Source organism: Nocardioides furvisabuli, assembly GCF_021083185.1.
GTDB classification, from domain to species: Bacteria; Actinomycetota; Actinomycetes; order Propionibacteriales; family Nocardioidaceae; genus Nocardioides; species Nocardioides furvisabuli.
This window is the reverse complement of the sequence record NZ_JAIGQB010000003.1, coordinates 113,039-339,286: the sequence shown is the minus strand read 5'-3', so window position 1 is coordinate 339,286 and position 226,248 is coordinate 113,039. Positions and strand designations below refer to the sequence as shown.

The 226,248-nt window shown below is 72.0% G+C and carries 227 protein-coding genes and 3 tRNA genes (2 of these 230 only partly in view); 134 read left to right on the top strand and 96 right to left on the bottom strand.

The window, feature by feature from the left end:
* A protein-coding gene (locus K4G59_RS08070; protein WP_231250445.1) for an SDR family NAD(P)-dependent oxidoreductase crosses the window boundary here: on the top strand, positions 1–423 show its final stretch. It extends 1,074 nt beyond the left edge of the window; only the last 423 of its 1,497 coding nucleotides appear in the window; its start codon lies off the left edge, out of view; it ends in the stop codon at positions 421–423.
* A 14-nt stretch (positions 424–437) separates the two neighbouring features.
* On the opposite strand, the gene K4G59_RS08065 is transcribed toward K4G59_RS08070, so the two are convergent.
* The 6 genes from K4G59_RS08065 to K4G59_RS08040 form a co-directional block, all read right to left on the bottom strand.
* The gene (locus K4G59_RS08065) at positions 438–1,433 is read right to left on the bottom strand and encodes a methanogen output domain 1-containing protein (RefSeq protein ID WP_231250444.1); all 996 of its coding nucleotides are present in this window, start codon (positions 1,431–1,433) and stop codon (positions 438–440) included.
* A gap of 81 nt (positions 1,434–1,514) precedes the next feature.
* Positions 1,515–1,940, bottom strand: a complete 426-nt coding sequence (locus tag K4G59_RS08060) for a VOC family protein (RefSeq protein WP_231250443.1) — start codon at positions 1,938–1,940, stop codon at positions 1,515–1,517.
* 136 nt (positions 1,941–2,076) lie between these two features.
* Positions 2,077–2,436, bottom strand: coding sequence for a PRC-barrel domain-containing protein (locus K4G59_RS08055; RefSeq protein WP_231250442.1), 360 nt, complete (start codon positions 2,434–2,436; stop codon positions 2,077–2,079).
* A 173-nt stretch (positions 2,437–2,609) separates the two neighbouring features.
* Positions 2,610–3,413 (bottom strand): SCO6745 family protein, encoded by an 804-nt coding sequence (locus tag K4G59_RS08050; protein WP_231250441.1) that lies wholly within the window; start codon positions 3,411–3,413, stop codon positions 2,610–2,612.
* A complete protein-coding gene (locus tag K4G59_RS08045; RefSeq protein WP_231250440.1) occupies positions 3,410–4,078 on the bottom strand; it encodes an FMN reductase in 669 nt (222 codons plus the stop codon). Before K4G59_RS08045 ends, K4G59_RS08050 begins: the two co-directional genes overlap by 4 nt.
* On the bottom strand, positions 4,075–5,241 hold the full coding sequence (locus tag K4G59_RS08040; RefSeq protein WP_231250439.1) for an LLM class flavin-dependent oxidoreductase: 1,167 nt from the start codon (positions 5,239–5,241) through the stop codon (positions 4,075–4,077). Before K4G59_RS08040 ends, K4G59_RS08045 begins: the two co-directional genes overlap by 4 nt.
* Before the next feature lie 147 nt (positions 5,242–5,388).
* Here K4G59_RS08040 and K4G59_RS08035 point away from each other — a divergent pair, with 147 nt between their 5' ends.
* A complete protein-coding gene (locus tag K4G59_RS08035; protein ID WP_231250438.1) occupies positions 5,389–5,790 on the top strand; it encodes a tetratricopeptide repeat protein in 402 nt (133 codons plus the stop codon).
* Between the two features lie 91 nt (positions 5,791–5,881).
* Entirely contained in the window at positions 5,882–6,709 is an 828-nt protein-coding gene (locus tag K4G59_RS08030; RefSeq protein WP_231250437.1) for a glycerophosphodiester phosphodiesterase family protein, read from the top strand.
* Positions 6,710–6,717: 8 nt separating this feature from the next.
* Here K4G59_RS08030 and K4G59_RS08025 read toward each other — a convergent pair whose 3' ends face one another.
* A complete protein-coding gene (locus tag K4G59_RS08025; protein WP_231250436.1) occupies positions 6,718–7,335 on the bottom strand; it encodes a helix-turn-helix transcriptional regulator in 618 nt (205 codons plus the stop codon).
* Between the two features lie 209 nt (positions 7,336–7,544).
* Between K4G59_RS08025 and K4G59_RS08020 the strand changes: the two genes are divergently transcribed.
* From K4G59_RS08020 to K4G59_RS08000, 5 genes are all read left to right on the top strand, one after another.
* On the top strand, positions 7,545–7,847 hold the full coding sequence (locus K4G59_RS08020; protein ID WP_231250435.1) for a metal-sensitive transcriptional regulator: 303 nt from the start codon (positions 7,545–7,547) through the stop codon (positions 7,845–7,847).
* Positions 7,848–7,875: 28 nt separating this feature from the next.
* Complete coding sequence (locus tag K4G59_RS08015) at positions 7,876–8,079, top strand: heavy-metal-associated domain-containing protein (protein WP_231250434.1); 204 nt, start codon at positions 7,876–7,878, stop codon at positions 8,077–8,079.
* A gap of 34 nt (positions 8,080–8,113) precedes the next feature.
* Positions 8,114–8,260, top strand: coding sequence for a hypothetical protein (locus tag K4G59_RS08010; RefSeq protein WP_231250433.1), 147 nt, complete (start codon positions 8,114–8,116; stop codon positions 8,258–8,260).
* The gene (locus K4G59_RS08005; protein ID WP_231250432.1) at positions 8,250–10,469 is read left to right on the top strand and encodes a heavy metal translocating P-type ATPase; all 2,220 of its coding nucleotides are present in this window, start codon (positions 8,250–8,252) and stop codon (positions 10,467–10,469) included. Before K4G59_RS08010 ends, K4G59_RS08005 begins: the two co-directional genes overlap by 11 nt.
* Before the next feature lie 137 nt (positions 10,470–10,606).
* Positions 10,607–11,314, top strand: coding sequence for an EcsC family protein (locus tag K4G59_RS08000; protein WP_231250431.1), 708 nt, complete (start codon positions 10,607–10,609; stop codon positions 11,312–11,314).
* Between the two features lie 109 nt (positions 11,315–11,423).
* On the opposite strand, the gene K4G59_RS07995 is transcribed toward K4G59_RS08000, so the two are convergent.
* Genes K4G59_RS07995 through K4G59_RS07985 form a run of 3 tightly spaced genes read right to left on the bottom strand, consistent with a single transcriptional unit; the run spans position 11,424 to position 14,181 of the window.
* A complete protein-coding gene (locus K4G59_RS07995; RefSeq protein WP_231250430.1) occupies positions 11,424–12,764 on the bottom strand; it encodes a CotH kinase family protein in 1,341 nt (446 codons plus the stop codon).
* Positions 12,761–13,570: a VTC domain-containing protein gene (locus tag K4G59_RS07990; protein WP_231250429.1), complete on the bottom strand. Its 810-nt coding sequence runs from the start codon at positions 13,568–13,570 to the stop codon at positions 12,761–12,763. The genes K4G59_RS07995 and K4G59_RS07990 overlap by 4 nt, the downstream gene beginning before the upstream one ends.
* Before the next feature lie 11 nt (positions 13,571–13,581).
* Entirely contained in the window at positions 13,582–14,181 is a 600-nt protein-coding gene (locus K4G59_RS07985; protein WP_231250428.1) for a DUF4956 domain-containing protein, read from the bottom strand.
* 99 nt (positions 14,182–14,280) lie between these two features.
* Here K4G59_RS07985 and K4G59_RS07980 point away from each other — a divergent pair, with 99 nt between their 5' ends.
* From K4G59_RS07980 to K4G59_RS07970, 3 genes are read left to right on the top strand one after another with little or no spacing between them, the layout of a single operon-like run.
* Entirely contained in the window at positions 14,281–14,640 is a 360-nt protein-coding gene (locus tag K4G59_RS07980; protein ID WP_231250427.1) for a hypothetical protein, read from the top strand.
* On the top strand, positions 14,637–15,029 hold the full coding sequence (locus tag K4G59_RS07975; RefSeq protein ID WP_231250426.1) for a hypothetical protein: 393 nt from the start codon (positions 14,637–14,639) through the stop codon (positions 15,027–15,029). Before K4G59_RS07980 ends, K4G59_RS07975 begins: the two co-directional genes overlap by 4 nt.
* A gap of 28 nt (positions 15,030–15,057) precedes the next feature.
* The gene (locus K4G59_RS07970; protein WP_231250425.1) at positions 15,058–15,360 is read left to right on the top strand and encodes a hypothetical protein; all 303 of its coding nucleotides are present in this window, start codon (positions 15,058–15,060) and stop codon (positions 15,358–15,360) included.
* Positions 15,361–15,365: 5 nt separating this feature from the next.
* Here K4G59_RS07970 and K4G59_RS07965 read toward each other — a convergent pair whose 3' ends face one another.
* Together K4G59_RS07965 and K4G59_RS07960 are read right to left on the bottom strand one after the other, a co-directional pair.
* Positions 15,366–16,271 (bottom strand): haloalkane dehalogenase, encoded by a 906-nt coding sequence (locus tag K4G59_RS07965; RefSeq protein WP_231250424.1) that lies wholly within the window; start codon positions 16,269–16,271, stop codon positions 15,366–15,368.
* 5 nt (positions 16,272–16,276) lie between these two features.
* Positions 16,277–16,663, bottom strand: a complete 387-nt coding sequence (locus K4G59_RS07960; RefSeq protein ID WP_231250423.1) for a DUF1622 domain-containing protein — start codon at positions 16,661–16,663, stop codon at positions 16,277–16,279.
* A gap of 386 nt (positions 16,664–17,049) precedes the next feature.
* Between K4G59_RS07960 and K4G59_RS07955 the strand changes: the two genes are divergently transcribed.
* Entirely contained in the window at positions 17,050–17,679 is a 630-nt protein-coding gene (locus K4G59_RS07955; RefSeq protein WP_231250422.1) for a hypothetical protein, read from the top strand.
* A 449-nt stretch (positions 17,680–18,128) separates the two neighbouring features.
* Here K4G59_RS07955 and K4G59_RS07950 read toward each other — a convergent pair whose 3' ends face one another.
* From K4G59_RS07950 to K4G59_RS07940, 3 genes are all read right to left on the bottom strand, one after another.
* Positions 18,129–18,911 carry an alpha/beta fold hydrolase gene (locus tag K4G59_RS07950; RefSeq protein WP_231250421.1) on the bottom strand — a complete coding sequence of 261 codons (783 nt, stop codon included), beginning with the start codon at positions 18,909–18,911 and terminating at the stop codon, positions 18,129–18,131.
* 204 nt (positions 18,912–19,115) lie between these two features.
* Positions 19,116–20,339 (bottom strand): HNH endonuclease signature motif containing protein, encoded by a 1,224-nt coding sequence (locus K4G59_RS07945; protein ID WP_231250420.1) that lies wholly within the window; start codon positions 20,337–20,339, stop codon positions 19,116–19,118.
* A 242-nt stretch (positions 20,340–20,581) separates the two neighbouring features.
* Positions 20,582–21,772, bottom strand: a complete 1,191-nt coding sequence (locus tag K4G59_RS07940) for a RimK family alpha-L-glutamate ligase (protein WP_231250419.1) — start codon at positions 21,770–21,772, stop codon at positions 20,582–20,584.
* Positions 21,773–21,827: 55 nt separating this feature from the next.
* Here K4G59_RS07940 and K4G59_RS07935 point away from each other — a divergent pair, with 55 nt between their 5' ends.
* Positions 21,828–22,316 carry an ATP-dependent zinc protease family protein gene (locus tag K4G59_RS07935; protein WP_231250418.1) on the top strand — a complete coding sequence of 163 codons (489 nt, stop codon included), beginning with the start codon at positions 21,828–21,830 and terminating at the stop codon, positions 22,314–22,316.
* A 2-nt stretch (positions 22,317–22,318) separates the two neighbouring features.
* Here K4G59_RS07935 and K4G59_RS07930 read toward each other — a convergent pair whose 3' ends face one another.
* Complete coding sequence (locus tag K4G59_RS07930) at positions 22,319–23,650, bottom strand: hypothetical protein (RefSeq protein ID WP_231250417.1); 1,332 nt, start codon at positions 23,648–23,650, stop codon at positions 22,319–22,321.
* A gap of 184 nt (positions 23,651–23,834) precedes the next feature.
* Here K4G59_RS07930 and K4G59_RS07925 point away from each other — a divergent pair, with 184 nt between their 5' ends.
* From K4G59_RS07925 to K4G59_RS07910, 4 genes are read left to right on the top strand one after another with little or no spacing between them, the layout of a single operon-like run.
* Complete coding sequence (locus tag K4G59_RS07925; protein WP_231250416.1) at positions 23,835–24,782, top strand: succinylglutamate desuccinylase/aspartoacylase family protein; 948 nt, start codon at positions 23,835–23,837, stop codon at positions 24,780–24,782.
* 20 nt (positions 24,783–24,802) lie between these two features.
* Entirely contained in the window at positions 24,803–26,005 is a 1,203-nt protein-coding gene (locus K4G59_RS07920; RefSeq protein ID WP_231250415.1) for a cysteine desulfurase-like protein, read from the top strand.
* 38 nt (positions 26,006–26,043) lie between these two features.
* On the top strand, positions 26,044–26,388 hold the full coding sequence (locus K4G59_RS07915; RefSeq protein WP_231250414.1) for a PadR family transcriptional regulator: 345 nt from the start codon (positions 26,044–26,046) through the stop codon (positions 26,386–26,388).
* The gene (locus K4G59_RS07910) at positions 26,381–27,412 is read left to right on the top strand and encodes a hypothetical protein (RefSeq protein ID WP_231250413.1); all 1,032 of its coding nucleotides are present in this window, start codon (positions 26,381–26,383) and stop codon (positions 27,410–27,412) included. The genes K4G59_RS07915 and K4G59_RS07910 overlap by 8 nt, the downstream gene beginning before the upstream one ends.
* On the opposite strand, the gene K4G59_RS07905 is transcribed toward K4G59_RS07910, so the two are convergent.
* Positions 27,409–27,636, bottom strand: coding sequence for a hypothetical protein (locus tag K4G59_RS07905; protein WP_231250412.1), 228 nt, complete (start codon positions 27,634–27,636; stop codon positions 27,409–27,411). The two genes, K4G59_RS07910 and K4G59_RS07905, sit on opposite strands and share 4 nt — an antisense overlap.
* 188 nt (positions 27,637–27,824) lie before the next feature.
* Between K4G59_RS07905 and K4G59_RS07900 the strand changes: the two genes are divergently transcribed.
* The gene (locus K4G59_RS07900; protein ID WP_231250411.1) at positions 27,825–28,865 is read left to right on the top strand and encodes a DNA polymerase IV; all 1,041 of its coding nucleotides are present in this window, start codon (positions 27,825–27,827) and stop codon (positions 28,863–28,865) included.
* Positions 28,866–28,908: 43 nt separating this feature from the next.
* Here K4G59_RS07900 and K4G59_RS07895 read toward each other — a convergent pair whose 3' ends face one another.
* Together K4G59_RS07895 and K4G59_RS07890 are read right to left on the bottom strand one after the other, a co-directional pair.
* Positions 28,909–31,464, bottom strand: a complete 2,556-nt coding sequence (locus tag K4G59_RS07895) for an ABC transporter permease (protein WP_231250410.1) — start codon at positions 31,462–31,464, stop codon at positions 28,909–28,911.
* Position 31,465: 1 nt separating this feature from the next.
* On the bottom strand, positions 31,466–32,245 hold the full coding sequence (locus K4G59_RS07890) for an ABC transporter ATP-binding protein (RefSeq protein ID WP_231250409.1): 780 nt from the start codon (positions 32,243–32,245) through the stop codon (positions 31,466–31,468).
* Between the two features lie 133 nt (positions 32,246–32,378).
* On the opposite strand from K4G59_RS07890, the gene K4G59_RS07885 reads away from it, so the two are divergent.
* Positions 32,379–32,981 carry a LysE/ArgO family amino acid transporter gene (locus K4G59_RS07885; RefSeq protein ID WP_231250408.1) on the top strand — a complete coding sequence of 201 codons (603 nt, stop codon included), beginning with the start codon at positions 32,379–32,381 and terminating at the stop codon, positions 32,979–32,981.
* 231 nt (positions 32,982–33,212) lie between these two features.
* Here the strand turns inward: K4G59_RS07885 and K4G59_RS07880 are convergent, their stop codons facing one another.
* On the bottom strand, positions 33,213–33,395 hold the full coding sequence (locus tag K4G59_RS07880; RefSeq protein WP_231250407.1) for a hypothetical protein: 183 nt from the start codon (positions 33,393–33,395) through the stop codon (positions 33,213–33,215).
* A gap of 39 nt (positions 33,396–33,434) precedes the next feature.
* On the opposite strand from K4G59_RS07880, the gene K4G59_RS07875 reads away from it, so the two are divergent.
* Positions 33,435–34,067, top strand: a complete 633-nt coding sequence (locus K4G59_RS07875; protein ID WP_231250406.1) for a hypothetical protein — start codon at positions 33,435–33,437, stop codon at positions 34,065–34,067.
* Here the strand turns inward: K4G59_RS07875 and K4G59_RS07870 are convergent.
* Positions 34,060–35,025: a helix-turn-helix transcriptional regulator gene (locus K4G59_RS07870; RefSeq protein WP_231250405.1), complete on the bottom strand. Its 966-nt coding sequence runs from the start codon at positions 35,023–35,025 to the stop codon at positions 34,060–34,062. The genes K4G59_RS07875 and K4G59_RS07870 overlap by 8 nt on opposite strands.
* Positions 35,026–35,121: 96 nt before the next feature.
* Here K4G59_RS07870 and K4G59_RS07865 point away from each other — a divergent pair, with 96 nt between their 5' ends.
* Entirely contained in the window at positions 35,122–35,805 is a 684-nt protein-coding gene (locus tag K4G59_RS07865) for an alpha/beta fold hydrolase (RefSeq protein WP_231250404.1), read from the top strand.
* Between the two features lie 24 nt (positions 35,806–35,829).
* Here K4G59_RS07865 and K4G59_RS07860 read toward each other — a convergent pair whose 3' ends face one another.
* Positions 35,830–36,798 (bottom strand): serine/threonine-protein kinase, encoded by a 969-nt coding sequence (locus K4G59_RS07860; RefSeq protein ID WP_231250403.1) that lies wholly within the window; start codon positions 36,796–36,798, stop codon positions 35,830–35,832.
* Positions 36,799–36,966: 168 nt separating this feature from the next.
* Between K4G59_RS07860 and K4G59_RS07855 the strand changes: the two genes are divergently transcribed.
* The 6 genes from K4G59_RS07855 to K4G59_RS07830 all read left to right on the top strand — a co-directional run bounded on the left by K4G59_RS07855 (position 36,967) and on the right by K4G59_RS07830 (position 40,799).
* Positions 36,967–37,320: an ArsR/SmtB family transcription factor gene (locus K4G59_RS07855; RefSeq protein ID WP_231250402.1), complete on the top strand. Its 354-nt coding sequence runs from the start codon at positions 36,967–36,969 to the stop codon at positions 37,318–37,320.
* A 3-nt stretch (positions 37,321–37,323) separates the two neighbouring features.
* Positions 37,324–37,812 carry an SRPBCC family protein gene (locus tag K4G59_RS07850; protein WP_231250401.1) on the top strand — a complete coding sequence of 163 codons (489 nt, stop codon included), beginning with the start codon at positions 37,324–37,326 and terminating at the stop codon, positions 37,810–37,812.
* 42 nt (positions 37,813–37,854) lie between these two features.
* Positions 37,855–39,699, top strand: a complete 1,845-nt coding sequence (locus K4G59_RS07845; RefSeq protein ID WP_231250400.1) for a Na+/H+ antiporter — start codon at positions 37,855–37,857, stop codon at positions 39,697–39,699.
* A 148-nt stretch (positions 39,700–39,847) separates the two neighbouring features.
* Positions 39,848–40,063 (top strand): hypothetical protein, encoded by a 216-nt coding sequence (locus K4G59_RS07840; protein ID WP_231250399.1) that lies wholly within the window; start codon positions 39,848–39,850, stop codon positions 40,061–40,063.
* A 59-nt stretch (positions 40,064–40,122) separates the two neighbouring features.
* Positions 40,123–40,371: a hypothetical protein gene (locus K4G59_RS07835; protein WP_231250398.1), complete on the top strand. Its 249-nt coding sequence runs from the start codon at positions 40,123–40,125 to the stop codon at positions 40,369–40,371.
* A 101-nt stretch (positions 40,372–40,472) separates the two neighbouring features.
* On the top strand, positions 40,473–40,799 hold the full coding sequence (locus K4G59_RS07830) for a hypothetical protein (RefSeq protein ID WP_231250397.1): 327 nt from the start codon (positions 40,473–40,475) through the stop codon (positions 40,797–40,799).
* An 18-nt stretch (positions 40,800–40,817) separates the two neighbouring features.
* Here K4G59_RS07830 and K4G59_RS07825 read toward each other — a convergent pair whose 3' ends face one another.
* Positions 40,818–41,054, bottom strand: a complete 237-nt coding sequence (locus K4G59_RS07825) for a DUF1059 domain-containing protein (protein ID WP_231250396.1) — start codon at positions 41,052–41,054, stop codon at positions 40,818–40,820.
* Positions 41,055–41,064: 10 nt separating this feature from the next.
* Positions 41,065–41,904 (bottom strand): sigma-70 family RNA polymerase sigma factor, encoded by an 840-nt coding sequence (locus tag K4G59_RS07820; protein WP_231250395.1) that lies wholly within the window; start codon positions 41,902–41,904, stop codon positions 41,065–41,067.
* Positions 41,905–42,054: 150 nt separating this feature from the next.
* Between K4G59_RS07820 and K4G59_RS07815 the strand changes: the two genes are divergently transcribed.
* The gene (locus tag K4G59_RS07815; RefSeq protein WP_231250394.1) at positions 42,055–43,182 is read left to right on the top strand and encodes an alpha/beta hydrolase family protein; all 1,128 of its coding nucleotides are present in this window, start codon (positions 42,055–42,057) and stop codon (positions 43,180–43,182) included.
* Positions 43,183–43,227: 45 nt separating this feature from the next.
* On the top strand, positions 43,228–44,109 hold the full coding sequence (locus K4G59_RS07810; protein WP_231250393.1) for a phosphatase PAP2 family protein: 882 nt from the start codon (positions 43,228–43,230) through the stop codon (positions 44,107–44,109).
* 16 nt (positions 44,110–44,125) lie between these two features.
* Here the strand turns inward: K4G59_RS07810 and K4G59_RS07805 are convergent, their stop codons facing one another.
* Entirely contained in the window at positions 44,126–45,316 is a 1,191-nt protein-coding gene (locus tag K4G59_RS07805; RefSeq protein ID WP_231250392.1) for an MFS transporter, read from the bottom strand.
* Positions 45,317–45,459: 143 nt separating this feature from the next.
* Between K4G59_RS07805 and K4G59_RS07800 the strand changes: the two genes are divergently transcribed.
* Both K4G59_RS07800 and K4G59_RS07795 read left to right on the top strand, forming a co-directional pair.
* Complete coding sequence (locus K4G59_RS07800; RefSeq protein WP_231250391.1) at positions 45,460–45,900, top strand: MarR family winged helix-turn-helix transcriptional regulator; 441 nt, start codon at positions 45,460–45,462, stop codon at positions 45,898–45,900.
* Positions 45,901–45,906: 6 nt separating this feature from the next.
* Positions 45,907–46,356, top strand: coding sequence for an MOSC domain-containing protein (locus K4G59_RS07795; protein WP_231250390.1), 450 nt, complete (start codon positions 45,907–45,909; stop codon positions 46,354–46,356).
* A 107-nt stretch (positions 46,357–46,463) separates the two neighbouring features.
* On the opposite strand, the gene katG is transcribed toward K4G59_RS07795, so the two are convergent.
* Entirely contained in the window at positions 46,464–48,740 is a 2,277-nt protein-coding gene (gene katG / locus K4G59_RS07790; RefSeq protein WP_231250389.1) for a catalase/peroxidase HPI, read from the bottom strand.
* Positions 48,737–49,207 carry a Fur family transcriptional regulator gene (locus K4G59_RS07785; RefSeq protein ID WP_231250388.1) on the bottom strand — a complete coding sequence of 157 codons (471 nt, stop codon included), beginning with the start codon at positions 49,205–49,207 and terminating at the stop codon, positions 48,737–48,739. Before K4G59_RS07785 ends, katG begins: the two co-directional genes overlap by 4 nt.
* A gap of 202 nt (positions 49,208–49,409) precedes the next feature.
* On the opposite strand from K4G59_RS07785, the gene K4G59_RS07780 reads away from it, so the two are divergent.
* Entirely contained in the window at positions 49,410–51,122 is a 1,713-nt protein-coding gene (locus K4G59_RS07780; protein WP_231250387.1) for a BCCT family transporter, read from the top strand.
* Between the two features lie 108 nt (positions 51,123–51,230).
* Here the strand turns inward: K4G59_RS07780 and K4G59_RS07775 are convergent, their stop codons facing one another.
* The 6 genes from K4G59_RS07775 to fgd all read right to left on the bottom strand — a co-directional run bounded on the left by K4G59_RS07775 (position 51,231) and on the right by fgd (position 55,066).
* Positions 51,231–51,806 (bottom strand): NAD-dependent epimerase/dehydratase family protein, encoded by a 576-nt coding sequence (locus K4G59_RS07775; RefSeq protein ID WP_343997153.1) that lies wholly within the window; start codon positions 51,804–51,806, stop codon positions 51,231–51,233.
* An 18-nt stretch (positions 51,807–51,824) separates the two neighbouring features.
* Positions 51,825–52,193, bottom strand: a complete 369-nt coding sequence (locus K4G59_RS07770; protein WP_231250385.1) for an SDR family NAD(P)-dependent oxidoreductase — start codon at positions 52,191–52,193, stop codon at positions 51,825–51,827.
* 4 nt (positions 52,194–52,197) lie between these two features.
* The gene (locus tag K4G59_RS07765) at positions 52,198–53,067 is read right to left on the bottom strand and encodes an aldo/keto reductase (protein ID WP_231250384.1); all 870 of its coding nucleotides are present in this window, start codon (positions 53,065–53,067) and stop codon (positions 52,198–52,200) included.
* A 64-nt stretch (positions 53,068–53,131) separates the two neighbouring features.
* A complete protein-coding gene (locus tag K4G59_RS07760) occupies positions 53,132–53,581 on the bottom strand; it encodes a BLUF domain-containing protein (RefSeq protein WP_231250383.1) in 450 nt (149 codons plus the stop codon).
* 71 nt (positions 53,582–53,652) lie between these two features.
* A complete protein-coding gene (locus tag K4G59_RS07755) occupies positions 53,653–53,967 on the bottom strand; it encodes a hypothetical protein (RefSeq protein ID WP_231250382.1) in 315 nt (104 codons plus the stop codon).
* An 82-nt stretch (positions 53,968–54,049) separates the two neighbouring features.
* Positions 54,050–55,066: a glucose-6-phosphate dehydrogenase (coenzyme-F420) gene (gene fgd, locus K4G59_RS07750; protein WP_231250381.1), complete on the bottom strand. Its 1,017-nt coding sequence runs from the start codon at positions 55,064–55,066 to the stop codon at positions 54,050–54,052.
* A 67-nt stretch (positions 55,067–55,133) separates the two neighbouring features.
* Between fgd and cofH the strand changes: the two genes are divergently transcribed.
* Entirely contained in the window at positions 55,134–57,482 is a 2,349-nt protein-coding gene (cofH, locus tag K4G59_RS07745) for a 5-amino-6-(D-ribitylamino)uracil--L-tyrosine 4-hydroxyphenyl transferase CofH (protein WP_231250380.1), read from the top strand.
* A gap of 169 nt (positions 57,483–57,651) precedes the next feature.
* Positions 57,652–58,494 (top strand): mechanosensitive ion channel family protein, encoded by an 843-nt coding sequence (locus K4G59_RS07740; protein ID WP_231250379.1) that lies wholly within the window; start codon positions 57,652–57,654, stop codon positions 58,492–58,494.
* 129 nt (positions 58,495–58,623) lie between these two features.
* Here the strand turns inward: K4G59_RS07740 and K4G59_RS07735 are convergent, their stop codons facing one another.
* From K4G59_RS07735 to K4G59_RS07715, 4 genes are read right to left on the bottom strand one after another with little or no spacing between them, the layout of a single operon-like run.
* Entirely contained in the window at positions 58,624–59,544 is a 921-nt protein-coding gene (locus tag K4G59_RS07735; RefSeq protein ID WP_231250378.1) for a Gfo/Idh/MocA family protein, read from the bottom strand.
* A complete protein-coding gene (gene nagA, locus K4G59_RS07730) occupies positions 59,541–60,683 on the bottom strand; it encodes an N-acetylglucosamine-6-phosphate deacetylase (protein ID WP_231250377.1) in 1,143 nt (380 codons plus the stop codon). Before nagA ends, K4G59_RS07735 begins: the two co-directional genes overlap by 4 nt.
* Before the next feature lies 1 nt (position 60,684).
* Positions 60,685–61,470 carry a glucosamine-6-phosphate deaminase gene (gene nagB, locus K4G59_RS07725; RefSeq protein WP_231250376.1) on the bottom strand — a complete coding sequence of 262 codons (786 nt, stop codon included), beginning with the start codon at positions 61,468–61,470 and terminating at the stop codon, positions 60,685–60,687.
* Between the two features lie 6 nt (positions 61,471–61,476).
* On the bottom strand, positions 61,477–63,558 hold the full coding sequence (locus K4G59_RS07715) for a glucose PTS transporter subunit IIA (protein ID WP_372461800.1): 2,082 nt from the start codon (positions 63,556–63,558) through the stop codon (positions 61,477–61,479).
* Between the two features lie 100 nt (positions 63,559–63,658).
* Here K4G59_RS07715 and K4G59_RS07710 point away from each other — a divergent pair, with 100 nt between their 5' ends.
* Positions 63,659–64,402 carry a GntR family transcriptional regulator gene (locus K4G59_RS07710; protein WP_231250375.1) on the top strand — a complete coding sequence of 248 codons (744 nt, stop codon included), beginning with the start codon at positions 63,659–63,661 and terminating at the stop codon, positions 64,400–64,402.
* Between the two features lie 95 nt (positions 64,403–64,497).
* On the opposite strand, the gene dnaB is transcribed toward K4G59_RS07710, so the two are convergent.
* From dnaB to K4G59_RS07690, 4 genes are all read right to left on the bottom strand, one after another.
* Positions 64,498–67,032: a replicative DNA helicase gene (gene dnaB / locus K4G59_RS07705; RefSeq protein ID WP_308189375.1), complete on the bottom strand. Its 2,535-nt coding sequence runs from the start codon at positions 67,030–67,032 to the stop codon at positions 64,498–64,500.
* Positions 67,033–67,505: 473 nt separating this feature from the next.
* Entirely contained in the window at positions 67,506–69,053 is a 1,548-nt protein-coding gene (locus K4G59_RS07700; protein ID WP_231250374.1) for a HoxN/HupN/NixA family nickel/cobalt transporter, read from the bottom strand.
* The gene (locus K4G59_RS07695) at positions 69,050–70,369 is read right to left on the bottom strand and encodes a tetratricopeptide repeat protein (RefSeq protein ID WP_231250373.1); all 1,320 of its coding nucleotides are present in this window, start codon (positions 70,367–70,369) and stop codon (positions 69,050–69,052) included. Before K4G59_RS07695 ends, K4G59_RS07700 begins: the two co-directional genes overlap by 4 nt.
* Positions 70,370–70,447: 78 nt before the next feature.
* Positions 70,448–71,938 (bottom strand): DUF4331 domain-containing protein, encoded by a 1,491-nt coding sequence (locus K4G59_RS07690; protein ID WP_231250372.1) that lies wholly within the window; start codon positions 71,936–71,938, stop codon positions 70,448–70,450.
* Between the two features lie 176 nt (positions 71,939–72,114).
* Between K4G59_RS07690 and K4G59_RS07685 the strand changes: the two genes are divergently transcribed.
* The 4 genes from K4G59_RS07685 to K4G59_RS07670 all read left to right on the top strand — a co-directional run bounded on the left by K4G59_RS07685 (position 72,115) and on the right by K4G59_RS07670 (position 80,103).
* Complete coding sequence (locus K4G59_RS07685) at positions 72,115–73,440, top strand: MATE family efflux transporter (protein WP_231250371.1); 1,326 nt, start codon at positions 72,115–72,117, stop codon at positions 73,438–73,440.
* A 27-nt stretch (positions 73,441–73,467) separates the two neighbouring features.
* Positions 73,468–74,616: a hypothetical protein gene (locus K4G59_RS07680; RefSeq protein ID WP_231250370.1), complete on the top strand. Its 1,149-nt coding sequence runs from the start codon at positions 73,468–73,470 to the stop codon at positions 74,614–74,616.
* Positions 74,617–74,825: 209 nt separating this feature from the next.
* Positions 74,826–79,577 (top strand): S8 family serine peptidase, encoded by a 4,752-nt coding sequence (locus K4G59_RS07675; RefSeq protein WP_231250369.1) that lies wholly within the window; start codon positions 74,826–74,828, stop codon positions 79,575–79,577.
* A 124-nt stretch (positions 79,578–79,701) separates the two neighbouring features.
* The gene (locus tag K4G59_RS07670; RefSeq protein ID WP_231250368.1) at positions 79,702–80,103 is read left to right on the top strand and encodes a DUF8738 domain-containing protein; all 402 of its coding nucleotides are present in this window, start codon (positions 79,702–79,704) and stop codon (positions 80,101–80,103) included.
* A 65-nt stretch (positions 80,104–80,168) separates the two neighbouring features.
* Here K4G59_RS07670 and rplI read toward each other — a convergent pair whose 3' ends face one another.
* The 4 genes from rplI to rpsF all read right to left on the bottom strand — a co-directional run bounded on the left by rplI (position 80,169) and on the right by rpsF (position 81,977).
* A complete protein-coding gene (gene rplI / locus K4G59_RS07665; protein ID WP_231250367.1) occupies positions 80,169–80,615 on the bottom strand; it encodes a 50S ribosomal protein L9 in 447 nt (148 codons plus the stop codon).
* A 14-nt stretch (positions 80,616–80,629) separates the two neighbouring features.
* Positions 80,630–80,866 (bottom strand): 30S ribosomal protein S18, encoded by a 237-nt coding sequence (rpsR, locus tag K4G59_RS07660; protein ID WP_056603689.1) that lies wholly within the window; start codon positions 80,864–80,866, stop codon positions 80,630–80,632.
* Between the two features lie 98 nt (positions 80,867–80,964).
* Positions 80,965–81,564, bottom strand: a complete 600-nt coding sequence (locus tag K4G59_RS07655; RefSeq protein WP_231250366.1) for a single-stranded DNA-binding protein — start codon at positions 81,562–81,564, stop codon at positions 80,965–80,967.
* Positions 81,565–81,686: 122 nt separating this feature from the next.
* A complete protein-coding gene (gene rpsF, locus K4G59_RS07650) occupies positions 81,687–81,977 on the bottom strand; it encodes a 30S ribosomal protein S6 (RefSeq protein ID WP_129479120.1) in 291 nt (96 codons plus the stop codon).
* A gap of 240 nt (positions 81,978–82,217) precedes the next feature.
* On the opposite strand from rpsF, the gene K4G59_RS07645 reads away from it, so the two are divergent.
* The 4 genes from K4G59_RS07645 (at position 82,218) to K4G59_RS07630 (ending at position 86,328) form a co-directional block, all read left to right on the top strand.
* Positions 82,218–83,153 (top strand): serine/threonine-protein kinase, encoded by a 936-nt coding sequence (locus K4G59_RS07645; protein WP_231250365.1) that lies wholly within the window; start codon positions 82,218–82,220, stop codon positions 83,151–83,153.
* Complete coding sequence (locus tag K4G59_RS07640) at positions 83,150–83,959, top strand: deoxyribonuclease IV (protein ID WP_231250364.1); 810 nt, start codon at positions 83,150–83,152, stop codon at positions 83,957–83,959. The genes K4G59_RS07645 and K4G59_RS07640 overlap by 4 nt, the downstream gene beginning before the upstream one ends.
* A gap of 139 nt (positions 83,960–84,098) precedes the next feature.
* Positions 84,099–85,235, top strand: coding sequence for a lipid II:glycine glycyltransferase FemX (locus K4G59_RS07635; RefSeq protein ID WP_231250363.1), 1,137 nt, complete (start codon positions 84,099–84,101; stop codon positions 85,233–85,235).
* Positions 85,236–85,242: 7 nt separating this feature from the next.
* Positions 85,243–86,328: an alanine racemase gene (locus K4G59_RS07630; protein ID WP_231250362.1), complete on the top strand. Its 1,086-nt coding sequence runs from the start codon at positions 85,243–85,245 to the stop codon at positions 86,326–86,328.
* On the opposite strand, the gene K4G59_RS07625 is transcribed toward K4G59_RS07630, so the two are convergent.
* Both K4G59_RS07625 and K4G59_RS07620 read right to left on the bottom strand, forming a co-directional pair.
* Positions 86,239–87,432 (bottom strand): glycosyltransferase family protein, encoded by a 1,194-nt coding sequence (locus K4G59_RS07625; RefSeq protein ID WP_231250361.1) that lies wholly within the window; start codon positions 87,430–87,432, stop codon positions 86,239–86,241. The genes K4G59_RS07630 and K4G59_RS07625 overlap by 90 nt on opposite strands.
* A 65-nt stretch (positions 87,433–87,497) precedes the next feature.
* Complete coding sequence (locus K4G59_RS07620) at positions 87,498–89,831, bottom strand: transglycosylase domain-containing protein (RefSeq protein WP_231250360.1); 2,334 nt, start codon at positions 89,829–89,831, stop codon at positions 87,498–87,500.
* Positions 89,832–89,903: 72 nt separating this feature from the next.
* On the opposite strand from K4G59_RS07620, the gene K4G59_RS07615 reads away from it, so the two are divergent.
* The 3 genes from K4G59_RS07615 to K4G59_RS07605 all read left to right on the top strand — a co-directional run bounded on the left by K4G59_RS07615 (position 89,904) and on the right by K4G59_RS07605 (position 92,384).
* A complete protein-coding gene (locus K4G59_RS07615) occupies positions 89,904–90,527 on the top strand; it encodes a PadR family transcriptional regulator (RefSeq protein ID WP_231250359.1) in 624 nt (207 codons plus the stop codon).
* Between the two features lie 39 nt (positions 90,528–90,566).
* Positions 90,567–91,649 (top strand): inositol-3-phosphate synthase, encoded by a 1,083-nt coding sequence (locus tag K4G59_RS07610; protein ID WP_231250358.1) that lies wholly within the window; start codon positions 90,567–90,569, stop codon positions 91,647–91,649.
* A gap of 105 nt (positions 91,650–91,754) precedes the next feature.
* Positions 91,755–92,384 carry an HAD family hydrolase gene (locus K4G59_RS07605; RefSeq protein WP_231250357.1) on the top strand — a complete coding sequence of 210 codons (630 nt, stop codon included), beginning with the start codon at positions 91,755–91,757 and terminating at the stop codon, positions 92,382–92,384.
* Positions 92,385–92,394: 10 nt separating this feature from the next.
* Here the strand turns inward: K4G59_RS07605 and K4G59_RS07600 are convergent, their stop codons facing one another.
* Complete coding sequence (locus K4G59_RS07600; RefSeq protein WP_231250356.1) at positions 92,395–93,843, bottom strand: CCA tRNA nucleotidyltransferase; 1,449 nt, start codon at positions 93,841–93,843, stop codon at positions 92,395–92,397.
* Between the two features lie 53 nt (positions 93,844–93,896).
* On the opposite strand from K4G59_RS07600, the gene K4G59_RS07595 reads away from it, so the two are divergent.
* The 7 genes from K4G59_RS07595 to trxA all read left to right on the top strand — a co-directional run bounded on the left by K4G59_RS07595 (position 93,897) and on the right by trxA (position 102,884).
* Positions 93,897–96,128 (top strand): DUF6049 family protein, encoded by a 2,232-nt coding sequence (locus tag K4G59_RS07595; RefSeq protein WP_231250355.1) that lies wholly within the window; start codon positions 93,897–93,899, stop codon positions 96,126–96,128.
* Entirely contained in the window at positions 96,125–97,762 is a 1,638-nt protein-coding gene (gene murJ, locus K4G59_RS07590) for a murein biosynthesis integral membrane protein MurJ (RefSeq protein ID WP_231250354.1), read from the top strand. The genes K4G59_RS07595 and murJ overlap by 4 nt, the downstream gene beginning before the upstream one ends.
* Positions 97,763–97,824: 62 nt before the next feature.
* A complete protein-coding gene (locus tag K4G59_RS19990) occupies positions 97,825–99,762 on the top strand; it encodes a protein kinase family protein (RefSeq protein ID WP_269209795.1) in 1,938 nt (645 codons plus the stop codon).
* Between the two features lie 8 nt (positions 99,763–99,770).
* Positions 99,771–100,460, top strand: a complete 690-nt coding sequence (gene sigM, locus K4G59_RS07580; RefSeq protein WP_231250353.1) for an RNA polymerase sigma factor SigM — start codon at positions 99,771–99,773, stop codon at positions 100,458–100,460.
* Between the two features lie 4 nt (positions 100,461–100,464).
* Positions 100,465–101,193 carry a hypothetical protein gene (locus K4G59_RS07575; protein ID WP_231250352.1) on the top strand — a complete coding sequence of 243 codons (729 nt, stop codon included), beginning with the start codon at positions 100,465–100,467 and terminating at the stop codon, positions 101,191–101,193.
* A 117-nt stretch (positions 101,194–101,310) separates the two neighbouring features.
* Positions 101,311–102,324, top strand: coding sequence for a thioredoxin-disulfide reductase (gene trxB / locus K4G59_RS07570; RefSeq protein ID WP_231250351.1), 1,014 nt, complete (start codon positions 101,311–101,313; stop codon positions 102,322–102,324).
* A gap of 236 nt (positions 102,325–102,560) precedes the next feature.
* Complete coding sequence (gene trxA, locus K4G59_RS07565; RefSeq protein ID WP_056603764.1) at positions 102,561–102,884, top strand: thioredoxin; 324 nt, start codon at positions 102,561–102,563, stop codon at positions 102,882–102,884.
* Positions 102,885–102,891: 7 nt separating this feature from the next.
* On the opposite strand, the gene K4G59_RS07560 is transcribed toward trxA, so the two are convergent.
* Positions 102,892–103,536, bottom strand: coding sequence for a GNAT family N-acetyltransferase (locus K4G59_RS07560; RefSeq protein ID WP_231250350.1), 645 nt, complete (start codon positions 103,534–103,536; stop codon positions 102,892–102,894).
* A gap of 42 nt (positions 103,537–103,578) precedes the next feature.
* On the opposite strand from K4G59_RS07560, the gene K4G59_RS07555 reads away from it, so the two are divergent.
* Both K4G59_RS07555 and K4G59_RS07550 read left to right on the top strand, forming a co-directional pair.
* On the top strand, positions 103,579–104,793 hold the full coding sequence (locus tag K4G59_RS07555) for a pyridoxal phosphate-dependent aminotransferase (protein WP_231250349.1): 1,215 nt from the start codon (positions 103,579–103,581) through the stop codon (positions 104,791–104,793).
* A 74-nt stretch (positions 104,794–104,867) separates the two neighbouring features.
* Positions 104,868–105,647: a lysophospholipid acyltransferase family protein gene (locus K4G59_RS07550; protein WP_231250348.1), complete on the top strand. Its 780-nt coding sequence runs from the start codon at positions 104,868–104,870 to the stop codon at positions 105,645–105,647.
* A gap of 136 nt (positions 105,648–105,783) precedes the next feature.
* Here K4G59_RS07550 and K4G59_RS07545 read toward each other — a convergent pair whose 3' ends face one another.
* From K4G59_RS07545 to rpmH, 8 genes are all read right to left on the bottom strand, one after another.
* Positions 105,784–106,788: a ParB/RepB/Spo0J family partition protein gene (locus K4G59_RS07545; protein WP_231250347.1), complete on the bottom strand. Its 1,005-nt coding sequence runs from the start codon at positions 106,786–106,788 to the stop codon at positions 105,784–105,786.
* Positions 106,785–107,576, bottom strand: coding sequence for a ParA family protein (locus tag K4G59_RS07540; protein ID WP_231250666.1), 792 nt, complete (start codon positions 107,574–107,576; stop codon positions 106,785–106,787). Before K4G59_RS07540 ends, K4G59_RS07545 begins: the two co-directional genes overlap by 4 nt.
* Positions 107,577–107,948: 372 nt before the next feature.
* Positions 107,949–108,620: a 16S rRNA (guanine(527)-N(7))-methyltransferase RsmG gene (gene rsmG, locus K4G59_RS07535; RefSeq protein ID WP_231250346.1), complete on the bottom strand. Its 672-nt coding sequence runs from the start codon at positions 108,618–108,620 to the stop codon at positions 107,949–107,951.
* Between the two features lie 53 nt (positions 108,621–108,673).
* On the bottom strand, positions 108,674–109,240 hold the full coding sequence (locus K4G59_RS07530; RefSeq protein ID WP_269209860.1) for a Jag family protein: 567 nt from the start codon (positions 109,238–109,240) through the stop codon (positions 108,674–108,676).
* Positions 109,241–109,312: 72 nt separating this feature from the next.
* Entirely contained in the window at positions 109,313–110,230 is a 918-nt protein-coding gene (gene yidC, locus K4G59_RS07525) for a membrane protein insertase YidC (protein ID WP_269209859.1), read from the bottom strand.
* A 36-nt stretch (positions 110,231–110,266) separates the two neighbouring features.
* Positions 110,267–110,533 carry a membrane protein insertion efficiency factor YidD gene (gene yidD, locus K4G59_RS07520; RefSeq protein WP_231250343.1) on the bottom strand — a complete coding sequence of 89 codons (267 nt, stop codon included), beginning with the start codon at positions 110,531–110,533 and terminating at the stop codon, positions 110,267–110,269.
* A complete protein-coding gene (rnpA, locus tag K4G59_RS07515; RefSeq protein WP_231250342.1) occupies positions 110,530–110,883 on the bottom strand; it encodes a ribonuclease P protein component in 354 nt (117 codons plus the stop codon). The genes yidD and rnpA overlap by 4 nt, the downstream gene beginning before the upstream one ends.
* 24 nt (positions 110,884–110,907) lie before the next feature.
* Positions 110,908–111,045: a 50S ribosomal protein L34 gene (gene rpmH / locus K4G59_RS07510; protein WP_056156542.1), complete on the bottom strand. Its 138-nt coding sequence runs from the start codon at positions 111,043–111,045 to the stop codon at positions 110,908–110,910.
* Positions 111,046–111,515: 470 nt separating this feature from the next.
* Between rpmH and dnaA the strand changes: the two genes are divergently transcribed.
* From dnaA to K4G59_RS07430, 16 genes are all read left to right on the top strand, one after another.
* On the top strand, positions 111,516–113,000 hold the full coding sequence (gene dnaA / locus K4G59_RS07505; RefSeq protein WP_372461798.1) for a chromosomal replication initiator protein DnaA: 1,485 nt from the start codon (positions 111,516–111,518) through the stop codon (positions 112,998–113,000).
* A gap of 415 nt (positions 113,001–113,415) precedes the next feature.
* A complete protein-coding gene (dnaN, locus tag K4G59_RS07500; protein ID WP_231250341.1) occupies positions 113,416–114,549 on the top strand; it encodes a DNA polymerase III subunit beta in 1,134 nt (377 codons plus the stop codon).
* A gap of 65 nt (positions 114,550–114,614) precedes the next feature.
* Positions 114,615–115,589, top strand: coding sequence for a phosphogluconate dehydrogenase (NAD(+)-dependent, decarboxylating) (gene gnd / locus K4G59_RS07495; protein ID WP_231250340.1), 975 nt, complete (start codon positions 114,615–114,617; stop codon positions 115,587–115,589).
* A 4-nt stretch (positions 115,590–115,593) separates the two neighbouring features.
* Positions 115,594–116,733, top strand: a complete 1,140-nt coding sequence (recF, locus tag K4G59_RS07490; protein WP_231250339.1) for a DNA replication/repair protein RecF — start codon at positions 115,594–115,596, stop codon at positions 116,731–116,733.
* Positions 116,723–117,298 (top strand): DciA family protein, encoded by a 576-nt coding sequence (locus K4G59_RS07485; RefSeq protein ID WP_231250338.1) that lies wholly within the window; start codon positions 116,723–116,725, stop codon positions 117,296–117,298. Before recF ends, K4G59_RS07485 begins: the two co-directional genes overlap by 11 nt.
* A gap of 348 nt (positions 117,299–117,646) precedes the next feature.
* Positions 117,647–119,767 (top strand): DNA topoisomerase (ATP-hydrolyzing) subunit B, encoded by a 2,121-nt coding sequence (gene gyrB / locus K4G59_RS07480; RefSeq protein WP_372461804.1) that lies wholly within the window; start codon positions 117,647–117,649, stop codon positions 119,765–119,767.
* Positions 119,768–119,825: 58 nt separating this feature from the next.
* Positions 119,826–122,552 carry a DNA gyrase subunit A gene (gene gyrA, locus K4G59_RS07475; RefSeq protein WP_231250337.1) on the top strand — a complete coding sequence of 909 codons (2,727 nt, stop codon included), beginning with the start codon at positions 119,826–119,828 and terminating at the stop codon, positions 122,550–122,552.
* A gap of 3 nt (positions 122,553–122,555) precedes the next feature.
* Positions 122,556–123,101 (top strand): DUF3566 domain-containing protein, encoded by a 546-nt coding sequence (locus tag K4G59_RS07470; protein WP_231250336.1) that lies wholly within the window; start codon positions 122,556–122,558, stop codon positions 123,099–123,101.
* 128 nt (positions 123,102–123,229) lie between these two features.
* Positions 123,230–123,303: transfer RNA gene (locus K4G59_RS07465), tRNA-Ile, on the top strand.
* 35 nt (positions 123,304–123,338) lie between these two features.
* Positions 123,339–123,464: a DLW-39 family protein gene (locus K4G59_RS07460; protein ID WP_231250335.1), complete on the top strand. Its 126-nt coding sequence runs from the start codon at positions 123,339–123,341 to the stop codon at positions 123,462–123,464.
* Positions 123,465–123,484: 20 nt separating this feature from the next.
* Positions 123,485–123,560 (top strand) — tRNA-Ala (locus K4G59_RS07455).
* Positions 123,561–123,642: 82 nt separating this feature from the next.
* Positions 123,643–124,314 (top strand): leucine efflux protein LeuE, encoded by a 672-nt coding sequence (gene leuE / locus K4G59_RS07450; RefSeq protein ID WP_231250334.1) that lies wholly within the window; start codon positions 123,643–123,645, stop codon positions 124,312–124,314.
* A 55-nt stretch (positions 124,315–124,369) separates the two neighbouring features.
* Positions 124,370–125,095, top strand: a complete 726-nt coding sequence (locus K4G59_RS07445; protein WP_231250333.1) for an SURF1 family protein — start codon at positions 124,370–124,372, stop codon at positions 125,093–125,095.
* Positions 125,096–125,118: 23 nt separating this feature from the next.
* Positions 125,119–125,499 carry a DUF3817 domain-containing protein gene (locus K4G59_RS07440; RefSeq protein ID WP_207083332.1) on the top strand — a complete coding sequence of 127 codons (381 nt, stop codon included), beginning with the start codon at positions 125,119–125,121 and terminating at the stop codon, positions 125,497–125,499.
* 18 nt (positions 125,500–125,517) lie between these two features.
* Positions 125,518–126,393: a patatin-like phospholipase family protein gene (locus K4G59_RS07435; RefSeq protein WP_231250332.1), complete on the top strand. Its 876-nt coding sequence runs from the start codon at positions 125,518–125,520 to the stop codon at positions 126,391–126,393.
* Entirely contained in the window at positions 126,390–127,409 is a 1,020-nt protein-coding gene (locus K4G59_RS07430; RefSeq protein WP_231250331.1) for a 1-acyl-sn-glycerol-3-phosphate acyltransferase, read from the top strand. The genes K4G59_RS07435 and K4G59_RS07430 overlap by 4 nt, the downstream gene beginning before the upstream one ends.
* 96 nt (positions 127,410–127,505) lie before the next feature.
* Here the strand turns inward: K4G59_RS07430 and K4G59_RS07425 are convergent, their stop codons facing one another.
* A complete protein-coding gene (locus K4G59_RS07425; RefSeq protein WP_231250330.1) occupies positions 127,506–128,291 on the bottom strand; it encodes a hypothetical protein in 786 nt (261 codons plus the stop codon).
* 150 nt (positions 128,292–128,441) lie between these two features.
* On the opposite strand from K4G59_RS07425, the gene K4G59_RS07420 reads away from it, so the two are divergent.
* Positions 128,442–128,954, top strand: coding sequence for a peptidylprolyl isomerase (locus K4G59_RS07420; RefSeq protein WP_231250329.1), 513 nt, complete (start codon positions 128,442–128,444; stop codon positions 128,952–128,954).
* Between the two features lie 24 nt (positions 128,955–128,978).
* Positions 128,979–129,938, top strand: a complete 960-nt coding sequence (locus tag K4G59_RS07415; protein ID WP_231250328.1) for a rhomboid family intramembrane serine protease — start codon at positions 128,979–128,981, stop codon at positions 129,936–129,938.
* Positions 129,939–130,348: 410 nt separating this feature from the next.
* Here the strand turns inward: K4G59_RS07415 and K4G59_RS20430 are convergent, their stop codons facing one another.
* Positions 130,349–130,801: a cell division protein CrgA gene (locus K4G59_RS20430; protein ID WP_231250327.1), complete on the bottom strand. Its 453-nt coding sequence runs from the start codon at positions 130,799–130,801 to the stop codon at positions 130,349–130,351.
* 95 nt (positions 130,802–130,896) lie between these two features.
* On the opposite strand from K4G59_RS20430, the gene K4G59_RS07405 reads away from it, so the two are divergent.
* Positions 130,897–131,649, top strand: a complete 753-nt coding sequence (locus tag K4G59_RS07405; RefSeq protein ID WP_231250326.1) for a DUF881 domain-containing protein — start codon at positions 130,897–130,899, stop codon at positions 131,647–131,649.
* Positions 131,650–131,662: 13 nt separating this feature from the next.
* On the opposite strand, the gene pknB is transcribed toward K4G59_RS07405, so the two are convergent.
* From pknB to K4G59_RS07370, 7 genes are read right to left on the bottom strand one after another with little or no spacing between them, the layout of a single operon-like run.
* Positions 131,663–133,480, bottom strand: a complete 1,818-nt coding sequence (pknB, locus tag K4G59_RS07400) for a Stk1 family PASTA domain-containing Ser/Thr kinase (RefSeq protein WP_231250325.1) — start codon at positions 133,478–133,480, stop codon at positions 131,663–131,665.
* A complete protein-coding gene (locus K4G59_RS07395) occupies positions 133,477–134,952 on the bottom strand; it encodes a serine/threonine protein kinase (protein ID WP_231250324.1) in 1,476 nt (491 codons plus the stop codon). Before K4G59_RS07395 ends, pknB begins: the two co-directional genes overlap by 4 nt.
* The gene (locus K4G59_RS07390; protein ID WP_231250323.1) at positions 134,949–136,409 is read right to left on the bottom strand and encodes a peptidoglycan D,D-transpeptidase FtsI family protein; all 1,461 of its coding nucleotides are present in this window, start codon (positions 136,407–136,409) and stop codon (positions 134,949–134,951) included. The genes K4G59_RS07395 and K4G59_RS07390 overlap by 4 nt, the downstream gene beginning before the upstream one ends.
* Positions 136,406–137,809 carry an FtsW/RodA/SpoVE family cell cycle protein gene (locus K4G59_RS07385; RefSeq protein WP_231250322.1) on the bottom strand — a complete coding sequence of 468 codons (1,404 nt, stop codon included), beginning with the start codon at positions 137,807–137,809 and terminating at the stop codon, positions 136,406–136,408. The genes K4G59_RS07390 and K4G59_RS07385 overlap by 4 nt, the downstream gene beginning before the upstream one ends.
* Positions 137,810–137,822: 13 nt before the next feature.
* Positions 137,823–139,070: a PP2C family protein-serine/threonine phosphatase gene (locus tag K4G59_RS07380; RefSeq protein WP_231250321.1), complete on the bottom strand. Its 1,248-nt coding sequence runs from the start codon at positions 139,068–139,070 to the stop codon at positions 137,823–137,825.
* The gene (locus tag K4G59_RS07375; protein WP_231250320.1) at positions 139,070–139,549 is read right to left on the bottom strand and encodes an FHA domain-containing protein FhaB/FipA; all 480 of its coding nucleotides are present in this window, start codon (positions 139,547–139,549) and stop codon (positions 139,070–139,072) included. The genes K4G59_RS07380 and K4G59_RS07375 overlap by 1 nt, the downstream gene beginning before the upstream one ends.
* Entirely contained in the window at positions 139,542–140,258 is a 717-nt protein-coding gene (locus K4G59_RS07370; RefSeq protein WP_224277758.1) for an FHA domain-containing protein, read from the bottom strand. The genes K4G59_RS07375 and K4G59_RS07370 overlap by 8 nt, the downstream gene beginning before the upstream one ends.
* Positions 140,259–140,468: 210 nt before the next feature.
* On the opposite strand from K4G59_RS07370, the gene K4G59_RS07365 reads away from it, so the two are divergent.
* From K4G59_RS07365 to K4G59_RS07350, 4 genes are all read left to right on the top strand, one after another.
* Positions 140,469–140,554, top strand: a tRNA-Leu gene (locus tag K4G59_RS07365).
* Positions 140,555–140,617: 63 nt separating this feature from the next.
* Positions 140,618–140,923 (top strand): hypothetical protein, encoded by a 306-nt coding sequence (locus K4G59_RS07360; RefSeq protein WP_231250319.1) that lies wholly within the window; start codon positions 140,618–140,620, stop codon positions 140,921–140,923.
* A 107-nt stretch (positions 140,924–141,030) separates the two neighbouring features.
* Positions 141,031–141,672, top strand: a complete 642-nt coding sequence (locus K4G59_RS07355) for a nitroreductase family protein (protein WP_231250318.1) — start codon at positions 141,031–141,033, stop codon at positions 141,670–141,672.
* A gap of 44 nt (positions 141,673–141,716) precedes the next feature.
* Positions 141,717–142,193 carry a glutathione peroxidase gene (locus K4G59_RS07350; RefSeq protein ID WP_231250317.1) on the top strand — a complete coding sequence of 159 codons (477 nt, stop codon included), beginning with the start codon at positions 141,717–141,719 and terminating at the stop codon, positions 142,191–142,193.
* A 4-nt stretch (positions 142,194–142,197) separates the two neighbouring features.
* On the opposite strand, the gene K4G59_RS07345 is transcribed toward K4G59_RS07350, so the two are convergent.
* The 5 genes from K4G59_RS07345 to K4G59_RS07325 form a co-directional block, all read right to left on the bottom strand.
* The gene (locus tag K4G59_RS07345) at positions 142,198–143,460 is read right to left on the bottom strand and encodes a glutathionylspermidine synthase family protein (protein ID WP_231250316.1); all 1,263 of its coding nucleotides are present in this window, start codon (positions 143,458–143,460) and stop codon (positions 142,198–142,200) included.
* 13 nt (positions 143,461–143,473) lie between these two features.
* Positions 143,474–143,932, bottom strand: a complete 459-nt coding sequence (locus tag K4G59_RS07340) for a DUF350 domain-containing protein (RefSeq protein ID WP_231250315.1) — start codon at positions 143,930–143,932, stop codon at positions 143,474–143,476.
* Positions 143,933–143,981: 49 nt separating this feature from the next.
* The gene (locus K4G59_RS07335; RefSeq protein WP_231250314.1) at positions 143,982–144,368 is read right to left on the bottom strand and encodes a hypothetical protein; all 387 of its coding nucleotides are present in this window, start codon (positions 144,366–144,368) and stop codon (positions 143,982–143,984) included.
* The gene (locus K4G59_RS07330; protein WP_231250313.1) at positions 144,365–144,946 is read right to left on the bottom strand and encodes a potassium channel family protein; all 582 of its coding nucleotides are present in this window, start codon (positions 144,944–144,946) and stop codon (positions 144,365–144,367) included. The genes K4G59_RS07335 and K4G59_RS07330 overlap by 4 nt, the downstream gene beginning before the upstream one ends.
* Before the next feature lie 77 nt (positions 144,947–145,023).
* Positions 145,024–145,302, bottom strand: a complete 279-nt coding sequence (locus tag K4G59_RS07325; protein WP_231250312.1) for a GNAT family N-acetyltransferase — start codon at positions 145,300–145,302, stop codon at positions 145,024–145,026.
* Positions 145,303–145,362: 60 nt separating this feature from the next.
* On the opposite strand from K4G59_RS07325, the gene K4G59_RS07320 reads away from it, so the two are divergent.
* Positions 145,363–146,742, top strand: coding sequence for an NAD-dependent malic enzyme (locus tag K4G59_RS07320; protein WP_231250311.1), 1,380 nt, complete (start codon positions 145,363–145,365; stop codon positions 146,740–146,742).
* Here the strand turns inward: K4G59_RS07320 and K4G59_RS07315 are convergent, their stop codons facing one another.
* Positions 146,743–148,854, bottom strand: a complete 2,112-nt coding sequence (locus tag K4G59_RS07315; protein WP_231250310.1) for an MMPL family transporter — start codon at positions 148,852–148,854, stop codon at positions 146,743–146,745.
* 153 nt (positions 148,855–149,007) lie between these two features.
* Between K4G59_RS07315 and K4G59_RS07310 the strand changes: the two genes are divergently transcribed.
* Positions 149,008–149,493, top strand: a complete 486-nt coding sequence (locus tag K4G59_RS07310; RefSeq protein WP_231250309.1) for a MarR family winged helix-turn-helix transcriptional regulator — start codon at positions 149,008–149,010, stop codon at positions 149,491–149,493.
* A gap of 7 nt (positions 149,494–149,500) precedes the next feature.
* Here the strand turns inward: K4G59_RS07310 and ppgK are convergent, their stop codons facing one another.
* Positions 149,501–150,256: a polyphosphate--glucose phosphotransferase gene (gene ppgK / locus K4G59_RS07305; protein ID WP_231250308.1), complete on the bottom strand. Its 756-nt coding sequence runs from the start codon at positions 150,254–150,256 to the stop codon at positions 149,501–149,503.
* 152 nt (positions 150,257–150,408) lie between these two features.
* Here ppgK and K4G59_RS19975 point away from each other — a divergent pair, with 152 nt between their 5' ends.
* From K4G59_RS19975 to K4G59_RS07255, 9 genes are all read left to right on the top strand, one after another.
* Positions 150,409–151,881 (top strand): fatty acid desaturase, encoded by a 1,473-nt coding sequence (locus K4G59_RS19975; RefSeq protein WP_269209791.1) that lies wholly within the window; start codon positions 150,409–150,411, stop codon positions 151,879–151,881.
* A 47-nt stretch (positions 151,882–151,928) separates the two neighbouring features.
* Positions 151,929–152,492, top strand: a complete 564-nt coding sequence (locus K4G59_RS07290) for a TetR/AcrR family transcriptional regulator (protein ID WP_231250307.1) — start codon at positions 151,929–151,931, stop codon at positions 152,490–152,492.
* 16 nt (positions 152,493–152,508) lie between these two features.
* Entirely contained in the window at positions 152,509–153,903 is a 1,395-nt protein-coding gene (locus K4G59_RS07285) for an MFS transporter (RefSeq protein WP_231250306.1), read from the top strand.
* A gap of 10 nt (positions 153,904–153,913) precedes the next feature.
* Positions 153,914–155,128: a M15 family metallopeptidase gene (locus K4G59_RS07280; protein WP_231250305.1), complete on the top strand. Its 1,215-nt coding sequence runs from the start codon at positions 153,914–153,916 to the stop codon at positions 155,126–155,128.
* A gap of 34 nt (positions 155,129–155,162) precedes the next feature.
* Positions 155,163–156,155 carry an NADPH:quinone oxidoreductase family protein gene (locus tag K4G59_RS07275; protein ID WP_231250304.1) on the top strand — a complete coding sequence of 331 codons (993 nt, stop codon included), beginning with the start codon at positions 155,163–155,165 and terminating at the stop codon, positions 156,153–156,155.
* Positions 156,156–156,204: 49 nt separating this feature from the next.
* The gene (locus K4G59_RS07270) at positions 156,205–158,151 is read left to right on the top strand and encodes a M13 family metallopeptidase (protein WP_231250303.1); all 1,947 of its coding nucleotides are present in this window, start codon (positions 156,205–156,207) and stop codon (positions 158,149–158,151) included.
* Positions 158,152–158,209: 58 nt separating this feature from the next.
* Positions 158,210–159,016: a 2-phosphosulfolactate phosphatase gene (locus K4G59_RS07265; protein ID WP_231250302.1), complete on the top strand. Its 807-nt coding sequence runs from the start codon at positions 158,210–158,212 to the stop codon at positions 159,014–159,016.
* A gap of 98 nt (positions 159,017–159,114) precedes the next feature.
* Positions 159,115–160,128, top strand: a complete 1,014-nt coding sequence (locus K4G59_RS07260; RefSeq protein WP_231250301.1) for an SGNH/GDSL hydrolase family protein — start codon at positions 159,115–159,117, stop codon at positions 160,126–160,128.
* A 125-nt stretch (positions 160,129–160,253) separates the two neighbouring features.
* Complete coding sequence (locus K4G59_RS07255) at positions 160,254–162,455, top strand: RecQ family ATP-dependent DNA helicase (RefSeq protein WP_231250300.1); 2,202 nt, start codon at positions 160,254–160,256, stop codon at positions 162,453–162,455.
* A gap of 109 nt (positions 162,456–162,564) precedes the next feature.
* On the opposite strand, the gene K4G59_RS07250 is transcribed toward K4G59_RS07255, so the two are convergent.
* Complete coding sequence (locus K4G59_RS07250; protein ID WP_231250299.1) at positions 162,565–163,773, bottom strand: dipeptidase; 1,209 nt, start codon at positions 163,771–163,773, stop codon at positions 162,565–162,567.
* Between the two features lie 83 nt (positions 163,774–163,856).
* On the opposite strand from K4G59_RS07250, the gene K4G59_RS07245 reads away from it, so the two are divergent.
* Together K4G59_RS07245 and K4G59_RS07240 are read left to right on the top strand one after the other, a co-directional pair.
* Positions 163,857–166,565, top strand: coding sequence for a DEAD/DEAH box helicase (locus K4G59_RS07245; RefSeq protein ID WP_231250298.1), 2,709 nt, complete (start codon positions 163,857–163,859; stop codon positions 166,563–166,565).
* Entirely contained in the window at positions 166,562–167,260 is a 699-nt protein-coding gene (locus K4G59_RS07240) for an SWIM zinc finger family protein (RefSeq protein ID WP_231250297.1), read from the top strand. The genes K4G59_RS07245 and K4G59_RS07240 overlap by 4 nt, the downstream gene beginning before the upstream one ends.
* Positions 167,261–167,273: 13 nt before the next feature.
* Here K4G59_RS07240 and K4G59_RS07235 read toward each other — a convergent pair whose 3' ends face one another.
* A complete protein-coding gene (locus K4G59_RS07235; protein WP_231250296.1) occupies positions 167,274–167,825 on the bottom strand; it encodes an SACE_7040 family transcriptional regulator in 552 nt (183 codons plus the stop codon).
* Between the two features lie 333 nt (positions 167,826–168,158).
* Between K4G59_RS07235 and K4G59_RS07230 the strand changes: the two genes are divergently transcribed.
* The 7 genes from K4G59_RS07230 to K4G59_RS07200 all read left to right on the top strand — a co-directional run bounded on the left by K4G59_RS07230 (position 168,159) and on the right by K4G59_RS07200 (position 176,814).
* Positions 168,159–169,700, top strand: a complete 1,542-nt coding sequence (locus K4G59_RS07230; protein WP_231250662.1) for a carboxyl transferase domain-containing protein — start codon at positions 168,159–168,161, stop codon at positions 169,698–169,700.
* Positions 169,701–169,821: 121 nt separating this feature from the next.
* On the top strand, positions 169,822–171,780 hold the full coding sequence (locus K4G59_RS07225; protein ID WP_231250295.1) for an acetyl/propionyl/methylcrotonyl-CoA carboxylase subunit alpha: 1,959 nt from the start codon (positions 169,822–169,824) through the stop codon (positions 171,778–171,780).
* Positions 171,773–172,714, top strand: a complete 942-nt coding sequence (locus tag K4G59_RS07220; RefSeq protein WP_231250294.1) for a hydroxymethylglutaryl-CoA lyase — start codon at positions 171,773–171,775, stop codon at positions 172,712–172,714. Before K4G59_RS07225 ends, K4G59_RS07220 begins: the two co-directional genes overlap by 8 nt.
* Positions 172,715–172,794: 80 nt before the next feature.
* Entirely contained in the window at positions 172,795–173,880 is a 1,086-nt protein-coding gene (locus K4G59_RS07215; RefSeq protein WP_231250293.1) for a hypothetical protein, read from the top strand.
* The gene (locus tag K4G59_RS07210; RefSeq protein ID WP_231250292.1) at positions 173,877–174,995 is read left to right on the top strand and encodes a hypothetical protein; all 1,119 of its coding nucleotides are present in this window, start codon (positions 173,877–173,879) and stop codon (positions 174,993–174,995) included. Before K4G59_RS07215 ends, K4G59_RS07210 begins: the two co-directional genes overlap by 4 nt.
* Positions 174,992–176,188 (top strand): hypothetical protein, encoded by a 1,197-nt coding sequence (locus K4G59_RS07205; protein ID WP_231250291.1) that lies wholly within the window; start codon positions 174,992–174,994, stop codon positions 176,186–176,188. Before K4G59_RS07210 ends, K4G59_RS07205 begins: the two co-directional genes overlap by 4 nt.
* A 62-nt stretch (positions 176,189–176,250) precedes the next feature.
* Complete coding sequence (locus K4G59_RS07200; RefSeq protein ID WP_231250290.1) at positions 176,251–176,814, top strand: GNAT family N-acetyltransferase; 564 nt, start codon at positions 176,251–176,253, stop codon at positions 176,812–176,814.
* A gap of 4 nt (positions 176,815–176,818) precedes the next feature.
* On the opposite strand, the gene K4G59_RS07195 is transcribed toward K4G59_RS07200, so the two are convergent.
* A complete protein-coding gene (locus K4G59_RS07195; protein WP_231250289.1) occupies positions 176,819–177,496 on the bottom strand; it encodes an EcsC family protein in 678 nt (225 codons plus the stop codon).
* A 71-nt stretch (positions 177,497–177,567) separates the two neighbouring features.
* On the opposite strand from K4G59_RS07195, the gene aat reads away from it, so the two are divergent.
* The 3 genes from aat to K4G59_RS07180 all read left to right on the top strand — a co-directional run bounded on the left by aat (position 177,568) and on the right by K4G59_RS07180 (position 179,273).
* A complete protein-coding gene (gene aat / locus K4G59_RS07190) occupies positions 177,568–178,254 on the top strand; it encodes a leucyl/phenylalanyl-tRNA--protein transferase (RefSeq protein WP_308189374.1) in 687 nt (228 codons plus the stop codon).
* Between the two features lie 71 nt (positions 178,255–178,325).
* Positions 178,326–178,808 (top strand): hypothetical protein, encoded by a 483-nt coding sequence (locus K4G59_RS07185; RefSeq protein ID WP_231250288.1) that lies wholly within the window; start codon positions 178,326–178,328, stop codon positions 178,806–178,808.
* Positions 178,809–178,883: 75 nt separating this feature from the next.
* Positions 178,884–179,273: a hypothetical protein gene (locus K4G59_RS07180; RefSeq protein ID WP_231250287.1), complete on the top strand. Its 390-nt coding sequence runs from the start codon at positions 178,884–178,886 to the stop codon at positions 179,271–179,273.
* 100 nt (positions 179,274–179,373) lie between these two features.
* On the opposite strand, the gene K4G59_RS07175 is transcribed toward K4G59_RS07180, so the two are convergent.
* Entirely contained in the window at positions 179,374–180,255 is an 882-nt protein-coding gene (locus K4G59_RS07175; protein ID WP_231250286.1) for an Fpg/Nei family DNA glycosylase, read from the bottom strand.
* A gap of 369 nt (positions 180,256–180,624) precedes the next feature.
* Between K4G59_RS07175 and K4G59_RS07170 the strand changes: the two genes are divergently transcribed.
* Positions 180,625–181,821, top strand: coding sequence for an ATP-binding protein (locus K4G59_RS07170; protein ID WP_231250285.1), 1,197 nt, complete (start codon positions 180,625–180,627; stop codon positions 181,819–181,821).
* A 3-nt stretch (positions 181,822–181,824) separates the two neighbouring features.
* Here K4G59_RS07170 and K4G59_RS07165 read toward each other — a convergent pair whose 3' ends face one another.
* Positions 181,825–183,234 carry a dihydrolipoyl dehydrogenase family protein gene (locus K4G59_RS07165; RefSeq protein ID WP_231250284.1) on the bottom strand — a complete coding sequence of 470 codons (1,410 nt, stop codon included), beginning with the start codon at positions 183,232–183,234 and terminating at the stop codon, positions 181,825–181,827.
* 185 nt (positions 183,235–183,419) lie between these two features.
* On the opposite strand from K4G59_RS07165, the gene K4G59_RS07160 reads away from it, so the two are divergent.
* Positions 183,420–184,421 (top strand): TerC/Alx family metal homeostasis membrane protein, encoded by a 1,002-nt coding sequence (locus K4G59_RS07160; RefSeq protein WP_231250283.1) that lies wholly within the window; start codon positions 183,420–183,422, stop codon positions 184,419–184,421.
* A 296-nt stretch (positions 184,422–184,717) separates the two neighbouring features.
* Complete coding sequence (locus K4G59_RS07155; protein ID WP_231250282.1) at positions 184,718–184,933, top strand: hypothetical protein; 216 nt, start codon at positions 184,718–184,720, stop codon at positions 184,931–184,933.
* 55 nt (positions 184,934–184,988) lie between these two features.
* On the opposite strand, the gene K4G59_RS07150 is transcribed toward K4G59_RS07155, so the two are convergent.
* A complete protein-coding gene (locus tag K4G59_RS07150) occupies positions 184,989–185,498 on the bottom strand; it encodes a hypothetical protein (RefSeq protein WP_231250281.1) in 510 nt (169 codons plus the stop codon).
* Positions 185,499–185,648: 150 nt separating this feature from the next.
* Here K4G59_RS07150 and K4G59_RS07145 point away from each other — a divergent pair, with 150 nt between their 5' ends.
* Complete coding sequence (locus K4G59_RS07145) at positions 185,649–185,936, top strand: DUF2087 domain-containing protein (RefSeq protein ID WP_231250280.1); 288 nt, start codon at positions 185,649–185,651, stop codon at positions 185,934–185,936.
* Positions 185,933–186,274 carry a UBP-type zinc finger domain-containing protein gene (locus K4G59_RS07140; protein WP_231250279.1) on the top strand — a complete coding sequence of 114 codons (342 nt, stop codon included), beginning with the start codon at positions 185,933–185,935 and terminating at the stop codon, positions 186,272–186,274. The genes K4G59_RS07145 and K4G59_RS07140 overlap by 4 nt, the downstream gene beginning before the upstream one ends.
* A 9-nt stretch (positions 186,275–186,283) precedes the next feature.
* On the opposite strand, the gene K4G59_RS07135 is transcribed toward K4G59_RS07140, so the two are convergent.
* Positions 186,284–186,703 carry a DUF2177 family protein gene (locus K4G59_RS07135; RefSeq protein ID WP_231250278.1) on the bottom strand — a complete coding sequence of 140 codons (420 nt, stop codon included), beginning with the start codon at positions 186,701–186,703 and terminating at the stop codon, positions 186,284–186,286.
* A 71-nt stretch (positions 186,704–186,774) separates the two neighbouring features.
* On the opposite strand from K4G59_RS07135, the gene K4G59_RS07130 reads away from it, so the two are divergent.
* Together K4G59_RS07130 and K4G59_RS07125 are read left to right on the top strand one after the other, a co-directional pair.
* Positions 186,775–187,596 (top strand): glycerophosphodiester phosphodiesterase family protein, encoded by an 822-nt coding sequence (locus K4G59_RS07130; RefSeq protein WP_231250277.1) that lies wholly within the window; start codon positions 186,775–186,777, stop codon positions 187,594–187,596.
* Between the two features lie 34 nt (positions 187,597–187,630).
* Entirely contained in the window at positions 187,631–188,566 is a 936-nt protein-coding gene (locus K4G59_RS07125) for a DUF5926 family protein (RefSeq protein ID WP_231250276.1), read from the top strand.
* 266 nt (positions 188,567–188,832) lie between these two features.
* Here K4G59_RS07125 and K4G59_RS07120 read toward each other — a convergent pair whose 3' ends face one another.
* The 5 genes from K4G59_RS07120 to K4G59_RS07100 are packed head-to-tail and all read right to left on the bottom strand — an operon-like array spanning position 188,833 to position 193,070.
* The gene (locus K4G59_RS07120; protein WP_231250275.1) at positions 188,833–189,885 is read right to left on the bottom strand and encodes an adenylate/guanylate cyclase domain-containing protein; all 1,053 of its coding nucleotides are present in this window, start codon (positions 189,883–189,885) and stop codon (positions 188,833–188,835) included.
* A gap of 5 nt (positions 189,886–189,890) precedes the next feature.
* Positions 189,891–190,265: a cyclic nucleotide-binding domain-containing protein gene (locus K4G59_RS07115; protein ID WP_231250274.1), complete on the bottom strand. Its 375-nt coding sequence runs from the start codon at positions 190,263–190,265 to the stop codon at positions 189,891–189,893.
* A gap of 49 nt (positions 190,266–190,314) precedes the next feature.
* On the bottom strand, positions 190,315–191,550 hold the full coding sequence (locus K4G59_RS07110; protein WP_231250273.1) for an arginine deiminase: 1,236 nt from the start codon (positions 191,548–191,550) through the stop codon (positions 190,315–190,317).
* 58 nt (positions 191,551–191,608) lie between these two features.
* Positions 191,609–192,214, bottom strand: coding sequence for a TMEM165/GDT1 family protein (locus K4G59_RS20425; RefSeq protein ID WP_231250272.1), 606 nt, complete (start codon positions 192,212–192,214; stop codon positions 191,609–191,611).
* 16 nt (positions 192,215–192,230) lie between these two features.
* Positions 192,231–193,070 carry a prephenate dehydratase gene (locus K4G59_RS07100; protein ID WP_231250271.1) on the bottom strand — a complete coding sequence of 280 codons (840 nt, stop codon included), beginning with the start codon at positions 193,068–193,070 and terminating at the stop codon, positions 192,231–192,233.
* A 69-nt stretch (positions 193,071–193,139) separates the two neighbouring features.
* On the opposite strand from K4G59_RS07100, the gene K4G59_RS07095 reads away from it, so the two are divergent.
* Entirely contained in the window at positions 193,140–193,538 is a 399-nt protein-coding gene (locus K4G59_RS07095; protein ID WP_231250270.1) for a DUF4446 family protein, read from the top strand.
* Between the two features lie 24 nt (positions 193,539–193,562).
* On the opposite strand, the gene K4G59_RS07090 is transcribed toward K4G59_RS07095, so the two are convergent.
* The gene (locus K4G59_RS07090) at positions 193,563–195,137 is read right to left on the bottom strand and encodes a bifunctional phosphatase PAP2/diacylglycerol kinase family protein (RefSeq protein WP_231250269.1); all 1,575 of its coding nucleotides are present in this window, start codon (positions 195,135–195,137) and stop codon (positions 193,563–193,565) included.
* A 59-nt stretch (positions 195,138–195,196) separates the two neighbouring features.
* On the opposite strand from K4G59_RS07090, the gene serS reads away from it, so the two are divergent.
* Genes serS through K4G59_RS07065 form a run of 5 tightly spaced genes read left to right on the top strand, consistent with a single transcriptional unit; the run spans position 195,197 to position 198,996 of the window.
* Entirely contained in the window at positions 195,197–196,462 is a 1,266-nt protein-coding gene (gene serS / locus K4G59_RS07085; protein ID WP_231250268.1) for a serine--tRNA ligase, read from the top strand.
* Positions 196,455–197,291, top strand: a complete 837-nt coding sequence (locus K4G59_RS07080) for an HAD family hydrolase (RefSeq protein ID WP_231250267.1) — start codon at positions 196,455–196,457, stop codon at positions 197,289–197,291. The genes serS and K4G59_RS07080 overlap by 8 nt, the downstream gene beginning before the upstream one ends.
* Positions 197,284–197,616, top strand: a complete 333-nt coding sequence (locus K4G59_RS07075; RefSeq protein WP_231250266.1) for a DUF1905 domain-containing protein — start codon at positions 197,284–197,286, stop codon at positions 197,614–197,616. The genes K4G59_RS07080 and K4G59_RS07075 overlap by 8 nt, the downstream gene beginning before the upstream one ends.
* The gene (locus tag K4G59_RS07070) at positions 197,613–198,413 is read left to right on the top strand and encodes a Cof-type HAD-IIB family hydrolase (protein WP_231250265.1); all 801 of its coding nucleotides are present in this window, start codon (positions 197,613–197,615) and stop codon (positions 198,411–198,413) included. Before K4G59_RS07075 ends, K4G59_RS07070 begins: the two co-directional genes overlap by 4 nt.
* 10 nt (positions 198,414–198,423) lie before the next feature.
* Complete coding sequence (locus K4G59_RS07065) at positions 198,424–198,996, top strand: hypothetical protein (protein ID WP_231250264.1); 573 nt, start codon at positions 198,424–198,426, stop codon at positions 198,994–198,996.
* A gap of 18 nt (positions 198,997–199,014) precedes the next feature.
* Here the strand turns inward: K4G59_RS07065 and K4G59_RS07060 are convergent, their stop codons facing one another.
* Genes K4G59_RS07060 through mobA form a run of 4 tightly spaced genes read right to left on the bottom strand, consistent with a single transcriptional unit; the run spans position 199,015 to position 201,612 of the window.
* Complete coding sequence (locus K4G59_RS07060) at positions 199,015–199,635, bottom strand: bacterial proteasome activator family protein (RefSeq protein ID WP_269209789.1); 621 nt, start codon at positions 199,633–199,635, stop codon at positions 199,015–199,017.
* A 53-nt stretch (positions 199,636–199,688) separates the two neighbouring features.
* On the bottom strand, positions 199,689–200,654 hold the full coding sequence (locus K4G59_RS07055; protein ID WP_231250263.1) for an NAD(P)H-quinone oxidoreductase: 966 nt from the start codon (positions 200,652–200,654) through the stop codon (positions 199,689–199,691).
* A 5-nt stretch (positions 200,655–200,659) separates the two neighbouring features.
* Positions 200,660–200,983 (bottom strand): DUF6457 domain-containing protein, encoded by a 324-nt coding sequence (locus tag K4G59_RS07050; protein WP_231250262.1) that lies wholly within the window; start codon positions 200,981–200,983, stop codon positions 200,660–200,662.
* A gap of 50 nt (positions 200,984–201,033) precedes the next feature.
* Positions 201,034–201,612 carry a molybdenum cofactor guanylyltransferase gene (gene mobA, locus K4G59_RS07045; RefSeq protein WP_231250261.1) on the bottom strand — a complete coding sequence of 193 codons (579 nt, stop codon included), beginning with the start codon at positions 201,610–201,612 and terminating at the stop codon, positions 201,034–201,036.
* A gap of 43 nt (positions 201,613–201,655) precedes the next feature.
* Here mobA and K4G59_RS07040 point away from each other — a divergent pair, with 43 nt between their 5' ends.
* From K4G59_RS07040 to K4G59_RS07005, 8 genes are all read left to right on the top strand, one after another.
* Positions 201,656–202,429: a carbon-nitrogen hydrolase family protein gene (locus K4G59_RS07040; RefSeq protein ID WP_231250260.1), complete on the top strand. Its 774-nt coding sequence runs from the start codon at positions 201,656–201,658 to the stop codon at positions 202,427–202,429.
* An 11-nt stretch (positions 202,430–202,440) separates the two neighbouring features.
* Complete coding sequence (locus tag K4G59_RS07035) at positions 202,441–203,676, top strand: hypothetical protein (RefSeq protein WP_231250259.1); 1,236 nt, start codon at positions 202,441–202,443, stop codon at positions 203,674–203,676.
* A 54-nt stretch (positions 203,677–203,730) separates the two neighbouring features.
* The gene (locus K4G59_RS07030) at positions 203,731–203,958 is read left to right on the top strand and encodes a biotin/lipoyl-binding carrier protein (RefSeq protein WP_231250258.1); all 228 of its coding nucleotides are present in this window, start codon (positions 203,731–203,733) and stop codon (positions 203,956–203,958) included.
* 16 nt (positions 203,959–203,974) lie between these two features.
* Positions 203,975–204,631: a Pr6Pr family membrane protein gene (locus tag K4G59_RS07025; RefSeq protein ID WP_231250257.1), complete on the top strand. Its 657-nt coding sequence runs from the start codon at positions 203,975–203,977 to the stop codon at positions 204,629–204,631.
* Positions 204,632–204,703: 72 nt separating this feature from the next.
* Entirely contained in the window at positions 204,704–205,918 is a 1,215-nt protein-coding gene (locus K4G59_RS07020) for a hypothetical protein (protein ID WP_231250256.1), read from the top strand.
* Positions 205,915–206,313 carry a hypothetical protein gene (locus K4G59_RS07015; RefSeq protein WP_231250255.1) on the top strand — a complete coding sequence of 133 codons (399 nt, stop codon included), beginning with the start codon at positions 205,915–205,917 and terminating at the stop codon, positions 206,311–206,313. Before K4G59_RS07020 ends, K4G59_RS07015 begins: the two co-directional genes overlap by 4 nt.
* Entirely contained in the window at positions 206,306–206,680 is a 375-nt protein-coding gene (locus K4G59_RS07010; protein ID WP_231250254.1) for a hypothetical protein, read from the top strand. The genes K4G59_RS07015 and K4G59_RS07010 overlap by 8 nt, the downstream gene beginning before the upstream one ends.
* A gap of 38 nt (positions 206,681–206,718) precedes the next feature.
* Positions 206,719–207,729 (top strand): aldo/keto reductase family protein, encoded by a 1,011-nt coding sequence (locus K4G59_RS07005; protein WP_231250253.1) that lies wholly within the window; start codon positions 206,719–206,721, stop codon positions 207,727–207,729.
* A 133-nt stretch (positions 207,730–207,862) separates the two neighbouring features.
* Here the strand turns inward: K4G59_RS07005 and K4G59_RS07000 are convergent, their stop codons facing one another.
* Complete coding sequence (locus K4G59_RS07000; protein WP_231250252.1) at positions 207,863–209,128, bottom strand: MFS transporter; 1,266 nt, start codon at positions 209,126–209,128, stop codon at positions 207,863–207,865.
* A 94-nt stretch (positions 209,129–209,222) separates the two neighbouring features.
* On the opposite strand from K4G59_RS07000, the gene K4G59_RS06995 reads away from it, so the two are divergent.
* The 5 genes from K4G59_RS06995 to K4G59_RS06975 all read left to right on the top strand — a co-directional run bounded on the left by K4G59_RS06995 (position 209,223) and on the right by K4G59_RS06975 (position 213,424).
* Positions 209,223–209,609 (top strand): ArsR/SmtB family transcription factor, encoded by a 387-nt coding sequence (locus K4G59_RS06995; RefSeq protein WP_372461796.1) that lies wholly within the window; start codon positions 209,223–209,225, stop codon positions 209,607–209,609.
* Positions 209,606–210,250 (top strand): cation diffusion facilitator family transporter, encoded by a 645-nt coding sequence (locus K4G59_RS06990; RefSeq protein ID WP_231250251.1) that lies wholly within the window; start codon positions 209,606–209,608, stop codon positions 210,248–210,250. Before K4G59_RS06995 ends, K4G59_RS06990 begins: the two co-directional genes overlap by 4 nt.
* The gene (locus K4G59_RS06985) at positions 210,247–211,149 is read left to right on the top strand and encodes a cation diffusion facilitator family transporter (RefSeq protein ID WP_372461795.1); all 903 of its coding nucleotides are present in this window, start codon (positions 210,247–210,249) and stop codon (positions 211,147–211,149) included. The genes K4G59_RS06990 and K4G59_RS06985 overlap by 4 nt, the downstream gene beginning before the upstream one ends.
* A 54-nt stretch (positions 211,150–211,203) precedes the next feature.
* Positions 211,204–211,824 (top strand): DUF2238 domain-containing protein, encoded by a 621-nt coding sequence (locus K4G59_RS06980; protein ID WP_231250249.1) that lies wholly within the window; start codon positions 211,204–211,206, stop codon positions 211,822–211,824.
* A gap of 109 nt (positions 211,825–211,933) precedes the next feature.
* On the top strand, positions 211,934–213,424 hold the full coding sequence (locus tag K4G59_RS06975) for an aminobutyraldehyde dehydrogenase (protein ID WP_231250248.1): 1,491 nt from the start codon (positions 211,934–211,936) through the stop codon (positions 213,422–213,424).
* A 132-nt stretch (positions 213,425–213,556) separates the two neighbouring features.
* On the opposite strand, the gene K4G59_RS06970 is transcribed toward K4G59_RS06975, so the two are convergent.
* The gene (locus K4G59_RS06970; RefSeq protein WP_231250247.1) at positions 213,557–213,892 is read right to left on the bottom strand and encodes a cupin domain-containing protein; all 336 of its coding nucleotides are present in this window, start codon (positions 213,890–213,892) and stop codon (positions 213,557–213,559) included.
* Between the two features lie 52 nt (positions 213,893–213,944).
* Positions 213,945–215,540 (bottom strand): PucR family transcriptional regulator, encoded by a 1,596-nt coding sequence (locus K4G59_RS06965; RefSeq protein WP_231250246.1) that lies wholly within the window; start codon positions 215,538–215,540, stop codon positions 213,945–213,947.
* A gap of 138 nt (positions 215,541–215,678) precedes the next feature.
* On the opposite strand from K4G59_RS06965, the gene K4G59_RS06960 reads away from it, so the two are divergent.
* From K4G59_RS06960 to K4G59_RS06930, 7 genes are all read left to right on the top strand, one after another.
* Positions 215,679–217,091 carry an NAD(P)/FAD-dependent oxidoreductase gene (locus K4G59_RS06960; RefSeq protein WP_231250245.1) on the top strand — a complete coding sequence of 471 codons (1,413 nt, stop codon included), beginning with the start codon at positions 215,679–215,681 and terminating at the stop codon, positions 217,089–217,091.
* 114 nt (positions 217,092–217,205) lie between these two features.
* Positions 217,206–218,750, top strand: coding sequence for a CoA-acylating methylmalonate-semialdehyde dehydrogenase (locus K4G59_RS06955; RefSeq protein WP_231250244.1), 1,545 nt, complete (start codon positions 217,206–217,208; stop codon positions 218,748–218,750).
* Positions 218,743–220,122, top strand: coding sequence for an aspartate aminotransferase family protein (locus tag K4G59_RS06950; RefSeq protein WP_231250243.1), 1,380 nt, complete (start codon positions 218,743–218,745; stop codon positions 220,120–220,122). Before K4G59_RS06955 ends, K4G59_RS06950 begins: the two co-directional genes overlap by 8 nt.
* Before the next feature lie 67 nt (positions 220,123–220,189).
* Positions 220,190–220,447 carry a GlsB/YeaQ/YmgE family stress response membrane protein gene (locus K4G59_RS06945; protein ID WP_231250242.1) on the top strand — a complete coding sequence of 86 codons (258 nt, stop codon included), beginning with the start codon at positions 220,190–220,192 and terminating at the stop codon, positions 220,445–220,447.
* 112 nt (positions 220,448–220,559) lie between these two features.
* Positions 220,560–221,924: a chromate efflux transporter gene (gene chrA / locus K4G59_RS06940; RefSeq protein ID WP_231250241.1), complete on the top strand. Its 1,365-nt coding sequence runs from the start codon at positions 220,560–220,562 to the stop codon at positions 221,922–221,924.
* A gap of 45 nt (positions 221,925–221,969) precedes the next feature.
* On the top strand, positions 221,970–223,481 hold the full coding sequence (locus tag K4G59_RS06935; protein WP_231250240.1) for a fused MFS/spermidine synthase: 1,512 nt from the start codon (positions 221,970–221,972) through the stop codon (positions 223,479–223,481).
* An 88-nt stretch (positions 223,482–223,569) separates the two neighbouring features.
* On the top strand, positions 223,570–223,812 hold the full coding sequence (locus K4G59_RS06930; protein WP_231250239.1) for a hypothetical protein: 243 nt from the start codon (positions 223,570–223,572) through the stop codon (positions 223,810–223,812).
* Positions 223,813–223,857: 45 nt separating this feature from the next.
* Here the strand turns inward: K4G59_RS06930 and K4G59_RS06925 are convergent, their stop codons facing one another.
* The 3 genes from K4G59_RS06925 to K4G59_RS06915 all read right to left on the bottom strand — a co-directional run.
* The gene (locus tag K4G59_RS06925) at positions 223,858–224,463 is read right to left on the bottom strand and encodes a PAS and ANTAR domain-containing protein (protein ID WP_231250238.1); all 606 of its coding nucleotides are present in this window, start codon (positions 224,461–224,463) and stop codon (positions 223,858–223,860) included.
* 189 nt (positions 224,464–224,652) lie between these two features.
* Entirely contained in the window at positions 224,653–225,435 is a 783-nt protein-coding gene (locus K4G59_RS06920; RefSeq protein WP_231250658.1) for an HAD-IIA family hydrolase, read from the bottom strand.
* A gap of 35 nt (positions 225,436–225,470) precedes the next feature.
* On the bottom strand, positions 225,471–226,248 hold the 3' portion of the coding sequence (locus K4G59_RS06915) for an MMPL family transporter (protein WP_231250237.1). It continues 1,724 nt past the right edge of the window; the window shows 778 of its 2,502 coding nt (coding positions 1,725–2,502); its start codon lies beyond the right edge, outside the window; its stop codon occupies positions 225,471–225,473.

Here is a 226,248-nt window from a genome sequence, read left to right as displayed (position 1 = left end):
ATCGCCCCGTTCCTCCTGGTCTCGCGGCTGCGCCCGGCGATGGCGGCCGCCGCGACCACTGCGGCCTCAGGTCGGGCGTACGTCGTCAACGTGTCGGCGATGGAGGGGCAGTTCTCCCGCCGCTACAAGGGCCCCGGCCACCCGCACACCAACATGGCCAAGGCCGCGCTCAACATGATGACGCGGACGAGCTCGGGCGAGATGTTCGAGACCGACAAGATCCTGATGACCGCGGTCGACACCGGCTGGATCACCGACGAGCGCCCGCACCACGAGAAGCTGCGCATCGCCGCAGAGGGCTGGCACGCGCCGCTCGACCTGGTCGACGGGGCAGCGCGCGTCTACGACCCGATCGTGCTCGGAGAGGCCGGCGAGGACCTCTTCGGCTGCTTCGTGAAGGACTACCAGCCCTCCCCCTGGTGAGGCTGCCGCACGGCTCAGCCCTCGACCGGGGTCGCGTAGTAGTGGGTGGCGGGATCGGCGTCCTCCCGGGTCACGCTGAGCTCCACCACGACGCGGCACCCCACGTCGCCGAGGGCGATGCGTTCCTCGAGGAGCACCGTCGCCCCCTCGTCGCTGTTGCGGGCCGCGATCCCACCGAAGACGCTCGACGTCATCCGGCACAGTGACGGAGCCTGCCGCACCGCCTCACCGAAGGGACAGCGATCGTTGACGAGCACGATCCTCTCCTCCGTGGCCTCGACGACGCGGAAACCGCCGTCGATGGCGTGCTTGAGGCGCACGTAGCACCGTCCGATCTCCTCCGGCGACATCCGTCCCGTCACGGCCTGCGCCAGGCGGAACTCCTCCAGCATCCGGCCCCCCACGTCGGTGCCGACCTGGGCCACCGCTGCGTCGGCGGCGTCCTGCCCGTGCTGGACCTCGATGGTCTGCGCGAGCTGGACGACGAGCGCCCGCAGGAAGGACTCCTTGCCGAAGCCACCCTGGGGCAGCGACTCCTCCGGGAGCGGCAGCGCACCCGCGCGCCGCATGGGCGGGTCGTGGCTGACCGACGGCGGTCGTGTGACGGGCAGGGACACCGAGACGACCATGCCTTCGCCGGTCCTGGCGCGGCTCGTCAGGGTCGGTGCAAGCGCCCGCATGATCATCAGCCCACGGCCGGACTCCGCCAGGGAGTCGAAGGGGTCGGCGTCCGGATCGGGCGCCGGCTCGACCGCGTTGCCGAGGCTCGCAGGGTCGAATCCCGGTCCGAGGTCGTGGACCGTCAACAGGGGGAGCTGGTCCCGCCAGTGCAGGGACACCCAGGCCGGGCCGGCGGTGTGGCGCACGGCGTTTCCCACGGCCTCCCCGATGAGGAGCTCTGCGGCGTCGAAGTCGCTGCCGGGATCACCGTGACGACGCAGGTACGTCACCAGCTCGCGCCGCAGCGCGGGAAGGGCGTGCGCAGCACCGGCCTCGACGTAGCAGTCCATCGGGTCAGTGTGCCTTGCCTCGGGCGGTGTGTGGCGCACCCGGACGGGGGTGGACGACCCGCAGCAGCACGGAGCGGGGGCTCAGGAGCCACCGTCCCCGGCGATGTTGACCATCCACGAGATCCCGAACCGGTCGACGAGCATCCCGAACTCGTCACCCCACGGTGCGGCCTCGAGCGGCTGGCGCACCTCGCCGCCCTCGGACAGCGCGGCGAACCACGAGCGCAGCTGGTCGCCGTCCTCCGGGCCACCGGAGAGGCTCACCGACATGCTGTCGCCGAAGGTGACCTGCACCATCTCCGGCGGCGCGTCGGCGCCCATCAGCGTGATGCCACCGGGCGCCGTGAGCTGGCCGTGCATGACCTGCGTGGCGAGCGGACCCTCGGTGCCCATGTCGCCGAAGGTCATCACGGACAGCTCGCCGCCCAGCACGGAGTGGTAGAGCTCCAGCGCCTCGCGCGCCCGCGCGTCGGGGAAGCTCAGGTAGGGGTTCAGCGTGATCGACATGCTCGGCTCCCGTTCGGCGTGGCGTGATCCTGCGAACCTAGGGCCCCACCGCGGGGCCGCGGAAGGCTCACGGGCGCCGGAACGCCGGCCGAGCGTGCTGGCCGGGGGGGCGGGTCCTGCGCTCGTCCGGTCCTGATCACCGGCGCGAGTACGGCGTGTAGTAGTCGCCGTGTCGCGCCCTCTGCTGCGCCCTGGTGTCCTCGTCGGCCCAGTCGGACTCGTCGTAGTCGGGTGCGGCCTTGACCTGGTCCTTGGTCATGCTGACCACGATCCTGCGCGCCTCGTGGTCCATTCCCACGACCGTGCCCGCCGGGATCACGCGCTTCTTGCCGAAGATCCAGAAGCCGGTGTCGACGACGAGCCACTGGGCCGACGCCTCGTTGCTCGCCTCGTCGACGGTGCCGATCGTGCCGCCGTCGGCCTCGACGTCGTAACCGATCAGGTCACGGGCCTGGCTCCACTCGCTGTCGCGGTAGCTCCACACGGTGTCACTCATGATTCCCTCCCAAGGGTCTGGCTCGTGCCACCGACGCAACCACCGGACCGCGCGTGCGAACACACCCGTGAGGCGGTGTGACACGCGGTCACCTCCCCACGGGTGTGACCCGCAGAGCTCCCCTGAGTGGGCGGTCCGTCCGGAGGGCGTCGGGGATGGGACGAAGCCGGCGATCAGGTCTTCAGCGACGCCCGCAGCGCGCGAGCCACGGCGCGCAGGTCGTCGGTGATCTCGACGGCCGTCGCCACGGCGTCGGTGCTCATCGCACTGAGGCATGCGCGGTCGGTGGCGGCCTCGAGCTCGTCGCGAGCGTCGGCGCCCAGCGGCGTGATCGCGCCGTCGTCGTCGAGCCAGCCACGTGCGCGCAGCCGGTCGTGACCTGCGGCCCACTCGTCGTCGCTCCAGCCGCGGAGCGCCTGCTGCTCGGGGAAGGTGCGACCGGCCGCCAGGTTGAGGACGTTGGCGTCGACGCCGCCCAGCCCGTGGGTGACCAGCACCGCGACGTGGCAGTCGCCGCGGAACTCGCGGACCACCGCGTCCGCCAGCCAGAAGCGGCCGAGGTCGTCCGCCGGCGCCTCGAGCGAGGCGTGCGCGGCGGCGAGTGGCTTGCCGGCGAGGTCCAGCCCCTCGACGATCGAGGCCAGCGAGTCGGCCAGCGGTGCGACCTGCTCGCCGGTCAGGGCCCGGCCGAGGACGCCGGTGGCGAGCTCGAGCCGCGCGCGGTGCACCCGGGCCGGTGACGCGAAGCCCCACGCGTCGGGCAGCGCCCGGTGGACGAGGTGCGGCGCGAAGCCGTGGAAGGTCGCGACGACGAGCTCCGGCGAGGCGGCGCCCATCGGCGCCGACCGCGACGCGAAGTAGCCCATCCACGAGCCCTTCAGCCCGATCGACGTGTAGTGCCTCGCCGCCTCGGGCACCAGGTAGACGACGTTGTTGAGCGCCTCGACCGAGCGCCAGAACGGCGTCGGGACGCTCATCCCTGGCCCGAGCCCGAGTGCCCGCGCAGCAGGTCGCCGAAGGGAGTGACGTCGGCCTCGACCGGCGTGCCGGACGTACGCCGCGGGCGGGCCGCGAGGTCGGGCGCGAAGCCGCCGACGGCGTACTCCCCGTGGCTGAGCACCGCCGCGGCGAGCTGGGCCGCGGCGCGGGTGATCCGCTCGGCGAGCCCGTGGCTGCCGAAGTCCTCGGTGGCGGCGAAGACGCCGGTGGGTACGACGACCGCGCGGAGGTGGGCGAAGAGCGGGCGCATCGCGTGGTCGAGGACCAGCGAGTGCCGGGAGGTGCCGGCGGTCGCGGCGACCAGCACGGGGGTGCCGGTCAGCGAGTCGGGGTCGACGGCGTCGAAGAACATCTTGAACAGCCCGCTGAAGCTGGCGTTGAAGACCGGCGTGACGGCGATCAGGCCGTCGGCGGTCGCCACCTGCTCGCGCAGCTCGGTGAGCCGCGGCGTCGGGATGCCGCCGGTGACCATGAACGTGGCCAGCTCGCCGGCGACCTCGCGCAGCTCGACGAAGGACGTCTCCACCGACTCACCGAGCGCGCTCACCTGCGTCGAGGTGGCCTCGGCGAGCTGGTCGGCGAGGAGCCGGGTGGACGACGGGACGGTGAGTCCCGCCGTCACCACGACGATCCGAGGACTCATGCGCCGACCCCGGCGGTCTGGGCTGCCTGCTCGGCCTCGAGCCTCTCGACGTGCTCGCGGGCGGGCTCGACGAGGTGGTGCGGGGCGTCCGCGCCGGCCGCGACGAGCGAGGCGTGGGTGGGCGGGTCGCTCGGCACGTGCGCGGGGCGACGGCGCTCGAACTCCGCGCGGAGCACGGGCACGACCTCGGTGCCGAGCATCTCCACCTGCTCCAGCACCAGCGACTCCGGCAGGCCGGCGTGGTCGATGAGGAACATCTGGCGCTGGTAGTCACCGACGTAGTCGGCGAAGCCGAGCGTGCGCTCGATGACCTGCTCGGTCGTGCCGACGGTCAGCGGCGTCATCGTCGTGAAGTCCTCCAGCGACGGGCCGTGGCCGTAGACCGGGGCGTTGTCGAAGTAGGGGCGAAAGACCCGCTTGGCCTCGGCCTCGCTCTCGGCCATGAAGACCTGACCGCCGAGGCCGACGTAGGCCTGGTCAGCCGCACCGTGGCCGTAGAACTCGAAGCGGCGGCGGTAGAGCTGCACCATCGCCTCGGTGTGCTCCCTGTTCCAGAAGATGTGGTTGTGGAAGAACCCGTCGCCGTAGTAGGCCGCCTGCTCGGCGATCTCGGTGCTGCGGATGGAGCCGTGCCACACGAAGGGCGGCGTGCCGTCGAGCGGCGCCGGCGTGGAGGTGTAGCCCTGCAGCGGCGTGCGGAACTGGCCCTGCCAGTTGACGACCGGCTCGCGCCACAGCGTGCGCAGCAGGTGGTAGTTCTCGATCGCGAGCTTGATGCCGTCGCGGATGTCCTTGCCGAACCACGGGTAGACCGGGCCGGTGTTGCCGCGGCCCATCATCAGGTCGACGCGCCCGCCCGAGAGGTGCTGGAGGAAGGCGTAGTCCTCCGCGATCTTCACCGGGTCGTTGGTGGTGACGAGGGTCGTGCTCGTGGAGAGCAGCAGCTTGTCGGTCTTGGCCGCGATGTAGCCGAGGTGCGTCGTCGGGGACGACACGACGAACGGCGGGTTGTGGTGCTCGCCGGTCGCGAAGACGTCGAGCCCGACCTCCTCGGCCTTGAGCGCGATCTTCGTCATCAGGGCGATGCGCTCGGCCTCGGACGGCGTCCGCCCGGTGGTCGGGTCGGTGGTGAGGTCGCCGACGCTGAAGATGCCGAACTGCATGGTGTCCTCCGTCTAGTTGAAGTTTCTATGATCTCCAACAGGGGTCGCAGCCCCAGTATTCCGCGGAATCGCCGGGCACCGTTACCGCGTTGGGCCTTTCGACAGGCGCACCCTCGGGAGTGGCGCCACTGCACGAGAGGAGCGACGATGACCGACTTCACCCCCGACGACCTGGCCTCGTTCGACCAGTTGCTGCGCGGACACGCGGGGTTGCTTGAGGACTCCGTCCACGACCGCTGGGTGCGGGCCCAGGCCCTGTTCGAGGAGCGTGCCTACCGCGAGGCCGCCGTGCTTCTCACGGAGCTGCTCGCCGACCCGGGCGAGGTGGTGCACGAGCTCACCGACGTACGCCTGCTGCTGGCGCGCTCGCTCTTCCACTCCGCCCAGCTCGACGGCACGATCCGGGTGGCGACCGAGCTGCTGGAGCACGACCCCAACGAGCCGTACGCCCACCTGCTGGTGGGCCGAGCCCTGCAGCGCAAGGGCCGCAAGGACGAGGCGAAGCCGCACCTGCGGCTCGCGGAGCTGCTGGGCGGCTACCGCAGCTGAGTGGGGACGCGGCGACGAAGCCTGGGTGAACACTCGCTCGGACGGGCCCGTTCGGGGCGACAGCCCCGGACGGGCGCCGCATGCTGAGGTCGTGACCAGCTACGGCGACATCCGTTACGGCGACCACCCCGGTCCGCTCGCCATCGCCCACCGCGGCGGCATGGCGCTCGCCCCCGAGAACACCCTCGCCGCCTTCGGACGTGCGACGTCCCTGGGCCTGACCCACCTCGAGACCGACGTCCGCACCGCCCGCGACGGGCACCTCGTGTGCTTCCACGACGCGAGCCTGCGTCGCGTCACCGGGCATCCGGGCGACGTCGCCGACCTCGACCTCGCCGACCTGCGCCGGCTCCGCGTCGACGGCACCGACCGGATCCCGACCCTCGTGGAGGCCATGGCAGCCTTTCCGCAGGCGAGGTTCGCGATCGACCTGAAGGACGAGCCGTCGGTCGGGGCGATGGCCCGCCTGCTCGCCCAGCAGCCCGGTTGGGCCGAGCGGATCCTGGTCGCCGGCGCGTGGAGCCGCTGGCTGCGCCGGCTCCAGGACGAGGCGCCCGGCGTCACGACGGCGCTCGGCTGGCGTTCGCTGACCACGCTCATCGCGTGCTCACGCGGCGGCGTACGTCCCGTCGGCGTCCGCCCCGGGGGCGGCGCCTTCGCGCACGTGCCGCTGCGGCTCGGCCGGATGCCGATCCACTCCGAGCGGGTCATCGCACGCGCCCACGAGCTCGGGATCCGGGTGGTCGTGTGGACCGTCGACGACCCGGCCACCATGCGGGCGCTGCTCGACGCCGGCGTGGACGGGATCATCACCGACCGCCCCGACGTGCTGCGTGAGGTGCTCATCGGTCGCGGCGCCTGGACGCGCCCGGCCGACCTCCCCGGTCGTGACGGCGTACGCCCTGCTCCGCTCGCCTGAGCGCCTGGTCAGGCCCTCTCGAGCACGTCCGCGCGCACGCCGTGGCTGACGGCCCACAGGACCGCCTGGCTGCGGCTCTGGACGCCGGTCTTGCGGTAGGCGCTGCGAATGTAGGACTTCACCGAGTTGAGCGAGATCTGCATCTCCTGGGCGATCTCGTCGTTGCTGCGGCCGGTCGCGATGAGGCCGAGGGTCTCGCGCTCGCGGGTCGTGAGGATGTCGGCCTCGCTCGGCACGGGGGGACCGCTCACCGGGTGGCCGCCCAGCGGCGGGGCGACGACCGCCTCGCCGAGGTGGATCGAGCGCAGCGCGCGGCCGAGCTGCGTCGCGGTGAGGCTCTTGCCGAGGTAGCCGGAGACGCCGTCCCCGAGCACGTCGTCGACCAGGCCCGGGTGGTGGTTCCAGGTGAAGACCGCGACGCGCCGGATGAAGGGGTCGGCGACGGCCCGGGAGAGGGTGGTGTCGTCGAGCGGGGTGCCGAAGGTCTCGATCGGCGCGATGTCGATCGGTTCGCGCATCCGGTCCTTGAAGCTGCCGAGCTCGAAGCCGCCCAGGGTGCGGAGCATGCTCTCCAGCCCTCGACGGACGAGCTCGTCGCCGCCGATGAGGCCAACGCGGATGATCATGGACAGTCCTGACAGGTGGGGAGGAGACCACACGTCCGTGCGACCTCGACGCCCCCCAGACCGTCGTGGCCACTGTAGGCGTGACCGGTGGGCGGGAGCGCCCGCCGGGCGTGGCCACCGCTCAGCTCGGGGTCGAATTACACCCCCACGGGTGAGGGTCGTGTTCCCCGTTGCTTGCGATTGATACCCCCTAGGGGTATCTTTGGACCATGAGCGAGCAGCACGGCCACCTCGAGGGCAACGACGCAGCGGTCCAGGCCCACCTCAAGCGGCTGCGCCGCATCGAGGGACAGGTCCGTGGGATCCAGCGCATGGTGGAGGAGGAGAAGTACTGCATCGACATCCTCACCCAGGTCTCCGCCGCGACCAAGGCGCTGCAGGCCCTCGCGCTGTCGCTGCTCGACGACCACATGGCGCACTGTCTCGTCGACGCCGCCCGCCAGGGCGGAGCCGTCCAGGACGAGAAGCTCAAGGAGGCCTCCGAGGCCATCGCGCGCCTCGTGAAGTCCTGACTGCACCACCGACGAAGGGAAACCCGACATGACCACCGAGACCTACACCGTCACCGGCATGACCTGCGGCCACTGCGCCGCCTCGGTCACCGAGGGGATCTCCGAGCTCGAGGGCGTCGAGACCGTCGACGTCGTCGTCGAGACCGGAGCCGTCACCGTCACCAGCACCGCCCCCCTCGACGCCTCGGCCGTCCGCGCCGCCGTCGAGGAGGCCGGCTACGCGCTGGCGTGACGTCGCACCATTCGGAAACGTGGGAGGAGGAGTGATGAGCACGCCGCTGCGGGTGGCCGCCTTCGTCACGGCCGTGGTCGTCGCCTTCGCGGTGGCCTGGGGCGGGGGCCGGCTGGTCGGGCCGGTCGACACCGAGCCCGTTCCCGCCCACGACCGGTCGGAGGTCGACCATGACCGCTGACGCGCCCACCGACGTCGAGCTGGCCATCACCGGGATGACCTGCGCGTCGTGCGCCAACCGCATCGAGCGCAAGCTCAACAAGCTCGACGGTGTCACCGCGACCGTCAACTACGCCACGGAGAAGGCGAAGGTCTCCTACCCAGGCTCCGTCTCCACCGACGACCTGTTGCGGACGGTCGAGGCCGCGGGGTACGCCGCCGCGCTGCCGGCCCCGCCCGACGCCCCCGCCGAGGACGCCGCGCCCGAGCGCGACCCGCTGCTGCAGCGGCTGCTGGTCAGCACTGCGCTCAGTGTCCCGGTGATCGCGATGGCGATGGTGCCGGCGCTGCAGTTCACCTACTGGCAGTGGGCCTCGCTCGCGCTGGCCGCTCCGGTCGTCGTGTGGGGCGCACTGCCCTTCCACCGCGCCGCGTGGACCAACCTGCGCCACGGCGCGACCACCATGGACACCCTGGTGTCGGTCGGCGTGCTCGCCGCCTTCGGCTGGTCGCTGTGGGCGCTCTTCCTCGGCACCGCCGGCGAGCCCGGGATGACGCACCCCTTCCGGATCTCGATCGACCGCACGGACGGCGCGTCCAACATCTACCTCGAGGCCGCCGCCGGGGTGACCACCTTCATCCTCGCGGGGCGCTGGCTCGAGCACCGTTCGAAGCGACAGTCGGGCGCGGCTCTGCGCGCGCTGATGGAGCTCGGCGCGCGCGACGTCGCGGTCCTCCGCGACGGGCGGGAAGTGCGCATCCCGACCGACCAGCTGGTCGTCGGCGACGAGTTCGTCGTACGTCCCGGCGAGAAGGTCGCCACCGACGGCGAGGTCGTCGAGGGCAGCTCCGCGATCGACGCGTCCATGCTCACCGGGGAGTCCGTGCCCGTCGAGGTCGGGCCGGGTGACACCGTGGTCGGCGCGTGCCTGAACGCCGGTGGTCGCATCGTCGTGCGCGCCACCCGCGTCGGCGCCGACACCCAGCTCGCCCAGATGGCGCGCCTCGTCGAGGACGCCCAGAACGGCAAGGCCGAGGTGCAGCGCCTCGCCGACCGCATCTCCGGCGTCTTCGTGCCGATCGTCATCGGCCTGGCCGCGGCCACCCTCGGCTTCTGGCTCGGCAGCGGCGCGGGCGCGACGGCGGCCTTCACCGCCGCGGTCGCGGTGCTGATCATCGCCTGCCCGTGCGCGCTCGGGCTGGCCACGCCGACGGCCCTGATGGTCGGCACCGGTCGCGGCGCCCAGCTCGGCATCCTGATCAAGGGCCCCGAGGTGCTGGAGTCGACGCGCCGCGTCGACACGATCGTGCTGGACAAGACCGGCACCGTGACGACTGGCGCGATGACCGTCCACGAGGTGGTGGCCGCCGAGGGCGAGTCCGCGGACGACGTACGCCGCCTCGCCGCCGCGCTCGAGTCGGCGTCCGAGCACCCGGTCGGCCGGGCCATCGCGGCCTCGGTCGAGTCCCCGGCCGCGGTGGAGGACTTCGCCAACCGTGAGGGGCTCGGAGTGCAGGGCGTCGTCGAGGGCCACGCGGTGGTCGTCGGCCGGCCCCGGCTGCTCGAGGAGTGGTCGCAGCACCTCCCGCCGTCGCTCGCCTCTGCGGTCACCGCGGCGCAGGCGCAGGGGCGTACGCCCGTCGCGGTCGGCTGGGACGGCCGCGCGCGTGGCGTGATCGTCGTCGGCGACACGGTCAAGCCGACCTCGGCCGAGGCCGTGGCCCGGCTGCGCGAGCTCGGGCTGACGCCGGTGCTGCTCACCGGCGACAACGAGGCCGCCGCCCGCCACGTGGCCGCCCAGGTCGGCATCTCCGACGTCATCGCCGACGTGCTGCCGGCCGACAAGGTCGCCGAGGTGCAGCGGCTCCAGGCCGGCGGCGCGGTCGTCGCGATGGTCGGCGACGGCGTCAACGACGCGGCGGCGCTCGCCCAGGCCGACCTCGGGCTCGCGATGGGCACCGGCACCGACGTGGCGATCGAGGCCAGCGACCTGACGCTCGTGCGCGGCGACCTGCTCGTCGCGGTCGACGCGATCCGGCTCTCGCGCCGCACGCTGGGGACCATCAAGGGCAACCTCTTCTGGGCCTTCGCCTACAACGTCGCCGCCCTGCCGCTCGCCGCCGCCGGGCTGCTCAACCCGATGCTCGCCGGTGCGGCGATGGCGTTCTCGAGCGTCTTCGTGGTGACCAACAGCCTGCGGCTGCGCGGCTTCCGGTCGTCGATCGCCTGATCCCGGTCTCGCCGCTCCTCGGGGCGGTGGGTGAGACACCTTTTCCTCGCGAGGAACCTGTCTCACGCACCGCTCCGGCCGGCGCGCAGGCTCGACAGGGTGTGCCCCCGCGACCGCGCGATCCCTACGCTCTCCGCATGGGACTCAAGGACCTCCTCACCCCGGGCAGCGACGAGACGGAGAAGACCCGCGCCGCGCTCGACGCCGCCGACGACCCGCGCCCCGACCCGGGCGCCATCGACCGGCTCGTCGAGATGCTCATCGACGTCGGGCTCGAGGGCCGCGGCCCGATCGACCCGGTCCGCGAGGTGGCCGACCGCGCGCTGGCCAAGGCCGGCGGTGACCGTGAGAAGGCGATCGCCGCGGTGGCCCGCTCGACCACGTTCTTCGGGGCGGTCGGCGGCTTCGCCACCGGGCTGGGCGGCTTCGTCACGATGCCGGTGTCGCTGCCGGTCAACGTCGCCGAGTTCTACCTCCAGGCGGTCCGCATGGTCGGCACCGTCGCGACGCTGCGGGGCTACGACATCTCCGAGCAGCGCGTGCGCACCGCGGTGCTGCTCACGCTCGTCGGCTCGGAGTCCGACGAGGTGCTGAAGAAGGCGGGGATGCAGAGCGCCGGGAGCCGCGCGACGGCGTACGCCCTCAAGGGCCTGCCGCCCGCGGCGCTGATGGTCGTCAACAAGGCGGTCGGCTTCCGGCTCATGCGCGGGGTGAGCGAGAAGCTGCTGGCCCGCTTCGGCCGCGGCATCCCGCTCGCCGGCGGACTGGTCGGCGGTGGCATCGACGGCTTCATGATGAAGAAGATCGCCGACCACGCGATGGAGGAGTTCCCGGCCGTCAGCTGAGCTTCGTCCGCCCGATGGATTTCCACTCGTACGAGTGGAAGTCCATCGGGGCCTGAGCGTGAGATCCCTGCGGCCGACCCGAACTTCCACCCGAGCGAGTGGAAGTTCATCAAGCGGCGATGACGGCCCGGATGGCGTCGGCCTCCTCCTCGACCGTCGCCGCGTCGACGAGGCCGCCGGCCTGCTCGGTGAGCACCGACACCCACTGGTCGAGGACCTCCTCGGCGTAACCGCTGTCGTAGAGCTCCTCGACCAGGTCCGTCCTCGCCTGCTCGACGAGGTCGGCCCACTCCTCGACGGCGGTGAAGCGCTCGACCAGGACGTTCGCCTCGCCGGTGCCTCCGGTCCCGCCCTCACCCCGGTCGGGCCGCTCGCCCCCGGGAGCCCCGGGACGCTCGCCCTCGGGCATCGCAGGGCGCTCACCCTCCGGAGGTGCTGGACGCTCGCCGTCCGCGCCTGCCGTGCCACCGCCCGGAGCGCCGCCCGCCGGGCCGGCGCCGAAGGCGAGGTTGTGGTCCCACGCGACGACGGTGAAGCCGCCGGTGGTCGCGTCGTAGCGGAGGTAGGAGTTGTTGCCCGGACCGTCGATGTCGTCGAAGTTGTCGATGACCTCCTCGAAGGCGAGGTAGCGCGCGAAGGCCTGGACGTCGAGCCGCTCGGGGAGCCCGGCGGCGAGCTGCTCGTCGCTACTGGTGTTGACGAACTCGAGGAAGTCGATGAGCGGCGTCAGGTCGTCGTCGCCGGTCTCCTGGTCGAAGACGTCGGTGTAGGCCTCCGGGTCGTCGCCGCGGTAGGTCCAGTCGCCGCCGGCCTCTGCCTTGTAGAGGATCCCGTCGGTCATGAAGTTCTCCTCCTCCCAGTCCTCGTCGAGGTTCTGCACGACGAGCCGGAGCCGGGCATCGCCTCCGTTGACGCTGAAGGACGTCGCGACGGCGTGCTCGCTGGCGAGCCCTGCCTCGGCGAGCAGGTCCAGTGCGACGGCCTCGTTGAGGGCGGTCTCGGAGGTGTTGGAGCGGACGACGAGCTCGCTGGACCCGTCCAGCTGCTGCCCGTCGACGAACGTGTCGAGCCGGATCAGCCACGGCAGGTCCGCGGCGTCGGCGTCGGCGCTGACCCCCCGGAGCGACGAGTTGCCCTTGAGCCGCAGTCCGACGCTGTCGTAGGTCTCCCCGTCGATGGTGACGGTGGCCTCGATCCACTCCTTCTCGTCCGTCTCGAGGTAGGTGGCGATCATGGTCGCGACGGCGGACTCGTCGACGTCGATCGAGATGTCGTGCACCGTGGCTGCGTCCCACACGCCCGTGCCGTCCGCGACGGTCTGCGTGGCGGAGGTGACACCGGTGGTGGCGACCGCCGACCCATTGGGGATGGAGGCGCACCCGCCCAGGGCCAGGACGGCCATGGTGGCGAGCGCGACCAGGCGCCGGGATCGGGGATGGCTGTGGTTCATGCGAGGACTCCTGTGTCGAGGGTGAGGTGGGTGGCGAGGTGCCGCGAGGTGACGCGGTGCCACCGGTTGAGCTGCAGGTCGGGGGTCAGCAGGGCCAGCCCGGTGCCGTACTTGGAGATCCGCACCGGCCGGTGCCCGAGCTCCCACAGCCGCCGGTCGAGCGGACCGGGGCCGGCGGAGGCCGACTTGGTCTCGACGACGAGCACGTCGCCGACCTCGGCGCTGCCGTGGCCGGAGACCCAGCGCAGCTCGCGGTCGATGGTGGCCCGTCCCGCGCCGGCGCCGACCAGGAGCGTCGTACGCCGATAGGTGGTGCGCAGCGTCGGCACGAGGGACTGCGGGTCCACGCCGTGCACGTCCGCCTCGCGCAGGCGGTCGCGGACCCACCCGTCGGCGGAGGCGGGGACCTCGAGCGGGTTGCTGCCGGGGTGGAGCATCCGCTCCTTGACGGTGGCGCCACGTCGCCCGCGGGTCTTGACCTCCAGCCAGCACTCGCCGGTGTCGGCGTAGACCCGGGTGCGCACCTTCCAGCGGCGGCGGCGCCGGTGGGCCGAGGCGGTCCAGCTGTCGAGCCCGACGGTGTCGAGGTAGGTCGACTCGTAGTGCGAGGACCGCCGCCCGTCGATGGAGAGCGCCCGCAGCCCGGGCACGCCGGTGACGAGGGCGTCGAGGTCGCCGGCCGGGACGACGTACTTCCGGTCCACCCGGGTGAGCAGCTCGGCCTCGGCGTTGAGGTCGGCCAGGCTGACGGGCGGCAGGTGGTCGACGGCACTCGTCGAGACGGTGCTCATCGAGACGGTGCTCATCCGATCGGTGCTCATCGGGTCAGGGCCGCGGCGTCGTGGCGCTCGGCGCGCGGCAGGGCGGGGCGCGGACCGACGGCGTGGTGCACCTCGACGGTCGTGGTGTCGTTGACCAGGTCCACACGCACCGGCGTCACCCGCGTGACGCGAGCGTCGAGGAGCGCCTCGAGGCGCTCGACGAGGGTGGGCTCGTCGGTGATCGCGGAGTCGAGCACGACCACCTGACGCAGGCCGGTGCTGTGCAGGAGCCGGCTGTCGGCGACGGCGAGCACGAGCACCAGCCCGGCCATCAGCGAGATCGAGAGCCCGAGGTCGGCCGTGCCGAGCCCGCCGATGAGGCCGATGGCGAGGGCTGCGAAGTAGTAGGCGATCTCGTGCTGGCCGAGCTCGTCGGAGCGCAGCCGGATGATGGAGAGGACGCCGAAAAGACCGAGCCCCAGCCCGATGGTCGCGGAGCTGCCTGCCAGCACGATCGTCACGGCGAGGACGCCGACGTTGACGGCGATGAAGGCGGTGACGAGGTCGGCGCGGCGGTGGCGGGGGTAGTAGACGGCCATGGCCAGGACGAGGACCGCGACGACGTCGACCGCGGCGAGCAGGTAGGTGGGATTCATGCTGCGAGGCTCGCGGCCTCACCTGTCGACGACCTGCCACGAGTCTGTGCCGTCCCTGTGAAGTCCCGCCGCTGGACCGCTCTGGGACAATCTGACCTCGTGGACAGCCCCTTCCCCTCCGTCGTGCTCGTCGCCTCGCTGATCTTCGCCGCGGTGGTGCTGGTCTACGTCGTGCTCGACCGCACGCCCGACTGGGGCCTGCTCGGCGCCGCGGGCTTCATCGAGGGCCTGACGCTGGTCCTGCTCGTCGTCGCCGGCATCCAGGTCGGCGGGGTCGACCTGAGCGGCGGCGCGCTCGTCACGTTCTTCGGCTACCTCGTCGCCGGGCTGGTCCTGCTGCCCGCCGGCTTCGTCTGGTCGCTGGCCGAGCGCAGCCGCGGCGCGACGGCCGTGCTGATGGTCGCGGGCCTCACGCAGGCCTTCGTGATCCTGCGCGCCATGCAGGTCTGGCCCTCGTGAGCTCGACCAGCTCCGGCGCCGGTCGCGTGCTCGTCGCGGTCTACGGCGTCTTCGCCCTCGCCGCGACCGCCCGCTCGCTCGTGCAGCTCTTCACCAAGGCCGACGAGGCACCGCTGGCCTACACGCTCTCCGCGCTCGCCGCCGTCGTCTACATCGCCGCGACCCTCGGCCTCGCCGAGGTCGGCCCCTCGCCGCGCCGCCTCGCCTGGGCGGCCGTCGTCTTCGAGCTGGTCGGGGTGCTGAGCGTCGGCACGCTTACCGTCCTCGACCCGCAGCTCTTCCCCGACGCGACCGTGTGGTCGGCGTACGGAGCGGGCTACGGCTGGCTGCCGCTGGTGCTGCCGTTCGCGGGCATCGCGTGGTTGTGGCACACGCGCCGGAGCGCATGAGGAAGGGCCGTCGAGGGCACCGGAGTCCATGAGCACTCCGGACGAGCAGACGCCCAAGCCCGACACCGACGAGCGGCGCGGTACGCCGAACTCCTCGGGCCCCGAGGGAGCAGCGGGCGGGATGGGCTCGAGCAGCGAGCGCATCGGGCCCACCGGTCCGGGCCAGGTGAGCACGGACGGGCTGCGCGACACCAGCGTGCTGCCTACCCCGGACGACGCCCCGCCGGAGCAGAGCGCGGGCGGCGAGGAGACCCAGCCCGACGGGATCGCTCCGCGCGCGGGCTACCCGAACGAGGACCCGCGCAACGACGACAAGCCGTACGACGCCTGAGCCGCTCAGCCCAGCATGAAGTCGGCGACCACGCGGCCGAGCTCGGCGCCGGCGTCCTCCTGGAGGAAGTGACCGGCGTCGACGATGGTCGGGTGGTCGAGCCCGCGCGTGCCGGGGATCAGCTTGCGCAGGACCGGCGCCATCGCCCCGGTGATCGGGTCGCTGTCGCTGAAGGCGACCAGGAACGGCAGCTCGCTGGTCGAGAGCACCTCCCACGCAGCACGGTTGGCCTCGGTGGCGGGGTCGTCGGGGCGGGTGGGCACGAGGGTCGGCATGACGCGTACGCCCGCCTTGGCGCGCTCCTCGGGGAACGGAGCGTCGTACGCCGCCCGCACGTCGTCGGCCATCGGCCGCGCGCAGCCGGCCGCGACGAGTCGGCCCACGTCGAGGGTCTCGGCGCTCTGCACCGCATCGCGGAACTGCCACCAGATCTCCGGCATGTCGAAGTCGCCGGTCGGAAGCCCGGTGTTGGCAGCGACCACACGTGCGAAGCGGTCCTGGTGCTCGGCGACCAGCCGCAGGCCGATCAACCCGCCCCAGTCCTGCCCGACCAGCGTCACGTCGCGGAGGTCCAGGTGGTCGAAGACGAGCTCGCGCGTCCACTCGACCAGCCGGGCGAAGGAGTAGTCCTCCGTGGCGAGCGGCTTGTCGGAACGACCGAAGCCGACCAGGTCGGGCGCCACGCAGCGGATCCCGCGGTTGGTGAGCACCTCGATCACGTGCCGGTAGAGGAACGACCACGACGGCTCGCCGTGCAGCAGCAGCGCGACCGGTCCGTCCGCCGGCCCCGCGTCGACGTACGCCATCCGCAGGGTGCCGCCGTCAGGGTCCGCGACCTCCGCGTAGCTCGGCTCCCAACCGAAGTCGGAGATGTGGTCGAAAGCGGCGTCCGGCGTGCGGTAGACCTCCATGCCGCTCAGTCTGGCAGGGCCGCGTCGGAGCGGTCACTCTTCGCCGGACGCCGCCACGGCAGTGTGCCCTCCAGTTCGACCTCGAGGGAGAAGCTGAGGAAGGTCCGGACGATCACGATCAGCCCGAGGGCGAGCGCGCTGTCCAGGGTGGTGTCCACGGTGATGGTCAGGACGATGTCCGCGATGATCAGCAGCTCCAGCCCGAGCAGGATCGCGCGCCCGACGCTGCGCCGAGCCGTCTCGTACGCCTTCGGCAGCCCGTCCCGTCGTGCCACCAGCGCTGCATGGACGAAGGCGCCGAGCGCTCCGAGGACGAGCACGACCACGCCGGCGATCTCGAAGCCGTGCACGACGAGCTCCATGAGCTTGTCGAATCGTTCGTCAGTGATCATGGGCCCAGCCTCACACTTGGCCGTGGATGCCGCCGTCTTCCTTGCGAAGGGTCGCGGGGGCGTCCAGCAGCGGCGCTCGATCAGGCCCGGGGCATCGGCGGCGGTTTGACGCAGCTCGCATGCGACTCGCATGGTGACTGGCTCAGTCGACGTCGGGAGGCGCGACCCGTGCCACAGGACGAACCCCCGACGTTCCCCGCGCCGTCCTCGGGGCGAGAGCCGGTTCCGGTTCCGTTGCGCTGAGGTGTGGGATGCGGGACAGCTGCATCGATAGCGGATCGCCGATCGGAACAACCGCACGAGGGCTTGACGGAAACGGGCGGACATGCCGAAGACGGGGGGTAGGTTGCGCCTGAACACTCGACCTCTCGGAAGGCAGGCACTGCATGCGCACCGCCACCTTCTTTGCTCGCGCCCTCGTCGGCTTCGGGGCCGTGGTCCTCGCCGTCGTACCGACGGCCGCAGCGGCCGAGCAGTGGACCCATCGCGACGCCACGGGCGACGTCGTGCAGTTCACTTACGACTTTGAGAGCGTGAGGACCACGACCGAGCTGCCCGACGACGTCAGCACCGACGTCCGTCGGCTGACGATCACCCACGCCCCGCACGAGCTCCGGATCTCGATGAAGGTCCAGGACATCGTGCGCGGCACGCGCACGGCTGAGCTCTACGTCCGGACCGCGGAGGGGCGCCGGTTTGAGGTGACTGCCTATGCCTTCCGGACCCGCGCGTTCTCCGGGCCCTACATCAGCGCCGTGCCCACCCGCGAGCGCGTCAGGTGCTCGGGCCAGTCGGCGTCCCTCGACCCGGACACCGACAAGGTCTCCGTGACGCTGCCCCGTCGCTGCCTCGGTGACCCGCGCTGGGTGCAGGTGGGGGCCACCTACGCCACCGAAGGCGAGTTCGAGTCCGAGGTCGAGGAAGGTCACTTCAACTACTTCGAGAACATCGACGACGCTCTGCGCGAGGGGGTCCGCTACCGGGTGGCCATGAGCCCCCGCGTCCGCGTGGGCTGAGGACGACACCGGTCCGGGCGGCGCGGACCGGGGCACCTGCGTCACGGGGTACGATGCCCGGCTGGCTCAGGTGCCGCCGATCCGCCCCTCCAAGAGCGGCTGGGAGGAGTCCAGGTCGTGTCGTCCCGCTCGGCGCCCCGCCTCCGGGGCGACCGCTGACAGTGCCTCCGAGGCCTGGCTCCGGGTTTTCCGCGGTGGCCTGGCTGCCCGACCTTGCTCACGGGAGAGCATCGCTGGCGAATGCTGAACCCAACCACGTGCGCCCGCACATCGACCACCAGACGGCCGGAAGACCCTCACTCCAACCGCCCCCTTTGACACAGAGAGGTACCAGTCCGGTAAGTCGGACCCGCGCCGACAGGCGGTGTTAAGACGCAGATCGACCCATTCCGAATGACGATCGGGCTGGGGCGGCATGCGCCCTCGTCGGACGGGCAGCGCGATCGACCTCAACTGGTGCGGTCAAGGATCAGTCGGGTCGCCTCATGCGGTGCATCCCATTGTGGAAAGTGGCCACACCGCTCGAACCAGTGCAGCACCGCGTCCGGAAACAGTTCCGTGGCACGTGCGGCCTGCCTCGGCACGGTCACCAGGTCACGACGACCCCAGCCGATCGTGACCCGGCCGGGCACAGTGCCGGCCGGCGCACCCTGCTGCTTGGGCCCCTTGGTCAGGGCGTCCAAGGCCGCGCCAGTCGACGGGGACTCAGCCAGCCCGCGCACATCCGGCAGCACGGTCTCGCGCGAGAGTGCCCAGGGCCGCGCCGACAACTGCGCCAACAGCAGCGTCCTTCCCACAGGGTTGCCGAGCAGTGCTGGCAGCGTGCCTCGCAGCGCCCGGACCAGAGCGATCGATGGCCGAAGCGTGGCCCCGAAGACGGCGACCTCGCGGTCGCTCCAGAAACCACCCGGGTCCAACGCCACGGTGTCGCCGCCGACGCCTCGCCGTGCGAGCTCAAGCACCATTCGGCCACCCATCGACTGACCGACCGTCGACACCCCGTCCAGCCCCTGTTCGCGGATGAACTCTGCGACGGAGTCGGTCAGGGTGGCGATCGAGACCTCGCCGGTCAAAGGAGGCGACTCGCCGAAACCCGGCAGGTCGACGGCGATGACCTCACGGCTCTCGGCCAGCTCGTCGATGATCGGGGACCAGGATCGCCATCCAGCGCCCAGACCGTGCACGAGCAACAACGGCCTGCCGCTTCCGCGGCGCGCATGGTTCAACGTCATTTCTTGAACGCTAGCCCACGCGGAAATCTGTGCATCGCCACGCAAGCCGATCCGCAACGGAACACACTCATCCACACCTCCACCGCTGCTAGATCCGGACGTGCGGATGCGACCGGCGCTGAGCGCCCTGACTTGCCGGTCCATGCAGATCGGGCTGCGTCGGCTGTTTGGCCCGCGCCGACAAGCGGCGCTGAGCAGCACCTCCTACGTCCGCATCACAAAGCTGACCGTGTTGTCGGCGTGGATCGTCATGCCGTACGTCGGGTCGTGCGCGAGCCGGTGGTGTCGCGGGCACAGGAGCCGGCCGTTGGCGAGGTCGGTGAGCCCACCGCGGGACCAGGGGTCGTCGTGGTGGGCGTGACACCCCGACGCCGAGGTCTCGCACCCGCGAGCGGTGCAGCCACCGTCGCGCAGGCCGAGCGCGATGCGCTGGGGCCTGGTGAAGAGTCGCGCCGCACGCCCCAGGTCCAGCGGCACCGACTTCGAGTCCAGCACGACCGGGATGATCCCGGCCTCGCACGCCAACCGTCGTGCCTGGCCCGCCGACATCCGCGTGCCGTCGTCCAGCAGCGCGGTCGCGCTCTCGGCGAGCAGCTGCTCGATCGTCATCGTGACCACCACGGTGGCGTTGACCCCTGCGGTCTGCGGGGTCGCATCCACGGGGTAGCGCTCGACGTACTCGACCAGCGCCTCCCCCAGCCGCCGGCGCAGGGGCTTCCACCCGCCCGACTCGTCGCGCAGCTCGTCCTCGGTGTGGCGCGCCGGATTCGCCAGCGCCAACAGGTGCCGCTTCAGCATCGCACCGACGTGGGACGGCACCACGAAGGTCCCGCGACACCGACCCTCGCCGTCGTCCGACATGGTCAAGTCCACCAAAGCGGCGGCCCGCCGCTCCTCCGCCTCCAGCACGGCAGCCTCGTGACACTCCCCCACCTCAGGCGCGACCACGTCGAGGATCCGCTTCCCGATCTGCTTCAGCTCGCGCGCGTCGTGCTGCCGCGCGAGCCGCAGCAGCGCCTCCTCTGCATCGTCGCGGACCGAGGCCTCCACATGCGGAGGGAGGGCGTCGACCGCCTCAGCGACCACCCGCGCCTGCTCCGAGCGCAGCGCACCCGACGTCAACGCCGTCGCGACCCACGGATGCTGCTCCAGCGCCCGCCCCAGCGCCAGGTCGCGGCGCGCCTCGCGCCGCGTCGTCCTGGTCTCGACCGCCAGCCACGCCGCCGCATCCCGCAGCCCGTGCGCCTCAGCCACGTCATCGGACGCGCCCAGCACCCGCGCGAGCAGCGCGTCCAGCTGCGAACGGACCTCGGTGAGCCCCACCAGCGCCGACTGCTTCTCCCCCACCGACATGAACGCCGGCTCCACCGCCGCCACGCCCTTGAGCGCCACGCCGAGGTCGTCGGCACACTCGATGATCGGATGCACCAGGCCACCTCCTCGCACGCACTCACAGGTCCCCGCCCGGATCGGGCGGAACGGGAGAGGCATGACTGGTGGCACCGCTGCCAGGTCGTCACCCGAGAGCCGCAAGGCATCCCGCCAGCACCACGACGGGTTCTATGGATGACTGTCCCGATCCCGGGATCCCTGTCACCTCAGACGAAGGACCCGTTCCGGACCGGCGTGCTCACGCCATCGTACACCTGTTCGAAAACAGGCGCAAGAGGTCAGGCGTTCGCCGGAGGCAGGTTCTTCTTCAGCAGCCGCTTCACCCGCCGCTGCTTGCGGTCGGGGATCATCGAGCGCATCTCCTCGAGCTTGCCGAAGCACAGCAGCCGGTCCTCGCCCTCGAGCACCGTCTTGTTGCGGGGGTTGGGGATGACCTGGGTGCCGCGGTGCAGGGTCAGCACGGTGATGTCGCGCTCGTCGAGCCCGGACTCGCCGAGCTTCTTGCCCACCATGTCGGAGCCGCCGTGGACCACGATCTCGGCCACGCCGTAGCCGGTCGAGACCGTCAGGCGCTGGCGTACGTCGATGTCGGGGAAGGCGACCTGGTTGTCGATGTAGTCGATGATCGCGCCGGCGACGTCGAGCTTGGTCGCGGCCTCGATGCCCTCCAGGCCGGGTGAGGAGTTGACCTCCATCACCTGCGGACCGTTACGACCCTCGAGCATGTCGACACCGGCCACGCGCAGGCCCATGATCTGCGCCGAGCGCACCGCCACGCGCTCGAACTCCTCGTCGAGCTCGACCGGCTCGACGCTGCCGCCGCGGTGCACGTTGGAGCGGAACTCGTCGCCCTGCGCCACGCGCCGCATCGCCGCCACGACGCGGTCGCCGACGACGAGGGCGCGGATGTCGCGGCCCTTGCTCTCCTTGACGAAGCGCTGGATCAGCACGTTCTGCCGGGTGCTCTGCAGCGTCTCGATGATCGCCTCGGCGACCTTGATCGTCGGCGCGAGGATCACGCCGATGCCCTGGGTGCCCTCGAGCAGCTTGATCACCACGGGCGCACCGCCGACGCGCTCGATCGCGGGGATCACGTCGGCACGGTCCTGCACGAAGGTCGTCGCCGGCATCGGGATCTTGTGGCGCGACAGGATCTGCGTGGCGCGGAGCTTGTCGCGGCTGTTGGCGATGCCGTAGGACGTGTTCGGCGTGTAGACGTCCATCTGCTCGAACTGGCGCACGACGGCGGTGCCGAAGTAGGTGATCGAGTTGCCGATGCGCGGCAGGCACGCGTCGTACGTCGACAGCTGCTTGCCGCGGAACAGCAGGTCGGGCTCCTCCCCCGTGAGGTCGATGCCGAAGCGCAGCGTGTTGAGCACCTTGACGTCGTGGCCGCGCTCGTGAGCCGCGGTCCGCAGGCGCTGGGTGCTGTAGGAGCGCGGCGCACGGGAGAGGATGGCGAGCTTCACGGGCGTCATACAAGCACGTCGCCACCCACGCAGGACCACCTGCCAAGATGGCCCGGTGCCGAGCGACCCCCAGCAGCCCGTGACCGAGAAGGTCGTCGTCGGCTGGCGCGAGTGGGTCGCGCTGCCGCAGGCCGACGTCGAGTGGGTGAAGGCCAAGATCGACACCGGCGCGCGCTCGTCCTCCATCCACGCCTTCGACCTCAAGGCCCGCGACGTCGACGGTCAGGAGTGGGTGCGTTTCTCCATCCACCCCTGGCAGCGCTCCGACGAGGACCACGTCGAGCTCAGCCTGCCGGTGCTCGACCGCCGCGAGGTGCGCAGCAGCAACGGTCTCACCGAGCAGAGGTACGCCGTCGCGATGGACGTACGCCTCGCCGGGTGCACCATCACCACCGTCATGACGCTGAGCAACCGCGACGAGATGGGCTTCCGGATGCTCATCGGGCGCGAGGCGCTCGAGCGCGGCTTCCTCGTCGACTCCGCGCTCTCCTATGCCGGCGGGAAGCCGAAGCGCGCCGTGCGCCGCAAGAACTGGGGCAGGTAGCCCTAGCGCCGCTTGATCTCGCAGGAGCGGAGCTTCTCGCCGCTGCAGGTGTCGCTGTTGGCGTTGCCGTCGATCGTGTCGCGGCCTGTGCCGCCGACCAGCAGGTCCCTGCCCCGGCTGCCGCTGATCGTGTCCCGACCCCCGTCGCCGTAGACCTTGATCCGCGACTTCCGGGCGTCGCAGTCGAGCAGGTGGCCGTCGTCGCCGGTGCGGTAGGACTCCAGGTCGTCCTTGCCGGCACGCCCGCGGATCGTGGCCGTGCATGCGTAGAAGCGGATGTCGTCGGCCTTCTTCGTGCCCAGGACGTTCATCCGCTTCGCCCCGACGCGCACCGCGTCCCAGCCACGGAAGACGCTGCGCTGGGTCCTCCCGAAGAAGCGGTTCTCGAGCCGGCCCCTGGCCAGGTCGAGGTCGAGCCGCTTGCCGGCCCACAGGTCGACCGAGTCCTCACCCGGGCCGCCGACGTAATGGCTGCCGCGCCAGCCGATGCCGTCCGGCGCGACCAAGGTGTCGTCACCGCCGCCGAGGGCGAGCCGCAGGACCGTGCGGGCGCCGCGGTTGAGGGAGACGCCGACGTACTCGTCGCGGTCGCCGCCGACGAGGGACAGCGAGCGCGGCGCGCCGCCCTGCAGCTCGAAGCGGGTGACCTCGCCCGTCCAGGAGAGCACCGGCGCGCCGTCCTCGGTCCACGATCCCCGGGCCGCGTCGATGGCCATGTCGCCGACGCCGAGAGCCGGTCGGAGCTCGGCCGAGGCGCCGACCGCCACGCGCGACCCCGGAGCCTGGATCCCGCTCCAGTGGATCGTGTGCCCGACCCCGGCGAGGTCCAGGACGTCAGCGTTGGCGATGTCGAGCATCCCGGAGGACCACTGGTCGCCGGACTGGCCCGGGCTCCCTCCGGTCGTGGCGACGACCGTGTCGGCCTCGAGGTCCGTGCGGGTGCGGCCGTCGGTGGACCCGAGCACCACGGAGTCCCGACCGGCCGAGGCCGTGTAGTGGTCCGCGCCGCTGCCCAGCTCGGCGTCGATCGACGAGCGCGACGCCGATGCGTCCACCACGTCGTCACCCGCGCCGGTGGCGAGCATGACCACCCGGGGGAAGTCGGGGTCGGTGACGCACACCAGGTCGTCGCCGCCCAGCGTGTCGATGCCACTGGCGCCGTTGGTCACCACGACGTCGGGTCCCTCGGTGCCGGTCAGGCCGTGCTGCGAGGGCGTCCCCACGATCGTCGCCGGCCGCCCCTGACAGGTCACGGCCGCGGCGGCGTACGCCGTGGGGCTGGCCAGGAGCGAGCCGGTGAGCAGTCCGGCGGCCAGGAGCGGCAGCGGTCGCATGGGGAGTCCTTCGATCGGGTCGTCGGTCGTGTCCTGGGGGAGACGACGTACGGCCCGGAGAAGTTGCCGCCGACCTGCCCCCGCCCATCACAACACAGCGACCGGAGTGCGCGTTCGGGCCCGTTACCCTGACCCGCGTGACCATCGCCGCCGCACCCGCCAGCTCCCCGGCCGAGGTCGGCTAGTGGCGCGCGAGTCCTTCGCCATCGGCGGCATCCGCGTGCGCGCCGGCACGATGCGCTCCCTCGAGCTCCCGATCACCCGGCTCGTGACGGGGGCCGACGTCGACCTGCCGGTCCGCGTGGTGCACGGACGCGAGGACGGGCCGAGCGTGTGGATCGACGCGGCCATCCACGGCGACGAGGTCGCGGGCGTGGAGATCGTGCGTCAGGTGATGGCCGGCCTCGACGCCAAGACCTTCCGCGGGACGCTGGTCGCGGTGCCGATCGTCAACGTGCTCGGCTTCATGACCGGCGACCGCTACCTGCCCGACCGCCGCGACCTCAACCGGTCGTTCCCCGGCTCCGCCCGCGGGTCGCTGGCCGGCCGGATCGCCTACCTCTTCATGAAGGAGATCGTCGCCGGCTGCGAGGTCGGCATCGACCTCCACACCGGCTCCGACCGGCGCAGCAACCTGCCGCAGATCAGAGCAGACCTCGACGACCCCGGCACCCGCGACCTGGCCGCGGCCTTCGGCGCTCCGGTGATGCTGCACGCCAAGATCCGCGACGGCTCGCTGCGTCACGCCGCGCGCGAGCAGGGCGCGAAGGTGCTGCTCTACGAGGGCGGCGAGAACCTCCGCTTCGACTCCTACGCCGTCGACGCCGGCGTGATCGGCGTACGCCGTGTGCTGGCCGCGCTGGGCATGACCGAGCCGGTCGTCGAGCCGGCCGCCGAGCCCAGCCTGGAGTGCCGCTCCAGCGGCTGGGTGCGCGCGCGACGCACCGGCATCCTGCACCTCGACGTCGCGCTCGGGCAGAAGGTCAGCGACGGCGAGCGGCTCGGCACGCTCTTCGACTCCTTCGGCAAGACGCTGCGTGCGGTCTACGCCAACCGCGACGGCATCGTCATCGGCCGCACCGAGGCCCCCCTCGTCAACTCCGGCGACGCCGTGGTGCACATCGCCGACTGACCGTCTGGTTGGCTCGACCCATGTCGTTCGACGTCGCTGCCTTCCGTGCCCACTTCCCGTCCCTCGACTCCGGGATCGCGCACTTCGACAACCCCGGCGGCACGCAGACCCCCGCCGTGGTCGGCGAGGCCATCGCCCGCGCGATGACCGGCCCGATGTCGCAGCGCGGCGCCGCGACGGTGAGCCAGCGCAACGCCGAAGCGACCGTCGCCGGCTTCCGCTCGGCCGTCGCCGACCTGGTCGGCGGCGAGCCGGACGGCGTGGTCCACGGCCGCAGCGCCACCGCGCTGACGTACGACTTCTCCCGCACGCTGGCGCGCACCTGGTCACCGGGTGACGAGGTCGTCGTCTGCGAGCTCGACCACGACTCCAACGTGCGCCCGTGGATCCAGGCCGCGGAGCGCGCCGGCGCGACGGTGCGGTGGCTGCGGCTGGTGCCGGAGACCGGCGAGCTCGACCTCTCCTCGCTCGACGTCATCGGCGAGCGCACCCGGCTGGTCGCGCTGACCGCCGCCTCCAACCTGCTCGGCACCCGGCCGCCGGTCGAGGCCGTGGCGCGGCGCGCGCACGAGATGGGTGCGCTCGTCCACGTCGACGCGGTGCACCACACCGCGCACGCGGCGCCGGACCTGCGCACGATGGGCGCCGACTTCCTGGTGTGCTCGCCCTACAAGTTCTTCGGCCCGCACTGCGGCGCGCTCGTCGCCGACCCGGACCTGCTCGAGACGCTGCGTCCCGACAAGCTGGTGCCGTCGACCGACGCCGTGCCGGAGCGCTTCGAGCTCGGCACCCTGCCCTACGAGCTGCTGGCCGGAGTCACCGCCGCGGTCGACCTGATCGCCTCGCTGGCCCCCGACGGCGGCTCGCGGCGGTCCCGTCTGGTCGCCGCTGCGGAACTGATCGCCGAGCACGAGCTGCGCCTGCGTACCCGCATCGAGGCCGACCTGGCCGAGCTCGGCGACCACCTCACTCTCCACTCCCTGGCGGCGGACCGCACGTCGACGCTCTTCGTCACGCTGCGCGACCGGCTGCCGGTCGACGCCTACGAGTTCCTGGCGAAGCAGGACGTGCTGGTGCCGGCTGGCACCTTCTACGCCCACGAGACCTTCCGCGCCCTGGGCCTGCCCGTCGACTCGGGCCTGCGGATCGGGCTCGCGGCCTACAACGACGACAGCGACGTCGACCGGCTGCTGGCGGGCCTCGGGAGTTTCTTCTCCTTCTGACTCGTCGTCGTATCTAGGTATGTGATGTACTTAGATACATGACCGACCCACCCCGCTGGCCGACCCCGTGGGTCCGTGCCGCCCTCGACCTCGCCGTCCTGGCGAGCCTTGTCGACGGACGGCTCCACGGCTACGCCATCGCGCAGGCGCTCGCCGAGCACGGCTTCGGCCTGCTCAAGGGCGGCTCGCTCTACCCGGTGCTCAACCGGCTGGAGGAGGCCGGTGACGTCGAGGCCGCCTGGACCGAGGGGCGGGGAGGTCCCGGACGCCGGGAGTATGCGCTCACCGCGGCCGGTCGTGACCGGCTGGAGCGCGAGCTGGGCTCGTGGCGCGAGCTGGGCGAGACGTTGACGACGATGAGCAGGGGGACCACGCATGGCTGAGGCGACGCCGATCCCGGCGACGGTGAACGCCTACGAGCACGCGCGCGGAGAGGGGCTCGACGGACAGTGGGCCTTCGCCGTGTCCTGGCGACTGCTGATGAAGAACGTCGACGCCACGCTCGTCGACGAGGGCCTGCGCGAGGCGCTCGAGCTGGTTCGCGAGACCGGAGAGTCGCCCGAGGAGCTGTTCGGCTCGCCGGGCGTCCACGCGGCAGAGCTGTTCGAGAGGTGGCGCCGCGACGGTCGCCTCAATCCTGCGGCTGTCAAGGTGCCGACCTCGCGGAGCCTCGTCGCCTCGAGCCTGAAGGCCAGCGGCTGGATCGCCTTCATCATGTTCGTGCTGGAGCTCGTCGGGGGTCGAGACCTCCCGGTGGGGTTCTTCGCGCTGCCCCTCCTGCTGGGCTTCGCGACCATCGGCGGAGTCGCGTTCTGGGAGTGGGCCTCACACGCATGGGCCACCGCCCTCGTCGTGACAGTGATGACCGCAGCGACCGTGGGGATCGGCGCGGCGACCGTCGGCGTCCTCGAGGTCACCTCGGGCACCTCGCTGGGTGCGCTCACGCCCTGGCTGCTCCTGCTGGAGGCTGCGGTGCTCTGGTCGGCCGGCACCGTGGTGCTCATCCTGGTGACCGCCAAGACGTTCGCCGAGGTGCAGGACAACCCCGACGACGAGCAGTGGGTGCGCCGGTTCTCGGGGGTCCTTCGTGGGCCGGGGTGGCAGTCCGACGCCCGGGTGCGCGAGATCGTGAGGGAGGCCCGCAGCCACGCCGCCGAGTCCGGCCGCACGCTGGCGGCGGAATTCGGCCCGCCGGACGCGCACGCCATGGCGTACGGCGTGGACGTCCGGCGTCGTACGACGCTGAAGATCGCCTTGTACGCCGTCCTCGTCGCCCTCAACCTCGTGCCGATGGTCGACGGCTTCTCGTGGGCCACCACCGCGGTGGCGCTCTTCTTCACCTGGCAGGCGTGGCAGGAGTACCGGACGTACGACAGGTTCCGGTCCAGCGCCCAGGTCGCGAGCTAGCCCTCCCGGACCTGCTCCACGACCTCGTCGGACTCCGGCCCGTCCTCGTGGACGTCGGAGTCGACGTCGTCGGTGGCGACAGTGTCGCCGACGGTGGCGTTGCCCCCGGGCTGGGCGTCGAGGGCCCGCTGCCGGTCCTCCTCGCTGACCCGCTCGCCTGCCGCGGGAAAGGCGGACTCCTCCGGGTGCTCGGCGTAGGGGTCCGTGCTGTGGTCGCTGCTCATGCTCTCGACCGTACGCCGTCGACGTCGGCGTCGGCCCGCCCGCAGAGGTGTGACCGCCTCCGGACGCAGGCGCGCAGACCTTGGTCCCCTCGGCGGGGCGTGCTCACGCTGGCGGACATGCCTCCCGCCGACCAATGCCTGCGTGTCTCCCCCTGCCCGCCGTCGCACCCGGCGGCCATGATGGCGGTGTGTCCCACTGGGTGCTCCACGTCGACATGGACCAGTTCCTCGTCGCGGTCGAGCTGCTGCGCCGACCCGAGCTGGTCGGCCTCCCCGTCGTGGTCGGCGGGCGGGGCGACCCGACCGAGCGCGCGGTGGTGTCCACCGCGTCGTACGAGGCGCGGGCACACGGCGTACGCAGCGGGCTGGCGCTCAAGCTGGCCAAGCGGCGCTGCCCGGAGGCGGTCTTCCTGCCCGTCGACCGTCCGGTCTACGAGGCCGCCTCGGAGCGCGTGATGGAGACCCTTCGCGCGACACCGGGCGCGGTGGTGGAGGTGCTCGGGTGGGACGAGGCCTTCGTCGGGCTCGAGACCGACGACCCGCTCGCGGCCGCCCGAGCGATCCAGGCCGCGGTGCTCGAGGCCACCGACCTGCACTGCTCGGTCGGGATCGGCGACACGCTCGTGCGGGCCAAGATCGCCACCGACTTCGGCAAGCCGCAGGGCACCTTCCGGCTGACCCGCGACAACTGGATGGAGGTCATGGGCGCCCGCCCGACGACGGCGCTGTGGGGCGTCGGGACGAGGATCGGCGCCCGTCTGGAGGCCATCGACATCCGCACGGTGGCCGACCTCGCCGCCGCCGACACCGATGCGCTCGTCGCCGCCTTCGGCCCCGCCAGCGGCGCCCACCTCGGCCGGCTCGGACGAGGCGGCGGCCGCGACCGGCCCGACGACACCCCGTGGGTGCCCCGCGCCCACGGCCGCGAGACCACCTATCAGGCCGACCTCGTCGGGCCCGACGAGGTCCGCGCGGCCCTGGCTGAGCTCGCCGTGCGGGTCGTCGACGACGTACGGACGGAGGACCGCGCCGTGCAGCGGGTGCACCTCAAGGTCCGCTTCGCGCCGTTCTTCACCTTCACCAAGGTGCGGAAGCTGCCCGCGCCGACCAACGACGCCGACGTCATCGCCGCGACGGCGTACGACCTCTACCTCGCGCTCGACGACCAGCGGCCGGTCCGGCTGCTCGGGGTGCGGGGCGAGATGGTGGCGCCGGAGGGCGGCTACTGACGCCGGTCAGGCACGAAACGGCGGACGTCATGGCGCAGGGGGGCTACTCCGTCGCGATCGCGTCCAGCACCTTCATCCGCGAGGCGCGGATCGCGGGCACGATCGCGGCGAGCACACCGAAGATCACGGCCACCACGAGGAACACCAGCAGGTTGTCCAGCGGCAGCGACAGCTCCGTGAGGTCGTCCTTGAGCGACTGCCGCAGGACCACGCCGATCACCAGCCCCAGCACCATGCCGAGCACCGCGCCGAGCAGCGCGATCGCCACCGACTCCAGGGTGATCATCGTGCGCAGCCGGCGCCGGGAGAGCCCGACGGCGCGCAGCAGGCCGATCTCGCGGGTCCGCTCGAGGACGCTCAGCCCAAGGGTGTTGACGATGCCGATCACCGCGATGATCACGGCGAGCGCGAGCAGGCCGTAGATGACGTAGAGCAGCTGGTTGACCTGGCCGCTGATGAGCTCCTTGAACTCGACCTTGTCCTGGACCGAGAGGATCGGCAGCTCCTCGACGACGTCCTCGAGGTCCTGCTTGACCGCCGCGCGGTCGGCGCCGTCCTCGACGGTGATGCTGAGGCTGGAGTCGCTGCGCTTGATGCCGGCGTCCTCCAGCACCGACAGCGGGACCGTGATGCCACCGGTGGTGGGGCTGTCCTCGAAGACGCCCACGACCTCGACCGGGATCGTCTCGCCGCCGGGGAAGGAGACGTCGATGGTGTCGCCGGGACGCGCGCCCAGGTCGGCCGCGCGGCCTTCGCTGAGCAGGGCCTGCCGTCCCGTGATCTCCTCGGTGCCCTCGACGATGGTGAGGTCGTAGATCTCGAAGTACGCCGGGTCGACGCCGGCCGCGAAGCTCTGGTCGGACCGGCCGTCCACCTCGACGCTGACCGGGGTGCCCTGCTGGCGGGAGACGAGGTCGACGCCGTCGACGTCCTCCATGCGGTCGCCGTACTGCGCCGGGAAGCCCTGGAAGGTCGGCATCTGGACGAGGAAGTCGCTCCTGAACGCGTCGTCGACGACCTTGTCGTTGGTCGCGCTCAGCGACGAGGCGAGCACGCCGACCGCGGACACGACGGCGAGGCCGATCATCAGCGCGGAGGCGGTGGCACCCGTACGCCGCGGGTTGCGCAGCGCGTTCTCCCCGGCCAGCCGTCCGGCCGTGCCGAAGACGCGGCCGAAGACCGACCGGCACGCCAGCAGCACCGGCTTGCCGAGCACCGGGGCGAGCACGGCGGTCGTGATCACCCAGATGACCGCGCCGGCGCCGATCCAGATCGCGTCGGTGCCGGGTGCGCCGGTGAGGCCCGCGGCCGCGAGCGCGACGCCGACCACCAGGGCGATCGAGCCGAGCAGCAGGCGGCGGCCCATCCCCTTCTCCTGCACGACCAGGTCGTCGCGCATCGCGGCGACCGGCGGCACCTTGGCCGCGCGGCGGGCGGGGACGAAGGCGGCGACCATCGTGACGAGGATGCCGGTGACGTAGCCGGCCGCGATGGTGAAGGGCGTCAGCGTGAGCACCTCGCCGGCGATGTCGAGGCCGAAGGTGCGGAACAGCCCCGCCAGCGCGCGCGAGAGCCCCAGCCCCAGCAGCAGGCCGAGCGTGGCACCGACCACCGACATCAAGAACGCCTCGATGAGCACGGACCGGGTGACCTGCCGCTTGCTGGCACCGAGCGCGCGCAGGAGCGCCGACTCGCGCACCCGTTGCGAGACGAGGATCGAGAAGGTGTTGAAGATGATGAACGCACCCACCACGATCGCGATGACCGCGAAGGTGGTGAGGAAGATCGAGATGACGTCGAGGAACTGACCGATCTGGTCCTGGGTCTCCTCGACCACCTCGTCGCCGGTGACGCCCGCGAAGCCCTCGGGCACGACTGCGTCGGCGGCCGCGGCGAGCTCGGCCTGCGAGACGCCGTCGGCGGCGGTGAGCGCGACGCTGGTGAAGGCGTCCTGGCCGTCGAGGAAGATCTCCTGGGCCTCGGCCGTGTCGAGCAGCACGAGGGTGGCGCCGGCCGTGCCGCCGCCGTTGAAGTCGGCGGTGCCGACCAGGGTGAAGGTCCGGCGGGTCTCCCCGACGCTCGGCACGATCATCGTGACCTCGTCGCCGACGGCGTACGACCCGCGCTCGGCCGACGACGTGTCGAGGGTGATCTCGCCCGGCTCGGACGGCCATCCGCCGGCGGTGAGCTCGAGGATCTGCTCGCCGGCCATGTTCTCGGTCGGGGCGTAGTTGAAGGCCAGCGTCGGGGCACCCTGGCCGCCGACGAGCTTGCCGTCCTCGCCGAGCAGGAAGGAGCCGATGCCGTCGACCGAGCCGACCGCGTCCTCGACCTCCGGCAGCGCGTCGAGGGCCTCGACGTCCTCGGGCGTGATCACCTGCGTCGTGCCGACGCCGGCGTTGGCGCCCTGGATGTCACCGGCGGGACGCACCAGCCCGTCGGAGGTGGAGCCCTTGACGATGTTGTCGAAGGTCGCGTTGAGGCCCGTGCTGAAGGTCATCACGCCGGCGAGGAAGCCGATGCCGAGCACGATCGCGAGCGTGCTCATCAGCAGGCGCACCTTGCGAGCGAGCAGGTTGCGCCAGGTCAGACGGAGCATCTCAGCCCGCCGCCTTCGCGGCCGCCGCGTCCTGGAGGCCGACCATCTTCTCGAGGATCTGGTCGCGGTCGGGGTTGCGCAGCTCGTCGACGATGCGGCCGTCGGCGAGGAAGACGACGCGGTCGGTGTACGACGCGGCGACCGGGTCGTGCGTCACCATCACGACGGTCTGGCCGAACTCGTCGACGCTGCGACGCAGGAAGCCCAGCACCTCCGCGCTGCTGGTCGAGTCGAGGTTGCCGGTGGGCTCGTCGGCGAAGACGATCCTCGGCTGGCTGACCAGGGCCCGGGCGCAGGCGACGCGCTGCTGCTGCCCGCCCGACATCTCCGAGGGTCGGTGGCCCAGGCGCGGGCGCAGTCCGACGGCGTCGACGACCTGGTCGAACCATGCGCGGTCGGGCTTGCGGCCGGCGAGGTTGAGCGGCAGGAGGATGTTCTCCTCCGCGGTCAAGGTCGGCACCAGGTTGAAGGACTGGAAGACGAAGCCGACGCGCTCGCGACGCAGCGTCGTGAGGTCCTTGTCCTTGAGCTTGCCGAGCGAGGTGCCGTCGACGACGGCCTCGCCGGAGGTCGGGGTGTCGAGGGCCGCCAGGCAGTGCATGAGCGTCGACTTCCCGGAGCCCGACGGGCCCATCACCGCGGTGAACTCGCCCTGCATGAGGTCGATCGTGACGCCGTCGAGGGCCCGGACCTCCGCCTCGCCCTTGCCGTAGGTCTTCACCAGGTCGTGCGCGCTCGCTGCGACGCCCTGCGTCGCCTCCCCCAGGGTGTGCTCAGTCATGGGTGAAGTCTGGCAGGGGCCCCGAACCGGCGGCCATGGGATAAGACCCGCAGCCGACCCTGACATGTGTCAGGGGTGTCCCGGGGTGCGACCGCCGCCGCCTGCCGCGCCACGCGACCCCTAGGTTGGCCGCGTGGGAGACATCGCGGCCGGGCTGCTCACGGGCCTGTCGCTCATCATCGCGATCGGCGCTCAGAACGCCTTCGTGCTGAGGCAGGGCTTGCGGCGCAGCCACGTCGGGCTCGTGGTCACCATCTGCGCCCTGTCCGACGTCGTCCTCATCCTCGCCGGGGTCGCCGGCATCGGCGTCGTCGTCGACCGCGCCCCCTGGGCGATCGAGGTGATCCGCTGGCTCGGCGTCGCCTTCCTCACCGTCTACGGGACCTCCTCCCTGCTGCGCGCCCGGCGACCGCAGGCCCTCGCGGTGGGCTCCGACGTGCTGGAGTCGCGTACGGGTGTGGTGGCCCGCGCCGTCGCGCTGACCTGGCTCAACCCGCACGTCTACCTCGACACCGTCCTGCTGCTCGGCTCGATCGCGGGCACCCACGGGGATCCCGGCCGCTGGTGGTTCGCCCTGGGGGCGTGCGTGGCGAGCATCGCGTGGTTCGCGGGCCTCGGCCACGGCGCGCGGCTGGCCGCGCCCCGGCTGTCGGACCCCCGGGCGTGGCAGGTGCTCGACGTGCTGATCGGGGTCGTGATGCTCGCGATCGCCGTACGCCTCGCGCTCGGCGCCTGAGCGGGATGGTAGTCCACCGGGAAATGGTCCTCCGGCTCCGGTAGTCCACCGGGAAATGGTCGTCCCGACCCCGTCCTGACAACCACTTCCCGGTGGACTACCCGGAGGGGCCGACGCCGTCCCAGCAGCCAGTTCCCGGTGGACTACCCGGAGGGGCCGACGCCGTCCCAGCAACCAGTTCCCGGTGGACCACCACCGAGCTCGATCGCAGGCGGTCCCCGGGCCGCCGGCTCAACCCGCGGTGGAGCCGTCCGCCGACTCCCGCGCCACGGCCTCGTCGTGGCGCTGGTGCAGGCGCTCGCGGATCTCGCCCGCGTCGTAGTGGCGGCGTACGCGCTCGTCGCGGGCCACGGCAGCGCCGGTGGCGACCCCGGCGAGGATCCCGGCCAGGCCCAGGAGCTTCCACGCGCGCATGGCCTCACCCTAGGCCAATCCCTAGGGCAGACTGCGCGCATGGCATCGGCCCTGACCCTCGACCAGGCGGTCGACCTGACCCGCAGCGGGGACATCTGGCTGTTCCGCGGACGCCGGGCGCCCGACCGGGCCATCCGGGCGGTCACCAACTCGCCGGTCAACCACGTCGGGATGGCCGTCGTCGTCGACGACCTGCCGCCGCTGATCTTCCACGCCGAGCTGGGCAAGAAGCAGCTGGACATGTGGACCGGCGCCCACCACCGCGGCGTCCAGCTCCACGACCTGCGCGAGGCGGTGTCGCGCTGGCAGACCGACTACGACCAGGACGCGTGGCTGCGACAGCTGCACCCCGAGATCGGGCAGCGGGAGGAGGACGGCATGCTCCGCGCGGTGGCGCGGCTCGACGGCGTCTCGTTCCCGAGCCTCACCCGTCTCGGCGCCCGCTGGCTGCGCGGCCGCGACGCCTACGTCCCGCAGCGCAAGCGGGGGCGCCGGGTGACGCCGGAGGCGGCGTTCTGCGCCGAGATCGTGGCGACCTGCTACATCGAGATGGGCATCCTGCGCGACGACCGGCGCGCCACCTGGTACGACCCCGGGAAGTTCTGGAGCGGTGACTACCTCCCGATCTCCGAGGGCTGGGACCTCGGCAAGGAGGTCGCGGTCGCTAGGTGAGCGAGCGCGTGAGCCGGGCGGCCACCTCGGCGACCGCCCCGCGCAGCTCCGGGCCGCCGACGACCGTGAAGGCGAAGGGCACGCCGGCCAGCCACTCACCGGCGTACGCGTGGGCGTTGCTCGTGCTGCCGACCAGCTCGCAGCGGCCGTCGGGGAGCGCGGCGAGGGTGCCGAGCGTGGGCCGGATCCAGGGGCGTACGTCGTCCAGCGGGGCGTCGAAGACCACGTGGGTCTCGTGCTCCCAGCCCGTGCCGAGGTTGGCCTCCAGCTCGGCGGCCGGGTCGAGGTCGGCCGGGACGGCGAAGGTGCCACCGAGGGCCTCGACGCCGGTGATCCGGTCGATGCGGAAGGTGCGCAGCGCGTCGGCGTGGTGGGAGTGGCAGAGCAGGTACCACCGGCCGTAGCGCACGACCACCGACCACGGGTCCACCTCGAAGGTGCGTGCGTTGCCCGCGGCGGTCCGGTAGCCCACCCGCACCTGGCGCTGCGCGGCGACGGCCGCGACGAGCTCGCTGGTGACGCCTGCGTCGGGCTTCGACGGCCAGCGGTCGGGCACGGTGCGAGCGGTCTCGCGCACCATCACCGCCTGCCGCGCGACGTTGGTGGGCAGCACGCGCAGGATCTTGCCGAGCGCCGAGCCGACCGGGTCCTCCGCGTCGGCGACGGCGTGCTGGGAGTCCAGCGCCGCCATCACCAGGCCGAGCGCCTCGGTCGCGGAGAAGACCAGCGGGGGCAGGCGCAGGCCCCGGCCGAGGGTGTAGCCGCCGTAGGGGCCACGGGTCGACTCGACCGGGATGTCGGCCTCGCGCAGGAGCGCGACGTAGCGCCGCGCGGCCCGCTCGGTCACCCCGAGGCGGCGCGCGAGCTCGCTCGCGGTGATGCCCGGGCGCGCCTGGAGCAGGTCGAGCGCCCGCAGTGCCCGGGCGGTGGGGCCGGGGCCGGACCTGGGCTCGGACATGACGTGATCATCTCACCGGTTCCGGACGCAGACCGTCCGCAATGGTCCATAACGTGTGCCACGAGGGTCGAAGACATCCAACGGAGGAGAACCCACATGGACATCGTGCTCGTCGCCGGACTCTGGCTCGACGGAACAGCCTGGGACGACGTGCTGCCCGAGCTCGAGGCGCTCGGCCACCGCGGCGTCCCGATCACCCTGCCCGGCCAGGGTGACGGCGCCACCGCGGCGACGTACGACGACCAGGTCGCGGCCGTGCTGGCCGCGGTCGACGCGGCCGACGGCGCCCCCCTCGTGGTCGGCCACTCGGCCGCCTGCACGCTGGCATGGGCGGCGGCCGACCGACGGCCCGACGCGATCACGGGCGTCGCCCTGATCGGCGGCTTCCCCGCCACCCACGAGACGGCGTACGCCGACTTCTTCGAGCCCGAGGGCGACGCGGTCCCCTTCCCCGGGTGGGAGCCCTTCGCCGGCCCGGACTCCGACGACATGTCGCCCGAGCTCAAGGCCGAGGTCGCCGCGCGCACCGTCCCGGTGCCCGTCGGGGTGACCAGGGGCGTGGTGCGGTGGAGCGACGAGCGCCGCCACGGCGTGCCGCTGACGCTCGTGTGCCCGGAGTTCACCCCCGACCAGGCGCGGGAGTTCATCGCGTCGGGCGACGTCCCCGAGCTGGCGGACGCGACCGCGCTCGAGCTGGTCGACCTCGACTCCGGCCACTGGCCGATGTTCACCCAGCCGGCCGCGCTGGCCTCGCTGCTGGACGGGGCCACCCACCGCTGACGAGGCGGCACGGACCAGGGACGCTCAGTCGAGCAGGTCCTCGCGCCGCGCGGCGACGGTCGGCTCGTCGACGGCCGAGCCGTCGGACGCGGGCGGTGCGACCTCCAGCGGCCTCATCGGCGTGATCGGCAGGACGACGTAGCCGCTCGGCACGCCGGCGGCGCGGTCGAGGTCGAGCCCGGCGAGCTCGGCGGTGGCGACGCCCAGGAGGGCGGCGACGTCGTGGGCGTTGGCCGGTCGATCGGCCGGGTCCTTCTCGAGCAGCGTCGCGACCACGGCGCGCAGGTCGACGGGCACCTCGTCGCCGAGCGGCGGCGGGGTCTCGTTGACGTGGGACATCGCCGTGGCGATGGGGGTCCCGCGGTCGAAGGGGCGCGTGCCGGTGAGCATCTCGTGCGCGACCACGCCGAGTGCGTAGAGGTCGCTGGCACCGGTCGCCGGCTGGCCGAGGGCCTGCTCGGGGCTGATGTAGTTGGGGGTGCCGAGCATCTCGCCGACGCGAGTGTGGCCGATGGCGTCCATGGCTCGGGCGATGCCGAAGTCGGTCAGCTTCACCACGCCGTCTTCGCGCACGAGGATGTTGGCGGGCTTCACGTCACGGTGCACCACGCCCGCCTCGTGGGCGGTGCCCAGTGCGAGGGCGGCCTGGGCCAGGACCGAGCGCACGACGTCGGGCGACAGCGCGCCCTGCTCGCGGATGACCGCGGAGAGCGGCTGCCCGGCGACGAGCTCCATGACGAGGTAGGTGAGGTGGTCGTCCTCGCCGTAGTCGAAGACCGTGGTGATGTTGGTGTGCATCAGCGCCGCCGAGTGCAGGGCCTCGTCGCGGAAGCGCTCGGCGAAGATCTCCTCGTTGTCCGGGTCGGCCCGCATGACCTTGACCGCCACCAGGCGCTGGAGCACGTCGTCGAGGCCGCTCCACACGTCGGCCATGCCACCGGAGGCGATGCGTTCCTGCAGGACGTAGCGGCCCCCGAGACGGAGTCCTGCCACGAGTCGCTGCACGAGGGTGCCCCACTTCCTTCGGGTACGGCGCGCCGACCGCACCGAACGGGGATGCTAACCCGCCCCACCTTGATCCCATGCGCGGTCGTGCGTCCTGCACCCCCGTGGGGGTGGGCCCTTGACAACCTACAACCATTTAGTTGTATGTTGTGGCGCATGAGCACCAGCGACGAGGACCGCGCCGACGCGTGGTTCCACGCGCTCGCCGACCGCACCCGGCGCGACATCCTGCGCCGCGTGCTGGCCGGGGAGCACTCGGTCACCGCGCTGGCCCAGAGCTACGACATGAGCTTCGCGGCCGTGCAGAAGCACGTCGCCGTGCTGGAGCGCGCGGGCCTGCTGACCAAGCGCCGGCAGGGTCGCGAGGCCCTGGCCAGCGGCGACGTGGAGGCCGTGCGCTCGGTCGCCCTCATGCTCGGCGAGCTCGAGGCGCTGTGGCGCGGCCGCATCGCCCGGATGGACGAGCTGCTCGCCGCACCCGACACACCCACCACCACAGAAACGGATTGACCCATGCCTGTCACCGACGTCCAGCACGACCTCGACGCCCTCACCCTGACCATCACCGCGGAGTTCGCCGCCCCGGTCGAGCGCGTGTGGGAGGTCTACGCCGACCCGCGCCAGCTCGAGCGCGTCTGGGGGCCGCCGACCCACCCCGCCACCTTCGTCGACCACGACCTCACCCCCGGCGGGCGGACGACCTACTACATGACCAGCCCCGAGGGTGAGAAGTACTACGGCTACTGGACCATCACCGGTGTCGCGGCCCCCGACAGCTTCTCCTTCGACGACGGCTTCGCCCTCGACGAGAGCTTCACGCCGAACCCCGACCTGCCGGTGTCGCGCAACGACTACACCTTCACCGAGGTCGAGGGAGGCACCCGGGCGACGTACGTCGGCACCTACGCCTCCGCGGAGAGCCTCCAGCAGGTGCTCGACATGGGCGTCGTCGAGGGTGCGTCGTCGGCCATCAACCAGATCGACGACCTGCTCGCCTCCTGAGCCGCCGCGCCGGCGGCCGCGACCCGGGGCGACAATCGCTGCGTGGAACTCGCCCTGCTCCTCGTCTCCATGGCCGCCGTCGTCCTGGCCGCCACCGCGATCAGCGAACGCGTGGGGGTCCCGGCACCGCTGCTCCTGCTCGTCGTCGGCGCCGCGACGTCGTACGTCCCCGCGGTGCCCACCATCCACCTCGAGTCCGAGGTCGTCCTGCTGGGGCTGCTCCCGCCGCTGCTCTACGCCGCAGCGATCCAGACCTCGCTGGTCGACTTCAACGCCAACCGCGGCTCGATCCTGCGGCTCTCGATCGTGCTGGTCGTGCTCACCTCGCTCGCGGTCGGCGCGGTGGTGGAGTGGCTCGTGCCCGGCATCGGGTGGGCGGCCGCGATCGCGATCGGTGCGGTGGTCGCGCCGCCGGACGCCGTCGCCGCCACCGCGGTCGCCCGGAAGATCGGCCTGCCACGTCGCGTCGTCACGATCCTCGAGGGCGAGTCGCTGCTCAATGACGCCACCGCGCTGGTGTCGCTGCGCACCGCGATCGCCGCGATCTCCGGCGGCGTGGCGATCACCGAGGTCGGCCTCGACTTCCTCGTCGCTGCCGGCGGTGGGGTCGTCATCGGCATCGCCTTCTTCCTGCTGGTCGCGTGGCTGCGCAGGCGCATCACCGACCCGCTGCTGGACACGGCCATCAGCTTTCTCACCCCCTTCGCCGCCTTCGTCGCCGCGGAGGAGATCCACGCCTCCGGTGTCATCTCGGTCGTCGTGGCCGGCCTGCTCCTGGGCCACCGGGCGCCGATCATCCAGACCGCGCAGTCGCGCATCACCGAGCGGATCACCTGGCGGACGGTGGCCTTCGTCCTGGAGAACACCGTCTTCCTCCTCATCGGTCTCCAGCTCGACTGGATCCTGGCCGACGTCGGCGACTCGACGCTGTCGCCGGGACGCATCGCGCTGGTCTGCGTGGCCACCCTCGTCACCGTGATCGTCGTACGCCTCGCCTGGGTGTACGCGACCTGGCTGGCGCGGGGCCTGCGCGCCAACCCGCTGCCGGCGTCGTGGACCTTCCTCATCGGCTGGGCGGGCATGCGCGGCGTGGTGACGCTCGCGGCCGCCTTCGTGATCCCCGAGGACGCACCGCACCGCGAGGTGCTGCTGCTGGTCGCCTTCACCGTCGTGGCCGGCACCCTCCTGCTCCAGGGCCTGACCCTCCCGCTGCTGACCCGGCTGCTGAAGGTGCCCTCCCCCGACCCGGCCGAGGACGCACTGGCCCGCGCGGCTCTGCTGCAGGAGGCCTCCGACGCCGGCAACGCCCGGCTCGAGGAGCTGGACTTCGACGACCACCACGGCGTCGGCACCCAGATCCGGGCACGCCTCGACCAGCGCTCCTTCGCCGCCTGGGAGCAGCTCTCGACGGCCGTCGGCGAGGAGACGCCGTCGGAGCTCTACGCCCGGATCCGCGGCGAGATGATCGAGGCCGAGCGCGCCAAGGTGCTCGAGGTCCGCAGCCACGGCGAGGTCGACTCCGAGGTCGTCAGCCAGGTGCTCGGGCTGCTCGACATCGAGGAGTCGATGCTCGACGCCGGCACCGAGGCGCGTGCCAGCGTGCGCACCGGCTCGCTCGCCCTCACCTCCGGTCGCGAGTGCGACGACCTGGTCGAGCACCCGGTGGTCGAGACCGTCGACGACCCCGCCTGCGCGACCTGCCTGGCCGACGGCACCCGCTGGGTCTCGCTGCGCCAGTGCCTGACCTGTGGGCACGTCGGGTGCTGCGACTCCTCGGTCGGCAGGCACGCGACCGCGCACTTCCACCAGTCGCTCCACCCGGTCATGCAGTCCGCCGAGCCCGACGAGGCCTGGCGCTGGTGCTACGTGCACAACCTCACCGGCTGAGCCTGCCCTCCCGCTGCCCGCCGCTTGCGACGACGGTCATGGACGCACCTCAGCCCCGCCTACCCCTGCGAGGGTGGCAGTCCGCGGCCCGTGGGCGCATAGTCGGCAGCGACGGCGGTCCCGCCGTCCTCGACGAGGAGGCACCCCCATGGGACGACTGATCGGCATCCTGCTCGTGATCTGGCTGGTCATCGGCGGCTTCGCCGCCTTCCAGCGCGGCTACTTCGACGACGCGGAGACCAACTGCTCCGAGGCGAGCGACATCGCACTCAACATCGTCGCCGGCCCGCTCAACTACGCCGGCGTGAACCCGAAGGTCGACTGCGCCGACCTCGACGTCGACACACCGGAGCCCTCGGAGTAGGCCTTCCCGGGACGACGCCCGGGGCAATCCGGGCGGACGTCCGGCGTCGTACACCACCCGTGACCCAGCCCGACACGATGTTCGCCAGCCGCAGCGTCGCGCGGCACCTGGCCCGAGGGGCGCTCGGCCTGCCGATGATGGTCGCCGCTTTCGTCCTGGTGCCGTGGTGGGGTCCGCTCGCGCTCCTGCTCGTCGTGCCCGCGGCGGTGCTGCTGCGCGGGTGCCCGACCTGCTGGGCGCTCGGCCTGGCGCAGACGTGCGCGATCAGCCCACGGGCTGGAGCGGGTGGATCGCGACCTCCCCGCTGAGCGCACCCTCGGCGGCGGTGAACGCGGCCGCCGCTCGGGGAGGACCAGTGTGCGCCGCGGACGCCGTCCTGGCCATGGGTCTGCTCGCTAGTCTCGGCGTCGTGCCCGCCTCGCCCGCTCCCACGACCTCCGTCCCCACTGCCCCGTTGCTCGCCGCCGGCCTCGTCGGCGGGTTCGCGCTCGCCCAGCGCACCGGCGTACGCCCCCTCGGCGGCGCCGCGATGCTCGGCGCGAACGCGGTCGCCGCACGCCAGTGGTACGCCGTCGGCGGGGCGCCGCTCGCGGCTGGGCTGACCGCTGCCTACTGGACCGCGATGGGCGTCTCGCACCCCTTGGCGAAGAAGGTCGGCACGTGGCCCTCGGTCCTCGGCGTCACCGCGGCGAGCGCCGGCGCGGCCTGGCTGCTGGCCGACCGTCGGGCGCGCTGACCCGGTCCGGACCCCGGCTCAGTCCTCGGGCAGGTCGGCGAAGGCCTGCTTCATCTCGCGGTACCACCCCAGCGACCGCCTGGGGTGACGCCAGCGCGCCTTCATCTCGTCGCGGGCCGGCTGGCGGGCGGCGTCGCCGTCCCTCTCCGCCGCCTTGAGGTGCTGGTCCTGGGCGTTGATGACGTCGTCGTGGGTCTCGCCGCGGTGCGCGAGGTCGCACGGTCCGCCGAGCTGGCGGCAGGTCATGGTCTTCATCGGTTCCTCCTCAGGGGTCGGTGCGGGCTCCAGTGGTGTGACGACCGGTGGCCGCCGGACGTGACCACCTCGGCGCTCCGCCCTCGCGCCGGACGACCCGGGCCAGGACCGCGGGGTCGGCCCGGAAGGTGATGGCGTGGACCTGGCCGTCGCGCACGGTGAAGTCGAAGACGACCCGGGCCTCCCCGCGCAGGAACCACGCCGATGCGGGGCGATCACCCACGAAGACGGCGAGGGCGGCCTGAGCGCTGCCGTTGAAGAACGTCGCCACGTCGTCCCGGCCCTGGAGGGAGGCCGGCGTCCCGGCGAGGACGGCAGCCTCGTCGGCACCGACGGACGCGCCCGGGGCCAGGAGCCGCAGCAGCCGGTCGAGGTCGCCGCCACGCGCGGCAGCCATGAAGGCGTCGACCACCTCCCAGTCGGCCAGCGCGTCCTCGGCCGCGGGCTGCGCCACCTTGGCACGCGCCCGCGACGCGAGCTTGCGCGCGGCAGCGGGCGTGGTCTCGAGGACCGAGGCGATCGTGGCGAACGCGAAGCCGAAGCTGTCGTGGAGCACGAAGGCCACCCGCTCGCGCGGGGTCAGCCGGTCGATGACCGCCTGGAGCGCGATGCCGACGGTGTCGGCGAGGGCCACGTCGTCGGCCGGGTCGGGCGCGGTCCCGGCGACCTCGACCTCCTCCACCGGCACCGGCACACGGGCGCGCAGCCGGTCCAGGCACAGCCGCGTGGTCACCGTGGTGAGCCAGGCAGGGAGGTTCTCGATCTCCGGGTCGTCGCGCGTGCGGGTCCGCTCCAGGCGCAGCCACGCCTGCTGCACCACGTCCTCGGCCTCGGCGTGGTCGGCGAGCACCCGCGCGGCGAGGCCCAGCAGCGCGGACGCTCCGCCTCGAAGACCTCCGTGCTGTCCATCGGTTCCTCCTCGTCATCGTCCATCCTGCCGACCCCTCGACGTGTGGGCGAGCAGGAAGGTGACGTGGGACCGGTCACGCACACTGGAGCGATGGACGGCCTCCGGCTCCGCGCCGCCACCGCGCTGGCACCCCTGCTCCTGCTCGTCGGGTGCTCCGAGACCCCGAGTGCGGACGAACCCGCGTCGACGCCGGCGCCCTCCGCGACGAGCGAGTCGCCCTCCGAGGACGCCACTGCGACCCCGACGGGGGAGCCGACCGAGGAGCCGACCGAGGAACCGGCCGTGGAGCCGGTCGAGGAGGAGTCACCGAACCCGATCTCCGTCGCGGCCCTCGCCAGGGCCGAGCTCGCCGGCGGTGACCTGCGGCTGGGCGCGGTGCGCGAGCGGTCCGCCGCCTTCACGTCGTACGACGTCACCTTCGCCTCGACCACCGCCGGCGAGGGCACCGCACCGCTGCGGATCAGCGGCGTGCTCAACGTGCCGACCGGGCGCCCGCCCCAGGGGGATCAGGGGTGGCCGGCCGTCGTGCTCGCCCACGGCTACATCGACCCGGCGGTCTACGTCCGCGGCCAGGGCATGACGCGCGAGCGCGGCTACCTCGCCGAGAGGGGCTTCGTCGCGCTGCACGTCGACTACCGCAACCACGCCGAGTCCACCGACGACCCGCGCATCGAGACCGCCGTACGCCTCGGCTACTCAGCCGACGTCGTCGCCGCGGCCCGCGCCCTGACCGACTCCCGCGACGTGCGCGTCGACCCCGACCGCATCGCGCTCTTCGGACGCTCCATGGGCGGCGGCGTCATGCTCAAGGCGCTGGCCGCCGAGCCCGGCCTCTTCGCGGCCGGCACCGGCTGGGCGTCGGTGTCGAGCCTGGAGGCGGAGAACTTCGACCAGTTCCAGCGCCCGGACGCACCCGTGGCCGAGCTGCGGGCGTCCTACCGCGGGCGCCACGGACTGCCCGGCGAGGACCCGGAGTTCTGGCGCGGCGTCTCCTCGCGCCCGGCCTTCGACCAGATCACCGAGCCGGTGCTGCTCGTGCACGGCCGCCTCGACGACACCTGCCCGCCCCGGTGGGCACGCGCCAGCCAGCGCGCCCTCACCGCAGCCGGCGTCGACTCCACGCTGGAGTGGTACGACGACGGGCACGCCTTCGGGCCGGCCTTCGTCGCCGCGATGGACCGCACGGTGCGGTTCCTCCGGACGCGGATGCCCGCCTGAGCGGACGCGGGTCCGTGCCACGATGGTGTGGACGGAGGAGGGGCGATGCGAACAGCGTGGAACGGTGCGGCTGCCGTGCGCCTGCGTGAGGAGTGGGACCGCTGGCGGGCCACCGCCGCCTGCCTCGGGCTCACCCTCCTGATGGTGGTCGTCCTCGTGTGGCTCGCCGACCGCAGTCAGCACACGCTGCTGGGCCAGCAGATCGACCAGGCCGGCATGGACATCGTCTCCGGCGACGCCGAGACCACCCGGCGCCTGGTCGGGGTCCTGGGCAACGTCTCGCTCGGCTCCATCGCCCTGGCCGTGACCCTGCTGATCGTGGTCGCCGCGGTGCGGAACCGGTGGTCGGCGGCGGCCGCCGCCGTCACCCTCGTCGTCGGGGCGAACCTCACCACCCAGCTGACCAAGCTCGTCTCGGACCGCACCGATCACGGCTACCTGACCGTGACGAGCTTCCCCAGCGGACACTCGACCGTCGTCGTGTCGCTCGTCCTGGCCGCACTGCTCGTCGCCCCGGGCCGGACCCGCACGACCGTGTCGATGCTGGGCTCGGCGGCGATCACCGTGACCGCGGCCGCCACCTTGGTGGCGAGCTGGCACCGGCCGGCCGACATCCTCGGCGCCATCCTGGTCTGCCTCGGCTGGGGCACGGCCGTGCTCTCGGTGTGGAGCCTGGTGCGCGGCGGCATGCCGCCCGCCCGTCCCACGCAGCACCGCATCTTCGCCGTCACCGGCGTCGTCCTGGCCGCAGCCGCCCTGGTCGTGATCGGCGTACGCCCCGACGGCGGGTGGGCGGGCTTCCTCGACGCGAGCGTCGTGCTCGCCGGCGTCGGCCTGGTGGCCGCGCTGGCGGTCACCACGTTCGCCCAGGTGTCGGCGCCGATGGCCATCGGGGACGATCCTCCCGGGGAGACTGCCTCCAGGTGAGCGCGGCGCAGTGGCCTCACGCAGCGGCCGGCTCCGGCACCCGGTGTGCGCCCTGGGCGGTGGTCACGCCGCGACGGCGCGGGTCGGCGGTGACCAGCAGCACCACCGCCAGTGCGGTGAGCCCGGCCCCGGCCCAGATCGGCGAGACGTAGCCCAGGCCCGCGGTGATGGTGACGCCGCCGAGCCAGGCACCGAGCGCGTTGCCGAGGTTGAAGGCGGCGATGTTCGCCCCGCTGGCCAGGGTCGGCGCCGACCCGGCGTGGGTCATCACGCGCATCTGCAGGGCCGGGACGGTGGCGAACCCGAAACCGCCCATCAGCAGCAGGCTCACGACGGTCATCGGCTTGCTGGTGGCGGTGAGGGCGAACACGACCATCACGACGACGAGCGCCGACAGGGCCACCAGGAGCGTGCCCCGGACCGACCGGTTGGCGGCCCGGCCGCCGAGGAGGTTGCCCGCCACCAGTCCGATGCCGAAGAGGATGAGCAGCCACGGCACCGAGGAGGGCGCGAAGCCGGTCACCCCGGTGAGGGTGAAGGCGATGTAGGTGAAGGCGCCGAACATGCCGCCGTAGCCGATGACGGTGAGCAGCAGCGACACCCAGACCTGCGGCTCGGCGAAGGCGCGCACCTCGGCCCTCAGGTCCGCAGCGCCCGAGGCGCGCTGCGCCGGGACGAGTGCGGCGATGGCCACCAGCGCCAGCACGCCGACCACGGTGATCGCCCAGAAGGCAGCCCGCCAACCCCATTCCTGGCCGACGAAGGTCCCGGCAGGCACGCCGAGCACGTTGGCGAGGGTCAGCCCGCCGAACATCAGCGCGATCGCGCCCGCCTTCTTGTCGGGCTCGACCATGTCGGCGGCGGCAACGGAGCCGATCCCGAAGAAGGCGCCGTGGCACAGCGCGGCAACGACGCGACCGACCATCATCGCCTCGTAGGTCGGCGCGACGGCGGACAGCAGGTTGCCGGCGACGAAGAGCACCATGAGACCGAGCAGCACCTGCTTGCGCGGCAGACGGCCCAGCCCTGCGGTGAGCGGGATCGCGCCCACGGCGACGGCGAGCGCGTAGCCGGAGATCAGCCACCCGGCGGTGGCTTCGCTCACGGCGAAGTCAGCGGCCACCTCCGGCAGCAGTCCGGCGATGACGAACTCGGTCAGACCGATGCCGAAGCCTCCGACGGCGAGGGCCAGCAGTCCTGGCTTCACGGGTGAACCTCCACAGATAGTGAGCGTGTGCAATAGAGAGCGTGTGCAACTATTGCGACGATAGTTGCACACGCGGGATGTTGCAAACGCTGGTAAAGTGAGGTGCACGACGGGTCGGGGACGACGGACGAGAGGTGTGGGTCATGGGCATCAGCGACGACGCGGTCGAGGTGCGGGCGCGCGGATGGCGCCGGCTCGCCGCCCTCCACCAGCTCATCGAGGCACGCCTCGAGCGCGCGCTCCAGGAGCGGCACGGCCTCTCCGTGGTGGAGTTCACGGTGCTCGACGCCCTCTCCCGCCAGGACGGGTGGCACCTCCGCATGGCGCAGCTGGCCCGGGCCACCGGTCTGTCCCCGAGCGCGACCACCCGGCTGGTCAACCGCCTCGAGGGCCGGGGACTCATCACCCGCATCCTGTGCGAGGACGACCGCCGCGGCATCTACACCGAGCCCACCGCCGCCGGACGACGCCTGCTGCGCACCGCACGTCCCACCCACGACGCCGTGCTCGACGAAGCGCTCGGGGAGGCCGCGGAGACGCCCGAGCTCAGCGACCTCGCCCGCACGGTCGTCGAGCTGGTCTGATCCCGCGTGACGTCCCGCGTGCACTCGATCCACCTCGCTCCGGGTCGGCGGCTGCCGACGAAGTCCGTGCCGTCCGTCGAGGCGGAGGCCGGCACCGGACTGGTGGGCGACCGCTACCACGGCACGAGGCACCGCCACGTCACGGTGCAGGCGCTCGACGACCTCGCCACCGCCGCCGAGGTGCTCGGGAGGCCGGTCGACCCGGCGCTGACGAGGCGCAACATCACCCTCGACCACGGGCCGATCCCGACGCGCCCCGGTGAGCGGATGACGATCGGCGACGTCGAGCTCGAGGTCGTCCGCATCGCTGCACCCTGCCGGTTGCTCGACGACTGGCTCGGGCCCGGCGCGATGCAGGCCCTGCGCTCGCCCCGCGGCGGGACGGTGTTCCGGCTGCTCGACTCGGGCACGATCTCGGTCGGCGACGAGGTCGAGGTCAGGACCGGGACGTCATGAGACCCGGTCGTCCGGACCGCCACTTCCCATGACGTACGCCCGGACGTGCGACAGCCCGGACCCCCACGGAGGGAGCCCGGGCTGCCGGGGCGATCAGGCGTACGGCCTCAGCGGAGGTCGAAGCGGTCGTTGTCCATGACCTTGGCCCACGCGGCGACGAAGTCGTGCACGAACTTCTCGCGCGCGTCCTCGGAGGCGTAGACCTCCGACAGCGCCCGCAGCTGCGAGTTCGAGCCCAGCACCAGGTCGACCGCGGTGGCGGTCCACCTGAGGTCGCCGGACGCGGCGTCGCGGATCTCGTACACGCCCTCCTCGGACTGCGAGGCCTTCCACTGCGTGCCCGGGGACAGCAGGTGGGCGAAGAAGTCGTTGGTGAGGGTGCCCGGACGGTCGGTGAGCACGCCGTGGGCGGTGCCGCCGGCGTTGGCGCCGAGGGCGCGCAGGCCGCCGAGCAGGACGGTCATCTGCGGGGCCGAGAGGCCGAGCAGGTAGGCCTTGTCCAGCAGCAGCTTCTCCGGCTGGAGCTTCTCGCCCCGGCGGATCCAGTTGCGGAAGCCGTCGGCGCGGGGCTCGAGCCAGCGGAAGGAGTCGACGTCGGTCTCCTCCTGCGAGGCGTCCGTACGACCCGGGGTGAACGGCACGCTCACCTCGTGGCCGGCGTCGCGGGCCGCCTTCTCGATCGCGGCCGCACCACCGAGGACGATGAGGTCGGCGAGCGAGACCTGCTTGCCCGACTGCGCGTCGTTGAACTCGGACTGCACCCGCTCGATCGCGGCGAGCGAGGTGTCGAGGTGGAGGTCGGCGTGGACGTCCCAGCTGCGCTGCGGCTCCAGGCGGATGCGCGCACCGTTGGCGCCACCGCGGCGGTCGGTGCCGCGGTAGGTGGCCGCCGACGCCCAGGCCAGCTCGACGAGCTGCGCGACCGAGAGCCCCGCGTCGAGCAGCGCGTCCTTGAGCGCGGCGATGTCGGCGTCGCCGACGAGCTCGCCCTCGACCGGCGGGACCGGGTCCTGCCACAGCTGGGCCTCGGGGACCCAGGGGCCGAGCAGGTGCGGGCCGACCGGGCCCATGTCGCGGTGGAGCAGCTTGTACCAGGCCTTGGCGAAGGCGAGGCGGAACTCCTCGGGGTTCTCCAGGAAGCGGCGTGAGATCTTCTCGTAGGCCGGGTCGAAGCGCAGCGCGAGGTCGGAGGTCAGCATCGTGGGACGGTGCTTCTTCGACGGGTCGTGCGCGTCGGGGATGATCGCGTCATCGGTCTTCGCGACCCACTGCTTGGCGCCGGCCGGGCTCTCGGTGAGCTCCCACTCGTAGCCGAAGAGGATCTCGAAGTAGCGGTTGCTCCACTGGGTCGGCACGTCGGTCCAGGTGACCTCGAGGCCGGAGGTGATCGTGTCCCCACCCTTGCCCGAGCCGTACGAGCTGATCCAGCCGAGGCCCTGGTTCTCGATCGGGGCGCCCTCGGGCTCGGGGCCGATGAGGTCGGCGTCGCCGTTGCCGTGGGTCTTGCCGAAGGTGTGGCCGCCGGCGATGAGGGCGACGGTCTCCTCGTCGTTCATCGCCATCCGGCCGAAGGTGTCGCGGATGTCGCGCGCCGAGGCGACCGGGTCGGGGTTGCCGTTGGGGCCCTCGGGGTTGACGTAGATGAGGCCCATCTGGACCGCGCCGAGGCCGTCGGAGAGCTCACGCTCGCCGGCGTAGCGCTCGTCACCGAGCCAGGTGTCCTCGGGGCCCCAGTAGATCTCCTCGGGCTCCCAGACGTCCTCGCGGCCGAACGCGAAGCCGAAGGTCTCGAAGCCCATGTCCTCGAGCGCGACGTTGCCGGCGAGCACGAGCAGGTCGGCCCACGAGATCTTCTGGCCGTACTTCTGCTTGACCGGCCACAGCAGTCGGCGCGCCTTGTCGAGGTTGGCGTTGTCGGGCCACGAGTTGAGGGGGGCGAAGCGCTGGCCGCCGTCGCCCGCGCCACCGCGGCCGTCGAAGACGCGGTAGGTGCCGGCGGAGTGCCAGCTCATCCGGATCATCAGGCCGCCGTAGTGGCCGAAGTCCGCGGGCCACCAGTCCTGCGAGGTGCGCAGCGTCTGGGCGATGTCGGACTTGAGCGCCTCGACGTCGAGCTGGGCGAAGGCCTCGCGGTAGCTGAAGTCGGCGCCGAGGGGGTTGCCCTTCGGCGAGTGCGCGTGCAGCACCGACAGGTCCAGCTGGTTGGGCCACCAGTCCTGGTTGGTGTGGGGCCGGCCCTGCTTGGGCTCGGGCGAGTCGATGACGGGGTTCTCGCTCTCGCTGCCCTCGGCGGTGGCGGAGTCGTGCATGACCGGGCACCCGGCCTCGGCCTTGCGGTCGACGCCCTGCGGGCTCTCGGGGCCGGTGTTCTCGCTGTCGGTCATCGGGTTCCTTCCGTGGTGCTGGACTGGGATCGCGTGCGGTCGGTGGAGCAGGCGGGGCAGGTGCCCCAATAGGTGACCTCGGCCTCGTCGATGACGAAGCCGTGGGTGTCGGAGGCGTCGAGGCAGGGGCGTACGCCGACCGCGCAGTCGACGTCGGCGACCTCGCCGCAGGAGCGGCACACGGCGTGGTGGTGGTTGTCACCGACGCGCAGCTCGTAGCGGGCGACGGAGCCGGCGGGCTGGATCCGGCGGACCAGGCCCGACTCGGCCAGCACCCCGAGGACGTCGTAGACCGCCTGGTGCGACACGGCCGGCTCCTCGAGGCGTACGGCGACCAGGACGCTGCCGGTGTCGGCGTGCGGATGGCGGCGTACGGCCCGCAGCACCGCGAGGCGCGGCCGGGTCACCCGCAGGTCGGCGCCGCGGAGCAGGTGCTCGAAGTCAGCCTCGGTGGTGTGGTCGTCCATCGCCGACCACCCTGCCCGCTTTTCTTGAACGAGTCAAGATTGCTGGCCGGCGGCGCGTCGGGGCCCGGCTGACGTCACTGGACCCCAACCCCGTGTCGTACCCACTCGGGCTCCGCCAGATGTGCCCCGTGCGGAATGTGTGGAAAGGTCTATGGCCTCTCTCGGACCCGAGACCGACCGATCCACCAGTGAGGAAAGAAACGTGTCCAGCTCCCCCGACAGTCCCCCGACACCGCCCCTGGAGGCGGACGTCCCCGTGCAGGACGGCCTGCGCCCCGGCTCCGCCATCACCGCTCCGCGGGTGTTCTGGCCCGCCGCCACCATCATCCTCGTGTTCGTCGGCCTGGCCGTGGCCCTCCCCGAACGCCTCGGCAACACTCTGAGCACCCTCAGCAACACCGTGATCGGTGACCTGGGTTGGTTCTACGTCCTGCTGGTGAGCTCGTTCATCGCCTTCTCGCTGTGGGTGGCCCTGTCGCCGATGGGCAGGGTGGTGCTCGGCAAGGACGACGAGGAGCCCGAGTTCGGTCTCAAGTCGTGGTTCGCGATGCTCTTCGCGGCAGGCATGGGCATCGGCCTGGTGTTCTGGGGCGTCGCCGAGCCGCTGAACCACTTCGCCTCCCCGCCGCCCGGCACCGCCGACGGCGAGCCGGCTGCTGCGCGCGCCGCCATGGACACCACCTTCCTCCACTGGGGCCTGCACGCCTGGGGCATCTACGTGGTCGTCGGCCTGGCGGTCGCCTACGCCGTGCACCGCAAGGGTCGACCGGTCTCGATCCGCTGGGCCCTGGAGCCGCTCTTCGGCGACCGGGTCAAGGGCGCGCTCGGTGACGTCATCGACGTGATCGCCATCATCGGCACCATCTTCGGTGTCGCGACCTCGCTGGGCTTCGGCGTCAGCCAGGTCAGCGCGGGCCTGGCCTACCTCGGTGTCGTCGACGAGGCGTCGACCACGCTCAAGGTCGCCCTCATCGCCGGCATCAGCCTGATCGCGATCGTCTCCGTGGCCACCGGCGTCGACAAGGGCATCAAGTGGCTGTCCAACATCAACATGGGCCTGGCCGGCGTGCTTCTCCTGACCGTCGCGATCCTCGGCCCCACGGTGTTCATCCTGGGCGACTTCGTCCAGCAGCTCGGCTCCTACGGCCGCAACTTCCTCGAGCTGTCGTTCCGCACGATGAGCTTCCAGGGCGAGGAGGGGAGCGCGTGGCTGTCCGGCTGGACGACCTTCTACTGGGGCTGGTGGATGAGCTGGGCGCCGTTCGTGGGCGTCTTCATCGCCCGCATCTCCAGGGGGCGCACCGTGCGCGAGTTCGTCACCGGAGTGCTGCTCGTGCCGACGCTCGTGACCTTCCTCTGGTTCTCGGTCCTGGGCGGGTCTGCCATCTACCGCGAGATGTTCGGCGAGGGCGGGCTCGTCGGCGACGACGGCGCGGTCTCGACCGACGCCGCGCTGTTCCAGTTCCTCGAGGGACTGCCGGCCTCGGGCCTGCTCAGCGTCGCAGCGATGATCCTGGTGGTCGTCTTCTTCGTGACGAGCTCGGACTCGGGATCGTTCGTCGTCGACATGCTCGCCAGCGGCGGCAACCCGCAGCCCCCGGTCTGGTCCCGGGTGTTCTGGGCCGTGCTGGAGGGCCTCATCGCGGCCACGCTGCTCATCGCCGGCGCCGTGACCGGACAGGACGGCCTCAGCGCCCTGCAGACCATGGCCATCCTGCTGGCGTTGCCGTTCAGCTTCGTGATGGTCGGGATGATGGTCGCCACGGCCAAGGCTCTCCTGCACGAGAACTGGCTCATCGAGCGCGCCGAGCGGCGCCTGCTCGCCGCCGAGGTGGCCGGGGAGGTGGCGCGCGTGAACGGCACCACGCCCGGTCCCATCCGCGACGAGCGGCCGCCGCGTCGTACGAAGGTCTGACCGGGCCGGGGTAGTCCACCGGGAAGTGGCGCGGACGACGGTCCGCGCACGACCACATCCCGGTGGACTACCCGGGACCCGGCAGCCACAACCCGGTGGACCACACCTTCAGAGCAGTCCTGCGGCCTCGGTGAGCCACAGCCACGCCCGCGCCCGCGCATCGGGGTTCGGCCGCGTGGTGGGCAGGATGCTGGTGGGCCGCTCGACCCGGTCGTGCCAGAAGCGGCCCGTCGCCGGCGCCGGCTCGGCCGCCGCCAGCCACACGCTCGTGTCGGCGCCCTGGGCGTCGTCGCGCAGCACCGGCCGGGTGATCGAGCGGAAGCGCGGCAGCGACTCCTGGACGCCGGGGGTGTCGGCCCAACCGGGGTGCATCGTGGCCACGGTGATGCCGTCGCCGGCCCAGCGCTCACCGAGCAGCGGGCCCATCTCGACCTGCATCCGCTTGGACCGGGCGTACGCCGTCGTGGGCGAGTAGTCGCCGGTGAGGTAGCCCGGGTCGTCGGCGCGCAGCGCCTGGCCGTACATCCCGCCGCTGCTGACCAGCACCACCCGACCGCCCGCGAGCGGCCCGCGCAGCGCCTCGGTCATCACGACGGGACCGACGACGTGGACCGCCATGCTGAGCTCGTGGCCCTGCGCCGACTCGGTGCGGGTCGGCGGCATCACACCGGCGTTGTGGACGATCGCGTGCAGCTCGGGGACCTAGGCAGCGAGGTCGGCGGCGAAGCGGCGTACGTCGTCGAGGTCACCGACGTCGCAGCGCCACACCCGCAGCTCGGTCCCGGGCAGCCCCACCCGCAGGCGGTCGGCCACACCGGTGCCCTTGGCCTCGTCCCGCACGAGCATGTGGACCGTGGCGCCCAGACGCGCGAGGCGCTCGACGGTGGCGATGCCGAGGCCGGAGCTGGCGCCGGTGACGAGCACGTGACGACCGGCCAGCGCACCCGCGGGCGGGTCGGCCGGCCAGCCGGGGAGCGTACGCCGCACGGCGAGGCCGATCGTGGTGTAGCCGAGGACCAGGGAGCGGTCCATCGCCGCGTCGACGGCGCGGGCGAGCAGCGGTCGGGCCACCGGGTCAGCTCGCGTCGAGGCGGGCGACCTCGTCGGACGTCAGCTCGATGTCGGCGGCGGCCGCCGAGTCGGTGATGGAGGAGGGCCGCTTGGCGCCGGGGATCGGGATCACGACCGGCGACTGGGCGAGCTCCCAGGCCAGCGCCACCTGCTGGGCGCTCACGCCGCGCTCGGCGGCGATCTCGGCGAACGCCGGGTGCTTGTCGGCCAGCTCCTTGGCATCGCCCAGCCCGCCGAGCGGGCTCCACGGCAGGAACGCGAGGCCGAGCTCGTCGCACACGTCGATCTCGGGCTTGCTCGAGCGGAACTTCGGGCTGAACTGGTTCTGCACGCTCGCCAGCGCGTCGCCGAGGACGGCGTGCGCGGCACGGATCTGGTCGGGGTCGGCGTTGGACAGGCCCACGCGGGCGACCTTGCCGCTGTCGGCGATCTCCTTGAGCGTGCCGATGACCTCGTCGTAGGGCACCTTCGGGTCGGGGCGGTGGTGCTGCCACAGCGCGATCTGCTCGACGCCGAGGCGCTCGAGGCTGGCGTCGACGGCGCTGCGCAGGTGGTCGGCCGAGCTGTCGGTGTCCCAGCCGCCGCCGTCGGTGCGGACGTGGCCGCCCTTGGTGGCGAGCAGCACCCGGTCGCGGACGCCGAGCTCGTCGAGGATCGAGGCGATCAGGCGCTCGTTCTCGCCCTGCGCGCCCTCCCCCTTCTCGTCGCCGGGGCCGTAGGCGTCGGCGGTGTCGAACAGCGTGACGCCGGCGTCGAGCGCTGCGGTGACGGTGTCGAGGAGCTGCTGGCGCGGCTGGGTGCCGGTCTGGTCGAAGGTCATCAGGCCCAGGCCGATGGCGCCGACCTGCCGATTTCCGAGGGTGCGAGTCTGCATGGATCCGACCCTACGGCTCCGGCCCCAGAACCCTCCCCGCCCGTCGAGGTGGGCCCGGCGGCGCTCAGACGGCGTTGACGCGGAAGGTGTCGAGCAGGCCGAGGGCCGCCACCGCGTGGTCGCTGAGGTCGTCGCCGACGGACTCGCGCGCGAGCTCGGTGAAGTCCTGCAGCCCGGCGACCTCGCGGGCGGTGACGTTGCGGAATCCCATCGACCAGGAAGCGAAGGCGCGCTCGTCGACCAGGCGGCGGTCCACCACGCGCACGCGGTCGTGGCGCGCGTCGGCGCGGATCGCGTCGAAGATCGTGTCGACCGACGTCGTGTCGCCCTCGAGGGTCTGGATGACGTTGCCGCCGCTGTAGAGCAGCAGGCCGGTCACGCCGAGGCGCTCGTTCTTCGGACGGATCTGCTCGATGAGCTCGACCAGCTGGCCGACGGAGAGCAGGCGCGTGGCCGCGCTGGTGTAGGTCAGTCTGAGGACGCGCCCGTCGTGGGCGCCGGTGTGGGTGCTCATCGCGGCTGGACCATAGGCAGGTCCGCGAGCGCCGCACCACACCCGTTCGGGCTTGCCCGGCGGCGACCGGCTCAGTCGTCGAGGTCGATCGTGCCGACCCAGCGCTCCCCGGCGTCGCCGCCCCAGGCGTCCCAGGCCACGCGGCCGGGCGAGGGGTAGCCCTCACCGCCGCGGGTGAAGCCGGCGGCGTCCTTGTCGACGGTGTGCCGGGCGAAGTAGGCCTGCATCTTCCCCACGACCTCATCGCTGACCTCCTCGCCCTCGGCGAGCTGTGCGGCGCGGCGGCGGCCCGTGTCGGTGAAGCCCTTCCCGGCCTTCCCCTCCTCGATCCAGCGCTCGGCGCGCTGCGCGGCTTCCTGCACGTCCTTCGGTGGTCGGTGGCCCACGGCTCCTCCTGGGTAGTCGGCGTACGCCCGACGCTAGGCGCGCCCGCCGGCACCCACCTCACCCCGACTCGTGGGGTCGCTCTCAGCCGGCGAGCTCGCGCAGCCCCGGCAGCACCTCGTCGCCGAAGGAGGAGAGGAACGCCTCCTGGTCGTGGCCCGGGGCGTGGAAGACGAGGTGGTCGAACCCCGCGTCCACGTAGGGACGTACGGCGTCGACGACCGCCTCGGGGGTGGTCTCGACGATCCAGCGCGAGGCCACCTGCTCGATCGGCAGCCGGTCGGCGGCCGCAGCCATCTCCATCGGGTCGTCGAGCTGGTGCTTCTGCTCCGCGCTGAGCGACAGCGGCGCCCAGAAGCGGGTGTTGTCGAGCGCCTCCTCGCGGGTGGGGGCGTAGGACAGCTTGATCTCGATCATCCGCACGATGTCGTCGGAGCCGCGTCCCGACGCCTCCAGGCCGTCGGCCACCGCGGGCAGCAGCTTGTCGGTGTAGAGGTCCATGCCCTTGCCGCTCGTGCAGATGAACCCGTCGCCCACGCGACCGGCGTACTTCGCCATCTGCGGGCCGCCGGCCGCGACGTAGATCGGCACGCCGTCGTCGGGCCGGTCGTAGATCGTGGCGTCGACGGTGCGGTAGTAGTCGCCGTCGAAGCTCACCCGCTCACCGGCCCAGAGCGCGCGCATCAGCCGCACCGACTCGCGCAGCCGCGCCCAGCGCTCCTTGAAGTCCGGCCACTCGCCGAGCCCGACGGAGACCTCGTTGAGTGCCTCGCCCGTCCCGACGCCGAGCACCACCCGACCGGGGTCGAGCAGGGCGAGGGTGGCGAACTGCTGCGCCAGGACGGCCGGGTTGTAGCGGAAGGTCGGCGTGAGCACGCTGGTGCCGAGCACCACGCGGTCCGTGCGCTCGCCGAGAGCCGCGAGCACCGCGAGCGCGTTGGGGGCGTGACCGCCCTCGTGGCGCCAGGGCTGGAGGTGGTCGCTGAGCCACACGCTGTCGAGACCGACCTCCTCGGCCCGGGTGCCGAGCCCGACCAGCTCACGGGGGCCGAACTGCTCGGCGGAGGCCTTGTAACCGATGGTGAGCGGCGAGGTCGTCATGAGGAGATGGTGACCCATGGGTGGCCACGACGTCCCTCGGGCACCACCCACCCCCCATCATGGCGACATGACATCCCTCACCGGGCTGCCCACCGCCGAGCTGCTCGACCGCGCCTCACGACGCCGCGACGCGCTCTTCGGCACGCGCGTCACCTACTCGCCGAAGGTCTTCGTCCCGCTGACCAAGCTGTGTCGCGACCGCTGCGGCTACTGCACCTTCGCGGAGTCCCCGCGCACCGCCGCCGCGCCCTACCTCTCGCTCGACGAGGTGCTGGCCACCGCCCGCCAGGGTGCCGCCGCAGGATGCCACGAGGCGCTCTTCACCCTCGGTGAGGCGCCCGAGCTGCGCTACCCGGCGGCCGCGGAGTGGCTCGCCGACCACGGCCACTCCTCGACGGTGTCCTACCTCGCCGAGGCGAGCGCGCTGGTGCTCGCCGAGACCGGCCTCCTGCCGCACGCCAACGCCGGGGCGATCGGTCGCGACGACCTCGCCGCGCTGCGTACGTCGTGCGCGTCGCAGGGGATGATGATCGAGAGCCTGCGACCCGACCTGTCCGCCCACCGCGGCGCGCCGGACAAGGAACCGGCCCGCCGCCTCGCGACCCTCGAGATCGCCGGGCGGCTGGCGATCCCCTTCACCACCGGCATCCTGGTCGGGATCGGCGAGACCGAGGCCGACCGGCTCGAGGCGCTGGAGGCCATCGCCGCCGCGCACCTCGAGCACGGGCACGTGCAGGAGGTGATCGTGCAGAACTTCCTGCCCAAGCCGGGCACCGCGATGCGTGACGCCGCCCCCTGTCCGCACGAGGACCACGTCCGCGCGATCGCGCTGGCCAGGCTGGTGCTCCCCGACGACGTGCACCTCCAGGCCCCGCCCAACCTCTCCGCACCCGAGGAGCTCGCCGGGCTGCTGGCCGCGGGCATCGACGACTGGGGCGGCGTGTCGCCGGTGACGGCCGACCACGTCAACCCCGAGCGCCCGTGGCCCTCGCTGGACACCCTGCGCACTGCCACCGGGGCGGCGGGCCACGAGCTCGCGCCGCGGCTCACCATCTATCCCGAGCACGCCGCGCAGCCCGAGCAGTGGCTCGATTCGGCCGTGCGCTTCGCGGTGCTCGACCGGGCGGACGCCGAGCTGCTGGCGCGCGACGACCCCGGTGCGCTGTGGCCCGAGCGGCACCGCGACGCGGCCAACGTCGGCACCGGCGCGGAGGTCGTGCAGGTCGGGCGGCGCTCCACGACGTGGTTCTCCGGTGCCGGCGTCGACCCGGTGACGCTCGTGCCCGCACGCGACCGGGCGGTGACCGGCCGTGTGCGCGAGGTCCTGGACGGCGTACGCCTGGGGCAGGACCCGGGTGCCGAGGAGCTCGAGGCCCTCTTCGCGGCGCGCGGGCGCGAGGTCGGCGCGGTCGCGGAGGTGGCCGACGAGGTGCGCCGGCGCGTGGTCGGCGACGAGGTGACCTACGTCGTCAACCGCAACATCAACTACACCAACGTCTGCACCTACAGGTGCACGTTCTGTGGCTTCTCCAAGGGACCGCTCTCGCTCAACCTGCGCGGCAAGCCCTATCTCCTCACCCTCGACGACGTCGCCGACCGCAGCGAGGAGGCGGCGGCGCTCGGTGCGACGGAGGTATGCCTGCAGGGCGGCATCCACCCGAGCTTCGACGGCAACTTCTACGTCGACGTCACCCGCGCAGTGCACGAGCGGGTCCCGGACATCCACATCCACGGCTTCACCGCGCTTGAGGTCCTCGAGGGGTCGCGGCGCCTCGAGGAGCCGCTCGAGAGCTACCTGCTGCGCCTCAAGGACGCCGGGCTGCGCTCGCTGCCCGGCACCGCCGCGGAGATCCTCGACGACGAGGTCCGTGCGGTGCTGTGCCCCGACAAGGTGACCACCGAGGAGTGGCTCGAGGTGCACCGCGTGGCGCACTCCGTCGGGCTGCGCAGCAACGTGACGATGATGTTCGGCTCGGTCGAGCACCCTCGCCACTGGGTCACGCACCTGCTGCGCACCCGGGCGCTGCAGCGCGAGACCGGCGGCTTCACCGAGTTCGTCGGGCTGCCCTTCGTGCACATGGCGGCGCCCATCTACCTCAAGCGCGGTGCGCGGCGGGGTCCGACGTGGCGCGAGACGCTGCTGGTCCACGCGGTGGCCCGCATCGCGTACGCCGACGACATCGACCACGTGCAGGCGTCGTGGGTCAAGCTCGGTCCGGTCGGCGCCGGCCAGCTGCTGGCCGCGGGCGTGGACGACCTCGGCGGCACGCTCATGGACGAGAACATCAGCCGCGCCGCGGGCGCGAGCCACGGCCAGGGGCTGACGTCCGACGACCTGGCCGCGATCGCACGCGAGGCCGGGCGTCCGCTGCGTCAGCGCACGACGCTCTACGGCGAGGTGGGCGTGCCGGCGTAGGACACCCCCGGGTGGAGGTCGTCGTGCCGGACGTGCGAGCTCGCACCCGTGAGTTCCTCCCTGAGGGTGGTGCCTACCCCGACGCGCTGCGGACATGTCGTCCGTGGGGGGGTGTTGGCGGCGTGGACATGCGACCAAAGTCGGAGTCACCGAACGAAAGGACAACCCCATGGACATCGGTGACAGCTTCCAGAACGCGACCGACGGCTTCTTCGGCTTCCTGCCGAACCTGCTCGGCTTCCTGCTGATCCTGCTGGTCGGCTACATCGTGGCGAGGGTCGTCGCCGGCGTGGTCGGCAAGCTCCTCGAGCGGGTCGGCATCGACCGGCGACTGAACGAGAGCTCTGCCAACCGCTACGTCGACGCGGTCCTGCCCGGTGCCTCTGCGGCCAACGGCATCGCACGCGTCATCTTCTGGCTGATCTTCATCTTCTTCATCACCACCGCGATCGGGGCGCTCGGCATCCCGGCCGCCACCGGATTCATGAACGACGTGCTGGCCTACCTGCCCAACGTCATCGTGGCCATCGTGATCTTCATCGTCGCCGCGCTGCTCTCCGGCGCCGTCGCCGGCGGGGTCGCCCGCTTCATGGGCGACACCCCGACCGGCAAGGTGGTCGGCGCCGTCGCGCCTGCGGTCATCATGACGATCGCGTTCTTCATGATCCTCGAGCAGCTCCAGATCGCTCCCGAGATCGTGCGGATCGCCTTCACCGCCATCATGTTCGCCCTGGCCCTCGGCCTCGCCCTGGCCTTCGGCCTCGGTGGCCGCGACATCGCCGCCGACCTGCTCCGCCAGGCCCGCGACAAGGGCTCGGAGGCCGCGAGCCAGGCCAAGCAGGACGCCCACGTGGGTGCCCGCCGCGCCCGCGACGAGGTGGACCAGCACACCGACAGCAGCTCCAGTGCCGGGACCGACTGGACGTCCACGTCGACGGCCGGCGCGACCGGGTCGGCGTACGACCCCGAGGCCACGCAGCACATGCCTCCCCCGGCCTCGCCGGACCGCTGACCCACCGGCAGACACCGCCGGACCTCCGGTGCTCTGCCACCTCGAGACAGCACACCTCGTCCTCCGGCCCCGGCCGGAGGACGAGGCCGCGGTCTGCCCGCCAGCACCGCAGCGCTGCCGGCTCCACCCTCACCGGGTGAGCTCAGCCTCCGCCGCACGGACGACCTGCTCGCAGATCTCGTGGGTGCGCAACGCGTCGCGGGCGGAGATCACGTCCTTGCTCCTGACCGAGCCCAGGAACGCGTCGACCATCGCGGTGAAACCGCGGAGGGTCGGCACATCGGTCCACGAGTCACGACGCATCAGCCGCAGACCGCCCTCAGCCTCGGCGCGCCACTCCTCGGCGAGGTCCACCACGCGGTGCTGGTAACCCGGGCCCATCACCTCCACGACCTCCTCGGCCACCCCGCCGACCCGATGCATCACACCCAGGCCGGTGCTCGCTCCGACTCGGAGCGCGATCGTCACCGTGGCCAGGAGGCCGTCCTGGGCGGTGCACCAGACCGACACCTCCTCCTCCCCCGCCGGCATCAGGAACCGCACGGTGTCCACCACGTGGATGAAGTCGTCGAGGACGAACTGGCGCGGCTCCCCCGGCAGGCCGCAACGGTGCTTCTGCACCAGCACGACCGACGCGGGCTCCTGCGACAACGCCACGTGGGCCGGGCAGAAGCGCCGGTTGAATCCCACCGCCAGCGACAGGCCACGCTCCTCGGCCAGCTCGACCAGGCGGGTCGCCGAGGCAAGGTCCGGGGCGAGCGGCTTGTCCACCAGCACCGGTACCCCCGCGTGGAGCAGCTGTTCGACGAGGCCGACGTGGGCGTCGGTGGAGGCGTGCACGAACGCAGCGTCGAGGGTTCCGTCGAGGAGGTCCTCCACGCGGGTGGTGGACCGCGCGAAGCCGTACCGGCGGGCGACGTCGGCCAGCCGGCCGGGGTCCCGCGTCATCAGCGAGACCTCGACGTCGTCCCGCGCGGCGAGGACCGGCAGGTACGCCTTCTGGGCGATGTCACCGAGCCCGACCACGCCCACCCGCAGCGGCCTGATCATGTCGGAGACAGTACCCAGGCGCCGTGCCGCATCACGCCCCGGACGTCGAGGTCCGGGGTCAGGACGACGAGGTCGGCGGGCGCACCCGGCGCCAGTCCGGGAGCGGGCAGCCCCAGGGCCCGCAGGGGGTTGAGGCACATCTGGCGGATCACCGTGAGCAGCGCCTCGTCGCGGTCGCCGGCCGCGTGCGCGACGGCCAGCGACGCCATCCTCGCCGTGGTCGCTGTGCTCCCGGCGATCGTGTCGGTGCCCGCGACGCGCGCCACGCCCTCGGTGACCTCGACGGCCAGCTCACCGAGCCGATAGGCGCCGTCCGACATCCCGGCCGCAGCCATCGCGTCGGTGACGAGCGCGACCCGGTCCACGCCCACGTCAGCGGTCACCAGGCGGTGCAGGGCCGGGTGCAGGTGCACACCGTCATGAATGAGCTCCACGGTGACCCGGGGGTCCTCGAGCGCAGCGACGACCGGTCCCGGTTCGCGGTGATGGACCGGGCGCATCGCATTGAACAGGTGGGTGGCCACCGTCGCTCCGGCGTCGATGGCGGCTCGCGCCTGCTCGTAGGTGGCGTCGGTGTGCCCGATCGCCGCCACCACGCCCGCATCGACGATGCGTCGGATCGCCTCGAGGGCGCCCGGCAGCTCAGGGGCGAGCGTCACCATGCGAACGGCGCCCCGCCCTGCTGCGAGCAGCGCATCGATCTCTGCCGGGTCGGGATCGCGGAGTGCGGTCGGCTCGTGGGCACCGCACCGTCGCGCCGCCAACCAGGGTCCTTCGAGGTGGATCCCCAGGAGGTGACCGGACGCGACGTGGTCGGCCAGGAGACTCACCTGCCGGGCCAGGTCCTCCGGCTGCGCCGAGACCAACGACGCCACCATGGCGGTGGTGCCGTGCCGACGGTGGAGTGCCACCGTTGCCTCGACGGCCCGGGCGGTCCCTTCGAAGAACGCACCCCCGCCGCCGCCGTGGACGTGCATGTCCACGAAGCCGGGAGCCACGACGGCCTCATCGAGGTCGAGGTCGACCGGCCGGGGGGCGAGGCCGGAGCCGAGCCCCACGACCCGGCCGGACTCGATCTCCACCCAGCCTGCGCCGAGCATCGAGGCACCGGTCAGGACCGTCCCCGCGGAGAGGAGCACGTCAGATCCCTTGCCAGCGCGGCTTGCCCGCGTAGGTCTCGCGGTAGTACCCGGCCAGCTGCAGGCGACTGGCCGCCGCCGGGTCGAGGAGCACCGTGACGTGGGGGTGGTGCTGCAGGATCGTTCCCGGCCACAGGGCGCTCACGGCACCCTCGACGAGCTGGTGGACCGCCTCCGCCTTCTTCTGCCCGGTCGCCAGCAGGACGAGGTGGCGAGCCTCCATGATCGTGCCGAGTCCCTGGGTGAGGCAGTGCGTCGGCACCGCGTCGACGTCATCCCCGAAGAAGCGGGCGTTGTCGACGCGCGTCTGGCGGGTCAGGGTCTTGATCCGCGTGCGTGAGGCGAACGACGACCCGGGCTCGTTGAAGGCGATGTGACCGTCGGAGCCGATCCCCAGGATCTGGAGGTCCACACCCCCCGCCTCGGAGATCGACCGCTCGTACGCCGCGCACGCGGCCGGGATGTCGCGGGCCAGGCCATCGGGTCCGGCGACCGCGCCCGGCGCGAAGTCCACCCGCGAGACGAAGTCACGGTCGATGACCGTCCGGTAGCGCTCCGGGTGGTCGGCGGGCAGCCCGACGTACTCGTCGAGGGTGAAACCTCGGGCCGCCGCGAAGCTCAGCTCCCCGCGCGAGCACCGCGCGGCCAGCTCGTCGTACACCGCCAGTGGCGACGACCCGGTCGCGAGACCGAGGGTGGCGTCCGGCGTGCCGGCGAGCTGGGCCGCGACGGCATCGGCCGCGACATGGGCCAGCTGTCGTGGCTCGTCGAGGATGACGACCTCCATGTCAGCTCACGCCTCGGGGCTCGCCGCGACGGTGAGGAGCAGCTCGAGGCCCTTCACGTCGGCGCCGGCTGCCAGGTCTCGCAGTGCGACCGTGTCGGCCTTGCGGTCCAGGACGATCACCGGCACGACGGGATTGCGCCCCGCAGCCTCGACGGCTGGTACGTCGTAGCGCAGGATCGACTGACCGACCACGACCTCGTCACCCTCGGCCGCATGGGCGCTGAATCCTTCGCCGTCGAGCTGCACCGTGTCGATGCCGAGGTGCACGAGGACCCCGGTCCCGTCTGCGGTCTGGAGGGCGAAGGCGTGCGGCCACAGCTTGAGGATCCTGCCCGTCGCCGGCGCCACCACGTCGACGACCTGCCGCGGAGGATCGATGGCCACACCGTGCCCGACGACTCCCTTGGCGAACGTCGCATCCGGGACCTCGCTCAGCGGCACCAGGGTGCCGCCCAGGGGCGCGAGCACTGCCAGGCGACCGGTGGCCGGGCGGGCGACCGGGGCCGGTGCTGCTGGCGTGGATGCCTCCACCGATGCGGACGACTGCGCCGGCGCCGGCCCCTGCACGAGGGCCGCTCGGATCTCGTCCTTCAGCTCGTCTGCCTGGGTGCCGAAGACGGCCTGCACGTTGTTGCCGACCTCGACCACCCCAGCGGCGCCCAGCGCTCGCAGTGCTGCCTTGTCCACCGCATCCTTGTCGGCCACCTCGATCCGGAGCCTGGTGATGCAGGCATCGACGGCCCTGAGGTTGTCCGCGCCGCCGAAAGCAGCGATCAGTCGGTGGGCGCGAGCGGTGGCTCCGTCCGTGCCGGCGGGGTCGTCGGTGCCGTCCGCCGCACCGTCCGCGTCGTCCAGCTCCGGGTCCCGGCCAGGCGTGAGCAGGTTCCAGCGGGTGATCGCGAAGCGGAACATCACGTAGTACAGGACGAAGAACACCAGACCCATCAGGACCAGCAGGGGGATGTTCTTCGCGGCCGGGGCCGTGCCGTAGAGGAGGAGGTCGATCAGCCCGGCCGAGAACGAGAAGCCGAGGTGGATGTCGAGGGTGTAGGCGAGGGCGAGGGACAGCCCGGTCAGCACCGCGTGGATCACGAACAGCGGGAAGGCCACGAACATGAACGCGAACTCGAGCGGCTCGGTGACGCCGGTCAGGAAGGCGGTCAGGCCAGCGGCGGAGAGGATGCCGATGGCCAGCTTCTTCTGGCGCGCGCGGGCGGCATGGATCATCGCGAGTGCAGCGCCGGGCAGGCCGAACATCAAGATGGGGTAGAAGCCAGCGGTCAGGCGACCGGCCTCGGGGTCACCGTTGGCGAACCGGGTGAGCTCACCGTTGAAGGTCGTGCCGTTGGCGGTGAAGTCGCCGTAGAGGAACCAGATATAGGTGTTGACGATGTGGTGCAGGCCCAGCGGGATGAGCATCCGGTTGACGAAGCCGTAGACGAACGCGCCGATCGCACCCGACCCTCCGATGAACTCGGCCACGCCGGTCAGGCCCATGTCGAAGAGGGGGTAGAGGTAGCTCAGGCCGAACCCGATGAACAGCGACGCCAGCGAGACCACGATGGGCACGAACCGTCGACCGCCGAAGAAGCCGAGGTAGGACGGCAGCTGGATCGTGTGGTAGCGATCGAACAGCCACGCCGTCACGACGCCGATGATGATGCCGGCGAAGACGCTGTAGTTGATCATCGCCTGGTCACCGGCCGGGGTGGTCTCGCCGGCGAGGACGATCGGCGACATCGCCTTGAAGACCTCGGCGACGACAAGGTAGCCCGCCACTGCCGACAGGGCCGTCGACCCGTCCGCCTTGCGGGCGAACCCGATGGCGACGCCGACCGCGAACAACAGCGGCAGGTTCGCGAAGATCGCGCCGCCGGCCGCACTCATCGCGTCGAAGAACGGGCCGATGATCGGTGGGTTGTACTGGCCGAGCATGTCCTCCTGCCCGACCCGGAGCAGGATTCCCGCTGCGGGCAGCAGCGCGATGGGGAGCATCAGGCTCTTGCCGAGGCGCTGGAGCTGTGCGAAGCCCGGGATCCTGAAGCCGCCTCGTCTCGATGCGGCTTGGTCGGTGGCGGCGGTTGTCATCGGATCCTCCGGCTGCGGTAGATTGGTGTAGACCAATGTCAGATTGGCATAGACCAATCCCGGCGTCAACCCTTGTCGGCCTGCATCCACCGGAGGATTCGTGAAGGTCCCGAAGTACTACGTCGTCAAGGAGGAGATCCTCCGGCTCATCGCCGACCTGCCACCGGGCGCCGCGCTGGCTCCCGAGCGTGACCTGGCCGAGCTGCTCCACACCTCTCGTACGACGGTGCGCCAGGCGATCGCAGAGCTCGTCGTCGACGGCCGCCTCGAGCACACCCAGGGACGCGGCACGTTCGTCGCCCAGCCGAAGCTGATGCAGGTCAGGCCGATGACGTCGTTCTCGCAGGACCTGTCCGAGGAGGGCTGGAGGCCCGGCAGCAGGGTGCTCGACGTGGACGTCGTGGAGGCCGACGCGGACCTGGCACGCCACCTCGGCCTCGCCCCCGGTGCGCCCGTGCATCGCGTGGCGCGACTGCGGACCCAGGCGGGGGAGCCCATCGCGCTCGAGACCGCCCACCTGCCCGGGCCACTGCCCCGACTGGCCGAGGAGCTGGACAGCCGGGGCTCGCTCTACCAGACGCTGGCCGAGGCCTACGGCATCGATCTCGACGCCGTCGAGGACGTCGTCGAGACGACCCGGGCAGACCCCGTCACCGCGAACCTGATCGGGGTCGACGTGGGGCTGCCCCTGCTGCTGGTCCAGCGCACTGCGTGGGACGCGAGCGGTCGGCCCGTGGAGTGGACGCGCTCGCTCTTCCGTGGCGACAGGTTCAGGTTCGTCGCCAGGCAGCGGCTCGACGACACCGATCACCCGGCCTCGATCGCTGAGCGCGGTCGAGACTAGGAGGACCGCGAGACCGGCGACGATCCCGACGACGGCCGCTCGCGACGGCGGTGCGATCCGTCGCGCCCGCGGAGGAACGGCACAGGCAGCTGCCGTCAGCCCTGCGCCATGTCCACGAAGCGCGAGTAGTGACCCTGGAAGGCGACGGTGAGGTCGCGGGTGGGGCCGTTGCGGTGCTTGGCCACGATCAGGTCGGCCTCGCCGGGGCGGGTCGACTCCTTCTCGTAGACGTCGTCACGGTGCAGGAGGATCACCATGTCGGCGTCCTGCTCCAGCGACCCGGACTCACGCAGGTCGCTCATCATCGGACGCTTGTCGCCGCGCTGCTCGGGACCACGGTTGAGCTGCGAGAGCGCGATGATCGGCAGCTCGAGCTCCTTGGCGAGGAGCTTGATGTTGCGGGAGAACTCCGAGACCTCGAGCTGGCGGGACTCGACCTTCTTGCCCGAGCTCATCAGCTGCATGTAGTCGATGACGATGAGCTTGAGGTCGTGGCGCTGCTTGAGCCGGCGGGCCTTGGCCCGGATCTCCATCATCGTCATGTTGGGGCTGTCGTCGATGAACATCGGCGCCCCGGAGACCTGGCCCATCTTGCGGGCCAGCTTCTCCCAGTCGTCGTCGCGCATCGTGCCGTTGCGGATGTGGTTCAGCGGCACCTTCGCCTCGGCCGAGAGCAGGCGCATCATGATCTCCGAGCGCGTCATCTCGAGGCTGAAGAAGCAGCTGGTGAGGTTGTTGTGGATCGACGCCGCGCGGCAGAAGTCCAGGGCGAGTGTCGAGTTGTGGGTGGGGATCATCGATCGACCGGCCAGGTAGAGGTGGTCGTCGTTGTCGACCTGCACGCACCGCACCGGCACCGACTCGATGCGCTGCACGGTGGTGATGTAGCGCTTGCCGATGCGGACGGTCGACGTCGGACGCTCCTCCTTGTGCAGCAGTGCCTTGCGCTCCAGCTTGAACACGTCGTCGACCGTCGAGAAGTTGAGGATGTGGCACGTGGAGCTTGCCTCCGAGCGGCCCTTGACGCGCTTCGTCGTACGTCCGCACCGGTAGCCCAGGCTCACGACGAGCTCGTGAACGGTGTCGGCCAACCTCTCGCTCGTCACTGCGAACTGCACGGATCCCACGCCCTTGACCACGGTGCCGTCGGTGTCGAGCAGACCGGCGAGCAGTTCCCGGCGCGCCTCCTCGGAGGCGCGGAGGTAGACGCTCGGGATGTGCTTGTCGTTCAGCACGCCGACCGTGCGCAGCAGAGCGGTGAAGGATCCGTGGTCCTGCTGGCACGCACCACAGAGATAAGTCCCGTGCATGACACCGCTGCAGTCGGGGCACACGCCTCGCTCCGTCGCGACGGCCCGGGGAGTCCGGATGCTGTAGAGCATGTTGCCCAAGGAGGTGACGGTGTAACCACGGCCTTCGATCCGCATCGGGATCTCCGGGGTCTCGCAGGTGATGCGGCCGCCAGCGCTGTGACCGTCCCCCAACCACGCTCCGAGGACGTAGGGGTCGATGGGGAGGAGGTCGTCGTGGCCCGTGAGCACTCCCGCGTTGATCACTGCGTGGTTCGCGCGCTGCTCCGCCCCGACTCGCACTGTCCGGGCGATCTCCTCCGTGGTCACCACGGAGGCGTGGGTGCGCTGGTTCTTCATCCGGTTGTAGTGGTTGTCGGCGGCCCAACGCGACTTGCGGGCTGCTCGCGTCTCGGTCAGCCACTGGTGCTCGCCGTCGGCGACGATCACCGAGCCGTCGGAGAAGGTCACCTCGTAGCACGGTCGATCGAGCATGACGTCGGTCGCGGCGACGACCCGGGTGGGGCGACCGTCCGCGGCGTAGAGCTCGTCGCCGACGCGCACCTCCCTCATGGTGGTCCACCCGGTAGGCGTCGGAAGAGGCGTGTCGAGGGCCAGCGCCTTCCCCATGGCAGGACGAGCCGCGACGATGATCATCTGGCCCGAGTGCAGGCCGTTGGTCAGGTCGTCGAGGTCGGCGAAGCCGGTGGGCACGCCGTAGAGGCCGGCCTCGCGATTGCCGATCGCTTCGATCTCGTCCAGGACGCCGCTCATGATGTCGCTCAGCGGCGCGTAGTCGACGGCCGCACGACGGTCGGTGACCTTGTAGACCTCGGCCTGGGCGTGGTCGACCACGTCGTCGATCTGGCCCTCGCCGGCGTAGCCGAGGGCGGCGATGCGGGTGCCCGCCTCGACCAGGCGGCGCAGGATCGCCTTGTCGCGCACGATCTCGGCGTAGTAGCCGGCGTTGGCAGCGATCGGCACGTTGGCCGAGAGCGTGTGGAGGTAGGGGGCGCCACCGATGCGCTGGAGCTCGCCGCGCTTGGTCAGCTCCGCAGCCACCGTGATCGGGTCGGCCGGCTCCCCGCGGCCGTAGAGGTCGATGATCGCGTCGTGGATGATCTCGTGGGCGGGGCGGTAGTAGTCCACGCCCTTGATGACGTCGACGACGTCGGCGATCGCGTCCTTGGAGAGCAGCATCGAGCCGAGCACGCTCTGCTCGGCGGCATTGTCCTGCGGGGGCGTGCGGTCGCCGGCGGAGCGCGGCGCCTCGCCGGGCTCGTAGGCCGCCGGGCCGTCGCCCCAGGCCTCGTCGGTGTCGCCCTCGAAGGTGATGCTCACCAGTGCTCCCCTCAGCTGTGACTGCCCACGACGTTAGGGGCGAGGACCGACATCCACTGCCGACGACGCACGCGCGGGACCCCAGCTCGAATCACTGGTCGCGCGAGACCGTACGACGTCCCGGGGGCGTGTGGGAAGTCGACGGAGGCCGGTTCTCCACAGGCCCTGTGGAGAAGCTGGGTGCAGCCGTGGAGGACACGCTGACCGCGGTGCACAGACCGTGGACAGGCCTGTGGAGAAGGTCGGGGCGCAGATCCTTGCCAGCGCTCTGACCTGCGAAAACACCGTGCACACGCTGTGCAGGAAAACTATCTGCCCGCTCTGTGCGTTCACCTGTCCGCCATCTGGGAGACGCCTGGTGCTTTGTCGACACGGCTCCGTGACGCGGGATCACGTGGCCCTCATCCACATCGCCATTCACAGGTAGTCCGAACGAGCTATGTACACGGGTGGCCCGCGATCGTATGGCGCGCTCAGAGCTGCAGCAGCGTCCGGACCACGACGCCGAGGCCCACCGCGCAGATGCCCAGCGCGGCGCCGTACCGCAGGTAGGTGCGCACCTGGCCGCCGAGGAAGCCGCGGCGCAGGGCCAGGCCCTCGAGCCGCAGCACCAGGTCGCGGGCGAGCAGGCCGACCGCGGCGAGCGCGACGGCCATGCCGACACCGAAGGCCAGCACCAGCACGAATCCGAACCACGGACGCCCCAGGGCGACGGCGGCCAGGAGCAGCAGGAGGGCCGAGGGACTCGGGACGAGACCGCCGACCAGGCCCATCACCCAGACGCCCCCGCGGCCGGGGGTGGCCTCGGGCTCCACCGGGGCAGGCGCCTCGACCACGGCCGTCGCCGTGGGGGTCCCGGCCGGCGGGACCGGTGCGTGCCCGTGGTCGTGCTCGTGCCCGTGCTCGTGCTCGTGCCCGTGCTCGTGCCCGTGCTCGTGCCCGTGCTCGTGCCCGTGCTCGTGCCCGTGCCCGTGGCCGTGCCCGTGGCCGTGGCCGTGGCCGTGGCCGTGGCCGTGCCCCCCGCCCGACCGCAGCTGGGCCAGGAGGTAGAGCCCGAGGCCCACGATCAGCAGACCGGTCGCGAGGGTGAGCCAGGGATAGATCCGCGCCGGCACGAACGCGCTGCTCAGCGAGACCAGCAGTCCCAGCAGCAGCACCGAGCCGGTGTGCGCCATCGTCACCGCGCTGCCCACCGCGAGCGCGGAGCGGACCGAGGAGTCCCCGCGCTGGGTGAGGTAGAACGCCATGACGGTCTTGCCGTGCCCGGGCGAGAGCGCGTGCGTCGCGCCGAGGGCGAGCGCGGCGAGGGCGGCCAGGCCGGCGGCCAGCCACCCGTTGTCGCCGAGCAGGCCGGTGGCCCGCGCCGACAGCCAGGAGCCGCTGGACGCACCCGGGCCGTCGTCCCCGGTGCCGGGCAGCTCGCCGGAGGGACCACCGCCGGCGACGACGAGCGTCGCGGAGGTGACGTCCAGCGGGGACTCCAGCAGGTCCTCGGGGTAGGACGTCAGCCGTTCGCTGGTGCTGGCCGAGGGGACGTCCGCGCTGGTGAGCGTCATCCGGTCACCGACCGCGGTGACCTCGCGCCAGCCCACGGAGCCCGGGGCGGTCGAGTCCTCGAAGGTGACCTCGCCGGCGCCGATGTCGGCGGCGCCGGAGTAGCGGCAGGTGATCCGGGTGACCGGCAGCCCACCCTCGCCGTCGGAGACCGACGCGGTCGCGTCCTCCAGCTCGAGGCGTACGCCCTCGCCGCCGGCCGTGACGGCCAGCCCGTCGGTGGTCGTGGCGCACTCGCGCGCGGCCAGCGCCGGCAGGTCGTCGATCGCGTCACCGAGCTGGGCGGTCGGGATCTCGGCGAGGTCGACCACGTGGTCGACCTCGACCCCGTCGGGCGCGACGAGGATGCCGGTGTAGCGGTTCACCGTGAAGTTGCCGAGGGGGTGCGCCGAGGCGGGAACCGCGGTGACGACCAGGCACGCGAGGAGCGCGCCGAGGGCCAGCAGCAGACGGGCGAGGGTCCTCATCGGCCCGACTCCGGTCCCGGCTCGAGGCCGGCCAGCACCGTCTCGGCCTCCGCGCGCTGCCACGGCGAGAGGCCCGGGTCGAGGTCGAGCCCGCGGCGCAGGTGGGTGCGCGCATCCGCGGTCATCTGGAGTCCGGCCTCGATCGTGCCGCGATGGATCCAGAACCGTGCCTCGGGCGAGCCGAGCCGGGTGGCCTGCCGGGCGATCGGGAGTGCCTCCCGGTCGCGCCCGCTGCGGTGCAGCGCCCAGGCGAGCGCATCGGCGACGTGGACGCTCCGGCGCTGGTCCCACTCCGCCTGCGCCTGGGTCAGCGCCCGTTCGGCGGACCCGTGGTCGGCCTCGAAGAGGGCGGTCTCCAGGTCGGTGCCGACGCCGCTCGCGGAGAGCAGGTCGATGGTGGTGCGGACGACCGCGAACTGCGCGTCGGCCTCGTCGGTGCGGCCCAGGTGGAGCAGCAGCTCGCCGAGCTCGGTGAGGTACTCCGGCAGCGGCTGGCGCGCGGCCACCTCCTGCCAGGTCGCGACGGCAGCCTGCAGGTCTCCCTGCGCGACCTGGAGGCGCGCGGTCGAGACGAGGGCGGGCAGGTGGTCCGACACGGCCTCCTGCGCGACGGCGAGACGACGAGAGGCCTCGGCCAAGCGGCCCTGCTTGCGCAGGATGTCGGCGTACAGGGTGAGCGTGTAGGCCTGGTCGGCACGCGAGCCGACCTCGGCCGTGCGCCGCAGCAGCGCGCCGGCCCGGTCGAGGTCGCCGCGCAGCTCGAAGGCATAGGAGTAGCGGGCCGAGACGGCCGTGCTGGGCTGGAGCCGGTCGGCGGTGCGCAGCGCCTGCATCTGCTCGTCGTACCTGCCGAGCTCGTTGAGCGCGTCGACGCGCACGGCGAGGGCGCCGAGGTCGCGCGGGTTGACCGCGAGCGCCTCGTCGGCGCTCGCCAGCGCGTCGGTGAAGTCGTGCCGGGCCGCGGAGATCGCGGCACTGGCGGCCAGGGCGGTGAAGTTCTCGTCCGGCTCGAGCTCGAACGAGCGGGCGACGGCCTCGTCGGCCTTGTCGTAGAAGGTGGCGTTGCCGGACACGCGGGCCTGCTCGACGTACGCCACGGCGAGGTTCGCCCACGAGACGTGGTCGGCCGGCACCCGGCGCAGGGTGTCCTGCAGCGCGGCGATGCTGGCCTCGAGGTCCTGGCCGGAGTCGGGGACGACGCGCGGGACGGACGCCGCTGGCGGGGCGGTCGACGGTGACGACGTGGTGGCCACGCCGATGCCGCCGGAGACACCGAGGACGAGTCCGATGCCGATGACGATCAGGCTCCTGCGCACGGGGACGTCCTTTCGGTGGGAGTGGTGGTGCGGCTCGGCCGCGCGACGAGTCGCCGCGCGGCCGAGCCGGTGGTGCGGTCAGTCCTTGCGGGTGCGTCGTGCAGCGCCGCCGATGCCACCGACGAGGGCCAGCAGACCCACTCCGATGAAGGCGATGGCGCTCTGACGACCCGGGACCACGCTCTGCAGCAGGCCCTCGGACGAGGACTCCTTGTTCGCCGAGCCGCCCGCGGACGGGTGCGGGTCGGCGTTGCTGCCGCTGACCGGGAGGGCCAGGTACGGGAACGTCTTGTCGAACGGGTTGTCATTGATGTCGACGCCGTCCCCGAGGTCGTTCGGCGACCCGACGAGCTCGCCCTCGACGACCTGGAGCGCGATGTCGATGACGTCGTCAGCGAGTCGACGGCCGTTGGGGAAGCCCTGGTTGTCGCCACCGATCACGCCGAGCCGGTTCGGCTCCGCGGTGACGGGGGTCGACATGTTCAGGCGCAGCTGCTCGCTCGGAGTCACCTTGCCCTTGGCCTTGTTGAGGCCCTCGACACCCGTGAGGAACACCGACACGAGGTCGTTGCGCGGGGTCTTGGGCGCGTCGATGCCGTAGACGGCCTCGATCAGCTTGGGCAGCTCGGGGTTGGTGACGTACTTCAGCGCGGCCCCGTCCTGCGTGGGCTTGGAGCCGTTGAAGGCGTCCTTGAGCTTCAGCGGGATGACGACCTCGTTGACCAGCGGGTTGCCCAGGCGCGAGACCTGGACCCACTTGCCGTTGGCCGACTTCTTCTGGGTGGTCGTCCAGGTGCCGATGACCGGGTTCTTCTTCGCGTTCTGGTTCTTGGCGACCCACTTCTGGGGCACCTGGAGCGCGACCGACTGGACGTTGAAGCCGGCGAGCGTGTCGTCACCGGACTCCGAGAGGTCACCGCCGTAGAGCAGGTCGAAGACGCGCAGGTCGAGGAAGAACGGGTCCTCGGCCTGGCCGGCGAACGACTTCACGTTCTTGCCGACCCGGGTCGTCGCCTGGCTGCGCAGCTTGGAGTAGGCCGGCATCGACGCGGAGCCGATGTTGGAGGGCGCGACGCGACGCTTCTTGATGATCGTCTTCTTGCCCTTCTTGCCGATCCTCTGCAGCTTGTAGGTCTGGTAGTAGTTCAGGTCCTTGTCCTTCAAGGACGTGACCGGACCGGTGGCGGCGAGGAAGGTGTCCTTGGTGACGTAGTGGTCCTTGAAGGTCCACCGGAAGGTCACGTCGGGCTTGGCGTCGGCGTTGTTGTCGACGTGGATGTCGTACTGCGCGTCGGTCGCGAAGCTGTAGAAGTTCGGACCGCCGGCCGGCTCCTCGAAGGGCAGCCAGTTGGCGATCAGCGTCACGGAGTTCTTCTTCTCCGGGCTGCGGAAGGCGTACAGGTCGGTGCCGTCGTACTGCGGGGTGCCCGAGATGAGCGGCGCCTCGCGGTGGCTGGACGCGGTGGCGGTGATCGGACCGAGACCGGCGAAGCCGACAGCTGTCAGCAGTCCGCCGGTGCAGGCCAGGGCGATCGCCCCTTGCCGCTTGGTGGGTCGTGAGCGGGTCATCTGCACTACTCCTTGAGTTGGCCCGGGACGTCGACGAGCAACGCCTGTTCGGGCAGCCCGATACACCGTGAGGAGCCGGGGTGGCCTGTGTTCGGAATCACCAACAAACCGGATTGGTCGGGGGCGTGCCACCCCCTCAGGAGGCCGAGCCGTCCTTTCTCCCTACCCTGTGCCACGTGAAGGCCGTCGACCGGGAGATCCTGCGCCTGGCCGTCCCGGCGTTCCTCGCCCTCGTCGCCGAGCCGCTCTTCCTGATCTCCGACGCCGCGGTCGTCGGTCACCTCGGCACCCCCGAGCTCGCCGGCCTGGGGATCGCGGCGGTGGTCCTCCAGACCGTGGTCGGCCTCTGCGTCTTCCTCGCCTACGGCACCACCGCGAGCGTCGCGCGCCACCTCGGCGCCGGCGACCTGCGCGCCGCGCTCGCCCAGGGCGTCGACGGCATCTGGCTGGCGGTCCTCATCGGGACCGTCGCCACGATCGGCGGCGTGCTCCTCACCCCGTGGCTGGTCGGCGCCTTCGACACCGGCGCCGAGGTCGCCCGCCACGCCGAGACCTACCTGGCCATCGCCTTCCTCGGCACCACCCCGCTGCTGGTCATGCTGGCCACGACCGGCGTGCTGCGCGGGCTGCAGGACACGCGTACGCCGCTGAAGGTGGCCGTCGCCGGCAACGCGCTCAACATCGTCCTCAACGTCTTCCTCGTCCACGGCCTCGACCTCGGCATCGCCGGCTCGGCGATCGGCTCCGTGGTCGCCCAGGTCCTCTCCGCCGCATGGCTGGTGGCCGTGGTGGTGCGCGCCGCGCGCGAGCACGACGCCCCGCTCAGCCCGGACCGCGCCGGGATCCTCGCCTCCGCGCACGCCGCGATAGCGCTGGTGGTGCGCACCCTCGCGCTGCGTGCCTGCCTGCTCGTCGGGACGTACGCCGTCACCCGCGTCGGCACCGAGAGCACCGACGTCAGCATCGGGACCCACCAGATCGCCCTCACGCTGTGGACCTTCCTGGCCTTCGCGCTCGACGCCGTCGCGATCGCGGCGCAGGCGCTCACCGGGCGCGCGCTCGGCAGTGGCGACGTCGACAGCACGCGTCAGCTGACCCGGCGGATGGTCCGCTGGGGGTGGGGCAGCGGGATCGTCGCAGGCCTGGCGCTGGCCGCGGTGTCGCCCTTCATCGGCGCGCTCTTCACGAGCGACCCCGAGGTGCGCTCGCTGCTCGTCCCGGTGCTGCTCGTCGCCGCGCTCGGGCAGCCGCTGGCCGGGGTCGTCTTCGTGCTCGACGGCGTGCTCATCGGCGCAGGCGACGGCACGTTCCTCGCGTGGGCCGGCCTCGTGGTCCTGGCGGCGTACGCCCCTGCCGCGCTCTGGGCGGCCACGCTCCCGCACGGCCTGGTCGCCGTGTGGGTCGCGATGACCGTCGTCTTCATGGGCGCGCGCGGGGTGCTGCTGTCGTGGCGCGCCCGCGGGGACCACTGGCTCGTGACCGGGACGCCCGTGCCTCGTTAGACCCAGGACCGATGACCTGGGGGACCCGTGCACCGACACCGCACCGCCGTCCGACTGGCCCTGCTGACGCTGCTGGCCGGAGCGCTCGTGCCGATGGGCGCGGCCCCGGCCGTCGCGACGCCGGGCTGCCTCGACGAGACCCTGCCGCCGGGACCGGTCCCGGCGCTGCCGCTCTCCGACGGCTGCGACGACTCCACGCCGCCCGAGACCACGCTCACCGCCTCGACCACCCCCAACGCCGCCGGCTTCCTGGCCGCGTCCACGATGACCTTCACGGTCGGCGCGCAGGTCTCCGACGGCGACACCGGCCCCTTCGGCCTCGAGTGCACCCTGGCCGGACCCGGGCAGGCCCACGACTGGCGCGCATGCACCAGCCCCGTGACCTATGCCGGGCTGCCGGACGGCTCCTACGCCTTCCGGGCCCGCGCGGTCGACCTCGGCGACACCGCCCTCGACCCCGACAGCCCCCTGGCACCGGGCACCGTGGCCGACACCCCCGACCTGGACCCGACGCCTGCGAGGCTGACGTGGACCCAGGACAGCGCGGCGCCGTTCGTCTTCGTCACGAGCACGGCGTACGACGAGCAGACGCCGACCCAGCCCGTCGTCACCTCCGGCAGCATGCCGATCCGGATCAACAGCAGCGAGCCCGGCTCCACCTTCGAGTGCCGCGACAACGGCCGGGCGATCCCCTGCACCGGCGGGCGCTTCGAGCTCGCGACGCCCGGCGCGGGCCGGCACCGCTTCACCGCGCGCTCGGTGGACCGCGCCGGCAACGCCAGCGCGTGGTCGGAGCCCGTCGAGTTCTACGTCCCGACCGACCTCCGCCGGCAGCGCGGCTGGCGGACGGTCCGCGGCGACGGCTACTTCCGCGGCGCCGCCCTGCGGGCCACCCGCCGCGGGGCGCGTCTGGTGCTCCCTCGTGCGACGGTCGGTGAGCTGCGGCTGCTCGCCTCGACCGGACGCGGCTTCGGCACGGTGCGCCTGCGCGTCGGCAAGCGGGACTGGCACGTGGTCAGCCTCGCCGGCAGGACCGCCGCGATGAAGGAGATCACCGTCCTCGACCGCTATTCCGGTGTGCGCGCGGGCAGGATCGTCATCGAGTCGCTGACCGACAGGCCCGTCGTGGTCGACGCCGTGGTGGCACGGTCGAACAGGTTCCCGTCGGCGCAGTAGCACCCGCCCCAGTGACCGCTGTCGAGAGGTGCTCCTGCGTTACCTTCCGGTTACAGGACGTCTTACGTGCCGCGTTGCCGTTGACACCGGGGCTGTTGTGACTTGGGATACAGGGGTTCATCCTCGTCATCCACGAGCATCGTCGTACGCATTCGCTTTCGGGAGCGCGTCGTCGCGCCGTGGGCCCATCCTCCGAACGGGAGATCCGCGTGATCCGTCGTACCATCGCGGCCGGCGCTGCCACCAGCGTCGCTGCCGCACTACTCGTGCCGTGGGGGACGGCTGCCACCGCAGCCGACTTCGACCCCGGCACCGTCAAGCCCGAGCAGGCCACGCCCGCCACCGCCTTCGACAAGGGCACGGTGCTCGAGCTGGGCACCGGCAAGAAGGCCGAGACCTACATCGTCCAGCTGGACGCCCCTGCCGTGCCGACCCGCGACAGTGCCGAGAGCCGCGGCGGGGCCCGCGCGCAGTCGGAGTCGGCCTACCGATCGGAGATCAAGTCCGAGCAGACCGACCTGGTCTCCTCGATCTCCGAGGTCACCGGTGGCAGCGCCGAGGTGCTCTACCGCTACACCGAGGCGATCAACGGCATCGCGGTCACCCTGACACGCGCCCAGGCGCAGAAGGTCTCCCGGCTCGACGGCGTCGCTGCCGTCCAGGTCGACTTCGAGCGCGAGCTCACCACCGACGAGGGCCCCGAGTGGATCGGCGCCGACACCGTCTGGGACGGCACCAACGTCCCCTCCGCGTTCGAGGGCAACAAGGGCGAGGGCGTCATCGTCGGCATCCTCGACTCCGGCCTCAACCCGAGCAACCCGTCGTTCGCCGACGTGGTGCCCGTGGAGGACGGTGGCGACGGCTACGACCACACCAACCCGCTCGGCGAGGGCAACTACCTCGGCATGTGCGACCCCGACAACACCGCGCAGTACGTCGCTGCCTGGGGTTGCAACGACAAGCTGATCGGCTACTACAACTTCGAGAACCCCGCGGCCGGCGGCAACCCGTTCGACGACCCCTACGACGACGACGGCCACGGCAGTCACACCGGCAGCACCACGGCCGGCAACCAGGTCGACGCCACTGCGTACGCCGCCAAGGGAACCCCCAACGAGTTCTCGGTGACCTCGAGGATCAAGGGTGTCGCACCCCACGCCAACATCATCGGCTACGACGTCTGCGACGGCGGCTGCCAGGGCTACTCGATCCTGGCGTCCATCAACCAGGCGATCCTCGACGACGTCGACGTGATCAACTACTCGATCGGCTCGTCGGCCGCGTCCAACCCCTGGACCGACCCCGACGCCGTGGCGTTCCTCAACGCCCGCGAGGCCGGCATCCACGTCGCCACCTCGGCCGGCAACGCCGGCCCCGGTGCCGCCACCATCGGGAGCCCCGGCGACGTGCCGTGGATGACGACGGTCGGTGCGACGACGCACGACCGCAAGTACGTCGCCTCGGTCACCGACCTGGCCTCCGACGCAGGTGCCGGCCCCGCCGACATCGCCGGCGCCGGACTGTCCGGTCCCACCGACGGCGCCTTCCCGCTCGTCTACGCCGGCGCCGCGCCCTACGACAACCCGACGTGCGCCTCCGCCTACGACGCGCAGGGCGACCCCACGTGGGACGCCGACTTCACCGGCAAGATCGTGGTCTGCGACCGCGGCGGCAACGGCCGGGTCGAGAAGGGCGAGATCGTCGCCTTCCTCGGCGCCGAGGGCATGGTCCTCGCCAACGACCAGGCCAGCGGCGGCTCGCTCAACGGTGACGCCCACGCCCTCCCCGCAGCGCACATCACCTACGCCGACGGCCAGGCCCTCAAGCAGTGGATGGGCTCCGTCGTCGGCGAGCAGGCCGCGCTGTCCGGCTCCGTGGCCGACATCAAGGACGAGAACGGCGACATCATGGCCGCCTTCTCCAGCCGCGGCCCCAACCGCGCGGTGTCGATGATCAGCCCGTCCGTCTCGGCTCCCGGCGTGGACATCCTCGCCGCTGCCGGCGCTGAGGACGAGGTCGTCTGGGAGTTCATCTCCGGCACGTCGATGGCCAGCCCGCACACGGCTGGCGCGCTCACGCTCCTGCGGGGCATGCAGCTCGACCTCCCCGAGGCCGACCAGTGGAGCCCGGCCGAGGCGCAGTCCGCGCTGATGACCACCGCGGAGCGCACCGTCACCGACTCCGACGGCACCGCTGCCGACTGGTTCGACATGGGCTCGGGTCGCATCGAGCTCCGTCGTGCCGCCAAGGCCGGCTTCGTGCTCGACGAGGACCTCGCCGGCTACCAGGGCGCGAACCCCGCGATCGGCGGCGACGTCCGCGATCTCAACACCGCGAGCATGGCCGACGACGAGTGCCTGCAGTCGTGTGAGTGGACCCGTACGCTCACCGGCACCGCCACCGGCGCCGGCACGTGGACGGTCTCGGTCGAGAACCTCTCCGACGGCGTGACCCTCGAGACCGACGCCGACACGGTGTCGCTCACCGAGGGCGGCACCGCCGACGTCACCGTCACCGCGACGATCGACGCCGGGATGCCGACCGACGAGTGGCTCTTCGGCACCCTGGTGCTGACCCCGCCCGCGGACTCCGAGGCCCCCGAGGCGCACCTGCCCGTCGGCGTCCTGCCGTCGGCCGGCGTGCTGCCGAGCTCGATCGACATCACCACCCGCCGCGACGCGGGCTCCGAGGTGGAGTCGGGCATCGAGGCCATCGCCATCAGCGACCTGCAGGTCGACGCGAGCGGCCTGGTCCCCGAGGACCGCGTCGAGCTCTCGATCGTCGAGGACAGCACCAACACCGACCCGTACGACGGCAACGGCACGCGCGTCGAGATGCTCGAGGTGCCTGCGGGCGCCACGAGCCTCATCGCCAAGCTGGAGAACCCGACGGCGCCCGACTTCGACCTCTACGTCGGAAAGGGCGAGGTCTCCGCGGCCAACGAGATCGCACTCAGCGCGAGCGCGGGGTCGGACGAGGTCGTCGAGATCGCCAATCCCGAGCCGGGCACCTACTGGGTGCTGGTGCAGAACTGGGAGGCGTCCGCGGGCGGAGGCACCGACACCACCGACCTGGTGACCGCTGTGGTCGCCGGCGACGAGGGCAACCTGCGGGCCGAGGGCCCCGAGGGTTCCCTGCCTGCCGCCACGCCGTTCTCGATCCGCACCTTCTGGGACGAGGACGCCATGGAGGCCGGGCAGACCTGGCACGGCGCGCTCACCCTCGGCACCTCGCCGGCCACCCCGGGCGACATCGGTGTCGTCCCGGTGACGGTCGAGCGGATCGAGGACGACGTGACCAAGACCGCGGACGTGGCCGAGGCGGGACCGGGTGACACCATCACCTACACCGTCGAGGTCGCGCCCAACGTCACGCGCGAGGACCTCACCTACTCGATCACCGACACGCTGCCCGAGGGCACGACGTACGTCGAGGGCTCTGCCACCGACGGCGCCACCGTCGCGGGCGGGGTCGTGTCGTGGAACGGCGTCCTGGAGTCGACGTACGGCGAGGAGGGTTCCTACTCCTTCGCCACCAGCGCCGACGACGAGTCCTGCACCACGCCGTTCGGCGGATACCTCGACCTCGCCGAGCTCGACATCCTCGCCGACGACGCGATCACCGGTGACTCGGTGACGGTCGGTGCCTTCGGCACGGGCGACTTCGGGTTCTACGGCCAGAGCTACCGTGGCCTGAAGTTCGCCGACGACGGGTTCCTGGTCTACGGCGACGGCTACGGAGACCCGGCCGTGGACGAGCCCTATGCCGCCCAGTCCGTCCCGGACGTCGCCAAGCCCAACGGTGTCGCGGCGATGCTCTGGCAGGACATGGAGTTCCGCTACGACGCAGCCACCGGCGCCGGTGTCACCGTCGCCAGCACCGCCGGTGCGGACGGCTTCGACCCCGGCGAGCTCGGGATCATCGAGTTCGACGACATGCGCTACTGGAACAACGCGACCGGTACGTACGGCCAGCTCGACATGCAGGCGTGGGTGGAGGACGGCAGCAACGACCTCTGGTTCGCCTACGACAACATCTCCGCCGGCAACGGGGTCCTGCTCGGCGGCAACGCCGCCGCGCCGGTCACGATCGGCACCGAGAACGAAGCCGGCACGTCGGGTCAGGCCCTGGTCAACGCAGGCAACGCGGGGCCCGTCCTCGAGGACGGACTGGTCGTCTGCGCGACCTACGACGGTCCGGCCGCGGAGAGCGCCGGCTTCACCTACCAGGTGAGCGTGGACGGCGACGTCCATGAGCGCCAGCGCCTGGTCAACGAAGCGGTCCACACGACCAGCGACCCGGGTGCCAAGCCCGCGTCGGCGACCGCCACGGTCGTGGTCAAGGGTGCCTCCGAGCGCAGCGAGGTCGCGCTGTCGATCAACCCGGACCGCATCGAGACCGGTCAGACGACCGCGGCCACGGCCACGGTCTTCAGCGCCGGCGAGACGGTCGCGACGGGCACGGTCGAGTTCTGGGCGGGCGACCGCAAGGCCGGCACCGCCACCCTGGACGCCACGGGCAAGGCCACGGCCACGCTCAGCGGCTTCGCGACCGCCGGGACCATCCCGGTGACCGCGAAGTACCTCGGTGACGCCGCCAACCTCGCCAGCACCTCCGCGCCGGTCAACCTGGTGGTCTCGGCCCCGGGTGCCCCGACGCCGAAGGTGACGTCGCGGATCGACCTGGATGCACCGAAGGTGATCAAGAAGGGCAAGAAGGCCAAGCTCAAGATCGCCGTCTCCGCACGGAAGGTCGTGCCCACCGGCACGGTCGAGGTGACGGTCAAGGGTGCGCTGAAGAAGAAGACCTGGACGCTGACGCTCAACGAGTACGGCAAGGCCCGTCTCAAGCTGCCGAAGGCGACCAAGGTCGGCAAGATCAAGGTGAAGGTCGAGTACCTCGGTGACGCCGCGGTGCTCGGCAGCAAGGAGAAGGTGAAGATCAGGGTCGTCAAGGACTGATCGAGGTGAACCTCACCTGATCCACACGGAGGGGCCGTCGGTGTTCGCACCGTCGGCCCCTTCGTCGTGTGCGGAGCCTTGCTGAGCGGAACGCTGCCGGCGGTCCGCCCGTCAGACTGGGGTGATGCACGCAATGCGCCGCTTCCCGCTGCTCCTGGTGGTCCCCCTCCTGGTGGCAGCCTGTGGCGGCACCACCCAGCCCCCGAGCGCCGAGGAGACAGCCGTGGACACCAGCCCTTCGTCGAGCCCCTCGTCGCCTCCGCCGTCGAGCGCACCGACCGACGTCGTGCGGGCGGTCGAGGACCTCTCCGCCACCCTCGGTGTCGCCACCGACGAGGTGGAGGTGGTCTCCACCGAGGAGGTCACCTGGCGTGACGGCAGCCGCGGCTGCGCGCAACCGGGGATGTCCTACACCCAGGCGCTGGTCGACGGCCTCCGCATCACGCTCCGCGCCGGCGGGCAGACCTACGAGTACCACTCCGGCGGGAGCCAGCCACCCTCGCTCTGCGAGGAGCCCACCGAGTAGGAGACGCACGACGGCCCGCCACCTCCGAGGAGGTGGCGGGCCGTGGTGCGTGCGTCAGTCGGGGATCAGGCCTGGACGACGTTGAGCGCCACCGTGGCGGACACCTCGTCGTGCAGCTTGACCGACACCTCGTGGGCGCCGAGCGTCTTGATCGGGTTCGTCACGACGATCGTGCGGCGGTCGACCTTCTCACCGGAGACCTCGGTGATCGCGTCAGCGATCTCCGAGGTGGTGACGGCGCCGAAGAGGCGACCGCCCTCGCCGGCGCGGACCTTCACGTTGACCGCGTTGGCCTCGAGCTTGGTCTTGACCTCCTTGGCGTGGTCCGCGTCGCGAACCGCACGCGCGGTGCGGGCAGCCTTGATCGACTCGATGGTCTTCTCGCCGCCACGGCTCCAGCGGATGCCCAGGCCACGGGGAACGAGGTAGTTGCGGCCGTAGCCGTCCTTGACCTCGACCACGTCGCCGGGGGCGCCGAGGCCGTCGACTTCCTGCGTCAGGATGAGCTTCATGTCTCGTGCTCCTCTCAGCGACCGGTGGACGTGTAGGGCAGCAGGGCGAGCTCGCGCGCGTTCTTGACGGCGATGGCCACGTCGCGCTGGTGCTGGACGCAGTTGCCGGTCACGCGACGGGCGCGGATCTTGCCGCGGTCGGAGATGAACTTGCGGAGCAGGGTGGTGTCCTTGTAGTCGACACCGGTCGCCTTCTCCTTGCAGAACTGGCAAACCTTCTTCTTGGGCTTGCGCAGAATTGCCTTGGCCATTGTGGTGCTCCCTTTCAGTGAGCCCGGCCCTGAGGCACGTCAGGGACGGAATGGTGATGGATGTGTTGCTCGATCCCCCGGGGACCGGGTCCGACGGGTCAGAACGGAGGCTCGTCGTTCCCGCCGGACACCCCGGGCGTGGCCCACGGGTCGTTCGGCGGGGCGGACTGTCCGCCGCCCTGGGGCTGGCCGCCCTGGGGCTGACCGCCCCAGTTGCCGCCACCGCCACCGGACTGCGAGGGCGCAGGGCTGGCCCACGGGTCGTTGCCGGCCGGCGCGGACTGACCGCCACCGGTGCCGCCACCCGAGTAGCCGCCGCCACCGCCGCCGGACCGGGTCGTCTTGGTGACCTTGGCCGATGCGGAGCGCAGCGACGGGCCGACCTCCTCGACGTCGATCTCGAAGACGGTGCGCTTCTCACCCTCGCGGGTCTCGTACTGACGCGACTTGAGGCGACCCTGGACGATCACGCGCATGCCCCTCTGGAGGGACTCGGCGACGTTCTCCGCGGCCTGCCGCCAGACAGCGCAGGAGAGGAACAGCGTGTCGCCGTCCTTCCACTCGTTGCTCTGGCGGTCGAAGGTGCGCGGGGTCGACGCGATCCGGAAGTTCGCGACGGGTGCCCCCGAGGGGGTGAACCGCAGCTCCGGGTCGTCGACCAGGTTGCCGACGACGGTGATCGTGGTCTCGCCTGCCATGTCAGGTCTCCTCAGAATGTCCTGCTGTGCCGGTGGGTCCGGGGGGTGCTCCCGGTGCGCTGCCCATCAAACAGGCAGCGACCGACAGCGGGAAGTGTCTTTCCACAGATGCCGCGAGGCGATCAGTGGGCGTCGGGACGCATGACCTTCGTGCGCAGGATCGACTCGTTCAGCGTGAGCTGGCGGTCGAACTCCTTGACCGTCGCGGGCTCGGCCGTCAGCTGGACGACGGCGTAGATGCCCTCGGCGTTCTTCTTGATCTCGTACGCCATCCGGCGACGACCCCACACGTCGACGGACTCGACCGAGCCGCCGTCCTTGCGGATCACGTTGAGGTACTTGTCGAGCGACGGCTCGATGGTGCGCTCGTCGAGACTCGGGTCGAGGATGACCATCACTTCATAGGCACGCATAGCGGTCTCCACCTCCTCTGGGCTAGAGCGGCCACGGGCTTTCCGTGGCAGGAGGGACTGTGCGTTCGCGGCGCAGGTACGACGTTGGGTCGTGGCGCCACGTTCGTGCTGTGTCGCCCGGAGGCAACCGGAGAAAGATACCAGCGGGCGGGCCACCCGTCGGAATCGTTGGGGAGGACGGCCCGCCACCCCTGTGGACGAGCCCGGCGGAGCGGGCCGGTGGGGCGCTAGCGTCGAACGGTGGCAGCAGCACCGTCCCGCACCTCCACCGTCGTGGCGGGGCGCTACGTCCTGCTCGACCAGGTCGGCACCGGCGGGATGGGCTCGGTCTGGAGGGCGTACGACGAGCGCACCCGCTGCCACGTGGCGGTGAAGGTGCTCGGCCGGCACAGCTCGGCGCTCCTGGCGCGCTTCGTGCGCGAGCAGGCGGTGCGCGTGCGTCACCCGCACGTCGTCGCGCCCCAGGGCTGGGCGGCCGAGGACGACCTGGTGGTGCTGGCCATGGAGCTGGTGGCAGGAGGATCCGTCGCCGACCTGCTGCGCGAGCACGGTCCGCTCGACACCGGCACGGTCGCGCTCCTGCTCGAGCAGCTGCTCACCGGCCTGGCCGCCGTGCACGCCGCCGGGCTGGTGCACCGCGACGTCAAGCCCGCCAACCTGCTCCTCGAGGCCACCGGTGAGGACCAGCTGCTGCACCTGCGGCTCGGCGACTTCGGTGTGGCGGCCCCGATCGCCGACCGCCGGTTCACCACGGTCCCCGGGGCGATCGGCACCGACGGCTACATGGCTCCCGAGCAGGCGCGCGGCGCGCCGCCCGAGCCCACGCAGGACCTCTACGCCGTGGGCCGGGTGGCCCTCGAGCTGATCACCGGCCTGCCGCCGGCCCACCAGGGCGACGTCCCGTCCCACCCGCTCCGACCGCTCGTCGAGCGGCTGCTGGTGCCCGACCCCGAGCAGCGCCTGGCCACCGCGGAGGCGGCGCTGCGGCTGCTGCGCCGGCTACCGGTGCCGGACGCGGACCCGCCCCCGGTCCCCGACCGGCTCGGGCCGGCCCCGCGTCGTCGGGGTGCGCCCACGCTCCCCGCCGACGTCGACTGGGCGGCCTGGGCGGCGGTGGCGGGCCTCACCGCCGTGGTCGCCGGGTGTCTGTGCGTGCTCCTAGGCTGGACACCATGAACGCGCAGCAGTCCGCACTCCCCGTCGGGGCACACGTCGACCAGACCGACCCGGTCGCCGAGGCAGTCGCCCGTGGGACGTCGCTGGTGCAGTTCTTCCTCGGCGACCCGCAGGGCTACAAGGGGCCAGAGGTGCGCTTCGAGGGCGGGCCCGCCGCGCTGCGTGCCGCGGCCGAGGAGGCGGGTGTCGACCTCTACGTCCACGCCCCCTACATCGTCAACGTCGCCACGACCAACAACCGCATCCGGATCCCGAGCCGCAAGCTGCTCCAGCAGCACATGGACGCCGCGGCCGCGATCGGCGCGAAGGGGCTCATCGTCCACGGCGGCCACGTCAACACGTCCGACGACCCGGCCGTCGGCTTCGACAACTGGCGCAAGGCGATCGAGGCCACCGACCTCCGGATCCCCCTCCTCATCGAGAACACCGCCGGCGGCGACAACGCCATGGCCCGCCACCTCGACCGCATCGCCGGGGTCTGGGACGCGATCTCCTCGGCCGAGGGATCCGAGCAGGTCGGGTTCTGCCTCGACACCTGCCACGCCTGGGCCGGAGGCATCGAGCTCGGCGACGCGGTCGAGCGGATCCGCGCGATCACCGGGCGCATCGACCTGGTGCACGCCAACGACTCCCGCGACGACTTCGGCTCCGGCGCCGACCGCCACGCCAACTTCGGCCAGGGCCGGCTGCCCGCCGACGAGTTCGCCGGTGTGGTCCGCGAGGCCGGCGCCCCCGTCATCTGCGAGACGCCTGGGGGCGCGGCCGAGCACGTCGCCGACTTCGCCTGGCTCCGCGAGCACCTCTGAGGTGCACGCGGGGTCCGCAGGAACTTCCTGACAGGAGTTCCGCCCGGCGTGCAACCGAAGCGGGCCGCCGCGCGTCTGTAGTCACGAAGGGGCCAGACACGTACGGGGGTCGTGCCTGGCCCCTTGTAGCCTTCTCGGGGTGACGACCCCCCTGACGCTGCGCCCGATCTCCGCGGACGAGCACCGCGACTTCATCGCCGGCCGGTCGTCCGCCAGCTTCCTCCAGACGCCCGCCTGGGCGAGCGTGAAGTCCGAGTGGCGCTCGGAGTCGGTGGGCTGGTCGCGCGGCGGCGAGCTGGTCGGCGTCGGCCTCGTCCTCTACCGCCAGCTTCCGAAGGTCAGGCGCTACCTCGCCTACCTCCCCGAAGGCCCGGTGATCGACTGGTCGGGAGACGACCTCGAGGCCTGGCTGACCCCGCTCGTCGCGCACCTCAAGGCGCAGGGCGCCTTCGCGGTCAGGATGGGTCCGCCGGTGGTGACGCGCCGCTGGTCGGCCCAGCAGGTGAAGGACGGCATCGCCGACGAGTCCGTACGCCGCCTCGGTGACGTGCCTCCCCTCGAGCGGTCCCAGGACGGCGCGTGCGTGATCGCCCAGCTCCACGAGCTCGGCTGGCAGCCGCAGGGCACCGAGGGCGGCTTCTCCGCCGGGCAGCCGCAGTTCAACTTCCAGATCCCGCTCGTCGACGCCGAGGGCGCGCCGCGGACTGAGGCAGACGTCCTCTCGGGGATGAACCAGCTGTGGCGCCGCAACATCAAGAAGGCCGACAAGGCCGGCGTCGAGGTCGCCCTGGGCGAGCGCGGCGACCTCAAGGCCTTTCACGACCTCTACACCCACACCGCGGAGCGCGACCGCTTCACCCCGCGGCCCCTGTCCTACTTCGAGACGATGTACGACGCCCTGGGCGCCGAGGACCCCGACCGGGTCCAGCTGTGGCTGGCGCGGCACGAGGGCGACCTGGTCGCGGCGACGATCGCGATCCGCGTCGGCACCCACGCCTGGTACTCCTACGGCGCGTCGTCGACCGAGAAGCGCGACGTCCGCGGCTCCAACGGCGTGCAGTGGGCGATGATCCGCCACGCCCTGGCCGCCGGCGCCCACGTCTACGACCTGCGCGGCATCACCGAGACCCTCGACGCCGACGACCCGCACGTCGGGCTGATCCAGTTCAAGGTCGGCACGGGCGGCGAGGCGGTCGAGTACGCCGGCGAGTGGGACCTGCCGATCAACCGGGCGATCTACAAGGCCTTCCAGCTCTACCTCGCGCGGAGAGGGTGAGGAGCCGATGAGCCTCACCCTGACCGTCGACGGGGAGCGGTGGCGCGCCCACCTCCTCGCGACCGCGACCAAGAACCCCGGCATCGTCCCGGTGGCCAAGGGCAACGGCTACGGCATGACGCTGGGCCGGCTCGCGCGCCGCGCCCAGTGGCTCGCCGACCACGCCGAGCAGACCGGCGCCCCGCTCGACCTGCTCGCGGTCGGCACCTACGACGAGGTCGAGCAGGCCACCAGCCGCTACGACGGCGACATCCTGGTGCTCACCCCGTGGCGTCCCTTCGGCGCCGCGCTCGCCCTCGACCCGCGGATCGCCTCGCGGGTCGTGCACACCGTGAGCCGGCCCGAGGACCTGACCGCCCTCCGCGCACACCACCCCCGCGCACGCTTCCTGCTCGAGCAGCTCACCTCGATGCGACGCCACGGCATGACGCGCCGCGAGCTCGCGGCCGCCGCCGAGGCCATCGGCGATCACGGGCACTCCAGCGGGCTGCGGGGCGTGGCTATGCACCTGCCCCTCAACACGACCTCCCACCTCGGTGAGGTCAGCCGGCTGATCAACGACATCGTCGCCTCGGGCCTGACCACCCGCACGGTCCTCGTCTCCCACCTCACCCACGCCGAGCACGACCGGCTGGCCGCCACCTATCCGGATTTCACCGTCCGGCCCCGCATCGGCACCGACCTCTGGCTCGGCGACCGCGGTGCGCTGAAGGTCGGGGCCACCGTGCTCGACGTGCACGAGGTCGAGCGTGGCGACACCTTCGGCTACCGCGGCCGCAGCGCGCCCAAGCACGGCCACATCGTGGTGGTGAGCGGCGGCACCGCGCACGGCATCGGCCTCGAGGCACCGACCGGCGACCAGTCGCTGAAGGCGCGGGCGGCGACCCTGGCCCGCGGCGGCCTCGACGCCGTCGGCTTCGTCCGCTCGCCCTTCTCCATCGACGGCAAGCAGCGGCTCTTCGCCGAGCCCCCGCACATGCAGGCCTCGATGCTCTTCGTGCCCTCAGGGGCGCGGGTGCCCCGCATCGGCGAGGACATCGAGGTGCGGGTCCGCTTCACCGCGACCGACTTCGACCGCGTCGTCATCAGCTGAGGCGTCGCGCAGCACGGCGACCACCAGCCACACCAGCCCGGCCACGCGCAGCACGACCGCCAGCCAGTAGGCCCGCGCGTCGTCGGCGATCGTCGGCACGAGCGCCTGCCCGACGTACCACCCGGTGATGACCCAGCTGAGCAGGTGCAGGGACTGCCACACCAGCAGGTCGCGCCAGCGGCGTACGGCGATCGCGGCCAGCGGCAGCACGAGCAGCGCCGACTCCGGAGGAGCCGACGGCGCCACCACGAGCGCCGCGGCGAGCAGCACCAGACCGGCGCGGGCAGCGGTGACCGGGCCGGGGCCGGCACGACGCACGAGTCGCCAGACCGCCATGCCAGCGAGGGAGAGCACGAGCAGCTGGGCGACCGTACGCGTGGCGCGGGACTCCCCGAGGCCGGACTGCTCCAGCAGGAGCCAGATCGAGCCGAGGTCGGGGTCCTCGGTGGTGCCGCGACCCGGCAGCGTGACCACGACGTACGCCGCTGCTGCCGCGACGAGGGCCTCGATCCGGTCGCGCAACCGGCCACCGACGGCGACCACGCCGAGGAAGGCCACCGCGACCGGGAGCGCGAACGCCGCACCGATGCCGGCGCCGACCCCGGCCACCCGGGCGCGGCCGGTGGTCCAGCCCCACAGCAGCACCGCGACGCCGGCGGCCGCGACGAGCTCCCACGAGAGCCAGTGCACGAGCAGGACCGGGCCCAGGGCCCAGCCGGCCGCGGCCCACGGTCGACGGGAGTCGGTCCGCGTCAGGAGCGCGGTGGCCAGGAGGGCCAGCGCCGCCAGCAGCACGGCGAGCGCGGCGGTGGTCGCGACGGTCCCGGTGCCCGGACCGAGGGCGGCCAGGCCCTCGAGCCACGCGGTGACCCGCGGTGGGGTGGAGGCGTCGACCGGGGCGCCGGCCAGGTCGCTCCAGCAGAGCTGGGCGAAGGGTTGGTCGGCCTTGCTCCACCCTGACGGCACGCAGGCGCCCTTGCTGAGCATGCCGGCCGCCAGGACCACGCCGGTCACGCCGAGCAGGACCCGTGGGGCGTCCCACCACCGGTGGCCGGCGGTGTGGTCGCCGACGGGCCCACCGACGACCTCCGACATGGCTGCCACGACCGGGTCGGTGCGACTCGGCGCGTCACGGTCGTGGGAGTGGCCGCCGGCGTGCAACGCCGACCTCAGGGCCTGGTGTCGATCGCCGCCGGGCGCTGCTGGACGCGTCCGACCGGCGTCGGCGTCTCCGTCGGCGGCGGGGGCACCGGGGTCGTGGGCGCCGGCGTCGGGACCGGCGTCTCCGTCGGGACCGGCGTCTCGGTGGGCACCGGCGTCTCCGTCGGCAGCGGCGTCTCGGTCGGCGTCTCGGTCGGCTCCTCCGTCGGGATCTCGACCGTGGGCGTCCTGGTCGGCGACTTGGTGGGCTGCGGCGTGGACGGAGGCGGCGGCGGCGGGGTGTACTCGTGGCCCTCGGACGGTGCGTCGCCGTCGACGTAGACCGGCTCCGGGAAGTCCTCGACCTCCATGCCCTCCATCACGCGCTGCATGATCGCGGTCCAGGTCTTGGCGGGGTAGTTGCCGCCGAAGTATCCCGACTTGCCGTCCGAGCTGGTGGGCAGCCACAGGTCGGCGCCATCGGGTCGGGGCACGTCGAGGGCGGCACGACCCTTGCCCCGGACGTACATCACCGCGGTGGACATCTGGGGCGTCATGCCGACGAACCACGAGGACGAGACGTCGTCGTCGCCGTTGGTCGCGGTGCCCGTCTTGCCCGCCGCCGGACGTCCGAGGGCGAGGGCCTCGGTGCCCGAGCCGGACTGCACCACCTGCTGGAGGGAGTAGGTCACGTCGGCCGCGATGTCGGGGTCGACGGTCTCCTTGCTGCGCTTCTTCGCCTCGTAGAGGACCTCGCCGTTCTTGTCGACGACCCTCTTCACGACGTGGACCTCGTTGCGCACGCCCTCGTTGGCGAGCGTGGCGTAGGCGTTGGCCATGTTGATCGGGCTGACCTGGGCGGTGCCGAGGGTGACGCCGACGTTCTCCTGGAAGTCGATGGAGCGGCGCGGGATGCCCCACTTCTGGGTCTCGTTGCCCGGGATGCCGAGGTCCTCGGCGGCCTGGATGACCTTCTGCGGGCCGTCGTCCATCGCGTCGACCATGTCGACATAGGCAGTGTTGATCGAGTTCTCGGTGGCGTCGAGCATCGACACGGCCGAGCCGTAGTCGGTGTCGCCCTGGTTGCCGAACTCCGTGCCGGCGATGTCGATGGGGCTGTTGCCCTCGAAGGTGTCGTTGAGCGAGAAGCCGTCGCGGATCGCGGCCACGTTGGTCGCGGCCTTCATCGTCGACCCGGACATGCCGCCGGCCTCGGCCCAGTTGATCTGGGACTCGAGGTAGTCCTGGCCACCGTAGAAGCCGAGCAGCTCACCGGTGCTGGTGTCGACGGTCGCGGCCGCGACGTGGAGGTCCTTGTTGCCGGCAGGGCCGGGCATCCCGGCGTCGGGGCGCTGCTCGGTGACAGCCTCCTCGACGTCAGCCATCACCTGCGGGTCGAAGGTGGTGGTGATGCGCAGACCGCCGCCGTCGATCTCCTCCTCCGAGGCGATGCCGCGAGCGAGGATCTCCTTCTTGACCAGCGCCAACATGTGGCCCTTCTGGCCGCCGAACTGGCTCGCGGCCGCGACCTTCGGGAACTTGGGGAGGCGCTTGAGCGCCTTGTCCCGCTCCTCGGTGGTGATGGAGCCCATCTCGGCCATGCTGTCGAGGACGTACTCGTAGCGGACCTTGAGGTCCTCCTTGGCCTCCTTGCCGTTGGCCGGGTCGTACCTCGTCGGGTTGTTCAGCACCGTGGCCAGGACCGCTGCCTCGCGGAGGGTGAGCTCGCTGGCCGGGTGGTCGAAGAACGCCTTCGAGGCGGCCTGGATGCCGTAGGCACCGCGGCCGAAGTAGATGGTGTTGAGGTAGCCCTCCAGGACCTCGGACTTGCTGAGCTGCTGCTGGATCTTGAGCGAGACGACCGCTTCGCGGATCTTGCGCTTGTAGCTCTGCTCGCTGGTCAGGTAGAGGATCTTCACGTACTGCTGGGTGATCGTCGACGCGCCCTGGCGGTCGTTGCCGCGGGCGTTGGAGAAGAACGCGCGGAGGATGCCCTTGGGGTCGATGCCCTTGTCGGTCCAGAAGGTCTGGTTCTCCGCGGCGACCACGGCGTCCTGCATCGTCTGCGGCATCTCGGCGAGCGGGATGGACTCGCGGTTCTGGTCCTCGTAGTAGGTGCCGAGCTGCTGCTTGCCGTCGGTGTAGTAGACGAAGGTCGTCTGCGCCTGGAACGCCGAGTTGGGCGTGGGGATGCTGATCGCCTGGTAGAGCACCACGACGACACCGGCCAGGACGAGGGCGCCGACCACGCCGAGGACCGCGAGGACCTTGGCGACCTTGGCCGCGCGCTGCTTCGGCGTACGCCGCGCCTGGGGCCGTCGGGTCTGTGCCGGTCCGGTGGCTCTCCGCTTCTTCTGAGTCACCGCGCAAGCGTACGGGGACCGGTGGACCATCCTTGATTCGTCACCGTCGGATATATCGCTACGATAGGTCGTATGGCACGCCGCGGGGACACCATCGAGCTCGCAGTCCTCGGACTGCTGCACGAGGGACCCATGCACGGCTACGAGCTGCGCAAGCGGCTCAACCTGATGCTCGGATGGGGTCGGGTGCTGTCCTACGGCTCCCTCTACCCCGCACTCAAGAAGATGCTGCGCGCCAACCTCATCACCGAGGTCGCCGCCACCACCACGCCGACCAGCCGCCGTCCGCGGATCACCTACGAGGTCACCGAGGCCGGCAACGAGCACTTCCAGCGGCTCATGACGGAGGTCGGTCCCACCGCGTGGGAGGACGACAACTTCGACATCCGGTTCGCGTTCTTCTCCTCCACCGACATGGAGATCCGTCTCCGCGTCCTGGAGGGTCGGCGCTCGCGCCTGCAGGAGCGGCTCGCCCGCGTGCAGGGCGAGCTGGAGCGCACCCAGGCCGAGGTCGACCGCTACGCCGCCGAGCTCCAGCGCCACGGCGTGGAGTCGGTCGAGCGCGAGGTCCGGTGGCTCTCGGACCTGATCCGGGCCGAGCGCGGCGACGGGGCACCGACCCCGCCGAGCGTCCCGGCGCCTGCACCATCGAGCACCCCGCGGGCCGCCGGCGGCGTCCCGTCCAGCAACGACTGATCACCAGCCAGCGAGACACGCAGAGAGAAGGAGAGCCCCATGGGTTCGGTACGAGTAGGGATCGTGGGAGTCGGCAACTGCGCGACCTCCCTCATCCAGGGCGTTGAGTACTACAAGGACGCGGACCCGGCCGGGACCGTTCCGGGGCTCATGCACGTCGTCTTCGGTGACTACCACGTCAAGGACGTGGAGTTCGCCGTCGCCTTCGACGTCGACGACAAGAAGGTCGGCAAGGACCTGTCGGAGGCCATCAACGCCTCGGAGAACAACACCATCAAGATCGCCGACGTCCCCACGCTGGGCGTCGAGGTCAAGCGCGGCCCGACCCTCGACGGCCTCGGCAAGTACTACCGCGCCACCATCGAGGAGTCCGCGGCCGAGCCGGTCGACGTCGTCCAGGCGCTCAAGGACGCCGAGGTCGACGTCCTCGTGTCCTACCTCCCGGTGGGCTCGGAGGAGGCCGACAAGTTCTACGCCCAGTGCGCCATCGACGCCGGTGTCGGCTTCGTCAACGCGCTGCCCGTCTTCATCGCCTCCGACCCGGTCTGGGCCAAGAAGTTCGAGGACGCCGGCGTCCCGATCGTCGGCGACGACATCAAGAGCCAGGTCGGTGCCACCATCACCCACCGCGTGATGGCGAAGCTGTTCGAGGACCGCGGCGTCGCGCTGGACCGCACCTACCAGCTCAACGTCGGTGGCAACATGGACTTCAAGAACATGCTCGAGCGTGAGCGCCTGGAGTCCAAGAAGGTCTCCAAGACCCAGGCCGTGACGTCGAACCTGACCGGCGAGCTGGCCGACAAGATCGACAGCCGCAACGTCCACATCGGCCCGTCCGACTACGTCGCGTGGCTCGACGACCGCAAGTGGGCCTACGTCCGCCTCGAGGGTCGGGCCTTCGGTGACGTCCCGCTGAACCTCGAGTACAAGCTCGAGGTCTGGGACTCGCCGAACTCGGCCGGCATCATCATCGACGCCGTCCGCGCCGCCAAGATCGCCAAGGACCGCGGCATCGGCGGCCCGATCCTGCCGGCCTCCGCCTACCTCATGAAGTCCCCGCCGGTGCAGATGGCCGACGAGGTTGGCCGCGCCGAGCTCGAGAAGTTCATCGCCGGCGAGTGACGCGCAGCGTCACCTGACGCCAGCACGGACGCAGGTCCCGTCCCCCCTCGCGGGTGGCGGGGCCTTCGTGCTCCCCGGGGACCGTCGGCCCGTACGCTCGCCGGCGTGACCGCTCGCGCCCCGCTCGTCGTCGGATTCGACCTCGACCTCACCCTGATCGACACCGCGACCGGGTTCCGGCAGGTCCTGCAGGTGCTGGGTGACGAGCTGGGCGTGGACTTCCCGCTGGAGGAGATGACGGCCCGGCTGGGCCCGCCGCTCGACCACCTGCTCGCGCCCTACCTCCTGCCCGAGCAGGTCGCACCGGCCGGGGACCGGTTCCGGGCGCTCTACCCCGACCACGCGATCACCACGGTCCCCGCGCTGCCCGGTGCGCACGAGGCATTCGAGGCGGTGCGCGCCCACGGCGGACGGGTGCTCGTGGTCACCGGCAAGTACACGCCCAACGCCCAGCTCCACCTCGACCACCTCGGCCTCTCCTCCGACCACCTCGAGGGATGGGTGTGGGGCGTGGGCAAGGCCGACGTGCTGCGCCGCGAGGGCGCGCTCGCCTACGTCGGTGACCACGTCCACGACGTCGAGGGGGCCCGGGCCGCCGACGTGCTCAGCGTGTCGGTGCTGACCGGGGGCTGCACCCGCGAGGAGCTCGTGGCGGCCGGGACCGACGTCGTCCTCGACGACCTGCTGGCGTTCCCGGCCTGGCTCGACGCCGCGGTCCTCGACCGCGACGCCTGACGCGGCAGCGTCAGCCGCGCCCGGCCCACCACGCTCGGAGCGCGGCCTCGGCCTCCTCGGGCGACTTCGGGCCCTCCTCCATGCGGAGCTCGAGGAGGAAGGCGTAGGCCTGTCCGACCTCGCGTCCGGGGCCGATGCCCAGGATGCCCATGATCTGGTTGCCGTCGAGGTCGGGCCGGATGGAGGCCAGCTCCTCCTCCTCGCCGAGCCGCGCGATGCGCTCCTCCAGCGAGTCATAGGTGCGGCGCAGCCGGTCGGCCTTGCGCTGGTTGCGGGTGGTGCAGTCGGCGCGGGTGAGGATGTGCAGCCGCTCGAGCTGGTCGCCGGCGTCGCGGACGTAGCGGCGTACGGCGCTGTCGGTCCACTCCCCCGAGCCGTAGCCGTGGAAGCGCAGGTGCAGCTCGACGAGCGTCGACACCGCGTCGATGTCGTGGTTGGAGAAGCGCAGCGCCTTCATCCGCTTGCGGGTCAGCTTGGCGCCCACCACGTCGTGGTGGTGGAAGGTGACGATGCCGCCGGCCTCGAAGCGACGGGTGCGCGGCTTGCCGACGTCGTGCATGAGCGCGGCGAAGCGGGCGACGAAGTCGGGGCCGCCGCCGAGGCGGTGCTCGAGGTCGATCGACTGCTCCAGGACCGTCAGCGTGTGCTCGTAGACGTCCTTGTGGCGGTGGTGCTCGTCGCGCTCGAGCGCCAGCGCGGGCAGCTCGGGCAGCACGTGCTCGGCCAGGCCGGTCTCGACCAGCAGCGTGAGGCCGAGCCGCGGGTGCGGGGCGCAGACCAGCTTGACCAGCTCGTCGCGCACGCGCTCGGCGGAGATGATCTCGATCCGCGCGGCCATCGCGGTCATCGCCTCGACCACCTCCGGTGCGACGGTGAAGCCGAGCTGGGCGGCGAAGCGCGCGGCACGCATCATCCGCAGCGGGTCGTCGGAGAAGGACTGCTCCGGCGTGCCGGGCGTGCGCAGCACCCGCTCGGCGAGGTCGACGATGCCGCCGTGCGGGTCGACGAACTCGCGGCCCGGCACGCGCACCGCCATGGAGTTCACCGAGAAGTCGCGCCGGCCGAGGTCCCCGGCCAGGGAGTCGCCGAAGGAGACGTCGGGGTTGCGCGAGGCCGGGTCGTAGGTCTCGGAGCGGTAGGTGGTGATCTCCACCTGCCACTCGCCCTTGCGGCACCCGATCGTGCCGAACTCGCGCCCCATGTCCCACACCGCGTCCGCCCACCCGGCCACGAGCCGCTCCGTCACCTCGGGGCGGGCGGAGGTGGTGAAGTCGAGGTCGTTCTGGAGGCGACCGATCATCGCGTCGCGCACCGGGCCGCCGACCAGCGCGAGCTCCTCGCCAGCGCCGTCGAACAGCGCGCCGAGCTCGTCGATGACGGAGCCGATGCGCTCGAGCTCCGCGCCGACACGGCGCTGGATCTCGACGATGGTGAGGGGCTCAAGGACGGCGTCGGACACGACAGGCCACTCTACGTGCCGGTCAGGGACCACCGAACATCTAACATCGGTGCGTGCCCCGCCCGTCGTCGTTCCGCGCTGCCCTGGCGGGGCTCCTGACCCTCGGCGCAGTCACGAGCGGCGCGTCGGCACCGGCGTACGCCGCCCCGGCCGAGGAGTCCGACCCGCTCGTGGTGCACCTCGACACGATCAGCCCCGAGCTGCCGCGCACCGGTGACGTGGAGATCACCGGCACCGTCACCAACGTCAGCGACGAGACCTTCACCCGGATCAACCTGCACGCCTTCTCCTCGCAGGCGCCCATCCCCACCACCACGGCGCTCGCGGAGTCGGTCACCATCGACCCCGCGGAGTACGTCGGCCAGCGCGTGACCGTGCCCGGCACCTTCGACACCGTCGACGAGCTCGCGCCCGGAGAGACCGCTTCCTTCGCCGACTCGGTGCCCGTCGAGCTGCTCGAGATCCCCGACGAGGAGGGCGTGTACTGGATCGGCATCCACGCGCTCGGGGACAGCTCGGTCCCTCGCGACTCCGTGGCCGACGGCCGCGCCCGGACCTTCATCCCGCGCGAGCCCTCCCGTGGGGCGACCCAGGAGGCGTCGGTCATCCTGTCGATCCGCGGGCGGGTCTGGTACTCCCCGGACGGCAGGATCAGCGGCACCGATCGCTGGGCCCGACGGCTCGAGGAGGGGGGCAGCCTCGACGCCGCCCTCGACATGGCCGACTCGGCCGGCGACGCGCCGTACAGCTGGCTCGTGGACCCCGCTGTGCTCGTCGCCCTGCGCAGGCTTGCCCTCGGCAACCCGGCACGCAGCATCGCCCCGGACGACACCGTGCCCGGGCAGGAGCCGACGCCGACCGAGCCGCCGACCGACGAGCCGCCGACCGGGTCCACGCCGGAGCCTGCCGAGACCCTGACGCCGCCCCCGACCGGCACGGACGCGTCGGCGCCGACGGACGACGAGGTGCTCCTCGCTGCGGCCGCCGACGCGTGGCTCGCCCGCTTCAGTGCCACGGCCAGCTCCCGACCGGTCCTGGCGCTGCCCTTCGGTGACCTCGACGTGTCGGCGGCGGTGCGCCACGACCCGGTGAGGTACGACCAGGCGGTCGTCCGGAGCGCCGAGGTGATGACCGCACTCGGCCTGCCCTCGCAGCCCGCCGTGTCGCCGGCCGCCGACCGGCTGAGTCCCGAGGCGATCGCGCGGGTCTCGACCGACACCGTCATCCTGCTCGGCGACAACGCCTTCGTGCTGCCTCCGACGACCCCCCACTCGGTGGTCCGCCTCCTCGGGCACAAGGTGGTCGTCACCAGCACCGGCGCCGAGGCCGGCGGGCCCGGCCCGACCGCCGCCACCGATCCGCTCGCCCTGCGTCAGCGGCTGCTGAGCGAGGCCGCGCTGCGACTGGCTGCCGACGACACCGCCCCCGTGGTCGTCACCCTGCCGACCGTGTGGCGCGGCGAGGACGCAGCCTCCTTCTTCTCCCGGCTCGACCGGCCCTGGCTCGACCTCGTCCCGGTCACCGAGGTCGCCGAGCGCGGGGCGGTCGGGGTGAAGGCGTCCAACCTCTCCTACACCGAGCTCGACCAGGAGGCCGAGCTGGACGCGGTGGCCTTCGCCGCGGCCACCCGTGCCACGGACGCCTCCGCCCTCCTGGAGCGCGTGCTCACCCTGCAGACCACGATCGAGCTGCAGGTCCGCGAGGAGGTCCTCGTCGCGCTCTCGGAGCAGCACCGCGCCCGACCCCGTCTCGCGCTGCGCGCGACCGGACGGGTCGAGGAGGCCCTCGAGGACGACCTCGCCAAGATCACCGTCGAGGCGCCGACCGCCGTCACGCTCTCCAGCGACGCCGGGCCCTTCCCCACCACGGTGGTCAACGGGCTCGACCAGCCGGTGACGGTGCAGGTCCGCGCCACGACGGACGGCGAGCTCACGGTCACCGGCGACGGCGAGCGCGAGCTGGGGCCCCGGGCGCGGAGCGTGATCCGCTACGAGGCGACGGCCGCCCGAGCAGGCGTGCACAGCGTCCGGCTCGTGGTCACCAGCGTCGACGGGGAGCCGCTCGGGTCGAGCGACGTGCTGCCGGTCCGCGCCGCGCGGGTCAGCGCGCTCATCTGGATCGTGATGGCCCTCGGCGCCCTCGTCCTGTTCGGCATGATCGGCTACCGCCTGCCCGGCCAGATCCGTCAGCGGCGCGCCGAGCTCGCGGCAGCCGAGGCCGCCGCCGAGCCCGCCGACGCACAGCCCACCACCGCTGGGACCGGCCCGGCCCCGGAGCGCGCATGACCGAGCAACGGATCCTGGCCTCCTCGGCCGTGATGGCCGCCGGGACCGTCTTCTCCCGGGCCTCCGGCTTCATCCGCAGCGCGCTGCTGGTCGCGGCGCTCGGCGCAGCACTGCGCGCCGACCTGTTCACCATCGCCAACACGCTGCCCAACATGGTCTACATCCTGCTGGCGGGCGGCATCTTCAACGCCGTGCTCGTGCCCCAGCTGGTGCGGCGGATCAAGGCAGACCCCGACGGCGGCGACGCCTACGCGAGCCGGGTCATCACCCTGTCGGCGCTCTTCCTCGGCGTGGTCACGACGCTGCTGGTCGTGCTCGCACCGTTGCTGCTGCGGGTCTACCTCGACGACCGCATGCTGGAGCCCGACCGCGTCGCGCAGCTCGAGACGATCGTCGACCTGACGCGCTGGTGCCTGCCGCAGGTGTTCTTCTACGGCATGTACGTCCTGGTGGGACAGGTGCTCAACGCGCGCGGCCGCTTCGGCCCGATGATGTGGGCTCCGATCGCCAACAACCTCATCGCGGTGCTCATGCTCGTCGGCTACCTCGTGGTGTGGGGAAGTATCGGCAAGGGTCCTGAGCAGTACGAGGCGCTCAGCACGGCTCAGGAGGTCGTGCTCGGCGTCGGGTCGACCCTCGGCATCGTCGCCCAGTGCCTGGTGCTCGTGCCCTACCTGCGAGCCTCGGGCTTCACCTACCGCCCGCGCTTCGACTTCCGCGACCCCGAGCTGCGCCACACGCTGTCCCTGGGCAGCTGGACCGTGCTCTTCGTCATCGTCACCCAGGCGGCGTACCTCGTTGTCGTCCGGCTGGCCTCGGGCGGCACCGCAGACGGCGGGGACGGCACCGGCCTGACGGTCTACAGCAGCAGCCTGCTGATCATGATGGTGCCGCACTCGATCGTCACCGTGTCCCTGGCCACCGCGATCCTGCCGCGGCTGTCGGCCTACGCCCACGAGGACCGGCTCGCCGAGCTCGGCAGCACCGTCGGGTCGACACTGCGCACCGCGCTGGCCCTCGTGCTCCCCTTCGCGGTCGTGCTGCCCGTGGTCGCGGGCGACGTGGCGTCGGTGGCCTTCGGGTGGGCCGACCCCGACACGGCGGCGAGGTTCGCCCCCACGCTGGCGCTCTTCGGCCCCGCGCTCGTGTTCTTCACCGTCCACTACTTCATGCTCCGCGGCTTCTACGCCATGGAGATGACGCGCCTGGTCTTCCTCATCCAGCTCGCCGTCTCGCTCACCAACGTCGCCGTCGCCGTGGTGCTGGTGCCGAGCCGGCCCGCGGAGGAGACGGCCCCGATGCTCGTCGTCGCCTACCTGTCGTCGTACGCCGTCGGCGCGGCGCTCAGCTTCGCCGTCCTCCAGCGCACCGTCGGCGGGCTCGAAGCGCCGCGGCTCGTGCGCTTCCTCGTCCGCATGGTCGTCGTCCTGGCCGCCGCGGGCGCTGCCGCCTGGCTGGTCGAGCTGGCGATGGCCGGTCTCGGCCCGCGTCCCGGTCCCCTGCTGGCGCTGCTGCGCGGGGGGACCAGCGCGCTCGTCGGTGGCCTCGTGCTGCTCCTCGGCGCGAGGCTGATGCGGGTACGTGAGGTGACCACCCTGGTCGACACCGTCGCGGCACGGCTGCGACGCGGGTGAGACTCCCTAGAGTGGGTCCGAGCAGACGACAGACACCGGACGGGTGGGGAGCGAGGTGAACGATGCCGACGTCGATGCAGGCCGGTGACGTCCTCGCCGGGCGCTACCGCCTCGACGACCTGCTCGCCGAGAGCGAGGGCGGGCGGTTCTGGCGCGCCCACGACCAGGTGCTGCACCGCGCGGTGTCGGTGCACCTGCTTCCCGGCGACGACGAGCGCGCGCCCGCCCTGCTCGAGGCCGCACGGCGCAGCGGTCCGGTGGTCAACCGGCGCCTGCTGCGCGTGCTCGACGCGGAGACCGCCGACGGCCGGTGCTACGTCGTCAACGAGTGGGGCCAGGGCGAGTCGCTCGACAACCTCCTCACCCGCGAAGGGCCGCTGGCGCCCCGGCGCGCGGCCTGGCTCGTCGGCGAGGTGGCCGACAGCATGGCCGAGGCCCACGACGCCGGCCTCGCGCACGGCTGCCTGACGCCGGAGAACGTGCTGATCGACCAGCACGGGCAGGTGCGGATCATCGGCTTCGGCGTGGAGGCTGCCCTGCGCGGACTGCCCGCCGGGCGGATCAGCGTCGACGAGATCGACCTCGCCGGGCTGCTCTACTGCGCGCTCACCGGCAAGTGGGCGGGGGTGTCGGAGTCGGGAGTCCCCCCGGCTCCCGAGGTGCACGGCGACGTGCTGCGCCCGCGTCGCGTCCGAGCGGGCATCCCCCGGATGCTCGACGCGCTCTGCGACCAGGTCCTCAACCCCGAGCACGCGCCGCGCGAGGAGGGCTCCGACTACACCGCACGCCGGATCCGCGACCTGCTCCACGACTACGTCGGCGACGTCGCCGGGACGCCCCTGCCCGTGGCGCCCGCCGTCCCGCTGGTCCCCACGCCAGCCCCGACGCCGACCGTCCCGGACGACGAGGTGGTCGACGCCGACGCCATCGAGCCCGACCCCGAGCCCGACCCCGAGCCCACGTCCGGAACAGCACCAGAGCCGGAGCCCGAGCCGGCGCCCGAGCCGGCGCCCGAGCCCGCGCCGGCCCCGACGCCCGTCACCGACCTCCCCACCCAGGCCGGGATGCCGGTCTTCCACGACGACGACGAGGTCGACTGGCTGCGGGCGCGCGCCGACAAGCCCGCTCCCCCGCCGCCGCTCGACGACCCGACCCCGAAGCCGCTCTTCGCCCCCGACCCACCCGACGGGGAGCCCGTACGCCGTCCGCGCCCCGGCAGCCGCGCGGCGACCGGCGGCCAGGGCTACTGGCCCTGGGACGTCTCCCAGGACTCCTCAGCCAGCCAGGACTCCGGTGTCCGGCCGCTCGGGCGTGACACCGGCTCGTGGTCGTCGGGGTCGTGGACGGGTGAGCGCTGGGGCACCGGCGACGGTCTCGACGACACGGGCGAGCAGGTGCCGGGGCGCAGCTGGATCCGGCTCGCGATGATCGTGGGCGTCTGCCTGCTGGTGGGCGTCGCGGCCGTCGCGGCCTACCAGCTCGGGCTCAAGCCGCCCGACCCCGGTGGCTCCACGGACGAGCCGACCACGACCGCGAGCCCGACCGAGGTCGAGCCGACCCCCTTCACCGACCTCGTCGCCGACGACTTCGACCCACAGGGCGCGCCTCCGCGCGAGGAGAACCCCGAGCAGGTCCCCAACGTCGTCGACGGCGACCCCGCGACTGCGTGGACCACGTCGACCTACCGGCAGAACTTCGGTCCCGGCGGGCTCAAGAGCGGCGTCGGTGTCGTCATCGACCTCGGCACCACCCGCGCGGTGCGCCGCGTGGTGGTGACCACCGCGGGCGGCCAGACAGCGCTGGCGGCGTACGTCACCTCCGAGGCGCCCACCGGCGTCGCGGGCCTCACGCCGGTCGACACCGCCTCCGGCGACGGCCCGGTCACGATCGACCTCGAGGAGCCGGTCTCGGGGCGCTACGTCACCGTCTGGCTGACCCTGATCCCGGCGGTCGACGACGGGTTCCGCGGCACGATCTCCGAGGTGCAGGTGCTCGGATGAGCGCTCCGGTGAGCGACCGGTCCGACCAGGCGCTGCTCCAGGCGCACGTCGAGGGGGACGCCGACGCCTTCGGTGAGCTCTTCGCCCGCCACCGCGACCGGCTGTGGGCCGTCGCGTTGCGCACCATGGGAAACCCCGAGGACGCGGCCGACGGCCTGCAGGACGCGATGGTCGCCGCATTCCGCCGGGCCGGCTCCTACCGGGGTGAGGCCGCAGTGACGACGTGGCTGCACCGGGTCGTGGTGAACGCCTGCCTCGACCGGATCCGCGCCTCCAAGATCCGCCGCGTCGAGGCCATGCCCGACGACGTCGAGGACCGGGGCACGCTCGTCGCGACCGCGGCGCACGACGATCGCCCCGAGGAGGCGGCCGAGGGCAACGAACGCCGCCGGCGCGTGCTGGCCGCCCTCGCGACGCTGCCCGCAGACCAGCGTGCGGCGCTGGTGCTGGTCGACATGGAGGGCTACCCGGTCGCCGAGGTCGCGGTGATGCTCGACTGCGCCGAGGGCACCGTGAAGTCGCGCTGCTCGCGGGGGCGCACGCGCCTGGCCGGACTCCTGGCCGACCTGCACCACCCGTCCGGTGACCCGCCTCACGGGAACCCGCCTCCCGACGGCCCCGTCCAACCCACCGTGCGGCCCCGCGAGCCACCACGCGCCCGAGCCGACCCACCCGAGCACCGATCCCCGAGGAGGTGATCCGATGACCGACTCTCCCCGCCCGACCCCCGAGCAGGAGGCCGTACGCCGCCTCCTGGCCGAGGCGCGCCACGAGGGGCCCACCCCTCCCGCGGTCGTCGCCCGCCTCGACGACGTGCTCGCCTCCCTGGTCGCCGAACGCGGCGCCGCACCCCGTGCGTCCGAGAGTGCGTCCGAGGAGCCCGTGCCCGCAACGGTCGCCGACCTCGGCGCCCGCCGCCGGCGCCTGGCCGGCGGCGGCCTGCTCGCAGCGGCCGCCGTGGTCGTCGCGGGCGTCGCCCTCGGCCAGGCGCTGCCCCGCTCGGGTGACGACATCGCCGGCGGCGGTGAGGCCGCGACCGCCGACCGCGAGACCTCGCTCGCCGAGTCTGCCCAGCCGGACGCCGAGGACGACGGTTCCGCCGGGGCTGCCGAGACCGCACCCGAGTCCCTGAAGAGCACGCAGGTCGCCCCCGACGCCGGCCTCCCGACGCTGTCGTCGGCCGACCCGGAGCTCGACCAGCAGGTGCAGGAGCTCCGCGAGGACCTCGCGCGCTTCCAGCTGGGCTCGGCCGACGCGCTCGGGCGGTGCGAGCTGCCCCCGACCGACTCCCGGCGTCGCCTCGCCGCGCAGGTCGACGGCCAGGCCGGGGCACTGGTCTTCCAGCGCCCGGACGGCGCGGCCCAGCAGGTCGCGGTCTACGTCTGCGGCGTACCCGAGCCGGTGCGCACGCTCACGCTGCCGGCTCCCTGAGCCGGCCCCCGGCCGCAGTGGGGTCCGCATCACCACCGGCCCGGGAAGAACGCTGGCCTACGATCGGTTGAGCACGTCGTAGGAAGACACCCGACCCAGCAGGAGTGACACAGCCCCATGAGCGAGACCACCGACACGCGCAACGTGATCATCATCGGCTCGGGGCCCTCGGGCTACACCGCCGCTGTCTACGCGGCCCGTGCGGCGCTGGAGCCGCTGGTGTTCGAGGGATCGGTCACCGCCGGCGGTGCGCTGATGAACACCACCGAGGTGGAGAACTTCCCCGGCTTCCGTGACGGGATCATGGGCCCGGCGCTGATGGACGAGATGCGCGCGCAGGCCGAGCGCTTCGGCGCCGAGCTGGTCTCCGACGACGTGGTCGAGGTCGACCTCACCGGTGACGTGAAGGTCGTCAGGACTGCCACCGACACCTACACCGCGCGCTCGGTGATCCTGTCCACGGGCTCGGGCTACCGCAAGCTCGGCCTGCCCCGCGAGGACGAGCTGTCCGGGCGCGGTGTCTCGTGGTGCGCGACGTGCGACGGCTTCTTCTTCCGCGAGCAGGCCATCGCGGTCGTCGGTGGTGGCGACTCCGCGATCGAGGAGGCGACCTTCCTCACCCGCTTCGCCTCGAAGGTCTACCTCATCCACCGCCGCGACGAGCTGCGCGCCTCCAAGATCATGCAGGAGCGTGCCTTCGCCGACCCGAAGCTCGAGATGGTGTGGAACTCCGAGGTGGCCGCGATCAACGGCGCCGACAAGCTCGAGTCGATCGAGCTGCGCGACACCGTGACGGGCGAGGAGCGCCGGCTCGACGTCACCGGTCTCTTCATCGCGATCGGCCACGACCCCCGCTCGGAGCTGCTCACCGGCCAGGTCGACCTCGACGACGACGGCTACGTCCTCGTCGAGCACCCCTCGACCAAGACCAACCTGCCGGGCGTCTTCGCCGCCGGCGACCTCGTCGACCACCACTACCGCCAAGCCATCACCGCTGCCGGCACGGGCTGTGCGGCCGCCCTCGACGCCGAGCGCTTCATCGCAGCCCTCGACCACGAGGCGTCGACCGCCGGTGACGCCGCCGCGACCGTCGAGGCGATCGCCGAAGAGGTGCAGACCGCCGGCGCCTGAGCACCTCCGCCACCTCGCGCGGCTCGTCGACCCACAGGTCCACCCGGGCCACGGTCGACGGGCCGTGCGGCGTTGAGCGGGTAGTCCACCGGGAAACGGCTGTTCCGGGGGGCTGCACGCAGCCGAAGCCCGGTGGACTACCGGGCCACGGCGAGGGCGTGGGCGGGAACAACTGTCCGGGCAGTGGTGTTGGATTGATCGACACCCCGACCTATCCCGATGAAAGGGGCACACCCGTGGCCAACATCGCCGCTGTGACCGACGCCGAGTTCGAGGCGCAGGTCCTCAAGTCCGACAAGCCCGTCCTCGTGGACTTCTGGGCGGAGTGGTGCGGTCCGTGCCGCCAGGTCGCCCCGATCCTCGACGAGCTGAACGCCGAGCACGGCGAGAAGCTCACGTTCCTCAAGATGAACGTCGACGAGAACCCGGTGACCCCCTCGTCCTACCGCGTCACCGGCATCCCGACCATCAACGTCTACCAGGGCGGCGAGGTCGTGAAGTCCATCGTCGGTGCCAAGCCCAAGGCCGCGCTCCTCAAGGAGCTCGAGGGCATCATCTGAGCTGTCCTCAGTCGCCAGAGGCGGTCCGCACCGATCCGATCGGGCGGGCCGCCTTCTGCGTGGGGCGGACGACTCCCCACATGCGTTCGAGCGCCAGCTCGACCTCGTCCTTCCAGCTCAGCGCGGTGCGCAGCTCCATCCGCATCCGCGGTGTCGTCGGGTGCGCGCGTTGGGTCTTGAACCCCACGCTGCCGAGGAAGTCCGCAGGCAGCACGCAACCGTCCGGTCGCCCCCGCGTGTCGCCGTACGCCTCCACGGCCGTGTGGCCGCGCTCCACGAGGTCGGCGGCCATCGCCTGCACCAGCAGCCTCCCCAGGCCCCCACCCCTCATCCCGGGCTCGATCCACGCCGTCGCCGCGACCACGGCGTCCGGCGTGGACGGCGCAGTGGGCAGCGACGCAGCACCCGGGAAGCGGGGTGCCGGGGCGTAGATGATCACCCCGACCGTGCGCCCGTCGACGCGTACGACCCGCCCGCACGAGCCCCAGTCGCGCAGGACCCCTGAGACCCAGCTCTCCTTCTCCGCGATCCGCTCCCGCTCGTCGAGGCGGGAGCGGTCCACGGGCGTGAGCTCCCAGAACAGGCACGCGCGCACCGGGTCGGCCAGCTCCGCGAGGTGGTCGACGGTGAGGCGTGCGGTCTTGCGTGACACGACACCGATGCTAGCCCCGCGCAGCGCCTGAGAGGATGAGTCGTGCGCCCGATCCGACAGAGCAAGAAGCTGCAAGGTGTCCGCTACGACGTCCGCGGCCCGATCCTGGTCGAGGCCCAGCGCCTCGAGGCCGAGGGGCACCGGATCCTCAAGCTCAACATCGGCAACACCGCGCCGTTCGGGTTCGAGGCCCCCGAGCAGATCCTCGCCGACATGATCCACCACCTGCCCGACGCCCAGGGGTACGCCGACTCGCAAGGCATCTGGTCGGCACGGACCGCCGTCATGCACTACTACCAGTCCCACGGCCTGCGCGACGTCGGCGTGGAGGACATCTTCATCGGCAACGGCGTCTCCGAGCTCATCTCGATGGTGCTCCAGGCCTTCGTCGACGACGGCAACGAGATCCTCGTGCCGGCACCGGACTACCCGCTGTGGACGGGCGCCGTCACGCTCGCCGGTGGCATCCCCGTGCACTACCGCTGCGACGAGGACGACGACTGGAACCCCGACCTCGCCGACATCGAGGCCAAGATCACCGAGAACACGCACGCGCTGGTGATCATCAACCCGAACAACCCCACGGGAGCGGTCTACAGCGAGGAGACGGTCAAGGGGCTCGTCGACATCGCGCGGCGCCACCAGCTCGTGGTCATGGCCGACGAGATCTACGAGAAGATCCTCTTCGAGGACGCCCAGCACCACCACGCGGCGACGTACGGCGGCAACGACGTGCTGTGCCTGACGTTCTCCGGGCTCTCGAAGGCCTACCGCGTCTGCGGCTACCGTGCCGGCTGGGTGATGATCTCGGGCCCGAAGGAGATCGCGACCGACTTCCTCGAGGGCCTCACGCTGATCGCCAACATGCGCATGTGCGCCAACGTGCCCGCACAGCACGCGATCCAGACCGCCCTGGGCGGCTACCAGTCGGTCGAGGAGCTGATCGGGCCGGGGGGACGCTTCTACGAGCAGTCGATGCTCGCCCACCGGTTGCTCAACGAGATCCCCGGTGTCTCGAACGTCAAGCCACGTGGCGCGCTCTACTGCTTCCCCCGGCTCGATCCCGAGGTCTACGCCATCGAGGACGACCAGGACTTCGTCATCGACCTGCTCCGGGCCAAGAAGATCCTCGTCACGCACGGCACGGGCTTCAACTGGCCCACCCCCGACCACTTCCGGCTGGTCACGCTGCCGGAGGCGAGCGTGCTGGAGGAGGCGATCGGCCGGATCGCGGACTTCCTCGCGACCCGGCGATGAGCGCGTGGGGCGACGCGTGAGTCGCCTGTCACGAACGCTCGCCGCGACGCGGCGCTGACCCTAGGCTTCGGCCCATGCGCGACGTGACCTACCCCCCGATCATCGTGACCGCCAAGACCGCCTTCCGGGCGCTCGGGCAGCGCTTCCAGATGACGGGCACCGACAACGTCCCGCGCACCGGCGGTGTGCTGCTGGCCTACAACCACATCGGCTACGTCGACTTCGTCTACGGCGGGCTCGCCGCCAACCCCTCGGGCCGCCTCGTGCGCTTCATGGCCAAGCGCGAGCTGTTCGACCACCGCTGGGTCGGGCCCCTCATGCGCTCGCTGCACCACATCGAGGTCGATCGCGGCGAGGGCGTGGCGAGCTTCCACACTGCGGTCGACTACCTGCGCCGGGGCGAGGCCGTCGGGATCTTCCCGGAGGCCACGATCTCGCGGGCGATGGAGCTCAAGGAGTTCAAGACCGGCGCCGTGCGCATCGCGGCGGAGGCCGGCGTACCCCTCGTCCCGGTCATCCTGTGGGGCACCCAGCGGATGATGACCAAGGATCACCCGCGCGACTTCTCCCGCGGCACGACGATCGCGATCAAGGTCGGAGAGCCCATGCACGTGACCGGTGCCGACCCCGTGGGCGAGACCGCCGAGCTCCACGCCCGGATGTCGAGGCTCCTCGACGAGGTCATCGCCGAGTACCCCGCGGCCGAGCAGCCACCCGGCTCCTGGTGGCTGCCCGCATCCAAGGGCGGCAGCGCCCCGACGCTCGAGGAGGCCGTGGCCCTCGACGCCGCGGAGAAGCGTGAACGTGCCCGCAGGCGGGCTGAGAAGCGGGCGAAGAGACAAGGAAACAAGTAGACCTGTCGACAGGTCGATCTGTCGATGTGTGGCTTTGTCGACTTAAGGACTCGATGGGTGGAGCAGGCAGGCGTGTCGCTTGCTCACCTGGCCACACCCACGCCGAACGCTCGTTCCTCGCGTTCGGTTACGTGTCTCAGATCGGCCGGTCGTCGCGGTTGCGCGGGTCCATGATGTCGACGATGCGACGTAGGTCGTCCAGGCTGGCGAACTCGACGGTGATCTTGCCCTTGGCCTTGCCCAGGTCGACCTTCACCCGGGTCTCGAGGCGGTCGGAGAGCCGGTCCGCGAGGTCGGCGAGGCCGGGGGCGGTCGGCTCACGGCGCACCACACGGGGGGAGTCGGCCTCGGAGACGCCGACGGACACGATCTCCTCGAGGCCACGCACGGAGATCCCCTCAGCGGTCACCCGACCGGCGAGCCGGTCCTGCAGGCCCGGGTCGTCCACGCTCAGCAGCGCGCGGGCGTGGCCAGCGGACAGTACTCCGGCTGCCACCCGTCGCTGGACGGCCGGGGAGAGCTTCAGCAGGCGCAGCGTGTTGGAGATCTGCGGGCGCGAACGCCCGATGCGCTGGGCGAGCTCCTCGTGGGTGCAACCGAAGTCCTCGAGGAGCTGGCCGTAGGCCGCCGCCTCCTCGAGAGGGTTCAGCTGGGAGCGGTGGAGGTTCTCCAGCAGCGCGTCGCGCAGCATGTCGTTGTCGTCGGTCTCCCGCACGATCGCAGGGATCGTGTCGCGACCGGCCTCCTGGGAGGCACGCCAGCGACGCTCTCCCATGATCAGCTCGTAGGAGTCCTCGCCGCTCTTCCGTACGACGACCGGCTGGAGCAGCCCGACCTCGCGGATGGAGTGCACCAGCTCGGCCAGCGCCTCCTCCTCGAAGACCTGCCGGGGCTGGCGGGCATTCGGCCGCACCTGGGTGATCGGCAGCTCGGCGAAGTAGGCGCCGGCGACGGTGCCACCTGCGACCTGGTCCACCCCGTTCGCTGAGTTGTTCCACGTGGAACCATCCGTGGAGGAGCCGTTCGCGGCTCGCTCCGTCACCTCGGGACCGGAGGGGGTCACGGGCGATGCGCTGGGGGACGTGGGGATCAGGGAGCCGAGGCCGCGGCCGAGGCCGCGCCGGGGAGGGGTGGTGTTCATGCGGGGGCTCCCTTGCTGGCGATCTCGCGGGCAGCCTCCAGGTAGGACAGCGCACCCGCCGACGCAGGATCGTAGGTCATGACCGTCTGACCGTACGACGGCGCCTCCGACACCCGCACCGAGCGTGGAACCGCCGTCTTGAGGACCTGGTCTCCGAAGTGGCTCCGCACCTCTTCGGCGACGCCGGCAGCCAACCGGGTGCGGGCGTCGTACATCGTGAGCAGGATCGTGGACACGACGAGCTGCGGGTTCAGGTGCTGGCGCACCATCTCGACCGTCTCGAGGAGCTGACCGAGCCCTTCGAGCGCGTAGTACTCCGCCTGGATCGGGATGAACATCTCGCGACCGGCCACGAGCGCGTTCAGGGTGAGCAGACCGAGTGAGGGCGGGCAGTCCACGAAGACGTAGTCGAACCGGTCCTCGCCCACGTCCGCAGCCGTCCCGACCAGGGGATGGGCGGTGATCGCGCGGACGAGGCGCTGCTCGCGGGCCACCACGCTGACCAGCTCGATCTCAGCACCGGCGAGGTCGATCGTGGCCGGTACGGCCCACAGCCCCGGCAGGTCGGTGCACTCGGTCATCACGTCGGCGAGGGGCTCGCCCTCGACGAGCATGTCGTAGGTCGACGGGGTCCCGCGGTGGTGCTCGACGCCCAGCGCGGTGGACGCGTTGCCCTGCGGGTCGAGGTCGATCACCAGCACCTTCTGGCCGAGCTGCGCCAGACCGGCGGCCACGTTGACCGTCGACGTCGTCTTGCCGACGCCACCCTTCTGGTTGGCAACGACCATCACCCTCGTGGCCTCCGGTCGTGGGACCCCCTGCCGGCGCAACCCGCCTGAGCGGGCGAGGACAGAGTGCTGGGCTGCCTGGGCGAGAGGCGTGCCGTGGTCGGTGAAGTCGTTGTCCTGTGCGGCGATGTCAGCGGCCGTGCGGACCTGCCACGCGGGCCGTGTTTCACGTGAAACACCCTCTGTAAGGGTTTCACGTGAAACGCCGGCTGTTGTGCCGGCGGCAGCACCATCCTGTGGAGAACTCGCCGCATCCTGTGGATGGTCCCGCTCAGCGGGCGCTTCGCTGCCGGTGGAAAACTCTGTGCGGGTCTCGGAGCCCGGGTCCGCGCTCGTGCTGTCGCTGGGACGGTCCGTCACTCGGGACACCTCTCACTTCGCTGCGCGTGGGCCGCGCTTAGTACGGCGACGCTTGGCATCGCGGGCAAGGGGCCAACCTATCTGCGAAGGATCCGCCCACGGAACCCGGACCACAGTCGTCGGTGGATCGACGATGCCGACGCCCACCTCGGAGACCTCGGGAGCACCGCACCTCCACTTCAGGAGGAAGGAGGCCGCTGAGTCGATCTCATCGTGCACGGTCCTGCCCTTCATGGCCACAGTCGCGCCGGTGGGAGAGGCCAGCGGCATGGACCAGCCCAGCAGCCTCTCCAGCGGAGCGACCGCCCGTGACGTCACCACGTCGAAGACCTGCTCACCGTGCAGCTCCTCGGCCCGGCCGCGCCGCACGGTGACGTGGGCCAGACCGAGCTCCTCGACCACCTTCTCGAGGAAGGTCGTACGCCTGAGCAGCGGCTCCACCAGCGTCACCTGCAGGTCGGGGCGGGCGATCGCCACCACCAGTCCGGGCAGGCCCGCACCGGTGCCGATGTCGCACACCGACGATCCCTCCGGGATCGCCTCGGCGAGGACCGCCGAGTTCAGCAGGTGCCGATCCCATAGACGCGGTGCCTCGCGAGGGCCGATCAAACCGCGGACCACGCCTTCCGTGGCGAGGAGCTCGGCGTAGCGCTCGGCCAGGGGGAGTCGCTCGGACGTGAACACCCTCCGCGCCACATCGGGCGCGGAGGGTGTTGTTCCACGTGAAACGCCGTCGCTCACGCGGGAAGGATCACCACGTGGCGCTTCGGCTCGGCGCCCTCGGACTCGGACGTCAGGCCGGCCGCAGCCACGACGTCGTGGACGACCTTGCGCTCGAAGGCACTCATCGGCTCCAGCGACATCGCCTCGCCGGACTCCTTGACCTCGGCGACGGACTTCTCGGCCAGGGCGACGAGACGGGTGCGCTGCTGGGCACGGTGGCCGCTGACGTCCAGCATCAGCCGCGAGCGCTCGCCGGTCTCGCGGTAGACCGCCAGGCGGGTCAGCTCCTGCAGCGCCTCCAGCACCTCGCCGTTGCGGCCCACCAGCAGGCTCAGGTCGGCGCCACCGATCTGGACGCTGGCACGGTCGCCCTCGACGTCCATGTCGAGGTCACCGTCGAGGTCCGCGATGTCGAGAAGCTCCTCGAGGTAGTCGGCGGCGATGTCGCCCTCGTGCTCGAGGCGCTGGACCTTCGTCAGGCGGGGCGTCCCGGACTCGTCGGTGCCGGACTCGTCGGTGCTGGACTCGTCGGTGCCCGACTCCTCGGGGGTCTCGGTTCCTGCGGCGTCCGCGTCGGTCATCTGCTCACTCACGTGTGTCTCCTGCTTCCTTCGGGGTGCGATGCCTCAACGGGCTCGCAGAGAACTGTGGGGTCAGCGCTTCTTCTTCTGGTTGCGCTGCGCCTTGGTCTGCCGCTGCGGCTGCTGGCGCGGCGGCTTCACCTCGGTGACGACGGGGGCCTCCGTGACCTCCGGCTCGATGGCGATGCCCTTCTTCGCCGCCTTCGCGCGGTCGCGGTCCTCCTTGGCCTTGAAGGCAGGGGTGCCGGGCGCGGGGTTGTTGCGGATGACGTAGAACTGCTGCGCCATGGTCCACAGGTTGGAGGTGGTCCAGTAGAAGAGGACACCGACCGGGAACGCGATGCCACCGACCGCGAAGACCACGGGCAGGACGTAGAGCAGCATCTTCTGCTGCTGGGCATACGGACCGGAGAGCGCATCGGCCGGCATGTTCTTGCTCATCAGCTGGCGCTGCGTGAGGAAGGTGGTCGCGGTCATCGCCAGCACGAGCACCGCTGCCAGGACCCGCACCTCGACGCCATCGGCGTTGAGGAACGTGTCCGAGATCTTGCCGCCGGCGAAGACTGCCGCGCTGAGCTGCTCGTTGAGCTCCGGGGTCATCAGCCCGCGCTTGGTCTCCGGGTTGCGCGCAGCCTGGTCGAGGATGCGGAACAGCGCGAGGAAGATCGGCATCTGCAGCAGGATCGGCAGGCAGGACGCGAACGGGTTCGTGCCCGAGTCCTTGTAGAGCTTCATCGTCTCCTGCGCGAGACGCTCCCGGTCGTGGCCGTACTTCTTCTGCAGCTCACGCACCTTGGGCTGGATGAGCTGCATGTTGCGGCTGGACTTGATCTGCTTCACGAACAACGGGATCAGCGCGGCACGGACCACGAGCGTGAGCCCAATGATCGACAGCACCCACGCGAGGCCGGACGTCGGCCCGAACAGGTCCCCGAAGACGTTGTGGAAGCCCACCAGGACGAACGAGATCACGTAGTAGAGCGGCGTCATGATGGCGCTGCCGATGGACACGAAGAAGTCGATCACTCAAGCTCCCTGGCTCGGGGTGGTGGAGCCCACGCCAGGGGCGTGGGAGGGGACACGGGGCGGAACCGGGTCGTAGCCACCGTCGGACCACGGGTGGCAGCGACCGAGACGGCGTACGGAGAGCCAGGTGCCGCGCACTGCCCCGTGCTCGGTGACCGCCTCGAGGGCGTACGCCGAGCAGCTGGGGTGGTAGCGGCAGACCTGGCCGTAAAGCGGGCTGATCGCGAATCGCCACGCGCGGATGAACCCGATCAGGAGGTGCTTCATGTGCCGCTCACCCGGTCGAGCGTACGGCCCAGGTCGGCACCGAGCGTCGCGTAGGACGCCTCGGCGGCCGCCGGGAGCGCACGCACCACGAGAGCAGCACGACCCGGGAGGCCTTCCAGGTCCGGAAGGCGCTCCCGGGTCAGGTGCCGGAGTCGTCTCTTCACACGGTTGCGTGTGGCGGCGTTGCCCACGGCCTTGCTGACCGTGAACCCCACCTGCGTCGGTGCCGCGGGCGCGTCGGCGTCCACCCAGAGGTGGACGACCAGGGTCGCGCAACCGGCACGACGGCCGCCGCGGACAGCGCGACGGAAGTCGTCACTGTCGGCAAGGCGGTGGACTGCGGGGAGCACGGCGGGAGCCGTGGACTCGGTCCGTCAGACCGCCAGGCTCTTGCGGCCCTTGCGGCGGCGGCTGGACAGGATCGAGCGGCCGGCGCGGGTCCGCATGCGCAGACGGAAGCCGTGCACCTTGTGACGGCGACGGTTGTTCGGCTGGTAGGTACGCTTGCTCACGGCTATTTCTCCGAAGGTTTCGAGGGATGTCCACTCCACAGCGCGGTCGATGCTTGGCCCAGATCAGACACTTTCGGCCGGCACCGCCCGCCCACGTGGCCGCCATGAGGCGGATCGTGGACATGCGGCACCCGTCGACACGGAGCGACCGGCCAACGGTACGCGGTGGGGAAAGAGGGGGTCAAACCCGCGACCACCACCCGCGGGACACCCTGTGGATGACGTCTTGCCGCGACGGTCGTCAGGTTGTTACGTTCACAGCCTCCGCGGTGCCCTGCCACCTCGGTCTGTCCAGGGTCTCCCGCGTGGTGTGGCCCGGGTCACAGAGGACTGGATTGAGCCCCTGACCTGCGGAAACGCTGGATGGATCAGGGCGCGGCACGCCTCGGGGACGCTGTCCCGGGTCCTCGGGCCAGTCAGTTCACAGCTTGTGGACAACTCTGTGGACCACGGTTCGCCGAGTGTTCGGTGTGGGCCTTCAGACAACGGTGGAAAGCAAAGGCGGTCCGGTGGACGACCAGCAGGTAGATCTCGGAGCGGCATGGCAGCAGATCGTCGAGGACCTCCAGCCCAACCAGCGCGCCTGGTTGCGCCCGAGCGTGCCCATGACGCTGCACGAGAACACCGCGATCATCGCGGTGCCCAACGACTTCACGCGCAACCAGCTCGAGGGCCGGCTGCGCAACCACATCGAGGACGCGCTGAGCGAGGGCTTCGGACGCGAGATCCGGATGCTGGTGACGGTGAACCCCGCGCTGGAGGACGTGCCCCTCGCGCAAGCAGAGGAGTCGACAGATCGATCTGTCTCTTTGTCGACAAGTGAGCCGACGTACGACTCTGCGTTCGACGCATCCCCTGCGCCGCAGGTCGACCACGCCGAGCCGCCGTCGAGCGGTGAGCGGCGCCCGTCGGCACTGGAGACGCGGCTGAACCCGAAGTACACCTTCGAGACCTTCGTCATCGGCTCGTCCAACCGGTTCCCCCACGCCGCCGCGGTCGCGGTGGCCGAGGCGCCGGGCAAGGCCTACAACCCGCTCCTGGTCTACGGCGAGTCCGGCCTGGGCAAGACGCACCTGCTCCACGCCATCGGCCACTACGTGCGCAGCCTCTACAGCAACGCCAAGGTGCGCTACGTCTCCAGCGAGGAGTTCACCAACGAGTTCATCAACGCGATCCGCGACGACCGGCAGGACCGCTTCAAGCGGCGCTACCGCGACGTCGACGTGCTGCTGATCGACGACATCCAGTTCCTCGAGGGCAAGACGCAGACGCAGGAGGAGTTCTTCCACACGTTCAACACCCTCCACAACGCCAACAAGCAGATCGTGCTCACCTCCGACCGCGCGCCCAAGCGCCTCGAGGCGCTCGAGGACCGGCTGCGCAACCGTTTCGAGTGGGGCCTGATCACCGACGTCCAGCCGCCGGACCTCGAGACGCGCATCGCGATCCTGCGCAAGAAGGCCGCGATGGACCGCCTCACCGCGCCGCCGGACGTGCTCGAGTTCATCGCCTCCAAGATCCAGACCAACATCCGCGAGCTCGAGGGTGCGCTGATCCGGGTCACGGCCTTCGCCAACCTCAACCGCCAGGAGGTCGACATGACCCTGGCCGAGATCGTCCTCAAGGACCTGATCCCCGAGGGCGGTGAGCCCGAGATCACCCACGCGCTGATCATCGCCCAGACCGCCGCCTACTTCGGCGTCTCCCTCGAGGACCTCACCGGGCCCTCCCGCGGTCGGCACCTCGTCATGGCACGCCAGATCGGCATGTACCTCTGCCGCGAGCTGACCTCGATGTCGCTGCCGCAGATCGGACGCGAGTTCGGTGGGCGCGACCACACCACGGTGATGTACGCCGACCGCAAGATCCGCCAGCTCCTCGCCGAGCGCCGCGCGGTCTTCAACCAGGTCAGCGAGCTCACCAACCGGGTCAAGATGCAGGCGCGCCAGGCCTGAGGGTCCCCCACGCCGAACGTCTGGGGCCGTGATGGTCCGCGAGGTGTGGAGAACGTGTGGTTCCGGTCGGCGCTTCGTCCCCACCCCCTGTGGACACCTCGGGAGGAATGACACGACGGCAGCCCGCGTCCACACCGGCCAGCGAGTTCACCGTGCTGGGTCCACACCTGTCATCCACAGGGTTTCAGGACGCTGACCTGCGGAGATGCCCATTGTCCACAGTTTCCACCGACCCTATGACCACTATGAACCTCAAGACTGGACCGATCACCCACCAACGTCTACCGGCCCTTCCTCTGGGGAGAACCCTGCCGGGCCGCCGGGTGCGCGTGGCAGGATGCACTTCCCACACGCCTGCGTGTGGACCCTGTCTGCCTGCACGTCCCCCGCACCACCTCTCATCGAGGAGACCCCTGTGAAGTTCCGCGTCGAACGCGACGTCTTCGCCGATGCCGTTGCCTGGGCTGCCCGCAGCCTGCCGGTCCGCCCGAGCTCGCCGGTCCTGGCCGGCCTCCTGATCGAGGCCAACGACGCCGGCCTGATGCTGTCGACGTTCGACTACGAGACCTCGGCACGCGCCACGCTCACCGCGGAGGTCAACGACGAGGGCAAGGCGCTGGTGAGCGGTCGCCTGCTCGCCGACATCTGCCGCAGCCTGCCCGCGAAGCCGGTCGAGCTGACCCTCGAGGGCCCCCGCGTCTCGCTGACCTGCGGCTCGGCGCGCTTCAGCCTCCAGACCATGCCAGTCGCCGACTACCCGACGCTTCCCGAGATGCCCTCGGCCACCGGCACCGTGTCCAGCGCCGACTTCGCGCACGCGGTCGCCCAGGCGGTGACGGCCGCCGGCCGCGACGACATGCTGCCGGTGCTGACCGGCGTACGGATCGAGATCGATGGGTCCACGATGGCGCTGCTCGCCACCGACCGCTTCCGCCTCTCGCACCGTGAGCTCACCTGGAACCCGCAGTCCCCTGACGAGTCGGTTGCCGCCCTGGTCCCGGCCAAGGTGCTCGGCGACACCGCGAAGTCGCTGACCTCCGGCGCCGAGGTCACGATCGCCCTCAGCGCGAGCGGAGCCGGCGAGGGCCTGATCGGTTTCGAGGGCACCGGACTGGGCGGCGTACGCCGCACGACGACCCGCCTGCTCGACGGGGAGTTCCCCAAGGTGCGCTCGCTCTTCCCGGCCGAGCACCTCACGATCGCCAAGGTCAACAAGGCCGAGCTCATCGAGACCGTGAAGCGCGTGGCCCTGGTCGCCGAGCGCAACACCGCGGTGCAGATGAAGTTCGGTGACCACCAGATCGTCCTCGACGCCGGCTCCGGCGACGAGGCGATGGCGACCGAGGCGGTCGACGCCGACATCACCGGCGACGACCTCACCACCGGCTTCAACCCGCAGTTCCTGCTCGATGGCCTCACCGCCATCGACGGGGAGCTCGTCGACCTGGCATTCACCCAGGCCACCAAGCCCGTCGTGATCTCCGGGACCGACGCCGACGACGCCGGGTCCTTCCGCTACCTGCTGATGCCGCGGCGCCTGCTGAGCTGAGCAGTCGGGCGACGCGACCACCGAGGACTGATCGACCACCGAGGGGTGGGGTCTAGGCTCACGCCATGGACATCGGACTCATCGGACTCGGCAAGATGGGCGGCAACATGCGCGAGCGCATGCGCCGCGCAGGCCTGACGGTCGTCGGCTACGACCGCAATCCCGACGTCAGCGACGTCGACTCCCTGGCCGCGCTCGTCGAGGCACTGCCCAGCCCGAAGGTCGTGTGGGTCATGGTCCCCGCGGGCGACCCCACCCGCGCCACGGTGAAGGAGCTCGGCGAGCTCCTCGGCGAGGGCGACGTGGTGGTCGACGGCGGCAACTCGCGCTGGACCGACGACATCGCCAACGCCGAGCTGCTCGCGGCGAAGGGCATCGGCTACGTCGACTGCGGTGTCTCCGGCGGCGTCTGGGGCCTGGAGAACGGCTACGCCCTGATGTACGGCGGCGACGCCGACGACATCGCGAAGGTCCAGCGGGCCTTCGACGCACTGGCGCCCGAGGGCGACTTCGGCTCGGTCCACGCGGGCAAGGTCGGCGCCGGGCACTTCTCCAAGATGGTCCACAACGGCATCGAGTACGCGATCATGCAGTCCTACGCCGAGGGCTGGGAGCTGCTCGAGAAGGTCGACATGGTCGAGAACGTGACCGAGGTCTTCCGCTCGTGGCGAGAGGGCACCGTCATCCGCTCGTGGCTGCTCGACCTCATGGTCGCCGCCCTCGACGACGACCCGGGGCTGAGCCAGATCGCCGGCTACGCCGATGACTCCGGGGAGGGCCGCTGGACCGTCGAGGCCGGCATCGAGAACGCCGTCGCCACCCCTGCCATCACCGCGGCGCTCTACGCACGCTTCGTCTCCCGCCAGGACGACAGCCCGGCCATGAAGGCCGTGGCCGCGATGCGCAACCAGTTCGGCGGCCATGCCGTGCGCACCGCTGCCCCCAAGGGCGGTGACGTCGAGGACGGCGGTGCCGCGGACCAGACCGAGACCGCGAAGAAGGCCGGTGCCGGCAGCGCCGAGGAGCCCAGCGAGAGTTGAGACCTTGCACGTCGCCCACCTGAGCCTGCACAACTTCCGCTCCTACGCCGACCTCGACGTCGCGCTGGAGCCGGGGGCAACGGCCTTCATCGGCCGCAACGGGCAGGGCAAGACCAACCTCGTCGAGGCGATCGACTACCTCTCCCGGCTGTCCTCGCACCGGGTCGCGACCGACGCCCCCCTCATCCGCGCCGGCGCCGACCAGGCGGTCGTACGGGCGTCGGTGGTCAAGGAGGGACGTACGGCACTGCTCGAGGTGGAGCTGAACCCCGGTCGCGCCAACCGGGCGCGGATCAACCGCTCCCCCCTGCCGCGGCCGCGGGAGATCATCGGCCTGGTGCGCACCGTGGTCTTCGCCCCGGACGACCTGACCCTGGTCAAGGGCGACCCGTCGGACCGTCGCAAGATGCTCGACGACCTGTTGGTGCTGCGCGCGCCGCGACTGGCCGGGGTGCGCTCCGACTACGACCGGATCCTCAAGCAGCGCAACAGCCTGCTCAAGACCGCCGGGGTCGCGCGCGGCTCGTCGCGCGACGCGGCGATGGCGACGCTGGAGATCTGGGACGACAACCTCGCCCGCGTGGGGGCCGAGATCCTCGGCGCGCGGCTGCAGCTCGTGGAGGACCTGCGTCCCTACCTCGGCAAGGCCTACGAGGCGGTGGCGCGCGGCGCGAGCCGTGACGACGCCGACCTGGACTACAAGGCGAGCATCGAGGTGGGTGACGACCTCCAGCAAGCCCTGCTCGACGCCATCGCAGCGAGGCGCAAGGACGAGCTCGACCGCGGGATCTCGCTCGTCGGCCCGCACCGCGACGAGCTGCTGCTCACCCTCGGCACCGGATCCGGTCCCGACGACCTGCGCCTGCCGGTCAAGGGCTACGCCTCCCACGGGGAGTCGTGGTCGTTCGCGCTGGCGTTGCGCCTGGCGTCGTACGACCTGCTCCGTGCCGACGGTGACGACCCGATCCTCGTGCTCGACGACGTCTTCGCCGAGCTCGACGCCGAGCGCCGCAGCCAGCTCGCCCAGCTCGTCGCGGGCGCCGAGCAGGTGCTGGTCACGGCCGCGGTCGCCGCCGACGTGCCGGCTTCGCTGCAGGGCGTGCGCTACCTCGTCGCTGACGGCGAGGTGACCCGTGACGACTGAGGACGAGCCGACGACCGGCGACGAGACGGCGCCTGAAGCGGCTGTCGAGCAGGAGCCCGAGCCGGAGCACCGCGCCGACGGTCTCGACCTCGCGCGCTCCGCCGCCCGCGCGGCGGCCGCGAGCGCAAGCACGCAGCCCGCGCGCCGGAGGACGGCGCCCTTCCGTCGGCGTACGCGCACCACCTCCTCGGGCGCGCGCCCCGACGACCGCGACCCGCAGCTGCTCGACCAGGCGATGGGGCGCCTGATCGCCAACCACGGCTGGGAGCTCGACCTCAAGGTGCAGGGCGTCTTCGGCCGGTGGACCGAGCTGGTCGGCTCCGAGGTCGCCGACCACTGCACGCCAGAGTCGTTCAACGACGGCCGACTGGTGGTCCGCACGGACTCCACCGCCTGGGCGACCCAGCTCAAGCTGCTCGCCCCCTCGGTCGTACGCCGCCTCAACACCGAGCTCGGGCACGGCACCGTCACCGTGATCGAGGTGCTCGGGCCGCACCTGCCGAGCTGGACCAAGGGCCGGCTCTCCAGCCGCGACGGCCGGGGACCCCGCGACACCTACGGATGAGCCGGAATGCCGATCTGAGGGCCCCGCGCCGGTAGGGGGACCCACCGACCCCCCTGTTCGGCGCTGTGAACCGGCCTCATGGGGCCCCTGAAGGCACTTTCTTGCCCCCGTCGTCCCCAACTCACGGGTCGATCCTTCGGTGGGAGCTCCTGAGGCAGTAGGATGGGCGTACGAGTCGCACGTCTGGTTGCCCGTGGCAGCAGCAGCGACTCGAGTCATGTCGAACGCCCTTGCAGGCGACGGGAAGAAGGCTGTGCCTTGAGCGAAGAGAACGACGAGTTCACCACCGGACCGACCACCGACTCGCAGGCACCCGCACCCGACTCTCCCCCCTCCCCCGCCGAGGCCATCGCCGACGCGGTGGAGGCTGCGCAGGAGGAGGCGAGCGAGGTCGCGGCGGAGAAGCGCTCGTCGACCGCGGTCGACGAGGCGTTCGAGTACGACGCCTCGGCGATCACCGTGCTCGAAGGCCTCGAGGCGGTGCGCAAGCGCCCCGGCATGTACATCGGCTCCACCGGGGAGCGCGGCCTGCACCACCTGATCTGGGAGATCGTGGACAACGGCGTCGACGAGGCGCTCGCCGGCTACGCCACCCGGATCGTGCTCACGCTCCAGGCCGACGGCGGAGTGCGCGTCGAGGACAACGGTCGTGGCATCCCCACCGACACCGCGCCCGGCCAGGAGATGCCCGCCCTCACCATGGCGTTGACGATGCTCCACGCGGGCGGCAAGTTCGGCGGCGGCGGCTACAAGGTGTCCGGTGGCCTCCACGGCGTCGGCGTCTCGGTCGTCAACGCGCTGTCGACCCGCCTGGTCGCCGAGGTGAAGAACCGTGGCCACCTGTGGCGCCAGTCCTTCCAGCTCGGCGTGCCCGACGCCGACCTCGCGCAGGTCCGCGCGCTGGAGGACGGCGAGGGCACCGGCACCACGGTGACCTGGTACGCCTCCGACGACATCTTCGAGCACACCACCTACAACCTCGAGACCATCACCTCGCGCCTGCGCGAGATGGCCTTCCTCAACAAGGGCGTCGAGTTCGTCGTACGCGACGAGCGGGCCGACGCGGAGTCGCGCGTCGACGCGATCGAGGACGACACGGTGGACAGCTCGATCGACAACGCCGGGCACGACGCCATCAAGCGGGCGGAGACCGGCGGTCTCGAGCAGGTCTTCAAGTACGACCGCGGCCTCGTCGACTACGTCGAGCACCTCAACCGCCGCAAGGACAAGGCGAACGCGACCGTCATCTCCTTCGAGGCCGACACCCCTGAGTCGGTGGAGAACCACATGAGCCTCGAGGTCGCGATGCAGTGGAACACCACCTACACCGAGTCGGTCCACACCTTCGCCAACAACATCAACACCCACGAGGGCGGCACCCACGAGGAGGGCTTCCGCGCCTCCCTCACCTCCTTGGTCAACCACTGGGGCGAGGAGTGGGGCCTGATCAAGAAGAAGGAGGACCGCGTCTCGGGCGACGACATCCGCGAGGGCCTGACCGCGATCGTCTCCATCAAGCTCGCCGAGCCGCAGTTCGAGGGCCAGACCAAGACCAAGCTCGGCAACACCGAGGCCAAGGGCTTCACCCAGCGGATCATGAACGACCAGCTCGGTGCCTGGTTCGAGCAGAACCCCGCCGAGGGTCGTGACATCGTGCGCAAGTCGCAGGCCGCGGCCAGCGCCCGCATCGCAGCCCGCAAGGCGCGCGAGCTCGCCCGCGGCCGCAAGGGCCTGCTCGGCGGCGGCGGCCTGCCCGGCAAGCTCAGCGACTGCCAGTCGACCAACCCCGCCGAGTGTGAGGTCTTCATCGTGGAGGGCGACTCGGCCGGTGGCTCCGCGCGCCAGGGCCGCGACCCGCGCATCCAGGCGATCCTGCCGATCCGCGGCAAGATCCTCAACGTCGAGAAGGCCCGCATCGACAAGGTGCTCGCCAACTCCGAGGTCCAGGCGATCATCTCCGCGCTCGGCACCGGCATCCACGAGGAGTTCAACCTCGAGAAGCTGCGCTACCACAAGGTCGTGATGATGGCCGACGCCGACGTCGACGGCCACCACATCAACACCCTGCTGCTGACGCTGCTCTTCCGCTTCATGAAGCCACTCATCGAGCACGGCTACGTCTACATGGCCCAGCCGCCCCTCTACCGCCTGCGGTGGAACAAGCCGGCCGAGCACGAGTTCGTCTACTCCGACGCCGAGCGCGACGCGCTGCTCGCCGACGGCCAGGCCCAGGGCAAGAAGCTGCCCAAGGAGAACCCGGTCCAGCGCTACAAGGGTCTCGGCGAGATGAACGCCGACGAGCTGTGGGAGACCACGATGGACCCCGACGCCCGCCTGATGAAGCAGGTCGGCCTCGAGGACGCCGCGCAGGCCGACGAGATCTTCTCGATCCTGATGGGCGAGGACGTCGAGCAGCGCCGCTCCTTCATCCAGCGCAACGCCAAGGACGTCCGTTTCTTGGATATCTAGGCCGCTAGCCGTTTCTACGAGCAGCCCTAGACATCCCTAGAACGCAGGAGAGAACCACATGACTGAGACCCCCACCGGCACCGGCGCAGGCGGCTTCGGGTTCGGCGACGACCGCATCCAGCCGATCGAGCTGCAGACGCTGATGCAGCAGTCCTACATCGACTACGCGATGACCGTGATCGTCGGGCGCGCGCTGCCCGACGTACGCGACGGGCTGAAGCCGGTGCACCGCCGCATCCTCTACGCGATGTACGACGGCGGCTACCGCCCCGACCGCGGCTTCTCGAAGTGCTCGCGCGTCGTCGGCGACGTGATGGGTCAGTACCACCCCCACGGCGACACCGCGATCTACGACACCATGGTCCGCCTCGCGCAGCCGTGGGTGCTGCGCTCGCCGCTGATCAACGGCCAGGGCAACTTCGGCTCGCCGGGCAACGACTCCGCCGCCGCCATGCGCTACACCGAGTGCCGGATGGCGCCGCTGGCGATGGAGATGGTGCGCGACATCGACGAGGACACCGTCGACTTCCGCCCCAACTACGACGGTCGCTCGCAGGAGCCGACCATCCTCCCCTCGCGCTTCCCGAACCTGCTGGTCAACGGCTCGGCCGGCATCGCGGTCGGCATGGCGACCAGCATCCCGCCGCACAACCTCCACGAGGTCTCCGAGGCCGCGACCTGGGCGCTCGAGCACCCCGACGCCACCAAGGAGGAGCTGCAGGACGCCGTCATCGAGCGGATCAAGGGCCCCGACTTCCCCAACGGCGCGCTGATCGTGGGCCGCCAGGGCATCGAGCAGGCCTACCGCACCGGTCGCGGCTCGATCACCCAGCGCGCGGTCGTCGAGATCGACGAGGACGCCAAGGGCCGCACGATGCTCGTCATCAGCGAGCTCCCCTACATGGTCAACCCGGACAACCTGGCGCTGAAGATCGCCGAGCTCGCCGACTCCGGGCGCATCCAGGGCATCTCCGACGTGCGCGACGACACCAGCTCGCGCACCGGGCAGCGCCTGGTGATCATCCTCAAGCGCGACGCGGTGGCCCGCGTGGTGCTCAACAACCTCTTCAAGCACACCGAGCTCCAGACCAACTTCTCCGCCAACATGCTGGCGCTGGTCGACGGTGTGCCGCGCACGCTCCCGATCGACCAGTTCATCTCCAACTGGGTCACCCACCAGATCGAGGTCATCCAGCGGCGTACGCGCTTCCGCCTCGCCGAGGCCGAGCGCCAGGCCCACATCTACCGCGGTCTCGCGAAGGCGCTCGACGCCCTCGACGAGGTCATCGCGCTGATCCGTCGCAGCCCCGACGTCGAGGAGGCCCGCAGCGGCCTCATCGCGCTGCTCGACATCGACGAGGTGCAGGCCAACGCGATCCTCGAGATGCAGCTGCGCCGTCTCGCGGCGCTGGAGCGCCAGAAGATCATGGACCGTCTCGCCGACCTCGAGCGCGTCATCGCCGACCTCGAGGACATCCTCGCCAACGAGCCGCGCCAGCGCCAGATCGTCTCCGACGAGCTGAAGGAGATCACCGACAAGTACGGCAACGAGCGGCGTACGCAGATCATCGCCGCCGACGGCGACCTGTCGATGGAGGACCTGATCCCCGACGAGGACCTCGTCGTCTCCATCACCCGTGGCGGCTACGCCAAGCGCACCCGCGCCGACCAGTACCGCCTGCAGAAGCGTGGCGGCAAGGGCGTGCGCGGCGCGACCCTGCGCGGTGACGACGTGGTGCAGCACTTCATCGCCACCACCAACCACCACTGGCTGCTGTTCTTCACCACGGCCGGTCGTGTCTACCGCACCAAGGCCTACAACCTGCCCGAGGCGGCGCGCGACGCGAAGGGCGGCCACGTCGCCGGCCTGCTGAGCTTCCAGCCCAACGAGGACATCGCCCAGGTGCTGGCGATCCGCGACTACGAGCAGGCCCCCTACCTCGTGCTCGCCACCCGGACCGGGCTGGTCAAGAAGACCAAGCTCGGCGACTACAACTCGCCGCGTCAGGCAGGCGTCATCGCGATCAACTTCCGCGAGGACGACGACGAGCTGATCGGGGCCGAGCTGGTCAACGGCGACGACGACATCCTGCTGGTCTCCCGCAAGGGCCAGTCGATCCGCTTCAAGGCCGACGACGAGCAGCTGCGCCCGATGGGCCGCGCCACCGGCGGTGTGCGCGGCATGAAGTTCCGCGACGGCGACTCGCTGCTGTCGATGTCGGTCATCCGCGCCGACCAGGTCGCGGCCGAGGAGGCCGTCGAGGGCGACGCAGCCACCTCGGAGGAGGTCAAGGAGCAGTACGTCTTCACGATCACCGACGGCGGCTTCGCCAAGCGCAGCCGCATCAGCGACTACCGCCTGCAGTCCCGTGGCGGTATCGGCATCAAGGCGATGTCGCTGTCGAACGAGGACCGCGGTGGCCTGGTGGGCGCCTTCATCGTGGAGGAGGAGGACGAGGTCCTCTCCATCACCAGCAGTGGTCAGGTGGTGCGCAGCCCGATCGACGCCAACTTCCGTCCCACCGGCCGCTCGACGATGGGCGTGAAGTTCGTGACGCCGAAGAAGGGCGACACCGTGGCCGTCGTGGCCCGCTCCGTGGAGGCGAAGGTCGTCGAGGAGGCGGCCGAGGCAGCGGGCGTGGACACGAGCGCCGACGGAGCCGACGTCCCGGTCGGCGAATCGCAGGACGTGGCCGACGGTGCAACAATCGAGGCTCAGGACGCCGCTGACGCGAGCGTCCCGGTGTCCGACGACCTGGGCGCCGACGAAGACACCGAGGAGTGATCCATGTCGGACCGCACCGCGACTCCGCGTCGTACGTCCGGGGATGAGCCTGCCCGCAGGTCCCTCACCGGACGCCTGCAGGACACGCTGTCCAACGCTGCCGAGGAGCACCGCGCCAACGCCGACTCCAAGGCGCCGCGCGGCAACCGCGCCCGCCGTGCGTCGGGCCGCCAGCCCCGCCGCGCCCGGCTGCGACTGACCCGCATCGACCCCTGGTCGGTGATGAAGACGTCGTTCCTGCTGTCGGTCGCCTTCGGTGTGGTCACCTTCGTCGCGATCTTCATGGTGTGGTCCGTGCTCGGCGCCGCCGGCGTGTGGGACTCGATCAACTCGGCCGTGGCGAGCATCGTCGAGGGCGACAGCGGCAACTCGACCTTCGACATCACCGACTACGTCGGCATGTCGCGGGTGCTCGGCTTCACGCTGATCGTCTCGGTGCTCGACGTGGTCCTGCTCACGGCGATCGCCACGCTGACCGCCTTCCTCTACAACCTCGCCGCCGCCCTCCTCGGAGGCATCGAGGTCACCCTCGCCGAGGACGAGAAGTGATCTGACGGTCCTCCTGGGGTCTCGGTGGTTGAGGTGCGAGCGCAGCAAGCCTCGAAACCGACCCCCCTCGATTGGCACCGCCTGACCACCCTCAGGTAATCTTCGGCGTCGTCGCTTGCGACGTGTGCGGGCCTATAGCTCAGACGGTTAGAGCGCTTCCCTGATAAGGAAGAGGTCGGAGGTTCAAGTCCTCCTAGGCCCACTCCATCCCTTCGCTCCGCATCACGAGGAGAGTCCATGAAGAAGGTCCTGCTGATCACCCTCGCTGCCGCCGGCGCGCTGGTCGCGAAGAAGAAGATGGACGAGGGCAGGCACGAGCAGGCTCTCTGGGCCGAGGCGACCGACACCGTCGAGAAGGCCTGACGCTCCACCCCGCTCCACCGGGGGCCTTGGCGCAATTGGTAGCGCACCTGCTTTGCAAGCAGGGGGTTAGGGGTTCGAGTCCCCTAGGCTCCACCACTCCCGACGTCCCACGAGCGCGACGCGGACCACGCCTCGAAATCGGTCGTCGTCACAGACCCGCCGGGCCCACACTGGTCCCGTGCTGGGCATCACCGACCTCCCGACCTACCTCGTCGGCCTGATCCTCATCATCCTGCTGCCCGGACCGAACTCGCTCTACGTCCTCTCGGTGGCCGCGCGGCGAGGGGTGCGCAGCGGGTACGCCGCCGCGGCGGGCGTCTGGACCGGTGACGCCGTGCTGATGACGCTCTCCGCCGCAGGGGTGGCGTCGCTGCTGAAGGCCAACGAGACGGCGTTCAGCGCGGTCAAGTGGATCGGCGCCTCCTACCTGCTGTGGCTCGCGATCGGGATGATGCGCGCGGCGTGGGCCACGTGGCGCTCGCGCCGCACGGTCGCCGAGCAGATCGCCGACGCCTCCGAGGAGGCCGGCCTGGTGCCGAGCGCGAAGGGTGAGCGGCCCTACCGCCGGGCGCTGGTGATCAGCCTGCTCAACCCCAAGGCGATCCTCTTCTTCGTCGCGTTCTTCGTGCAGTTCGTCGACCCGTCCTACGCCCACCCGGTGATCTCGTTCCTCGCGCTGGGGGTCCTCGCCACCCTCGCGAGCGCGGCGTACCTCAGCGTCCTGATCGTGGCCGGCACCCGGCTGGCCGACGCGTTCCGACGGCGTACGGCGCTCTCGGCCGGCGCCACGTCGGCCGTGGGTGCGGTCTTCCTCGGCTTCGCGGTGAAGCTCGCGCTCGCCTCCGCCTGACGTCCCCCTGCAGGCGGCGGACGGCGCTCACCGGACGGCTGGGACAATCGAGCCCGTGAGCACCTCCCGCCGGCCCGGCCTGTTGACCGACCTCGGTGCGGTGGTCCTCACGCTCGTGCTCGTCGGGATCGCCGGGCTCCTCGGGAAGTGGCAGTACGACGCCTGGCAGGCCAGCCGGGAGGCCGAGGCCCGCGACCTGACCGGCATCGCGCCCGTGCCGCTGACCGACGTGATGGGCAACGACGACCCGTTCCCCGCGCCCGACCTCGGCCGACCGGTGGAGGTCGCCGGCGAGTGGCTGGACGGTGGCTTCTGGGTCGCCGACCGGGAGCAGGGCGGCCGGTCGGGCTACTGGGCCGTCGACCCCCTCCAGATGGGCGACGCGGCCGTGCTCGTCGTACGCGGCTGGGCCCCCGAGCCCGAGGCCGACCTGCTGGCGGTCACCGGCGAGGCGGAGCTGACCGGGTGGCTGCAGGCCCCCGACGGCAGCCTGGTCACCGACGACGACCCCGATGACGACGTCTTCCCCGAGATCCGCGTCGCGGACGCCGTGCAGCGGGTGGACGTCGACCTCTACTCCGCCTACCTCATCGCCCAGGAGCCCGCCGACGGCCTGGAGGCCGCCGAGCTCGAGGCACTGCCCACCCCGAGCCGCGCGACCGGCATCCGCAACCTGCTCTACGCCGTGGAGTGGTGGGTGTTCGGGGGCTTCGCCGCCTTCATCTGGTGGCGCTGGCGCCGGGACGCGACCGCTCCCGAGATCTCCCCGTCAGCGGGGTAGGCGGCACCCGATACCTTGGCGCCGTGTCCCGCAACCTCACCGCCTACCGCGTCATGGCCACCATCGTCGGTGTCCTCCTCGTGGTGCTCTGCCTGGTCGGCGTCCCGCTGGCCAACTTCGACGGCTCCCCGATGTGGGGCGTCTTCGACAGCACGCCCGCCTGGGTGACCACCGGCTCCGACCTCAACAACCTGGGCGAGGTCATCACGACCTACCTCGGTGTCGCGCACGGCTGGCTCTACATGATCTTCCTCTTCAGCGCCTTCGCGCTCTCGCGCCGGGCCGGCTGGGACCTGCCGTTCACGCTGGTCACCCTGGCGTGCGGCACCATCCCGGTGCTGTCGTTCTGGGCCGAGCACCGCGCGACGCAGCGGGTGCGCGCGGAGCACCCCGAGCTGGCCTGACGTGGAGACCCGGGTCTCGTGACGGGACTTCGTCCCTCCTCGACCAGCGGCACCACCGCCTTCGTGCTCGGCGGTGGCGGCGTCCTCGGCGCCGTCGAGGTCGGCATGCTCCGCGCGCTGCTGGAGCGCGAGATCGTGCCCGACCTGGTCGTCGGCACGAGCGTCGGGGCGCTCAACGGCGCGCTGGTGGCACGTCAGCCCGAGCCCGCCGTCGTGGAGCGGCTCACCGAGCTGTGGGCCTCCACCGCACGGTCCCGCGACGTCTACGGCGACCGGCCGCTGCGCACGGTCCGCCGGGCCGTCGCCACCGGCACCCACATCTACTCCTCGGCGCCGCTGCGGCGGCGGCTGACCGAAGAGCTCGGCGACGCCCGCTTCGAGGACCTCCCGGTGCGCCTGGAGGTCTGCGCCGCCAGCATCGAGCGCGCGGCGGAGCACTGGTTCACCAGCGGCCCGCTCGTGCCCGCCATCCTGGCCAGCGCCGCCGTGCCCGGTCTCCTGCCGCCTGCCGAGATCGACGGCGAGCACTTCCTCGACGGGGGCCTGGTGAACTCCATCCCCGTCGGCCGGGCCGTCGAGCTCGGCGCGACGCGGGTCTTCGTGCTCCAGGTCGGCCGCATCGACCGGCCGCTCGCGCCGCCCACCCGGCCGTGGGACGTCGCCCGGGTCAGCTTCGAGGTGGCCAGGCGCCACCGCTTCATGCGCGACATGGCGACCATCCCCGAGGGCGTCGAGGCCCACGTCCTCCCGGCCGGCGGCACGTCCGCGCGCGACGACTCGCTGCTCTCGCACCGTGACTTCGGGAGCGTCGAGGCGCGCATCGAGGCGACGTACGCCGCCTCCCGCGACTACCTCGACGAGGCCCTCGGGCCGGCCGAGGGCTCCCGGCCGTGAGCCACCCGGGCGTCGGGGCCCTGCGCCGCCTCGTCGTCGCGCCGACGGTGATCACGCTCACCGTGCTGCTGTGGGTGACCCTGCCGGCCTGGCTGCTCGTCGCCGCTGCCCTCGCACCGGTGCTGCCGGGCCGCTGGCGCGCGCTGCGGCTGCTGTGGCTCGTCGTGGTCTACCTGAGCTTCGAGACGCTGCTGCTCGTCGTGCTGCTGGGCCTTTGGCTCGCCAGCGGCTTCGGGTGGCGGATCCGCTCGCCTTACTTCGCCGGCATCCACTACGACCTCGTGCAGGGCACGCTCATCGTCTTCTTCCGCGAGGCCCGGCGCGTCTTGGCCCTGCACATCCGCACCGACGGTCCGCACCCGACCCGTCATCCGGACGGCCCAGTGCTGGTCATGTGCCGCCACGCGGGCCCGGGTGACTCGTTCATCCTGATGTACGCCCTGCTGCACTGGTACCACCGCGAGCCGCGGGTGGTCCTGAGGAACACCCTCGCGTGGGACCCCGCGATCGACGTGATCCTCAACCGCATCCCGGCGCGCTTCATCTCACCGAACCCGGCCGCGGGCGAGGACCTGGAGTCGCAGATCGCCGCGCTGGCCACCGGCCTGGACGACAACGACGCCTTCGTGATCTTCCCCGAGGGCGGCAACTTCACCCCTGAGCGCCGCGACCGCGGGATCGCGCGGCTCCGCAAGCTCGGCCTCGAGCGGATGGCGGTGCGCGCGGAGGAGATGATCCACGTGCTGGCTCCACGTCCGGGCGGAGTGCTGGCAGCGCTGGAGGCGGCACCGGACGCCGACGTGCTGATGGTCGCCCACACCGGGCTCGACCACCTGGTGACGGTGAGCGACCTGTGGCGCGAGCTGCCGATGGACAAGCAGATCACCATGCGGTGGTGGCAGGTCTCGCGCGCGGAGATCCCCGAGGACCGCGAGGAGCGGATCGAGTGGCTCTACGGCTGGTGGGAGCAGATCGACAAGTGGATCGAGGCCAACCGGCCACCGGACGGCCCCTGAGCGCGGCGTCCGGACGCACACCGGGCGGTGCCCCAGCCACGTCCCCGGCGTGCGGGGTGTGGCCAGGACACCGCCCGAAGCGATGTCGCGGTGGTGCTACTTCTCGTGCGGCGCGTCGTCGATGTCGATGACGTCGGCCGGCGCGTCGGGGGTGGTGGCCTCGTGGGCCTCCTCCGCCTGGTCGCTGATCGCCTCGCCGGGTGCGCCGCCACCGGTGTCGTCGGCAGCCGGGGGCTCGGCGGTGACGACGTCGTCCGCGGTGACCTCGTCGGTCAGCGGGTCGGTCAGCGGGTCACCGGACGTGGTGGCCGGCGTGACCGGGGCCGCGGCCGGTGCCTGGGGGGTCGAAGGTGCCGCCGGCGGGGCCGGGGGGACGTAGCTCGACTGCCAGTTGGCCTCGGCGTCCTGCTTGGCGCGGAGCTTGCTGAACACCACGCCGCCCAGGGCGAGCAGGCCGCCCAGCAGCAGGAGCTTCTTGAGCCGGCCCCCGCTGGGCTCGGGCTCGATGCCGCGCAGCTCGTTGACCTTCGCGGCCGCGACGTCGCGGCTGGCCGCGGCGCGCTCGGCAGCGAGGGCGGCGCCCACGGACGCCTTCTCGCTGGCGGTGGCCCTGGCCTCGGCCAGGAGCGGTGCGGCCTTCTCACGGGCCTCGGCGGCCTTCTCGCTCGCGAGCGCGGCGCCCACGGACGCCTTCTCGGCGGCGAGGGCACGGCCCTCGGCGATGAGCGGCTGGGTCTTCTCGCGCGCGTCGGTGATGACGGGCCCGGCCTTGTCCACGGCCTGTTCCCACGCGGACTCCAGGTGGGGCAGAACGGTCTCTGAGACCTGCTCGACGTAGTCGTGTGCCCGGTCCATGAGGGACTTCTTGCGGCGGAAAGGCATGCGTGACCTCCTCTGTCAGTTGTGGCTCCATCTCACCATGCCCACCCTGAGGCGACCAGCCCCGTCCGGGTGGGTGGCGGTGCGTGGCAGGATCGAGGCGCACGCGGGCCAGTGAGGCCCACCCCCACAGACAGCTGAGAGGCACATCCCATGGCCGACATGAAGGCGACCCTGAAGACCAACCGGGGCGACATCGTCATCGACCTCTTCCCGAACCACGCCCCCGAGACCGTCGACAACTTCGTCGGCCTCGCCGAGGGCACCAAGGACTACCGCGACGACGCGGGCCGAAGCGGCGAGAAGTACTACGACGGCCTCGGCTTCCACCGGGTCATCGAGGGCTTCATGATCCAGGGCGGCTGCCCGCTCGGCACCGGTACGGGCGGCCCGGGCTACACGTTCAAGGACGAGACCCACCCCGAGCTCGTCTTCGACAAGCCCTACCTGCTCGCCATGGCCAACGCCGGCCCGGGCACCAACGGCTCGCAGTTCTTCATCACCGTCGGCGCCACCCCGTGGCTCAACCGCAAGCACACGATCTTCGGCGAGGTGGCCGACCAGGCCAGCCGCGACGTGGTCGACGCCATCGCGACCAGCCCGACCGGTGCGATGGACCGCCCGCAGGAGCCGGTCGTCATCGAGTCGGTCACCGTCGAGCGCTGACGCAGACCTGATCACCTCCTCCTCATGACCCAACCGTCCGAGGACCCGCCCGCGACCGGGGTGCCCATCTGCTACCGGCACTCCGGTCGCGAGACGTGGATCCGCTGCCAGCGCTGCGACAAGCCGATCTGCCCCGACTGCATGCGCGACGCCGCCGTGGGCTTCCAGTGCCCCGACTGCGTCAAGGAGGCGAACAAGAGCTCGCGCCAGAACCGCGCGATGTACGGCGGGGAGCGCAGCGCCGACCCCCGCCTGACGACGTACGTCCTGATCGGCATCAACGCCGTCGTCTGGCTCGCGATCACCGCCACCGGTGCTCGCCTCTCGCGGGTCGCCGACCTGCTGGCGCTCTCCCCGACCGGCAGCTGCGGGTCGCGGTCGGCGCCCAACCAGTACTACCCCGGCCTGCCGAGCGAGACTTCCTGCAACCTGGTCCCCGGCGGTGACGGGGTGTGGCACGCAGGCGTGGCCGACGGCGCGTGGTGGCAGCTGATCACGAGTGCCTTCACCCATGTGGAGATCTGGCACGTAGCGATGAACATGTTCGCCCTGCTGATCTTCGGACCCGCCCTCGAGGCCATCATCGGCCGCACCCGCTACCTGGGCGTCTACCTCATCAGTGCGGTCGGCGGCTCGGCGGCCGTGATGCTGCTCAGCAACCCGTCGGGCTCGACCGTCGGGGCCTCCGGCGCCCTCTTCGGTCTCCTCGGAGCCCTGCTCGTGGTGGCCCGCAAGGCGCGGCTGGACTCCCGGGCGCTCCTGCAGAACCTCGGTCTCGGTGTCGCGATCAGCGTCTACGGACTGGTCGTCGGTGGCATCTCCTGGCAGGGCCACCTCGGCGGCTTCGTCGCCGGTGCGGCAGCCGCGGCCGTGATCGCCTACGCCCCGCGCTCGAAGCGCACCGTGGTGCAGTGGACCGGCCTCGGCCTGCTGACCGTCGTGCTGGTGGCGATCGCCCTCGCGCGAGGTCTCGCGCTCGCCTGACGCCCGCCGGCACCCGAACATCGGCCCCCGCCCTGCGTCGTACGACGTGGAGCGGGGGCCGAGCTGCGTCCGCTGTTGTTCCACAGGTGTGCACACAGGTGTGGATAACTACAGGCGTGTAATTCTCCACAGGGATTGTCCACAGTGTGGAGATCCGCACAGGTGTGCGAGGGCTGGCGCCTGTCGTGCTCTTGGGATCCCCGGCTGACCGGGGATCCCCGAGGTTGTCGGCCTCTGCACGGCCTGACAACCTCAGGGAGAGCCTGACAACCCCGGCGCGGGGCGTACACCGACCGCGCCGGGACCCCGAAATCGACTCGAGCGGTGAGAGAGACGCCTTCCCTTCCCCAGGAAGGCGCCTCACTCACCGCTCGAGGCGCGGGGCCCGTGCTACCGGGCCGAAGGAGAACCTACTCCCACTTGGTCGCGAAGCTGAAGCCGACTGCCATGAAGGCGATGCCGACGACCAGGTTCCACTGCCCGAGGTCGTTCATGACCCACAGGCTGGAGAGGTCGTTGGAGAAGACGTAGAAGGTGCAGATCCAGATCAGCCCGACCAGGAAGCAGCCCAGCATGCCGACCACGACGCCTCGGCCGCGGCCGAGGGGGGTCGAGGGGTGTGCGGACACCATGAGGCCGAGCATGAGCAGGCCGAAGCCGATGGCGTAGTTCCACCTCCCGAGGTCGGCGATGGCCTTGGGCGAGCCCTCGACGGGCGGGAAGGCGAGCGGGTTGCCGCGGGGGCCGACGTAGTAGTAGACGATCCAGCCGATGCCGGCGACGACCAGGAGGAGACTGATCAGGAACCTGGGGGTGACGAGCGAGCGCTTCTCCCCGGTGGTGACCGTCGTGGACTTCGACACTACTGCTCCTGTGGCTTGGCTGATGCGGTTCGTCGGCGTACGTCGACGCCTCGCCGAGGCGGTGTAGCACCCGACGGGGGGTTAGCGTAGTCGGCATGTCGCCCCAGTCACACGTGCGCCCCGCACGCCACCGCCTCTGGCGGGTGGCGACGCCGGTGGTGGTGCTGCTGAGCGGCGTGCTCTTCGCGGTGAGCGCGGAGCAGAGCGACGGCCTCGACCTGCGCGGTGGCCGCCTCACCGATCTCGCCTCCGTGGTGCGCGCCGAGCGCGACGAGACCGGCGACCTCACCGAGCGGGTCGCGGCACTCAACGCCGAGGTCGAGGCGCTCAGCACCCAGCTCGGCGACCGGTCGGTCGGCCGGGTGCAGGACGAGATCGCCACGCTCGTCGACCCGGCCGGGCTGACGGAGAAGACGGGGGCGGCCGTCCAGGTCACCCTCGACGACGCCACGATCGAGGCGCGCGGAGCCTACGAAGGCAACCCCAACGACCTCGTCGTGCACCAGCAGGACATCCAGGCGGTGGCCAACGCGATGTGGAGCGCCGGCGCGACGGCGGTGACGATCCAGGGCCAGCGGCTGATCTCGACGACCGGCATCAAGTGCGAGGGCAGCCAGGTGACCCTCCATGGACTTCCCTACTCCCCGCCGTACGTCATCGTGGGCATCGGGGACCAGACGGCGATCGAGACCGAGCTGGTCACGGACCCCGTCATCGCCGCCTACCGCGACGACACCCAGATCGCCGGGGGCGGCGTCTTCTGGGACATGACCGCGCTCGACTCGGCGGTTGCTCCTGCCTACACCGGGCTGCTCGACCTCACCTACGCGACGGCCGTCGACGGCTGAGGGCCGCACCCGATCAGTCGCGCGAGACCCGTCCGGAAGGCGTGGTCGGCGTCTCGGTGGGCACCGGCGTCTCGGTCGGGGTCTCGGTGGGCGTCTCGGTGGGCACCGGCGTCTCGGTCGGGGTCTCCGTGGGCGTCTCGGTCGGCTCCTCGAAGGCGGAGACGAAGATCGTCACGGTGCTGCCCTGGTCGAGCGTGCCGTCGACGGGGATCTGGTCGACGACCGTGCCCTTCGGCTCGGTGGATGCCGGGTCGGTGCGCACGTCGGCGACGAAGCCGGCCTCGCGGATCGCCCGCTCGGCCTGACGCTGCTGCAGGCCGCGGACGTCCGGCACCTGCTCGGGGCCGTCGGAGAACACGACCGTGATCGCGGTGTTCTCGCCCACCGAGGTGCCGGCGGCGGGCTCGGTGCGCAGGACCTCGTTGCGGTCCTCGTCGGAGTCCTCGGCCTGGAAGCGGACCCGCAGGCCCAACGCGATGAGCTGGGCCCGGGCGTCGGCGCGGAGGCTGCCGACCACGTTGGGCACCTCGACCTCGGGCTGCCCGAGGGAGAGCACGAAGTCGACCGAGGTGCCGGGGTCGACGAAGACGTCACGGTTGGGTCGCTGCTCGATGACCCGGTCGGCCTCGACGGTCTCGGAGGTCTCCCGGGTGACCCGGCCGACCCGGAGTCCGGCATCGGCGATCGCCAGCCGGGCCTCGTCGTCGGTCAGCCCGACCAGGTTGGGGACGGGGTCGCGCTCGGGCGCGTCCTCGAAGAGCACCCCGTTGAGCAGGTAGGCGCCGAAGCCGAGGAGGAGCACGAGGAGGAGCCCGCCCAGCACCCACCACGCCGTACGCCCGCCGGACGACTGCTGCTCCTGGCCCTGCCGGGGCGGCGGCGCGGCGGTCATCGTGGTGGTAGCGTCCGCGGGCGGTGCCGCGGGGACGTACTGGGTGTCGGCCGCGGCGGGAAGGACCGCGGGCGCCTGGATCGGGTGGCCGGACAGGTAGCGCTCGATGTCGGCCTTCATCGCCGCGGCGCTCTGGTAGCGGTCCTCGACCCGCTTGGCCAGCGACTTCATCACGATCGCATCGATCTCGGGGTCGAGCTGGTCGTCGAGGTCCGACGGCGGGGAGGCCGGCTCGCGGACGTGCTGGTAGGCCACGGCCACCGGGCTGTCGCCGACGAACGGTGGGCGGCCGGTGAGGAGCTCGTAGAGCATGCAGCCGGTGGAGTAGACGTCCGAGCGCGAGTCGACGGTCTCGCCGCGGGCCTGCTCGGGGGAGAGGTATTGAGCGGTGCCCACCACGGCCGCGGTCTGGGTCATCGTGGAGGAGGCGTCGGAGATCGCGCGCGCGATGCCGAAGTCCATCACCTTGACGTCACCGGACGGGGTGAGCATCACGTTGCCGGGCTTGATGTCGCGGTGGATGATCCCCGCGCGGTGGCTGTAGTCGAGAGCGGACAGCACGCCGGCGGTGATCTCGAGAGCCCGCTCGGGCAGGATCTTGCGCCCCTCGCGCAGGATGTCGCGTAGCGTGCGTCCCTCGATGCACTCCATGACGATGTAGGGCTGGGCGACGCCCGAGCCGTCGGTGGCCATCTCCTCGCCGGTGTCGTAGGTCGAGACGATGGCCGGGTGGTTCAGGGACGCCGAGGACTGGGCCTCGCGACGGAACCGCGCCTGGAAGGTGGCGTCGCTGGCCAGGTCGGTGCGCAGCCGCTTGACCGCGACCGTGCGGCCCAGGCGCTGGTCCTTGCCCTTGCGGACCTCAGCCATGCCCCCGCGGCCGAGCAGCTCACCGAGCTCGTAGCGGCCGCCGATCAGCGTCGGCTCCGGCTGCGTCATCCCTCGTCGCCCTCTCCGTCGTCCTGCTTCTGCTGGCCCGGCGGCACCTTCGCCCAGTAGCTCACCGTCACCGTGTCGCCCTCCTGGAGGGTGCCGCTCGGCTCCACCGAGGCCACGATGCCCTCGGGCTGGTCGCCGGGGTTCTCCAGCTCCACCGGCGTCGGCTCGAGGCCGAGGTCGCGCAGCTCCTTCTCCACGTCCTTGCGGTCGCGCCCGACAAAGGCCGCCGGATCGACCTCGACGGTCGCAGGCTCCGGCGACTCCGTCTCGCTCGGGGTCTCCGTGGGCGTCTCGGTCGGAGTCTCCGTCGGAGTCTCGGTCGCGGTCTCCGTGGGCGTCTCGGTCGGCGTCTGCGACGGCTCGGACGTCTGCGAGGGGGTGTCGGTCCGGTCAGGACCGGGGTCGGTGTCCTCGCGGGTGCCGAGCCACACGGCCAGCAGCACCGCCGCGAGCACGGCGGCGATGCCGAGCAGCAGCGGCCATGGCACCGGCGTACTCCGTCGGTCAGGAGTGGGGGCGGGAGCGGGGGCAGGAGCAGAGGCGGCGGGCGCGGCGGGCGCCACGGCTGGCATCACCTGCGTCGAGGAGCCGGCCGGCGGCACCACGGCCGGCGCGACCACGGTCGCCGCCCCGGCGGGCTCACGCAGCGCGCGGGCGAGCTCGGCCCCGTCGGCGTAGCGGTCCTCGGGCGCCTTGGACAGCGCACGGCGTACGACGGCAGCGAGGTCGCCAGGGACCGAGGCGGGCAGGTCGGGCACCGGGCTGCGCAGGTGGGCGATCGCCGTGGCCACGGCGCTGTCGGCGACGAAGGGCTTGCGTCCGGCCAGGCACTCGAAGGCGACCACGCCGAGGGAGTAGACGTCGGAGGCGGCGCTCGCTGTGCCGCCCTCGGCCTGCTCGGGGGAGATGTAGGCGGGCGTGCCCATCACCTCGCCGGTCCTGGTCAGCGCCATGCCCTCGGCGGCGCGCGCGATGCCGAAGTCGGTGACCTTGACCCGGCGGTCGGGCGTGACGAGGAGGTTGGCGGGCTTGACGTCGCGGTGCACGATGCCCGCGGCGTGGGCGACGCCGAGCGCGACGGCGGCCTGGGCGAGGAGGTCCTGCGCGGCCGCGGGGTCGAGGGGGGCGTCGGGACGCAGCAGCGCGGAGAGCGGCTGGCCCTCGACGAGCTCCATCACGAGGTAGGGGCGCGGGGTCGCCGAGCCGTCGTCGAGGGAGCTCTCGCCGTAGTCGAAGACCGACGCGATGCCCGGGTGGTGGAGCGCTGCGGCGTGGCGGGCCTCGGTCTCGAAGCGGGTGCGGAAGAGCGCGTCGTCGGCGTACTCGGTCTTGAGCACCTTCACCGCGACGGCGCGGTCGAGCACGGTGTCGCGTGCCGACCAGACCTCGCCCATGCCGCCGGTCGCGATGCGGGACTCGAGGACGTAGCGGCGGGCGTCGTCGACGTGGGCGCCCGGGGCCAGGGTGGTCACCGGTTGATCACCGCCTCCATGACCGCCTTGGCGATCGGTCCGCCAAGGGCGCCGCCGCCGATCTCGTCGGGCGAGGTGTCGCTGGACTGCACGAGCACCGCGACCGCGACCTTCGGGTCGTTGGCCGGGGCGAAGGAGACGAACCAGGCGTAGGGCGGGCGGTCGGCGGTCGACTGCGCCGTGCCGGTCTTGCCGGCGACCTCGACGCCCGGGATCTGCGCGGGGGTGGCGGTGCCGGAGTCGACCGTGGCGACCAGCATCCGCGTCAGCTCGTCCGCGGTGGTGCTGGAGATCGCCTTGCTGATGGTCTCGGGGTCGGTGCGGTCGAGGACCGACAGGTTGGGCGCGCGGACCTCGTCGACGACGTAGGGCCGCATGACGTCACCGTCGTTGGCGATGGCGGCCGCCACCATGGCCATCTGCAGCGGGGTGGCGGTGACGCTGGACTGGCCGATGCCGGACATCGCGGTCTGCGGTGCGTCCATGTCCCGCGGGTAGAGCGACTGCGCCTGTCCCGCCAGGTCCTCCAGCGAGGTGCCGTTGAAGCCGAACGCCTCGGCCTGCTCGGCCATCGCCTCGGTGCCGAGCTCGTTGGCGAGGCTCAGGAAGGTGACGTTGCAGGACACCTGCAGCGCCTGGGTCATCGTGATCCGGCGCCCGCCGCAGTTGCCGCCGTCGTAGTTGCCGATGGTGGTCGACGACTGGGGCAGCTGGTAGCGGAAGCCCCCGGGCACCATCGAGTCGGCGTCGTAGTTGCCCGACTCGATCGCGGCCGCCGCGGTGACGAGCTTGAAGGTCGACCCCGGAGGCAGGGTGGTGCCGATCGTGCGGTTGATCAGCGGCTCGCGCGGGTCGTCGTTGAGGCGTTCGCTCGCCTCGCTCACCGCACCGAAGTCGTGCGAGGCCAGGACATTGGGGTCGTAGCTCGGCGTCGATGCCATCGCCAGGACCCGGCCGGTCGTCGGCTCGAGGGCGACCACCGCACCCTGGGCCTCGCCCGGGAGCGCCTCGAGGCCGTTCCACGCAGCGTCCTGCGCGGCCGCGTCGAGGGTCAGCTGGACGTTGCCGCCCTTGGGGTCGCCGTTGCTGAGCATGTCGACGAGGCGCGTCACGAACAGGCGCGAGTCGTCGCCGGAGAGGACCGGGTTCTGGGAACGCTCGACGCCGGTCTGGCTGAAGTAGGCGAAGTAGCCGGTGACAGGGGCGTACTTGAAGGGCTCGGAGTAGGTCCGCTGGAAGCGGTACTTGTCGTTGGACGACACGCTGCGCGCGATCGCGTCGTCGCCCACCAGGATCGCCCCGCGCTCGCGCGAGTAGGTCGCGGTGAGGATGCGGCGGTTGCGCGGGTCCTCCGACAGCTCGCCGGCGCGGACGTACATCAGGTAGGTCGAGTTGACCAGCAGCGCCATGAAGAGGACGAGGCAGAAGACCGCGACGACACGGATGGGCTTGTTCACCGCAGCTTCACCACCTGGGTGTGCTCGCTGTCGGCGGCCGACTCGTCGACCGGGTCCAGGCGCGGGGCCGGGCGCCGGGCCTGGTCGGAGATGCGCAGCAGGAGGGCGATGACCACCCAGTTGGCGACCAGCGAGGAGCCTCCGTAGGACAGGAACGGGGTGGTGAGGCCGGTCAACGGGATGAGGCCCGTGACGCCACCGATGACGACGAAGACCTGGAGGGCGAAGATCGCGCCGAGGCCCACGGCCATCAGCTTGCCGAAGCCGTCGCGGGAGATCAGCGCGATGCGCAGCGCGCGCTCGACGATCAGGCCGTAGCAGAGCACGATCGCCATGACCGCGGTCAGGCCGAGCTCCTCACCGATCGTGGAGACGATGAAGTCGGAGTAGGCGAAGGGCACGCGCTCGGGGAAGCCGTCTCCGAACCCGCGGCCGATCAGCCCGCCCCACCCCTGCCCGAAGAGCGCCTCGACGAGCTGGAAGCTGCCGGGCGAGTCGTCGTAGTAGTCGAGCGGGTCCAGCCAGAAGTTGAAGCGGTTCTGCACGTTGCCGACGAAGGTGTACGCCGCCAGCGCACCGGCAGCGAACAGGGCCGCTCCCACGACCAGCCAGCCGGGCCGCTCGGTGGCGACGTAGAGCATGGCCAGGAAGAGGCCGAAGAACAGCAGCGAGGAGCCCAGGTCGTTCTGGAGGACCAGGATCATCATCGAGATGCCGAACATCGCCATGATCGGGCCCAGGTCGCGCCCGCGCGGGAGGTCGACGAAGACCACGCGCCGGCCCGCCAGCGCGAGGGCGTCGCGGTGCAGGACGAGGTAGCCGGAGAAGGCGATCACCAGCATCACCTTCGCCACCTCGCCCGGCTGGAAGCTGAAGCCGGCGACGTTGATCCAGATGCGGGCACCGTTGATCTCGCGGCCGATCAGCGGGAGGAACGGCAGGACGAGCAGCACGATGCCGGTCAGGCCGGCGGTGTAGGTGAAGCGCTGGAGCACGCGGTGGTCGCGCATGAGCACCAGCGTGACGATGAAGAGCACGACGCCGAGGGTCATCCACACCAGCTGCTGGCGGGCGAAGGTGTGCGGGTCGTCGAGCGCCTCGTAGGTGATGTCGAGGCGGCGGAGGATGGCCAGGCCGAACCCGTTGAGCGCGGCCACCAGCGGCAGCAGCACCGGGTCGGCGTACGGCGCGACGATGCGCACCGTCACGTGGGCGGCGACGATCAGCGCGGTGAGCCAGCCGCCGTAGCCGACGATGTCGGCCGGCACCTGGCCCTCGAGGCCCAGGCCGACGGCGGCGTAGGCGCCGATGCCGACCGCGAGGGCGAGGACGAGCAGGAACAGCTCCGCGCCCCGGCGGCGCCGGTGCACGAAGCCCATCAGGGTCCCGGTCTGGCTCATCGCAGCACCCTCGTCACTCTGAGTCGACGTCCTGGCGCGCGGCATAGTTGTCGACGGTCATCCGCGCCTCCTCCAGGTCGTCGGCCTCGATGCCCTCGCGCACCGTCTCGGCGTCGATGTCGCTGAGGCGGGTGAGCTCGACGTCGGTGAGCTCGTAGGGGTGGGAGAGCGAGAGTCCGGGCAGGTCGGCGTCGATGCCGCGGAAGATCGCGACCCTGCCGTCCTGCTCGGCGACGTAGAACTGCTGCTGGCTCCACGACCAGCCGGCCGCGAGGACGACCCACGTGATGCCGAGCAGGACCGCGGCGACCAGCAGGCGGCGCAACCAGCCGTAGCGGCCCGGGTCGCGCGGGGCGTAGCGGACGGCCTCGGGGTCGATCGGGTCGGCGGGGAACGCGCCCTCGGGCACGTCGGCCGGGATGGGAGCGATCTCGCCGGTGTCGCCGGAGCGGTGGCCGCGGAACAGCCCGCCGACGGCGCCGCCGAGCGGCATCCGGCGGGGCAGGTCGGCCGCCGCACCCACGAGCAAGGGGGCCAGGTCGTCGGGCGGCGGCTCCTCGGAGACGTCGGCGACGATGCAGGTGACGTTGTCGGTGCTGCCGGCCTCCAGGCTCGCACGGACGAGCTCGACCGCGGCGAAGTCGGGGGTGCCGGTGGAGAGGATGTCGGCCATCCGCTCGGGGCTCAGCGTGCCGCACGCGCCGTCACTGCACACGAAGACGCGGTCGCCGGGCTCGGCGGGGACCTCGAACAGGTCGGGCTCCTCGTGGCGGATGCCGTCGAGCGCCTTGAGGATGAGGTTGCGGTGCGGGTGGGTCCGCGACTGCTCCTCGGTGATGCGGCCCTCGTCGATGAGGGACTGCACGAAGGTGTGGTCGTGGGTGAGCTGGCGCAGCTCGCCGCCGCGGTAGAGGTAGGCACGGCTGTCGCCGATGTGGCCGATGCCGAAGCGGGTGCCGTCGAAGAGCGCGACGGTCGCGGTGGTGGAGGTGCCGTTGAGGTCGGGGTCCTCCTCGACGAGCTCGCCGATCCGGTCGTCCGCGCGGTGCACCGCACCGGCGACCTGGCCGAGGATGTCGTCGTCAGGCTCCTGGTCGAGCTTGCGCAGCGCCTGCACGGCAGTGCTCGAGGCGAGGTCGCCGCGCACCGCGCCGCCGACGCCGTCGCAGACCGTCAACAGCCACGGGCCGGCGTAGCCGCTGTCCTGGTTCTCACGGCGTACGCGCCCGACGTCGGAGATCGCGGAGTAGTGGAGGTACATCACTTGCGCAGCTCCAGGATCGTCTTGCCGACCCGCACCTGCACGCCGACGCCGATGGTGGTGGGCTGGGTGATGCGCACCGGACCGACGTAGGTGCCGTTGGTGGAGCCGAGGTCCTCCACGAACCACTCGTCGCCGCTGGCCGCGACGCGGGCGTGGCGGGTGGAGACGTAGTCGTCATCGAGCTTGATCGCGGCGTCGCTGCCGCGTCCGATCAGCAGCGGGGCGTCGGCGAGCTCGGCGCGGGTGCCGGGGTTGTCGCCCTCGACGACCAGCAGGTGTGTGGGGGCACCGCGCCGCGGCTTCTTCGGCTTGCCGTTGCCCTTGCGACCCGTCGGGGCCGGGCCGCCGCCGCGGGCCGTCTCGGGCACCCGGGCGCCGAACATGTCGGAGCGGATCACCGAGATCGCCGACAGCACGAAGATCCACAGGATGGCCAGGAAGGCCACGCGGACCAGGAAGAGGGTCAGCTCAGACATTCCAGCCCCCGGCCTCGTCGCGTCCGCCGTCGATGCGGACGGTCATCTCGGTGTGCCCGATCTTGATCGTGGAGCCGTCGCGCAGGCGCGCCCGCGCGACCTTCGTCCCGTCGACCAGGATGCCGTTGGTCGAGCCCAGGTCGACCGCCTCGACGCCGTCGATGCTCACCTCGAGCTCGAGGTGGCGCCGGCTCACGCCGGGGTCGTTGATCCGCAGGTCGGCCTCGGTGCCGCGACCGATGACCAGCCCGGGCGGTCGCAGCGGGTGGCGGGTGCCGTTGACCTCGAGCGTGGCGTGGGAGGAACGCGTACGGGTGCGCTGGTCGTTGTCGGTGACGCTCGCCTGCGCCTTGCTGCGGATCCGGAAGCGGCCGGTCGTCAGGTCGTCGGCGGACTCGAACGCGATGCTGACGGGGCCGGTGAAGACGTAGCCCTGCGCGTCGGCGTGGTCCTGGAGCTGGTCGACGAGGTCCTGCTCGAGGGCGCGGCCGAGGCCGACGATCCGCTCGAGGTCGGACGCCGAGAGCTCGACGTGGAAGTCGTTGGGCACCAGCCGGCGCTGGCGGCTGAGCACCTGTGCGTTGTTGTCGCACTCGCGCTGGAGCGCCGCGGCGATCTCGACCGGCTGCACGGCGCTGCGGAAGGCGCGGGCGAAGACGCCGGAGATGACCGACTCGAGCCGCTGCTCGAACCTCTGGAGCGCATTCACCTCGGACCTCCTCTCCTCGCGCTGGCGTCACGTCGTTGTGCTGGGCAGGCTTCACGCACCGCCCGATCGGTGCCGCCGAGCGTACCGGCCGGTCGCCGCCGTGCACGGGTGCCGCCCCGCCGGAGGGGTGACCGTGCCGAGCACGTCGCCCGGCCGCCCGGCCGATTGGGAGCGTGCCTCAGCCTTGGGGTAGCCTTCCCTCTGCTTCACGCGCGAGTGGCGGAACGGCAGACGCGCTGCGTTCAGGTCGCAGTGTCCGAAAGGGCGTGGGGGTTCAAATCCCCCCTCGCGCACCAGAGCACCTCGAAGGCCCCGGACCCCGGTCCGGGGCCTTCGTCGTCGTCGGGCATGCTCGAGAGGTGGCCGAACCCGATGACTCCCCGGCCGAGGACGAGAAGTGGCTCGTCGTCGACGGCCGGCGCTGGCGGCGTACGGACCCGGCGATCCCGGCCGACGAGCTGGCCCGACTGAAGTCGCACCTGGGCCGGGGCAGGTCCGGCGTCCGCACCGCGCGCGACGACGCCGAGCTGGCGGCCACCCGGCACCGGACGCAGCTGGCCAAGACCGGGCTCGGCGAGCGGGGCCCGAAGTGGTGGGAGCAGACCGACGCGGAGCGGCGCGAGCGGTGGGAGTCCGCACTGCGCGAGCTCGACGCCCTCGACTGAGCCGCAGACACGCAGGCGTTGGTCCGTCCCGAGCGTCATCGGCACGCTTGATCCTCAGGTGCCCGGCCGACCAATGTCCGCGTGTCTGCGCCGGACATACTCGCCCCATGAGCGACGACCCGCGCGCCCCCCAGCCCGGCGCCGAGCACCTCGCCGAACCGCTGCGCTCGCGCTGGAGCCCGAGCGTGTACGACGCCGCGCACCGGCTGGGCGCGGACGAGGTCGAGACCCTCCTGCGGGCCGCCCAGTGGGCGCCGAGCAAGGGCAACACCCAGCCATGGGCGCTCATCGTCTGCGTGCCCGGCACCCCCGGGCACGACCGCTTGGTCGCGAGCCTGAGCCGCGGCAACGCCGGCTGGGTGCCGCGGGCGTCCGTCGTCTTCCTCACCGTCGCGCACGTGCGGGACGGTGACGGCCCCGATGCGCCGGAGCACAGCGACCTCGCGCTCTACGACGTCGGCCAGGCCGCGGCCCATCTCACCCTCCAGGCACGCGCGATGGGGTTGCACGCCCACCAGTTCGCGGGCTTCGACCACGACGCGCTGGCCGACGCGCTCGGCGTACCGTCCTCCCACCAGCTGCTCACCGGCATCGCCGTCGGCGTGCCGGGCGACGCACGCGAGGTCGACGAGCGCACCGCCGCCCGCGACCACCGCGACCGCACGCGCAGGCCGCTGTCGGAGTGGGCCTTCGCGGGACGCTTCGGCGAGCCGTACGAGACGGACGGCACACCCGGGACCACTCCCTGAACGAGCCGCCCGGCCGGTTGGCGAGGGTTTGGCAGACTCGCGGCATGACTTCTCTCTCCGACTTCTCGGCGCCTGCCATCGACGGCACGGACACGGACCTCTCGCAGTACGACGGCAAGGTCGTGCTGGTCGTCAACACCGCCTCCCAGTGCGGGTTCACCGGTCAGTACAAGGGCCTCCAGCAGCTGCAGGACACCTACGCCGACCAGGGCCTGGTCGTGCTCGGCTTCCCGTGCGACCAGTTCGGCAACCAGGAGCCCGGCAGCGAGGAGGAGATCTCGGACTTCTGCGAGAAGAACTTCGGCGTGACCTTCCCGCTGTTCTCCAAGGTCGACGTCAACGGCGACGACGCCCACCCGCTCTTCGACTGGCTCAAGGACTCCAAGGGAGGCCTGCTCGGCTCGAAGATCAAGTGGAACTTCACCAAGTTCCTCGTCGGCCGCGACGGCCAGGTCATCGACCGCTTCGCGCCGACCACGGAGCCGGAGAAGCTGAGCAAGGACATCGAGAAGGCGCTGTGAGGCCCTAGAGGGTCGGCGCGTCGGGGCCGACCCGCTCGGCCAGCCACTCCGCGACCTGGGCCTCGGTCGGCGCCAGCCCGTCGGATATGACGTGCGGGGCGACGCGGGAGAAGTAGTCGGTGACCATGGAGTCCGACTCCCGCACCAGCATCCCGGCGGCCTCGCCGCCCACGATCCACGAGCCCAGCACGACCCGGTTGCCCTCGAAGCTCGGCAGCTCGGTGTAGGCCTGGTAGACCCAGCCCTCGGCGCCGTAGCCGCCGGGCATCACCACGTCCTCGAGCATGTCGTCGAGGTGGATGCGGATGTTGTCACCCTCGCGCCCGTGCAGCGGCTTGGCGACCCAGCGCTCGAGCTCGCGCGGCTCGTCGAAGTACGCCGGCAGCAGCAGGCGGTGGCGCGGGAAGAGCTCCCACAGCACCGGCAGCAGCGCCTTGGTGCTGAGCAGCACCTTCCAGGCCGGCTCGATCCACTTCGTGGGTCGCGCCTCGGCCCGGTCGACGATGAAGCGGCCGAACGGCTCGGCGAGCATCTCCTCCCAGGCGTAGAGCTTGAAGGCGTTGCGCAGCGGCTCGTCGTGGACGTCGCGGTACTCGCGGGCGTCGGGGTTCCAGCCGACCTCGGCCACCGGGTGGGCCAGGGCGAGCCAGCCGGCCTGGACGGCGGTGTCCATCAGGTAGTGGCAGGTCATCTCCATCTCGCCGCCGTCGTAGGCGTCCTCCTCGCCGAGGTCGTAGAGGAAGTGCATCCGGTCGCCGTCGAAGCGTCCCGAGCGCCGCAGCGTGCGCCAGCCGTCGACGAGGCGGTCGTGGACGGAGTTCCACTGGTCCATCTCCGGCATCACGTCCTCCATCCAGTTCCACTGGACGATGCCGGTCTCCACGAGGCCGGTGGGGGTGTCACCGTTGATCTCGAGCATCTTGATGGAGCCGTCGGCGCCGTAGGCGAGGTCGAAGCGGGCGTAGAGCGCCGGGTCGCCGGCCTCGATGGAGCGGCGTACGACGTCGAGCGATCCGGGCGGCAGCCCCAGCCGCTCGTCGGTCATCGTGGTGGCCATGTGGGAGACGGCCTGCAGGCACATCGCCCACAGCTCCTCGGTGGCGGTCTCGAGGGCCTCCACCTCCTCCATGGTCACCTCGTACCAGGCGTCCTCGTTCCAGTAGGGGAGCTCGGAGCCGTCGGGCATCTTGGTCACGGGGAAGACGAGGCCCTGCTCGACGACCTTCTCGCGCCAGCCCTCACGGGCCTTCGAGCGGTGGCGCCACATCAGGCGATGCCCGTCACGCGATGCTGGCGCAGACGATGGCGCCGACCGACAGCGCGACCGCAGCGGCGACGTAGGCCAGCGGGCGCACCGGGCCGGGGTCGGTGACGATGCGACGCAGGTCGCCCGGCGTGATCGCCTCGACGGCGAAGAACATCACCGTGTTGAGGATGATGCCGAGCGCGCCGAAGGAGACCGTCCAGCCCAGCGCCCAGCCCAGTGACGTCTCGCCGTTGGTCCAGATCGCGGTGAAGAGGACGGCGGCGTTGGAGACCAGCCACGCCGAGGTGACGACGCCGGCCGAGCGCGAGTGCGCGTGGACCGACTCGTTGCCGTTCTCGTCGACGCCACGCAGGTGCGTGCCGAGGTGTCCGGGGGTGGCGAGGTCGAGGACGTAGTAGGCCACGACGAGCATCACCCCGCCGACGACGGCGTAGGCGACGGCGTGGAGCAGGGCGGTGAGCAGGTCGGTCACGGGGTCTCCTGGGAGGCGGGCGTGGAAGGGGGAGGTCGGGAGGTGCTCGTCAGCCGAAGCCGCGCGAGCTGCCGCCGAAGCCACCCTTGGTGGTGCTGGACTTGACGGTGGAGCCGCCCGTCGTCGGCAGGCCGCCGCGGTCGACGCGGCCGTTGAGGGTGCTGCCGTTGAAGGTGCCGCCGGACGTCGTCTGGCCGATGGCGGGCACGCGCGAGCCGGCGCCGAGGTAGTACCAGAAGAAGCCAGACCCGGTGCCGTTGTAGTCGCGGTCGTCGTCGCACTCGTCGTCGTCGACGCGCTCCTGCGTCTCCGGGTCGACGCACACGGCGGCGTAGTCGGCGCTGGAGGAGCATCCGGTGAGGCTGGAGGCCATGAGCGCGGTGATGCCGAGCGAGATGCCGGTCGAGCGCATGCGGCGGCGTACGGGCGTGGTCATCGGGTCCCTCCCGGGTCCGGCTGCGACGGGTCCTGCGGGAACGTGGGCCGGAACATCGCGAGCATCTGCTCGGCGACGTCGACGTGGGCGGCGTCGGCCGCCTCGTGCTCCGCGAGCCGCTCGTCGAGCCACTCGCGTCCGTGCTGGACCTCCAGGGCGGCGAGCGTGAGGTGCTCGAGGCGGTCGATGCGCTCGTGGACGTCCTCGAGGACGGTCGCCACGGCGAGCGACTCCTTGTCGAAGACGAGGTTGGCGATGACGTGGCCGATCGCGATCGGCACCAGCACGAGCATCGACACGATGAGGACGGCGCCGACGGCGCGACCGGTGGTGGAGGCGGGGTAGAAGTCGCCGTAGCCGACGGTCGATCCGGTCACGATCCCCCACCACAGGCCCTCGATCGGACCCTTGTCCTCCAGCACGGCGTAGGTCAGCGAGCAGGCGACCCAGATCGCCACGATCGCCAGCACCAGCAGGTGCGGCGCGTTGACGAGGGCCTGCAGGGGGCGGGTGAGGAACCCCAGCCGCCGCGCGACGACCGCGTCGGCCTCGTCGACCTCTGTGGACAGCTCGGACAAGTGATCCCCCGTTCCCCTGTGCTCCTCGCGGGACTATAGGGCTTCCCCGTCCCGCGCGGCCGAAACGTCGCGCGCCCTCAGCGCACGAGGTCGGCGTAGTCCGGGTGCTTGTCGACGTACGCCGCCACGTAGGGGCACGTCGGCACGACGCGCAGGCCCCGGGAGCGGGCGTCGTCGAGCGCCCCGCGGGTGAGGCGGGCGGCGTACCCCTGGCCTCCGAAGGCCTCGGGGACCTCCGTGTGCACGAGGGTGATCACGTCGTCGGCGAGGCGGTAGTCGATGAGGCCGACCAGCTCGTCACCGGCACGCAGCTCGTAGCGGCTGCGGTCGGGGGCGTCGGCGAACACTGTGTCCACAACGCGAGCGTAGCCGCAGGTGACTTGTGCGTAACCCCGGCGGAGGTGGAAGGTCAGCGCATGGCAGCAACCGCGTCGTCGTACTCGATCACCATGCGGTTGCACACCGCTCCCGACCACCACGTCGTCGGGACCGTCGCCACGTCGATCGCCAAGGGCGGTGGGGTGGTCACCGCGATCGACGTCACCGAGTCGCGCCACGACCGGCTCGTGGTCGACGTGACCTGCTCGGCCGCGGACGCCGACCACTCCCTCGAGCTCGTCGCCGCGGTGGACGCGGTCCAGGGGGTCACCGTCCACAAGGTCAGCGACCGGACGTTCCTGCTGCACCTCGGCGGCAAGATCGAGGTGTCGTCCAAGGTGCCGCTGCGCACCCGCGACGACCTGTCGATGGCCTACACCCCCGGCGTCGGACGCGTGTCGATGGCGATCCACGACAACCCCGAGGACGTCCGCAAGCTCACCATCAAGGGCAACTCCGTCGCCGTGGTCACCGACGGCTCCGCCGTGCTGGGCCTCGGCAACATCGGCCCCGGCGCCGCGCTGCCGGTGATGGAGGGCAAGGCCGCGCTGTTCAAGCGCTTCGCCGGCATCGACGCCTGGCCGATCTGCCTGGCCACCCAGGACACCGACGAGATCGTGCGCGCGGTCGAGATGATCGCCCCCGGCTTCGGCGGCATCAACCTCGAGGACATCGCCGCGCCGCGCTGCTTCGAGATCGAGGCGCGCCTGCGCGAGTCGCTCGACATCCCGGTCTTCCACGACGACCAGCACGGCACCGCGATCGTGGTGCTGGCCGCGCTGACCAACGCGCTGCGGTGCGTGGAGAAGCAGCTCGCCGACGTGCGGATCGTGGTCTCGGGCGCCGGTGCTGCGGGCACCGCCATCGTCACCCTGCTCCTCGCCGCGGGAGCCACGGACGTCGTGGTCGTCGACCGCGAGGGAGCCCTGGCCACGGGCGACGAGTCCCTGTCGGCGGCCCACCGTGAGCTCGCCGCCGCGACCAACCCGCGTCGCGCGATGGGGTCCCTGGAGGACGTGCTGGTCGGCGCCGACGTGTTCATCGGCGTCTCCGCGCCCGGGATCCTCGAGGCCGGGTGGATCCCGACCATGGCCGAGTCCCCGGTCGTCTTCGCGCTCGCCAACCCCGATCCGGAGATCGACCCGGCCGAGGCCGACAAGTACGCCGCCGTGGTGGCCTCGGGGCGCTCGGACTACCCCAACCAGATCAACAACGTGCTCGCCTTCCCCGGTGTCTTCCGCGGCCTGCTCGACGCCAGCGCCCACGAGGTCACCATCGACATGCTGTTGCGTGCCGCCCAGGCCATCGCCGACACGGTCAGCGAGGAGGAGCTGCACGCCGCCTTCATCATCCCGAGCGTGTTCCACCCCGACGTGACCAAGCGGGTGGCCGCCGCGATCAGCGGTCGCGAGGGCTGATCACGCGTCCCCGGTCACCTTCCGGGGCCACCAGAACTTCTCGCCCAGCGTGAGCGCGAGCGCCGGCACCAGCACCGTGCGTACGACGAGCGTGTCGAGCAGCACGCCGACGAAGATGATCGCGCCGAGCTGCGCCAGCACCACGAGCGGCAGCACGCCGAGGACGGCGAACACCGCGGCGAGCAGGATGCCGGCGCTGGTGATGACGCCGCCGGTGGCGGTCAGCGCGCGCAGCATGCCGTTGCGGGTGCCGTGCTCGCGCGCCTCCTCCCGCGCCCGGGTGACCAGGAAGATGTTGTAGTCGACGCCGAGCGCGACGAGGAACAGGAAGGCCAGCAGCGGCACCCCGGTGTCCATCGCCTCGAAGCCGAAGACGCCCTGGAAGAGCCACCAGGACGCGCCCATCGCGGCGGCGTACGTCGCCAGCACGGTCGCCACGAGCAGCAGCGGCGCCACGACCGAGCGCAGCAGCAGGAGCAGCGCGCCCAGCACCAGCAGCAGGATCAACGGCAGGATCAGCAGCCGGTCGCTGGCGGCGTAGTCCTTGGCGTCCAGCGCCTCGGCGTCGCCACCCCCGACGTGGGTGTCGTCGAAGTCGGCCACGGCGGCGCGCACGTCGAGCACGACGTCGCGCGCGGCGTCGCTGCCGGGCGCCGCATCAGGTACGGCGTCGATGCGGGCGATGCCGTCGCCGGTGGTCGTGATTTGCGCGGAGTCCACGCCCTCGACGACCTCGACCGCACCGAGCACCTGCTCGGGGGTGTCGCGGGTGAGGACCTGGACCGGGTCGCTGGTGCCGGCCGGGAACGACTCCCCGAGCCGGTCCGCCGCCGAGATGGCCTCGGGGCGCTGCAGGAACTGGTCGGCCGGGTCGAGACCCGTCGTGATCGAGGTCGTGCCGATCGCGAGCAGCGCGAGGGCGGCGACCGTGCCGGCGACGAAGGTGCGCGGTCGCTCGGCCACAGCGTCGCCGACGCGGCGCCACACCCCGCGGGAGTCGACCAGCACGGCGTCGCCCACGCGGGGCACCTTGGGCCAGAAGACCCAGCGGCCGAAGAGCACCAGCGCGGCCGGCAGCACGACGAGCGCGAAGGTCGCGGCGATCACGACACCGACGGCACAGGCCAGGCCGAGGCCGCGGGTGGTCGGGATCGCGGAGAGCAGGAGGGTGAGCAGGCCGAGCACGACCGTCGTGGAGCTCGACACGACCGCCTCGGTGGTGCGGGCGAGGGCGTGGGCCATCGCCTCGTGGCGCGAGTCGGTGGTCTTGAGCTCGTCGCGGTAGCGCGAGATGAGCAGCAGCGCGTAGTCGGTGCCGGCACCGAAGACGAGCACGCTCAGGATGCCCACCGTCGACTCGTCCCAGGCGACCCCCGTCACCTCGAGGACGTTGGTGGCGACGATGGCGGCGAAGCGGTCGGCGATGCCGACCACGGCCAGGGGCACCAGCCACAGCACGGGGCTGCGGTAGGTGATGATGAGCAGGATCGCCACGATGCCGGCGGTGGCGAGCAGCAGCCGGAGGTCGGCGCCGTCGAAGACCTGGCCGATGTCGGCCTGGATGCCGGCCGGACCGGTCACCTCCACCGTGACCCCGTCGGGGGCGTCGTCGCGCAGGTCCTCGCGGAGCTGCTCCACGCGGTCGATGTTGTCGGTCGCCGACGTCGAGGTGACGGGCACGGCGACGAACGCGGCGGTGCCGTCCTCGGCCACGACGACCGGTGACCGGGGCGCGCCCCCGCTGTCCGACGTACCCGGCGGGGGTCCGCCCTGCTCACCCTCGGGCGAGCCCTGGCCGCCCGCCTGCGACAGCAGCGCGACGCCCTGCTGGGCGAGCTCGTCCTGGACGGCCTGGTCGAGCTCGCCGGAGTCGGCGGTCCACAGCACGATGGCGACCTGGCCCTCGTCCTCGGGGAGCTGGTCGGCCAGCTCGACGGCGAGCGTGCTGTCCGCGCCCACGGGCAGGGTGTCGGTGGCGGAGCCCTCGCGGTCGCCCTCAGGGACCATCGCGATGACCGCGAGCGCCATGAGGAGCGGGATCAGGGCGACGACCCAGGCGAGCCGCCGGCCGGCGATGGCCCTGGCCAGGGCAGGGGTTCGGTGTGCGGACACGATGCTCCTCGAGAGGCGAAGATCGGGCGACCGACGTCACTAGTCGGGGTTGTTGCTAACCAAGTTACTTATCAAGTTAGCGGTAGAATGTTTAGAGTGGCAAGTACGACGCCTCCCCGGCGCCGGACCGACAGCGACGCAGTGAGGACAGGCGTGAGCGACCAGCAGGACGCACCCGAGGCCCCGCCGTGGGTGGCGCGCGGCCAGGAGCGGCAGCAGCCGCCGACGCTGCTCGCCCTACGCGACCTCGTCGCCGCCGGGGGCCGGGTCAACCACACCGTCGCGCGGCGCGCCGGCCTGAGCGAGAGCGAGCTGGTCACCCTCGAGCACCTGACCCGCGAGCAGATCGGGCCCGCCGAGGTGGCGCGCCGGCTCGAGGTCTCCACGGCTGCCGCCACGGGCATCGTCGACCGGCTGGTCTCGCGCGGGCACGTCGAGCGGCGACCGCACGAGGTCGACCGCCGGCGCACCGACCTGCACATCACCGACTCGGGCCGCAGCGAGATCGTCGGGCACCTGATGCCGATGTTCAGCGCGCTCGACCGTCACGACGCCTCCTTCACCGAGGCGGAGAAAGCGGTCGTCGAGCGCTACCTGCGCGGCGCGGCCGCGGCCCTCGAGGAAGTCCTGGAGGGCTGAGCCGGGCTCAGTCCGAGAAGCCCGCCTTGCGCTGGGCCACCAGCGCGGCTCCGACGATGCCGGCGCGGTTCTGCAGGCTGGCGGGGATGATCTCGGTCTCGATCTCGATGAGGTGGCCGAACTTCTCCCACGACTTGCTCACCCCGCCGCCGACGACGAAGAGGTCGGGGCTGAAGAGCCGCTCGACGTGGCGGAAGTAGCGCGTCAGGCGCTGTGACCACTCCTCCCACGACAGGCCCTCGCGCTCGCGCGCGCTCGTGGCGGTGGTGACCTCGGCGACGGCGCCGTCGAGCTCGAGGTGGCCGAGCTCGGTGTTGGGGACCAGCTCGCCGTCCCAGATCATCGCCGAGCCGATGCCGGTGCCGAGCGTGATGACGAGGACCTGCCCGCGGCGGCCGCGCGCGGCGCCGTACTCGGACTCCGCCAGCCCGGCGGCGTCGGCGTCGTTGACGACGTGGACCTCACGGCCCAGCGCCTCGGTGAAGATCGCGTCGGCGTCCTCGCCGACCCACGACTTGTCGATGTTGGCCGCGGAGTGGACGAACCCGTGTCGCACGATGCCCGGGACGGTCACGCCGACCGGGCTGCCCGAGGCGGGGAAGCTGCCGACGATGGCGCGGAAGACCTCCGCCACGGCGTCGGGTGTCGCGGGGCGCGGGGTGTCGATGCGGACGCGGTCGTGCACGAAGTCGCCGCGCTCGAGGTCGACGGGGGCTCCCTTGATGCCCGTGCCGCCGAAGTCGATGCCGAAGGGGTGCTCCATGGGCACCAACCTATCGCCCGCGCTCCGCGCATGTGACGCGGGCAACACCCCACGAGACATCGCTCGCGCTGTCATTGACAGAAGTCTGACTCTTGTCAAAGCACTTTACAGATCGTATGGTCCTGTAAACCCCACGGCAGGAGATCAGGCAGATGGCTGGACATCCCACCCGACTCGCTCCCAGCGGCACGGTGCCCGAGGGCACGACCGAGCTCTGGAGGGACCGCAAGCGCTACCTGTGGCTCATCGGCCTGGTGGTGCCCAGCCTCGCCTTCGTCGCCTTCGGCGGGTACGCCGCGACCGGCTGGGGCGTGTGGTTCTGGATCGGCCCCATCGTGATCCTCGGCGTCGTGCCGGCGATCGACCTGATCGCGGGCCTCGACCGGTCCAACCCGCCCGACGACGTCATCGAGGCGCTGGAGCAGGACCGCTACTACCGCTGGATCACCTACCTCTTCCTGCCCATCCAGTACGCCGGGTTCCTCGGCGCGATGGCCGTGGTCGGGGGCTGGGACGCGTTCGGCGTACTGGCCGACCAGCCCCTCGCGCTCCTCGACAAGATCGGCCTGGCGATCTCGATCGGCTGCATCGGTGGCATCGGCATCAACACCGCCCACGAGCTCGGCCACAAGAAGGAGGCCAACGAGCGCTGGCTGTCCAAGATCGCGCTCGCGCAGGTCTTCTACGGTCACTTCTACATCGAGCACAACCGTGGCCACCACGTCCGGGTCGCCACCCCCGAGGACCCCGCGAGCGCCCGGCTGGGCGAGAGCTTCTACCAGTTCTGGCCGCGCACGGTCGGCGGGTCGTTGACGTCGGCCTGGCGCCTGGAGAAGCGCCGGCTGGCCCGGCGCAAGCAGAGCCCGTGGCGCCTCGACAACGACGTGCTCAACGCCTGGCTCATGTCGGTGGTGCTCTGGGCGGGGGTCGTCGCAGCGTTCGGCATCGAGGTGCTGCCGTTCCTCGTGGTCCAGGCGGTCGTCGGGTTCTCGCTCCTCGAGGTCGTCAACTTCATGGAGCACTACGGGATGCTGCGCCAGAAGGTCGGCGAGGGTGAGCGCCGCCGCTACGAGCGGGTGCTGCCGAGCCACAGCTGGAACTCCAACAACATCGCGACCAACGTCCTGCTCTACCACCTGCAGCGCCACAGCGACCACCACGCCAACCCGACCCGGCGCTACCAGACGCTGCGCGACTTCGAGGAGAGCCCGACGCTGCCCACCGGCTACGCCGGGATGATCGTGCTGGCCATCGTGCCGGCCGTCTGGCGGCGCGTGATGGACCAGCGGGTCGTCGACCACTTCGGCGGCGACGTGTCGCTGGCCAACATCAGCCCGCGCAAGCGGGAGGAGTACCTCGCCAGGTACGACGCTGCCGGCCACGCAGCCGCGGCCGCCGCGGCCCGGACCGCGCAGGGGTACCTGCCCGGCGCCGTCGCCGAGGTGCTGGCCGCGCGGTGTCCCGGGTGTGAGTACGTCTACGAGGTGGCCGCGGGCGACGAGCACGAGGGCTTCGCCGCCGGCACCGCGTGGGCCGACATCCCGGCCGACTGGTGCTGCCCGGACTGCGGCGTGCGCGAGAAGGTCGACTTCGTGCCGTGCGAGCCCGAGCGGTCGGTGGCCTGAGCGGCGCGGCACCGCACCCGGGGAGGCGGCCTCCTAGACTCGTGGCCATGCCCGAGACGACCCGCGACCGGATCGTCTCGGCGGCCGTGGCGATGACCACCTCCTCGGGCTGGGCCTCGGTGACCATGGCCCGCCTCGCCCAGGAGGCCGGAGTGAGCCGGCAGACGGTCTACAACGAGGTGGGGTCCAAGCCGGCCCTCGCCGAGACGATGATCCTCGAGGAGCTCGCCCGCTTCCTGCGGGTGGTCGAGGAGGCCTTCGACGCCGAGCCGGCCGACCTGACGCGTGCGATCGAGCGCGCGGTGTCCGACGTGCTCACCTACGCCCGCGCCAACCCGCTCCTGCACGCCGTCGTCAGTGCCACCCACGGCGCCGACACCGAGCTGCTGCCGCTGCTGACGACGAACGCCGGCTCGCTCCTCGGCGTCGCCAAGGAGGTCATCAGCGCCCGCGTGGTGCCGTACGCCCCCGGGATCGGTGCCTCCCACCTCGACCCGGCCATCGACATGGTCGTGCGCGTGGTGCTCAGCCACGTCATGCAGCCCTCGGGCTCGCCTGAGCAGACCGGGGCCGACATCGCCTGGCTGGCCGGGCGGGTCCTCGCGACCTGAGCCCTACCCTTGCCGGGTGAGCGCCGTCGCCTGGGGTACGCCGAGCGCGCGGGGCGTCGTCGCTGCCGCGACCCTCGGATCGGGGATGACCCTGCTCGACGGCACGGTCGTCAACGTCGCACTGCGCACGATGGGCGAGGACCTCGACGCCTCGCTGTCGCAGCTGCAGTGGATCACCAACGGATACCTGCTCTCGCTGGCCTCGCTGATCCTGCTGGGCGGCTCGCTGGGCGACCGGCTCGGCCGGCGCCGCGTCTTCGTCATCGGCACGGTCTGGTTCGCGCTGGCCTCACTGCTGTGCGGCCTCGCCCCGACGGCCGAGGTGCTGGTCGTGGCGCGGGTGCTGCAGGGGGTCGGCGGCGCGCTGCTCACCCCCGGCAGCCTCGCGATGATCCAGGGCGCCTTCCGCGCCGAGGACCGCAGCCGGGCGATCGGCGCCTGGTCCGGACTCGGAGGCATCGCCGCCGCGCTCGGTCCGCTCGTCGGTGGGCTGCTCGTCGACCACGCGTCGTGGCGGTGGATCTTCCTCATCAACCTGCCGCTCGCCGCACTCACGGTGTGGCTGGCGCTGCGCTGGGTGCCGGAGACCCGCGACCCTCGTGCGCACGGCCGCTTCGACGTGCCGGGCGCGGTGCTCGCCTCGCTCGCGCTCGCCGGGACCACCTGGGCGCTCACCGACGCCGGGGGACCGGTGACGCCGTGGGCCGCGGCCCTCGGGCTGGCTGCGGCCGTGGCCTTCGTGGTCGTGGAGCGCAGGATCCGCGAGCCGATGGTCCCGCTGGGGCTCTTCGCCGACCGGACCTTCAGCGCCGCGAACCTCATGACCCTCCTCGTCTACGCCGCCCTCGGCGCGATCCTGTTCTTCCTCGTCCTCCAGCTGCAGACCGTGGGCGGCTACGGCGCCCTCGCGGCCGGGCTGGCGACGCTCCCGATCACCGCCTGCATGCTCTTCCTCGCCGCCCGCGGTGGCGCGCTCGGCGAGCGGATCGGGCCGCGCATCCCGATGACCTTCGGGCCGCTGGTGATGGCCGCCGGCACGCTCTGGCTGCTGGTGGTCGGGCCCGACGTCGTGTGGTGGCGCGACGTCGCCCCGGGCCTCACGGTCTTCGGCCTCGGCCTGGCGCTGATGGTCGCCCCGCTGACCGCGACCGTCCTCGCCGCGGCGCCCGACGAGGTGGCCGGCGTGGCGAGCGGGATCAACAACGCGGTCGCCCGCGCGGGATCCCTGCTCGCGGTCGCCGCACTGCCGATGGGCGTCGGCCTGGCCGGCGACGACTACCGCGACCCGGCGCGCTTCGACACGGCGTACGGCTCGGCGATGGTGGCCAGCGCGGCGCTGCTCGTCGTGGGCGGCGTGGTCTCGTGGCTCACCATCCCCGCTCGGGTCCGCAGACCTGCCCCTGCCGCCTAAGGTCTGTGGCATGTGCCGAGGACGGGGACTGCGGGGCGGCGCGGCAGCAGCCGTGCTGGTCCTGCTGCTCGGCGCCTGCAGCGAGGCCGGCAGCACCGGCGTACCGGAACCGGTGCCCTCCTCCGAGCCGTCCACCGAGCCCCCGCCGACGCCGGCCGTCCCGGTCGCCGACCCCGACCACGCCGTCGACCCGCCCGGCGAGCGCGACGGCCGGCTGTGGAGCGCCGACGTGCTGGTGCAGTGGGACCAGCCGCTGGACGACGCCCTGGTCGAGGAGATCGAGGCGCTCGACGGCGTCGCCCACACCGAGCGGATCGGGCTGGGACAGCTCAGCCTGGAGAACCGCGTGCTGACCGTCGCCTCGGTCGACCCCGGCGCCTACCGCCACTTCACCCGCGCCGAGGTGGCCGACTTCCAGGAGGCCTGGGACCGGGTGGCGGGCGGCGAGCTCGCGATCGACCGCGCGGTCGCCCGACGGCTCGCGGACGACGACGGGATGATCCGTCTCGGCAACGACGACGACGCCCCGACCCTGCACGTGGGTGCGTACACCCCCCAGATCCCGACGATCGACATGGTGGTCAACACCGCGTGGGCCGAGGACATCGAGATGGCCACCGACAACGGCCTGCTCATCTCCACCGACGACATCACGCCCGCCACGATCCGCAAGCCGCTCGAGCGCCTGGTCGGCGAGGACGTGTCGGTCCAGATGCTCGACGTCGCGTCGCGCATCGGCCTCGACCCCGACGCCAGGCTCACCGCGATCCCGACCGGTGGCACGCTGGGCAGCGTCGTCGGCACCTACCGCTACCGCGTGGTCGGTGGCGGCCGGATCGCGCCGGACCCCGCGTGGGTGGCGGCCAACATCCGCACCGAGGTGGTGCCGATCCTCGGCAGCGTCACATGTCACCGGGACCTCTTCCCGCAGCTGCGCGCCGCGCTGCTGGAGGTGCAGCAGCGCGGGCTCGCCGACGAGATCGACCCGGGGGAGTACGCCGGGTGCTACTACCCGCGCTTCATCGCCGACACCACGACCCTGTCCAACCACTCCTTCGGCCTGGCGCTGGACCTCAACGTGCCCGGCAACCTGCGCGGCACCGTCGGGGAGATCGACCGGGACGTGGTGGCGATCTTCAAGACGTGGGGCTTCGCCTGGGGAGGGGACTGGCGCTTCACCGACCCGATGCACTTCGAGCTCAGCGAGGTCAAGGCCGTCGGCTGAGGCTCCTGCGACCACGGCCCCCTAGGCTCGCCCCATGAAGGCAGTCCAGGTCGTCACCACCACCGGTCCCGCCGACATCGTCGTCCGTGACGTCGACGGGCCCACCCCGGGTCCCCACGACGTGCTCGTGGAGGTGCACAGCGTCGGGGTGGCCTTCCCCGACCTGCTGCTGAGCCGGGGGGAGTACCAGTTCAAGCCCGAGCCGCCCTTCACCCTCGGCGTCGACTTCGCAGGCGTCGTCCTCGACCCGGGCTCGCCAGACTCGAGTCGCGATGGATCCAGCACCTTCACCGTCGGCCAGCGGGTCGCGGGCGTGAACCTGCACGGCGGGGCGGCCGAGCAGGTCGCCAACCCGGCGATCTTCACCTTCGCGCTGCCCGACGCGCTGTCGTACGACGAGGGCGCGGCGCTCCCGATGAACTACCTCACCGCCCTGTTCGCGCTCGAGGAGCGCGGCGGGCTGCGCGAGGGCGAGACGGTCCTCGTCCACGGCGCGGCCGGCGGCGTCGGCACCGCGACCCTCCAGGTCGCGAAGGGTCTCGGCGCCCGCACCATCGCCGTGGTGAGCACCGAGGAGAAGGCCGCCTTCGCCCGCGCGGCCGGTGCGGACGAGGTCGTCGTCGGCCCCGACTTCAAGGACGCGGTCAAGGAGCTGACGCACGGGGTGGGTGTGGACGTGGTGCTCGACGTCGTCGGCGGCCCCGCCTTCACCGACTCGCTGCGCTGCCTCGCCGAGCAGGGCCGGGTGCTGGTGGTCGGCTTCGCCGCCGGCCAGGGCATCCCGGAGGTCAAGGTCAACCGCCTGCTGCTGGGCAACACCGACGTCCGCGGCGTCGGCTGGGGGGCGTACGCCATGACCCGCCCGGGCTACATGCAGAAGCAGTGGCACCGCCTCGAGCCGATGATCGCCGCCGGGGTCGTGAAGCCGCCGGTCGGCGCGACCTACGAGCTCGCCGACTTCGGGCGGGCGCTCGTCGACATGGACGAGCGCCGCACCTTGGGCAAGTCGGTCGTGCGGATGCGCTGACGTCCCGCCTGCGTCCCCGGCTTGGGGGCGCGAGGTTAGGGTCGGACGCGTGACGATCCTCGATGACGCCCGCGAGGGCATGAACCCCGACATCCGCCCCCAGGACGACCTCTTCGGCCACGTCAACGGGCGCTGGCTGGACGAGACCGAGATCCCCTCGGACAAGTCGAGCTGGGGTGCGTTCATCGCGCTCGCGGACGCCGCCGAGCAGCAGGTCCGCGACATCATCACCGAGCTCGCCGACCGTCCCGTCGACCAGCTCTCCAGTGATGAGGAGACCAAGATCGCGGCCCTCTACGCCTCCTTCATGGACACCGAGCGGATCGAGGCGCTCGGCCTCGAGCCGGTGCGCGACCTGCTCGGCCGCGCCCACGCGATCGGCGACCTGACGGCCCTCGCCGACTTCCTCGGCATGTTCGAGCGCATCGGCGGACCGGGGCTGTTCGGCTCCTACATCACCCCCGACCGCGTCGACGCCTCGAAGAACATCGTCTACCTCGCGCAGGGCGGCCTCGGCCTGCCCGACGAGTCCTACTACCGCGACGAGAAGTTCACCGAGATCCGCGAGAAGTACCTCGCCTACCTCACCACCCTGCTCACCCTGAGCGAGCACGAGGACCCGGCCGGCGCGGCCGCCCGCGTCCTGGCCTACGAGACCCGCCTGGCCGGGGGTCACTGGGAGGCCGCCGCCACCCGCGACGTGCAGAAGACGACCAACCACCTGTCGCTGGAGCAGCTGCGCGAGCTCTGCCCGGCCTTCGAGTGGTCGACCTACGTCGCGGCCCTCGGCGGCACCGACGAGACGCTGCGCACCACGATCGTGATGCAGCCCGACTTCTTCTCCCACCTGTCCACGGTGCTGGACGAGACGCCGGTCGAGACCTGGCGCGACATCCTGCACGTGCGCATCGTCCGCAGCTCCGCGCCCTACCTGCCCGAGCCGTTCGTCGAGGCCAACTTCGACTTCTACGGCCGCACCCTCAACGGCACCCCCGAGCTGCGGGCGCGATGGAAGCGCGGCGTCGACTTCGTCGAGGGCGCGATCGGTGAGGCCGTCGGCAAGGTCTACGTCTCGCGGCACTTCCCGCCCACGTCGAAGCAGATGATGGACGAGCTGGTCGCCAACCTCGTCACCGCCTACCGACGCTCGATCGAGACGCTCGACTGGATGGGCGAGGACACCAAGCGCAAGGCGTACGACAAGCTCGACCGCTTCTACCCCAAGATCGGCTACCCGGCGGAGTTCCGCGACTACTCCGAGCTCCAGATCTCCGCCGACGACCTGATGGGCAACGTCGCCTCGGCCTCGGCCTTCGAGACCGACCGCCAGCTCGAGAAGGTCGGCCAGCCGGTCGACCGCGACGAGTGGCTGATGCTCCCGCAGACGGTCAACGCCTACTACCACCCCGGCACCAACGAGATCTGCTTCCCGGCCGCGATCCTCCAGCCCCCGTTCTTCAGCCCCGACGCCACCGACGCGGAGAACTACGGCGGCATCGGCGCGGTCATCGGCCACGAGATCGGCCACGGCTTCGACGACCAGGGCGCGCAGTACGACGGCGACGGCAACCTGCACGACTGGTGGACCGCCGACGACAAGTCCGCGTTCGAGGCCAAGTCGCAGGCCCTCATCGCGCAGTACGACGACTTCGAGCCGCGCAACCTGCCGGGCGAGCACGTCAACGGCAGCCTCACCGTCGGGGAGAACATCGGCGACCTCGGCGGCCTGACGATCGCGCACAAGGCGTACGTCATCAGCCAGGGCGGCGTCGCCTCGATCGAGGACCGGCGCTCGCTCTTCCTCAACTGGAGCCACGTGTGGCGCACCAAGCGCCGCAAGGAGCAGGAGCTGCAGTACCTCACGATCGACCCGCACAGCCCGGCCGAGTTCCGCGCCAACATCGTGCGCAACCTCGACGAGTTCCACGAGGTCTTCGAGACCGCGCCCGGCGACGGGCTGTGGCTCGAGCCGGAGTCGCGCGTGCGGATCTGGTGAGCCGCGCGCGGAACGGCGTGTCGGGCCCCGGGCCCGGCGCGAGATGTTGAATGAGCACGTGACGATCCCGGGCCACGACCAGTCCAGCTATCGCCTGCGCCTCGAGTGGGGGCCGACCGGCGCCGACGCCGTGCGGGCCGACTACGCCGTCGTCGTCGACGTGCTGTCCTTCACGACCACGCTGAGCGTCGCGGTCGAGCGCGGGATCGAGGTCTTCCCGTTCCGCTGGCGCGACGCCCGGGCGGCCGAGCACGCCATGCGCCACGCCGCCACGCTCGCGGTCGGCAGGTTCGAGGCGCTCTCGCGCGGCGACGCGCGCCACGTCTCGCTCTCGCCGGCCAGCCTGGCCGAGGTCGAGGGGGTCGAGCGCCTCGTGCTGCCCTCGCCGAACGGCTCGAGCATCGCCTTCGCGCTCGCCGATGCCGGGTCGAGCGTGGTCGGGGCGTGCCTGCGCAACGCCGCCGCCGTCGCCCGTTGGCTGGCACCGCGGGTGGCCGACGGCGCCAGCGTGGTCGTCGTACCTGCGGGGGAGCGGTGGTACGACGACACGCTGCGCCCGGCGGCCGAGGACCTGTGGGGCGCCGGTGCGGTCCTCGACGCCCTCCTCCACGGGCTGGGCGTCGACGCCGCGGCCAGCCCCGAGGCGCGGCTGGCGATCGCCGCGTGGCGCGCGGCGGACCTTCCCGGTGACCTGCTCGACTGCGCCGGCGGGCGCGAGCTGAGCGGGGCCGGCTTCGTGGCGGACGTGGAGATCGCCGGGCAGCACGACGTCAGCGAGGTGGTGCCGGTGCTGGTGGGCGAGTCGTTCCGCGACGCCGCGACCCTGCCGCCCGACGGTCCGCGGCTGCGTCGCGTCGGGGCCTGAGCAGAACCAGACCGCTCGGTCTGGTGCCGGCGGGACTGGAGTGTCTACTGTGAGCGCGGTCACACTCGGGTGGCCACGATCTCGGAGGACTCACCCAGATGAATCGCACGACTCGTCGCCTGGCAGTGCTGGGCTCGGCCCTCGCCGGGCTGCTCACGCCGCTCCTTCTCCAGCCGGTCCAGGCTGCCGCGCCGGCCTATGTCGCCCTCGGCGACTCCTACGCCTCGGGCACCGGCACCCGCTCCTACATCAGTGACGGCACCAGCTGCCAGCGCTCCACCTCGGCCTACCCGAGCCTGATCGCCGCCGCCCGCGGCTACGCGCTCAACTTCCGCGCCTGCTCCGGCGCGACCATCCCCGACGTCACCAACGCCCAGCTCGGGGCGCTGACGTCGGCCACGAGCTACGTGTCGATCTCGGTCGGCGGCAACGACGCGGGCTTCGCCAACGTGCTCACCACCTGCGCCCAGCCCTGGTGGGCGAGCAACTGCGACGGCGCGATCAACACCGCCCAGTCCTTCATCAGCAACACCCTGCCCTCGCGGCTGACGACCCTCTACTCCCAGATCCGCAGCCGCGCGCCGTACGCCAAGGTCGTCGTCGTGGGCTACCCGCGGATCTTCAACGGCGAGGACTGCAACGCCTTCACCTGGTTCTCTCCCGCGGAGCAGTCGCGGCTCAACCAGACCGCCGACCTGCTCAACAGCCGCCTCGCCGCGGCGGCCTCGGCGGCCGGCTTCTCCTTCGCCAACCCCACCAGCCGCTTCATCGGCCACGCGGTGTGCGCCGCCGACGAGTGGATCAACGGACTGTCCAGCCCGATCAGCGAGAGCTACCACCCCAAGGCCAACGGCCACGCGGGCGGCTACACCCCCTCCGTGAGCCCGCTGCTCACCGGCGCCGCCGTCGCCGTGACCGCGCAGGTCGTCGCGGAGTCCTCCGCCTCGGCGGACGAGCAGGCCGCGCTCCAGCGCCGGTACGCCGCCGCCGACCGCACCATCGAGCCGGAGACCTTCGTCGCTCCGGACCTGACCACGCCGGAGGCGCGTCGCGACGCCCGCCGGGCCGGGGTCGACATCGAGACGTTCCTGGAGCGCAGCGCGCGGCGCTGAGCCGTGGTTCGGGGCCCCGGTAGTCCACCGGGACGTGGTCGCCGGCCGTCGCGCCGCACGACCACTTCCCGGTGGACTACCCCGGCACCGGGTGGGCCGTCGGTCCCTGTTGGTAGACAGGGGCCATGACCACCCCCACTGCCGCCGCACCCGTCGCCGACGACGTACGCCGCTCGGCCCGCGAGTCCGCCGAGCGCCACCTGCGGGCCCTCGTCGGCCCCCGGGACGGGCAGGGCGACGCCGTCCTGCGCGAGGACCAGTGGGCGGCCATCGAGGCGCTCGCGGTCGACCACCGTCGCGCCCTCGTCGTGCAGCGCACCGGGTGGGGCAAGTCGGCGGTCTACTTCGTCGCGACCAAGCTGCTGCGCGAGCAGGGCGCCGGCCCGACGGTCATCGTGAGCCCGCTGCTCGCGCTGATGCGCAACCAGATCGCCGCGGCCGAGCGCGCGGGCATCCGCGCGGTGACCATCAACTCCACCAACATCGACCAGTGGCAGCCGATCCACGACCAGATCCATGCCGGCGAGGTCGACGTGCTGCTGGTGAGCCCGGAGCGGCTCAACAACCCCGGCTTCCGCGACGAGGTGCTGCCGCGGCTGGCCGCGACGTGCGGCCTGCTGGTGGTCGACGAGGCCCACTGCATCTCCGACTGGGGCCACGACTTCCGCCCCGACTACCGCCGCCTCCGCACGCTGCTGGCCGAGCTCCCGTCGGGGATCCCGGTGCTGGCCACGACGGCGACGGCCAACTCCCGCGTCACCGGCGACGTGGCCGAGCAGCTCGTCCTGAGGAGCGCGTCCAGCGCGCGTCACGAAGGGCTCGGGGTGCACGCCGACGGCGCGGGGGACTCCGCGGTGCTCGTGCAGCGCGGCACCCTCGACCGCGAGTCGCTGCGCCTCGGCGTCGTACGCCTCCGCACGCCCGAGCAGCGCCTGGCCTGGCTGGCCGACCACCTCGCCGAGCAGCCCGGGTCCGGCATCGTCTACTGCCTCACCGTCGCCGCCACCCAGGAGGTCGCGGGCTACCTCCGCGACCGTGGCCTGGAGGTCGCTGCCTACTCCGGCCAGACCGAGGCCGACGAGCGTCACGGCCTCGAGCAGGCGCTCGTGGACGGTCGGGTCAAGGCGCTGATCGCCACCAGCGCGCTCGGGATGGGCTTCGACGCCAGCCTCGGCTTCGTGATCAACCTCGGTGCGCCCGCCTCACCGGTCGCCTACTACCAGCAGGTCGGCCGTGCCGGCCGCGGCACCGACGAGGCCACCGTCGTGCTGCTGCCCCAGGTGGAGGACCGCGACATCTGGGCCTACTTCGCCTCGCTCGGCTTCCCGCGCGAGGAGCAGGTGCGCGAGACCCTGGCCGCGCTCGCCGACTCCGAGCGCCCGTTGTCCACCGCGACGATCGAGACCCGCGTGGAGCTCGGCCGCAACCGGCTCGAGTCGATGCTCAAGGTGCTCGACGTCGACGGCGCGGTCCAGCGGGTCCAGGGCGGCTGGATCGCCACCGGTCGCCCCTGGCACTACGACGCCGAGCGCTACGCCCGGGTCGCGGAGGCCCGCGAGCGCGAGCAGCAGGCGATGCTGGGCTACCTCGACACCGACCAGTGCCGGATGCGCTACCTCCGCGAGCAGCTCGACGACGAGGGCGCCACCGACTGCGGACGCTGCGACAACTGCGGCGGGCTCGACCTGTCGACGTCGGTGAGCGAGGCCGCCGTCGCGGAGGCGGGGCAGCGGCTGTCCCGCCCGGGCATCACGGTCGACCCGCGCCGGATGTGGCCCACCGCGCTGGCCAACCTCGGCCTCGACCTCAAGGGCAAGATCTCCGCCGGCGCCGAGCCGGGACGGGCCGTCGCCCGGCTCACCGACCTCGGTCACGGCCAGGCGCTGCGCGACCTCTTCCGCGAGGACACCCCCGACGGTCCGGTCCCGCCCGTGCTGGCGCAGGCGGTCATGGACGTGATGAAGGACTGGGCGCCGCAGTGGCGCAGCCGGCCCGACGCGGTCGTCGTCACCGAGTCGGCGACCCGCCCGACGCTGACGCGCGACCTCGCCGACGGCCTCGCGCGGGTGATGCAGGTGCCGGTCGTCGGCACGTGGGCGGTGCGCGACGCGACCGTGCCCCCGCGCGCCGGGCAGTCCAACTCCGCGCAGCGCGTCGCCGCCGTACGCCGTCGCAGCGGGCTGGTCGCCGAGGTGCCGCCGGGCGCCACGGTGCTGCTGGTCGACGACCTCGTCGAGACCGGGTGGAGCGCGACGCTCGCCGCGGTCGCGCTGCGCGAGGCGGGCGCAGGCGCGGTGCTGCCGCTCTGGCTGGGCAGCCGCTCCTGACTGCCGAGCGGGCACTTCCTCGCGCTGGAACGCACCGAGCGGGCACTTCCTCGCGCAGCTGCGCGACGAAGTGCCCGCTCGGCTGAGCTCAGCGCAACGAAGTGCCCGGTCAATGACCCATCATCGCGGTCGGGTCGACCGTGCCCGGGCGTACGCCGTCGAGGTCCTCGATCCGCGCCAGGCCCGGCCCGCGCACCTGCTGCAGCCCACGGGCGACCGCCTCGACCTCGCGTATCACGCGCAGCGTGTTGCGGCACGTGAGCCGGGCCAGGTCGGCCTCCGACCAGCCGCGGTCGGCGAGCGCGGAGACCAGGACCGGGTAGGTCGAGACGTCCTCCAGCCCGACCGGCAGGGTCCCCACGCCGTCGTAGTCGCCGCCCAGTCCGACGTGGTCGATCCCGGCCACCTCCCGGACGTGCTCGACGTGCGCCACCACGTCGGCGAGCGACGCGCTCGGCTGCGGGTGCTCGCGCACCCAGGCGTCCTCGAAGGTGCCGAACCGCTCGCCGTCGGACTCCGGGACCCCCTCGGCCGCCGCGGCCGCGACCAGCTCCCGGTGCCAGTCGGCGCACGCGGTGTTCACGAACTTCGGCACGAAGGTCACCATGCACACGCCGCCGCCCCGGGCCGTCGCCTCCAGCACGTCGTCCGGGGCGTTGCGCGGGCTGTCGGTCACCGCCCGCGCGGAGCTGTGGCTGAAGACGACCGGCGCCTCGCTGACCTCGAGCGCGTCGCGCATCGTGTCCGCGGAGACGTGGGAGAGGTCGACCATCATGCCGAGGCGGTTCATCTCCCGCACGACCTCGCGGCCGAACTCCGTCAGCCCGCCGGCCTGCGGCCGGTCGGTGGCGGAGTCGGCCCACGGGGTGTTCGCGTTGTGGGTGAGCGTCAGGTAGCGCACGCCGAGGGCGTGGAGCTGGCGCAGGGTGCCGAGCGAGCAGTTGATCGAGTGCCCGCCCTCGGCGCCCATGAGCGAGGCCATCCGACCCGACGCCCACGCCTGCTCGACCTCGTCGGCGGTCGTCGCCCACGCCAGCTGGTCGGCGTACGTGTCGGTGAGCAGGCGCGCGGCGTCGACCTGCTCGAGCGTGGCGCTCACCGCGTGGTCGCCGGTGAGCTCGGTCGGCACGAAGACCGACCAGAACTGCGCCCCCATCCCGCCGGCGCGCATCCGCGGCAGGTCGGTGTGGGTGGGGGTGCCGCCCGCGCCGACGTCGAGGCGGGAGAAGTCGTACGCCGTCGCCGCGCGCACGGCCCACAGCAGATCGTTGTGCCCGTCGATGACGGGGTGGGCGGCGAGCAGCGCGGAGACGTCCATGCCGTCCGACGGTAGTCGCCGGGGAACTCCCTGTCGGTCCGAGGCGTTAGCGTCAGGTCGAGCGGATCAACGAAGGGTGCTGCATGAGCTTTGTCCCGGTCACCGGTCCCGCCAGGCTGCTGGTGGGAGAGCCGCCCCGGGAGGGCTCGATCGAGTTCACCGACGAGCGCCGCACGATCGTGCTGCCGATCCGCGGTGCGCTGCCGGTGCTGGGCAAGGTCCGCGACGCCGACCAGCCGCACCCGTCGGTCGCGCTGCTCGCCGGTGCGGCGCTGATGGGCCTCCAGCTGGTGGCGTCGGGCCGCTTCGCCCCCGACCCCGAGGGCCGCCACTGGCAGGTCGCGGGCCTCGACGCCGACGACGAGCGCCGCATCGGCGAGCTGGCGCGATCGCGTGCCTGGGACGGCTTCGACGAGGCGACGGCCGAGGGCACGGTGCGGGCGCTGCTCGACGCCGTGGTCGACACCGTCCCGCGCACGACGCCCGGGCGATCCCGCCACCGGGCCCCGGCGGCCGCGGTGCCGGGGCGCGTCGGGTCGCACAGCCCCGATGAGTTCAGCGACCGGCTCCAGCAGCGGATCGCGCGGATCCGCACGCGTGCCCGTGACGACCGGCCGCACCTGGTGACGATCTCGTTCCGCATCGAGGCCGACGAGGAGGAGCTCGTCGCCGGCGCCGTACGCCTCGTCACGCAGGTGCACGCGGTCGACAACGCCGCGCACATGGCCGACGCCTCCGAGCTCTGGGCCGAGTCCGGTCCGGGGGCCGCGCACGGCTTCGGCGAGCGCGCGCGCACCCACGCCGCCATCGCGCTCCGCTCGGCGGCCGACGCCTGGCCGGTGCTGGAGCGGCTGCTCGACCTCCGGGTCCCCGACGAGATCACCCTCGACTCCGACGAGATCCTCTCCCTCCTCGACCGCGGGGCGGCGGCCCTCGCCGAGGCCGGCCACCCGGTCCTGTGGCCCACGTACCTCGACCGCGAGGTCACCCAGCGCGTCGAGCTGGGCCGCCGGTCCGCGTCGGGGCGTCGCGACGAGCCGTTGCAGGACGGGCTGTTCGGCCCCCAGGCGCTCTTCGGCTTCGAGTGGCAGGTCTCGCTGCACGGCGAGGAGCTGAGCGAGGAGGAGATGGACGAGCTGGCCCGCACGGCGAGCCCGATCATCAGGCTGCGCGACAACTGGGTCGCGGTCGACTCCGCGGTCATCAAGCGCGCCCGCAAGCGGCTGATCCGCACCGTGACGCCGGTGCAGGCGCTGGCCGCGACGCTGACCGGCGTCGTCGACATCGAGGACGTCCCCTACGAGGCCGTCGTCGGCGCGAGCCTGCTGACGGTCCGCGACCGGCTCCGCGACGCCGCGACCGGTGCGCTGGTGGACGTGCCTCCCGCCCTGCGCGCCGAGCTGCGCGACTACCAGCGCCGCGGCCTGTCCTGGCTCGCCGAGCTGACCTCGCTCGGGCTCGGCGCCTGCCTGGCCGACGACATGGGGCTCGGCAAGACGGTCACCGTGATCGCACTGCACCTGCACCGCGCAGGGCAGCCGGGTGCGGGCGGCCCGACCCTCGTGGTCTGCCCGGCCTCGCTGCTCGGCAACTGGGAGGCCGAGATCCGCCGCTTCGCCCCCGGCGTCGCCGTGCGCCGTCACCACGGCAGCGCGCGCGACCTCGACGGCGTGGGTGGGGGGTTCGTGCTGACCACCTACGGCACGATGCGCAACGACGCGGAGCTGCTCGCCGAGGTGGCGTGGGACCTGGTGGTCGCGGACGAGGCGCAGCACGTCAAGAACTCCCGCTCGGCCGCCGCCCGCGCGCTGCGCACCATCCCGTGCACCGCCCGGGTGGCGCTGACCGGCACCCCGGTCGAGAACGACCTCACCGAGCTGTGGTCGATCCTCGACTGGGCGATCCCCGGCCTGCTCGGCAGCCGCAACGCCTTCCGCAAGGTCTGGGCCGGACCGATCGAGTCCGGCCTCGAGCCCACCAAGGCGCGCCAGTTCGCCGACCTGATCGGGCCGTTCCTGCTGCGCCGGCGCAAGTCCGACCCGGGGGTGGCGCCCGAGCTGCCGCCCAAGACCGAGACCGACCACGTGCTCGGGCTGACCCGCGAGCAGGTCGTCCTCTACGAGACGCTCGTGCGCGAGTCGATGCGCCGCATCGAGGAGGCCGACGAGGAGACCCGCCGCGGGTTGGTGCTCAAGCTGCTCACCGGGCTGAAGCAGATCTGCAACCACCCGGCCCACTTCCTGCGCCAGGCTAACCCGCGCCTGCGCGGGCGCTCGGAGAAGCTCGACCTGCTCGACGAGCTGGTCGGCACCGTGGTGGCGGAGGACGGCGCGGTCCTCGTCTTCACCCAGTACGTCGCCATGGCGCGGCTGCTCGAGCGCCACCTGGCCACGACGGGGGTCCCGCACCAGTTCCTGCACGGCGGCACGCCGGTGCGCGAGCGCGACGCGATGGTGGCGCGCTTCCAGGCCGGGGAGGTGCCGGTCTTCCTGCTGTCGCTGAAGGCCGGCGGCACCGGGCTCAACCTCACCCGCGCCGACCACGTCATCCACTTCGACCGCTGGTGGAACCCCGCGGTCGAGGACCAGGCCACCGATCGGGCCTACCGCATCGGCCAGACCCGGCCGGTGCAGGTGCACCGCGCGATCACGCAGGGGACGATCGAGGAGAAGATCGCCGAGCTGCTGGCCCGCAAGCGCTCCATCGCCGACTCGGTCCTCACGCGCGGCGAGACGGCGCTGACCGAGCTGTCGGACGCCGAGCTGCGCGACCTGGTCGAGCTGCGCCGGTGAGCGCCGCGGGCACCACCCATCCACGCCTGCCGGCACGGCGCGGCGGTGGCTCGGGCACGTGGTGGAGCAAGGCGGTGATCCGCTCGGTCGAGGAGGCGGCCTACAGCGCCGAGGACCTCAAGCGCGGCCGGGCGCTCGCGCGGGCGGGGGCCGTGGGTGCGATCACCGTCTCCGACGGTGCCGCGGTGGCGGCGGTGGGCGAGGGTCAGGACGCCTTCACCGTCGAGGTCACGGTGCCGGTGCTCGACGACTCCGACGCGTCGGCCTTCACCGAGCTCGTCGCCGCCGAGGCGGGTCGCATCGCCGCGCTGATGGCGGGCGAGCTGCCGCACGCTTTCGTGGAGGCCGTGGAGGAGGCGGGCGTCGAGCTGCTTCCGTACGGCGGGGAGCTGGGCTCGGCCTGCACGTGCGAGGCCTGGCTCGACCCGTGCCCGCACGCGCTGGCCGTGCTCACCCAGCTGGCGTGGCTGATCGCCGCCGACCCCTTCGTGCTGACCCACCTGCGCGGGCTCTCGCGCGAGCGGGTGCTGCGCGAGCTGCACCGCATCCACCAGCCGCAGGCGGTCGAGGACGGCGACCCCGTCCCGGGTGCCGAGGACGGGCCGCACGAGCTCGACGACCTCGTCGTCGCCGAGGACGCCGCGGTCCGGGCGGCGCGCCTGCTGCAGCAGGAGAGCCCGTTCGACGCGATGTGAGCGCGTCGGCTCCTCAGGTCAGGCCGAGCGCGCCGTGCGCCATGTCGCGGAGCACGTCGTGCATCTGCGGGTCGGGGAGCCGGCCGCTGTGCGGGGTGGAGTTGAGCAGGCCGAAGAGCACGTGCGCGCGGGTGCGGGACGCCTCCGGGCTGAGGCCGGTGTGGAAGCGACGCACCTGCGTGGCCCAGACGTCGACGTACGCCCTCTGCAGTGCGCGCACGCGCTCGCGGGCCTCGTCGGGCAGGTTGCTCCAGTCGCGGTCCTGCACCACGATGAGGGCGCGGTGCTCGATGGCGAACTGGATGTGCCACTCGACCAGCGCCTCGAGGGCCTCGCGCGGGCCGTCGGCGCTCGCCACGCGGCTGCGGCCCTCGGCGAGGAGGGTCTCGCTGATGCTCACCAGCATCTCGGCGAGCATCGCGTCCTTGGAGTCGAAGTGCTTGTAGAGCGCCGGGCCGGAGATGCCGCAGGCCGAGCCGAGCTCGGCGACCGAGACCCCGTGGAAGCCACGCTCGGCGAAGAGGTCGGCGGCGATGTCGAGGATCTGCTGGCGCCGGGGGGTCACGGGCTCGAGGTTAGTGCCCGCCGGCTCCTCGTGCGGCGCGCGCGGCGCCGGGAGCTTCACCGGGCGCCGCTGCGCCTGCCAGACCGCGAGCGGAATCACACGTGCCTCCCCATGTGGTGCTCCAGTGGGCCGCGGAGCGGATCACTGCCGTGGTGCCGGCACCACCTCTGGTCTACCGCACCGGGGCGAACCCGATCCACACGCGCGGCCCACGCGACGGCCACACCTCGCGACAGACCGGCCGCCCGGGGTGTGCACTGGACGCACGAGGTTAACGATCGCTAACCTGAGTCCGTGTCCGAGCAGCTGAGCCCGATCCAGGGTCCCCCGACCATGCGTGAGCTCGTCGACGACCTGCGCGCCCGGCTCGCCCGGGTCCGCCAGGGCGGGTCGAAGAGCGCGCGCCGCAAGCACACCGACCGCGGCAAGCTGCTGGCCCGCGAGCGAGTCGACCGTCTGCTCGACCCCGGCAGCCCGTTCCTCGAGCTCGCGCCGCTGGCGGCGTACGGGATGTACGGCAGTGGTTCCGGAGACGACCACGCCGTGCCGTCCGCCGGCGTCGTGGCCGGCATCGGCCGGGTCGCGGGCCGCGAGTGCGTGGTCGTCGCCAACGACGCCACCGTCAAGGGCGGCACCTACTACCCGATGACGGTCAAGAAGCACCTCCGCGCCCAGACGATCGCCGCCGAGAACCACCTGCCCTGCATCTACCTCGTCGACTCCGGCGGTGCCTTCCTGCCGCTGCAGGACGAGGTCTTCCCCGACCGCGAGCACTTCGGCCGGATCTTCTTCAACCAGGCCAACATGTCGGCCCGAGGCATCCCGCAGATCGCCAGCGTGATGGGCTCCTGCACCGCCGGCGGCGCCTACGTCCCGGCGATGTCCGACGAGACGGTGATCGTGCGCGACCAGGGCACGATCTTCCTCGGCGGCCCCCCGCTGGTGAAGGCCGCGACCGGTGAGGTCGTCTCGGCCGAGGACCTCGGCGGCGGCGACGTCCACGCCCGCACCTCCGGCGTGGTCGACCACCTCGCCGAGGACGACGCCCACGCGCTGGCCATCGTGCGCTCGATCGTCGACACGCTGCCCGCCGCCCGCCCGGCCCGTGAACCCAGTGCCGAGGTCGAGGAGCCGCACGAGCCGCCGGAGTCGCTCTACGACGTGGTCCCCACCGACACCCGCACGCCGTACGACGTGCGCGAGGTGGTCCGGCGGCTGGTCGACGGGAGCCGGTTCCACGAGTTCAAGAAGCTCTACGGGGACACGCTGGTCTGCGGCTTCGCGCGCATCGACGGCTACGAGGTCGGCATCGTGGCCAACAACGGCATCCTGTTCAGCGAGTCGGCGCTCAAGGGTGCGCACTTCATCGAGCTGTGCAACCAGCGCGGCATCCCGCTGGTGTTCCTGCAGAACATCACCGGCTTCATGGTCGGGCGCGAGTACGAGAACAAGGGGATCGCCCGCGACGGCGCCAAGCTGGTCACCGCGGTCGCGTGCAGCGTGGTGCCGAAGTTCACCGTCGTCATCGGCGGCTCGTTCGGCGCCGGCAACTACGGCATGTGCGGACGGGCCTACGACCCGCGCTTCCTGTGGATGTGGCCCAACGCGCGCATCTCGGTGATGGGCGGCGAGCAGGCCGCCTCGGTGCTCGCCACCGTCCGCACCGACCTCGAGGACGAGGAGGCGGTCGAGGCCTTCAAGGCCCCGATCCGAGACCAGTACGAGACCCAGGGCTCGCCCTACTACGCCAGCGCGCGGCTGTGGGACGACGGCGTGATCGACCCCGCCGACACCCGCCGGGTGCTCGGCATGGCGCTCGCCGCGACGTCGTACACCCCGATCCCCGAGCCGTCCTACGGCATCTTCCGGATGTGAGGCGCGCAGTGACGAGCGAGGAACGAGAGCGTCGCGTGGGCGCGACCAGGTTGAGCAAGCCCTGCGACCGAGGCACGAGGTCGCAACGGGCGCGTCGAAACCCCCTGATGGGAATGAGCTGATGAGAACGTTGCTGATCGCCAACCGCGGCGAGATCGCCCTGCGGGTCATGCGGACGGCGCGACGCCTCGGCTGGGCCTGCGTCGCGATCCACACCGACCTCGACGCCGACGCGCCGCACGTGCGTGCCGCCGACCGCGCGGTGCGGGTCTCGTCCTACCTCGACATCGACGCGGTGGTCGCCGCCGCACGCGAGTCGGGGGCCGGCTTCGTCCACCCCGGCTACGGCTTCCTGTCCGAGCGGGCGCAGTTCGCCCGAGCGCTGGCCGGGGCGGGCATCACCCTGGTCGGTCCGTCGGGTGAGGTGATGGACGCGATGGGGCGCAAGGACGCCGCGCGCGAGGTGGCGCTCGCCGCCGGCGTACCGGTGGTGCCGTCCTGGTCCCTCGACGACGACCCGGCCGCCTACTCCTACCCCGTCCTGGTCAAGGCCGCGGCCGGCGGTGGCGGCAAGGGGATGCGCGTGGTGCGCTCGCCCGCCGACTACGCAGAGGCCTTCGCCGCCGCCCAGCGCGAGGCGCAGTCGTCCTTCGGCGACGACACGATCCTGGTGGAGAAGTACGTCGAGTCCGGACGCCACGTCGAGGTGCAGGTGATGGGCGACTCCCACGGCACCGTGCTGCACTTCTTCGAGCGTGACTGCTCCACCCAGCGCCGGCACCAGAAGGTGCTGGAGGAGGCTCCCGCCCCGACCATCAGCGACGAGCAGCGCGCGGCGATCACGTCGTCCGCGGTCGCGCTGGCCGAGCAGTGCGGCTACACCGGCGCGGGGACCGTGGAGTTCCTGCTCGACAACGTCACGGGCGAGTTCTACTTCCTCGAGATGAACACTCGCCTCCAGGTCGAGCACCCGGTCACCGAGGAGGTCGTCCGCGTCGACGGCGGGCGCGTGGACCTCGTCGAGCTGCAGCTGCGGGTCGCGACGGGCGAGCCGCTGGGCATCGACCAGTCGCAGGTCACGCTCGAGGGACACGCCATCGAGGCCCGGGTCTACGCCGAGGACTCCTTCCGCGGCTTCCTGCCCCAGGCGGGGCGCACGTCGATCGTGAGGTGGCCGCACTCGCTGGTCGAGGAAGGCGCGCAGCGCCTGTCACGAGAACCGGTCGTCCGCGTCGACCACGCCCTCGAGCCGGGGCAGGAGGTCTCCACCTCCTACGACCCGATGCTCGGCAAGGTCATCGCCTGGGGCGCCGACCGCGAGGCTGCCCGCACCGCGCTCGTGGGCGCGCTCGACGACACGGCGATCCTCGGCATCACCACCAACACCGGCTTCCTCCGCACGCTCGCAGCCTCGGACGACTTCCGCGACGCCACCATCGACACGGCCTGGCTCGACCGCCACGAGGTGCCCGAGCCCGACGGCTCGGTGGCGTTGGTGCTGGCCGCCTGGACCGAGGTGCTGCTCGACACGATGCCCGGCTCGCGCCACGGTGGCAGCGGCCCCTGGCGCTCCGACGGCTGGCGGATGGGCGGGGACCCGGCCGCCGACACGGTGGTCCTCGGCGACGCCCACGTCGTCGTCGACCGGCACCGCGGACAGGTCTCGCACGCCGGCGCCACCCACGACGTACGCCTGGTGTCGGCGCAGGACCACGCGGCGCACCTGCTCGTCGACGGGGTGGCCGAGCACGCGGTGCTCGACGTGCGTCGAGACGTCGTCGACGTCGTGCACCGCGGTCAACGGTGGGTGTGGGAGCGGCCCGACCCCTTCGCCGACCACGCCGCCGCGGCGGGCGACGGCACGCTGCTCGCCCCGATGCCCGGGACCGTGCTCGCGGTCCACGTCGCCGAGGGCCAAACGGTGGCGGAGGGGGAGACACTGGGGGTGATGGAGGCGATGAAGATGGAGCTCGCGCTCAAGGCGCCCTTCGCCGGCACGGTCACCTCGGTCGGCGCGGTCACCGGGGACCTCGTCAAGCTCGGTGCCGCCCTCTTCGTCGTGGAGGCCACCGATGACTGACCTGCCCATGACCGTGCGCGCCGACGGCCTCCCGTCGGCCGTCACTATCTACGAGGTCGGCCCCCGCGACGGCCTCCAGAACGAGCAGGCGATCGTGCCGGTCGAGGTCAAGGCGGAGTTCGTGCGCCGTCTCGTGGCCGCCGGCCTCCCGGTCGTCGAGGCCACCTCCTTCGTCCACCCGAGATGGGTGCCGCAGCTCGCGGACGCCGCGGAGCTGATGGCCGACCTGGGCGAGGCCGGGCGCCACCTGCCGGTCCTGGTGCCCAACGAGCGCGGGCTCGACCGGGCACTCGAGCTCGGCCTGGAGCACATCGCGATCTTCGGCAGTGCCACCGAGACCTTCGCCGCGAAGAACCTCAACCGCACCTTCGACGAGCAGTTCGCGATGTTCGGGCCCACTGTCGCCCGGGCCCGCGCGGCCGGGATGGACGTGCGGGCCTACGTGTCGATGTGCTTCGGCGACCCGTGGGAGGGCGCGGTGCCCATCGAGCAGGTCGTCACCGCCGGCACCCGCCTGCTCGACCTCGGCGCCTCCCAGCTCAGCCTCGGCGACACGATCGGCGTGGCCACCGCCGGGCACGTGAAGGCGCTCGTCGCGGCGTTCGCGGACGCCGGTGTCGGCACCGACCGGCTGGCGATGCACTTCCACGACACCTACGGCCAGGCGCTGGCCAACACGTTCTCCGCGCTCCAGGCCGGCATCACCACCTTCGACGCCAGCGCCGGCGGCCTCGGGGGCTGCCCCTATGCGAGGTCGGCGACCGGCAACCTCGCCACCGAGGACCTGGTGTGGATGCTGACCGGTCTCGGGGTCGACCACGGGGTCGACCTCGACGCCGTGGTCGAGACCAGCGTGTGGATGGCCGGCCGGCTGGGCCGCCCGAGCCCGAGCGCCGTCGTACGGGCCCTCGGCGCCGCAGCAGCGCCCCGGTAGTCCACCGGGATGTGGTCCTCCGGCGGGTCGCAGGACGGCCATGTCCCGGTGGACTACCCGGCTCGGGCACAATCAGCGCCATGAGCCGCGTCGTCCACCTCCACATCGGGGCACCCAAGACCGGGACGACCTACCTCCAGGACCGGCTGCTGCTCAACACCTCGTCGTTGGCGCGGCACGGAGTGACCGTCCCGAGCACGCGCGGCGGTCGCTCGGACATGTTCCACTTCCGCGCGGCGCTCGACCTGCTCGAGCAGGACTGGGGCGGTGCGCCCGGGCACGCCAGGGGCGCCTGGGAGGCGATGGTCAAGCGGGTCAACCGCTCGGACGGCAACGTGGTGATCAGCCACGAGATCCTCGCCGGCGCCAAGCCGGACAAGATCGCCAAGGCGATGAACGACCTGGCCGGCAACGAGGTCCACATCGTCTACTCCGCGCGCGACCTCGGGCGCCAGCTGCCCGCTGCGTGGCAGGAGTCGATCAAGCAGGGGCGCAAGTGGCCCTTCCGCCGCTTCCTCAACAAGGTCGAGCGCGGCCAGACGTGGTTCTTCAACGCGATGGACCTGCCGCGGGTGCTGTCGCAGTGGGGCGCCAAGCTCCCGCCCGAGCGCGTGCACGTCGTCACCGTGCCCCACGACCGCGGGCCCAACGGCGACGAGCTGTGGCTGCGCTTCTGCCGCGCCTTCAGCATCGACCCGGACTGGGCCCCCCTCGACTCCGAGCGCGACAACCGCTCGCTCGGCATCGCCGAGACGTCCCTGCTGCGCAAGCTCAACCGCCGCCTCGAGCTCGGCGTGTGGCGCGAGCCGGCCTACGACAACCTCATCCGCGAGGTCCTCGCGCAGGAGGTGCTGGTCTCGCGCACCGCGGTCCCGGTGCGCCTGCCCCCCGAGCGCTACGCCTTTGCCGAGGAGCGCGCGGACCTGTGGATCGAGTGGATCAGGGGCAGCGGGGTCGACGTCATCGGCGACGTGGAGGACCTGCGGCCGCGCCGTCCCGCCGAGGGCGAGGACTGGAAGAACCCCGACCGGGTCCGCGCGAAGCTCGAGCTCGGGGCAGCGCTCGACGCGCTGACCGTGATGACCCAGGAGGCCGCCAACCGCGCCTCCGCCGACACGGTGAGCGGCCGGATCCGCGAGACCGCGCGTCGGCTGCGCGACCGTTGACCGGCGACTCCTCCGCCTCGGCGGCGGGCTGGGTCGAGCACCTCCGGCAGGGAGGTACGACGCCCTGGTCGGCGTGGCCGGACCGGACCGCACCCGCACCCGGGGCCGCACCGCTGCTGCCGGGCGCCCAGCAGCTCGAGCTGCTGCGCCGGATCAACCTCGCCCGGGGGTCCGCAGCGCCGGACCAGGGGCTCGCCGACCGGGTGCTGGCGACCACCGCCGCCGGGCGCGGCAAGGCCGACCTGCCGCTCCTCGGGCTGCCGACCACCGGCTTCGGCCCCGCACCGGTCGACCCCGCCACCGTCGGCGCGCACGAGCTGCTGCGCGTGGCGAGCGTCCTCGTCGCCGACGACCTGGTCGCGCTCGGCGCCGACCCCGCACCCGCGAGGTGGGCGCGGCCGTGGCGGCGTCGGTTCCGCCTGGTGGGCGATCCCGTGCTCGCCACCGGTCTGCGCGAGCACCTGCGCGGCCTCGGTCGGCCCGAGGGCGGACCGCGGCCCCACGTCGTCGCCCTCGGCGCGCCGCTCGACGAGCTCCTCGCCCGCACCTGGACCCAGCGCTGCTTCGAGCACGGCAGCAAGCCGTGGGCGGAGTGGCTGCGCTTCTGGCGCGAGCGCGACCAGCTGCCGGCCCGCGTCGACCTCGCCGACTCCGTACGCCGCTGGCACCCGCGGCGCCCCCTCGTCAGGGTGGTCACCGACCACGACCGCCTGCCCCGCGAGCTCGGCGTACGGTCCCTGCCGTCGTCCCTCGCGCGCGTCCCCGGGGCCGACCAGGCCGAGCTCGCACGCCGGGTGGCTGCGGTCGTGGGGCTGCGCGTGCCGACGGCCGAGCGGCCGTCGCTGATGCGGACGCTGCAGCGGCGCATCCCCGACAGCGGCGTCGCACCGGTCGGCGTACCTGCTCGCGAACGCGACTGGGTGGCCTCCTCCGCGGCCCGGATGACGCGCCAGCTGACGCGCGCTGGCTACCCTGTCGTCGGCGACCTCGCCGATCTCGCGCCGCGCAGCGCGCCCGCCGCGGTGACCGGTGCCGACGACGAGCAGGTCCTCGACCTGGCGATCAGGATGGTCGTCGACCCGGCATGGCGTACGGAGAGGCAGGTGCGGCAGTGAGCAGGAAGGTGCTGCTGCACGTGGGATGCCCCAAGACCGGCACGTCCTACCTCCAGGACGTGTTGTTCCGCAACCAGTCGCTGCTGCGCGAGCACGACCTCCTCTACGCCGCGGACCGCTTCGACGCCCACTTCCTCGCCGCGCTCGACCTGATGACGCTCCCGTGGGGGGGCATCGAGACCGAGGCCGTCGGCGCGTGGGACCGGCTCGCCGCGCAGGTGCGTGAGTGGCACGGCACCGCGATCATCAGCCACGAGATCTTCGCCCGCGCCACGCCGACCCAGGTCCGGCGGGCGCTGGACTCGCTCGGCGACGCCGAGGTCCACGTCGTGCTGTCGGCGCGCGACCTGGTGCGCCAGGTGCCGGCCGAGTGGCAGGAGAACGTCAAGCACCGCAGCCACATCACCTACGCCCGCTTCCTCGAGACCATCCGCGACCCCGCTCGCGAGTCGCGGATCGGGTCGTGGTTCTGGGCGGTGCAGGAGGTCCCCGACATCCTCGACCGCTGGGGCAGCTCGCTGCCTCCCGAGCGGGTCCACCTGGTCACGCTCCCGCCGTCGGGCTCCGACCGGGGTGAGCTCTGGCGCCGCTTCTCGCGCATCTTCGGCCTCGACGCCCTCCCACTGGACCTGACCGCGGAGCGGGAGAACCCGTCCCTCGGCGTCCCGGAGACGTCGCTGCTGCGCACCATCAACGAGCGCGTCACCTCGATCATCGCCCCGCCCGACTACCGCCCCCTCGTACGAGAGGTGCTGGCCCACCAGACCCTCTCGCGCGGCGTGGCCTCCGCACGGCTGGGACTGCCGCCCGACGCCCACGCCTGGGCCCGCGACCTGTCCCGCAGCTGGACGGCCGTGCTGGCCGAGCGCGGCTACGACGTCGTCGGCTCGCTCGACGACCTCCTCGGCCCCGAGCCAGGCCCCTTCGCCGACCCCGACACCACCACCGCCGCGGAGCTGCTGGCGCCGGCGCTCGACGCGATCAGCGCCCTGCTGGTGGAGGGCGCGCGGTTGCGGGCCGTGGAGGAGCGCCTGCACGAGGAGCTGCGCGAGGCCCGCGAGGAGCGGGACCACGCGCGCGCCACGCCGTCCTACCGGGTCCGGCGCAAGGTGGTGACCACCCTCGAGGACAGCCCCGCGGGGCGCGGGACGCTCGACGCCTACCGGCGCGCGAAGGGCCGGATCCGCGGCTGAACCCGCCTCCGGCCGCGGAAACGGCCGTGCGTGGGACGGTGGGTGTGTGCGAGGGTCCCGCCGTGCCCTCCAGCCCCTGGCCCGTCCGCTCCGGCGACCTGCTCCTCCGCGACCCCGTGGAGGCGGACGTCGAGGCGTTGCTGTCCTTCCGCAACGACCCGCTGGTCAACCACTTCATGGTCCGCGCCCACGTCGACCCCGACGACCTGCGCCGAGAGCTCGTCGCCGTCGCGGACAGCCCGACCGCCTTCTCCTGCGTCGTCGAGCGTGACGGCGCGGTCGTGGCGATCGGCTTCCTCGACGTCGTCGACGGGCCGGGCCAGCCGGGCGTCCCCGACGGCACCGACGGACTCATCGGCTACGTCGTGGACCCGCGGTACGCCGGTCGGGGCATCGCGACGGCCACCGCCCGCGCGCTGCTCGGCGCCGCGTTCGAGGGCCTCGGGCTGCGCCGCGTGACGGCAGCGGCCAACGCGGACAACCACGCCTCGGTCGCGGTGCTCGAGAAGGCGGGGATGCGGCGCGAACGTCTCTCGCGTCAGTCCCTGTGGCACCACGAGCTCGGGTGGCTCGACGAGGTCGGCTACGCGCTCCTCGCCGAGGAGTGGGCGGCCCGCGGGAGGTGAGGCCTCAGCGCCGACGCACCAGCAGCTCGCGGTCGGCGTACCTCCCGACCTTCCAGGTCGCGAAGCCGTCCGCCCCGGCGCCGACGACGCCGCCGACCACCGGCACGCGGCGCCCGACCGTGGTCGCCAGCCGCTTGCCGACCACGCGGGTGAAGATGTCGGAGGCCACGACCGCGGAGATCGTGCCGTCGAGGCTGGGGTCGTGCACCGGCGCGGTGGCCAGGGCCATCGGCGTGGCGGGGAGCTTCTTCTTCTTCACCAGCTCGGTGACGTGCTCCTCGCCGAGCAGCAGCGCCAGGACCGCGTTGCGCACGCGCGGGTCGCTGAGGTCGTGACCGCGGAGGTGCGCGATGCCGGCGACCATCCGGCACTGGATGATCGCCAGGCCGGTCACGTTGGCCGGGATGGCCACCGCCATGGTCACGAGCCCACCGACGTTGGTGGCGAAGCCCTGCGCCCCGGCGATGCGGACGTTGTTCTCGATGACCTCGTGGATCGCGCGCTCGACGTCGCCGCGCTGCTCCGCGAGCTGCTTGTCGGCGGCCACCGCGGCAGGGGCGAGGGGGCCGACCCCGTCGATGGCGCGGTTGAGCGCCTCACGGACGAATCCGGTGCTCAACCCGGGGGTGAGCTCGGAGATCCTCGGCGCGAGCTGGCGTGCCACGGTCTGCTTCAGGCCCATGCCGCGATCGTACGGCGCCGGTCGCGACGTCCTCGCCGCGGCGCGAGAGGTCGTTCGCTACCGTGCGAAGCGTGCCCATCGCTCCCGCTCCGACACCGTGGGCGTTCCCGCACCACTCGACGTGGGACCCCGACGACGACCTGGTCGCCCTGGGCGCGGACCTGGAGGCCGGGACCCTCGTGACGGCGTACGCAGCCGGGCTCTTCCCGATGCCGGTCACCCTCGACGGTGACGAGCAGCTCGGATGGTTCTCGCCCGTCGAGCGCGGGGTGCTGCCGCTCGACGGGATGCGGGTGCCGCGCTCGCTGCGGCGCTCCGCGCGTGACTTCGAGATCCGCATCGACACCGCCTTCGACGAGGTGGTGGCGCAGTGCGGGCGCACCGACCGTCCCGACGGCTGGATCACCCCCGACTTCAAGCAGGCCTACGGTCGCCTGCACCGCCTCGGCTGGGCGCACTCCGTCGAGGCGTGGCGCGACGGACGGCTCGCCGGGGGGCTCTACGGCGTCGCCGTCGGGGGGCTGTTCGCGGGGGAGTCGATGTTCCACCACGAGCGCGACGCCTCCAAGGTCGCGCTGCTCGCCCTCGTGGACCTGCTGCAGGACCAGCACGCCGCGCACCGGGTGCTCGACGTGCAGTGGCAGACGCCGCACCTGGCCTCGCTGGGCGTCGTGAGCCGTCCGCGCGCGGAGTACCTCGAGGCGCTCGAGCGGGCCCTACGGGTGCCACTGCCCGACGCCTTGCGAATGGACGATTGACGCGACCCGCGCAAGGGTGGGCGCGAGTCACGACACCGCGACGCGTCCGCGTCCGATCGAAGGGGTACCCCATGAACGTCCGCGCCCGCCTCGCCCTGACCAGCACCGTGCTGCTCGTCGGCGCCACCACCTCTGCCTGCGGCGGCGGAGCGCCGGCCGACGCCAGTGAAAAGGACTTCTGCGACACCCAGAGCAGCCTGTTCGACGACCTGCTGCCCGAGGACATGGCCAATCCCGAGCTCCCCAGCAACGAGGAGATGGCGCGGGCGGTCAAGGACTGGGGCCAGGAGCTGGAGGAGATCGGGACCCCCGACGGCATCTCCGACGACGCCCGCGCCGGCTTCGAGCAGCTCGTCGAGCAGGCGGGCGAGATCGACGCCGCCGACTTCACCATCGACCAGCTCGAGGAGCTCGAGCAGGGCGGCGCGGACGCCTCGAAGGCCGCGCAGCGCCAGGCCGAGGCCTTCGCCGACTACCTCACCGAGACCTGCGGCAACCCGCTCGACGGCATCGAGATGCCCGAGATGCCCGAGATGCCCGGGGCCACCGAGTGAGGGCGGGACGGGGTTCGGCGTACGCAGGTGTGCCTGCCGCCCGGGGAGTAGCATCGAGGAAGGGAGGCGAAGGCCATGGCGATCACGCGTGAGGGCAGGATCTGTTCGTTCTGCGGGACGCAGGGGGGACCCGGCACCGATGTGCCGCTGATCGGCGGGCTCGGCGCGCAGATCTGCCGCGGTTGCGTCGACGACTTCCACACCATGGTCCACGACCCGGCGCAGCTCGCCGAGGCGCGTGGGACCTTCCCGTGGGAGCGGATGAGCGACACCGAGGTGCTCGCCGCGCTCCCGATGATCCTGGCCTCGGCCGAGCAGAACCAGTCCTTCGCGCACGAGTGGGTCGACCTGCTCCGCGCCCGCAAGATCTCCTGGGCCGAGATCGGCCGCACCCTCGGGGTGTCCCGCCAGGCAGCCTGGGAGAGGTTCTCCCGCAAATCCGGCGACAAGCGCGCCACCGCGTGAGAAGATCTGGCCTGCGTCAAGGTATGCTTGACGGCAGTAGGTGTCGGGCGGGCTTCACGGGGGTGAGTCCGACCGGCACCTTCTCTGCGTCCCGTGAGGGCTACTTCAGCAGCTTCGACATGCGCCGGTCCGCCAGCGGCTTGCCACCGGTCTGACACGTCGCGCAGTACTGCAGGCTCGAGTCCGCGAAGGACACCTCGCGCACGACGTCGCCGCAGACCGGGCAGGCCTGGCCGGTGCGGCCGTGGACCGCGAGGTTGCTCTTCTTCTCGCCCTTGAGCTCGCTCGCTGCCAGCCCGCTCGAGCGCTGGACGGCGTCGCCCAGGGTGCCGCGGATGGCGGCGTACAACGTCTCGAGGTCGTCGTCCTCGAGGCTGCTGGCGGGCTTGAAGGGCGACATCCGCGCGGCGTGGAGGATCTCGTCGGAGTAGGCGTTGCCGATGCCGGCGATGATGGACTGCATCCGCATCACGCCCTTGATCTGCTTGCGTCCCTCCGCCTCGAGGATCCCGCGCAGCACCTCGATCGTGAAGTCGTCGGAGAGCGGGTCCGGTCCCAGCCGCGCGATGCCCTCGACCTGCTGCGGGTCGCGCACGACGTAGATCGCGAGGCCCTTGCGGGTGCCGGCCTCGGTGATGTCGAGCCCCGGCTGCGTGTCGAGGTCGGGGTCGTCGACGACCACGCGCGCGGCCAGCGGGTTCTTGCTGTTGGGCCTGGCGGGCAGCGCCGGCACCTCGTCGCGCCAACGGATCCAGCCGGCGCGGGCGAGGTGGATGACGAGGTGGACCCCGCTGGCGTCGATGTCGAGGAACTTGCCGTGGCGGGTCACGTCCTCGACGAGCGTGCCGTGCAGGGCGTGCAGCGGCGGGTCGAAGGTCTTGAGGGCACTGAAGGCGGCGAGGTCGACGCGACTGATCGCGCGACCGACCAGGCGGCCGCGCAGGTCCTGGACGAGGGCTTCGACCTCGGGCAGCTCGGGCACGAGGGCGAGTCTAGGCCTGCCCCTTGCTCGGCACGGCCGAGTGCGCCGCGTCACCATGGGACATGGCTCCGCAGCGCACGCCTCGCACCGGGACGGTCTTCCTCGACCCCCGCGGCGAGGACCTGGTCGCTCTCCTGCGGCGCGGGCTCGACGAGGCGTACGCCGCGCGCGGGAGGTCGGGCCGAGTCGGGCGGGGTGAGGGCCGGTCGCGTTGCTTTCCCCGGGTACCCGGGGAAAGTGGAGGTTCCAGTGCGAAGTCTCGGGGGTGAGGCTCCAGTTTCCCCGGGTGACCGGGGATCCCGAGAATCCCGACTCGCGGAATATCCAGCAATCTAAGGCCCGGCCTAGATTCCCCGATACCGTCTGATCGTGGACCCGATCCGGAACCCGTACGCCCCTGGCGCGGGACAGCGCCCTCCCGAGCTGGCCGGTCGCGACGAGCAGCTCGCCGCCTTCGAGGTCGTGCTCGAGCGCGTCGCCAAGGGGCGCCCCGAGCGCAGCCTCGTGCTGACCGGGCTGCGCGGCGTCGGCAAGACCGTCCTGCTCAACGCGCTGCGCGGTGCCGCCGTACGCAAGGGGTGGGGAACCGGCAAGCTCGAGGCCCGGCCGGGGCAGGGCCTGCGGCGCCCTCTCAGCAGCGCCCTGCACCAAGCGGTGCGCGAGCTCGGCCATCGCGACGAGGACTCGGTCGACCACGTCCTCGGCGTGATCAAGTCCTTCGCCCACCGTGACGCCGGTGCCGCCGCGAAGCTCAAGGACCAGTGGAGCCCCGGCATCGACGCTCCCGCCGTCCGCGGGCGGGCCGACTCCGGTGACATCGAGATCGACCTCGTCGAGCTCTTCACCGACCTCGGCGGCCTGGCCGCCGACGTGGGCAAGGGCATCGGCATCTTCATCGACGAGATGCAGGACCTCGGCCCCGACGACATCTCGGCGCTGTGCGCGGCCTGCCACGAGCTGAGCCAGTCGGGCCTGCCCGTGATCGTGGTCGGCGCCGGCCTGCCGCACCTGCCCGCCGTGCTGAGCGCGAGCAAGTCCTACAGCGAGCGGCTCTTCCGCTACCAGCGCATCGACCGGCTCTCCCGCGAGGCGGCCGACCGTGCGCTCGAGGCGCCTGCCGCGGACGAGGACGCGGCGTACGCGGAGGATGCTCTGGCTGCGATGTACGACGCCACCGGCGGCTACCCCTACTTCATCCAGGCCTACGGCAAGGCCGTGTGGGACCTCGCCCCGCGATCGCCGATCACGGCTGCCGACGTCGCGGTCGCCGCGCCCGAGGCCGAGTCGGAGCTCGCGGTCGGTTTCTTCGGCTCACGCTACGAACGCGCGACGCCGGGGGAGCGCGACTACTTGATGGCGATGGCCGAGGTCGCGGCCGCGCAGGACGAGGCCGAGGGCGACGCGGTGCTCAGCGCGGACGTCGCGGCGAACCTCGGCAAGAAGCCGCAGTCGCTCTCCCCGGCGCGCGACTCCCTGCTCAAGAAGGGCCTCGTCTACTCCGGCGAACGCGGCCAGATCGCCTTCACCGTCCCCCACTTCGGGCGCTACCTGCGCGAGCGGGGCTGAGGGTCAGGCCGGCGTACGCAGCTCGCGCGGCAGCTCCTCGAGCAACCGCAGCCACAGCTCGGCGGCGGTGGGGTACGACGCCACGGCGTGGCGCAGCACGTGGACCGGCACCCCGCCGGTGATCGCGACCGTCGCGGCGTGCACCAGCTCGCCGGCCTCCGGTCCGACGAAGGTCGCGCCGAGCAGGAGCCTGGAGTCCGCGTCGACGACGAGCTGGGCGTGGCCGGCGACGTGGTCGCGCAGCAGGCTGGTGCCGGCGGCCGACGAGGTCGGCACGCGCGAGGTGACCACGTGGTGCCCCGCGTCGCGTGCCTGGGCCTCGGTGAGCCCCACGCTCGCGACCTCCGGGTCGCTGAAGACGACCTGCGGCACGGGCGCCTCGCGGTCCGGCTCCCACGCCACCTCGCCCGCGGCCGACGCAGCGATCCGGGCGCCCACCAGGCGCGCCTGGTGCTTGCCCCAGTGGGTCAGCGGCGGGCCGCCGCTGGCGTCGCCCACGGCGTGCAGCCACTCGGGCAACCGACCGCCGGTGACGTCGTCGGGCACGAGCCCGACGGAGTCCAGGCCGAGGTCGTCGAGCCGCGGCGCGCGCCCGATCGAGAGCAGCACCTCGTCGGCCTCGAGGTCGCCCGCCGAGGTGGTCAGGGTGACCGTGCTCCCGTGGATCCTGCCGACCCCGGTGGCTTCCGGGCCCTCACGGCGTACGCCGGTCACGTCGGTCCCCAGGAGCACGGTGACGCCCCGGCCGCGCAGGCCCTCCAGGACGGCCTCGCCGGCGAAGGGCTCGGTGCGCCCGAGCAGCCGTTGGTCGCGCACCACGAGGGTCACCTCGGAGCCGAGGGCCGACATCCAGATCGCGGCCTCGCAGGCGACGACCCCGCCGCCGATCACGACGAGGCGGTCCGGCACCTCGGTCACCGCGGTGGCGTCGCGGGAGTCCCACGGCAGGGCGTCGGCGTACATCTGCGGCACGTGGGCCGCGCTCCCGGTCGCGATCACCACCGCCCGGCGGGCCCGGACGGTGCGCTCGCCGTCGGACCCGGAGACGCGGACCGTCCGCTCGCCGGTCAGGCGGCCGTCGCCGCGGAGCACGGCGAGCCCGGCGCCTTCGGCCCAGGTGACCTGCCCGGCGTCGTCGTAGTGCGACACCCAGGCGTCGCGCCGCTCCAGCAGCGCCTTCGGCGCGACGTGGGCGGTCGTCACCCCTGGCAGGTCTGCGGTGAGGTCGGCGACGGCGATGGGGCGCAGCAGCGCCTTGCTCGGCATGCACGCCCAGTAGCTGCACTCCCCCCCGAGCAGCTCGCGCTCGACGATGACAGCGGTCATGTCGGTGCCCTCGACGGCGTACTGCGCGGCGTTCTCGCCCGCCGGTCCGCCGCCGATGACGATGACGTCGTACTCCAGCTCGTCCATGCCTGCGAGACTACGGTGCCCGAGCCGATTGACGATCACCTTGAGGGGTCAACTAGAATCTTCGGCGAGGGGAGTACCCCACCAACACTCGTCGGTCACTACGGCGCCTCAGCAGGCGCCCCGGCGAGCGGCCGATCGCAGCTCGCGGCGGGGGAGACCTCAGGAACTCGATCCTGAGGAGACCCATGACGTCCATCGCGTCCCCCACCCTGTGGTTCATCACCATCGGCGTGGTCGTCGCCCTGCTCGCCGTCGACTTCATCGCCACCCGCAAGCCGCACGAGGTCTCGATGAGGGAGGCCATCGCCTGGTCGGCGTTCTACGTCGCGTTGCCCCTGACGTTCGGCCTCTACGTCTGGAACGTCCACGGCGGCGACCGCGGTCTGGAGTACTACACCGGCTACCTGGTCGAGAAGACGTTGAGCGTCGACAACCTCTTCGTCTTCATGCTGCTGCTCGCAGCCTTCGCCGTCCCCGAGGTGCTCAAGCAGCGGGTGCTGCTCTACGGCATCATCGGTGCGCTCGTGCTGCGCGGCATCTTCATCGCCCTCGGCGCCGTTGCGCTCTCGCGCTTCGACTGGGTCTTCCTGGTCTTCGGCGCGATCCTTCTGCTCACTGGCGTCAAGCTGCTGCGTGACGCGATCCGCGGCCAGGAGCACGAGATCGTCGTCGCCGAGATGCGCGTGGTCAAGGTGATGCGCCGCTTCATGCCCGTCAGCGACGACTACGAGGGCGCGAAGTTCACCGTGGTCAAGGACGGCGCCCGGGCGCTGACGCCCTTCGCGCTCGTCACCGTGGCAGTCTTCGCCACCGACGTGGTCTTCGCCGTCGACTCGGTGCCGGCGGTCTACGGCATCACCGGTGACCCCTATCTCGTGTTCGTCACCAACGCCTTCGCCCTGCTCGGCCTGCGCGCGCTCTACTTCGTGCTCGAGGGTGCGCTCGGTGCGCTCGCGCACCTCAGCTACGGCCTTGCCGCGATCCTGGGGTTCATCGGCTTCAAGCTGGTCCTCCACTGGGCGCACCTCGTCTGGCCGTCGGTGCCGGACGTGCCGACCCTGGTGTCGTTGTACGTCATCGTCGGCATCCTGGCGGTCACGATCACGACCAGCCTGGTCGCGAACCGCCGCGCGAGGGCGAGGGCCGACCACGGTCTCGACGAGGACGCGCCGGTCGGCACGCGCTGACGGCCCCGCGGCTCACGCGCTGCCTCCGGTCTGGACCGCGTCCGGAGGCAGGGTCGCCCCGCACCCGCGACATGCACAGGGCCTCCACGCGTGGGTAATAACGACCCGGGACCTCTTGCGAGTTCCTATGGTCATTAGCAGAGGAAAGCGTGGGAGTTCGGGAGAAACGCCAAGGAATCATTGCCCAATCCAGAGGATCCGCCATGTTGCTTGATCTCCAAGTGGAAGATGTCCTGTCTCGCGGTGCAGAACTGCCCGTACGTCTGGCGCACGGGCAGATCTCCAGGACGGGCTTCGTGGAACGGGTGGACGACTCGGAGGTCCCGACGTTCGCGGTCCTGCGCGCCGAGCTCGGACTCCCCCGCGGCGACGAGCGTTGGTGGCCTGCTGGGGGGCGGCACCTGGAGACCCGTCCGCTCGTCCCGGCCGTGGTGGTGGCGAACCCGTCGCTCGACCTCATCGAGCGCACGCTCGCAGGGCTGCGCGCCTGGAAGCCGGCCGCTCAGGCCTGAACCTGCGCGGACGGCTTCCAGCGGGTGGCGGTCCCGGTCCGGCTCTGCCTGCCGGTCAGCAGCCGCAGGTGTAGTAGGTGATGTCCCAGTGGCTGCTCTCGCGGGCGTAGATGTTGCCCGAGGGGGCGCGGTACATCGTGGCGCCGTCCCCGCGCACGCCGTGGTAGGCGTAGCGGCTGGTGATGTAGTTCGACACGCAGGTGGTCGGGCGGACGTCCACCTTGTAGCCGTTCCAGTGGCTGTAGGTGCCCGACGCGTGGCCGGTCTCGGTGCCACCGGTGATCGTGATCGCGCAGCCGCTGATCGACTTGAAGGTCTTGATCCCGCTCACCGTCTCCTGGTTGATCTGGTCGTAGGACGTGCACGTCGAGACGTAGCGGTCGGTGCAGCCCCCGGTCGAGACACGGGTGATGCCGACGGCCGAGAGCTGGCTGGCCGCCTGTGCGTCGGTGAGCTTGGTGACGGCGTGCGAGGGTCCGGTGAGTCCGGCCACCGCGACGAGCGAGGTGAGGACGGCGAGCAGGCTGCGGACGAGACGTCCGGGCATGGGCAGGTGCATGGGCATGACTCCCTGGTCGTGGCGAGACCCCCGATGGCCTCGTCGCTGCCTCCACCTGAACCGATACCCCGCGCGGGGTCAACCCCGCCCGGATGAACTCGCAAAGTCTTTGCCCTCGCCGCTGAGTCTCCTCGGGCGCATCCGTGAGTCGCATCGTTGACGCCCGCTGCAGCGGCGCACCGGGAGGCGTACGACGCCGCGCGGGCCGAGCAGGAGCGGCTGGTGGGCCGCCTCTTCGCCGACGGCCGCATCGCGCGCGTGCCGGCGAAGCGGAAGGTGCGCGCGGCCGTGCTGCTCGAGGTGGTGCGTCGCTTCGAGCCCGGGCGCGTCTACTCCGAGCCCGAGGTGAACGACGTCCTGCTCGAGGCTACCCGGCTTCCTCGCCGGCTCCGGCTGACGCGCCTCTGGCACGTCCGACCGCGACGGGGCACGCTGGACCCATGACAGCAGGCATCGACCCCGGCGTCGCCCCGTCCGGTCCCGGCTGCGTCGAGTGCGAGGCCGCCGGCGGCTGGTGGGTGCACCTGCGCCGGTGCGCGCAGTGCGGCCACGTCGGCTGCTGCGACTCCAGCCCCTCGCAGCACGCGACCGCCCACTTCGAGGCGTCCGGCCACCCGGTCATGCAGAGCTACGAGCCGGGCGAGGACTGGTTCTGGGACTTCGAGCGCTCTGTCGGGGTGGTCGGGCCGCGGCTCGCCGACCCGCAGAGCCGTCCCGAGGACCAGCCCGCGCCCGGTCCCGCCGGCCGCGTGCCGGAGGACTGGCGCGACCACGTGCACTGACCGCGACGCTCAGCTGCTCGCGCGCGCCCACGCGGGCAGCCGCTGCGCGACAGCGTACGTCGTCACGGAGACGGTCGCCGCCAGGAACGTGCCCCACGCCAGGTCGATCGGGACGAGCGCAGCGGGGAAGTCTCGCAGGACCGCGAGGCTCGTGAGGTCCCAGGTGGCGTAGGTGACGAAGCCGAAGAAGCCTCCCGCGCCGACCGCGCGGCGCCACGAGCCCGCTGCGACCGCCGGGTGGATCACGAAGTAGAGCAGGCCGGCGATGAAGATCGCGTAGAAGACGACTGCCGCACCGACGTTCGGCGACGGCGCCAGCAGGTCGCCGAGGTGGCGCGCGTAGGTGTCCTCCGCGACCGTGCCGAGCCAGATGAGGTCGAGCACGGTGAAGACCACGGCGGCGACGGCGTACTGCGCGACCCAGGACATCTGCCCAGCATGGCACCCGGGCCCCGGCCGACCTGCCGCGCGCCGGTCCCCGGACGTGCCATGCTCGATCCATGCGTCGTACGCCGCGCAGCCGGCGCCCCCGAGACACCCGCACCCGACCGCAGGTGGTCGCCCACCGCGGGAGCAGCCACGACACCGCCGAGCACACGCTGGGCGCCTACGTGAAGGCCCTCGACGAGGGGGCCGACGCGCTCGAGTGCGACGTCCGGCTCACCGCCGACGGCCACCTCGTGTGCGTGCACGACCGCGACCTGAGGCGCACGGCGTCCACCACGGGGCTGGTGTCGACGATGAACCTCGCCGAGCTCGACGAGCTCGACTTCGCGTCGTGGAAGAGCCCGTGGTCCGACCTCGACGACGAGGCCCCCGACCGGGACCCCGCGGACGGCAAGGTGCTCACCCTGCGCAAGCTGCTCGAGATGGTCGCCGACTACGACCGGCACGTCGAGCTGGCCATCGAGACCAAGCACCCGACGCGCTACGGCGGGCTGGTCGAGCGGCGCCTGGTCGAGACGCTGGGCGACTTCGGCTGGGACCGGGCGGGGTCCCCGGCCCGGGTGATGAGCTTCTCGCTCAATGCCGTGAGCCGCGTACGCCGCCTCGCGCCGGGGCTCGAGGTCGTGATGCTGGTCGACAAGGCGCACCACTGGCCGGTGCTGCGCCCGGTCGTCGACGACGACTGGATCATCGGCCCCGGCATCAAGGAGCTGCGCGAGCACCCCGGCCTGGGGCGCCACCTGGTCAGGGCGGGACGCGAGATCCACGTGTGGACCGTCAACACCGCCGCCGACCTCGAGATCTGCCTCGACCTCGGGGTGACGGCCGTGATCAGCGACCGCCCGGCCCACATCCTCGAGCTGCTCGACCGCTGAGCGCGGCGCCGGGGGGCCGCACTAGGCTCGGGCAATGGCCAAGAAGTCGCGCAACCGCAGCACGTCCGCGTCCGCCCCCGCCGCAGGCGAGGTCGGCCCCCGCCAACCCTGCCCCTGCGGCTCAGGCAAGCGCTACAAGGCCTGCCACGGCGCGGCCGGCGGTGCCGCCCCCACCTTCGTGGCGCGCCCCTTCGAGGGCATGCCCAGCGAGTGCGACGTCATCGCGCTGCGCGAGCTCGTGCCCGCGGCCACCGCGCCGCTGACGCTCGAGGACGGCGACCGCACGGTCCGCCTGGCCACCCTCCTCCCCGGCGCGGCACCGGCGATGGTGCGCGAGTCCGGCGACGTCTGGCTCGGCCTGCAGGTGCAGCACGCCTACGGCAACCCGGCCCGCGACCTCGGTGCCGTCCTCGAGCTGGCGCTGGCCACCGAGGAGCCGGGCATCGTCGGTCTCCTCAGCGCTCCCGGCGAGGGCCCCACCCTCCAGGACCTCATCACCGACACCAGCCTCGACATCACCGTCCACGACGGCTTCGAGTACTGGATCGACGACATCCCCGAGCGCGACGCCGGCATGGAGGCCGCCCTCGAGCAGGCCAACGGCGGCGTCATGCCGACCACGCGACTCACCTCGGTCGAGGCGGCGTACTGGACCAGCGTCGGCACCAAGGAGCACCTGCGCTGGGTCATGCCGCACCCGGAGGACGCGCTGCTCGACGCGCTCGCCCGCCTCCACGCCGCCGGTCGGGACTCGGTGGCCGAGGGCTCCCGTTTCGTGGGCATGTTCCGCGCGCACGGGCTGCTCGCTCCGGTGTGGGACCTGCCGCTCGGCACCGGCGCCGAGGTGCTCGAGGAACCGGCCGCACGCTTCGCCGCCGCCCTCGAGGAGGCCCTGGCCGGCGAGGAGCTGACGGCAGCCGAGCGTTCCGCCCGGGCCGGGCTCGCCAACCGACAGGTCACGATCCGGTAAGAGCGGCTCCACGTGTTGGCCACGTGAGGAACACAAGCGGGCCAACGGTTGTGCGTGCCGTCACGAGCGGAGTAGATTCCTCCCTGCCCGGTCGTTGTTGTTTCCCCCGTCAACAACGACCGGGCTTTCACGTCTCCGGACGTCGTGCGGGCGGCCCGAGTGCCCGCCATCATGAGCACTCGGGCCTCGGCTCAGGGGCACTCATGAATACCCGCGAACCTGGCCTCCGGTACCCACCCGTGGTGAATGCATCCGCGAGATGCACCTCACTTCCGCACGAGGGCCGGTCTGACCCGCCACGCCTCGAGATTCTCGAAGCCCTTGGCCGACACGCGGCGCAACCTGCGCCAGCGCCAGGGTGAGGCGTCGTCGTCGCCGTCACCCTCGTCGGCCGCATGCGTCAGGGTCTCGCGGATCCCGGCGTCGACCAGCACGGTGCCCGGCCGGGCGGCCGAGGTGAGGCGGGAGGCGGCGTTGACGGTGGAGCCGAAGACGTCGCCGAGACGGCGTACGACGGGCCCGTGGGCGATGCCGGCGCGGACAGCGGGGAACGTGTCGTCGGGGTCGTCGCCGCGCGCAGCGAGCGTGGTGGCGATGGTGACGGCGGCTGCGGGGTCGGCGACGGTGAAGAGCACCTCGTCGCCGATCGTCTTGATGACCTGGCCGCCGTGGTCGACGACGAGGGTCGTGGTGTCGGACTCGAAGCGGTCGACCCACTCGACGAGCTCAGCGCCGTCGAGGGTGCGGCTCTGCGTGGTGTAGCCGACGATGTCGATGAAGCAGACCGACGTCCGCACCTCGTCGGTGCCGCTCCCGAGCGGGGTGGCGTGCTCGAGCAGGTGCTGCGAGGCGCTGGCCAGGTGGCGGCGCCAGACGTAGCTCTGGAGGGCCTCGACCCGCGGCAGGACGTCGGAGGCGAGGTCGCTGAGCGCCGCGGCGGGGTCACCGCCCCCGACCGCCAGCTCGGCCAGCAGCGCGGTCTGCCACTCCGCGAGCCGAGCGTAGCTGCGGCCCCACGTGCGGACGAGCGCGGCCTGCGAGTCCGGCGGCAGGATGCCCATCTCGACCAGGTCGGCGCTCAGCCGCAGCGCCTCGACGTCGCTCTCGGCGAAGGCGACGTCGTCGTCGTGGTGGTGGGGGAAGCCGAGGTGGTGCCACAGCGTCACCGCCAGCTCGAGCGGCACGCCCGCCCGCTCGGCCACCTGCACCCGGGTCAGGCTCGGCTCCTGCCCGAGCAGGAACGCCTCCAGGGCGCGGGCCGTCCCGTCCGGCACGTCGAGCGCCGCAGGTCCCGCCGGGTCGGGCCGCGCCTCGCCCACGTCGCTCAGCCGCCGACCGCACGCCCGGCCGCGGCCGCGCGCAGGGCGGCCCCGAACGTCGGGACCTCGTCCGCGAGCTGCTCGAGCCGCTCGCTCGTGAAGTGCACGACCCGCAGGGGCGTCAGCGCGACGACGGTGGCCGAGCGGAGCGTGCGGTTGACGATGGCGGTCTCCCCGACCACGGCGCCGGGGCCGAGGGTGGCGATCTCGACGCCCCCCTTGCGCACCGACACCTCGCCCTCGGTGATGAGGTACGCCTTGTCGGCGGGGGTGCTCTCGGCGATGGGAGACCACCCCTGGGGCAGGCGCAGGGCGTTGCCGGCAGCCAGGACGCGCTGGGCGTCGGAGGGCTCCAGGGCGTCGAGGATCGAGTCAGTCATGCCCGGTCAACGAGCCACCGACGCGAGGGTGATGCCCGTTCGGCGTGGCTCAGACCACCCGCAGCGGCTCGCGCGAGATCGGGCAGCTCATGCAGCGCGGCCCGCCACGACCCGAGCCGAGCTCGGAGCCGGCGATCCGCACGACCTCGATGCCGGCGTCCTCGAGCCGGTCGTTGGTCTCGTCGTTGCGCTCGTAGGCCACTGCGACCCGCGGCGCGAGCGCCAAGGTGTTGTTGCCGTCGTCCCACTGCTCGCGCTCCGCGGTGACCGGGTCGAGGCCGGTGTCGATCTGGTGCAGCGTGTCGATCTGCATCGCCTTGGCGGCCGCGACGAGGAACGGCTCGGACCCGCTGACGCTCAGCGTCAGGTCGGACTCGCCCGAGCCGCGGTCCTCCAGGGTCACCGTCACCGCGCGGAGCGTGTCGGCCACGTTGGGGTACATCACGACCTTGTCGACGTCGACCATCGTGCAGACCGTGTCGAGGTGCATCGTGGCGCGCTCCTGCGCGATCGGCACGGCCAGCACGGTGTGCGCGAGGTCGGCGTGGAAGACCTGGCGGGCCAGCCGCTCCACGCCCGCGGGCGTCGTACGCTCGCCGACGCCGACGGCGATCACGCCGGGCGCGAGGAGCAGGACGTCGCCGCCCTCGACGTGCTCGTTGTGCCAGCCGTGGATCTTGCGGGTGCCGGCGAAGCGCGGGTGCTCGGTGTAGATCAGCTCGGTCAGCTGGGTCTCGCGCTTGCGTGCGGGCATCGCGAGGCTGGTGACGGCGACCCGGTCGCGGACCCAGACGCTGGAGTCGCGGGTGAAGAGCAGGTTGGGCAGCGGGTCGACGAGGAAGTCGTGCGGGTGGAGCAGGCTGGTCACCAGGCCGTGGCCGCCCTTGACCTCGTCGTTGCGGATGCCGGCGGTGAGCACGTCGGTGAGCTCCTCGGGGGACAGGCTGCGCAGCGCCTGGGCGAGGTAGCGGCGCATCGTGTCACCGAGGTGCAGGCCCGACAGCGCGCTGGTGATCGCGTGGTTGCGGGCGAGCTCGCTCCCGAGGGTCTCGGTGAGCAGCTCGGTGAGGTAGAGCACCTCCACGCCGCGCTCGCGCAGGGTCGCGGCGAACGCGTCGTGCTCCTCCTGCGCGCGGCTCACCCACGGGATGCCGTCGAAGAGCAGGCGGTCGTTGTTGCGGGGCGTGAGTCGCTTGAGCTCGTTGCCGGGCCGGTGGAGCATGACCGTGGCCAGCCGGCCGACTTCGCTGTCCGCGCCGTGGGGGGCGGTGCTGTGGGAGACCATGTGCGGACTCTAGTGCCGAGGGGGTCCGGGGAACCACGCCCGGCGCACGTGCGGACGGTCAGCGCGTCATCTCCCACACCGTCAGGACCGCCATCAGGACGCAGACCGTGGCACCCACGTAGTGCAGCAGCGAGAGCGTGATCCGCTGGAGCAGCAGGCGGCCCACGACGACGGCGAGGCCGGAGACCGTGAGCAGCGCGCCCCAGGCGCCGAGGAACACCGACACGGGGTCGTCGTACTTCGCGACCAGGGAGATGGTCAGCAGCTGCGACAGGTCGCCCCACTCGGCGGCGAACAGGACCACGAAGGAGGTCAGCACGACCTTCAGGCCGCGCGCGGAGGCGTCGGCGCGGGCGGCGAACTCCTTCTCCTGGTCGGCCTCGTCGGCGTCGGCCGAGCGCGCCTCGCGGAACAGGATGACCGCGCCGATGAGGAAGAGGAGCGCGGCGACGGTCCGGACCAGCTGCTCGGGCAGGAAGGACGCCGCCGTGCCGAGACCGACCGCGACGCCGGTCTGGACGAGGAAGGCGAGACCGACGCCGATCCAGACGAAGAGCGGGCGCATCTTCGTCGACATCACCAGCGTGGCGATGAAGGTCTTGTCGGGCAGCTCGACGACGAAGATGGCACCGAAGGCGAGGGCCACCACGAGGAGATCGATCACCGGGGGAGTGTCGCAATCACTCCGCGCGGAAGGCGTCGGCGGGGTAGACCCCCAGCACCTTGACCTCGGTGGTGAAGAAGGCGAGCTCCTCGAGCGCGTTGCGCACGCCCGGGTCGTCGGGGTGGCCGTCGACCTCGGCGAGGAACTGGGTGGCGGTGAAGTGGCCGCCGACCATGTAGCTCTCCAGCTTGGTCATGTTGACGCCGTTGGTGGCGAAGCCGCCGAGCGCCTTGTAGAGCGCGGCGGGCAGGTTGCGCACGTTGAAGATGAAGGTCGTCACGACCGGGCCCTCACCGGACGTGGCCTGCTCGAAGTCGCGCGAGAGCACCACGAAGCGGGTGGTGTTGTGGTCCTCGTCCTCGATCTCATCGCGCAGCACCTGCAGGCCGTAGATCCCGGCCGCCAGCGGCGGGGCGATCGCGGCCTGGGTCAGGTCGCCGGACTCCGCCACCTCGCGGGCCGCGCCGGCGGTGTCGCCCGCGACGACCGGGGTCAGGCCGAGCTCGCGGATCACGCCGCGGCACTGGCCGAGCGCGTGGACGTGGCTGTGCACGGTGCGCAGCGAGTCGATGTGCGCACCCGGCAGGGCCATCAGGGAGAACTGGATGCGCAGGAACCGCTCGCCGACGATGTGCAGGTCGGAGGTCGGCAGGAAGTGGTGGATGTCGGCCACCCGGCCGGCGATCGAGTTGTCGATCGGGATCATCGCCAGGTCGGCGTCACCGTTCTCCACCGCCGCGAAGGCGTCCTCGAACGACGCGCACGGCATCGGCTCCCAGTCGGGGTAGGCCTGCTGGCACACCAGGTGGGAGTTGGCGCCGGGCTCTCCCTGGTAGGCGATGCGTCGGGCTGTCACGTCGGCGAGTGTGTCACCTCCGGCCGTGTCCGCACGCCCGTGACCGCCCCGCGAACATAGGGTCGGGGCGTGCTCGTGCTCTCCGTCGTCGCCGTCGTCCTCGCCGCCCTGGCCTGCGTGCTCGCCGGGCTCGCCCTGCGGCGTACGCCGTCCCGCTCCGGCGGTGACGGGGTCGAGGCGCTGCCCGAGGACGTGCACGGTCTGCGGCAGGAGGTCGCTGCCCTCAAGACGGAGAGCGCCGACGCGCTGCGCCACCTCTCCGTGGTGCGCTACGACGCCTTCGGCGACGTCGGTGGGCACCTCAGCTGGAGCCTGGCGGTGCTCGACGACGCCGGCCACGGAGTCGTGCTGACGTCGATCCACGGTCGTAGCGAGGCCCGCACCTACGCCAAGTCGATCTCCTCCTGGACGTGCGAGCAGCAGCTCTCGCCCGAGGAGGAGGAGGCGATCGAGCACGCCCGTCCCTGAGGGCTTCCGGGTCGACCGGCTGGGTCAGCGCGGCACGCGCACCAGCAGCCGGCCGTGGATGCACTCCATGTGCAGCTCGCGGCCCTCCCCGATGGAGTCGCCGTCGAGCTGGCGGGGCGTGGCGGAGGCGGCCTTGATCCGCACCCGCGAGCCCGTGCGCCGGTCGAGGGTCTCGTCGACGATCGTGCTCTTGGCCAGCACGCGCATCGCCACGGTGATCCACGACAGGAACTGCCGCGGGTGGATGATCACCACGTCGAGGATGCCGTCGTCGATCGTCGCGTCGGGCAGCAGCGGCATCCCGGCCTGGAGGAAGCCGACGTTGCCGACCACGACCGTGCGGGCCCGGTGGACGCTCGGCTCCTGGTCGTCGATCTGGATCTCGACCTTGACCGCGGGGAACATCAGCGACTTCAGGCCGGAGACGACGTAGGCCACCCATCCGATCTTCTTCTTGATGTCCTCGTTGACGCCCTCCATGAGCGCGGCGTCGAAGCCCATGCCCGCCATGACCATGAAGTGGGTGTCCTCGATGCCGTCGCCGCCGACCTTGACCAGGTCGATGGCCCGGTCCTGGCCGTTGAGCGCGACGTCGATCGCCGAGCGGAGGTAGAGCGGGACGTCGAGGTTGCGCGCCAGCAGGTTGCCGGTGCCGGCCGGGATGATGCCGACCGGGATGCCCGTGCCGGCGAGCTCGGCACACACCTCGCGCACCGTGCCGTCGCCGCCGCACACCATCACCAGGTCGGCTCCCGAGACCGCGGCGCGCTCGGCCATGCCGGTGCCGGGGTCCTCGATCGTCGTGTACTGCCAGGTCGGCTCGGACCAGCCCGACTCCCTGGCCATCTCGGCGACGGTGGCGCGGAACTGCCCGACGTCCTCGACCTTGATCGGGTTGAGGATCACCGCGAGCCGGCGCTGGGAGGTGAAGACCTCCGGGAGCGGCTCGGCCTTCGCCGCCGTCGAGCGCGGTCGCGGGTCGATGAAGGCCAGGGCCAGGAAGAAGATCGTCAGCGCGAGCAGCGCGCCGCCGATGACGTCGCTGGGGAAGTGGCGCCCGAGCAGCACCCGGTCCAGGGCCACCAGCAACCACCAGGCCACGGTCAGGGTGATGCCGAGGCGGCGCAGGCTCGTGCGCCGCACGAACAGGACCAGCAGCATCACCAGGACCGCGGCGAAGGCGGCGGTCGAGGAGGCGTGGCCCGACGGGAAGCTGAAGTTGGTGTGGGTGTTCAGGGCGTCCTGCCAGTCCGGCCGGTCGCGCCCCAGCCCGTTCTTCAGCCCGGTCGTCGCGACCGCGGTCGCGGACATCACGACGACTGCGAGAACCGCTGCCCAGCGCTGGAGGCGTACGACGAGCCAGAGCGCCAGCACGGCCGTCAGGATCGTCATGCCGATCGTGCCGAAGGCCGTCTCGACCACCCGCAGGGTGTCGACGAGGACGGCGTGGTCGTCGGCCCACTCCGCGAGGCGCCGTCCCTCGACGTCGAAGGCGTCGAGCGGGGAGCGGTCCCGGGTGACGAGATAGGCCAGGACGGCGAACAGTCCCCCCGAGAGGAGGGCCCAGGCCAGGCTGCGGTTGCGGGAGGCGGGAGTCACCTGCGAAGTATGCCCAAACCGGTTCGGTTCCCCGACCTCGCGGCGGCTAGCCTTCCCCTGTGATCGACCCTCGCCTGCTCCGTGACGACCCCGACCGCGTGCGTGCAGCCCAGGCCAAGCGGGGCCTGTCCGCCGACGTGGTGGACCGGGCGCTCGCCGCCGACTCCGCACGGCGCCAGGCGATCGCCGACTTCGAGTCCAGACGCGCCCAGCAGAAGTCCAGCGGCGCCCTGGTGGCCAAGGCGCAGGGCGAGGAGAAGCAGGCCCTGCTCGCGCAGGTCAAGGCGGTGGCTGCCGGGGTGAAGGCCGCCGAGGCGGCCCGCAACGACGCCGAGGCCGCCTGGGACGAGGCGATCAAGGCCATCCCCAACGTCGCCGACGACGCCGCGCCCGCCGGTGGCGAGGAGGACTACACCGTCATCGAGCACGTGGGCACGCCCCGCGAGTTCGACTTCGAGCCGCGCGACCACGTCGAGCTCGGCCGGATGCTCGGCGCCATCGACATCGAGCGCGGCGCCAAGGTCAGCGGCTCGCGCTTCTACTTCCTCACCGGCGTCGGCGCGCAGCTCCAGCTCGCGCTGGTCAACATGGCGATGGACCAGGCCCGCGAGGCCGGCTTCATCCAGGCCGCGGCGCCCTCGCTGGTGCGTCCGCGTGCGATGGAGGGCACCGGATTCCTGGGCCAGGCCGCCGACGACGTCTACCAGATCGCGGGCGAGGACCTCTACCTCGTCGGCACCTCGGAGGTGGCGATGGCGGCCTACCACTCGGACGAGATCCTGGATGCTGCGGCACTCCCCCTGCGTTACGCCGCCTTCAGCCCGTGCTTCCGCAAGGAGGCCGGCTCCTACGGCAAGGACACCAAGGGCATCTGGCGGGTGCACTGGTTCGACAAGGTGGAGATGTTCGTCTACACCACCGTCGAGGAGTCGTACGCCGAGCACCAGCGGCTGCTGGCGTGGGAGCGGGAGTTCCTCGACAAGCTCGAGCTCGCCTACCGGATCATCGACACCGCCGCGGGCGACCTCGGCCTGAGCGCGGCCCGCAAGTTCGACTGCGAGGCGTGGATCCCGAGCCGGCAGGGCTACGGCGAGCTCACCTCGACGTCGAACTGCACCGACTTCCAGGCCCGTCGCCTCGACATCCGCACCCGCGGGGAGGGCGGCACCACGCCGGTCGCGACCCTGAACGGAACGCTCACCGCCGTGACCCGAGCCATCGTGGCGATCCTGGAGACCCACCAGAACGAGGACGGGTCGGTGACGGTGCCGCAGGCGCTGCGCCCCTACCTCGGCGGACTGGAAGTGATGAAGCCCCTTGGCTGACTGGACCCCCAAGGTCGTCGCCCTCGACATCGACGGCACCCTGCTGAAGTGGCTCGACGGCCAGGCCGAGGACTACGAGACCATCACCGCACCGGTCTACGACGCGATCCACCGCGCCCTCGACGCCGGCGCGCACATCGTGCTGTCCAGCGGTCGCTCCCCGCACGGCATGACGCGCATCGCCGACATGCTCGACATCCCCCGCGAGGAGGCCGACCAGCTCTGGGTGGTGGCGTCCAACGGAGCCGTCGTCTTCCGCTACCCGCCGATGGAGGTCGTCCACGAGGAGACCTTCGACGCCGCGCCCGCGGTCGCGGCGGTGCTGGAGCACCACCCCGAGGCGCTGGTCGCCGTCGAGGAGCGCGCGGTCGGCGGCTACCGCGTCAACCGGGTCTTCCCCGAGGGCGAGATCTCCGGCGAGCAGATCATCACCGAGGTCGACGACATCATCGGTGAGCCGGTGAGCCGCGTGATCATCCGTGACCCCGACGCCACGGCCGACGACTTCCTCGAGCTCGCCTCGAAGCTGGGGCTGCACGGCACCGACTACGTCGTGGGCTGGACCGCATGGCTCGACCTCTCCCCGGTCGGCGTCTCGAAGGCCTCCGGCCTCCAGCACGTGTGCGACAGGCTCGGCCTCACCGCCGCCGACGTGCTCGCCATCGGTGACGGGCGCAACGACATCGAGATGCTGCGCTGGGCCGGTCGTGGCGTCGCGATGGGCCAGGCCGTCGAGGAGGTCAAGGCCGCGGCCGACGACGTCACCGCGTCGGTCCACGACGAGGGCGCGGCGCTCGAGATGTCGCGCTGGTTCCCGCCGGATGCCTGACCCGGTGGGCGAGGGGTTCACCTTCACCGCGCCGTTGTGGCGGTGGACCGCGCGCCAGGAGTCGGCCGACTCCTCCTCGTGGTGCTTCGTCACCCTCCCGCCCCACGTGGCCGAGGAGGTGCGCGTCGGCTCGGGCGAGCCGCGCGGCTTCGGGTCCGTGCGCGTACGCGTCCGGGTCGGCGCCACGACCTGGGACACCAGCGTCTTCCCCGACTCCGGCTCCGGCGGCTTCGTGCTGCCGGTCAAGAAAGCTGTCCGCACCGCGGCCGGCGTCGAGGAGGGCGACGAGCTGACCGTCACCCTGTCGCTCAGGGACCCGGCGTGAGCACGCCCCGGCTGGTCGCCACCGACCTCGACGGCACCCTGCTCCACTCCGACGGCACCGTCACCGACCGCACCCGCGCAGTGCTCGAGGAGCTCGACGCGCGTGGCGTGCCGGTCGTGTTCACCACCGGGCGCCCGATCCGCTGGATGGAGGAGCTCTGGGCCGACGTCGGGGGCCACGGCCTCGCGATCTGCAGCAACGGCGCCCTGGTGTACGACGTCGCGCGCCGTGAGGTGCGCGACTTCCGGGCGGTGCCGCGGGAGGTGGGCGTCGCCGTCGCCGAGCAGCTGCGGTCGGCGGTGCCCGGGACCCACTTCGCCGTCGAGCACACGACCGGGTGGGCCAGCGAGGTCGACTTCCCCCGCCACCCCGACGACCGGGCCGAGCGTCACACCGGTCACCTCGCCGACATCTTCGGCGACGACGTCGTGAAGGTCCTCGCGGTGCACCGCGACCTGGAGCCGGAGGACTTCTGGCGCCGCGCAGAGGCGTCGGTGGGTGAGCAGGTGGTGACGACCTGGTCGTCCTCCTTCGCGTTGGTGGAGATGAGTGCCGCCGGCGTCACCAAGGCCACGACGCTCGCCACATTGGCCGCGGAGATGGGCGTCGCCCGCGAGGACGTGGTCGCCTTCGGCGACATGCCCAACGACCTGGCGATGCTCGAGTGGGCCGGCACGTCGTACGCCATGGCCAACGCCCACCCGTCGGTGCACGACCTCGCCGACCACCGGGCTCCGGCCAACGACGACGACGGGGTCGCGGAGGTGCTGAGCGACCTCTTCGGCCTGTCTCGCTAGGCTGCCCGCCATGATCCGTGCCGTCCGAGTCGCCGCCGCGATGCTGCTCGCGTGCGTGGGCCTGGTCCTGACCGTGAGCGCACCGGCCTCCGCCGCGTGCACCTGCAAGCAGGGCCAGCTCGAGCAGCAGGTCGAGCGCGCCGACGTCGTCTTCATCGGCACGATCGACGGGGTCGAGGCAGCGGGCAACGACTTCACCTACGACGTCACCGCGTCCCGGGCCTACCAGGGCACTCCCGAGCGCTCGACGCAGGTCTTCTCCGCCGGCGGCCCGGCTGCCTGCGGTCTCGGCGAGCTCGAGGTCGGCACGACCTACGTCTTCCTCGCCACGGGCGACGCGGCGCCGTACGACGCCGACAGCTGCGGTGGCACCGCCGTCGCCAACCCGACGAAGGTCGAGAAGGTCGAGGCTCTCCTCGGCGAGGGTGCCCCGGTCCAGCCGCCCCCGCCACCGACCGCGGAGCTCACCCGCGTCGAGGACTCACCGCCGGCAGGCCTCGCGCGCGCCGCCGCGCCGGGCGCCGCCATGGCGATCATCGGCCTGCTCGGCCTCGTCGTCGTACGCCGCCTCGCTCGCCGCTGAACTGCGCCGGCCGGGGTCTCAGAGGTACATCCCGCTGGACGTCCCGCCGGACTCCTGGGTCTCCTCGGTGGGCACGTTGGGCATCCCCATCGGCTGGTGCTGGGCGTGGCCGGCACCGGCGGGCAGCGCGCGGCGCATCTGCTCGAGCTGGGCGCGCGAGGCCATCTGCTGGGCGTAGATCGCGGTCTGGATGCCGTGGAAGAGCCCCTCGAGCCAGCCGACGAGCTGGGCCTGCGCGATCCGCAGCTCGCCCTCCGACGGCGTGCCCTCCTCGGTGAAGGGCAGCGAGAGGCGCTCGAGCTCCTCGACCAGCTCGGGGGCCAGGCCCGACTCGAGCTCCTTGATGGAGGCGGCGTGGATCTCCTTGAGGCGCTGGCGGCTGGCCTCGTCGAGGGGCGCGGCCTTCACCTCCTCGAGGAGCTGGCGGATCATGCTGCCGATGCGCATCACCTTCGCCGGCTGCTCGACCAGCTCGGTAATGTGGCGCTCGCCCCCGTCCTCCTCGCCGTCCTCGCCGGACTGCTGCGTCATCGCGGGCAGGGCGCTCGCGGGGATGGTGCCGATCGGCTGGCCGTCGGGCCCGACCACGACCACCTGCTCCTCGGACGCAGGGGCGCTGGGCTGCTGCTGCTCGGTCATGACCGCCACCCTATGACCCGTCCGGTGGCGGGGCTCCTCGAGCGTCGAAGTGGTCAGAGCGTCAGCAGGATCTTCCCGGCGTGCGCCCCGTCCTCCATCAGCTGGTGGGCGCGCGCGACGTCCTCGAGCGGCATCGTGGTCTCCACGACCGGGCGGATCCGGCCGGCGGCGACGTGCGGCCAGACGTTCTCCACCACCCCGCAGCAGATGGCCGCCTTCTCCTCCAGCGGTCGCGCGCGCAGCGAGGTCGCGGTGACCGAGGCGCGCTTGCGCAGCAGCGCCTGGATGTCGAGCTCGCCCTTGGTGCCGCCCTGGAAGCCGATGACGACCAGGCGCCCGCCGGTGGCGAGGGCCGCGACGTTGCGGCCGAGGTACTTCGCGCCCATGTTGTCCAGGACGACGTCGGCGCCGCCGACCTCGGTGAGCACCTCGACGAAGTCCTCGTCGCGGTAGGAGATCGCCGTGGCCCCGAGCGAGCGGCACAGCTCGAGCTTCTCCGCCGACCCTGCGGTCGTGAAGACCTCCGCCCCGCGCGCGACGGCGAGCTGGATCGCCATCGTCCCGATGCCGCCGGCGCCGCCGTGGACGAGGAAGCGCTCGCCCTTCGCGAGGTGGGCGGTCATGAAGACGTTGGACCACACGGTCGCAGCCACCTCGGGCAGGGCCGCGGCCTCGACGAGGGACACGCCGCCCGGCACCGGCATGACCTGCCCGACCGGCACCGCGACGCGGGCGGCGTACCCGCCACCGGCGAGCAGCGCGCACACCTCGTCGCCGACCGACCAGCCCTCCACGCCCTCGCCGAGCTCGGCGATGCGGCCGCTGCACTCCAGGCCGATGACCTCGGACGCACCCGGGGGAGGTGGGTAGAAGCCTTGCCGCTGCAGGGTGTCGGCGCGGTTGACCGCCGCCGCGACGACGTCGACCAGCACCTCACCGGCTCCGGGTCGGGGGTCGGCGACGTCGCCGACGGACAGGACCTCGGGGCCACCGGTGCCGGTGGTCACGGCTGCGCGCACTCCGATCAGTCCTCGTAGAGGTCGCTGGAGTGGTCGACCGACGAGTCGTCGGGCACCTCGTCGTCCACGTCGTCGGGGTCGGGCGCGTCGGCGGGCCGGTCCCAGCTCTCGGCGAGCAGCTGGGCCCTGGCCGCGAGCTTCTCGACCGCCTCCGGGTCGGCGCCACCCGCACCGGCGGCGTAGCCGAGCAGGTAGGCGGTGATGGGCGCGGCCGTCTTCTGCACGTCCTGCGCAGCGGTGCGGGCCAGGTCGAGGATGAGGCCTTCGTCGACCTCTGTCTCGACGTCGAGGACGTCACTGAGCTCGTCGATCCAGTCGTGAAGGTTCACGAGCCCAATCTCTCGCACCCCACCCGACGGCGGCAAGGGACAAGGACCGCTCAACCGCCGAGGTCGCGCAGGTCGGCCCACGTGTCGATGTCGAGCCCCTCCTCGCCACCGGCCGGCACCGACGCCAGGCGCAGCGGGGAGAGGAGCCGGTGCAGCGCCATGCCGTGCTGCTGCTCCGGCCCGGGGCGTACGTCGGCGAGGCGGGTCGCGTCGAGCACCCCGGCCAGCTGCCGCCGGCCGTCGCGGTCGACGAGGAACGCCCCGTCGTGGCCGTCCGCCGCCGCGCGCAGGCGCCGCATGGTGGCTGCCGTGACCCGTGGCATGTCGACGGCCAGCACGCCCACGAGCCGCGGTCGGCGCAGCAGCGCGTCGACGCCGGTGAGCAGTCCGGCGACCGGACCGCCCCGCGGTGGGTCCTCGCAGGCGAAGGTGACCGGACGCTCGGTCGGCACGGACTGCGGGGCGACGACCACCACCTCGTCGGCGTCGAGGAAGGCGTCCACCGCGTGGGCCAGCAGCGTGCGACCGGCGAGCTCGACGCTCGCCTTGTCGATCCCGTCCATGCGCGCCGCCGTGCCCCCGGCCAGCACCACGCCGCAGAAGTCGGCCGCCGTGAGGTCGAGGTCCATGCGGGCATCCTCCCAGCCGAGTCCGTTCTGGCACTCTGGAGGCATGGACACCGGCCAGCAGCTGCGCGTGCGCGTCCACCAGTGGGCCAGCGGCCTCGACCCCGCCGCCAACCGGGAGCGCCTGGCCGCCGACGTGGCGCCCGGCGCCGACCTGGTCGTCCTGCCGGAGGCCTATGCCCGCGACTTCGGCGAAGCCGGCTCCGACATCAGTGCGTACGCCGAGCCGCTGGACGGCCCGTTCGCCACCGAGGTCGCGCGGGTCGCCGACGCGACGTCGTGCACGGTCGTCGCCGGCATGTTCGAGACCTCCGCCGACCCGGCGCGGCCCTGGAACACGCTGGTGGTGCGCGGCGCCGGCCGGGCGGACTACCGCAAGATCCACCTCTACGACTCCTTCGGCTACCGCGAGTCCGACCGGCTGACCGGCGGGCCGCTCGAGCCCGTCGTCGTCGGCGTCGGGGGCTGGAGGGTCGGGTTGATGACCTGCTACGACCTGCGCTTCCCCGAGCTCGCCCGCCGCCTCGTCGACGCCGGCGCCGAGGTCCTCGTCGTGCCTGCAGCGTGGCTGCCCGGCGAGCGCAAGGTCGAGCACTGGCGCACCCTGCTCGTGGCCCGGGCCATCGAGAACACCTGCTTCGTCGTCGGTGCCGCGCAGCCCGAGCCCCGCTACACCGGCCACTCGCTGGTCGTCGGACCGCTCGGCGAGGTGCTCGCCGAGGCCGGCGGGCCCGAGGCCGTCCTCGACGCCGTGCTGGAGCGCGCGCACCTCGAGACGGCCCGTCGCACCAATCCGTCCCTGTCCAACCGGCGGCTGTAACCTCCTGCGACGTGTCTTCCCCCACCGCCGACAGCCCCCGCGGGTCCTCCCGCGGCAAGCGGGCTGCCGAGCGGCCGCCCTCGCGGCTGCGCCGGACGCGGAAGCCGAGGCCCGACACGGCCTCGCACGCCGAGGCGGACGAGCCCCGGGGCGTGGCGTCGCCCGCCGCGCCCGTCGTCCCCGCACCTGCTCCTGAGCCGACCCCTGAGCCCACCCGCGACACCGGCGTCCTCCCTCCCGACGGCCCGCGCCGGTCGTTGCTGCTGCTGTGGTTCGCCGTGCTCGGCCTCGGCGCAGCCGCACTCGTCTGGTCCGCCGTGGGCGGACTCCTCGCCGAGAGCGCCTCGGCCGGCCCCCTGGGCTCGGTGCCGGAGTGGGTGGACGGCGCCGGGGCGGTGGCCGTGGTCACCGCCCTGTCCTGGCTGCTCGCCACCCGGACGGCCGGGCGCGCGCTCGTCTCCGCCGGCCTCGCGCTGGTGCTCGGTGTGGCCAGCCTCCTGGTCGGCGGGAGGGTGCTGCCGACCGGCGCCGCGGTGATGACCTGTGTCGTGGGCAGTGTCTATGCCGTGATGGTGACGGTGCCGGCCGTGACCTGGTGGAAGGCGGTGCGCGAGGTCCTGGTCGCGGTCCTGGTCGCAGTGGTGACGGCCTTCGCGGCCGTCGGCTTCGAGCCCACGGTCGCGGCGGACCGCTTCGACCTCGCGGCGCTCTTCCTCGCCCTCGGCCTGGTCTTCACCATCGTCTACCGCCTCGGCGCCGGCCTCCACGGCCTCGGCCGGCGCGGCATGATCGTGGTCGCCTCCGGTCTCGCGGTCCTCGTCGTGACGCTGCTGTACGCCGAGCTGCTCCGGCGCTACGGCACCCAGACCTTCGTGTCGTCCGTCCTCGACTTCGCCGACTGGGTCTCGGCCCGCATCGGGGCGTTCCCGCGCCCGCTGGTCGTGCTGCTCGGCATCCCGGCGCTGGCGTGGGGCACCCACCTGCGCGCCCGCCGTCGCCAGGGCTGGTGGTTGTGCGCCTTCGGCGTCGCGGCCACCGTGCCGCTGGCCACGGGCCTGGTCGCGCCGGACAGCTCCTACCTCGAGGCCGGCCTGCGGGCGGCGTACTCCCTCGTCCTGGGCCTGCTCATCGGCTACGTGCTGATCCGCATCGACCTCGCCCTCACGGGCACCAAGGGCAGCCGCGGACGGCGTGCGGAGGAGGCCGGCCCGCACCGGCCCGAGCCGCGGCGCTTCGCCGAGCTCTGAGTCCGCCGCGGGTCCGATCAGCGGCTACGCCCCGGTAACCGCTAGCGTCGAGCCATGGCCCGCACCACGTCGCTCGAGATCGTGTCCGAGCTGGTCGCCAACGTGCTGACCATCGAGGTCGCGGAGGGCGACCGCGTCGAGGCCGGCGACACCGTCGTGCTGCTGGAGTCGATGAAGATGGAGATCCCGATGCTCGCCGAGCGCGCGGGCACCGTCACCGCGATCAGGGTGACCGTCGGCGACGTCGTGCAGGACGGCGACGTCCTCGTCGTCCTCGACTGACCGCCCGCTCGCTGACATGACTGCCACCCGCGCCCGGCCGGTCCACCTCGTCGTCGCCGTCGTCGCCTGGGCGGCGGTGGTCCTGCAGCTGGTGCTGGTGCTGCTCGGCTCGGCCGTCCTCGTCGAGGAGGACCCGCCCGGCCGGGCGGAGAGCATCTACCGCTTCTTCGCCTACTTCACGATCCAGAGCAACCTGCTGGTCGCGCTCACCTCCACGGTCCTGGCGCGCGACCCGGCCCTCGACCGCCCGCGCTGGCGCGTGGCCCGCCTCGCCGGTCTGGTGGGGATCACCGTCACCGGCCTGGTGCACTTCTTCCTGCTGCGCCCGCTGCTCGACCTCGACGGTGCGGACTGGGTCGCCGACAAGATGCTGCACATGGTGGTGCCGGTGCTCGCGCTCGCGGCCTGGGCTGTCGTCGGGCCACGCCCGCGGATCGGCGTCCGCGAGGCGGCGTACGCGCTGTGCTGGCCCCTGGCCTGGCTGGCGTGGACCCTCGTGGTGGGCGAGGTCGACGGCTGGGTGCCCTACCCGTTCCTCGACGCCGACACCGAGGGGTGGGGCGCGGTGGCGGTCGTCAGCGTCGGCATCACGGCACTGTTCGTGCTGCTGTTCGCCGCCTTCGGATGGCTGGACCGCAGGCTCGCGGCGGTGCCGCGCAGCGACCGGCGCTGAACCCACACCCTCCGCGATGTTTGGTGCCGACCGGCACGCGGAAGGATGTCCGCGTCCGGAAGGAGACCGACGTTGAACGACATCGTCATCAGGTACGACACCTTGGCTCTCACCCAGCAGGTGCTCGAGCGCCAGCACGGCCACGCCCAGCAGATGGCCTCCTACATCCGGGCCCAGGCAGACATCGGCGACGCCACCGGGCTCCTGCTGCAGGTCTTCGACCCGCTGTCGCGCGCCGCTGTCCAGGCCGCCGGCTACGCCATGGACGCGCTGGCCTCGCTGGAGCAGGCCGCCGCCGCAGCGGTCGGGGAGACCGCCGTCGACTTCCGCGACCAGGACGGGTCGGTCAGCGACTTCTTCACCACCCTCGGCGCAGAGCTCGGCGCCTGCGGTGGTGCCGCGGGTCCGACCGGCCCCTACCCCGACCTGCGCGGCCCCGCGCTTCCCGCGGCGGGCGAGTCGGCCGGCGGCGACCACGGCGACGTCAGCTCCTTCATCTGGGAGAAGGGCGCCGACACCGTCGGTGCCGTGGGCGACGGCGTGCGCGACGCCCGTCAGCTGGTCGAGCGGGTGGGCGACCTCGGCAACGGCGGTCCGGTGCGCGAGCAGGTCGACGCGTCGTCGTACCTCGTGGCCCCCAGCAACCCCGAGAACCCGGTGCAGGACCTGCGCTGGAGCGCGGGCGCGATCCTCGGCAGCATCGACTGGGTGGCCGAGCAGTTCCTCGGCTACTCGATCCTCGACCGCTGCATCTACCACCCGTTCGCCGGTGACTGGGAGGCGATCTTCCGCGCCTCGGAGGCGTGGAGCCACTGCGGCGACGCGTGCTTCGCGCTGGCCCGCAACCACGCCGGCCTGGTCGCCTCGACCGCGCAGACCTGGCAGGGCGTCGCGGGCCACTCGTTCCGCGCCAGCATGACGTCGGTGTCGGGTGGCGCGCTCGGCATGCAGTACGCCATGGGCTACGCCAGCGACCTGGTCAAGAACATCTCGACCGCCTGCAAGCTCGCCGCCACGGGGATCGGCATGGCACTGAACTTCATCGTCAACAAGCTGCTGAAGATGGCCGCGCAGGCGGCGACCCCGGTCGTCGGCTGGGCGGTCGGCGCGGTGACGATCTACAGCGACATCGAGGCCGTCGTGAAGAAGGTGAAGCTGATCTACACGATCATCGAGACCATCGCGAGCGCGATCGAGGACTTCGCGGAGGGCAAGATGGCGATCATGGACAAGTACGAGGTCATCGCCGACGTGGTGTCGGGCTTCGGCCAGAGCGCCACCGCATGAGTGCATCAGGGGCGCAGCAGCCCGACTCCGTGCTGGCACGGCTCGAGGCGCTGATCGGCAGCCTGGAGCGCGAGGAGCGCGCGTCCGAGCGCGAGCTGGCCGACAGTGACCGCGAGCGTGCCGCCGCGGCTCGCGACGGCCGGATGGGACCGGAGTGGCAGCGGGTCCAGCGCCGCATCGACGCCGGCGAGACGACGGTGCTCGACGTCTTCTCCGGTCGCGACGAGTCGCCCGAGGCGCAGCGGCTCCGGGAGATGTCGAGCGCCAACCTCCAGGCCCTGCGCGAGACGATGCCGCCGGACCTGGTCGAGGAGGTCGAGGACAGCGACGAGGCCTTCGACCGGATGCGCGAGCGCGTGACGCGTCCGCCGCGGCGTGAGGGCGACGATGCCTGAGCCGATCGTCCGGCGCTGGTCGCGCCGCATCGTCCATCCGCGCCTGACCCTCACCACCACCGACGTGGAGGCCACGCTGCGCCAGCTCGAGGCGTGCCTGGACGACGAGGGCTTCCGCAGCACGCCCGCCGACGACGGGTTCCGCGCGAAGCGCCGTCCGTGGATGTCCTGGCTCGCCGCGGCCGCCGCGACCTCGTGCGTGGTCCTCGTCGAGCCGACGTCACCGACCACGGTCGTCGTCGACGTCGAGGACACCGGCAACCACCCGGCGCCCGGCAAGGTCGCCGAGGCGATCACCGACGCCGTACGCCTCCTCGCCTTCGCCGGCGTCGAGGTGCGGGCGGGCGAGTGGCAGGCCGTCCCCTGACCAGACCGCCCTTCCGGGTGCCCCGCTAGTGTCGAGGAATGGAGTTTCGATACCTCGGCAACAGCGGACTGAAGATCTCTGAGATCACCTACGGCAACTGGCTCACCCACGGGTCCCAGGTCGAGAACGACGTCGCCACGCAGTGCGTGCGCGCCGCGCTCGACGAGGGCATCTCGACGTTCGACACCGCCGACGTCTATGCCAACACCGCGGCGGAGACCGTGCTCGGCGAGGCGCTGAAGGGTGAGCGTCGCGAGTCGCTGGAGATCTTCACGAAGGTCTACTGGCCCACCGGCCCCGGCGGCAAGAACGACACAGGTCTGTCGCGCAAGCACGTCATGGAGTCGATCAACGGCTCGCTCGAGCGGCTGCAGACCGACTACGTCGACCTCTACCAGGCCCACCGCTACGACACCGAGACGCCGCTCGAGGAGACGATGCAGGCCTTCGCCGACATCGTGCGCCAGGGCAAGGCGCTCTACATCGGCGTCAGCGAGTGGACCGCCGACCAGATCCGCGCCGGCGTGGAGCTGTCGAAGGAGCTCGGCTTCCAGCTGATCTCCAGCCAGCCCCAGTACTCCATGCTCTGGCGGGTGATCGAGGGCGAGGTCGTGCCGACCTCCGCCGAGCTCGGTGTCTCGCAGATCGTGTGGAGCCCGATGGCGCAGGGCGTCCTGTCCGGCAAGTACGTCCCCGGCCAGCCGCTGCCCGAGGGTTCGCGCGCCACCGACGACAAGGGCGGCGCCGACATGATCAGCCGCTTCATGAACGACGACACCCTGTCCGCGGTGCAGGACCTCAAGCCGATCGCCGAGGACTGCGGCCTCACGATGGCCCAGCTCTCCATCGCCTGGGTGCTGCAGAACGACAACGTCGCCGCCGCGCTCGTCGGCGCCTCGCGCCCCGAGCAGGTGGCCGACAACGTCAAGGCCGCCGGGGTGAAGCTCGACGCCGACGTGATGAAGCGCATCGACGACGCCCTCGGCTCGGTCGTGATCAGCGACCCGGGCAAGACGGCCGAGGGTGCGCCGAAGGGCCGCGTGGCCTGAGGCCTCGGTGCTCGTGGTCCTGGGGGATCCCCGGCTGGCCGGGGATCCCCCAGGTTGTCGGCCTCTGCACGCCCTGACAACCCGTGGGAGAGCCTGACAACCTCCGGCAGGGCGTACGCCGCACCCCGGAGGCTCACCCCACCCGCGTCACCCGGTAGCGCACGAAGGCGGGCACCGCGATGGCGGCGAGGACGGTGAAGACCACGACCAGTACGCCGCCGCCGGCCGCGGCGACCGCGGCCCCGGTGGCTGCCGCGGTGGCGCCGTGGGCCACGTCGGCAACCCGGGGGCCGCCGGCGACCACGACGATGAAGATGCCCTGGAGCCGACCGCGGACCTCATCGGCGGCTGCCGACTGGAGCATCGAGGTGCGGAAGGCCGCGGACGCCATGTCGGCGGCGCCGCCGATCGCCAGCATCAGCACGGCGACGCCGAGCATCAGCGCGGGTGCGAAGGGAGCGAGCATCGCCGCCACGCCGAAGCCGATCATCGCCACGCCCCAGACCAGGATCGCCACGATCACCGCGAGGCCCTGGCGCTCCACCCGTGACACCCAGCCCGAGAGCACGCCGCCGACGACCGCGCCCGCAGGGATCGCGGCGAAGAGCAGCGCGAAGGCCAGGCCGCCCTCGCTGGGCCCGCCGAAGTCGACGTCGGCCATCTCCGGGAAGAGCGCCCGCGGCATCCCGAAGACCATCGCGATGATGTCCACGACGAACGACATCATCAGCACCGGCTGGGTCCGCAGGTAGCGGAAACCGTCGACGACGGCGCGGATCCCCGGTGTCTTCGTCACGCCCGTCACCGGCAGCGGCGGGAGGCGTACGACGGCGCCGAGGGTCGCGAGCAGAGCGATCGTGTCGATCAGGTAGAGCCAGGAGAAGCCCACCAGCGGGATGAGCGCCCCGCCGACGAGCGGACCGGCGATCCCGCCGGCCTGCATGACGGTCATGTTGAGCGAGTTGGCCGCCGGCAGGAGCTCCTGGTCGAGCAGTCGTGGCAGCAGCGCCGACCGGGTGGGCTGGTTGACCGCGAAGAACGCCTGCTGCACCGCAAAGAGGGACAGCAGCAGCCACACGTCCTCGGTGCCGGCGGCCGCCTGCATCCAGAAGCCGAGGCTCGTGAGGATCAGGCCGACCGTCGTGATGACCAGCAGCGTGCGGCGGTCGAAGACATCGGCGAGCGCACCACCCCACAGGCCGAAGACGACCAGCGGCACCAGTCCGAACACGCCGGTCAGCCCGACGTAGGCCGACGACCCGGTCATCGCGTAGATCTGCGCGGGGACCGCGACGACCGTGAGCTGGGCACCGATGACGGTGATGATGTTGGCCCGCCAGAGACGGCGGAAGTGCGGGTTCGCGAGCGGGCGGGTGTCCGCCAGCAGCCGCCTCTCCACCCGCGCAGGCTAGGTCACGTGCTCGTCGCCGCGCCGCGCAGGACGGTCGTGGGCCGGCTCGACCGGGCGCTGGTCGAGGCCCTATCATCGGCACATGACGATGAAAGCGATGGATGCCGCTCCTCCGGACGTCGAGGGGGCGGCCGGCCTCACGGCTGCGGCGTGCCTCTTCCACGGGTTCTCCGACACGTCGCGACTCTCGATCGTGCGCCACCTCGCCCTGGGCGAGCACCGCGTCGTCGACCTCACCGCGCACCTGGGCCTCGCCCAGAGCACCGTCTCCCAGCACCTGGCCTGTCTCAAGGAGTGCGGGCTGGTCGCGTCCCGACCCGAGGGGCGGGCCTCGATGTGGTCGCTCAACCACCCCGACACGGTGATGGACCTCCTCGCAGCGGCCGAGAGGCTGCTCGCCCTGACCGGGGACGCGGTCACGCTGTGCCCGACCTACGGCGCCGACTCGCTCCCCGGTGAGGCGTCGTGACCGCCTCGTCCGTCCGCGACGTCGACGAGCGACGCCGGCTGGGACGTCGCGCGCAGCTGCTCGCGGCGGCCTCGGTGTCCTACAACCTCGTCGAGGCAGTGATCGCCGTGACGGCCGGCCTTGTCGCCGGATCCGTCGCGCTCGTGGGCTTCGGACTGGACTCCCTGGTGGAGGTGTCCAGCGGGCTGGTCATCCTCTGGCAGTTCCGCCACCCGCTGCCCGAGTCGCGCGAGCGCACGGCGCTGCGGCTGATGGCGGTCTCGTTCTTCGCGCTGGCGGCGTACGTCGGCGTCGAGTCCGTCCGCGCCCTGGTCAGCGGCCACTCCCCGGACGCCTCCCCGGTCGGCATCGCGCTGGCCGCCGCCTCGCTGGTGGTCATGCCGTTCCTGTCGTGGGCGCAGCGACGCACCGGCCGCGCGCTCGGGTCGCACGCGGTCGTGGCCGACTCGACCCAGACGCTGTTGTGCACCTACCTCTCCGCCGTCCTGCTGGTCGGCCTGGTGCTCAACGCGACGCTGGGGTGGTCGTGGGCGGACCCGCTCGCCGGGCTCGTCATCGCCTACGTCGCCGCCCGGGAGGGCCTCGAGGCATGGCGCGGCGAGGACTGTTGCGCGCCCGCCCGTTCCGACGGAGGATCGTGACGGGCGCAGGCCACGGGCACGGCCACGCCGGCGCCCGGCACAGATGGCGGCTCGCCGTCGCCTTCGGCCTCGTCGGGACCTTCTTCCTCGTCGAGCTGGTCGCCGGTCTCCTCAGCGGCTCGCTGGCCCTGCTCTCCGACGCCGGCCACATGGCTGCCGACGTGGTGGCGCTCGGCGCGGCCCTGGTGGCCACGAAGATCGCCACGCGCCGGGACGACACCGGTCGCCGCACGTACGGCTCCTACCGCGCCGAGGTCTTCGCCTCCGGCTTCACGGTGCTGCTGATGCTCGGCATGGCGGCGTACGTCGTCGTCGAGGCCGTACGCCGTGCCGGCGAGGCGGTCGAGGTGTCCTCCGGCCCGATGCTGGTCGTCGGCTCCCTCGGGCTGGTCGTCAACGTCGTCTGCCTGGCGCTGCTGCGCGGCGGGTCCCGGGAGTCGATCAACGTGCGCGGCGCCTACCTCGAGGTGGTGGCCGACACCGCCGGCAGCGTCGGGGTGGTGCTGGCCGGCGTGCTCGTGGCGCTGACCGGCTCGACCAGCGCCGACACCCTGGTCGCGCTCGCCATCGGCGGGTTCGTCGCGGTGCGCGCGGTCGTCCTCGGCCGGGAGGTGCTGGCCGTCCTGGGACAGCACGCACCCCACGACGTGGACCTCGCGGCGGTGGTGCGCGACCTCGAGCAGGTGCCCGGCGTGGCGCAGGTGCACGACCTGCATGCCTGGACGCTGACGTCGGGGATGAACGTCGCCACCGCCCACCTCGTGCTCCGTGTCGGCGCCGACTCGCAGGTCGTGCTGGGCGCGGCCCGGGCGACGCTGCGCGAGGGCCACGGGATCGACCACGCGACCCTCCAGGTGGAGGTCACGCCCGCCCGGGAGTGCCACGAGGCGACGTGGTGAGACACTGGGCGGCGTACGCGCCCGGTCCGCACGGCGCCACGAGACGAGGTGCACGTGTCCGAGGCAGTGATCGAGCATCCCGCCACGCCCACGCTGGCCAGGAGCGCCAACGTGCTGGCGAAGGGCGCGCTCGTGCTGCTCCTCGTCTTCGCGGTGGTCTATCCCGACCAGGCCAACCTGCGTGACAAGGCCGCCGGCATGCGGGCCATCGGCTACCCGCTCGTGTCCTTCACGATCCCGGTGCTGTGGTGGACGCTGTGGCGCGACCGGACGTCGTTCCCGTGGCTGCCCGACCTGCTCATCACGATCACCTGCTTCTCCGACATCCTCGGCAACCGGATGGACCTCTACGACACCGTCGTGTGGTTCGACGACTGGATGCACTTCGTCAACACCGGCCTCCTCGCCGCGGCGTTCGTGCTGTTGACGCTGCCCCGCGACGTCGGCTTCGGCCGCGTCCTCGAGCGCTGCCTCGCCTTCGGGGCCACGGTGGCGATCGCCTGGGAGGTGGCGGAGTTCTTCGCCTTCATCAGCCGCTCGACCGAGCGGGAGTTCGCCTACGCCGACACCCTCGGCGACCTCGCCCTCGGCACCGCCGGCGCCGTCGTCGCCGCCGTCGTCATCCACCGCGCGTGGCGGCGCGGGTACCTGGTGCACCCCCACCCGCTGCGCTGAGCCGACGATCCGGCGTGCCGGCACGACGATCCCGACGTACCGTCGGTCGCCGCGCCCCTCGCCCGGGGGCGAGGATGGGTGCGGCCCGACCGGACCCGAGGAGCGCACCGTGACCACCCAGCCCAGCACGAGCAACATCATCGGCAGCGTCGCCGGCACCGGCACCGGGCCGGAGCAGTCGGTCATCGACCCCTCGACCGGGGAGGTGATCTGGCGCTACGCCGCCGACGAGCCGGCCCAGGTCGACGCCGCGGTCGCGGCGGCAGCGACGGCGTACGCCGAGTGGTCGCGCGCCACGCCCGCCGAGCGCTCCGCCGCGCTGGTCGCCCTCGCCGCGCACCTCGAGGGCATGGCCGAGGAGCTGGCGCAGGCCGAGACAGCGCAGACGGGCAAGCCGATCCGGCTCAGCCGGGAGTTCGACGTGCCCGGCTCGATCGACAACGTGGCCTTCTTCGCCGGTGCCGCCCGCCGCCTCGACGGGCACGCGTCGGGGGAGTACTCCGCCGACCACACCTCGACGATCCGGCGCCAGCCGATCGGGGTCGTCGGCTCGATCGCGCCCTGGAACTACCCCCTCCAGATGGCGATGTGGAAGGTCCTGCCCGCGATCGCGGCGGGCAACACGATCGTGCTGAAGGCCGCGGAGAACACCCCGCTCACGACGCTGATGCTGGCCGAGGCGTGCGCCGCCGTCGGCGTCCCGGCGGGTGTCGTCAACGTGGTCAACGGTCCGGGACCGCTCACCGGTGAGGCGCTGGTGACTCACCCGGGGATCGCGATGACGTCCTTCACCGGGTCGACCGCTGTGGGCCGCCACATCGCCGGCCTCGCCGCCGCCAACGGCACCCGCCTCCACCTCGAGCTCGGCGGCAAGGCGCCCTTCGTGGTCTTCGACGACGCCGACCTCGACGCCGCGGTCCGTGGTGCGGTCGCCGCCAGCCTCATCAACACCGGCCAGGACTGCACGGCCGCGACCCGGGCGTACGTCCACCGCTCGCGCCTCGACGCCTTCGCCGAGGGCGTGGCGGACCTCATGTCACGCGTACGCCTCGGTGCACCGACCGACGAGACGACCGACCAGGGGCCGCTCGTGTCCTTCCGGCAGCGCGACAAGGTCGCCGCGATGGTCGAGCGGGCCGTCGCCGCGGGCGCGACAGCCGTGACGGGGGGCAGGGCGCCCGGCGGCGACCTCGCCGCCGGCGCGTACTACGAGCCCACGCTCCTCGTCGGGGCCGCCCAGGACAGCGAGATCGTGCAGGAGGAGACCTTCGGCCCGGTGCTGGCGGTGCTGGCCTTCGACTCCGACGACGAGGCGATCCGCCTGGCCAACGACGTGCCCTTCGGGCTCGCCGCGTCCGCCTGGACCCGCGACGTCTACCGCGCTCAGCGCGCCGCCCGGGAGATCGACGCCGGCACGGTGTGGGTCAACGACCACATCCCGATCATCTCCGAGATGCCGCACGGCGGGATGAAGGCCTCGGGCTACGGCAAGGACATGTCGAGCTACTCCTTCGAGGAGTACACCCAGGTCAAGCACGTGATGGCGGACATCACCGGTGTGGCTGCCAAGCCCTGGCACACGACGATCTTCGACCTGTGAGGGCGGCGGCCGGAGCTGAGGGATCCCCGGTCACCCGGGGAAAGTGGAGCCTCACCCCCGAAACTTCGCGGGGGAGGCTCCACTTTCCCCGGATATCCGGGGATCGCGACAGAGGGGAAGGCAGGTCCCGCCTCAGGGCTCCATGCCCGTGAAGTAGACCTTGCGCAGGGTCTCGCGGACCGTCCAGGTGGTCCGGTCGCCGGCGCGGAGGCGGACGGTGGAGGAGGGGCCGAGATCCAGCACGGTGCCGTCCTCGAACTCGACGGTCGCCGACCCGGACAGCACGACGAAGACCTCGTCGACCTCGACGTCGGTGGCGGTGCCGGGCGTCATCTCCCAGACCCCGACCTCCGCACCGGCCACGGCAGCGAGCGCCCGCGAGCCGGCGTACGGGTCACCCTCGAGGACCGTCGAGGGCTCGACCGGCGTCAGCCGGCAGGGCTCGTCGACGTCCAACATCCGCTGCATGGCGACGATCCTGCCCCCGTGCGGACGCCGTCGGCAGGGACGTGGTGTCGGCTCAGGAGCGCGATCGCGACAGATCGTCGGCCAGCAGCGCGAGGTGCAGCGACAGCCGCACCTCGGGGTCGTCGAGGCCCATCCCGAGGACGCGCTCGATCTTGGCGAGGCGGTCGTAGAACGCTGCGCGCGACAGGTGCAGGCTCGCCGCGGCGTCGGTCTTGCTGGCGGGGTGCTCCAGCAGCGCCCGCAGGGCCGGGAGCAGGCTGCCGCGCCCGACGGGCCCCGCGTCGGCCTCGCGCAGCGCCCGGAGCTCGCGCTCGGCGAAGACCCGGATCCGCTCGTCGTCGCCGAGCAGGGCGAGCAGGCCCCGCACGTGCAGGTCGGCGAGGCGGTGGACCACCGGCGAGGCGTCGTCGGAAGCAGGGACGGCGTCGGCGACCTGGCCGGCCTCGAGCAGTGACGTGTCGATGCCGTCGAGGGTGTCGATGGGCCGGCCGGCGGCCACCACCAGCGGCGTGAACGCCTGCACCCGCGCGGCGATCCGGTCGGCGGCGGCGTCGGGGTCGGAGGTGGCCGGGACCGACAGCAGCACCCGTGCCTCCCGGTCCACCTCGCACACCAGGGCGGGCACCCGCAGGCCGTGCGCGGCGCGGACGAACGCCGAGACGACCTCACCGGCGTCCTGCACCCGGCTCGCCAGCGGCGGGCGGGCGACGAGGCCGAGGAAGTGCCGACGGCGCGTGGGGAAGCCCGCCACCTCGCACCGCTCGAGGAGTCCCGGGGCGTCCGGGTCGCTCCGGAGGCCCTGCACCAGCTCGAGGTGGACACGGCGTACGACGTTGTCGCGGTCGCGGTCGTGCAACCGGTGCAGCGCCAACGCTGCCGCCGCGCGCTCGGCGACGGCCACCAGCCGCTGCGAGGGCCGCTGCGGGGAGGCGATCACGAGCCGGCCCCAGTCGCGGTCGTCGCTGCCGAGGCGGGTGACGAGCCAGCCGAGCCGCTCGTCCCAGCCGGTGCGCCGGGCGATGCTGACGCGCGAGGACCTGGCCTGCCAGTTGTCGAGGAACCCGGCCGAGGGGGCGGCTCCGGTGAGGAAGTCGAGCGGGCGGTGCTCGGCGTTCTCCAGCACGACCGGTCCGCCGGTCAGCCGGCACACGGCGTCGAGGATGTCGGCTGGTCCTGCCTGGGCGAAGCTCAGCTCGGTGAAGGTCTCGTGCACGCGCTGCGCCTCGACGAGCTCGTCGAGCTGGACGTCGACCACGCGCTCGCCGATCGCCTGGGTGAGCGCGGCGAAGCGGGTCTCGTGAGTGAGCACGACCAGCGGGACCGACTGCTCGCGGCAGGCCGCCACGAGTGCGGGCGGCACGGTGTCGCGCCAGCGCCGGCCGAGCTCGACCACCAGGCCCGAGCTCTCGGCCTCGGCCAGGTCCGCGGCGAAGCGGCGCCAGCCGTCCTCGTCGGCGTCGTCGGGGAGCCCGGTGCCCATCGTCAGCACCAGGTCCCCGGGACGCAGCAGGGGCACCACGTCGCGCTGCTCGGTGGCGTGCGCCCACCGGATCGGGCGGGTGAGCCCGTCCTCCCCGGCCTCCACCACCGGCTCGGCCCGCCGGAAGGCGGGGAGCTGCAGCGCTTCGGCGACGGTCAGCTGCGACATGGCACGAGTGTCCCAGACCTCCACCGACGATGTGTCGCGCTCTGGGCGCGGTCAGCGACGATCTGGCGCCCGCCGTGCGCACGCGAGGGCACGACACTCGGAAGACCGCAGCCGCTGCCCCACCCCGGAGACGAGCCCGTGCCCGCACCACCCGCGCCCACCGCGTACGAGCGGCACGCCCCCGACCCGCGCCTGGTCGAGCGGTCGCTGGCGCCCTCGCGGCACGCGGTCTTCTGGTTGGAGGACTCGCACGACGTCCCGGCGCCGACGCCGCTGACCGCCTCGACGAGGGCCGACCTGGTCGTCGTGGGCGGCGGCTACCTCGGACTCTGGACCGCCGTGCTGGCCAAGCGACGCGACCCGGGCCGACACGTCGTGCTGCTCGAGGCACAGCGCATCGGCTGGGCGGCGTCGGGTCGCAACGGCGGGTTCTGCGAGGCCTCGATCACGCACGGGGAGGCCAACGGGCGCGCGCGCTGGCCCGACGAGTACGACGTCCTGGACCGGCTCGGCCGGCAGAACCTCGACGCCTTCGAGGCCGACGTGGCGTCCTGGGGCCTGGACTGCCAGTGGGAGCGCACCGGGGTCGTCCACGCCGCCGTCGAGGAGCACGAGCTCGACTGGCTCGGCCCCGACCGGCTCGACGCCGCGGGGGTCCGGGCACTCGTGGACAGCCCGCTCTTCCTCGGTGGCCGCCGCGTCGCCGGCGAGGCCGCGATGGTCCACCCGGCGCGGCTCGCCCACGAGCTGGCGCGGGTCGCGCGCGAGCTGGGGGTGGAGGTCCACGAGGGCTCCGCGGTGGAGGCCCTGTCCCGCGACGCCTCCGGCCGGGTGCGCGTCGAGACCGCGCGTGCCACGGTGCTGGCCGACCGCGTGGTGCTCGCGACCAACGTCTTCCCCTCGTTGCTGCGCCGTGCCCGGCTGATGACCGTGCCGGTCTACGACTACGTCCTGATGAGCGAGCCGCTGACGCCTGAGCAGCGGGCCTCCGTCGGGTGGGCCGGGCGCGAGGGCCTCGGCGACCTGGCCAACCAGTTCCACTACTCGCGGCTGACCGCGGACGACCGGATCCTCTATGGCGGCTACGACGCGGTCTACCACTTCGGCGGACGGCTGCGTGCGCGCTACGAGGACCGGCCGGAGAGCTTCACGCGGCTCGCCTCGCACTTCTTCGCCACCTTCCCCCAGCTCGAGGGCCTCTCCTTCACCCACCGCTGGGCCGGTGCGATCGACACGTGCACCCGCTTCGCCGCGTTCTACGGCCTCGCCCACCGTGACCGGGTGGCGTACGCCGCCGGGTTCACCGGGCTCGGGGTCGGCGCCACCCGCTTCGCCGCCGAGGTGCTCCTCGACCTGCTGGCGCACGAGCGGAACGAGCGCACAGAGCTGGAGATGGTGCGGCGTCGTCCGCTGCCCTTCCCGCCCGAACCCGCGGCGGCGATCGGCATCAACCTCACGCGCCGCTCGCTCGACCGCGCCGACCACCGGAAGGGCCACCGGGACCCGTGGCTGCGCGTGCTCGACGCGGCGGGCCTGGGCTTCGACTCCTGAGCGGCGACAAGGCGTCGACCTCGAGGTGGCGATCCGACGGATCGTCGGGCGCCGTGCGCGGTCGCGACGGCGAGGATGGAGCCGTCCGCCCCACACCAGCCAGGGAGCACCCGCATGACCACCTCGATCACGCACTGGGCGGACGGCCGTCGACTCGACGGCGCCTCCGACCGGTGGGCCGACGTCACCAACCCCGCCACCGGCCAGGTCTCCGGCCGGGTCGCGCTGGCCGACGAGGCGGACGCCGCCGCCGTCATCGCGTCAACCACGCGCGCCGCCAAGGCGTGGGGCGAGACGTCCCTGGCCGCGCGCACCCAGGTGCTCTTCGCCTTCCGCGAGCTGCTCAACAGCCGCAAGGGCGAGCTCGCCCACCTGATCACCGCCGAGCACGGCAAGGTCCACTCCGACGCGCTCGGCGAGATCGCCCGCGGCCAGGAGGTCGTGGAGTTCGCGTGCGGCATCTCCCACCTGCTCAAGGGCGGGCACAGCGACAGCGCGTCGTCCGGCGTCGACGTGCACTCCAAGCGCTCCCCGCTCGGCGTGGTAGGCATCATCAGCCCCTTCAACTTCCCGGCGATGGTGCCGATGTGGTTCTTCCCGGTCGCGATCGCGGCCGGCAACGCGGTGGTCCTCAAGCCCAGCGAGAAGGACCCGTCAGCCGCCCTCTGGCTGGCCGAGCTGTGGCAGGAGGCCGGTCTGCCCGACGGCGTCTTCAACGTCCTCCAGGGCGACAAGGTCGCCGTCGACGCGCTGCTGGAGTCCCCGGACGTGGCAGCCATCAGCTTCGTCGGGTCCACCCCGATCGCGCAGTACGTCTACGAGCAGGCCAGCCGCCACGGCAAGCGCGTGCAGGCCCTGGGGGGCGCGAAGAACCACATGGTCGTCCTGCCCGACGCCGACCTCGACCTCGCGGCCGACGCCGCGGTCAACGCCGGCTACGGCTCGGCCGGTGAGCGCTGCATGGCGATCAGCGTGCTCGTCGCCGTCGATCCCGTGGCCGACGACCTCGTCGCCCGCATCGCCGAGCGCACCCGCACGCTGCTGATCGGCGACGGAGGCACGAGCGCCACCGAGGCGGCCGGCGCCGGTGGCGAGACGGCCAGGGAGGCCGACATGGGTCCGCTGGTGACCCGCGCGCACCGCGACCGGGTCGCCGGCCTCATCGACTCCGGCGAGGCGGCCGGGGCCAAGGTCGTCGTGGACGGCCGCGAGGTGCGGGCCCGTGGCGCCGAGGACGGGTTCTGGCTCGGGCCCACCCTCTTCGACCACGTCACCCCCGACATGGAGATCTACCGCGAGGAGATCTTCGGCCCCGTGCTCTCGGTCGTGCGGGTGGCGTCGTACGACGAGGCGGTCGCGCTGGTCAACGCCAACGACTACGGCAACGGCACCGCCATCTTCACCAACGACGGCGGCGCGGCACGACGCTTCGAGAACGACGTCGAGGTCGGGATGATCGGTGTCAACGTGCCGATCCCGGTGCCGGTGGCCTACTACTCCTTCGGCGGCTGGAAGCGCTCGCTCTTCGGCGACACCCACGCCCACGGCACCGAGGGCGTGCACTTCTTCACCCGCGCCAAGGTCGTCACCACCCGCTGGATCAACCCCGCCGCCCGTCCCGAGGGCGGCCTCGAGCTGGGATTCCCCCGCAATGTCTGAGACCACTGCCACTGCGAGCGGCGTACGCACCTTCGACGACCCGGCACGGGCCTACGAGCTGGACCGCCGCCACGTCTTCCACTCCTGGTCGGCCCAGGCCGCGCTCGACCCGATGGTCGTGACCAGGGCCGAGGGCTCCCACGTCTGGGACGGCGAGGGCAACCGGCTGCTCGACTTCACCTCGCAGCTCGTCTTCACCAACCTCGGTCACCAGCACCCGCGCATCGTCGCGGCGATCCAGGAGCAGGCCGCAACCCTCTGCACGGTCGCCCCGGGCCACGCCAACGGCGCCCGGTCCGAGGCGGCCCGGCTCATCGCCTCCCACACCCCGGGCGACCTGGACCGGATCTTCTTCACCAACGGCGGTGCCGACGCCAACGAGCACGCCATCCGGATGGCCCGGCTGCACACCGGTCGCCACAAGGTGCTCTCGACCTACCGCAGCTACCACGGCGGCACCCACCTCGCGGTCAACGTCACGGGCGACCCGCGCCGGTGGGCCAGCGACCACGGCGCGACGGGCACGGTCCACTTCTTCGGGCCCTTCCTCTACCGCAGCGCCTTCTCCGCCACGACCGAGGAGGAGGAGTGCCAGCGCGCGCTCGCCCACCTCGAGCAGGTCATCGCCCTCGAGGGCCCGACCACGATCGCGGCGGTCATGCTGGAGTCGATCCCCGGGACGGCTGGCATCATGGTGCCGCCGCCGGGCTACCTCGCCGGCGTGCGTGAGCTGTGCGACCGGTCCGGGATCATGCTGATCGCAGACGAGGTGATGTCGGGCTTCGGGCGCGCGGGGAAGTGGTTCGCGATCGAGCACGGCGCCACCGACCGCGGTGTCGTGCCCGACCTGCTCACCTTCGCCAAGGGCGTGAACTCCGGCTACGTGCCGCTCGGAGGCGTCGCGATCAGCGGCGCGATCCAGCGCACCTTCGACGACCGGGTCTACCCCGGCGGCCTGACCTACTCCGGCCACCCGCTCGCCTGCGCCGCCGCGGTGGCGACCATCGAGACGATGGAGGACGACGCCGTGGTCGAGCAGGCCGCACGGCTCGGCGACGAGGTCCTCGGGCCCGGCCTCGCGGAGCTGGCCGCGCGCCACGAGTGGATCGGCGAGGTGCGCGGCACCGGCGCCTTCTGGGCCGTCGAGATGGTCGCGGACCGCGCGACCCGCGAGCCACTGGCGCCGTACGGTGCGAGCAGCCCGGAGATGAACGCGATCCTCGCCGCGTGCCGGCGCAGGGGGATGCTGCCCTTCGCCAACTTCAACCGCATCCACGTCGTGCCGCCGCTCACCATCACCCCGGACGAGGCGCGCGCGGGACTGGCGATCCTCGACGCCGCGATCGGCGAGGTGTCGGCGAAGCAGCGATGAGCGCGCGAACCCCTACGCTCGAGGGAGGGCGTCACCACGACGCCCGACAAGAGCCAAGGAGCAGCACATGATCGGATTCCTCGTCGCCGGCCTCATCATCGGAGCGCTGGCCCGGCTCATCAAGCCCGGCAAGCAGAACCTCGGCATCCTCGCCACCCTCGGCCTGGGCCTCGTCGGCTCGCTGATCGGCGGCGTCATCGCCCAGTTCTTCGGCACCGGCGGCATCTTCGAGCTCAACGTGCTGGGCTTCGTGCTCGCCGTCGTGTTCGCCGTCCTGCTGATCGGCGTTGCCGAGTCCGTGGCCGGCAAGAACAAGACCGCCTGAGCCACCGCAGCATCCACCGACGCCCCGGCCACGGCCGGGGCGTCGGTCATGTCCGGGGCTAAGTCGACCAGTCGGCTTGACTTTCCTCCTCACGCCACGGTCCCATGCAGCCATGGGCACCGGCTCCCGCACGACCCGCGACGTCATCTCGCTGCGCGAGGCCGCGAGGGCGTGGTTCGCCATCTCGCTGCAGACCTTCGGCGGTCCGGCCGGGCAGATCGCGGTCATGCAGCGCACGCTCGTGGACGAGAAGCGCTGGATCGGCCAGCAGCGGTTCCTCTTCGCGCTGTCCTACTGCACGCTGCTCCCCGGGCCCGAGGCGCAGCAGCTGGCGACGTACGTCGGGTGGCTGCTCAACGGCGTGCGCGGCGCGCTGGTCGCGGGCATCCTCTTCATCCTCCCCGGTGTCGTGGCGCTGCTGGTGCTGTCGGGGATCTACGTCGCCCACGGCGACAGCCCGCTCGTCGAGTCACTCTTCCTCGGCCTCGCGCCCGCCGTCATCGCGATCGTCGTGCAGGCCGTGGTCCGGGTCGGCCGCAAGGGCCTCGGTGACCCTGCCCTGGTCGCCGTGGCAGTGCTGTCGTTCGTCGCGCTGACCCTCTTCGCCGTCCCCTTCCCGGCCGTGGTCGCCGTGGCCGCGCTCCTCGGCTGGGTGCTGGGGCGCCGGATCCCGACCCTCACCCATCCGCCGCGGGCCGCGGTCGACGACGGCCCGGTGCCGTTGATCAGCGACGACGCGCTGCACTCCGAGCGCCCGTCCACCCGCCGCTCCGCGCTGGTCCTCGCCATCGGCCTCACCGCCTGGTTCGCCCCCGTCGCCCTCGCCGCGGTGCTCCTCGGCCGCTCGAGCATCTTCGTCGACCAGGGCCTCTTCTTCTCCGGCGCGGCCGTGGTCACCTTCGGCGGGGCGTACGCCGTCCTGGCCTACGTCGCGCAGCAGGCGGTCAGCGTCTACGGCTGGCTGGCCCCCGGCGAGATGGTGCGCGGTCTCGCGCTCGCCGAGACCACGCCTGGCCCGCTGGTGATGGTCGTGCAGTTCGTCGCCTTCGTCGGCGCCTACCGCGCACCCGGCGGGCTCGACCCGTGGGCGGCGGCGGTGCTCGCCGCGCTGCTCACCACGTGGGTGACCTTCGTGCCGTGCTTCCTCTTCATCCTGCTCGGCGCCCCCTACGTCGAGCGCCTGCGCGGCAACCGCGACCTCGCCGCCGCGCTCGCCGGCATCACCGCGGCGGTCGTCGGCGTGATCGCCAGCCTCGCGGTCTTCTTCTCCCTCCACACCCTCTTCGCCGAGACCGCCCGCCTCACCTCAGGCCCGCTCGACGTGGAGTACCCCCTGCTCGGCTCGCTCGAGTGGCCGTCGCTCGCGATCACGGTGCTGGGCTGCGCGCTCGTCTTCTGGCGCGGCTGGTCGGTCCTGCGCACCCTCGGTGCCTGCGCGCTGGCCGGCGTCGTGCTCGGCCTGGCGCTCGCCGCCTGAGGGGCGTACGCCGCACCGGTTGCGGCGGTGGGCGAGGATCGGCGCATGACGAGCGACGAGGCAGCGGCACCGGCACCGGGGTCGACGACCGGACCCGGGCTCGGTCCGTGGGTGGCCGCCGCCCTGGTCTTCGGCTCGTCGGCGGCGGTGCTGGTCGTCGAGCTGGTCGCGCTGCGGTTGCTGGCGCCGTACTTCGGCCTGACGCTCGAGACGAACACGATGGTGATCGGCCTGGCGCTGACCGCGATCGCCGCGGGCACGTGGGCCGGCGGGCGGAGCGCCGACCGCGTCGCACCGCGGCACCTCCTCGGCCCGCTGCTGGGCGTCTCCGGGGCCGCGGTCGCGCTGACGCCGACGCTGGTGCGGGGCTCTGCGGCATCCGGCAGCCCGGGACTGCTGCTCCTGATGGCGACCTTGTCCATCCTCGTGCCGGGCGCGCTGCTGTCGGCGGTGACGCCGGTGGTGATCAAGCTGCGCCTCACCAGCCTCCACCAGACCGGCAGCGTGGTCGGACACCTCTCCGGGGTCGGCACGGTCGGGGCGATCTTCGGCACCGTGGTGACCGGCTTCGTGCTGATCTCGCGGGTGCCGGTCAGCGGCATCCTCGTCGGACTCGGCGTCGCGCTGCTGGTGGCGGCGGTGGCGGTGCAGGTCGCCGGGCGCCGCGGGCGCAGCGACGTCGTGCTCGCACTCGTCGTGGCGCTGGCGGGGCTCGGCGCGGCGGCCGCACCCAGCGGCTGCGACACCGAGACGACCTACCACTGCCTCGCGATCACGACCGACCCCGAGCGACCCACCGGACGGACCCTGGTGCTCGACGGGCTGCGGCACTCCTACGTCGACGTCGAGGACCCGACCCACCTCGAGTTCGCCTACGTCCAGGCGATGGCCTCGGTCACCGACACCGCCTTCGCCGGGGGCGAGCCGCTCGACGCCTACCACCTCGGCGCCGGCGGCCTCACGATCCCGCGCTACCTCGCCACCACCCGTCCCGGCACCAGCAGCCGGGTGTCGGAGATCGACGCGGGCGTGGTGGCGGCCGACGTACGCCTCCTCGGTGGCTCGCTGCCCGAGGGCGTCGCGGTCGGCGTCGAGGACGGCCGCCTCGCCATCGACGACCTCCCTCCCGCCTCCCTCGACCTGGTGGTCGGCGACGCCTTCGGCGGTGTCAGCGTGCCGTGGCACCTCGCAAGCGTCGAGGCCGTCGGCGGCCTGGAGGAGGCGCTGGCCGCGGACGGGGTCTACGTCGCCAACCTCATCGACTTCGGTCCGCTCGACTTCGCCCGGGCTGCCGTCGCGACGACGGCGGAGGTCTTCGACCACGTCGCCCTGCTCGCCGAACCGTCGTCGCTCGCGGGGGAGGAGGGGGGCAACCTCGTCGTGGTCGCCTCGGCGTCACCGCTCGGCGTCGCCGCGATCGAGGACCGGATGGCCGAGCGCGACCTCACCTGGGGTGCGCTCGAGGGCGAGGACCTCGACGCCTGGACCGGCGACGCCCCGGTGCTGACCGACGACTACGCCCCCGTCGACCAGCTGCTCACGCCCTACGCGCGTTGACGCGGGCAAGGTCACACCGCCCAGCTGTTGGATCGTTCCAAAGACTTCGGCACACTGGAGACATAAGTCCCTACCCGAGGAGAACGAGATGCGACTGATCGACGAGCTCGACGAGCTGCACGACCACTACGCGCGCCTGGTCGAGGCCGCGGTCGCCCGCGACGACCTCGCCGCCGCCGAGGACCTGGCGCAGGGCTACGAGGACGACGCGATCCAGCTGATGGCCGAGCGCGAGAACCTCACCCACCTGCTCCCCATCCAGCGCGGTGGCCGTCCGGAGAGCGCGCTGCGCGGAGCCGTACGCCGCCTGCTGCCCGGTCGCGCTGCCTGAGGGGACGACCGCTGATCGCACGATCGTCCGAGAGCGGGGCACGGGTCAGGCGGAGGCGCCTGGCCCGGTCTCGGCGACGGGTGCCGTGCGAGCGGCGTCGACCAGCTGGCCCAGGACCTCTGACACGAGACCGCTGTCGGGACTGCTCGTGGCCAGGGACTCGACCAGGTCCCGGGCGAGGTCGCCCACCTTGCGGTTGGCGTGCGCCGAGCATGTCCGTAGTCGGTCGAACGCCTCGTCGGCGGTGCAGCCCTCCGCCAGCATGATCATGCCCTTGGCCTGCTCGATGATCGGGCCGTTGCGTGCCTTGCGTGCGAGTGCGTCGCGGACGTCGACCTCGGACTCCTCGCGACGGGCAGCCGTGAGGTCGATGTAGTAGCCCTCGACCCCAGTCGTTCGGCCGTCCGGGTCGAGACGGGTCGTGCCCACGCTGACCACGGACAGGACCTGCTGGTTGCGGTCGATGATCCGGTGGTAGCAGGTGTAGGTCTCGCCGTCTCGGACAGCGGCGGCGAAGACGCCCGCGACCCGCTCGCGATCGTCCGGGTGCTTGTGGCTCATCAGCGCATGGGTGGTGGCGGGTATCTCGCGGGGGAGGTAGCCGTGCAGGTGGTAGAGAGCGTCGGACCACTCCCAGCGGTCGTCGACCACGTCATACGTGAACGGCGCAGCGACACCCGGGGGTTGGGTTCCGCGCAGGGGTCGGGCGTCCACCATGCACTCTCGTCCTTCGTGATGAAGCGCTGACACCTGGTCCCCGGGGTCCCGGAGACGAGCAGGTGCTCGATGCTACAAGCGTCGACCCGACAGGGGCAGGTCCCGCGCGGGAACCGGCAGTCCCTAGATGACCTCGCCCGACCCCTCGGGAAGCAGCATCTGCCCGACCATCGGCACCACGTCGGCGATCGAGTCGACGACCATCGTGGGCCGGTAGGGGAAGTCCCGCACCTGGTGGCGCTCGGTCGCGCCGGTCGCGACGAGGATCGTGCGCAGGCCCGCCTCGAGGCCGCTGATGATGTCGGTGTCCATCCGGTCGCCGATCATCACCGTCGTCTCGGAGTGGGCCTCGATGCGGTTGAGCGCGCTGCGCATCATCAGCGGGTTGGGCTTGCCGATGAAGTAGGGCTGGCGCCCGGTGGCGGTGCTGATCAGCGCCGCGACCGACCCGGTGGCCGGCAGCATCCCCTGCACACTCGGGCCGCTCGGGTCGGGGTTGGTGGCGATGAAGCGCGCCCCGTCGTTGATCAGCCGGATGGCGCGGGTGATGGCCTCGAAGGAGTAGGTCCGGGTCTCGCCGAGCACGACGTAGTCCGGCTCCTGGTCGGTCATGACGTAGCCGATGTCGTGGACCGCGGCGGTGAGCCCGCTCTCGCCCACGACGTACGCCGAACCGCCCGGACGCTGCTCGTCGAGGAACTGCGCGGTCGCGAGCGCCGACGTCCAGATCGAGTCCTCCGGCACGTCGATGCCGCTGCTGCGCAGGAGCCGCACCCGCAGGTCCCGCGGGGTGAAGATCGAGTTGTTGGTCAGGACCAGGAAGGGGATCTCCTGCTCGCGCAGGGCGGCGATGAACTCCTTCGCCCCCGGGATCGGGTCCTCCTCGCGCACGAGGACCCCGTCCATGTCGGTCAGCCAGGTGCGGACGGGGCGGGAGTCGGTCACGGGTGCATTGTGTCGTGGGTCGGCGCGGAGTGCACCGGGTGGCTGCGCTCGAGCTTCGCGCCCTCCACGTCGACGTCGGGCAGGATCCGGTCCAGCCAGCGCGGCAGCCACCACGCATGCTCGCCGAGCAGGTGCATCGCGGCCGGGATCAGCACCATCCGCACCACGAACGCGTCGAGCAGCACCCCGAAGGCCAGGCCGAAGCCGATCGGCTTGATGGTCGCGTCGTGGGAGAAGATGAAGCCCGCGAAGACCGAGATCATGATGATCGCCGCGGCCGTCACGACCGCCCGCCCGGCGTTGAGCCCGTGCTGCACCGCGACGCGTGCCGGAGCACCGTGGGCGTACGCCTCCCGCATCCCTGAGACCAGGAAGAGCTGGTAGTCCATGGCGAGGCCGAAGAGGATGCCGGTGGCGATGATCGGCAGGAAGCTGAGCACCGGCCCGGGTGCGTGGACGCCGAAGAGGTCGCTGAGGAAGCCGAGCTGGAAGATCGCGGTGATGCCGCCGAAGGTCGCGAGCAGCGAGAGCACGAAGCCGAGCGTGGCGGTCAGCGGCACCAGGATCGACCGGAAGACCACCACGAGGATCAGCATCGACAGGCCGACGACCAGCGCGAGGTAGACCGGCAGCACGTCGGAGAGCTTGTCCGAGATGTCGATCCCGGCGCTGGCGTTGCCCGCCACGCCGAGGGTGACCTCGCCGCCGGCGGTCGACGGAGTCAGGCCGCGGAGCTCGTCCACCAGCCGGGCGGTCGCCTCGCTGGAGGGCCAG

Bases quoted from the DNA above. Each gene is read 5' to 3' on its own strand.
- K4G59_RS08065 (WP_231250444.1), bottom strand. From the start codon at position 1,433: ATGGACTGCTACGTCGAGGCCGGTGCTGCGCACGCCCTTCCCGCGCTG.
- K4G59_RS08060 (WP_231250443.1), bottom strand. From the start codon at position 1,940: ATGTCGATCACGCTGAACCCCTACCTGAGCTTCCCCGACGCGCGGGCG.
- K4G59_RS08055 (WP_231250442.1), bottom strand. From the start codon at position 2,436: ATGAGTGACACCGTGTGGAGCTACCGCGACAGCGAGTGGAGCCAGGCC.
- K4G59_RS08050 (WP_231250441.1), bottom strand. From the start codon at position 3,413: ATGAGCGTCCCGACGCCGTTCTGGCGCTCGGTCGAGGCGCTCAACAAC.
- K4G59_RS08045 (WP_231250440.1), bottom strand. From the start codon at position 4,078: ATGAGTCCTCGGATCGTCGTGGTGACGGCGGGACTCACCGTCCCGTCG.
- K4G59_RS08040 (WP_231250439.1), bottom strand. From the start codon at position 5,241: ATGCAGTTCGGCATCTTCAGCGTCGGCGACCTCACCACCGACCCGACC.
- K4G59_RS08035 (WP_231250438.1), top strand. From the start codon at position 5,389: ATGACCGACTTCACCCCCGACGACCTGGCCTCGTTCGACCAGTTGCTG.
- K4G59_RS08025 (WP_231250436.1), bottom strand. From the start codon at position 7,335: ATGATCATCCGCGTTGGCCTCATCGGCGGCGACGAGCTCGTCCGTCGA.
- K4G59_RS08020 (WP_231250435.1), top strand. From the start codon at position 7,545: ATGAGCGAGCAGCACGGCCACCTCGAGGGCAACGACGCAGCGGTCCAG.
- K4G59_RS08015 (WP_231250434.1), top strand. From the start codon at position 7,876: ATGACCACCGAGACCTACACCGTCACCGGCATGACCTGCGGCCACTGC.
- K4G59_RS08010 (WP_231250433.1), top strand. From the start codon at position 8,114: ATGAGCACGCCGCTGCGGGTGGCCGCCTTCGTCACGGCCGTGGTCGTC.
- K4G59_RS08005 (WP_231250432.1), top strand. From the start codon at position 8,250: ATGACCGCTGACGCGCCCACCGACGTCGAGCTGGCCATCACCGGGATG.
- K4G59_RS08000 (WP_231250431.1), top strand. From the start codon at position 10,607: ATGGGACTCAAGGACCTCCTCACCCCGGGCAGCGACGAGACGGAGAAG.
- K4G59_RS07995 (WP_231250430.1), bottom strand. From the start codon at position 12,764: ATGAACCACAGCCATCCCCGATCCCGGCGCCTGGTCGCGCTCGCCACC.
- K4G59_RS07990 (WP_231250429.1), bottom strand. From the start codon at position 13,570: ATGAGCACCGTCTCGATGAGCACCGTCTCGACGAGTGCCGTCGACCAC.
- K4G59_RS07985 (WP_231250428.1), bottom strand. From the start codon at position 14,181: ATGAATCCCACCTACCTGCTCGCCGCGGTCGACGTCGTCGCGGTCCTC.
- K4G59_RS07970 (WP_231250425.1), top strand. From the start codon at position 15,058: ATGAGCACTCCGGACGAGCAGACGCCCAAGCCCGACACCGACGAGCGG.
- K4G59_RS07965 (WP_231250424.1), bottom strand. From the start codon at position 16,271: ATGGAGGTCTACCGCACGCCGGACGCCGCTTTCGACCACATCTCCGAC.
- K4G59_RS07960 (WP_231250423.1), bottom strand. From the start codon at position 16,663: ATGATCACTGACGAACGATTCGACAAGCTCATGGAGCTCGTCGTGCAC.
- K4G59_RS07955 (WP_231250422.1), top strand. From the start codon at position 17,050: ATGCGCACCGCCACCTTCTTTGCTCGCGCCCTCGTCGGCTTCGGGGCC.
- K4G59_RS07950 (WP_231250421.1), bottom strand. From the start codon at position 18,911: ATGACGTTGAACCATGCGCGCCGCGGAAGCGGCAGGCCGTTGTTGCTC.
- K4G59_RS07930 (WP_231250417.1), bottom strand. From the start codon at position 23,650: ATGCGACCGCTGCCGCTCCTGGCCGCCGGACTGCTCACCGGCTCGCTC.
- K4G59_RS07920 (WP_231250415.1), top strand. From the start codon at position 24,803: ATGTCGTTCGACGTCGCTGCCTTCCGTGCCCACTTCCCGTCCCTCGAC.
- K4G59_RS07915 (WP_231250414.1), top strand. From the start codon at position 26,044: ATGACCGACCCACCCCGCTGGCCGACCCCGTGGGTCCGTGCCGCCCTC.
- K4G59_RS07910 (WP_231250413.1), top strand. From the start codon at position 26,381: ATGGCTGAGGCGACGCCGATCCCGGCGACGGTGAACGCCTACGAGCAC.
- K4G59_RS07905 (WP_231250412.1), bottom strand. From the start codon at position 27,636: ATGAGCAGCGACCACAGCACGGACCCCTACGCCGAGCACCCGGAGGAG.
- K4G59_RS07895 (WP_231250410.1), bottom strand. From the start codon at position 31,464: ATGCTCCGTCTGACCTGGCGCAACCTGCTCGCTCGCAAGGTGCGCCTG.
- K4G59_RS07890 (WP_231250409.1), bottom strand. From the start codon at position 32,245: ATGACTGAGCACACCCTGGGGGAGGCGACGCAGGGCGTCGCAGCGAGC.
- K4G59_RS07880 (WP_231250407.1), bottom strand. From the start codon at position 33,395: ATGCGCGCGTGGAAGCTCCTGGGCCTGGCCGGGATCCTCGCCGGGGTC.
- K4G59_RS07875 (WP_231250406.1), top strand. From the start codon at position 33,435: ATGGCATCGGCCCTGACCCTCGACCAGGCGGTCGACCTGACCCGCAGC.
- K4G59_RS07870 (WP_231250405.1), bottom strand. From the start codon at position 35,025: ATGTCCGAGCCCAGGTCCGGCCCCGGCCCCACCGCCCGGGCACTGCGG.
- K4G59_RS07865 (WP_231250404.1), top strand. From the start codon at position 35,122: ATGGACATCGTGCTCGTCGCCGGACTCTGGCTCGACGGAACAGCCTGG.
- K4G59_RS07855 (WP_231250402.1), top strand. From the start codon at position 36,967: ATGAGCACCAGCGACGAGGACCGCGCCGACGCGTGGTTCCACGCGCTC.
- K4G59_RS07850 (WP_231250401.1), top strand. From the start codon at position 37,324: ATGCCTGTCACCGACGTCCAGCACGACCTCGACGCCCTCACCCTGACC.
- K4G59_RS07840 (WP_231250399.1), top strand. From the start codon at position 39,848: ATGGGACGACTGATCGGCATCCTGCTCGTGATCTGGCTGGTCATCGGC.
- K4G59_RS07825 (WP_231250396.1), bottom strand. From the start codon at position 41,054: ATGAAGACCATGACCTGCCGCCAGCTCGGCGGACCGTGCGACCTCGCG.
- K4G59_RS07815 (WP_231250394.1), top strand. From the start codon at position 42,055: ATGGACGGCCTCCGGCTCCGCGCCGCCACCGCGCTGGCACCCCTGCTC.
- K4G59_RS07810 (WP_231250393.1), top strand. From the start codon at position 43,228: ATGCGAACAGCGTGGAACGGTGCGGCTGCCGTGCGCCTGCGTGAGGAG.
- K4G59_RS07800 (WP_231250391.1), top strand. From the start codon at position 45,460: ATGGGCATCAGCGACGACGCGGTCGAGGTGCGGGCGCGCGGATGGCGC.
- katG (WP_231250389.1), bottom strand. From the start codon at position 48,740: ATGACCGACAGCGAGAACACCGGCCCCGAGAGCCCGCAGGGCGTCGAC.
- K4G59_RS07785 (WP_231250388.1), bottom strand. From the start codon at position 49,207: ATGGACGACCACACCACCGAGGCTGACTTCGAGCACCTGCTCCGCGGC.
- K4G59_RS07765 (WP_231250384.1), bottom strand. From the start codon at position 53,067: ATGCAGACTCGCACCCTCGGAAATCGGCAGGTCGGCGCCATCGGCCTG.
- K4G59_RS07760 (WP_231250383.1), bottom strand. From the start codon at position 53,581: ATGAGCACCCACACCGGCGCCCACGACGGGCGCGTCCTCAGACTGACC.
- fgd (WP_231250381.1), bottom strand. From the start codon at position 55,066: ATGACGACCTCGCCGCTCACCATCGGTTACAAGGCCTCCGCCGAGCAG.
- cofH (WP_231250380.1), top strand. From the start codon at position 55,134: ATGACATCCCTCACCGGGCTGCCCACCGCCGAGCTGCTCGACCGCGCC.
- K4G59_RS07740 (WP_231250379.1), top strand. From the start codon at position 57,652: ATGGACATCGGTGACAGCTTCCAGAACGCGACCGACGGCTTCTTCGGC.
- K4G59_RS07735 (WP_231250378.1), bottom strand. From the start codon at position 59,544: ATGATCAGGCCGCTGCGGGTGGGCGTGGTCGGGCTCGGTGACATCGCC.
- nagB (WP_231250376.1), bottom strand. From the start codon at position 61,470: ATGGAGGTCGTCATCCTCGACGAGCCACGACAGCTGGCCCATGTCGCG.
- K4G59_RS07715 (WP_372461800.1), bottom strand. From the start codon at position 63,558: ATGACAACCGCCGCCACCGACCAAGCCGCATCGAGACGAGGCGGCTTC.
- K4G59_RS07700 (WP_231250374.1), bottom strand. From the start codon at position 69,053: ATGAGGACCCTCGCCCGTCTGCTGCTGGCCCTCGGCGCGCTCCTCGCG.
- K4G59_RS07690 (WP_231250372.1), bottom strand. From the start codon at position 71,938: ATGACCCGCTCACGACCCACCAAGCGGCAAGGGGCGATCGCCCTGGCC.
- K4G59_RS07670 (WP_231250368.1), top strand. From the start codon at position 79,702: ATGCACGCAATGCGCCGCTTCCCGCTGCTCCTGGTGGTCCCCCTCCTG.
- rplI (WP_231250367.1), bottom strand. From the start codon at position 80,615: ATGAAGCTCATCCTGACGCAGGAAGTCGACGGCCTCGGCGCCCCCGGC.
- rpsR (WP_056603689.1), bottom strand. From the start codon at position 80,866: ATGGCCAAGGCAATTCTGCGCAAGCCCAAGAAGAAGGTTTGCCAGTTC.
- K4G59_RS07655 (WP_231250366.1), bottom strand. From the start codon at position 81,564: ATGGCAGGCGAGACCACGATCACCGTCGTCGGCAACCTGGTCGACGAC.
- rpsF (WP_129479120.1), bottom strand. From the start codon at position 81,977: ATGCGTGCCTATGAAGTGATGGTCATCCTCGACCCGAGTCTCGACGAG.
- K4G59_RS07640 (WP_231250364.1), top strand. From the start codon at position 83,150: ATGAACGCGCAGCAGTCCGCACTCCCCGTCGGGGCACACGTCGACCAG.
- K4G59_RS07630 (WP_231250362.1), top strand. From the start codon at position 85,243: ATGAGCCTCACCCTGACCGTCGACGGGGAGCGGTGGCGCGCCCACCTC.
- K4G59_RS07615 (WP_231250359.1), top strand. From the start codon at position 89,904: ATGGCACGCCGCGGGGACACCATCGAGCTCGCAGTCCTCGGACTGCTG.
- K4G59_RS07610 (WP_231250358.1), top strand. From the start codon at position 90,567: ATGGGTTCGGTACGAGTAGGGATCGTGGGAGTCGGCAACTGCGCGACC.
- murJ (WP_231250354.1), top strand. From the start codon at position 96,125: ATGACCGAGCAACGGATCCTGGCCTCCTCGGCCGTGATGGCCGCCGGG.
- K4G59_RS19990 (WP_269209795.1), top strand. From the start codon at position 97,825: ATGCCGACGTCGATGCAGGCCGGTGACGTCCTCGCCGGGCGCTACCGC.
- K4G59_RS07575 (WP_231250352.1), top strand. From the start codon at position 100,465: ATGACCGACTCTCCCCGCCCGACCCCCGAGCAGGAGGCCGTACGCCGC.
- trxB (WP_231250351.1), top strand. From the start codon at position 101,311: ATGAGCGAGACCACCGACACGCGCAACGTGATCATCATCGGCTCGGGG.
- K4G59_RS07550 (WP_231250348.1), top strand. From the start codon at position 104,868: ATGCGCGACGTGACCTACCCCCCGATCATCGTGACCGCCAAGACCGCC.
- K4G59_RS07545 (WP_231250347.1), bottom strand. From the start codon at position 106,788: ATGAACACCACCCCTCCCCGGCGCGGCCTCGGCCGCGGCCTCGGCTCC.
- K4G59_RS07540 (WP_231250666.1), bottom strand. From the start codon at position 107,576: ATGGTCGTTGCCAACCAGAAGGGTGGCGTCGGCAAGACGACGTCGACG.
- K4G59_RS07530 (WP_269209860.1), bottom strand. From the start codon at position 109,240: ATGACCGACGCGGACGCCGCAGGAACCGAGACCCCCGAGGAGTCGGGC.
- yidC (WP_269209859.1), bottom strand. From the start codon at position 110,230: ATGACGCCGCTCTACTACGTGATCTCGTTCGTCCTGGTGGGCTTCCAC.
- yidD (WP_231250343.1), bottom strand. From the start codon at position 110,533: ATGAAGCACCTCCTGATCGGGTTCATCCGCGCGTGGCGATTCGCGATC.
- gnd (WP_231250340.1), top strand. From the start codon at position 114,615: ATGGACATCGGACTCATCGGACTCGGCAAGATGGGCGGCAACATGCGC.
- gyrA (WP_231250337.1), top strand. From the start codon at position 119,826: ATGACTGAGACCCCCACCGGCACCGGCGCAGGCGGCTTCGGGTTCGGC.
- K4G59_RS07470 (WP_231250336.1), top strand. From the start codon at position 122,556: ATGTCGGACCGCACCGCGACTCCGCGTCGTACGTCCGGGGATGAGCCT.
- K4G59_RS07460 (WP_231250335.1), top strand. From the start codon at position 123,339: ATGAAGAAGGTCCTGCTGATCACCCTCGCTGCCGCCGGCGCGCTGGTC.
- K4G59_RS07425 (WP_231250330.1), bottom strand. From the start codon at position 128,291: ATGCCTTTCCGCCGCAAGAAGTCCCTCATGGACCGGGCACACGACTAC.
- K4G59_RS07420 (WP_231250329.1), top strand. From the start codon at position 128,442: ATGGCCGACATGAAGGCGACCCTGAAGACCAACCGGGGCGACATCGTC.
- K4G59_RS07415 (WP_231250328.1), top strand. From the start codon at position 128,979: ATGACCCAACCGTCCGAGGACCCGCCCGCGACCGGGGTGCCCATCTGC.
- K4G59_RS07405 (WP_231250326.1), top strand. From the start codon at position 130,897: ATGTCGCCCCAGTCACACGTGCGCCCCGCACGCCACCGCCTCTGGCGG.
- pknB (WP_231250325.1), bottom strand. From the start codon at position 133,480: ATGACGCAGCCGGAGCCGACGCTGATCGGCGGCCGCTACGAGCTCGGT.
- K4G59_RS07385 (WP_231250322.1), bottom strand. From the start codon at position 137,809: ATGAGCCAGACCGGGACCCTGATGGGCTTCGTGCACCGGCGCCGCCGG.
- K4G59_RS07380 (WP_231250321.1), bottom strand. From the start codon at position 139,070: ATGTACCTCCACTACTCCGCGATCTCCGACGTCGGGCGCGTACGCCGT.
- K4G59_RS07375 (WP_231250320.1), bottom strand. From the start codon at position 139,549: ATGTCTGAGCTGACCCTCTTCCTGGTCCGCGTGGCCTTCCTGGCCATC.
- K4G59_RS07355 (WP_231250318.1), top strand. From the start codon at position 141,031: ATGAGCGACGACCCGCGCGCCCCCCAGCCCGGCGCCGAGCACCTCGCC.
- K4G59_RS07350 (WP_231250317.1), top strand. From the start codon at position 141,717: ATGACTTCTCTCTCCGACTTCTCGGCGCCTGCCATCGACGGCACGGAC.
- K4G59_RS07345 (WP_231250316.1), bottom strand. From the start codon at position 143,460: ATGTGGCGCCACCGCTCGAAGGCCCGTGAGGGCTGGCGCGAGAAGGTC.
- K4G59_RS07335 (WP_231250314.1), bottom strand. From the start codon at position 144,368: ATGACCACGCCCGTACGCCGCCGCATGCGCTCGACCGGCATCTCGCTC.
- K4G59_RS07320 (WP_231250311.1), top strand. From the start codon at position 145,363: ATGGCAGCAACCGCGTCGTCGTACTCGATCACCATGCGGTTGCACACC.
- ppgK (WP_231250308.1), bottom strand. From the start codon at position 150,256: ATGGAGCACCCCTTCGGCATCGACTTCGGCGGCACGGGCATCAAGGGA.
- K4G59_RS19975 (WP_269209791.1), top strand. From the start codon at position 150,409: ATGGCTGGACATCCCACCCGACTCGCTCCCAGCGGCACGGTGCCCGAG.
- K4G59_RS07290 (WP_231250307.1), top strand. From the start codon at position 151,929: ATGCCCGAGACGACCCGCGACCGGATCGTCTCGGCGGCCGTGGCGATG.
- K4G59_RS07280 (WP_231250305.1), top strand. From the start codon at position 153,914: ATGTGCCGAGGACGGGGACTGCGGGGCGGCGCGGCAGCAGCCGTGCTG.
- K4G59_RS07275 (WP_231250304.1), top strand. From the start codon at position 155,163: ATGAAGGCAGTCCAGGTCGTCACCACCACCGGTCCCGCCGACATCGTC.
- K4G59_RS07260 (WP_231250301.1), top strand. From the start codon at position 159,115: ATGAATCGCACGACTCGTCGCCTGGCAGTGCTGGGCTCGGCCCTCGCC.
- K4G59_RS07255 (WP_231250300.1), top strand. From the start codon at position 160,254: ATGACCACCCCCACTGCCGCCGCACCCGTCGCCGACGACGTACGCCGC.
- K4G59_RS07250 (WP_231250299.1), bottom strand. From the start codon at position 163,773: ATGGACGTCTCCGCGCTGCTCGCCGCCCACCCCGTCATCGACGGGCAC.
- K4G59_RS07245 (WP_231250298.1), top strand. From the start codon at position 163,857: ATGAGCTTTGTCCCGGTCACCGGTCCCGCCAGGCTGCTGGTGGGAGAG.
- K4G59_RS07230 (WP_231250662.1), top strand. From the start codon at position 168,159: ATGCGTGAGCTCGTCGACGACCTGCGCGCCCGGCTCGCCCGGGTCCGC.
- K4G59_RS07225 (WP_231250295.1), top strand. From the start codon at position 169,822: ATGAGAACGTTGCTGATCGCCAACCGCGGCGAGATCGCCCTGCGGGTC.
- K4G59_RS07220 (WP_231250294.1), top strand. From the start codon at position 171,773: ATGACTGACCTGCCCATGACCGTGCGCGCCGACGGCCTCCCGTCGGCC.
- K4G59_RS07215 (WP_231250293.1), top strand. From the start codon at position 172,795: ATGAGCCGCGTCGTCCACCTCCACATCGGGGCACCCAAGACCGGGACG.
- K4G59_RS07195 (WP_231250289.1), bottom strand. From the start codon at position 177,496: ATGGGCCTGAAGCAGACCGTGGCACGCCAGCTCGCGCCGAGGATCTCC.
- K4G59_RS07185 (WP_231250288.1), top strand. From the start codon at position 178,326: ATGAACGTCCGCGCCCGCCTCGCCCTGACCAGCACCGTGCTGCTCGTC.
- K4G59_RS07180 (WP_231250287.1), top strand. From the start codon at position 178,884: ATGGCGATCACGCGTGAGGGCAGGATCTGTTCGTTCTGCGGGACGCAG.
- K4G59_RS07165 (WP_231250284.1), bottom strand. From the start codon at position 183,234: ATGGACGAGCTGGAGTACGACGTCATCGTCATCGGCGGCGGACCGGCG.
- K4G59_RS07160 (WP_231250283.1), top strand. From the start codon at position 183,420: ATGACGTCCATCGCGTCCCCCACCCTGTGGTTCATCACCATCGGCGTG.
- K4G59_RS07150 (WP_231250281.1), bottom strand. From the start codon at position 185,498: ATGCCCATGCACCTGCCCATGCCCGGACGTCTCGTCCGCAGCCTGCTC.
- K4G59_RS07140 (WP_231250279.1), top strand. From the start codon at position 185,933: ATGACAGCAGGCATCGACCCCGGCGTCGCCCCGTCCGGTCCCGGCTGC.
- K4G59_RS07135 (WP_231250278.1), bottom strand. From the start codon at position 186,703: ATGTCCTGGGTCGCGCAGTACGCCGTCGCCGCCGTGGTCTTCACCGTG.
- K4G59_RS07130 (WP_231250277.1), top strand. From the start codon at position 186,775: ATGCGTCGTACGCCGCGCAGCCGGCGCCCCCGAGACACCCGCACCCGA.
- K4G59_RS07125 (WP_231250276.1), top strand. From the start codon at position 187,631: ATGGCCAAGAAGTCGCGCAACCGCAGCACGTCCGCGTCCGCCCCCGCC.
- K4G59_RS07115 (WP_231250274.1), bottom strand. From the start codon at position 190,265: ATGACTGACTCGATCCTCGACGCCCTGGAGCCCTCCGACGCCCAGCGC.
- K4G59_RS07110 (WP_231250273.1), bottom strand. From the start codon at position 191,550: ATGGTCTCCCACAGCACCGCCCCCCACGGCGCGGACAGCGAAGTCGGC.
- K4G59_RS07075 (WP_231250266.1), top strand. From the start codon at position 197,284: ATGCCTGACCCGGTGGGCGAGGGGTTCACCTTCACCGCGCCGTTGTGG.
- K4G59_RS07065 (WP_231250264.1), top strand. From the start codon at position 198,424: ATGATCCGTGCCGTCCGAGTCGCCGCCGCGATGCTGCTCGCGTGCGTG.
- K4G59_RS07060 (WP_269209789.1), bottom strand. From the start codon at position 199,635: ATGACCGAGCAGCAGCAGCCCAGCGCCCCTGCGTCCGAGGAGCAGGTG.
- mobA (WP_231250261.1), bottom strand. From the start codon at position 201,612: ATGGACCTCGACCTCACGGCGGCCGACTTCTGCGGCGTGGTGCTGGCC.
- K4G59_RS07040 (WP_231250260.1), top strand. From the start codon at position 201,656: ATGGACACCGGCCAGCAGCTGCGCGTGCGCGTCCACCAGTGGGCCAGC.
- K4G59_RS07030 (WP_231250258.1), top strand. From the start codon at position 203,731: ATGGCCCGCACCACGTCGCTCGAGATCGTGTCCGAGCTGGTCGCCAAC.
- K4G59_RS07025 (WP_231250257.1), top strand. From the start codon at position 203,975: ATGACTGCCACCCGCGCCCGGCCGGTCCACCTCGTCGTCGCCGTCGTC.
- K4G59_RS07015 (WP_231250255.1), top strand. From the start codon at position 205,915: ATGAGTGCATCAGGGGCGCAGCAGCCCGACTCCGTGCTGGCACGGCTC.
- K4G59_RS07010 (WP_231250254.1), top strand. From the start codon at position 206,306: ATGCCTGAGCCGATCGTCCGGCGCTGGTCGCGCCGCATCGTCCATCCG.
- K4G59_RS07005 (WP_231250253.1), top strand. From the start codon at position 206,719: ATGGAGTTTCGATACCTCGGCAACAGCGGACTGAAGATCTCTGAGATC.
- K4G59_RS06995 (WP_372461796.1), top strand. From the start codon at position 209,223: ATGACGATGAAAGCGATGGATGCCGCTCCTCCGGACGTCGAGGGGGCG.
- K4G59_RS06970 (WP_231250247.1), bottom strand. From the start codon at position 213,892: ATGCAGCGGATGTTGGACGTCGACGAGCCCTGCCGGCTGACGCCGGTC.
- K4G59_RS06965 (WP_231250246.1), bottom strand. From the start codon at position 215,540: ATGTCGCAGCTGACCGTCGCCGAAGCGCTGCAGCTCCCCGCCTTCCGG.
- K4G59_RS06955 (WP_231250244.1), top strand. From the start codon at position 217,206: ATGACCACCTCGATCACGCACTGGGCGGACGGCCGTCGACTCGACGGC.
- K4G59_RS06950 (WP_231250243.1), top strand. From the start codon at position 218,743: ATGTCTGAGACCACTGCCACTGCGAGCGGCGTACGCACCTTCGACGAC.
- K4G59_RS06945 (WP_231250242.1), top strand. From the start codon at position 220,190: ATGATCGGATTCCTCGTCGCCGGCCTCATCATCGGAGCGCTGGCCCGG.
- chrA (WP_231250241.1), top strand. From the start codon at position 220,560: ATGGGCACCGGCTCCCGCACGACCCGCGACGTCATCTCGCTGCGCGAG.
- K4G59_RS06935 (WP_231250240.1), top strand. From the start codon at position 221,970: ATGACGAGCGACGAGGCAGCGGCACCGGCACCGGGGTCGACGACCGGA.
- K4G59_RS06930 (WP_231250239.1), top strand. From the start codon at position 223,570: ATGCGACTGATCGACGAGCTCGACGAGCTGCACGACCACTACGCGCGC.
- K4G59_RS06920 (WP_231250658.1), bottom strand. From the start codon at position 225,435: ATGGACGGGGTCCTCGTGCGCGAGGAGGACCCGATCCCGGGGGCGAAG.